This window comes from Domibacillus sp. 8LH (genome assembly GCF_038806185.1).
Taxonomy (GTDB): domain Bacteria; phylum Bacillota; class Bacilli; order Bacillales; family Domibacillaceae; genus Domibacillus; species Domibacillus indicus_A.
The window spans coordinates 1-230,686 of record NZ_JAVJNG010000001.1 but is presented as its reverse complement, the minus strand read 5'-3'; the positions used below and the strand labels follow the sequence as shown (position 1 = coordinate 230,686).

Here is a 230,686-nt window from a genome sequence, read left to right as displayed (position 1 = left end):
ATATTATTGTTACAAACCATTCCTTTTTAATTGCCGATATGAAGGCGGCAAAGCCGATTTTGGTGCCGGGGAGCTTTATTTTAATCGATGAAGCACATCGGTTCGAACGAGCGGCAAGAGAACGGCTTGGCCGGGAGCTTTCAGTAGCAGACTTAAAGTTTTTTATGGGGAAAATCGGTACAACGGAGGAAAGGCGGCTTCTGTATCATTTAAATCGAATTGAATCAAAGCGTTTTACAGAGCGGCCGTCGGAAAAAATAATGACTGCTGTATCCGCCGTTTTAACGGAGGCAGAAGAATGGCTTGGCGTTGTTTCTGCTTTTTTCGAACGGCAGACATCCCGCATAAACCATGCGAAGCGCCAGCTCGCCATCACTGAGAAAAGCCGGAATATGGCCGGCTGGCAGCAAATCGAGTATGGCGCTGAACGTTTATACAATAAGGTGTCCCGTTTAGTGGAAGTGGTAGAAGAGAAAGTCCTTCCAATTGAAGATATTCGCAAGCAGCTTTCCGCCCGGGATGAACTATATGTGGATGATGCCCTTTTGTTTTTAGACCGGTGCCGAAACTGGAATCAACAGCTGTTTGAACTCGTGTTTCGTCCTGATGAAGAAGAAGTAGTGTGGATCGAGGGCGATGTACGCTCACTGTCCAATACGCTGACCATGCGGACACAGCCCGTTCAGCCGGGTGCTCTTATTCAGTCGTATTTATTGGAAAGGCATCACGTCCTTTTTACTTCCGCTACGCTGACAGTTGAGCAGTCTTTCCAATTCTTTGCACGGGAAATGGGTCTGGAAGCTTTTTCGTACCGGAAACACGTGATTCCTTCACCGTTTGATTATGCGAACCACTGCCGGATTGTCATTCCAAACGATGTGCCGGATGTGAAAGAAACCGACCAGGACACATACGCGCAGGCTGTGGCTGATTATATTATTGCGGCCGCAGAAACAGCAGGCGGACGCATGCTTGTTCTTTTTACTTCGTTTGATATTTTAAAGAAAACACACGATTTTATTCGGGAAACAGAGCTGCTGGCCGAATACGCGATTTTTGCACAGGGCATCACAGGCGGCAGTGTAACACGTCTGGCTAAAAATTTCCGCCAGTATGATAAATCAATTCTGCTTGGAACCGGCGCTCTGTGGGAAGGCATCGATATTCCGGGAGAGGATTTATCTGTTCTGTTTATCGTGCGTCTTCCATTTGCTCCGCCGGATGATCCTTTTGTTGAGGCGAAAAACGAGCAGCTGAAGCGGGAAGGAGAAAATGCATTTTCTGCCTACTCGCTTCCCCAGGCTGTCATCAGGTTCAGACAGGGATTTGGCAGGCTGATTCGCACGGAATCAGACCGGGGAGTAGCAGTCCTGTTTGATCGTCGTGTCCTATCAAGCCGCTATGGAAAAGCGTTTCTCCAATCGATTCCAGATGTTCCAGCGAAAGAGCTCGATATCGCCGGCACAATGGAATTGATCGAAAAGTGGCTTCCAGGAGAAAAATAATTGTATGAAGGCTTATTATTCCTGCTATAATTTGAGCCAGGAGGGATTTTAATGGAGTCAAAGATCGAAGTACTTTCCACGGTGAAAGTAGAGAATAACGGCGATTTGTATAAGCTTGTCGATACGTTGAACCGGACGCTGAAACGGGAGAACTTAATGTTCGGCCTTGCATTGGATGCGGAAGATCAAACAAAAGCTGTTTTTACAATTTACCGAACGTAATGAAGATGTGGTGAATATGCGAACAAATTTTAAAAAGTGGTTATTAATAATCGGAATTCCTTTGCTTCTAATTGCGATTATTGTCGCAATAATGTATAATAATGCACAAAAACCGTATGAAAAAGCCAGAGAGGCTGCTTTAGAACAGCTTCAGGAAAAAGCGTCTCTTTCGCAAATCGACGATGTGTACGTATATAATGGCACAAAAGCGTATTATACGGGTACAGGGAAGGATGAAAGCGGAAAAGATGTGGCGGTTTGGCTCCAGCAAAACGGCAAGTCCGATCCAATCGTCCAGCCGCTCAAAGGCAATGTAACGGAAAAGGAAGCACGCGCTCTCTTCAAGGAGGAAGCGGGCGATGCAGACATTTTATCGCTGACACTTGGCTTAGAAGGCAAAACCCCTGTCTGGCTGTTTACGTTTGAAAATAAAAACGGCCGCTTGAATTATTACTATTTGTCTTTTACAGATGGTACATGGTGGAAAAAGGTTGAAAACATTTAACAGAATGGAGAATGGATTCATGGATGTACAATTAGCAGAACGCGTAAAAGCATTAACCCCTTCAACAACCTTGGCGATTACAGCAAAAGCGAAGGAATTGAAAGCACAGGGTAAAGACGTGATTGGCCTTGGAGCTGGAGAGCCGGACTTTAATACACCGGATCATATTATTGAAGCAGCCTATGAATCGTTAAAAGACGGTCAGACGAAATACACACCGGCTGGCGGTTTAGTGGAATTAAAAAATGCGATTATTGAGAAATTCCAGCAGGATCAGGGCATTACATATAAAGCAAACGAAATTATTGTCACAACAGGCGCGAAGCACGCTCTTTACAATTTATTTCAGGTGATTTTAAACGAAGGCGATGAAGTGATCATCCCGACACCTTACTGGGTAAGTTATCCGGAGCAGGTAAAGCTTGCAGACGGTGTTCCGGTTTATATTGACGGAAAAGAATCCAATGATTTTAAAATTACACCGGATCAGCTTGAAGCTGCTATTACAGAAAAAACAAAAGCTGTGATTATCAACTCTCCATCTAACCCAACAGGCATGCTTTATTCTGCGGATGAGCTGAAAGCGTTAGGAGAAGTGGCCCTCCGCCATAATATTTGGATCGTATCTGATGAAATTTACGAGAAGCTTGTGTACGGCGACAACAAGCATGTATCGATCGCCCAATTGTCTCCTGAATTAAAAGAGCAGACGATTGTGATTAACGGAGTATCGAAATCTCACTCCATGACAGGCTGGCGCATCGGATATGCAGCCGGTAATGCGCAAGTGATCAAAGCGATGACAGACCTTGCGAGCCATTCAACATCTAATCCGACGTCAACAGCTCAATACGGTGCGATTGCAGCTTATAAAGGCACGCAGGAGCCTGTAGAAGTGATGAAAAAAGCGTTTGAAGAACGCTTAAATATTATTCATGCGAAATTAAATGAAGTTCCAGGGGTTACATGCTTAAAGCCGCAAGGTGCTTTTTATTTGTACCCGAATGTAACAGAAGCAGCGTCCCTGACTGGCCATGCGAATGTGGATGACTTTGTGACAGCGCTGCTTGAAGAAGCAAATGTAGCGGTAGTGCCAGGCAGCGGCTTTGGTACACCGGATAATATCCGTCTTTCCTATGCGACATCACTTGAATTGCTTGAAAAAGCAGTTGAGCGGATTGCGGATTATGTAAAATCAAACCAAAAAGGGTAATATCGATTAGAAAAGCGGTCCATTCGGGCGGCTTTTCTTTTTTTCCGTGTCCTAGTATAATATGAAGCATTGCAAAGGGTCGAGGTGGAATGAACATGAAAGAAAAAGAAATGATGATTCGCTGGATGGAACAGGGTGCAACAAGCATTCCGAACGTTCTGTTGGAAAACTACAAGCGGCTGTCCTTAAATGAACAGGAAATGATGGTGCTGCTGCATATTTACGCATATGCGCAAAAACGCATTACTTTCCCGAGCTTTGAAGAGCTGTCGAACCGTATGTCGATGTCGCCTTCTGACTGTGCAGGCTGCGTGAAAAAGCTGATTCAAAAGCAGGTCGTCGCGATCGAACAGGGCAGCCAGACCGGCTATGAGTTTTATTCGCTGGAACCTCTTTGGCACAAGCTGGCTTCCATTTTTGAATCAGATGCGAGAGGCCAGTCGGTGCAGCAGGCTATGGTTGAAGAAAAAGACTTGTACAGTTTATTTGAAGAAGAATTCGGCCGGCCGCTTTCCTCCATTGAATGTGAAACATTGGCGCTCTGGATTGACCAGGATGGCCATGAGCCGCCTCTGATCAAAGCAGCGCTCAGAGAAGCAGTTCTGTCTATGAAATTGAACTTCCGCTATATTGACCGCATTTTATTTGAATGGAAAAAGCAAGGGATTAAAACGGTGGAGCAGGCGCGAGAGCAGGGGAAAAAGTTTCGTAAACCAACTGGAACCGAACAAATTTCCCGTTCTGAGCATGCCGTCCCGTTTTACAACTGGCTGGAGCAGTAAGGAGAATAGATCAATATGCTGAACAAAATCCAAATTCGCCGCTGCCTGGATACATTTGCTGAAATGTTTCCGGACGCACACTGCGAATTAAATCACCAAAATCCGTTTGAGCTGGTCGTAGCAGTCGCACTGTCAGCGCAATGTACAGATGCGCTCGTCAACAAAGTAACCAAAGGGCTGTTTGAGAAATATAAAACGCCGGAAGATTATTTAGCGGTTCCGCTTGAAGAGCTGGAGCAGGATATCCGCTCCATTGGATTGTACCGAAACAAAGCGAAAAATATTCAAAAAATGTCGCGGATGCTGCTGGAGGATTTTGGCGGTATTGTCCCTGACACACAGGATCGGCTTGTTAAGCTGCCGGGTGTCGGCCGAAAAACCGCCAATGTCGTGGCTTCTGTTGCATTTGGTGTTCCCGCTATCGCGGTTGATACACATGTAGAGAGGGTGTCTAAGCGGCTCGGTTTCTGCCGCTGGAAGGACAATGTAACCGAAGTGGAAAACACGCTTATGCGCAAAATTCCAAAGGAAGAATGGTCGGATACACATCATCGAATGATTTTCTTCGGACGCTATCACTGTAAAGCGCAGGCACCTCGCTGTCCAGAATGTCCGCTGCTTGATATATGCCGGGAAGGAAAAAAACGTATGAAGCTTGGAGGCACGCGTGTATGACAGTAAGGATCCCTGAAGAGCTTCGGTATTTTTCAACTGAAAGGGAAGCAGAACTGCCCGAATCCGTTTGTGTATATCCATATTTTAAATATGAATTGGGCGGAGAAAAACCGTGGGAGAGTGAAAAAAGTGGTCTCCCGCTGCTTGAGTCTGCCTGGACAAAGACGGAACAGGCACTTGATGAAAAACAGCGTATACGCAGTAAAGATGTAAAAGAAGAAGTGGATGCGCTGTTGGCCATGTTTTTTATGGCGCTGTTTTGGGTAAACGGACAGCCGGCAGCCCCAGCGCTTTGGAAGGAAAAACAAGCGGATTTTGCGGTAAAGCCGATTAATTTTTTGGAGCGGTTCACTTATATTGATAACCGTCCTTACACATACATGGCTTATCGCCAGCTGATCGAGCTGATGACAGAACTGAAAAAAGCCGCCGCTGTTTACGCAATAAAAAATCCCCGATGAGATTAAACTCATCGGGGATTTTTTTATGGTGTTTCGGTTTGAACGTCAGGTGCTGGTTCAGCTGAACCATTGCCTTGCGTTGTGCCGGTTCCGCCGGTATTTCCACTTGTATTACCATTGCCGTTTCCATTTCCATTGTTACCTGTAGCAGGCGTACTTGGCTGTGGAGTAGAAGGCTCAGGATCTGCTGGAGCCGGATCTGCCGGAGCCGGATCTGCTGGAGCTGGATCTGCTGGAGCTGGATCTGCTGGAGCTGGATCTGCTGGAGCTGGATCTGCTGGAGCCGGATCTGCTGGAGCTGGATCTGCTGGCTCAGGATCCGCTGGCTCAGGATCTGTTGGTTCCGGATCTGTTGGTTCCGGTTCTGTTGGTTCCGGTTCTGTTGTTTCACCACCAGGAACGGTTACAGATGTAGAAGCCGAATCAACACTTTGGCCGTCCACGATGGCTGTGACCGTGATGGAATATGTTTGTCCCGGCTGTCCGCCGCCAAAGACGGTTGAGAAGCCGCCAATCGACTGTGTTTCCAATCCATTTGATACGCTGAAGGATGGACTGCCTTCACCGCTGTAGGACCATGAAACAGACATATTTCCACTCTCGTCTGCGGTCGCCGATAAGCCCGTTACCTCACCGCTGGATGGCTCTTCTTCAGTTTGTTCTTCCTCTTCTATCTGCTCATCTTCTTCCGGTTCTTCTTCCTTTTTCGGAGCAGAACGCTTCGGCTGTTCGCCGCGGACAAATAATTCATATGTTACATCGCTGTCTGAAGCGCCGCTTCCTGCCACAACTGCTGGATTCGATCCTTTGACAATTGGCAGTTCAATGACGCTGTCTGGTTTTTCAAAATCAGGTGTATCTACGTCCTCGGACACTTTCGTCATCAATTCTTTAAACAGCTGTTTTGCAATCTGCTGGCTGTCCTTGGACAAGTACTCATTGCGTTTTTCATAACCTGTCCAAACGGACGCTGTATATTTCGTTGTATAGCCGACAAACCATGAATCTGGAGAAGCGCTGGATGGAATATCGTATTTCTCGCGCTCATCCTGCGTGTAGTTCGTTGTTCCGGTTTTACCGGCCATATGAAGCGAAGGAATATTCGCTGCCGTTCCGGTTCCGTAGTCTACAACACTTTCTAACATATCCGTAACCATATAAGCCGTGTAATCGCTCATAGCTGGTTCGGATTTAATATCATTTTTGACGACTGTGCCGTCTGCGAGTGTAATTTGTTTAACCGTATGCGGTTTGTTGTAAATACCGCCGTTTCCAAATGCAGCATAAGCGCCGGCCATTTGCAGTGGTGAAATACCTTCGTCGCCATCCATTCCGCCAATCGCATAGGATTCAAATTCATTTTTCAAATTGATGCCGAGCTTGCCGGCAAATTCATAAGCGTCGTCAAAGCCGACTTCCTGGAACGTCCGGACGGCCGGTGTATTTTTCGAACGGGCGAGCGCATCGCGCATAGACATCATACCTGCGTAAGAGCCGCCGGCATTTCCAACGGAGCCGCCATTTGTATATTGAAGCGGGCTGTCTTCCACTTGTTCATACGTTGACCATTTTAAATATTCGATCGCTGGGCCATAATCCAAGATAGGCTTAATCGTTGAGCCTGGCTGTGTCCGGTTATCGGTCGCGTAGTTGAAGCCGCGCTCTACTTCCTGATTGCGGCCTCCGCCAATCGCCCGAATCTCGCCGGTTTCAGTATCTGTTAAAACGATACCGGCCTGGAACAGCTCACTCGGGTAGTCAATGTACTCATCGCTGTTTAACAGCTCATACATAAAGTCCTGCGCTTCTTTATCAAGCGTTGTTTCAATCGTCAATCCATCTGTGTAGGCGTTGTAACCCATGTCTTCTACTTCTTCAATCACCTGGTCAACAAAAGCGTCATATTCTTTGTCGACACCTGATTTGTTTACTGGTTTTTCAACAAGGAAATCAGTAATGTTTTCGGATTGTGCTTCATTCATTTCGGATTCAGTAATTTTGTCATGCTGGTTCATAAGAGAGAGAACGACGTCTTTCCGCTTTTCAGCGTTTTCCGGATGGTTAAAGGCATTGTAATTATTCGGGCTTTGCGGCATCCCCGCAAGATAAGCCGCTTCCGGCAGGGTCAGTTCATCTAAATCTTTACCGAAGTAGTAATCAGCCGCTGCTTTAACACCCATTACCGCAGGTGTACCCGACATATAAATTTTGTTAACATACATTTCAAAAATTTCTTCTTTGGAGTATTTTTGCTCCAGTTTAAAGGCAAGATAAGCTTCCTGAGCTTTCCGCTTCAAGGTTTTATCAGCTGTCAAGAAAGACATCTTAACAACCTGCTGGGTAATCGTACTGGCCCCTTGTGAGCCAAAGCCGTTTGTCACGTTTTTCACTGCTGCACCGGCAAGGCGCATCGGATCGATTCCATGATGGTCAAAGAAGCGGCTGTCTTCCGTTGCGATAAAGGCATCACGGACCAAAGCAGGAATATCGTCATATTTCACATATTCACGGCGTTCTGCACCAACATTGGTCAGCAGTTTGCCGTCATCCGTATTAATTTTTGATGAAATCGGATCTTTTAGAAGTGATTCATCAATTTCCGGTGTATCTTTTACGTAATAAGCAAACAGTCCTGCACCACCGATCAAAACGAGTAAAGCAACTAAAAGCAGGCCGAGAAAAACCCGTTTGAAAATCGAACGTTTTTTGTTCGAAGGTGATTTGGCTGGTTTTGCTTTTCGTTGTGCGCGGGCCGGCTTTTTCTTTTGCAGGTTCCGCTTTTCAGTTCTTGATTTGTATTCGCCAGACATGTGTCTCTTTTCCTCACTTTCAAAATTAAAAGTATACATCTTCCACGGCATCCAAAAATGGAATGCGCGGAGAAAAGCCCAGTTTCAGCTTCGTACTGCAGCTGGTGAGCTCTGCTTTTGTAATAGACTTGCGGCCGCCGTTATGCATACGTTCCCAGAAAGCATTCAATGCATGAAACGGCAGAAAAAAGAGCTCGTCCGTTCTAGAAAAACGGATAATTACAAAAGCGATACCGCCATGCTCGTCCACTTGTTTCATGTGGGCAATTTGGTGGGCGTGAAAGTTTTTGAGCGGAAACGACGTTTCACTGTTCGTTTCTTTCGCTTCAAAATCAATATACTTTCCTTTATAAACCCCATTGTAATCTGTTGTAGAAGCCTGCCTGAAATAAGCTTCCTTAATGACAGCCGCGCTTCTGGCTGGATAGTCGACCCGTACAATTTGAACGGGAACAGGTTTTTTGTGAATGACCGCCATATTTTGGCTCAAATAATACGCATTCGTTTCGTTAATATCGTCTTCAAGCGTCATGCCGCGGTTTGAAAAAACAGGATTCTTGTTCTGCTGCTTTGCCTGGGACGATTGAGCGGGCTGCGTATATTCTTTTCCATTCGGATAGCGGATCGCCATCTCATTCCCTCCTCTTGAATCCAATCAATATCATACCACATGAGCGAACAAATCGCCTGTTTGAAAAGACATATTCCTTTATGCCTTTTTCCGGGAGCAGAACATTGAAAAGCGACAGTCATTCGGCTAGTATATTAAGATAAATAGAATCATGATAAAAGCAGGAGATGTGCAATGAAAAAAGAAGCCGAAGAGATTGGAGCTCTTCAAGAAGAAATACGAGCTTTAAAAGAGGAGCTGGCCGAATACAAGCAGTTAGTGAAGGATGTGTCCGCTCCGATTATTCCGTCTATTATCCCAGAAACGATATTAGTACCGCTGACCGGGAAAATGTCGCAGGAACGATTTGAGCTTATTATTTCTGCACTGATGGATGCATGCTACGAAAACGAAATAGAAACCGTCATTATTGACTTTACAGCAATTACCAAAAAAGAAATTGAAGAAACCGAGCTGCTTGGGCAGTCCATCGATCAGCTCGTTGGTTCGTTAAACTTGATGGGTGCTGAAACATTTTTAGTCGGATTTACACCAGCGTTCACACAGGAGCTTATGCGAAGCGGCATGCGGATTCGTTCGGATTTGAACACGTTTTTAACGTTCCGTCACGCGCTTCAGTTTTTAATGAAGAAAAAGGGCATGACTTTTGCGTAAATTGTCGGATTGCCACTTTCTTTGCCGTGTGTTCACTAGTTTTGTCAAGCAGGAAGGAGATCTTCTTCCTGCGGCGAATTTTACTAGTCAACAAAGCAAAGGGGTGACGGGAATGACAAAGCAAGAGTGGATGGAAGAGCTGGCACAATTGGAAAAAGATACATTGGAGCTTGAGCAGCGATTGAAAATGAGGGTGGCAGACGAACGAAGCCGCAAAATTGCCGGCTTTCGCATCCACGCGGAGCGGATTCATAACCGTTTGCTTCTAGTGGAAGAAGGAGCACGCTTTTTGTGCGGGGATGTAGTAATGCCGCTGAAGCCAGCAGCTGGCTCAATATGAAATGAGGGTAGAACGTGTCTTTAGGCGATCAAACAGTGAAGTTACGGGAATTAATTGAACAAGCGAAAGCTATTTTTGAAGCAGGCCGCCAAACAAAGGAACCGGCTGATTTTTTCAAAACTGTAAAGCCGTTTGCAGACCAGGTAGATGCTGCAGCGGACGCTTGGGAACAAGCGGCGCTTTCGTATTTAAAAGAGCATCCGCAAAAATACGTGCATGCTGCCCAGATTATCCAGGCAGCTGATAACGCCCGGCGGGTTGGTGCTCATGCCCATTTTTTTGATACAGGAAGAGCAAAGTTTATTCAATCGGCAGATTCAGCCCTGTATGTGCTTGAATCGCTTTATCATAACTTAGAAGAATAAAGGGCGCATTCAAGCGTTCTTTTTTTTGCTTTTAAAAAGATCGTTTGTTCGATAAGATAGAAGGAAAGAAACCGATTTTTAGGATCGAAAGCAGCAGGAAAAGAGGTGCCAGCAGGGCAATGTGGAAAAAAACACTTGTAGAGATGATTGAAGAGCTGCGGCAGGATGAAAATGTCATCCACTGGCATGAATTGGAGCCAGTAGAAGCAAAAACACGTCCGATGCCAGCTTTTTTGGATGAGCGGCTGAAAAGGGCACTGGAAGCATGCCGAGTGCGCGAGTTATACACCCACCAATATTCAGCTTTAGAAGCTGTGCAAAAAGGAGAAAATATTGTAGCAGTGACCCCGACCGCTTCGGGCAAAACGCTTTGTTATAATCTGCCTGTCCTGCAAAAAATTGCGGAAGATTCAACAAGCAGGGCTCTTTATTTGTTTCCGACAAAAGCACTGGCACAGGATCAAAAAAGTGAATTAAACGAAATGATTGCCGAAATGGGTGCCGATATTAAAAGCTTTACTTATGATGGAGATACATCGCCGACGATCCGCCAAAAAGTCCGGCAGGCGGGGCATATTGTGATGACCAATCCTGATATGCTTCATTCGGCTATTTTGCCAAACCATACAAAATGGGTCAGTTTGTTTGAGAACTTAAAATATATCGTCATTGATGAACTGCATACGTACCGCGGTGTATTCGGCAGCCATGTTGCGAATGTGATTCGCCGCTTGCTGCGTATTTGTGCTTTTTACGGAAGCAGCCCGCAGTTTATTTGTACGTCTGCCACGATTGCCAATCCGAAAGAACTCGCTGAAGCGTTAACGAATCGGCCGATGCGGCTGATCGACAACAATGGAGCACCACGGGGGCGGAAGCACTTTGTTTTTTATAATCCGCCGGTTGTGAATGAACCACTGAATATTCGTCGTAGTGCAACTGTTGAAGTAAACCGCCTGGCGCAGGAATTTTTAAAAAATAACATTCAAACGATTGTGTTTGCGAGAAGCCGGGTTCGGGTTGAAGTGATTCTAAGTCATATTCAGGAACTGGTGAAGCGGGAGATCGGCCCGAAAACGATTCGCGGCTACCGGGGCGGCTACTTGCCGAAGGAGCGGCGTGCGATTGAGCAGGGGCTTCGAAGTGGAGAAATTTTAGGCGTGGTCAGCACGAACGCGCTGGAGCTTGGCGTTGATATTGGACAGCTGCAGGTCTGCGTGATGACCGGCTATCCGGGCAGTATCGCAAGCACTTGGCAGCAGGCCGGCCGTGCCGGGCGGCGTCATGGTGAAGCAGTCATCATTATGGTGGCAGGCTCGGCGCCGATTGACCAGTATGTCGTGCAAAATCCGGATTATTTCTTTGAGCGTAATCCTGAATCAGCCCGCATTAATGCCGAAAATTTAATTATTTTAGTCGATCATTTAAAGTGCGCAGCGTACGAGCTGCCGTTTCGAGAAGACGAACTGTTCGGCCCGATGGAGGTAGGCGAAATCCTGGAATATTTGCAGGAGGAGCGGGTTCTTCATTACAATGGAGGCAAATATCACTGGTCTCATGAATCATTTCCGGCGACCAATATTTCTCTTCGCTCGGCTGCACAGGAAAATGTCGTTATTGTTGATCAGACTGAAACAGCTAATGTAAAGATTATCGGCGAAATGGACCGGCTCAGCGCGATGACGCTTTTGCACGATGAAGCGATTTATTTGCACGAAGGAGTGCAGTTTCAAGTAGAAAAGCTGGATTGGGAGCACAAAAAAGCATACGTCCGCCAGGTGGATGTGGAATATTATACAGATGCTAATTTGGCGGTTCAGCTGAAAGTACTGGAAATAGACCGGACGCGGGAGCAATCGCTTTCCTCTGTTCATTACGGTGACGTCACGGTGAATATATTGCCGACCATCTTTAAAAAAATTAAATTGACGACTTTCGAAAACATTGGCTCCGGGCCGATTACACTGCCGGAAGAAGAAATTCATACGAGTGCAGTCTGGCTGGAGCTTAAAATCGATGAGCCTGAAAAATCACTGGAACATTTGCTCATGGGCATTGCGAACGTTCTGCATCATGTGGTTCCCATCCACACAATGTGCGACCGGAGTGATATTCACGTCGTTTCACAAATTAAAGCGGCCCATACAGGACTGCCGACTATTTTTTTATATGATCATTATCCGGGCGGCATCGGTCTTGCAGAAGATGTGTACAAGCGGTTCGATAGTGTCAAGGCGGCGGCCATTGATTTGATTCGCAGATGTCCGTGTGAAAACGGCTGTCCTTCCTGCGTTGGCATGGGGTTTGAAGGAATGAATGTGAAGCAAAAAAGCATTGAGCTGCTCAACCGGTTTTAAGGGGGCTAACAATGAGTTTAATGAAAAAGCTGCAGCGGCAGAAAAAGCATATTGTACGTGATGGGGAAAAACCGGCTGCTAAAAAAGTGGAAGCACCAAAAGAGATTCGGCATTGGGAGACGTGGAAGGCAGCGGGAGCCGAGCTGTTTGAATTTGAAGGGGAATATTGCATCACGCGTGAAACGCACCATCCGCTAGACACGCTCCACGGCTTGTATACATTTAGCGAGGCGCAAAAAACGATTGCACAGTGGTCATCTTTTAGTGGACATCATCCACTGTCGGCTAAAGGATTTCATCCATCTGATTTATACTTCTTTGACATTGAGACGACCGGGCTCAGCGGTTCAGGAAGTGTTATTTTTTTACTTGGAACAGCGCGCATTCATGACCATCAAGTGACGGTTAAGCAATTTTTTCTCCCTTCTCCAGGCAATGAAACGGCACTGTATGCGAAATTTCTACAGGAAACCGACTATACGACCTTGGTAACGTACAACGGAAAATCATTTGACTGGCCGCAGGTAAAGTCACGTCATACGTTTGTACGCGAGCGGGTGCCGGCACTGCCGGCTTTTGGGCATTTTGACCTTTATCATGCATCCCGCCGGCTTTTTAAGCATACAATGGATTCGGTTAAGCTTGTCAATGTAGAAAAAGAGCACCTCGGACTCGAACGGGTGAATGATGTTCCCGGCCATCTGGCACCGATTATTTATTTTGATTTTATCGATCGGGGAGATCCAGAGGGTGTCCTGCAGGTGATGAAGCACAACGAGCGCGACATTTTAAGCTTAATTACTTTATATACGCATATCAGCCGTCTCGTGCTTGATGAAGAAGGAGGAAGTGATGACCAAACGACTCTTGAGGTAGGGAAGTGGTTTGAAGCATCAGGAAACCGTGCGGCAGCAAAAGAATCCTTTCAAAACGCTGCGAAGAGCAGCCGGGACGACGTCGCTTTAGATGCGGCGTTCCGGCTTGCGATGCAGCTGAAAAAGGAACATTCTTTTGAAGCAGCGGTGCAGCTGTTTACCCGTGTCCGTCAGGCTGGGGCGGACCGCTCCATCGAAGCAGCCGTTGAGCTGGCCAAGCTGTATGAGCATAAATGGAAAGATGTTCCGATGGCGGTAAAGGAAACCAAATGGGCCCTGCAGCAAAAGCAGGAAAACCCGGCAGTCGAAGCCGCTCTGTTACACCGTTTGTGCCGGCTTGAAAAAAAGTTGTCGAAATAACGCGAAAATGACTGTCATATAGTTGTAACTTTTTTAAAAACACCGTAAAATGATAAATGGTTGTTTTTGAGATAAACTATAAATATGGGGTGAATGACAGGTTGTATCGTGCAATTCTATTTTTATTTTTCGTGTTTGTCGGCTTAACTGCATTCGTATTAACAAACTTAAAAGATAGTTTTTACGCATTGTTATAAGGAAAGAAAAAAACCTCTTGGCTGCCTGCTTTCCGATTGACAAACGACCCTGTTTTTGAAACAATTAATGAAAAATAGGCAGGATTCGATGAAGGTGGTGCAAGGCAATGTTGTCGGATAAACTTAAGTTAACGGGAAAAGATATCCTGGAAAAAGAATTTAAAACATCGATGCGGGGCTATAGCCCGGATGAAGTAGATCAATTTTTAGACCTTGTCATAAAAGACTATGAAGTATTTCAGCAGGCAATTGAAGAGCTGCAGCAGGAAAACTTGCGCTTGAAAAAAGAAAACAGCACGATTTCAGCACGGAAGCCGATTCCGGAAGCGCCAATTCGCCAGCAGCAGCCGGCTCCGGGATCAACCAATTTCGATATTTTAAAACGCTTATCGAATTTGGAACGCCACGTTTTTGGCGACCGTCTCCATAATGAATAAATTACCATTGCGAAATCTCGCGGTTTCTTTTATAATAAGGAACGAAATCGAATAACGTTTGGGTAATCGCTGTGAGTTTTGTGCTCGCAGAGGAAAGTCCATGCTCACACAGTGCTGTGATGCCTGTAGTGATCACGCCTGGCGAAACCATAAGCCAGGGCAGCAATTTATTTTGCTGACGGCAGGGAAAACACCTACGTCCTTCTTGGATATGGTGTGAATACCTTGAAAGTGCCACAGTGACGTAGCTTTGCTAGAAATGGCAAAGGTGGAACGAGGTAAACCCCGTGAGTGAGCAACCCAAATTTTGGTAGGGGCACTTTCCGGACGAAAACGAACGAATGGAAAGGTGAAACATATAGGTGTTTCGCAGATAGATGATTGCCACCGGAGTACGAGGCCATACCCTGGCCGTTTGTAGTACAATGGTACAAAACATGGCTTACAGAACGTTATTCAGGGTTTATGAAATCTAACTAACACAGCTCTCCTTTATAGGGGAGCTTTTGTTCTATTTGGCGGGGGAGCTGACTCCTTTTTATGAAGGATTATCCAAAACAAATTAATGAATTAATCGTTAACTACATCCGTGAAGGCGTGATGGTTACGGATAAAGCGGGTGTCATTTTATTTGTAAATCCAGCGTTTCAAGTAGTGACTGGCTACAAAGCAGAAGAAGTGATTGGAAAACAGCCGAGCTTTTTACAGTCAGGCCTGCACAATCGCCCATTTTATGAACAAATGTGGAAAACCATCACACATAAAGGACAATGGAGCGGTGAAATATGGAACCGGCGCCGCAACGGTGAGCTTTATCCAGAGTGGCTGACCATTTTGGCCGTGAATGATGACCAAGGAAAAGCGGAACACTATGTGGGTATTTTTACCGATATTTCCGATCAGCGCTCGGCAGAAGCAGAAGCAAAAAGACTGGCTCATCAAGATGCTTTAACGGGAGTGGCCAACCGTTATGCGTATTATACGCGAATGGCTTCTGTTATAGAAACTTCTCAAACATACAATCAAAAATTAGCTGTATTTTTACTTGATTTGGATCGTTTCAAACAAATTAACGATACGTTCGGTCAAAAAGCGGGAGACAAGCTGCTGGTGGATTTAACCAGCCGCCTGAAACGGCTGCTTGGCAATAAAGATATGATCGCCAGGCTTGGGGGAGATGAATTTTCTCTTACACTGACCCATATCCATCACGAACGCGAAGCTTTTCAGCTGGCGGAAGCGGTTATTTCCTCTTTTTCTACTCCTTTTCATATTGCAGGGCAGGATATTTATATCTCAACCAGCATGGGCATCAGTTTTTTTCCTGAAGATGGCCGTGACGTGGAAGCGTTAATTCGGCATGCAGACAAAGCGATGTACCATTCTAAACAAACAGGACGGAGCCGTTTTTCGGTTTACCGTGAAGAGATGAATGAGGAAATGAAAGAAGCCCTGACCATGGAAATGGAGCTGCGCCGTGCCATTGAGCGAAATGAATTGGTGCTTCATTATCAGCCGCAGGTTGATGCAGTTTCTAAAAAGGCAGCGGGTGCAGAAGCGCTGCTTCGATGGCATAATAAGCATTACGGCGATATACCGCCTGCTGTTTTTATTCCGCTGGCAGAAAAAACCGGCCTGATTATTCCGATTGGAAAATGGATTATAAGGCAGGTATGCCGTGATTTACATACATTCAGCCGACATGGGTTTACCGATTTACCGATTGCGGTAAATATATCGGCTTTGCAATTTTTACAGGATGGATTTGTGGAAACCGTCCAAGCTATTTTATATGAAGAAAATATTCTGCCGGAGCGCCTCGAACTGGAGTTAACAGAAAGTACCGTTATGCCAGATGCACCGTCTTCAATCCAAAAGCTGGACCAGTTAAAAAAGCTCGGCTTCCGGTTATCCATTGATGATTTTGGGACAGGATATTCGTCGCTCAGTTATTTGCGCCGATTTCCTATTGACCAGCTGAAAATCGACCGAAGCTTTATTCAGCTGATGGATGAAGACGAGGATGATGCTTCGATTGTGGAAGCCATTATTACGATGGCGCATCGCCTTCATTTGAAGGTTGTGGCCGAAGGTGTTGAAAACGAGCGTCAATTTCGGCTGCTGCAGGAAGAGTCATGTGATATCGTTCAAGGCTATTTTTATTCAAAACCGATTTCTTTATCCGAGCTGATCACTTTTTTACAAAATGATTGGCCGAAATGAATCGATACGAAAAGAGGATGTTATGTATACATTAATCGCAACTGCTGCGATGGGACTTGAAGCCATCGTAGCCAAAGAAGTAAAAGATCTTGGATACGAACCGAGAACAGAAAATGGAAAAGTGTATTTCGAAGGAGATGCCGCTGCGATTGCACGCTGCAACATGTGGCTGCGTACAGCTGACCGTGTAAAAGTGGTTGTGGCTGAATTTTACGCCAAAACATTTGATGAGCTTTTTGAAAAAACAAAAGCGCTTCGCTGGGAGGACTACCTGCCAAAAGACGCCTCGTTTCCTGTACAAGGGAAGTCCGTTAAATCTACCCTGTTTAGTGTTTCTGACTGCCAGGCGATTGTGAAAAAAGCCATTGTGGAGCGGTTAAAATCCGCTTATCACGTGGAAACGTGGCTGGCTGAAACAGGAGCGCGTTTTCCGCTTGAAGTGGCTCTTTTAAAAGATAAAGTAACCCTGACAATTGACGCAAGCGGTGCCGGCCTGCATAAGCGCGGCTACCGGACCGGGCAGGGGGAAGCGCCGCTGAAAGAAACGCTGGCCGCTGCCCTTGTCAAGCTGACAAATTGGTATCCTGACAAGCCGTTTGTAGACCCGTTCAGCGGCTCTGGTACTATCCCGATTGAAGCGGCACTGATCGGCCAGAATATCGCTCCAGGATTTAACCGCGAATTTATTTCCGAAGGATGGGACTGGATCGGCGGGAGTATTTGGGATGAAGTAAGAACGGAAGCAGAAGATAAAGCGAATTACGATCAGCCGCTTGATATCGAAGGGCTGGATGTAGATCCGAAAATGGCCCGGATTGCCGAAGCGAACGCGTTCGAAGCCGGTCTGGGCGATTTGATCCGGTTCCGTACAGAAGATGCAACGAAATTTCAAACCGACAAGGAATATGGTGTAATTGTTGGCAATCCGCCGTACGGAGAACGCCTCAGCGACCGTCCGGGCGTTGAAAAGCTGTATGCTGATTTAGGACGTGCTTTTAAGCCGCTCGATACGTGGTCCATTTATGTATTGACGTCTCATGAAGGATTTGAAGAAGTATATGGCCGTCCGGCTACGAAAAAACGCAAGCTGTTTAACGGATTTATCCGCTGTGATTACTATCAATACTGGGGCAAACGCCCGCCTCGCCACGAAAGTTAATCATCGAAAAAGCCTTTGACTATTTTGCGGTCAAAGGCTTTTTCTGCTCTATAAAATGCCTTGCGGTGAGAGTGTGTGAAAGGAAAACGAATAATCAGAAAACAAAAAAATAAAATGTTCGTGTTTTGTATTGATTTTCTCAAATGATATGCTATTATAATGATTATCAACTAAACATATTCACTCATATAATCGCAGGAATCGGCCTGCAAGTTTCTACCGGACACCGTAAATGTTCCGACTATGAGTGAACAAGAGAACGGACCCGTCTGTTCGCAGCCTGAAGGCATTGTTCACTCTTTTTTGAGGAATACGTTGCGCTTCAGGCTTTTTTATGCCTGAAGACGAATCAAAGGAGGAAATCTACACCATGAAGCGTCTTCATGAAAAAATGGAACAGGACGGACGCGTGCTTTCTGAGCACGTTTTAAAAGTAGATTCGTTTTTGAATCACCAGATTGATCCGCAGTTAATGAAAGAAATCGGAGAAGAATTTGCCCGGTTGTTCGAGGGAGCAGGAATCACAAAAATTCTCACATTGGAATCGAGCGGGATCGCTCCATCTGTGATGACCGGCCTTGTGTTAGGGGTGCCGGTTGTGTTTGCACGCAAGCGCCAGTCTTTAACGATGACGGATGATTTGCTGACGGCGGATGTATATTCTTTTACAAAAGAAACAACCAACCGGATTGCGGTTTCTCAATCTTTCGTGAGTGAAGACGATACAGTGCTTATTATTGACGACTTTTTGGCAAACGGCCAAGCAGCGCTCGGCTTAATGGATATTGTAAAGCAGGCAGGAAGCAAGATTGCCGGAATCGGCATCGTGATTGAAAAGTCGTTCCAGGACGGACGAGCTTTATTGGAAAAAGAAGGCGTACGGGTAGAGTCACTTGCCAGAATCGAATCTCTTCATGATGGAAAAATTCAATTTAAAGTGGAGGTACACCAATGAAACCGACACGTTTAAAAACCGCTTCGCTCGGTATTCAGCATGTGTTAGCGATGTATGCAGGAGCAGTGATTGTGCCGCTGATTGTAGGCGCAGCGGTCGGTATGACGCCGGCTCAGTTAACGTACCTTGTCTCAATTGATATTTTTATGTGCGGAATTGCGACGCTTCTTCAAGTATACCGCGGCAAATGGATCGGCATCGGCCTGCCAGTTGTACTCGGCTGTACCTTTACCGCTGTCAGCCCGATGATTGCCATCGGGACGGCAAATGGCGTTTCCGCTATTTACGGCGCGATTATCGCTTCTGGTATTTTCGTATTGGTCATTGCCCCATTTTTCAGCCGGCTTGTCCGCTTTTTCCCGCCGGTCGTAACGGGTTCCGTTGTAACGATTATCGGTGTTACCCTTATCCCAGTAGCGATGAACAATATGGGCGGCGGACAGGGAAGTCCTGATTTCGGCTCTGCCGAAAACCTTACGCTTGCGTTTGCGACGCTTGCTGTCATTATTGTGATGTATCGCTTTTTCAAAGGATTTGTCCGGTCGATCTCTGTTTTGCTTGGGCTGCTGTTTGGAACGCTCCTGGCATTCTTTATGGGAAAAGTCGATTTCTCAGCTGTCACGGATGCTTCGTGGTTCCATTTGATTCAGCCGTTTTATTTTGGAACACCGTCATTTGAATGGACAGGCATTTTAACGATGATTTTAGTGGCGATGGTCAGCCTCGTTGAATCAACAGGCGTGTACTTTGCTATTTCAGATATTTGTGATAAAAAAGTAGCAGAAAAAGATTTAGCCAAAGGATACCGTGCAGAAGGACTGGCGATTGTACTTGGCGGTATTTTTAACGCTTTTCCGTACACGGCTTTTTCACAAAACGTCGGGCTCATGCAGCTTTCAGGCGTAAAATCACGCAGCGTCATTTTCTATACAGCCGGCTTTTTAATCATCCTTGGACTTGTACCCAAAATCGGCGCTTTCACAACGATTATTCCATCTAGCGTATTAGGCGGCGCGATGGTCGCGATGTTCGGAATGGTTGTTGCGCAGGGCGTTAAAATGCTCGGCCGCGTTGATATGAATGCGCAGGAAAACTTACTTATTATTGCTTGTTCGGTCGGTCTGGGTCTTGGCGTAACAGTAGTGCCGGACTTGTTTAAAGGTCTGCCAGGCGGCCTTCAAATCCTGACAGGCAACGGCATTGTAGCCGGCAGTATGACAGCGATCATCCTTAATATCGTATTTAACGAATTAGGCCGTAAAAAAGCATCGGCTTCTGTAGTGGAAAACAAAGTTTCGTAATAAAAAACTCTCATGTTTTAAAGACGTCATCTTCATTTCTTTCGATTAAAAGAAATGAAGGTGGCGTTTTTTTGTATGCAAAAAAACGTTAAACGATGAAAGGAGTTTAACGTTTCGTTTCAGCCGGCTTTCGATTATTTTATCCCAGCAAAGAAATCCTAAGGATGAAGGCAGCCGACAATAAAAAGTCATCTTGCGCGTTCCAGCTTTTTATAAAATGGTTAAATGAAAATTGTTGCAAAACGCTTCACGAAAAGACATATATAAAGCGGCAGAAGCAGCGATGGAGCGCCCAGAAAAGCGATTGGGCTGAATGAAATACGTATTGAGCTGCGCTTATACCAGCGGCGGCCGGTGTTTTGATCGGCATGGATTTGTGCAAATTAAAACAGAAATCAACGGCTGTTTAAGCTCAAATGAAGCAAAAGCATCGGATAAAGCAGAATAGTGACTGAATCAATTAGGTACATATACTTGCAGGGTATTGGCAGAGGTTTCCACCTGCAAAAATGACAAAATAAAGGAGAAGTTTTAATATGGGGAAAAAATCATTGAACGCTTTAATCACGGAGCATCGGGCGAAACAGAAGGAACATCAGGATAAAGTAGTCGCTCCGCCGGAACTAAGAGCCAATGCAAAAGAAATCTTTGAACGGGCGAAAGCGGAAGCCGTTGCGGATTATGAGGAGAAGCTGCCGGCAGTTCTTGCGGAGATTGAAGCCACAAAAGCGCATTATCTTTATGCTATTGCGTCTTATTCAGCGCTGAAAAAAGGCGTTAATCAAAAGATTATCGAAGCCGGACGTGAAGTTGGACACGATTTTCAAGCGCTGGACCTGCCGAACCTGCGCGATATTGCATGGTTTTGCCGTGACCATGATCAAGCAGACGGTTCAAAGTATACCGTATTTCAAGACGAAATCAGAAAAGCAATCCAGTGATAATTCGGTACGGTTGAACCGTAGCATTAAGGTGCAATTGATTGAAGATATCAAGGAAAATAATGCTTTCATTTGGACATTGAAGCCGCCGTTGTTCACAGCTAGACTGTTGTAATAAAGAATCAATATATCTTCACGATAAAACAAAAATCAAAATGTGCAAAATTCAAATTTTAGAAGAATTGGACTGTATTTAACTGATATGTTTATATGACAGAAGTAGGCAGTCTTTCTGCCAGCTGGAAATGTAAAGGTTATGCCATTCATACCCACGGTATTGTTTATTATACTTCATGCAGCGCAGGACTCTTTTCGGCTCATTTTACGGCAGAAGATCTACGCTTATATAAAGCATAAAAGAAAGATAACAGCTTAATGACAAAATATTGCTTCTTTACATAAACATTAAAAAATATTAACTCCATGTTTATTTTTTCTATAGAGGGTATTAACTGAGCATTGAAGAAAAAGGAGGAAATGTTTTTGGATCACGTTAAAGCGATTGTGATTAAATTTGTGATGATTGCGATTACTTTAGGGATCGTACTTACTGGATTTTATCAGGGAGAGCTCAGTGATACCCTCCTCATTAGTGCCGTTCTTTCAGTTGTCGCGTATATCATCGGTGATTTGCTTATATTCCACAAAGAAGGCGATGATTATGAGCGTAAGGAAGATCACGTTCAAAGAAACGTCCTTGCTTCTGTGTCAGATACGATACTAGCTTTTTTTGTTGTGTCGCTTATGGGCAGATCACTTTTAATTAACGGCGGGGATGTTTTAACAGCTGCATTTATTTCAGCAATTCTTGTTGCAGCGGGTGAATGGTTCTTCCATAAGTACTTAGACAATCATGTATTTGACGACGAACACGCTCACAATCATATAAGATAATGACCAAGTCGAAAATAGGCGCATTTTGAATAAGACGATATGGCTAATTAACAAAAAACTAAATAACAGATTTCTTTGAGCGGCCCCATGCGGGCGGCTCATTTTTGCTTTCAAAACAAACAAAAACAGAAGGTGACAGCGAGGAGAATATGTAGAATGAAATGAGCCGCTTGTGAAACAATAACAGCATCAGGTGTTAAGTGCTGGAAAGAGCAGTACGGCAGAAGATATTGTGTGATATACCCGAATTAAACAAACAGTTTTACGGCGTTTCATGTTTCGCCGGCTTTTTGAAATTTAAAAAAGGGGGAGAGATAAATGGAAATTTTGTATACGGGTGAAGAAATGGTCATTAAAGGTGACGAAACTTTACTGGCGAAAATTAAAGGAAAGAGTCTGGATGGTATCGATGTAAGCGGCATTCGTGTAAATGCTGACGAGCTTGCTAAGTTGTTTGACGCAGCCCGCGCCGAAGGGTCTGTAGAAAGCATAGGCCGTTACGCCCTGCTGAAAGAAAAATATCTGGCAGCCTACAACGCATAAAGAGCGGTCCCCGAGCGGATGGCTCTTTTTTTATATGGAACAGTAAGAGAAGCCGCTTTTTGTTTAAACAAAACGTTAAAAAGGAAAGTCTAAAGAAAACAACAGCGTTTATTTAAGATGAAAAAAGTAAGGAGGGAAGGCAGAGAAAATGGAAATGGCCAATGTCTTTTCTTCTCATTTAAAACGAGTCGGATATAATCCTTTTCATCAAATTCTTCGAATCGAGTTTCAGGACCAAAGTATTTATGACTATGAAGGGGTGCCTGAACATATTTACAGAAGTTTAATGAGAGCAGATTCACACGGCAAATATCATGCCGCGTTTATTAAAGACCGCTATAAGTACAGAAGAGTTTGGTGACGGGGAGAAATATTTTGTGTTTTTAAGCTGATGAACCGGGTAAAGATACCATGATACAAATACCGTCTCAAAAGGAGGATTCCTTATGGCTGAGAACCATGGGCGCAATGAATATTTTGAAGAGCGGGCTGGTACAGACGAGGCGAGATTTCATGTTGTTCCTCACGGTGATGGTGAATGGGCTGTAAAAACAGAAGGGAAAGACGAACCCAATAACACGTTCGGTTCAAAATCCAAAGCAGTAGACGAAGCGAAAAAAATGGCAGAAGAAGCAGGAACAATGGCTATTATTCATGACGAAGATGGACAAATTGAAAAACAGCATAACTACCAAAGCTGACAGCAGTCAGCAAAAAGGATGCCTCCATCAGGAAGGCATCCTTTTTATCATTTTAATATTATTGGGATCGTCCGGCTGCCAATCAAATTGCCGTCTTTATCAAAGGCAAGAAAAGTACCTTCGTCTTCTAATGCTAACGGATCAATTTCGGACCTGTCTTTTTTCAAAGCGAAATACCGCTGCCCTCTGTAGATCAAGTCATAATCGACGTCCCCGTCCGCAGCGTGGAAGCGGACGATAACACGCTCGACCTCACTGCAGCCTTCGTCAATAAACGTATCCATATAAAATGTATCCTCGGTCAGGCGAAGTGACGGTGAAGAAAAAACCGTGCCGGACGGCGAACAGCCAAGATAAAGCTCGCCGCAGGACAATTCACTTAAAATCGTCTGGTAAGCGGTACTGATCTCGCTGCTTTTTTCTACATGAAAATAGCGGCCGCCGGTTTCCTGTGCGACTTGCTGCAACAATGTTTCATTGAGCTGCTCTTTTGAACCGAGCCCAACAGTATAAACTGTGATACCTTGTCTTTTGGCTTCAGCTATTTGGTTAAGAACCTGCTGTTTATTTGATTTTCCATCTGTAACGAGAATGGCTACTTTTCTTGTGCCGGCTGTAAATCGGCTGAAGGCTTCATCCATCCCATCTGCGATATTGGTGCCGCCTGATTGAAACACATATTCTAAGTAAGGACTTACTATTGTTGAACTATCAGGCCCGCTTAAATATCTGCCCTTATGGTTAAAATCTACAGCGGTATTATTCAGTGCATTTAAAGTTTGCATTAATTCGCGTGACTTAGACACACGCAGCCGTTCGGGATCGCTTCGTTTCATACTGCCCGACGAATCAATAATGAAGGCCACTTCCAAGTCTTCTCTTGCACATCCTTCAACGGTTGAAAGGCCTGGGTCATATAAAATCGATGTGCTGTGTTTTGCTGACTTAATTTCGCTGTTTACTGCTTGATATCTCGAATCCATTTGAACCAATTCTGCATAAATGGTGTCTTCAACTGGTGAAGAAGAAGACAGTGAAGTCACCCATGCGGACGCGGTTCCGTTTGAGAATGAAACATTGCTCGCTGATAAAAGAGCGCCTTTTGCTGAATAAAAGCGGACCTGTCCACTGTAATCGGAGATCATCTGTCCGCCCGGCTTTACGATTTTCGCTGTTACGTATGCCGTTGAATTGCCGTTTGCTGCAATCTTAGACTGGCTTGAAGATACTTGCAGCTCGGCTTTTGGCACATATGACAAATCAACTGTAACCGGTGTCCTGTAGCACGCCATTCTTTCATTTACCGAGGTTCCTTCAGTAGCTTGTAATGAAATGGTGTCGTTTTTTCCTGTTGTTAAAGCAGGTGCTGTCACTTTTACCGTTACGTCCGGACCGTCAGTCTGTACGTAAGCGGATGAAGAACCGGCCGAGTAGTATGGTTTTTCAGGCCAATATTCGTGCTCGTAATAGTCTTCATTAGAAATCATGCCGCCTGATTTTGACGAAGCTTGAAACGAAAGAGACTCATCATAAGAAATGGGATTGCCATAACAGTCTTTGAGCGACAAGGTAATGAACATTGAATCAATGCCATTGGCAATAAGTGTTCTTTTTTCGATGTCTGCTGCCTGGAGACGCGAGTCGCCAGCAGGAGATCCGCCTGATGGCGGCGTTTCACCTTCAGGATTTGGAAACGTGACCGTTCCTTCCGGGAGAAAATCGGCAGGCAGCGGATATTTACTGTTGTCTTTACCTGAAGGGCTGGCATTCATGCCCTTCATTTCACATTTGCCCTGCTTAGCAAGGCGATGCAGAAAAACAGCTGCTTCGGCGCGGTTTAGTGACTCGTCCGCTCCATAATCTGTAAAGTTTTTAATGCCTGTTTTTCCGCTTGAAAGCTGATTTATATACATATATTGAACAGCATGATACTCGTTTAAGTCGAAACCATGGAAAGCCGCCACGATTCGGGCAACCTGCCCGCGGGTAACAGGTTTATCCCGAAGTGTTGAATCGTTGTAGCCTTTAAGCGGAAGATGCTTGCTTTTGGCATACGCATATTGCGCAGCGGCCCAGTGACGGTCGCCGGTCTGGCTTTTCGGCCATGTATCATCCGAGCAGTCATACCGGGTCAGCATGACGAGAAACTCCGCTTCCATCAAAGTCCGTTTTGGTCCAAATGTTCCGTTTGAGTATCCTGATATAATCTTATTTGTATAAGCCCAGTTAATAGATGTATAGGCCCAATGATTGGAGCTGATATCAAAAAAAGGGACGGCTGCTTGTCCGGATCCCGATGAAACAAGGCCGATCATGAAAAAAGCTAACAAGAAAACGAATCGTTTTGTTTGAGTGAATACCTTCATAAAAGCCACCTTTTTGCTTATTGGAAAAATAACATATCATCCCGGTAATTCTGCTTTAAATCTTTTTCAAGAAAATGAAGAAATCGAATGGTCAGAGCAGATGCTTCTGCTCTTGTCATCGGCTTGGTCGGGTTAAAACGGTTGTTTAAATCACCATACACAAGACCGATTTCCGTAGCTACGTATGCACTGTCCTTAGCCCATTTTGGAATAGAGGAATCATCCACGTAACCAGTATGGTAACCCGGATCCGGCGCACGGTGCTCAAGACCAAGGGCACGAATTAAAATGGCCACCGCTTCAGCCCGGGTAAGTGCGCTGTTTGGGCTGAACTTTGTTGCGCTGTATCCTTTAGAAATCCCTTTTGCTACGGCACTTTCGATGTATAAATAGTCTTTTTCCTGCGGGTCAAGATCAGTAAAAATCGCTTTTCTCGGTGTTTTTTGTTTTTTCGGCTGTTCCAGGACACGGATATCCGCCGCTTTCATGACCCCGACAATAAATGGATAACGGTTCATTTGTGTGCCTGGCGAGAAGAAGGAACTTGAATCATCAAATACACCGAGGGCATAAAGCTGTTCAATATTTTCCTTTGCCCAGTGTCCATTTAAGTCACGGAATTTGGGCACAATCAGCCGTTCAATTAACGGAACTCTTTCCTGGCCGACTTGAGCGGTTTTTTCAATACTGCTGCCGGGAAGGGTATAGGCGTATTCACCGATCATCGACTGCTCGCTAATACGAGCGTAGCCGCCGGTGAAACTTGATAGGTCCGGATCATGCGGTTCATATTGCAAAAATTTCGTTTTACTGTCGGATACTTTGCTCGTTACAAAAAAGGTACCTTCATTCGTTACAATCTCGGAATCGATAATTTGCGTTTCGGTTGCACCCCAGAAATTCTCATAACCGACATTTTTGCCGCTGAAATGAATGGTAACAAGCGCTCCATTGCTTTTTAGTTTATACGTTTTGCGCCCAGCCATATTTCCAGAATAGTAGTCTGAGGCAGGGCGGTTATCGATAACGGTCCCTTGTGAGAGCTGATAATCATCCAGTGTATATGTTTCACTGCCAATCGTGATTTTTTCAGAATAACTTTTAACAGATGTTTGAGAGGTTGTCTGGCCTTTTTCTGTTTTTACATTCATATTCGTCACGTAAGAAACACTACGGGTCAGCTTATCTTTATCTCCTGGACCTGTTAAGGTGTAACGGTACGTTTCAGTCCGCTGAGTGGCAGTTTCACGCTCAGAGATCGTTACTTTTCCGCTGAACTGAACAGGCTGGCCAGATACAAATATATATTCTTCATACGCATATTCATTGTACACACCGCCATTATAATCAAGCGGAGCGGCCGAAGCGGCTCCGGAAAAAAGAACAGGGGCAGCTAAAGAAAACAGAACTGCTGCGGTAAAAGCAAGTAGCTTATTCATCAGAACATCCTTTCATTGAAAAATCATTAATTAACAAGAATAATCCGTCCTTTTACAACAGACTCGTGAACGATATACAGTCGGTCATGGATGTTCAATTCATCTGCTGAAATCACGTGCCCATCACGAATAAAGGTCGTTTGCTGAATGTCCATGTTTTTGATCTGGCCTGCTTCATCCCAGACACCATTCACGACTCGGCTCACATTTCGGACATCTATTTTTATAGGTTCCATTTTTGGGGGGGCATCTTTTGAAGCTTCATAAGTGATTTTCTCCAGCCGGCCAACTGAAATGAGCGAAGCTGTGTCTTTATCTGTTAGATGCATACCGACAATGTGGCCGTCTACTACATAAAAGTATCCGTAAGAACCGAGATGCTCTCTTACTTCATCCTGCTGCGGCACAATTTTAAGAACGCCTTTTCCAAAATCTTCAACGCTTGCTGTGTCATTGCTGAATGCAAGAGAAGGGCTTGAAGCAGGTGTCCATCTATTTTTCGATAGTTTTTGCGCATTGGATAAAGTCAGTTGGTAACCGCTTGTCCAATGAATACGACCAAAATAAAGAGCATGATTGACAAGATTCGGACTTTCAAAGCCATCGTTCGTAATATGGATAACGTTCGCATATTCGCTTTTTTGCCGCCCGTCTGTTACGACAAAAGCAGCTCCCTTAAACGGCAGGCTATTGGTATCAACAATGCGTCCGTTTCGAATAAGAATTGTACCTGTGTGATACGAAACAGAACCTGATTTTTGAAGGGTCAGCTTTTTTTGAGCAAGAGTGACAGAAGAAAGAGGCTCATAAAAGGTCCGCTCATTGGTTTTCTTAATCACAATTCGTTCTACCACTTCCCTATTAAACTGCCGCACAGTAACAAAATACGCTTCATTGTTTTGATAATAACGGACTTTATCAATGGCAATCGGCTGATTGCCGATATAGATTGGCGTTTTCGTTGTGTATGTATAACTCGTCTGGCGTGGAAGTTTGTCATCCCATTTCCAGTCTTTAAATGTCGTTTCATTCTTAATCGTCAGTTTACGGCGAATCGGATCTATCGCTTGGATTGTTCCTTTTACTAAACGCTCGATTTTGATTCCTTGTGTATTGACATCAATGGACTGTATATAAGAAGTGTTATAAGAAGAAAAGGTTAATTTCACACGGTCACCTTCATATAAAACACTTAAGTCAACAAGAGTGGTTCCTTTGTAAACTTCTGTCTGGCTGTTAAGATAGTATGTTTTGGTTTGGCCGTTGTCGAAACGGATTGAAAGAAACCCTCCATTCGGGTCGATCCGGTTAATAGTGCCGGTGAATGCTCGATCGCGGGTGTCAATGGCTCCAGGAGCCTCATAAGACTTGCCGCTCATTGATTTAATCCGGCGAAGGTTCACTGTCGCTTCGATGGCCATCCCCGTTTTAAAAGCGTCAATGGTCACGCCGATTGAATTAACAGATAAGGCCGCTGTTGAATCAATTGCCCATGTGGCGGTTTTTCCCTGATCATTTTGTATAATTACCCCTGTGAGCCGTTTTTCACTTGTCCCATCGTCAATTTGCACATACTCATAGACTGCTTCCACAAAAGTGCCTTTTACAACCGAAGCCGCATTGACTGGATGTACAAAAAGCCCATTTGCAGCAAAGCAAATCAGGAGGCTGTAAAAAGCCAAAAAAAAGAAACGCATGCTAAATTCCTCCAAATTCTTAAGATATAATGACTAGATGAATAGTATATAAGTAGTGTATCGTCTATTTTTTCCAAAAGTTAAGATATTACATATTATTTTTGGAGAATGATCTAAACAAATAAACAAACAGACCGATAGTACTAATGACTTGGTGAAAAAGTGATGAAATATAGCTTTTCTTGTGACATAAAAAGAACACACGGGGGTGCTAAAGTGGTGCAGACACAACAAGATCAAAATACGATTATTAAAGAAGTGCTTAACTGTGCAGTAGAATCAATTAAAGGGATTGTTCCATTAGAGCTGACAGTAGGCCGGCCGGCGCTTTTAAACGGATCTTTTAACCACCATGCGATTGGTGTATTTATTGGCATTACCGGTGATCTGCCAGGCCGTATTATTTTAGACGGACCAGAAAACGCGTTTGCCTGCCTTGGTGAGAAAATGTTTGGTATGCCGATTGAAGGTGAAATGGTGGAGTCCTTTGCGGGCGAAGTCGTAAACATGATTGCTGGGAATATGGGTGTGGCGCTGGCTGCAAAAGGAATCAAGATCGATATTACACCGCCAACGATCATTGTAGGCGATTCGAAAATTTCAGGATTTAAACAGGCTATTGAACTGCCGCTTTCGTTTAAAGAAGCAGGCGATTACCGGCTTGTGCTCAATATTGAAAAAGGTGCTTAAAGAAGCATCTTTTTTTGTTGAGTTCTTTTTTAAAAGGTGATACCATATAAATGAGGATGAAAATTATTATCAATTAAGAAGGTGGGCGTTTGCATGATCTGGTTATTTGTTACCGCAACAGTCGTTACATATGGCGGTGTGATGAAATATGTGCTTGATCATACTGGAAAAGGAAGCAAAGCGCTTGTCTTAAAAAAATAAAGTGGCAGAGGGTACAGAAAACCGGCAGAAGCTGGGCGCTGTATCCTTTTTTATTGGGCCAAAATCGTATACAATAAAAAGAAAACGCTTTGCATCGAAAGGAATGTTCATATGGGAACGCAAACAGCTGAACGGACACTGGAAGGGATTCGCATTCGCACCGCCGGTTTGTATGAGCAGTTTTTACATAATGGGGACACGGAGCGTGCTGAAAAAGCCGCTTTGTTTTTGCGCAAGCTGCATGAAAAAGAATTGATTGTAGCGTTTTGCGGGCATTTTTCAGCTGGAAAATCAACGATGATTAATGAATTGACAGGAGAAGCTCTTCTGCCATCCAGCCCGATCCCGACAAGCGCCAATGTCGTAAAAATTAAGCCGTCTGAAGAAAATTTTGCGAAAATTCATTATCATCATGGGCGGCCGCTTCTATTCAAAGCGCCTTATGATATGAAGCATGTTAAAAAGTTCGCCAAAGATGGCGATGAAGTGGCTTCAATTGAAATCGGGCATGCCGGCTCCAGCCTGCCGCCGGATGTAACGGTAATGGATACGCCCGGAGTAGATTCTACTGACGACGCCCACCGTATTTCCACGGAATCTGCGCTTCACCTGGCTGATATGGTTTTTTATGTGATGGATTACAATCATGTTCAATCCGAGCTTAATTTTATTTATACGAAAGAACTTTTGTCCCATGGCGTAAAGCTGTTTTTAATTATTAACCAAATTGATAAGCACAAGGAAGAAGAATTGTCGTTTGATGCATTCCGCCAGTCAGTGAAAGACTCGTTTGCGACGTGGAATGTAGAACCGGAAGCGTTTTATTTTACGAGTCTGCGCAACCGTTCTCTTCCGTATAACGACTTTGAGAAAGTGCAGGCACTGATTCAGGACAGTATCCGAAATCGGGAGCAGCTGGCGGAGCAGTCAGCGGAAACGATGATGAACCGCCTGGTGCATGAGCATATGGAATGGCTGGCCGAGCAGCAAAAACAAACGGCTGAGCCGCTCGAAGCTGTTGTAGCCGAAGCAGGCTCCCAGTCGATTGAGGAAAGAGAAGCAGCCATCCGCTCAGAAATGGAAAAGCGGGACGCCTCTCTTTGGCTCAAGCAATATGAAGCCAACCGTGACGATGTATTAAAAAATGCGATTTTAATGCCGGCTGCCACACGTGAAAAGGCGCGCAGCTATCTTGAATCAACCCGTCCGGACTTTAAAGTCGGCTTGTTGTTTGCGAAAAAGAAAACGGAAGAAGAGCGGGAGCAGCGCCTTCGTTTATTTGTAGAAGATATCCAAAAACAAACGGAAGCGCAGCTTGAATGGGCCATCCGCCAGGTAAGCGCGGCCTGGGTGAAAGAAAGCCGTCTGGACGACCCTGCACTTGCCTTGAAAGCAGAAGAGCTTTCCGTACCGGTAGATGCCTCTTTGGCAGTGGATGCCGTAAAGCCGGGAGCCGGTGTAACGGGAGATGCCGTTTTGAATTATGCCGAGGATGTTGCGTCTCTTGTGAAAAAGCGTGCGCGCGCTGTGTCAGAGGCGTGGAAAGAGGAAGCAGCTCCTGTCCTTACAGAGCAGTTCAACAGTGAATATGGGCAATATGAAAAAGAGTATAAAGTGTGGGCAAAGCGGCTGCAGGCAAAGCAAACGCTTGAGGAGCTTGAAAAGCAGCGGGAAGAAAGAGAAGCACTGCTTCGCCGCATCGTATCCGAAGAAGATCCGATTCTGCCGCGTATTGTGCAGACGCTGCAGGAAAAGTGGCAGGCGGAAGATGCAGAAGCGGTTTTATATGATGGTGTGGAGCAGTGGCAGACAGAAGAACGAAGCAGTGCAGAGTTCATTGAGGCGTCTGAACAGCCCCAGCTCCAGGCAGCAGGCGACAAAGAAGCGGTTGTAAACAGACTGCGCCAAATGGCAAAGCGCCTTCATCATATACCGGGGTTTGCCCGTTTTGTAGATGGTGCGCTGCAAAAAGCAGCTCGTCTCGAAAACCAGACGTATACGATTGCCCTATTCGGCGCTTTTTCGGCCGGAAAATCATCGTTTGCGAACGCACTGCTCGGTGAAAAGGTACTGCCGGTATCACCAAACCCGACAACGGCTGCTGTAAACCGTATTCATCCGGTAGACAGTGAGCATCATCACCGGACAGCGGATGTGCACTTAAAGCCGGAAGAAATGATGCTTCAAGACGTGAATGCCTCTCTTGGCCTGTTTGGCCGGAGTGCTGCGTCTCTTGAAGAAGCGGTTCAAATGGTGCCGGATGTTCTCGCTGCGAATGAAGGAGAAGGAAAAGAAAAAATTCACTTGTCTTTCTTACGGGCTTTCTTAGCAGGCTTTGACGACTATAAAGGACAGCCGGATGGAACGCTGCGCGTTGATCTTGATTTGTTCCGCCAGTTCGTAGCCGAGGAGCAAAAAAGCTGTTTTGTAAATTCGATCGATTTATATTATGACTGTGATTTTACACGGCTTGGCATTACACTAGTAGACACGCCGGGAGCAGACTCGATCAATGCCCGTCATACGGGTGTGGCATTTGAATACATTAAAAATGCCGATGCGATTCTGTTTGTTACGTATTACAATCATGCTTTTTCAAAAGCAGACCGCGAGTTTTTAATTCAGCTTGGCCGTGTAAAAGATGCGTTCGAGCTTGATAAGATGTTTTTCGTGATTAACGCGATCGACCTGGCGGCGGACGAAGAAGAACTAAACGATGTAAAAGCGTATGTTCAGGATCAGCTGCTTCAGTATGGAATCCGGTTTCCAAGGCTGCATGGTGTCTCGAGCATGCTGGCGGTTGAAGAAGCCATGCGCGGCGAGTGGGATCATCCGCAATCCGGCATGAAGCCGTTTAAAGAATCATTCCGTGCCTTTTTAACGGGCGATCTTGCCCAGATGGCCATTCAATCCGCCGAAGCGGAAGCCGAGCGGGGTGTCAGCCAGCTTCAAAAGCTGATTGCCGCTGCCAAAGAAAGTGTCCATCAAGGAGAGCAGAAGCGGGAAGAACTAACAACGAAGCAGGCCCAAATGATCACAGCCATCGACGCTGAGACAACAGAGGTAGAGCAAAAACGGCTGGCGCAGGAGCTCGATGAACTGGTTCATTATGTGAAACAGCGTGTTTTTTACCGGTTCTCAGATTTCTTCAAGGAATCGTTTAATCCAGCCACGCTGAGCGGCCAGCACGAAACGAAAAAAGCGCTTCAGCGGGCCCTCGCAGAACTGCTTCAATCAGTCGGCTATGATCTTGCACAGGAAATGCGTGCTACATCCATCCGCGTAGAAAATCATGGCGCGAAATTGATGCAGGATAAGCAAGTACGGCTGACAAACAAAGCCAGCATGATTGAACCGGAACTGCTGCTCTCAAACGTTCAAACTGGAAAGCTTATCGTACCGGACTTTAAAACAGCTTTTGAGGATCAGCCGCTTGAGCCGTTTTCCGGTACGCTGTCCCTGTTTAAAAATGCAAAAGCCTTTTTTGAGAAAAATGAAAAGCAGACGATGATGCAAAAGCTGCAGGAGCAAATCGAGCAGCTGGCAGACGGCTACTTATCCGAACAAAAAAGCCGGCTGTTAATGAGTGCAAACCAGTTTATTGATCAGGAAACCGAGGAACTAAAACAAGCGATGCTCCTTGATGTAACGGAGCAGTTTGACGCGTGGCTTCTATTATTCGAACAAACCGGCAATATCGAAGAGTGGGAGCAGGTTCTTCGTGACATTTCTTAATTCACGGTTTCACGCCTGTGCCACGTGCCGGCATTTCGAAGCCTTACGAGAGCCAGGCGGAATGAAATATACATGCAGCCGGCTCGGGTTCGAGACGAAGCCGGATTACCGGTTTAACTGCTGGGACCCGAAGGAGCATGTAAAAAAGCTAATGAAAAAGGAGTGATTGGATGATCGTCACAACGGAGTGGCTGAGAGAGAAGCAGAATCAAAACGAGGATCAAGTCGTAGTGATTGACTGCCGGTTTGATTTAGCCGACCCGGCAAAAGGAGCTGCTTTATATGAAGAGAGCCATATTCCAGGCGCTTATTATGCGCATTTAGATCATCATCTATCCGGTGAAAAAGGGCAGGGAGGCGGACGCCATCCGCTGCCGGATATGACGGTTTTTGCAGCGTTTATGGAAAGCTGCGGTGTATCGGATGACACGTTTGTGGTCGCTTATGATGATGGCGTATCAATGTTTGCCGGCCGCCTCTGGTGGCTTCTGACTTATGCTGGCCACAAACATGCCTGCATTTTAGACGGCGGCTTTTCTGCTTGGACAAGCGAAGGACTGCCGGTAACAAAGAAGCAGCCGGCGCGCAAAACAGGTGAGCTCACCCTTCAGCTTCAGCCGGATATGGTCGCCTCTGCCGAAGAAGTCGCAGAAGGGGGAGCACTTTTAATTGACTCGAGGGCACCTGAACGCTATTTAGGAGAAACCGAGCCGCTTGACCGGGTGCCAGGCCATATTCCAGGTGCGATCAATCGGTTTTTCGCCGAAGCGATGGAAAACGGCAAGTGGAAGCCTGCTGAAGCGCAGCAGGTACGGTTTGCCGGGATAGAGCCGGATGAGCCGGTTATTGTGTATTGCGGTTCAGGCGTATCTGCAACACCAAATATTTTAGCCCTGCAGCAGGCGGGCTTCACCAATGTAAAGCTTTATCCGGGCAGCTACAGCGAATGGTCAAGTGACGAATCGCGCCCGATTGAAAAGGAAAGGCATGATCGATAAGATGACAACCAAGAAATTACTGCTTGTGGACGGAATGGCTCTTCTATTCCGTTCTTTTTTTCAAACGGCGCCGAGCGGCCGTTTTATGTTTAATGAAAAAGGAATACCAACGAACGCTGTGCAGGGGCTGATCCGTCATTTGTTTGCGGCGGCGGACCGCATTCGCCCGACGCACATTACAGTCTGTTGGGATATGGGAAAGGACACGTTTCGTACCGATATGTTCGACTCGTATAAAGCACATCGCCCGGCTCCGCCGGCAGAGCTTGCGCCGCAATTCGATTTAGCGCAGCAGGCAACGGCTGCGTTTTCTCTTCACAATGCCGGGGTAAGAAACTATGAAGCAGATGACTGCATTGGCACCATTTCCAAATGGACAAAAGGAGAGGAAACCTACATTTTAACCGGAGACCGGGACCTTTTGCAGCTGTTAAATGGCCACAATTACGTGTGGCTGCTGCAGACGGGCTATGGAAATTGGAAGGCATATGACGCCGAGCTGTTTCGTGAGGAATATGGGATTGATCCGGAGCAGTTTCATTATGTGAAAGCACTGATGGGAGATGCAGCCGATGGCTATCCCGGTGTAAAAGGAATTGGAGAAAAAACGGCACTGAAGCTCATTCGCGAGTATGGAACGACAGAAGGTGTATTAGCAGGACTTGACGGTATGACCCCTGCGCTTCAAAAAAAATTGCGTGAAGGGGAAGACATGCTGCGCATGTCGGAAAAACTGGCAGAAATCCATTGCGATGTCCCGCTTGAGTGGACGTGGGAGCAGGCCGCTTTTACAGGTACAACAGAAGAGGCCATCCGCTTTATTGAGGAAAATGGAATGAAGGGACTGTCCCGCCTCGCCCGCCATACAGGCTATATAGAAGTAGATCCGTTTGGCTTTGATTGAGGCAGGACGTGTACATAATCATTTCTTTTTTTGAAGAAACTGATCAGGAGAAGTCTTTAAAACACCGTTTAAGGGTTTGCCCGAATGGCGTTTTTGGCTTCCTGGTCTGCTTTATTTTGCTTCGATGGAATCCATTTAACAAAAAATAATGGGAATTCATCCGCCATCGTTAAAATGGTCTGCAATAGCGGTTTATAATCCGGCTTATGAATATATTCTTTTTCAATAGCCGCTACAACAGTTTGAGAATCGCTCCGGAGGGAGATGGTCTGGGCGCCCCGCTCCCTGCACAGCTCAAGTGCTTTAATGACAGCGGTAAACTCGGCTGCATGTGTATCCATTTCTCCAAGCGGAATGGAAAATCGTTCTGTTTTGCCCTCCCAGCGAATCACGACACCTGCGCCTGCCCGGCCGGGATCGCCGGTTGAGGCTCCATCTGTATATACTTCAAACATATTGATTCCCCCCGATCTTTTCTTTTTTATTTTAAAGAATGGAGGCAGCGAAATGCAAATGACAATCCGCTTTATGTATGATTTTAAAGGTGTGAAAGCGACGTTTACGTCTGAACCAATTGACCGGCATCTTGTGCAGAAAACCGCCGATGACCTGCTGAAAACCGGCCGTGTGAAAGAAGTAGAGATCATGGATGAGCTTGGCCAGGAATGGACATTGAAGGAATTTAAAAAGCTGAATGAAAAACTGGATGAAGAGCCGGAAAATATTACAGTACTGTTTGATGGCGGCTTTGACGTCGAATCGGCCAGTACAGGAGTGGGTACAGCGATTTACTACACAAAAGGCGGCCGCCGCTACCGACTGCGCGAAAACGCCCGGCTTGAAGGGCTTGATTCAAACAATGAAGCAGAATATGCGGCTCTTTACTTTGCGATGCAGAAGCTTGAGGAACTCGGGGTAAACAGCCAGCCGGTGACCATCACAGGTGACTCGCTCACCGTGTTGAACCAGCTTGGCGGGGACTGGCCGTGCTTTGAGGAAAGCCATGCCCGGTTTCTAGCGCGGATCGAAGAAAAAATTGCATCCATGCGACTCAAGCCGCTTTACAAACCAGTGGATAGAAGGCACAATAAAGAAGCTGACCAGCTTGCGAGGCAAGCACTCGAAGGCACACCCATCTCAAGTCATGCCGAGATCGGGAGTTAATGGGAAAGGCAGGTGCCACGTGTTGAACCGAACAGAACTTTTACTCGAAGTAGAAGAGTTGCTGAATACGTACTGCAAAGACTGCCTCGTAAAAAATACACTGCGTAAAGAAAGAGGCAAAACCGCTGCTCATAAATTTTGTATTACCCAATGCACAATCGGAGAAAAATTAAAACAGTACGGAGATAAGCTTTCTTAAGCCGGCCTATGCCCGGCTTTTTCCTTGTTTGAAAAGAATAGTTATAGTACACTTTTATTGATGACAATGTCAGGGGGAACGTCCTAATGCCGACACCGAGTATGGAGGATTACATAGAACAGATTTATTTGCTGATTGATACAAAAGGGTATGCACGTGTTTCGGACATCGCCGGTGCCCTGTCGGTTCATCCGTCCAGCGTAACGAAAATGGTGCAGAAGCTTGATAAAGATGAATACCTTGTGTACGAGCGGTACCGGGGCCTTATATTAACAGCAAAAGGGCAAAAAATCGGCCGGCGTTTAGTGGAACGGCACGATTTGCTTGAACGGTTTCTGTCGGTGATCGGGGTAGATGAAGCACATATTTACGAAGATGTGGAAGGTATTGAACACCACTTAAGTTCCGACTCCATCAACCGGATCGCGGACTTGATCGAATACTTTGAAGAAGACCCGGCGCGCATCGAAGCGCTGAAAAAAGTAAATGACCGAAACAAGGAATGAATCCGTCCCTCATTTAGGGCGGATTTTTTTCCAAACAAGGAGGAGGAGTCCAGCATGAAGATTTTAAAAATCGAGCCGACACCGAGCCCGAATACAATGAAAGTGATTTTGGACGAAGAGCTTGCGGCTGGTAAAAGTACGAATTACAAGCCGGAGACGGCAGATGGGGCGCCTGAAGTCATTCAAGCAATCTTGAAAATTGAGGGAGTCCGCGGTGTCTACCATGTGGCAGACTTTATCGCGCTTGAGCGAAACGGCCGTTACGACTGGCAGGATATTTTGCCGAACGTTCGCGCCGCCTTTGGCGAAAGCAGCACAGAAGAAAGAGAAACAAAACCGCTTGAACATTTTGGCGAAGTGGAAACCTTTATTCAAGTGTACAAAGGCATTCCCCTGCAGTTAAAGCTTGTATCAGCAGACGAAGAAAAACGGCTGGCGCTCCCGGACTACTGCCAGGACGCGTTCCGGCAGCTGACCGAAAGCGGCGGTGACAATTACATTTTAGAACGTAAGTGGCAGGAGTTCGGTATCCGTTACGGAGAGCTGGATGCGATTGCCCCTGAACTGCTGGAAGAAGTGATGGCCGCTTATCCGAAAGAGCGGGTGGAGCGCCTTGTGGAAGCAGCACAGGCAGGAGGCCCGCTTGTGCAGCATAAAGAGCACGGCGTAAAGCCGGATAAAGAAGCGTGGCTCGAGGAGGCGGACTGGCGCAAACGATACCAGCTGCTGGAGCAAATGCCAGATCCAGATCTTGCGGATATGCCGCTGTTGGAAGCAGCACTTCAGGATGAAAAAGCCGCCATCCGGCGTTTGGCCGTTGTGTATGCGGGAATGATTGAAGACAAGCGTATTTTGCCCGTACTGCGTAAAGCACTCGAAGATCCGGCCGTTACGGTGCGCCGTACAGCGGGTGACTGTATGAGTGACCTTGGTTTTCCGGAAGCAGCGGATGCAATGATCGGTGCGCTGAAGGATAAAAGTAAAATTGTCCGCTGGCGTGCCGCGATGTTTTTATATGAAGCAGGCGATGCATCGGCGCTTCCGGCCCTGCGCGAGGCAGCGGATGATCCGGAATTTGAAGTGAAAATGCAGGTTTTGATGGCCATTGAACGGATCGAAGGCGGAGAAGAAGCAAAAGGCTCAGTATGGAAGCAGATGACAGAAGCCCGGAACCAATAAGGAGGAATAAAGATGAATGCTTACGAAGAATACATGAAACAAATGGTGATCCCGATGCGTGCGGAACTAACAAATGCCGGGTTTACAGAACTGACAACAGAAGAAGAAGTAAACAGTTTTATGGAATCAGCGGAAGGTACAACACTTGTCGTAATTAACTCAGTGTGCGGCTGTGCGGCAGGCCTTGCCCGCCCGGCAGCGGTTCAAGCGTCTATGAATGAGCCTGCACCGGACCGTCTTGTGACGGTTTTTGCCGGACAAGACCGGGAAGCAACAGCTGCGATGCGCGCATGGATGCCGGAATTTGAACCATCTTCTCCATCGATGGCGCTTTTAAAAGGAAATAAAGTCGTACATTTTGTGCCGCGTGAGGAAATCGAAGGCCATGATCTCGGTGCGATTATCTCGAATTTAACAACAGCTTTTGATCAGCATTGCCAGTGATTGTCACCACATCTCAGCGGGCTGATGCCCGTGTAAGAGCGAGGGCGGCGGCGCTTGCTGAGCAGTTTGGAGTGCCCTTTATAGAACGGAAAAAGCAGCCGGTGAACAAGTTGGCTGCTTTTTATGAATGTCCGGTTCTTTTGGTATCAAAGGAGCGGCTTGAACTGCATGATGGCAGCGGGACGCCTTTCTTTTTCCATCCCGGGTCTGCGATGTTTCGTGTCAAGCGGCTGCTCGCGGGCGGAGAAGATGAACTGGTAAACGTGTGCGGTTTGAAGAGCGGCATGTCATTTTTAGACTGCACAATGGGACCGGCGGCCGACAGTATTACAGCTTCTACGGCTGTAGGGGAAGCGGGACGCGTGCAATCGATAGAAGCAAATCCGTTTATTGCCCATATTGTCGGGGAAGGGCTTGGGTCATGGACAGACGGGCCGGAGCCGCTGCTTGCGGCCATGAAAAGAATCGAGGTTCGGCCGGCCGATTATCATACGTATTTAAAAGAAGTGCCGGATGAATCATTTGATGTGGTTTATTTTGATCCGATGTTTGAAACCGCAGTTGATTCAAGCGGAATTGCTCCGCTTCGGTCATTTGCTGCTTATCATGATTTGACCATGGGGGCTGTCGAGGAAGCAAGGCGGGTTGCCAGGCATCGCGTGGTGCTGAAAGACCATTTCCGTTCTCAGCGTTTTGCAGCATTTGGTTTTACCCAGCATATCCGTAAAACATCAAAGTTTCATTTCGGCACGATTGAAAAATAAAATTCGCCGTACCATTTAAAAAATAAAATCAAGAAAAGATGCCTGAGGCCGGTAAATAAACTTTATCGGCCTCAGGCTGTAGACAAATGATATGGATGACTGTGCACATGAATGGGATGGATCGGCGGCATCCGGACAGCTCCGCTTTCCATGGGGCAGGCGCTGAGCCCGACTCCGCCTGGCGGCTCCACCGGTCTCAGCTGCCCGCTAGTCCCATAGGAGTCTGCGCTGCCCTCCCGCCGCCAAGTGGCTTGCGACAAGATTGTATAGGGCTAGTAAGGTCTTTTTGTTATAAAAGAGAAAATATCTACTCAGTCTTTGCTTACTGGTCTTCAACACCACTTGGTGAAGCCTGACGGACAAAGACTCCTGCGGGAAGTACAGTGAGTCGGGAGCCCCCGCAGGCGCAGCCGAGGGAGCTCCCACACTGCCTTAGGATGCGCGAAATCCGGCCGGCTTCACTGATCGGCTCTATTTTAAAAGCGAAAGACTTTGTCTACACACTGAGGCCGATAAGTGAACTTTATCGGCCTTTTTTTATTAAATATTGTTTTGAAACGAAAAAAACCATGCCTGGTATCGAGGCATGGTTTTTTTCTTTAATGAAGAAAAGGCTGCTGGATGTCCACCTTCAAAAGCCGTTCGCTGACCGTCCTGTGCAAGCAGATCACCCCACCGGCGGAGATAACTGCGCCGAGCCAATCTTCTCTTTGAGAAAAAAGAGCAAAGAACAGGATGGGAATAGGCATACTAAAAAAACGGGCTGTAGAAATTCAAGACAGCTTAAAGGTGTTTTTCTGAGAGTCATGATTTTGAACGAGAACAGGGAGGAGCAGTCTAAGATTGTTGACACCCTTAACTGAATTGTGTAATATTTAATTGTACACAATTTAATTTTAAAAAATACAATTTCGAACAATTTATATAGGTGAAGGAATGATGGAACTGTGAATGAGAACTTAAAGCTTGAGAATCAGCTTTGTTTTGCGATTTATGCTTGTTCCCGTGAAATCACCCGGTTATACCGTCCGGTCCTTGAGCAATTTAACATCACGTACCCCCAGTATTTAACGTTGCTTGTACTTTGGGAGCACAACAGGCTCACTGTAAAGGAAATTGGAGAATTGCTTCATCTTGACAGCGGTACATTAACTCCCATGCTAAAGCGAATGGAAGTGATGGACTTAGTCAAGCGTGTAAGGTCAATGGATGATGAACGGAAGGTATGGATTGAAGTAACAGAGAAAGCAAATGAAATGAGGAAAGAAGCGGGGTGTGTATCGCAAATGTGTTCCCCTCATTACGGTATTACACAAGAGCAGTATGTGGATTTACTAGCCCAAATGAAACAAATTTTAGAAAACTTACAAAAAGAAACAAGGAATATAAAATAAAAGCGGGATACACAACAAATACAGCAGAGACACGCTCCAATGAACGAGCAGCTTCTGCTGGCAGCATAGTAGACTTGGATTTAAAAATACTTATATACAAAATGTAATTCCGAAAACATAACGATTTAATAGAAGGAGTTTTACAGCTATGACTACACAAAAAACAAACGACTTTAACGAAATTGTAAAAGGACGCCGTTCCATTAAAAATTACGATCCAACGGTGAAAATTAGCAAGCAGGAAATGGAAGAAATTCTTACACTCGCAACTACCGCACCTTCTTCCGTTAATATGCAGCCATGGAGACTTCTTGTGATCGAGAGTCCCGAAGCAAAAGCAAAGCTTGCTCCCCTGGCACGCTTTAATCAAAACCAGGTGGAAACTTCTGCTGCGGTGATTGCAGTGTTCGGCGATATCAACAACTTTGAGAAGTTTGAAGAAATTTATGGAAAAGCAGTAGAAGAAGGGCATATGCCGCTTGAAGTGAAAGAAGGCATTCACAAGTCTTTTGCTGGCTACTTTGAAACCATTTCCCGTGCAGAGATGGAAGATGTCGTACTAGTGGACGGCGGCCTTGTCTCCATGCAGATCATGCTTGCTGCCCGCGCATATGGTTATGATACAAATCCGATTGGCGGTTATGAGAAAGACAAAATTGCCGAAGCATTTGGTTTAGACAAGGAACGTTACGTGCCAGTTATGCTGATCTCTATCGGGAAAGCTGCAGATACAGGACACAAATCTGTCCGCCTGCCAATCGACCGAGTGGCGCAATGGAAATAAATCGTTCGGAGCACTGAATGAAGAATCACTTCTGATGGTCATTCTTCATGGTTCCTTAGAAAAGAGGATTACACAGGTGAAGCCGGAATAATGGTTTTACCTCATGTTTTCATCTGCTTTAAATGTAACGAAAATCGTTACAGTTTGCCGCGATGAATGTAAAGCAATTATATTCAAGCTGAATGTAAACTCAAGATTGGAGGATCAGGAAAAATGGCAGCTTTAACATATGAAAACTGGGATGGCGTGCAGATCGATTTTCCAACAGACAATTCCTTAAAGGGCAGCCGCGATGTATTAAAGTGGGCTTTTGAAGAATATGGAGAAGATATTGTGTATGCGTGCAGCTTTGGAATAGAGGGCATCGTCTTAATCGACCTTATCTCAAAAGTAAATCCAAACGCGAAGATTGTGTTTCTTGATACAGACTTTCACTTTCAAGAAACATACGAACTAATTGAAAAAGTAAAGAAAAAGTATCCGACACTTCGTATTGAAATGCAAAAACCAGAATTAACGCCAGAAGAGCAAGCTGCACAGTACGGGGAAGAGCTCTGGAAAAGCCAGCCCGATCTTTGCTGCAGTATTCGCAAAGTGGAGCCTTTAAAGAAAGTATTGACGGGCCCAAAAGCTTGGATATCCGGCTTAAGAAGGGAACAATCTGAAACACGGCGCCATGTTGAATTTATCAACTTTGACAACAAATTTGAATCGATTAAAATTTGCCCGTTAATTCATTGGACAGAAGAAGATGTCTGGAACTATGTCAAGGCATTTCAACTTCCGTATAATACTCTTCACGACAAAGGCTACCCAAGTATTGGCTGCGAATATTGCACCATTGCGGTTGAGGCAGGGCAAAATTCACGTGCAGGTCGATGGGCTTCCCGTGAGAAAACAGAATGTGGTCTTCATAAGGTATAGTTCTCAAAAAGTGATTTGAAAGGGAAAATCCAATAGAGAAGATGAAAAACTGTACTGTCAGTAAAGTAAGGACGCGTCATTTTAACAGAATCAGTTAGAGTTTATTTGAAAGATGTTCACAAACGCATTTTTTTCTGCACACACAGCTGTTAAATATGAATGGACTGTTACGGACATATTTTATATAGGCATAGGCAAAAGAAAAAGCGATCCTCCATCACAGGGAAGGTCGCTTTTTGGCTTATTTGATTCCGATCACTGAGCTGTCACGTGTTGGCTATCTCTATTGTGATAGAGAGCAGATCGATTTCTAGAACGCGCTCGATCTGTGCAGGCAATCGTAAAGAAAGTGGATTACGGTATAAGGGCACAATTCTTTTTATGTTCCATCAAAAGGCCGGATCAGGGCTTGAATCAAAAAAGTTCTCTTGGTATGATGCGGAGGGTACAGAGAAATGAACGGTCCGCATGGATCAGTAGGAGGAAACAGGTGAGCAGCAGTGAACAACAATATCTTGACTTAAGCCGGGATATTTTAGCGAACGGTAACAGAAAAGAAGACCGGACCGGTACGGGAACCATTTCTGTATTTGGCCGGCAGATGCGGTTTAACTTAGCGGAAGGATTTCCTCTTTTAACGACAAAGCGGGTGTCTTTTAAACTGGTAGCCTCGGAAATGCTTTGGTTTTTAAAAGGAGACACTAATATCCGTTATCTGCTTCAGCACAACAATAATATTTGGAATGAATGGGCATTTAAACGCTGGGTGGAAAGCGCGGAATACGAAGGACCGGATATGACTGACTTCGGCCGGCGTGCTTTGGCTGATGAAGCATTTGCGGTGCAGTATGATGAGCAGATGGCGCTTTTTAAGCAGCGTGTGCTCGAAGACGCGGACTTTGCGGAAAAGTTTGGCGAACTCGGTGACGTATATGGACGCCAATGGCGCGCATGGAAAACCTCACAGGGCGAAACCATTGACCAAATCGGCGATGTGATCGAGATGATCAAAAAAACGCCGGATTCCAGACGCTTAATCGTATCTGCCTGGAATCCAGAAGATGTGCCGTCGATGGCGCTGCCTCCATGTCATACGATGTTTCAGTTTTACGTAGCAGATGGAAAACTTTCCTGCCAGCTTTACCAGCGTTAACTATTGGGCGCCTTTACAGAGAAATCTGTAATGAAAAACTCTGCTAAACAGGGAACCTCTTGAGAAAATCAAGACAATCCTGTGCTAAATTTTATTCCTTCCTTCTAAGGAAAAAATGTTTTTTGTAAGGGATAAATAAATGCCAAACGACTATCCCGCAGGGGAGTAGAATCCAAGCGATAGGGATTCGAAACGCAGAGGGTCTTAAATAGACCGTGATATAGTCTCATCTGCATAGTGATATGCAGCAGTTCTTCGGGGAGAACGGGTTAAGGGTAGCGACCTTAGCTGAAGATTTTGTCAGGAGATGTTTTTTTAGGAATTCCATTTAACATTGCCGGTTATTCGCTGCTGACGTATTTAATTGCGAACGAATGCGGCTTAGAGGCAGGCGAATTTGTCCATACAATTGGAGATGCGCACATTTACACAAATCATATCGAGCAGGTAGAGACGCAGCTCTCACGCGAGCCGAAAGCACTGCCGACACTCGAAGTAACAAAAGGAAAATCATTGTTTGATATTGAGCTTGATGACCTTAAGCTGACGGGCTATGATCCCCATCCAGCCATCAAAGCTCCTGTTGCAGTGTGAAAACCAGCCTTTGGCTGGTTTTTTTGTTTGTGCCCTTCTTTGTTTAAAGCGAATAGCGTCCGGGTAAGGAAAAGAAACCTGACCAAACTTTCCATAGGGAGGCATTTTCATGAACCAAAAACTGCAAATTTTAGGAGAAGGACGCAAAGTCCTAAAAAAAGAGGTAGACGAATTTGGAACAGACCGGACCGTTTCAACGATTGAATATGATGATGGAACAGTGGTGAAAATTACGGTTGCAAACGGTGATATAGATATTGAATGCAATAAAGGGCTGAACATGCAGCCGGACGGAAACACAGCAACCATTGTCGGATAATAAAAGGAAAAAAGCATCCGGGCGGATGCTTTTTTCATGTGATGGATGGAAATATGGTACGATGTGAACGAGGAACGAAAGAAAGGAAGAGAGCCATGATTTCATTTATTTGGGCAGAGGCGAAAGGCGGCGTGATTGGCCGTGATAACGACCTGCCGTGGCGCCTGCCGGAGGATTTGCGCTTTTTTAAAAGAACAACGCTTGGATACCCGATTGTTATGGGGAGAAAAACATTTGCGTCCTTTGGAAGCAAGCCGCTGCCAAAGCGGGAAAACATTATTTTAACGACAGACCGTGACTTTCATCAGGACGGTGTGACGGTTGTTCACTCAAAAGAAGAGGTGCTCCAAAGAGCGAAAAATGAGGATATTTTTGTGATTGGCGGTGCGAATGTTTTCAAGCAGTTTTTGCCGGAAGCAGACCGTCTATATGTCACGAAAATCGAGGCGGAATTTGAAGGAGATACGGTTATCGACTTTATTCCATGGGATGATTTTAAAGAAACCTCCTGTACAAAAGGAGAAAAAAATGAAGAAAATCCGTACGACTACTTTTTTTGTGTATACGATCGAACGACAAGGTAAGAAGCCTTGTCGTTTTTTCTGTTTATAGGTCATTTGTTGTACAGTATATTAAAAAAATTCTTGCTTTTCTGTTATTATTCGAAGATAATAAACATTAATTTACTACATAAAAGCGGTTACGCAAAAAAGAGGGGGCAGTTTAGGGATGAGTAAATGGAAATGGATGATGACAACAGGTGCGGCGGTCATGATGCTGGCAGCATGCAGCGGCGAGGAAGAAGCCAAAACCGAATCCGGCGGATCATCAGAAGGAGATACATATAAGATTGGTGTCACACAAATTGTGGAACACCCATCACTCGATAATGCATACAAAGGGTTTCAGGAAGGCTTGGAAGAAGAAGGTGTAAAAGCTGAGTTTGACGAACAAATCGCGCAAGGCGATCAAAACAACAACCAGACGATTGCGCAAAACTTTGTAGCGGATGGAGTCGACTTGATTTTCGCTAACTCAACGCCGAGCGCAACAGCGGCACTGAATGCAACAAAAGATATTCCGATCGTCTTTACATCAGTGACCGATCCAGTAGCAGCAGGTCTTGTTAAAGACGCGGAAGCACCAGGCGGCAATATCACAGGCACAGTTGACCTTCATCCAGATGCCATTTCTAATACGGTGAAATTTATGACCGAAGCGGTAGAAGGCAAAAATGTTGGTGTGATTTACAACGCGGGCGAGCAAAACTCTGTTGCGCAGGCAGAGCAGGTAGAATCCATTTTAAAAGAAAATGGCTTAAAGATGGTACCGGTAACGGTTTCGACTTCTTCTGAAGTAAAGCAGGCAGCAGAAAGCTTAGTCGGCAAAGTGGATATGTTTTATATCTTCACAGACAACACGGTTGTTTCTGCTCTTGAATCCGTTATTCAAGTAGCGAACGATAAAGATATTCCGCTGTTTGTCGGAGAAAAAGATTCGGTTGTACGGGGCGGCTTTGCAGCTTACGGGTTCGATTATGAAGAGATCGGAAAAGAAGCCGGCAAAATGGCTGCACAAATTTTAAAAGGTGAAGCGAAAGCAGGCGATCTTCCTGTTTTGCCGCCGCAGGATTTAAAACTTGTAATCAATGAAAAAGCAGCAGCAGAAATGAATATCGAGATTAAAGATGAGTGGAAACAAGATGCAGAGATTGTAAAATGAGTGGAAAAGGCGCGCCTTCACCGGGCGCTTTTTCTTGTATATGGGGGGATTTTTTATGATGACAGCCATGTTTGGCGCCGCGGAATCGGGCGTTATTTATGCAATTATGGCACTCGGTGTTTACCTGTCATTCCGGGTGCTTGATTTTCCAGACTTAACGGTAGACGGAAGCTTTGTAACAGGCGGAGCCGTTGCCTCGATTATGATTGTAAATGGAAGCGATCCATTTATAGCAACGATTGCCGCGCTGTTTGCCGGTTTTCTGGCTGGATGTGCAACCGGAATTTTGCACACAAAAGGCGGCATTAACCCGCTTTTATCCGGCATTTTGATGATGATTGCCTTGTACTCTATTAATCTGCGGATTATGGGCAAGCCGAATGTGCCACTGTTAGCGGAAGAAACGGTAATGACAAAAATAACTGCCTGGTTTGCCTCTGAGTGGAGCGTTCTTTTGTTTATGCTCCTGTTAACGTTGATCATTAAATTTGTCACAGATCTATTCTTGAAAACAGAAGTCGGATTGAGTCTGCGCGCTGTCGGAGACAACGAAGGAATGGTGCGAAGCTTTTCGGCCAACACAGGCTGGATGAAAGTGCTCGGTCTGGGTCTTTCCAACGCACTCGTGGCGTTCTCAGGTGCTCTCGTTGCCCAGTATAACGGATTTAACGACGTTGGCATGGGGATTGGGATGATTGTCATTGGCCTTGCTTCCGTCATTATCGGTGAAGCGGTTATCGGGCATTCTTCTATTGCCCGGGCGACTTTGGCTGTTGTGGTCGGGGCGATTTTATACCGGATGATTGTGACGCTTGCGCTCCGGATTGAATTTTTAGACACAGGTGATATGAAGCTGATTACGGCCGTTATTGTCATTATCGCGCTTGTTCTGCCAAAAATGCTCGACCGGCAAAAAGCGGCTGCACGAAAGAAAAAACGGCTTCAGCAGTTAGGAGGCAGCAGCCATGCTTGAAATGAACCAAATTTTTAAAGTGTTTTACGAAGGAACGCCCGATGAAAAAATTGCCTTGAACCGGGTAAACCTGTCGATGAAGCCGGGTGATTTTGTAACCGTGATCGGCTCAAATGGGGCGGGGAAATCGACGTTGATGAACGTGATTTCCGGCAAGCTTACTCCGGATATGGGAACGGTCACGATTGACGGGACAAACATGACGTCGCTTGCCGAGCACAAGCGGGCATCCAAAATTGGCCGCGTGTTCCAGGATCCAATGGCGGGTACAGCCCCGACCATGACAATCGAAGAAAACCTGGCTCTTGCCTACAACCGGACGAAAACACGGACGCTCGCATTCGGTGTAACGAAAAAACGGCGTGATTTTTACCGGGAAAAGCTTGAAATGCTGCATCTGGGCTTGGAAAACCGGCTGCAGGCAAAAGTCGGCCTTCTTTCAGGCGGAGAGCGGCAGGCGCTATCTCTTTTGATGGCGACATTCACTGATCCGAAAATTTTGCTTTTGGACGAGCATACGGCAGCCCTTGATCCGTCACGGGCGGAGCTGATTACGAATTTAACGAAAGAAATCGTAGACAAGCTCGGCCTGACTACACTAATGGTCACCCATAATATGCAGCAGGCACTGGATCTTGGCAACCGGCTGATCATGATGGACAAAGGGCAAATCATTTTTACGGCCAATGAAGCAGAAAAAAGAAGGCTGACCGTGGAAAAGCTGCTGGCAGAATTCCAAAAAATAAAAGGCGGCGGAGGCTTAAGCGACCGCTCGCTTCTGTCGTAAAATGGGAAGAAGACGATGCGTCTTCTTCTTTTTTTGTGAAAAGCGTTAAGAAGATGGGAAGAATGGATAAAGAGAAGTAAAATGAAGGTATCACCACGTTGAATGGCAGGAAAGAAGGGATATAAATTGGGCAGCATTAAAATTGTAACGGACTCGGCACTGGATATGACGAGCGATGAACTCCAAAAGCTCGGCATTACGATGGTGCCGCTGACCGTCCTGATTGACGGGAAAACGTATTTGGATACGGTTGATATTTCAGCGGAAGCGTTTTTGGATAAAATGGCCGCGGCCGGGGAACTTCCGAAAACGTCACAGCCGCCGGTCGGCCGGTTTTTGGATGTGTATAATGATCTCGGTGCAGACGGCAGCCAGATCATTTCCATTCATATGACCGGAGAGATGAGCGGAACGTATCAAGCGGCACGCCAGGCTGCTGAAATGTCTTCATCCGATGTAACCGTCGTCGATTCACGCTATATTTCAAAGGCGCTTTCTTATCAAGTGTTAGAAGCGGCTGAGATGGCGTCGTCCGGCCGCAGCGTTGAAGAAATTATCGAACGCCTTGATGAAATAAGGGCCGAAACGAAGCTGTACATTATGGTCGATACGCTTGAAAATTTGGTTAAAGGCGGCCGGATTGGCCGTGCAAAAGGCTTTATCGGCTCTCTTTTAAATATTAAGCCGATTGCAGACCTGGATATCGGGGCATTGTCTCCTGTTACGAAAGTAAGATCACATACAAAAGCACTGCGTTTTTTTGCAGAGCAGCTGGGTAAAGAACTGGAAGGGAAAAAACTTGTTCATTTTTCCATTATGCATGCCGGCCGGAACAGTGCCGCTTTTTCAGAAAAGCTGAAAGAAGAAGTGGAACGGATCACCGGTTTTCGGCATGTTGAGATTGGCATCACAGCGCCCATTATTTCTGCTCATGCCGGACCGGGCGCCGTCGGCATTATGTATCAGGCTAAAAAAGAAGGATAAAAAAACAGGAACGAGCTTATCATAAGCCGTTCCTGTTTTTTTTATATGCATCTATAGGCGGATGAAGCGGCAAAGGACGAAGTGTCACTTGAATAGCCCGCGGCATTTGGTGATTGGACTGGGCGTCCTTTAGGTAGCGGTACATGGCTTTTCCGCCTGTTGAATTGGCTGAATGAATGGTAATCCGCTCTGCGAACAGCTGGTGCTCGACCATAAGCTGAACGAGAACGAAGCCATTCCTGCTTTTACTGACTAAATCATGATCCAGCGACAAATGGCTGATGGCATGACTTTTTAATAAATCAAAACATTCGTCGATTGTTTCGACAAGTGTGTGGTCAGGAGGACAAATGCGGTAGTCATCAAGGAAAACATTGATACTCATAATTATCAGCCCTCACGTTTGACGTAACCAAATTATACCACGTTTTGGACGTTTAAACGAGAAAAAGAAAAACAGGCGCTTTATTTAAGCGCCTGGCAGCGGAGTAGGAGTTGGTTCTGCATAGCCTTCGCTGTACGTATGATCAATATAAGTACGGATTTCTTGCGGTGATTTGCTCTCTTCTGTCATGGCTGCAGCTGTGGCGGCAATGTCCAGGCAGACCCCGCAGCGAGTACCATGGTCATCCCAGGTGATTTCATTATTGTTTTGTTCTGCAATAAAACAATTCAAGCTGCTTTTATGGCCGGCAGACTCTCCGCACCCACAGTAGCAGGGTATTTGATCGAGCACAGCCGCATGTTTGGCAGCGGCTGCATAAACAGCCCGTACGTTTTCCTCTTTGTCATCTAAAAAAGCCGGCAGTGTATCTGCTGAAGCTGTCACTTCCTGCAGGTCGCCATTTGCGGCTGTATGTGTATGAGAGGTATGTGACTGGGCGGCGTCATCATGTCCACATGCGGCTGCAAAAGGAATAGACATCGTTAAAATGATGATTGATAATTTCTTTTTCAACGTATTTTGGGGCTCCTTTCAAATTAGAAGAATACCGGAAAAACTGATATAATCATACATTGAAACCCAATCACTTTCAACCGTGCTTGGAACATGATACGATTTTGAAAAGAAGAGGTGACGGCGTTGAAGTGGGGAGCAGCGGGCATCATATTAACAGTGCTGCTGGCCGGGTGTGGGGACAACGCACAGGAAACAGTAGAAACACGCGTCCCGCAAAATATAAAGATTGTGTCAATTGGGGATTCCCTGACAGAAGGAGTCGGAGATAGTACAAACTCCGGCGGCTATGTTCCATACCTGGAAGATCAGCTGGAATCGCTTGATGAAATAAATGACGCATCATTTGTAAATTACGGAAAGCGGGGCAACCGTACAGACCAGCTGATTAAGCGGCTGAAAACCAAAGAAATTGGGGCAGACATTCAACAGGCCGATATCGTTATGGTTACGATTGGCGGCAATGATGTCGTAAAGGTAGTAAAAGAAAACTGGTCGGATTTAACAATGGATACATTCGAAAAAGAAGAAGAAGGCTATGGAGAGCGCATCCGCACTGTACTGCAGGACATAAGAGCCATTAACGAGGAAGCAGGCATTGTGCTGATCGGCATTTATAATCCGTTTGGCCGTGTTTTTGTTGATACGGATGACGACGAAGCGATTGTCCAGGCATGGAACAAGCAGGCGGAGGAGGTGGCCGCATCATTTGATCGAACTGTATTTGTAAATGTCGAAACGGTTTTTGGCGAAGGCAGTGACGGGCTGTTTTTTGAAGATCAGTTTCATCCTAATGATATGGGGTATGAACGAATGGCAGGCCGCATTTTTGATACGATCAATGGAGATCCGCTTGAAGAACTGACCAGCCAAAAAATTGTTATGCCAAATGAGGGATCAAATTGACGAAATGGAAAGTGGCCTTTTTTATACTATTAGGCGGTATTATTGCCTTCATGGGAATGATTTTGATTTTTATTTTTCTTCCTTCTGGTGCAGAAAAACCAGCCATGCTGGAAGCAGAAGGGAAAACGGCTTTTCACGTAACCTCCACAAAAGCGGAGCTGAATCAGCTCGTAAACTATTATTTAGCACAGGAAGCCGGCGATGCGCCGATTGATTACGATGTGTATATTGGCAATGATGTAGAGCTGTATGGCTCTTTCCCGGTGCTTGGGACAGACATTGACTACTATATGACATTTGAGCCGGAAGCGATGGAAAACGGCAATATTGTTCTTCATCAAAAAGGATTGCGCGTCGGCCTGCTCGATATTCCGGCCTCATACGTACTGAAAACAGCTGACAGCGCCTATGCGTTTCCCGACTGGGTGCACGTTGTGCCTGATGAAGAGCGGATTTATGTATCACTTGCCGAAATGCGGCTTGATAACGGAATGCGGGTAAAAGCCGAATCATTTAATTTAGCGAAAGACGATATTCAATTTGCGGTGCTTCTGCCGGAAGGAGCCGCAGAATAGGAGGCAGCAGGATGGAAAAAGCAATTTTTGCAGGAGGATGTTTTTGGTGCATGGTAAAGCCGTTTCATGAACAGCCGGGCATTGAGTCGGTTGTAAGCGGCTATACAGGAGGACACACGGAAAATCCAACGTATGAAGAAGTATGCAGCGGAGCAAGCGGTCATATTGAAGCGGTTGAAATCACTTTTGATCCGGATGTTTTTTCATATGAAAAACTGCTCGATGTATTTTGGATGCAGATCGATCCGACCGATGCCGGCGGTCAATTTTATGACCGGGGACGCTCTTATATGCCGGCCATTTTTTACACGACTGAAGAGCAAAAACAGCTCGCGGAAGAATCGAAGCAGCGGCTTGATGCAAGCGGACGGTTCAAAAAGCCGATTGTGGTAGAAATCCTGCCGGCAGAGCCGTTTTACCCGGCCGAAGCGTACCACCAGGACTACTACAAGAAAAATCCCGCTCACTATAATGCGTACCAGACTGGTTCAGGCCGGGCTGCTTTTATTCAATCACATTGGAGGGACATGCAGTGAATAAAGAAAACTTAAAAGAACGATTAACACCGATGCAATATAACGTCACGCAGCAAAACGGAACGGAGCCGCCTTTTCATAATGAATACTGGAATGAAACGGCAGAAGGCATTTATGTAGACATCGTTTCAGGCAAGCCGCTGTTTTCTTCTAAAGATAAATATGATGCGGGCTGCGGCTGGCCAAGCTTTACGAAGCCGATCGAAGCGGTAGAGGTACTGGAAAAACGCGATTTGTCACACGGCATGATTCGAACAGAAGTGCGCAGTAAAACAGCTGATTCGCACCTTGGCCACGTATTTCCGGATGGCCCGATGGAAGCCGGCGGTCTGCGCTACTGCATTAACTCGGCTGCGCTCCGCTTTATCCGCAAAGAGGATTTAGAAGCAGAAGGATATGGAGAATACAAAGACCTTTTCTAAGGTCTTTTTTTTGGAGGAATTATGATGCACAAATCATTTTATCATTATTTAATGAGGTACCGGGAGGAGCCGCCGCGCGATAATCTGGCCTTGTTTGCGAATGAAGCATTTGCGGACCATTCTTTTCCGAAGATGGCGGATTCTTATGATGTATTGAGCCGTTATTTAGAAATGGATGTGGATTATTTGCCGACGATGAGCGTATTTGATGAAGCGTGGGAAAAATATGAGCAGGATGAATTAAACCGGTGAAACTTTTTAAATAATGGGTCGTAAATAAGACAACGACAAAGAAATGGAGTGAAGCTGGATGGCATTGTTTAACAAAGCATTGGCGAGTATTGGAATTGGAAACGCAAAGGTGGATACGAAGCTGGAAAAAGCCAAATACACAGCCGGTGATGTGATGCGCGGCATTGTAGAAGTAAAAGGCGGAAACGTAGCCCAGCAGGTGGATTCTATCTACGTCTCGGTCATGACGACGTATGTGCGGGAAACAGATGACCGCAAAGTGGTGGAGGAAGCAGCGGTAGTAAAGGAAAAATTGAATGAACCCTTTACCATTAATCCTGGTGAAGTACGGGAGTTTCCGCTTCAATTGGCACTTCCATATGAAACGCCGATTACACAGGGGAAAACGCGGGTTTGGGTCGCAACAGGCCTTGACATTAAGCAGGCAGTGGACCCGGCCGATAAAGATTATATTGATGTTCATCCTACTGTCATGGCAGAAGAAGTGCTCGATGGCGTCCGCGCGCTTGGCTTCCGTCTTCGCGAAGTGGAATGTGAGCACGCCCGCCTGACAAAATATCCATTTGTGCAGGAGTTTGAATTTGTGCCGGTAACAGGCGAGTATGCCGGCAAGCTTGACGAACTGGAGGTCTCATTCCTGCAGCAGTCGAAAGAGGAAGTGGAGGTGCTGCTGCAGGTGGATAGACGGGCACGCGGCCTGGGCGGCTTTTTGTCTGAAGCAATGGGCACCGATGAAACAAATATCCGCCTGCGCATTTCCCGCCAGCAGCTTTCAGGATTGCGGAAAATGCTTGATGAAACGATCCGCCGCTTTGCATAACAATGAACAAACTCACTTCGACCGCTGGCATGATGCATGCCGGCGGTTCTTTTATGGTGTCATTCTTGTACTGCCTGCAAAGGTGGGATAGAATGGGATAGAACCCGGACATTCGTCCGGGCAGATTCGTGCGTTTTAACATATGTACGATAGAAGAGCCAATGGGGAAAGTCTCGAGTTGATTGGCTTATTTTATTTGATGGAGGAATTATAAATGAGTGTACACATTGGTGCAAAACAGGGCGATATCGCCGAAACAGTCCTGCTTCCGGGCGACCCGCTGCGGGCAAAATATATTGCGGAGACGTTTTTGGAAAATCCGGTCTGCTATAACGAAGTTCGTGGCATGCTGGGCTTTACCGGTACATATAAAGGAAAGAAGGTATCTGTTCAAGGTACCGGCATGGGTGTGCCGTCGATTTCGATTTATGTGAATGAGCTCATTCAAAGCTATGACGTCAAGAACTTGATTCGGGTCGGTACTTGCGGAGCGATTCAGCAGGATGTAAAGGTACGTGATGTGATTTTAGCGATGACATCTTCAACAGATTCCAGCATGAACCGGGTGACGTTCCCGGGAATCGATTATGCGCCGGCAGCCGATTGGTCCCTGCTGAAAGCGGCTTTTGATGCCGGTACGGAAAAAGGGCTTCAGTTGAAAGTGGGCGGCGTGTTCACAGCGGATCAGTTTTACAACGACAACGCCGACCATAAAAAATGGGCTCAGTACGGCATTTTAGCCATTGAAATGGAAACAACCGCTCTTTATACGCTGGCAGCAAAATTCGGCCGCCGTGCCCTGTCAGTGCTGACGGTAAGCGATCATATTATTACAGGTGAAGAAACAACAGCCGAGGAACGTCAGACAACGTTCAATGAAATGATTGAAGTGGCGCTTGAAGCGGCGGTTCTATCCAAATGAAAAAAACAGCTTTAACCCTGGCAGCGGCTTTGATGCTGGGCGGATGTACATCAGCAAAAGAAGAACCTGTAAAAGAAAGTGAACAAACAGCACCTGCAAAAGAAGCCGTAAAGGAAGAAACGGGACCTGTCATTGACGCATCGTATTTCAATCAATTGAAAGAGGTGGACGGTGTGCAGGAAATTCAAAATCCGGAAAATGTGATGGTGCTTGTGAACAAAGAGTTTGCGCTGCCTTCTGATTACAGCCCGCCGGATTTGGTTCGCCCGAATGTGCAGTTTTCCTTCGGCAACCAGGACATTGAGAAAAGCTATATGAGAAAAGAAGCAGCCACAGCGCTTGAAACGATGTTTAAAGGAGCGGAAGAAGACAAGATTTACTTGTTTGCCGTGTCAGGCTATCGCTCCTACAGCCGCCAGGAAGAAATTTTAGCGGCCGGGGCGGCAGCAAGCAGCAAAGAGCAAGCCCTAAAATCGATCGCTCCGCCAGGCATGAGCGAGCATCAGTCAGGTCTTGCCATGGATATTTCCTCTGAAAGCAATCAATATGAGCTCAATGAAGAGTTTGAAGCGACTGAGGAAGGCCGCTGGCTCAAAGATCATGCCCATGAATACGGTTTTATTCTTCGTTACCCGAAAGGCAAGGAAGATATTACCCAGTATATATATGAACCGTGGCATTTTCGCTATGTCGGCAAGGAAGCAGCGGCTGTGATTCACAAAAATGGCTGGACACTCGAGGAGTATTTCGAGCAGATGAAACCAGCAGAGTAATCTGGTAATTTCTGAGTGTAGACAGTATTAGAAAGCAGGCTGACTGGAACCGGCAGAGTAATCTGCCGGCTTTTTAGCAGGTTTTTGTTTTCAAAAATAGACGAAAACTGCTAAAATGAGAAGATCAGTGTACATAGATGATGAAAGCGGGGAACAAAATGGAAGAAGAAAAGCCGGAACAGGGCCATTATGTCAAAATAAAACGATTTCCGTTTATTATAATGATTTTTGCGCTCGTGTTTATTACGGCGGCGGTAACAACACTTACGCTTGCTTTCGGTGACGAGAAAGCAGTTGAAGTTGGAGCGCCGGACCGTTCAGAGTTCAGCAAATTATATGAAGCATACGACAAAATTCAAAGCACGTACTATGAAGATGTGGATCAGGACAAGCTCGTCAACGGTGCGATCAACGGGATGATTGATTCACTTGAAGATCCATACTCAGATTATATGGATGAAAAAGAAGCTTCCCAGTTCCATGAAGAAGTATCCAGCTCGTTCCAGGGAATTGGAGCTGAAGTACAAGAGCAGGACGGTTACATTGTCGTCGTATCGCCAATTAAAGGATCTCCTGCCGAAAAAGCGGGCTTAAAGCCGAATGATATGATCCTTTCTGTAGATGGAAAAAGCATTCAAGGCATGAGCGCTTCCGAAGCCGTTCTTCTGATCCGCGGCAAAAAAGGAACGAAAGTGACATTAGAAGTGCGAAAAGCCGGAACGGAAAAAGCACAGAAAATGACGATCGTCCGCGACGATATTCCGATTGAAACGGTATATGCCGAAATGCAAAAAAACGGTGTCGCCCACATTCAAATCACAAGCTTTTCCGAGCATACAGCGGAGGAGCTTGAAACAGCCCTCGCTGATATGAAAAAAGAAGGCATGAAAGGCATTGTGCTGGATCTTCGTCAAAATCCGGGCGGCCTGCTTGATCAGGCCATCGAAATGTCCAGCCTTTTTGTACCGGAAGGCAAAAACATTTTACAAATCGAATCCGCCGGCAAAACCCAGGCGTATAAAGCTGAAGGCGGCGAGAAAATTGAGCTGCCGACCGCTGTGTTGATTGACAGCGGCAGTGCGAGTGCGGCAGAAATTATGGCGGCAGCTCTAAATGAATCGGCCGGCATTCCGCTTATTGGTGAAAAATCCTTCGGAAAAGGCACCGTTCAATCGGCTGAGGACTTCAGCGATAATTCTAATTTAAAGCTGACTACAGCAAAATGGCTGACGCCGAACGGAACATGGATTCACAAAAAAGGCATTAAGCCGGATGCCGTTGTAGCGCTTCCTGATTATGCAAACTTGACGTATATTAATCCGGAATCCAAGCTGCAGCTTGAATCGATGTCAGATGAAGTAAAAACAGCTGAAAAAATGCTGTCTGCCCTTGGTTACGATCCGGGCAAAGCGGACGGCTACTTCGATGAATCAACGGAAAGCGCCGTAAAAGAATTCCAAAAAGCGGCAAAGATTGAGGAAACGGGTATCCTAACCGGCGCCTCTACGACGAAACTGATGGAGAGCCTTCGCTTAAAGCTGGACCAAAACGATACACAGCTAAACCGGGCGATCGAGTCCGTCGAGGCGAAAATCAAATAAAAAAACCTCTCCCGGCGCGGAGAGGTTTTTTTATGAGCACATTTTATGGGAGAATAGACGTTTGTCCCTAGCCAAACCGGAAAAAGAAGCATAAAATAAAGTTCGGAAATAAAGGAGGGTTCTTTTTGGCAGACTGGCATGCATTGTATCAAGCACTGTGGAAAGGACGCACGTTTACCGATATAGAAGAAGCGATCCAAAACGAGCTTGAAGATAAATTGAATCATCCGCGCCTGCGCAAAAAGCCGGAACAAAAGCTGGTGGAAGCGGTACGCCGTGTTTGCGCGTCGTCCTTAACGGATACAGAAAAAGTAACATTAATTTCTGTTTATTTGGATCATTTTGAAAAAATCAAACAAAAGCATTGATTTTATACCCCTTCGCGTATAAAATAAAGCAGGAAACGGATGGAGGGAAGCAAAAATGACGGTGGTGATCATGGCCGCCGCAGTGCTGGTAATCGCAGCAGCGCTGCTCATTGGCTATAAACGTTATTGGCCGGTTAACGTAAAGCGCATATCTCTCGAAGAAGCGGCTGGGCATCCGGTAATTGATGTGCGTGACTGGCAGGAAGCAAATCGAATGCCGCTTGAAGGAGCAGAGCTTATTCCATGCGGTTACATTCCACGGAATGCGGGCAAATTTGGCGGGCAGGAAGTATATATCGCTGCTGCTTCAGCGGTTGAACGGAACTTTTCCGTCCGGCTGTTGAAAAAGTACAACATTCATGTAAAAGGGTTTATTTGCATGGATGGCTCTCTTTAAGCCGGTGCTTTTGCATCGGCTTTTTAAATTTGCCAGCCCCGTATCCAATCATTTAGGATGGAAGAAGAGGATGGGGGGGACGCTTCATGGCAAAACGCGCATTGATCACAGGCGGCTCAAAAGGAATAGGGCGGAAAACGGCGGAATACTTGGCAGCCGAAGGATGTTCGGTCGTCATTAACTACCGCTCAGATGCAGCAAGTGCAGAAGTGTTTGCAACAGAACTGTCAAACCGGTTTGGCGTACAGGCGTCAGCGGTACAAGGGGATGTGTCACGAAAAGAAGATTGTGAGAAAATTGCTTCCTTCTCTGGAGAGATTGATATTTTAATACACAACGCGGGACCCTACATACAAGAACGAAAACCAATGGCCGACTATTCCTGGGATGAGTGGCACGGGCTGATCAGCGGTAATTTAACCTCCGTGTTTTACTTGTCAAAGCTTTTCCTACCGGGAATGAAGGAGCGGGGCTTTGGCCGGCTGATTGCATTTGGCTTCGACCGTGTGGAAACGGCGCCGGCCTGGGTCGACCGTTCCGCTTTTGCAGCTGCCAAAACGGGGCTTGCCTCGCTGATCAAAACGATTGCCCTGGAAGAAGCATCATCCGGCATCACAGCGAATATGATTTGTCCGGGAGACGTCACAGGCAAGTGGAAAGAAGAAGATATAACCGCTGCTGAGGGAAAACCGGCTCCGCTTGTGCCGGTCGGCCGGCCGGGAACCGGCGGGGACATTGCCCGGGTAGCCGCATTTCTTGCTTCCGAGGCCTCCGCTTTTATTACCGGTGCCATTATTCCGGTAACAGGCGGCCAGGATGTGCTTTGCAAGCATTTTCGAAATGGAAATTGAAAAAAGTTTTCACATACTAGTCATATAAAGAAAAAACATCACGCCACCAGGCGTGATGTTGAGAGTGTAGACAAAGTAAAAAAAGCAGGCTGGTTGAAAACGTCTGTCTTTCCAGGAACGCCGCCGGCTGGGAAGCGGAGTGACCTTTATCAGGTCATGAGCATTCGCAGACGGCAAGTGACGCCGAAAGCGGGCGTTTGTCAACAGCCTGAACATCACGCTGCTAGGCGTGATGTTTTTTTGTGTTGTACCATACGCAGGCGTACGGACAGCGTGATGGCCCCGCATGTTAATCCGGTAATTAAGCCGATCCAGTAGCCGTACGGACCCCAGTCGGTCCAGCGGGCGAGCGCCCAGCCGAGCGGCAGCCCGATGACCCAATAGCTGATCATGGTCATCATAAACGTGACATTGACATCTTTGTATCCGCGGAGTGCGCCCTGCACCGGTGCTTGTACCGCATCCGAAAGCTGGAAAATCGCCGCGTAGATTAAAAACGAGGCAGTCAGCTGGAGAACTTCCGCATCCGTCGAATACAAATGAGCGATCGCATCACGGAACCCGAAAATCACAACCGTGCCGACTACCGCAATACCAACCGCCATCGCAATGCCGATTCGGCTGTACTGCCGGGCGTCTTGAAACCGTCCGGCTCCGGCTTCAAAACCAACCACAATGGTCAGCGCCATCGATACGCTGAGCGGGATCATATAGGTAAGTGAAGCGAAATTGATGGCAGCCTGATGGGCCGCAATGACGTTTGTGCTGTACTCACTCATCAAAAGCGTTACCGCGGAAAAAATACTTGTTTCAAAAAAGATCGACAGCCCAATCGGCAGGCCTAAGAGCAAAATCTCTTTCCATTTTGCAAAGGATGCACGCGGCAGGCGCCCAAACAGCCGGTAAGCCGAAAACGGCTCCTTCCGCCATACAATCCAGACAGCGAGCAGGAAAATAAGCCAGTAGCTGATCGCAGACGCATAACCGGAGCCGACACCGCCGAGTTCCGGAAAACCGAACTTCCCATAAATGAGCAGATAGTTAAAAGCGATATTGACGGGCAGCGTCATCACCATAATGACCATCGACGTGCGGGTCATGCCGAGCGCATCGATAAACCCGCGGACAACAGCCGTTAAAAAAAGCGGCAAAATGCCGAATGACAGTCCGATCACGTACTCATAGGCGATGCGGCGCACGTTATCTGTTAAATTCATGATGCCGAGCACAGGCTCAAGCAGGACCCACCCAAGCAGATAGGTAATGGCGGAAATCACAAGCGCCACATAAATCGCCTGCATCACAGAAAAAGACACCTCACCGCGGCGTCCGCTTCCCGTTAAATGGCCGACAATCGGCGTAATCGACAATAAAATACCGCTGAGCCCTGTGTAAACGGGCATCCAAAGAGAAGAGCCGACCGCTACACCGGCTAAATCATCGGCACTGTAATGCCCGGACATAATCGTATCGAAAAATGTCATCGCAAACATGGCAATCTGCGTCACAAGAATCGGGATTAAAATAAATAAAAATTGGCGTACTTTTGCACGCATTGTGGCTGTTTCAATCAAGCCGTTCAACTCCTTTACCGAACCATAGTATAGCACAAAGACCCATTTTCGTTTTACCAGTTTTTTTAAAATTGTTCTGTTCATTTGTTAGGAAGGAAAGTATTGAGCCCAAGTGGACGGAAAAAGTCTTGAATTCGGTTAAGAGAGCTTCTTTGCTTACTGTGGCAGAGGCCAAAACATTCAAACTACTACCGGAAGGGAAGAAAAATAAATGTTTCCATACATTATCCTTCTATGGAAAAACGAGCTGCATAGCAGAAAGACTACGTGCGGCCTTTTTTATAATTTGTGATTAATGTTGCCAGACTTTCAAGTTTACTAAAGCTGGATTTGGGTTATGGTGTATAGACCATTTTTATCCATAATGCTTATCTTTATTGTACCCAAGCCTTGCTGGTAATTAAGTACTAGATTCAGTTTAAGGAAAAAATTCCTACTCACCCATTGCATTATGAGATTGTTTTAGTTAAGAAACAACAAATTTTCATAAACGTTTGGTAAAATAGTATGATGAATACCAATGATTATGGATATTAATGTTAAAATAAAGTAATTTATTTAGACGATTTGTAAAAATTATGCTTAAAAGCAATTATATTTATGAGGAAGTGAGAAATATTATGAAAAATCAAGTCAATCCATTTGTGAATTTTATGCAACAATACGATTTAACAACAGCAGATTATTCTAAAATTTTTGATGAGCATACAACCACTATCCAATACAATATCGATACAAATATTAACAAACAAATTATTAATATTTTAAAAGAAAGTCCACGTTCAATTATTATTACAGGGAATGCTGGTGACGGAAAAACAAGAATTTGTAGAAATGTGTATGATGCCTTATCTTCCAATCCTTTTCAAGGATGGCCGCAAACAGGGATTGAAGAATTTAATTTTCAAAATTATAAAATCCGTATCATAAAAGACCTGTCAGAGTTAAAAGACGATGTTATTTTAAGGGAGCTGTCCAATTTATACAAATCGTTACGTGATGAAACAAATACGTATTATTTAATCGCAGCAAATGAAGGAAAACTAACTTATTTTTTAACTAAGCACGAAGAGCTTTACGGTTTAAAAGATATTATTGTTCCTCAATTCTCGCCAATTCATAAAGAAAAGAATAATAAACTAGAAGTATTTAATTTACTGCATGCGTCTTCATCTATTTATGCTAAAAAAATTGTAGAAGAATGGAATAAAGAAGAGCATTGGGAAATTTGTTCAAGTTGTGCAAAACAAAATCAATGCATTATAAATCATAATCATAGATCCTTATTAAATAATAAGACCACTAATCGTTTATTAGGTGTATACCGTTCATTGGATGGAAAACATGGACATATGACTATGAGAGAGCTGCTTATCCATCTCGCTTATACGCATACAGGTGGGCTTCATTGCAGAGATATTCATGCAGCTGATCCTGCGGAACTACAAAAACAGTCAAAAAAGGTTTATTATGAAAATCTTTTCGGCCACAATACTTCAAAAGAAATGTTCGAAGAGATTTCGGGAATCCAAGAAATAAGAGCTTTTGATCCTGGTTATTTATCCGATTCATTAATTGACGATTTCATTTTGAACGGGGATCTATCTAGGGAAGACCTAAAAGAAATGCACCAAGATTTGTTTGGGTCTAGTGTTGACACGGAATACGGATATTTTTATGAAGAATTGAAACGGTATCGTTTAAACTTTCGATCAGATGAAGATGAAGGAAAAAAGCTTTCAGAAAAATGGCTTCCTCGATTACGTAGAAAATACTTCTTTGAATCCAAAAATAGTAAATCTATCGAAAAACTTATTCCATACCGTTACCGTAAAACGTTTTTAGATATATTAAGAAAGCCTGGCAATCTTTCATTAGATATAAAAAGAGATTTAATTGCTGGATTAAATACTTATTTTTCTAAAAAGCTAGTGTATTCTTCGGCCAATGCATTGTATGTAACATCTGAAAACTTATTTGTGCATAGTGAAATCAATTTTTCAGATATACATTTTGATGTTCAAGAAACTCTAGATGAATATGATAGACGTCCAAGCCACTTCACCATGCGTGTAAAAGATGTTCATTTAAATATAAACCTCCTAACTTTCGAATACTTACTTCGTTTGGCGAATGGTGGAATGTTTAACGTTTTAAGAGAAGATATCGAGATTTTATTAAATAACTTTAGAAATAAGTTAATTTCTATTGAGCAAGAAGATAAATCTATTCTTAAAATTTTAAAATTTGATTCTGCACATGGAGCATTCGTGTTAAGGCAAATTGAGATCAAACCAGCTAGTGATCCTGAAGATGAAGACGAAGATGAAGACGATGAGGAATATTAAATTAGAGGTGAAAAACATGGACACAGAAAAGGACACTGTACAATTTTCCAGCCAGATTTCAGAAAAAATATGGGGTCATCGTTTTAGAGCCGGACAGAGAGGTCCCGAATATACGCTTGAATTTTTAAATATTATGGCAGGTACAAAATATCAATTTGGCCAATCTTATTATGAAAGAAAAAGAATGGAAGAATTCAGAAAATTTGTATTCGAGGGAGCAAAAGAAGGCGCACCAAAGAAGGATGGTACAATCAGCCATGTTACATTTGAAGATGAGTATAAAAAGGAGATACAAAATCATCTTGGTATTGACCACTCTCAATTAGACGATTTACAGATGTTTTTTAAAAATTTAGCTATTCAAATGACAACTCCAACAGGTAAAATGCTTGACCGCTCATGGTATGCAACTATGCTATTCCCGCTCCATGAATCACTTTTGTTTTTTGAATTACGCCAGGATAAGACGAAAGACAAAGCTTCTTTTGAACGGAACTTTTTTGCTCGTGGTGGCGAATTATATTATTTAATGATCACGTTTGGAACACAAGAAGATCTAGAGCTAAGAAGATCTATTGAGCAAAGACTTAGGGAAATTATGCAGCAAAATGAAAGTATTACCGGTGTAGTAGATAAAATTCGTGAGAAGATTGATGAGGAATACGGCGCTAATATTGAAAATAAAAAACCGAGAAATCCGGCGGTTTTGATAAAAGACCCATCGTTATCAGATATATTTAATAATTATGAGAAAAGAGAGTATCCGTATTTGCCTGATCATCATTTAAAACTTTATAGTGATTTTGCAAAAGAATTGGATTCATTATTAAAATTAAAAATTGATTTATATGAACTATTCGGCCTTCTTACTTCTTTGATCTGTTTTCAGTTACATCGCTATATGATTTATCAAGCAGAAAAAACGAATTCACAAAAAAATTATTATTTTATTGATTGTTTAGACGGGCATGATCCACATATTAAGCGTCTTGCACAAGATGCATTTAGCAGGCATGAAACATCAATTCAAAAGAGGTTTGATTCTTTTACAGATCTAGATATAGAACAGTTACTTCCAGAAGATAAAGCAATTGAAATGCTTAAGAGATGGAAAGAGGATGCAAGAAACAGTACAGCTGATAAAGACGAAAAAAGGTATGAGAAGTTTTTTGAGGATATTAAATATACCTCTGTACGTGATGTAAAGAAAAAGGCTCTGATTAAAGTCATCGAAACCCCAGATGAACAACAGGCAATCAAAATGTTGAAATTGAAAATTAAAGAGTTTTCACGTGACGAACTGAAGACAAAGCAATTGCCTATTACAAGAACGCTAGCACGTGATGGTGGATTTATTGCATTAGGTGTCGGTGTTCGAGGACGGTATGTATTATCAGATAATTTCTTGTGCAGCTTAGTGTATGCTACGTTAGGTGACCGTAAACAGATGGATTTTCATGAGTTTATGCAGGAATTATTTGATCATTCTAATATTGTCATAGGAACAGAAGAAGCCAAGTCTTCAGGGATTTACGAACGTGAAGGTGTTAATTTACGTTATTTTCAGCATAATGAAAACAAATTGCGTCAAAAATTAAAGCAAAATGGCCTGCTTCAAGAATATTCAGATGCTACCGCATTAATTACTAACCCGTACAAAGTAGGAGGAGATTATTAAATGTCATCAACTCAAACCATTACAAAACAGCTCCTTCTGGGCTATTGGCTAACACAATATATAAAAGAATATTTAGAAATGAATAAGGAAAAATATGCAGAAAGAGTTTTGTTGAAAATAGATAATATTAGTTATGAATACAGTCCGGCTATATTAACAGTATTAAATGAGAAGAAGGATGAATTGGCACAAATTTACGAGCCCGTAGTAAAAACTGTTTCGCTAATTGAAGGTTTTGAGAAGTTTGCATGTGAAAGTCATGAAACAAGTGTATGGCTGCGCAACTTTACAAAGCCAAGCCAAGCGCTCATCTTATTAATGAACAAAAAGACACCAGAAGCACAAAGCTTGAAAGACATTTTATCAATAGATGAAATTCAGCTATTGTCCGATTCGGGTTTTAAAGCCTTATCGAATATGTTAATCCGTGAAAAATTTCTTTCAGTTCCGGAGGTTAATGAACTTTATGCTTTTTTAACTTCCTATCAAAAAATTACCGATTCGCAATTGTCACTCATTCTTAATTTCTTAGTTGCAGTTATAGAAAAAGAAAATGATTTACTGTTTTCTCAAAAAATTGGCCTTTCATTAGATAAATTGCAATTATTTAAGGATGAAATGATTCAAATTGATAACAAGGAGTCTTTGAAAAAAAGTCTTCAAAAGAACTATTTGCTTAGTCATTTAAGGAAAAGCAATGTTCAATACCTTGATCCTGAAAAAATGCTAGCGAGTGTAGATCTTTTTATTCAGAATGAAGTACAAAATAATTATTCCAGCGATGTTTGGGAAATATACACAGGCAGAGAATCAGAACTTTTAGAGAAAGCATCGGAATTTGTTTACCGTGAAAACAAAGATTTTCTGATAGTTCCATTCTCGATAGCCGAGAAAGTTTTTCACTTTAAAGCACCAAGTACTCTTAAGGAAAAGCTTTTAAATGTTAGAGATAACGTACTTAGCAGCTATGCTGAGAAAATAGACAAAGCAGAATCTCAAGATCAAGCAGAGCGCCTTCAAACAGAAATGCGTCAGAAAGAGCTTGAGTTTGATATGGGGATGGAAGCGATTCAAGGAAAAAAAGACCTTGAAACTATTCGGTCATTTAGAGACGAATTTTCTGATTTTATCGATTCAAGAAATCTTATAAGAACTATCATGAATATTGAAAATAAATTAGAAAATCCATCAGAGTATAATTCTATTATCGAAGGTCTACTTTCAGAAGTGATTGTTATGATAGAGGATATTGAAGATGATGAATTTTATGGAAATATTTCCTTGATAATTTCCAAAACAAGTAAAGAGATAATTCCAGCGAATTACCTAGATTTTATAAATTATCATTTACAATCTCTTTCACTGCTGTCAAAAAACATTATTATTGAAAAGATTGATGAAAATGAAGCGGACTCAGGGAATAACACCTTGCCGGAATTTATTTCCTTTAAAATTACATTGCAAAGAAATGAAGAAACACTTGATTCTACTGATTTCAAAGTGGATACTTCATCGATAAAAATTGAAAATAATAGTTTTTTTGATTTTTACGATGAATTATACCTTAATAAAAAGCTTGGATACGTAACAGCAGAAGGTAATAAAAAAGAAACAACCTTTTTTGAAAATGAAATTGAGTCGATAAGAGCGGCTACTGAACTAGGGGATCGTAAACTGTTATCAGATATTGAATCTTTTACAAATTTTCGGGAGCAATACGTCGGTCTGTTAAGGCAATCAATTGAGTCTGGCTGGACAATTGATTTATTAAAAACTACAACATCACTTGTAGAAGGCTATTTGAAAAATACGTATAAAGATGTGCAGGCAGTTAGAAAGATTCATGGGTTTATTAACAAGATTGGAGTTATTGATTTTGTTGAAAGCAACACATTAGCGTCAGCAAAGAACGTGACGAAACAAGTGATGTCAATTTTCAACCCAATGCGATTTATTGCATATGGATATCAGCTTGTTCAATTTGGCAAGCTAATTGAAAAGCTTACAGATACGTCTTCATCGATCAATTTTGTTAGAACGATTGAAGATATTCAAAATTATAAAGCGTTTGAACTGATGAAATTAAGTCATTTAGCGCCTGCTTATATTTCTACAGGAGAACAAAATATTTTTTTCTTCGAGCAAGAAGAATCATTTGGACAGGGGATTTATGTAACTGAGGAAAATAAACAAAGCGACTCAAGTCAAGCTAGTGCTTTCGCGAATGAAATGACTAAGATTGCATCGGATTATGTAAAGATTTATCCTTATGCTGCAGATAGCTTGGATATCTTGTTTCTATATGTAACTAATTTGGATTATGTCAAAAAAGCAATTGAGTCATTGTTGAGAAAGAATGATATTCATAAACTGAATGTAACGATTCATAGTCCAAGGCAGGCTGCTGTTTTGTATGATGAATTGAATAAATGGCTTGAAGCAAGAGAAGAATTTACAACACCTTTACCGTTACTTGGAGGATTGCCGAAATTAGAAATAAATGTACTGCCGCATCATTCTGAGGAAAATTTAGAAAGCAAATTGGGAAAATCAATGATCGACTTTGATATGGCGGTTTTTGTAGATTATTTCGGTCAGAAGCACCACTTAAATGTTCCAAAAACATTTCATCCAAAAAAATTGAAGGAATGTTCAATGGAAGACAGTGCTTGGAAAACCGTGCATGAAACAGGTTATCGATCTGAAAATGAAGGAACACGTCTTATCAATTATATTTCTAATACCCAGCCAGTTTTATTCCAACGTTTTTATGATTTGCAATATGTACTTCAAAGCGGTATATCCTTAGAAGAGAGTAACACCACTCAAGTACTAAGAGGACATATTCAAATTACACATACTGAAAAAAATGCTTTGTACAACTTAGTACATGAAAAGTTTAATTGGGTTGTCACGTACGATAAATATATGGACCCAATGCTAGTAAGCCAGGTAACGAATAAAGCGAACATTATACGGTATCATGTAGATAGAAAAGGTAAAGATGAAGTAAAGGTTCTTGTTTCTTCATCAGAGTCTGTTAAACGATTCTTAGATAAAACAGAAAATTATTATTATCAAGACCGGCTGTCAAACCGTTTAAAAGATTTATTATCAACGAGGTCACTTGATGAAAATGTAACAAGAGATATTATTCATCAAGTAAAGCAACTTTCAGGCGGATCAGTTTTACGGTCTTTAGGACCAGGAAAGTTCATCCATGAACTACTTTCTATTTATTTAACAGTCACGGCGGAAGAGGCTGAACGCAATGAAAGTAGTGTTGTTCTCTGGAGCATGTGTGATGAGCTTGAATGGTTTAGAAAAAATCAAAAACGTCCAGATCTACTGAAGTTGACTATTGAATATGACAATGAGCATAAGGAATTTAATATTCATATGAAACTAGTTGAATTAAAATTAATTCACTATAATTCTTATGAATCAGAAGTACAAGATGCACATAAGCAATTGATGAGCGGTGAAAAAGTATTACGTTCATATTTTGACTTTGATGAAAATGCTTTAGACAAAGAAGTTCGTTTACAATCTCTAGTTAAATTTTTAATTGAAGCTAGAGCTTTTAATGTAAAAGAATTATCTATTCTTGAAAACCTTCAAGCTAATGAAGAAACATCAATCAAATTTTATTTTGAAAAAGAAATAAATGCTTATATTCATTCACAAGATGTACACTTTGAAGGGAAAAAGCAGATTGGTCCAGGTCAATTTCTAGATGCGTCAGAGATTGAAGATGTTACTGTGAAAACATTTACTCGTTCCTTTATTCTTTCTTCCTTGCAGACAGAAGAAGAGCAAGATGAAAAGATAGTAGAAGACTATACAGAGGAAGGAACATCCTTTAATGAATTTATCAAGCAAAATACTAGCTTGGACCTAGAGGGTGAGGAGGATTTATCATCACCTGAAAGTGATTCGGTGGATGTAGAACAGTCGGAGCCGGAAGAAAGTGAACAAAATGATCTTGAAGAGCAGGAAGAATCAGATAGTGAGTCAGCGGAGGGCACTCATGAAGATGAAGATGAGCAATCACAAATTGAATTCCCTGAAGTGAGAGCTCTGCAAAATGTCAGAGCGGCGCAGAACGATGAAAGTAAATTAGAGAAAGATAAAGAGTTAGGTCGGCAATACGGACAAATTTTACGAACAAAATTTAATTTAAACAATATTAATTTCACAGTTGAAAGAACGCTTGTGGGTGCCAATGTTATTCGAGTCGTAGGGAACATTCCATCTAATCAAAGTTTTTCGTCTGTTGAGAAAAAAGCAAAGGACATGCCACTTTGGTTAAAAGTAGATTCACCTCCAACTATTTTTAGTAACAAGAACGGTATTAATATTGATATCAATCGTCCTGATCCAGAGGTTATTTATTTCGATTATTTTATGACACTTGTAAGAAATCAAATTAGTGAAGAGAAATTAAATGAAGGGTTCATTGTTCCAATTGGGCTTGACCCACTTAATAATGTAATGACAGTTGATTTTAATGGAACTGAGCCCCACATGCTTGTAGCGGGTTCAACCGGAAGCGGTAAAAGTGTCAGTTTAAATTCAATTGTTCTTTCCTTAATGTGTCTATACAGTCCTGGAGAATTGCGATTTGTTTTCATTGATCCGAAACAGGTTGAATTTATGCCATTTAAGGATAATGTATATACGAATGAAGTCAGTACTAATATTGAAGAAGCTGCAGACTATCTTGACACTATTGTGGAAGAGATGGAGCAACGTTATACATTATTTAGTCAGAAATATATTCGCAATCTAAAAGAATTTAATGATAATGTAAATGAAGCAGATGAAAAGTTACCAAGGTTGGTTATTGTCTTTGATGAGTTTGCTGATTTTATGCTTCAAGACAAGGAACTCGCTAAGAGAATCGAAAATACAATTGCGAGAATTGGGCAAAAAGGGAGAGCTGCTGGAATCCATATGATTGTATGCACGCAGTCTCCGAAAGCTGAAGTGATTAATACGACAATCAAAAACAACCTATTAGCTAGATTAGCTTTAAAAGTAACAGATAGCGTAGCTTCGAATGTTGTACTTGATACAAGTGGTGCTGAAAATTTAGCTGGAAAAGGTGACTATTTGTTAAAAACAAGTGCTGAGCCGGTACGAGGCAAAAGCCCATTTCTCCAGCATGAAGCATTTGTAGCATTGCTAAATTATTTTAAAAAATAATGGTTAAACAGACGAATTAGCCGTTTAGGCTAATTCGTTTTATCATGAGTTAGGTGGTCAACAAATGGGATTTGCACAACATCAAAGTTTTTATTTACGTCCGCAATGGCTGAATAAAGGAATGGATGAAATTCAAAAGGATTCTCGCTTTTTTTATCAAGAGGATCACTTTGAGCGACTCGGTATCGGTAAAAATATGGCCAAGTCTGTCCGTTACTGGATGAATGCCACAAAAGTAATGAAAGATGTAAAGTCAACAACTACAGAACAACATTTAACTCATTTTGGCTCATTGGTTCATACCTATGATCCCTATTTGCAAAAAACATTTACTGTAGGATTGCTTCATTACTTCTTAACAACGGACGAATCTATTGCAACGACTTGGTATTGGTTTTTTAATGTGTTCAAGGAAGATGTCTTTGATCGACAGACGGTCATGCTGGCGTTAGAAAAATGGGTAGGTGAAACACAGGAAAAAGCTGTTTCAACCAATTCTTTAAAAAGAGATATTGATTGTTTATTTTTAACATATCTAAATAAAAATTTTGAAAATGCTACTCCTGAGGATGTGATAAGGAGTCCTTTTGAAGAATTAGGACTGCTCATGCAGACAATTCGAACTAGTTACACAAAAATGCCGCTGGTTGACGCCACGCATTATGATCTTTTATATGTAGCACTCTTAATTTACGCACAAAAGCATCATACGAACGAGTTGAGCATTAGTGATTTAGTAAATGAGCCTGAGCTGTGGGGGAAAATTTTTAATTTAAACCGTAGTACAATTGTTGAAGCCATTGAAGAAATGCAAAAGAGCTATCCGATTGTCTTTACTAGAACAAACCGACTCGATATTGTTCGATTGAAAGATGTTATAGATCCTTTTGATTTTATTGAGCAGTATTATAAAAAGGAGGCGGTGAAATGAAGAAATTTCAGCCAAGTATTAACATCGTTTACGATATAGGCCGCCCAGAACTTTTTGATCAGTTTGTGCCGAACATGAATCAAATCGATATATTAACAGAGATTCTACAAGGAATCATTGAACAAAAACAACAAGCTCATTTAATGATTGGACCGTATGGAGCTGGAAAGTCAATGGTAGGTGCTCTTGCAGCTTCTTTAGTCTCTGCACGGAAAAATAGCAAGGACGTTAAAAATTTTCTACAAAACGTAAAAACGGTTAATCCTGAGTCTTTTGAGTTGATTGATGCTGCATTGGTGCAAAAGGAAGTTAAATGGGTACCAGTTGCGATTACAGGTAAATATGGTGACTTTGATCAAATACTTTTAGACTCCATTGTCAATGAATTGAGGAAGCAGGATATTTTTGTGTCCTTAAAGGGAGACAGTGAACAGATTTTAAAAACGGTGGCTTTATGGAAACGTGAATACCCAAACACATATAAAAAACTTGAAGATTATGCTCGAAGAATTCATACAGAGCTTCCCGAAATGCTTTCTTATATTGAATCAGGTGACGAAGAACACATTCTTGAATTTAAAAAAATGTATCCTCATTTAACATCTGGTGCTGTTTTCTCGAGTGCTTCAACCATTTCTTTTACAGAACAAATGAATCATATTCTTGAGCAGCTTAAAGGCAAAAAAATTGGTTTGTTCATTGTATACGATGAATTTGGGCGCTTTTTGCAGACAGTTCATCAGTCGGCTATTTATCAAACGATGCAAAGCTTGCAGGACCTGGCAGAAATGAGCAACCGGTCGTCAAATCTAGGTCTTTTATTTATTACACATACGGGCCTTCGGCAATACGCTGCTTCTAATAATAATCTTTCTAGATCTGAACTAGAACGGGTTGAAAAACGCTTTGCGGACCATCGTCTAGAAAGTGATCCTTCTCTGTTTTACCGTTCTGCTTTTAAAGTGCTAGAGGCAACACGTGAAGGAGAAGGCGGGAGTCTCTTTCTATTAAAAGATATCGATTATTTACGGAATGAAATTATTAAATTTAACTTGTTCCCTGATATGAAGCCATCTGAAATTGATGGTGCTATTTTAGAAGGTTGCCAGCCAATTCATCCGTTAACAATACGAATGCTGCCGGTTCTATCAAATATTCTTGGTCAAAATGATCGCACGCTCTACACTTTTTTAGCAGAAGCAGAGCAAAAATCAGAAGTTGCATCTTGGTATTATGCAGATCGTTTATTTGATTATTTTTATCCAGATGAATCGACGTTTTATTTAATTGAAGACCTCAAGTTTTATCGCTTAGCCATGAGCTACCGACTAATAGAGGAGTCTAAACGGATCGTTAAAATGATTACTTTAATGAATATTGCAAATCGCCCTTTCTCTATAACAAAACCATTTTTGCAATTTGCGCTTGGGATGTCAGCAGAAAAAGTAGATTATGCGATTAATGAACTTACGAATGCCAGATTGATTCGTTTTAATCGATTTGCAGATTCTTATGAATTGTACAGCGGCTCGATTGTAGAGTTTGAAGAATTGTATCAAGAGTTCAGCCAGTCTGTTATTTTAAATGACGAAAAACGAATCATGGCAATTGATCAACTGTTCTTAAACAAGTACTATTTGCCGCATGCCTATAACAGTAAAAAAAGCATGACTCGCTTTATTGAAGCGAAGTTTAGTTGGCATGATCAAGTATCAAGCATTCAGTCAACTGGTGATGGACTAATTGTTTACATCCTTTATCGTAATAGTGAAGAGTATCAAGATTTAATTAAGTTAGTAAAGGAAGATAAAAAAGAAAACATTCTTTTTTGTATCCCGTCCCTAAATGTCGAACTACTTCAAGAGAAAATAGATCAATATCTTTTATTAAATATGATTTTATCTGATCGTGAAAAATTAAAAGAAGATGAAAATTTAAAATCAGAAATCGAGATTCGAATTGAAAATGTAAAATACGATATTGAACAAATTTTAAAACCAATTCAACAGTTTGATCCAGATACGTTGAGATGGATTTTCCAAGGCGAAGAACGAATGCCGTTTGCATCAAAAGAAGAGTTAGAAGCTTTTTTAAGTGATTGGATGAATCAACGTTTTGAACATACATTAGAAGTGAGAAACGAGGGATTCAATAAGCGAACTATAACAACTATGCAGAAAAAGGCCGCAATAAGTATATTAAGTATGCTGTTAAAGCCGGATTTTAACGGTGAAATGAATATTTCAGGGTACGGACCTGATTATTTGATTTATGCAACACTCTTAAAAAATCAAAGATACGATATAAATAACCTAGACGAATTGGAAAATCCTGAACTGAAAAGAATGAGGGAGGATTTAATAAAGCATGTCCAGTCTCATTCACGAGGAAGAATAACAGACTTATATCAAATTCTTCTAGACGTCCCGTATGGTATGAGAGAGCCCTTAGTTCCGATTTTAACTGTTGCACTGTTAAAAGATATGTGGGATCAGATGGCCTTCTATGCAAATGATTTTTACGTAAGTGAAATGAATGCAGAGTTGCTTTATGAAATCTTAGAGCAACAAGTTGATTTCTATGAGTACGAAATGTACAAACTGTCCGAAAGTACGACAAATGCTTTGAAAATTATAAATGATGTATTTTTTGATCTGCAACAGGCGGTTCAGCCAGTCATTATATTTGGGGCTTTAACGGAATGGCTCAGAAAGCTGCCTCGCTATACGCAAATTACTGAAGATCAAAGTCAAGATGTTCTTCTTTTTAAAGCGGCTATTCGCCATAGTGAAACTGACCCTCTTGAAGCTGCTTACCGAATTGAGAAGTTGCTTGTCGGTAAAAATGCAAAAGCATGGCTTCTTCAGTTGAAAAGTGAACTCGAGCAACATTTAGTGCAACAGAGAAAAAATCTTGAAAATGATGTTAGTAATATATTAGGTGTCATAAGCTGGTCAGACTGGATCAATGAAAACCAACGGCTTATTCAACAGCAACCTGTTCTTTCAAATATAACTAAAAAAATTAAGAATGAGGAAGATTGGCTTTCTTACTTAATTGAAAAAACAGTAGGCGCTCATTTAAAAGATTGGTCAGATATTACGTATGATTCTTTTCTATCATCTGTTAAACAGTTAGCGGCTTCGCAAGAAGGTTCAGATGTTATTAAGATTATGACGAATGATCAAACAGTAATGAAATTGCAAGAAGTAGAGCTTTCAGTTAAAGGGAAAACGGTTTACAGCAACGTGAGCCGAATTGTACAAGCGGGCGGACGTACGATGTCGAATGAAGAAGTGAAATATATTATGTATAAGATATTGACTGAACTTGATCAATAAAAAAACGCTCATCCGGCAATTGGATGAGCGTTTCTTTTAGGAATAAGAGCAAACACATGGAATTGTGTCGTCTCTTTCACTTAAATATTTTTCAATACCATCGCGATCCATCAATTCACGATATTCTTTTAACGTAAAAGATTGGCTGTTACGTTTTAAGATAGACACGTTTTTATCAAACTTTTCTCGGAATCGTTCTTCCATAGCTTCTTGTTCAGCATATTGTTCCGGCCATACTTTATATAACAAGGCGTAATGACCAAGACCGCCTCGAACACAGCGACCCGCGCAGTTTGCATGTGAAAAACCAAGGCCGTACATACGTGGCAAATCGATTTTCCATTCATCACGAATAATTTCTTTTGTATCGAGATCCCCTTTAAACGTCTCAATCATTGGAAAACGTGTTTCAATCGGCTCGATTGGATTATGCTCATAAAAGTTTTGTAGATTGATAGCACGGTGCTGCTCATGAGGACCAATACCAAAGTAAAGAATGGGTTCTAAGTTATGTTCATCCCGCAATTCCTCGAGATAAATAAGTGTTTGACGTACTTTTAATTCTTCAGAGCATTTTGCCATACGAGAATTTCCTAAAAAGCGTACATCATGAAACACTTCCTCTGGCGTGCGTCCATCAATACGAGTTGTAATTTCCATCCCAATATATTCAGCAACTTCTTCCATAAAACGATAATTATCGACGTCTTCCCAAAGTGTGTCTGTAAAAAACAGAACACAATTTTCTTTTCCATATTTTTGTACGATATGATAAGCTACATACGCAGAAGAAGCGCCTCCGCTAAACATAGCTACGTGAATAGGTTTACGGTCTGTAATTACAGGTCCAGTCCCTGCTTTTAACACGCCTAAAGCAGAACGATCAGATGTTTTTTGCGTTTTAACATTATTCATATTCAAAATCTTGACACCTCTTTTAAAAATGCTGAACTTATTTACAGTATAGTTAAGTATAGCATCTTTAGATAGGTAATAAAGAAAATTGCTTGATTTTGTCATTATTAATATAGAAAGTAGGAGCTTATGTGAACGAAACAACTAGTTTAGTCGCTGAAATCATAGGATCCTTAAAAGAACTTGGTGGAACAGGCACACTTGATGAGATTTACCGCAAAGTAGAGCAGCGAAATCGAGTAGATTTGACGATTTATGTGGATTGGCGATCAAGAGTACGGACTACTATTTATGACCATTCCTCGGATACAGATCGTTTCAATGGACAGAAACAAAATTTGTTTCAATTAGTAGACCGTAAAGGAAAAGGGATTTGGCAGCTAAATCGTAAAAATAACCACGAATGAAATCAGAGCCGGCTTCGAGCTGGCTCTTTTTGTTGGAGAATTGTGCAAGGGCACGATACGGCTAAATTAGTTTAAAGATGGTTTATAAAATGGGAAAATAAGGTTTTTAATTTACAAAAATGGAATATTATATCCAGAAAGTAAATCAGTTCTTTTGACCCCTGCAAAAAATAATATTCACTTTACAGTTCTTTTACAAAACAGGGGATTTAATGGATAAAATGAGAGAAACCCCATCTTTTTCCTTTCGTCAGCGAGGAGTATAACAAAGGGTGTCAGAACGAGCAAATTTAAGCTGAAATTTGTCGTTTTTGTCTTTACAATTGGCCCTTTTTGTAGGTATTTACACTCATTCTTCCACACGCTACGATAGTCGTGCCCTTAAGGAGTACCCAGGGCTGGCGCTAGCTTGGATTGGATGTTTCCATGTTATTTGAACAACTCGCGCAGCAATACAACCCGATGATTCACCGCATCATGAACAAGCTGCATATTTACAAAAACAAAGAGGATTTTCATCAGGTGGGGCTGATTGCCCTGTGGGAAGCACATACACGATTCGATGCGTCAAAAGGCGATTTTGCGCCGTATGCGTATTCGTACATTCAGGGACGCCTGAAAAATGCTTTACCAAAAGATGCCACATTCAGTGACGAAACGGTCTTGACCGGCCAATCGGAATTGTTTGAAGGCGTGGATCCTGAGCCAACACCGGAGTCCGCGGCGCTTGTTCAGTTATGTAGGGAAGGGCTCGATGGCCGGGCAGGGGAATGGTTTCGCCTGTCTGTGATCAAAGGCTTATCTAATCCGGACATCGCCAGAAAATGCGGTGTGACGCCGGCCGCTGTCCGGAAATGGCAGCAGGCCGCAATCAAGCAATTGCAGGAGGAGTTCAGGGGCAGTGAGTAAACAGATCCGTTGATGCAGCGGGGCTGCCCAGAACGATAGGTGAAAGGCGGGACAGATTTTACACATTTCTTTTTTACAGATTCGAGTCTTGAATCCTGTATGACCGGAATATACTTCATACGGTGGCCTTTTAACCGTTTGTCAGAAGTAAGGTCGAAAAATGGCAGAATACAAGGAGGAATCCATATAAAAGCGATTGTCTGTTCCAAATACGGGACGCCGGATGTTCTGCAATTCACCGAGGTGGAGAAGCCTGTTCCGAAGGACAATGAAGTGCTCGTAAACATTCGTGCTGCATCGGTCAATTATGGAAATCTTGTTTTGTTGAAAGGAGAACCATTCCTCGCCCGCTTTGCGTTTGGCCTTTTGAAGCCGAAGCACCCGATACCTGGAGGAGATATTGCAGGCCGGGTAGAGGCAGTGGGCAGGGAGGTGAAGCAGTTTGGGCCAGGCGATGAGGTGTTTGGCGACTTATCCGGCTGCGGCTGGGGCGGTTTTGCTGAACGGGATAGAAAGTGTTGATTCACGGAGCCTCCAGCGGGGTGGGCACGTTCGCTGTACAGATTGCCAAAGCGTTCGGGGCGGAGGTAACGGGTATATGCAGCAAAAAAAAGGAATGTCGACATTTTACGATCGCTTGGAGCCGACTATATCATGGATTACAAGAAGGAGGACCTTTCCCAAAAGAAGCAGGAATATGACCTCATTTTAGGTGTAAACGGATATCAGCCCATGTCCGTTTACAAGCATGCTCTTCGTCCGAAAGGAACCGTTGGGGCTCCAATGCGCAATTAATACAGGCGATGCTGTTGGGACCCTGGATTTCAATAACTGGGAAAAAGAAAATGGGCAGCATGCTGTAGCGGGCAAGCCAAAAAGATTTAGTGTACAGTCTAATAAAAAAAGACCTGCAGCTTACGCAGCAATCAGATGACTTCGGTATTGCGCCGGAGTCATCTTTTTTAAATTCGACTGCTTTCGTGTGGAGTTGTAGTGGAACATATACTCATCAATCAAGGTTTTTAGATCCGTCAGATTCTCAGCTTTCCGATAATCGATTTCATCTTTGAAATACCCGAAGAAGGATTCCACGCGCGCGTTGTCCAAGCAGTTTTCTACGGCGGGACATTGATTGCGTACGGCCAGTGGATTTGATTCGTTTTTAATACTCTGGATGGGTGTAATGAAAGCCTTGGTCGGAGTGAATCATCTCGCTTCCGGATGAGCATTCCCATCCAAGATTCCCACTAATTTCTCTACCGTACGGCAGACGATGTTCATATTCAAGCTTGTTGATACTTCTGGATGAGTTCGTTGATGACTGCGTATTTTTCATTCGGGCTTAACGCCGTTTCTTCGCCTGCCTTTTCAGTTCCTCCAGCTTTTTTAGAAGTTCTAATTCCACTTCTATGTACTTGATGCGGGCCTCTGTTTTCTCCAAATTTTCTCTGAAGATATTTCATTGTTGGATGGACGTCCCGTGCTGTCTTTCCCGCGTTGTTCCACCAGGAACCCTTTTTCTCCGCACAGCTTAAGGGTGTTTTTCCACTGGTTTAGTGAAGTAGTAGCTTTTTGACTGCCGATAAGGGAAGGAAAGATCAAACCTATTCTCTGCAAAGATTTGTGCCGGCCCTTTTCTAGCCAGATTCTCCTTCACTGCAAGAATTTTAAATTCCGCCGTGTATTGAATAACTCGATCTGAAACTGATGCCGAATTTGGAGTGGATACGGGTACCTATCTTTGAGACTCATTGAAAATAATTCTGTTGGTTTACGTATCTCCCGGCCGACTAGTTATCATTCAGTATACCGAGGGCCGGAAACTGAAAAAAACCTGAATGGGGTCAGTCCCGTTAACGTATTTGGTAAAAAGGCTTTTACCTTTCTTATTATTTAATACTGGCTTGAGGAATAGAAACTGTGATTCAACCACAAACAATAAAGCAACAACATATTTCCCTATACAGATACCCTCATGCATAGCTGTTAATCCCAAAAGCTAATTTGTCCCAATGGAAAGTTGCTTCATTACTGCTTAACCACCGATGAGGATATAGACAGTACACCTTTAATCTAAAATACTTTTAAAACTATACTGTTATCGATATCTTATGCAATTTTTTGTATATAGTAGTATTTTCATAGGTATATTGGTAATATATTAAAAAACCTGTAACTATTTGTGGAGGAAACAGACGTTTTATACCTTTCGTTAAAATGGGGGATTAACTTGAAGATTGAAAAATATGAAATAAAAAAGTTGATATTGCAAACATCGGGACTTGCTGTATATAAAGCAAAAAAATTTGATGGGGTGTCATGTATGATCCGGCTCTCCGGTCAAATGAGCCAGATCGAGCGGGATAGATGGTATGAAGCATATGAACAATATCAATTGAAAGTGATAAACTTTAAGCATTTGCCCAAAATTTACACGACAGCTATGCTAGACGACTCACGTGTGTATTCTGTTGTTGAGTATGAAGAAGGAGCAGCATTAACAAAACAAATGAAATTGACGAACAGTCAAGTTGAGCAATTACTTTTAGCTGTTCGTCATTTACATACTAAAAAAATCGCTCATGGCAATATTAAAGCTCAAAATATATGGATTGCAAATACGGGGAGAATCATTTTATATGGAGCCGGTGAAACGTCAGTGAATGGAATGGCTGCTGTTCAGAATGATATTCAGCAGATTTTAGCGGTTTTAAAACAACATAGTTCATTAGGCCGGCAATTGATCAAAACGGAAATCCCAAAAACAATTGATGACATATATAAACTTATTCATCGTGGAGAACAGCAAAAACCTGGATTAATAGAAAAGGAAGAAAGGGAGGTAATTCCTGCGCCTGTTTACTTGAAAAAGAAAACAAACTCTAAAAAAACAGAACCAGCAAAGCCGGAAGAAGAACCGCGGCAAGAAAGAAGCCACCCATCACGTCAAAAAAGAAAAAAAGCGATACAGAAGAAAGGGACTGTGATTCTATTAGCCACAGGATTATTGCTCGGCACAGGCGGCGCAGTGACATATTTTTTAAAAGAAGATGCATCTGCTGTCAGCGAAGAAATACAAAACCAATGGGATCTGACAGAGGGTGAGAAAGAACGGGTAATTGAATTTATTACTTCTTATAAAGAGGAGTATCTTCTTAGTTTAAATAGTGGTCAGTTTAACTATATTGAGGCCTACTTAAAACAAGATGAACCTATATATGAAGAATTATCTTCCTATATTTCATCGCTTGCAGGTAAATCGGTTTTATTTGAAGGTGGGCAGCTCATTATAATGAATGTCGAGAAAATAAACGAGAAACAGTATGCGGTTTATACCGACGAAACGGTTGTATTTACTGATTCATATGGTGAACAGACAGCATATAAAAAAGAAAAAATTTACATGTTAAAAAATAATGACCAAGATATGCTTGAAATTATATCAATCGAAGCGTTAGAGAGCCAAGAAGAGCAGATAAATGAATAATTTACGATGGAATAATCATTAAAAATTACCAAAAATAATCTAGTTATCTTTCAATCTTTATAGTATAATTTTCATGCAAATAGTAGCCAATATAGGAAAAAATTCGTGGTTGTGCATAACTTTTGAAAAAAAGAATGGGATCAAGAGGTGATATAGATTGGGACTAGCAATTGGCATTGATTTAGGAACAAGTAACTCGGCAGCAGCCGTCTATCGAAAAGGAAAAATCGAAAGTATTCCAGTAGATGGGAAGAAGATATTGCCGTCTGTTATTTCTTATAAAGACAATCAGAACGTTCTTGTCGGAAATTCGGCAAAATCACGTCTTTATATTGACCCTTTAAACAGCATTGCATCATCTAAACGTTATATGGGTGACCAAGGAAAGATCTATTCGGTTTATGGTAAAACCATAACACCTGTAGATGCAGCAAGAGAAATTTTATCAAAAATAAAAATAGAAGCTGGAAGATATCTTGGTGAAGAGATAACTGATGCGGTTATTACCATTCCAGCATACTTTACAAGCGAGCAGCGGGAAGCAACAAGAAAAGCAGGAGAGCTGGCTGGCTTAAATGTGCTACGTCTTCTTCCAGAACCGACAGCAGCGGCAATTGCTTACGGTTTGGACAAAGAACGAAACCAAACCATTATGGTTTACGATTTGGGCGGTGGTACGTTTGACGTATCCATCTTAAAAGTAGAGAGCAACTCGTTTAAAGTCATTGCTGTTGATGGTGATTCATTGCTTGGCGGCGATGATTTTGATGACAAAATTGTGCAGTATTTATTAAATAAAATCAATGCTGTATCCGGCATGCGAAATGGCCAGGAAGGATCCATTTCCTTGCAAAGACTGAAAGAAGCAGCGGAAGAAGCGAAGAAAGAATTATCGGAAAGCGACATAACCGATATTTCGATTCCTGATATTTTTAATACACATCTTGATGAAGAGTTGTCAATTGACACGTTCAACAAAATGATTGAACCACTTTTGAATCGGACGATCGAAAAAATTCAAGATGTCCTGCGCTCAGCTGATTTGACGAAGCGCGATATTAGCCGAGTCATATTGGTCGGAGGTTCATCGCGTATGAAAGCGGTACAGGAAATTGTGACAAATGAAATTAAGAAACCGTTTATTGCCGACAACGTCGACGAAATTGTCGCACATGGCGCTGCCATTATGGCGGCCAATTTATCAGCTCCGGATATTGATTCGGCTCCAATTCCAATCGAAGTGGAAGATGTTACAGCACATTCATTTGGTGTTCAAATGCTTTCAAATGGCACTAAGTACATAGAACATTTGATTCGTAAAAATACGAAACTTCCGGCAATGGGCTCAACGATTGGCTTTACGATCCAACCGTATCAAAAAGCTGTTAATCTGCAAGTGTTTCGAACAGAATCAATGGTGCCGGATCAGCGAGATAAGCTTGGACAGATGGTGCTCCCCGTTCGCCCTCAAGAAACTCCAGTAGCGCTTGCAGCTATTTTTGAGCTTGATGAAGACGGCATTCTTGTTCTTTCCAGCAGTGAACTGCCAGAAAATGCTCCTATTATCAATGAATACTTTGAAACAGAACTAGTTAATTTACCTATGCTTCGAAACATGATTGATAGCAGACAAATACAAATACAATCCGTTGAGATTGATACAAATAAATAAGGCGGGGAGACTCATACATGGCCATCATTGAAAAAAACAGTCCATATATTCTAGGAATTGATCTTGGAACATCGAATTCTGCCGTTTCGATTTATCGAAAAGGACAACCATCGATGATTAAACTCGGTAAAGAAGAAACCATTCCATCCGTTGTCAGCTTCCGCACAGAAGAAGATATTCAGGTGGGAGAAGTGGCAAAACGGCGCATTTTGATTGATCCAGAAAACACTGTTTCTTTTATTAAAAGGGAGATGGGAACGGAGTGGAAAAAAGAATTTTACGGAAATGTTTATACACCTGAAGACATTTCAGGCGAAATCTTATCGAAAATAAAAGAGTACGTCATGAATCAAGAAGAAATTGATTTGAAAGGTACGCCGGCTTATGCTGTTATTTGCGTACCAGCCAATTTCGATGACAATAAAAAAAGAGCAACGAAAGCAGCTGCGGAACTAGCTGGTTTGACCGTTACATACTTATTAGAAGAGCCTGTAGCCGCTGCAATTGCCTATGGAATGGAAGCAGGACGCAGCCAAACGATTATGGTTTATGATCTTGGCGGCGGCACATTTGATGTTTCGATCTTAAAAGTAGACAGCACATCTGAAGAAGAACCAGCAACATTTTCCATTTTGGCAAAAGAAGGAGATCCAGAACTGGGTGGTTACGATATCGACCAGGTCATCATGAAGATGGTCGCTGATGATTTCAAAGAAAAAAGCAAAATGGATTTACTTGATTTAGAAGCAGACCAAGGTGTGTCAGTCACTGAACTTCTTGAGGCACAGCAAAAATTGCAGGAAGCATGTGAGCAGGCGAAAAAAGAATTGTCCGAGATGGAATTTGCGGCTATTGAAATCCCTAACTTGATTAAAGATGAATTTGGCACGATCCACAATGTGGATTTTGAACTGACACGTGATGAATTTGAACAAGCGATTGAGCCGATTATCGAACAAACAATCAGCACAATGAAAAAAGCATTGGTAAACGCAGAACTTGATGCACGCGATATTTCCCGCATTATTTTAGTAGGTGGTTCATCCAGGATCCCGCTTGTCAGCAAAAAAATTAAAGGGCTTTTAAATAAGGAGCCTTATTCTAATATGAACCCTGATACGATTGTTGCACAGGGTGCGGCTATTTTTGGCGCAAGTATCGGCGTACCAACAGAGAAGCTTCATGAGACAAATGAAACCGACGAAGAAGATAAGCCAGATAGCGAAATTAAGATGAATAATATTGTTACACATTACCTCGGTATTGAAATCAGAGGAGGACGCTTTAATACAATTATTGAAAAAGGCTTGGAACTCACAGATGAACAGCCGATTGTCTCAAGCGAAAATGTCTATAGTACACCGGAAGACAATATGACGGAAATGCGTATTACCGTTTTTCAAACACTAGAAAAAGTCTCTTACGTTGGCGATGAACAATGTGTTTGTATCGGCGAATTTTTCTTAACAGGCATTCCACCAGCTCCAAAAGGAAAGCACCGTATTGCCGTCAACTTTGATGTCAACCAGCAAAACGAGGTCATTGTAACTGCTGTGTTAAAAGGAGAAGAAGCGGTATCAAGTCAACTAACAATTCAAAGAGACTAGGAGCAGGAAGCATGACAAAAGAGCAATTGCTGAAAACATTTAATCATGATCAATCGCTTTATCATCAAAAAAGAACCAAACTTAATAGATGGAAATATGAGTTTCAACAGCTTGAGAAAGACATCCAACTCATCATGGCGTTCTTTGAGAAAAGATATGAAGAATTAACAATTCCAGATGAACTGGAAGCGGATGTAATTGAAAAGCTGGAAAATAGAAAAGAAGGCATTCGATTATCAGTGAAAAGTGCAAGCCGGCTGTTGAAAAAATGGAATCCTGACAAAGAAGTGCAGGACACAGCGCTTTCTTTCACGACAAGTGAAGCACTGGCAGATCAGATTCTGCAAAATCGTAAGCAGGAGAGGCTGTCTGTTGAAGAAGGTGTTTCTTTTAATGAAGCAACGGAAGAAGAAAAGCAGGTCAATGAAAACGTCCAGATAGCACTTGAAGAAGAGGTCTTAATTAATGAAGTGACAGATCATGAGGCACAAAAAGAGATAAGAGAAGTAAAAGAGGCAGAGAAAGAAACAGAAAGTAAGGAACAAAATGATGTCAAAATCATTGAAAATGCCATTCACTCAAATCAGGAGGTGCTGACTGAACTGAATGAGTGCATTGAACAGGCGGAAAAGCGCTTTTTATCGTTTTTTGAGAAGGCGGCAGCACCAGTGATGGATGGCTTATACAGCGGAAAAAAATTCGCTGCTGATTGGAGCAAACAACTTGAAGAATCAAATCACGAACAGTATACGGACATTTTCCGCTGGCTCACTGTTTATGATGATCTGATGGGTGAATTCAAAGGTTTTTTCACTGAGTATGCAATTGAATTGTACATCCCGAAAATCGCTTCTGCCTTTAATGAAGAAAAACAGGAACCGATTGGTGTAATAGAAGATGCAGAATTAAAAGATGAACAAATTAAGGAAGTTGTTCGCTTCGGCCTTGTCTACGGACAAGAGATTTACCAGCAGGAATCCTTTCTTATCCGCCCGGCACAAGTTATCGTTGTGAAAAATCCGCAGCAATATGCACCACAATCTGGAGAGGACCAAGAGCAATGAGAATTGATAACGAAAAAAAACCGGTGCTCGGTATCGATTTAGGTACAACATACTCCGCTATTTCACGGTGGACTGAGAAAGGACCAAAGGTATATCAAAATCCACGCCGTGAATATACATGGGCCTCTGTTGTTTATTACGACGAACGTCAGGAAAAACCACTTGTCGGTAATTTAGCTTTAAAAAGGGCTTTGATTGATCCAGAAAATGCCGTGATAGGCGTAAAGCGTATGATGGATGATGCCAATCAAAAAATTAAACTGGGCAATAAAGAATTTACTCCTGTCGAAATTTCATCTATGATTTTGCGGGACGTGTATGAGTATGCAGAAAAATCAACACCTGGCTTTGACCCGGCGGGTGTTGTGGTTACCGTGCCATATTACTTTACAGCGCTGCAAAATACGAATACATCCGAAGCCGCAACAGCTGCCGGACTTAACGTTCTTGGAATCATTCAGGAACCTGTCGCTGCTGCCCTTGCATACGGAGTTCATGAAGAAGAAACATTAAATGACGAAATAATCATGGTGTTTGATCTTGGAGGCGGAACGTTCGATCTAACCATTTTTCGCTTTACAAATAGTGAAGAAAAACTAACATTCGAAGTATTGGCAACAGGCGGTGACGATCGTCTCGGAGGACTGGATTTTGATCAAGTATTATCCGAGTATATCGAAAAAAAAGCAGGTCTGAACCTTCAAAATGAGTCTGCAGAAAATGTGCTCAAAGCAAAAACGGCTCTTCTCGAAGCGGCAAAAGAAGCAAAAGAAATTTTATCTTTTGAGGAGACAACCGATATTATCAAGCCCAATATTTTGCCAGGGCAACATATTGAGATTGAAATTGAACGAGAAGAATTTGAACAGTGTATGGTAAGATATTTCAACAAAATGGATGCGATTATCGATACAGTGATCGATAAAGCATCTTTATCGAAAAGTGATATTGACCGAGTTATTAAGGTAGGCGGCTCAAGCCGAATTCCAAAAATCGAAGAGATATTAACACAGAAACTCGGTTCAAATAAAACATTCGGCAATATTGATCCAGACCTTTGCGTTGCAGAAGGCGCAAGCATTTACGCTGCCTTTTTAGATGAGCGGGTTGAGTGGTCAAAAGAAATTGAAATTAAAACAGCAACTGCTCATGCGCTTGGTATTGGACTTGGCGATGGGCGATTCAGCATGCTTATTCCGGGAAACCGCCGGACGCCCTGTGAAGCGACACGGATCTTTACGACAAATACTGATAATTGTGAAGAACTGGATATCGATTTGTATCAAGGATCTTCAAAATTTATTAAAAACAATAAAAAGATTGGAACCATCCACGTTTCAGGTTTAACTAAACGGCCGGCTGGAGAGCTGGATATTGAAATCACGTTCCGTATTAACCAGCAGCAGACGGTCTCAGTCACAATCGTGCAAAAAGAAAGTAACATTCGTAAAATTGAAAATGTGAAATTAGCTTGAATGAAGGGAGGAAAAGAATATGATTTTGTTAGATGGTTATACGATAATTCGCGAATGGACAGCTGATGACGGCGCTGTTCATATCTACGAGGCAAAAAATGCAAATAAGCAAACCGTTCAAATCAGGATGCCCCGGCATCCTGACAAATCCATTACTGATCGCTGGTTTGAGTTTTATGATCAATATCAGCTCACTGTGACGAACTTTAAATATTTGCCGCGTGTTATTACAACATCTATATTAAATCAGATGCCGTATACGATTCTTGAAAGTCGAGAAGGAACATCGCTTCACCAAGTCGAACTCCTGTCAGTACAGCACATTTCACAGGTGATGGATGCGCTTCGTCATCTTCACAAAAAAAAGATGATTCATGGTGCGATTACAGCAGAGAACATCTGGCTGACTAATGATGGACAGGCCATATTGTATGGTTCAGGAGAATCAGCGGTTTTGCATTCTTCCGTACATGAGACTGAGGAATCAGATGTAATGCAACTGCTGTCGGTTATTCAGTCCTACTCGCTGCTGGATCAGTCTTTTTTTAAACGGATCGCTGCTCAAAAACCATTAACATTATCAGCATTGGAAGAAGCAATGGTGGATGCCGAACAGCATGAGAAAAAACAGTCTAAGAAAGCAGCAGGGCTTATTGAAAAAGAGGAAAAAAAACCTGTGTCTGCTCCGGATGAAGCACATAAAGAATCTAAAAAAACTAAGAAAGAACCTGAAGAAAAATCTAAACCGGAACAGCCAACTCCGCCTTTTCAGCAGCCTAAGAAGAAATCAAAACCAATTATCGCTGCTATACTAAGCTTTTTTTGGTCTGGTGTCGGTCAAATTTATAACGGTCAGATTAGAAAAGGGCTTATTTTGATTGCTGGACAAATGATTAATGCAGCTTTAATGTTTGTACTAATCGGTTTTATTACATATCCGCTTGTTTGGATTTGGGGTATTTACGATGCATATAAAACGGCTGACCGTTTCAATAACAATCCCGATTATGAACCCAAACCGAAGGAAAAGAAATCGCTTATTCGAACAATTGTAAACGGTGTGGTTCTCCTATTCGCTTTGCTTTTCATCGTAGGGTTGTTTTCTGACGATGAAAAAAACGTGGAGACTGTGCAACAGCCTGAAGCAACAGAATCTGCAGCGTCCGAAATCGATAGCACAGTAACAGAAACACCGGTACAGGAACCAGCTTCTGAAATAACACCTGTGGAAGAAAGAGAAGAAGAACCCACAATAGAAGAACCTGCAATGGAAGAAACCAAAACGGCTGTCTCTTATTCAAATGAGGAAATTGGTGAATTTATGAGTAATTATATAAAGACATCAGTGTCCGCCATCAATGAAGTAGATTTTTCGTTGGTAAGCCACATGCTTGACCCGAACGGTGAAGCATACCAGGAACAAAAAGAGTACATTCGTTATCTCGATCAGAAAGGTATTACAGAAGAAAATGTGTGGATTGAAGCTACTGATGTGAGTCAAATAAATGATGAAATGTACCAAGTAACCACTAATGAGGATTATAACATCTGGTATGGAGATGGCTCTCAGAAATTTAAAACGTTTAAAAATACGTACAATTTAAAAGTGTCGCAGAACGGAGCTTTAAGAGTGCATCAGTTATTGTCTACAGAGGAAATTTCTTCGGAGGACGTTGAAGTGAATGCAGCGGACAGTGAAACAACTGTATACGCTACAGATGATCAGGTTAGGACATTTATGGAAGAGTATTTATATGCGAGTGTAGATGCTATGAACAATAATGACTTTTCTCTCGTTTCTTTATTGATGGATCCTGCAGGTGAAGCATATAATGAATCCAGAGATTATATTCAATACGTAACGGAAAAAGGAATTACAGAAGAATTGCTGCATGTAAGTGTAGAGGATATCACCTCTTCCACTTCATCGAGTTTTGTTGTTTCCACGTATGAAGAGTACAATATTTATTATGGAGACGGCTCAAACCAATATAAAACGTTTAACAGTGAGTATTTAGTTATTATTAAAGATGGTCAGCTTTTACTTAATAAGCTGATCAAAGTTCAAGAATTGTAATTTGTTAAGGGGCTCTTTTTACAAGAGTATATCTTTCTTTATCATTTATTTATGAAATTTACAAGAAGCTTAATACATGGCAACTTTGCCAACTCTTTTTTGCAGAAAACGTAAACGTCGGATATTTCAGCAGTATGGGCGTGATGAATTCGATGGTGTATTGGAATGAAGCTTTTTGCCGGCAATTAGCGCACACCGGTCGGTTTGTGAGTTGGTAGGACAACCGCAGTGTCAGCTGTTCGGTCACATACGATCAGGAGCCATCCAAATATACAGTCACAGACAGGGCAGATGATGTGGCAGGCGTCTTATAGTTGTACGGTATTGATCCTGGCATACATCGACCGCATGTCGATAGGCGGTATAGATGAATTGAAACTGCTCACCGGTTCCGCGCATGTATTTAACGAAAAACGAGTGTACGAGCTTGTAAGAACCAAAATGAACCGGGTGAACACTGAACCATCTGCTCAGAATGTCTAACCATACGCAGTTAAAAGGATACCATTTCTTCGGAGACAAAATAAAAGACATTCATGTTCCAATATTAATTACCCCTAGTACGGAAGATATAATTTTGCGGCTTGAGCACGAACTTGCCCTGGTTGATGAAATTCCGAACGCTAAGCTCATTATCTCAAAGGGACGGGCCACAAAAATTCATTCCGAGGACTAAGAAACTATGATTCAGGAAATTTTAGTACACACCTCATAAAAAAGAAAGAAAGGGTTGCACAGCCGGATGATCCGCTGGCAGCCCTTTTTAGTGATTATAATTTTTTCTTTGCATCTCGCCGGGCAATCTCCTCTGTGAGGATAAAAGTTATAGTGTTATTTATTACCAAACAGGGATAGAGCGCTGAGTAACGTTTCATCTCTTACCTCTCCTGCTTCTTCATTCGGCACCGTCAAAGCCAGTACGTCCTTCAACGCCTGATTCTCTGCCTGGCCCGGATAAGCTTTGAAATACATGGCTTCCAGGGTCCAAGTTATGATTGATGCGTTACTGTGCAAATACCAGAATCACCATATTTTCTTCCTTCTAACAGCTCTGCACAATAAATTCTTCCATTTTCCTCGACATTCGATTACTCTTCGCACTTAAGCATTTACCCCGGAGGCGGAAAAAGTATTTATTATATTGAACTTTTTGTAATAAAGCTTCTTTTATTCTAAGAAATTAGGGAGAGAAGGGTTCTTTTTATGAAAAGAGTAACCGTACGCTACATGGTTTTTCCAGATATTGAAGGCGGAGTGTCAGGATTTTATGAATATGACGATGACTCTCGTTGTGTAGAAGCCAGCATTTTTTACAAAAGTGGACGTTGTCATACGGTAGGAGATGGTCTCGATGAGTTGGCATTGAAAGTAGGATTTCGGACACGGAAAGTTTTTGCGGAAGAGCTGGGTAAGAAAAGTTGGGAAAATGAGTACGGGAAAGCTTTGTCGTTAGCTGTTGGAAGAAAACTAGAGCGTGATGGCATTTTAATGGTGATCGATGGAGATGAAGTGCTATTTCAATGTCTGGAAGGTGAGTTTGTTTCCTGGCCTCGGCAGAAAGAGCGGTAATTTTGCTTCTTTGCTTGTTTCCGTTTTCTGTTTTTTTCATAAATCTCGTTTTATTCGAATATCTCTAATGTGGAGGCCTTTATTTATTAAAGGATCATTATTCGAGATAAGTAAGTAAAATATCAATATTCGACGGAAACAAGGGAGGGAGCTTTATAAAAGCGATCGTGTATACAGCATATGGTCCGCCGGATGTTCTCCAAGTAAAAGAGGTGGAAAAGCCTGTTCCCCGTGACAATGAAGTGCTGGTCAAAGTGCGGGCTGCTTCTCTTAATTATGGCAACCTTGTTTTGTTGAAGGGAGAGCCGCTCCCAGCCCGGCTGGCTTTCGGTCTATTCAAACCGAAATATACGATACCCGGAGGCGATATCGCAGGGAAGATAGAAGCGACCGGAAAAGAAGTGCAACAATTTCAGCCGGGGGAAGAAGTGTTTGCGGACCTGTCCGGCAGCGGCTGGGGCGGTTTTGCTGAATATGTATGTGTACCTGAAACAGCATTGGTTCACAAGCCGGCCAACCTGTCGTTTGAGGAAGCGGCGGCTGTTCCGATGGCGGCGGTTACGGCCTTGCAGGGCCTGCGGAACAAAGGCGGCATTCAGCCGGGGCAGAAAGTGTTGATTCACGGGGCCTCCGGCGGGGTGGGCACGTTCGCTGTACAGATTGCCAAAGCATTCGGGGCAGAAGTAACCGGTGTGTGCAGCACGAGGAATGTCGACATTTTGCGATCGCTCGGAGCCGACCATGTAATAGACTACACGAAAGAGAACCTTTTCCACAAGAAGCAGGAATATGACCTCATTTTAGGTGTAAATGGATACCAGCCGATGTCTGTATATAAGCGTGCCCTTCGTCCGAAAGGGACCTTTGTCCACGTTGGAGGCTCCAGTGTACAATTAACCCAGGCTATGTTATTAGGGCCCTGGATCTCCGTAACGGCAAAAAAGAAAATGGGCAGCATGTTGCAGCGGGCAAATCAAAAAGATTTAATTTATATAAAAGAATTGGCAGAAGCCGACAAAGTAAAGCCGGTTATTGACAGACGCTATACGTTAAGTGAAGTGGCTGAAGCATTTCGGTATTTTGGGGAGGGACATGCGCAGGGAAAAGTTGTCCTTACCGTGTGACAATCGTTTTTCAATAAGGGATGAAGATTTTGGGAAGGCAGCGAACAGCAGCCTTCTTTTTTTTGCTTTCGGGTATCGATTTTTTTCTTCGTCCTGTACATGAAAAATGAAAGGAGAGAAAAAAAGGTGAAAACAAGGATGACGATCAAGGAAGCGGCTTTGTTTTTAGGTGTATACCCGGGGACGCTGTACCGGTATGTGCAGGACGGGTCGGTACCTCATTACCGGGTAGGGCGGCGGATTTTTTTCTCGCAGGAAACGCTGTCTGAGTGGATCGAGCGTCAGGAGGGCGAATAAATGGCCAAGTACCGGTTTGTGTATGCGAATTTCTGGAGTGATGATAAGGTGATGGACATGTCAGCGGCGGAGAAGCTTTGTTTTTTATATATGCTCACGAACAGCCAGACGACGCAGATTGGCATTTATCCGATTAATATACGCAAAGCGGCGTTTGAAATGGGAATGGCGGCGCCTAAGGTAGAGGAATGTTTTCGGGTGCTTCAGGAGGAAGGAATCATCCGCTTGAGTGAACAAACAGGCGAAATGGCGATCCGGCACTGGGGCCGCTTCAATTTCACGCGGGGCGGCAAGCCGGTCGAGGATTGTGTAGAAAAAGAGCTGTCTTTAGTTAAAGATGTGTCACTCGTGTCGTTTGTGGCGGCACATATTCCGCATGGCCGCATTCGGTCCTTGTACGATACGTGCACGTTACGTGACCAAAAAGAAAAAGAAAACGGAAAGAAAACGGAACTGAACCGAACGGAAAGCTGCCCGGCGGTCGTGCAGTTTTGGGAAAAGTTATTTGGCCCGGCCTCTCAAGCAGTCGAGCAGGGTCTCTTAGATTGGTGCTCCGCACTCAGTGAAGAACTGGTCATTGAAGCGTTGAAGCGGTCACATGAGGCGGATAAGCCGTATGCGTATGTGCAAAAGGTGCTGAGCAGCTGGCAGGCAGAAGGACGGACATCGCTCGGAGATGTGCAAAACAAAACGGAAAGAGCCGGAGCCGCTCCGTTGTATGAGCCGCTTGTGCTCGATATCGAGGCCGGGGAGGGAATCGGGTGAGGGCGGAAATGGCGGTTTTAGGCACCTGCCTGCACGACAGCCGGGTGGCGCTCGATACGCAGATTGTGCCGGCGTATTTTGAATCGGCGCTGCACCGGGAGCTGTTTTCCTTGATTCAAATAGAGGCGCAGGCCGGACGAATCGTTGATGTCGTGACCCTGTCGGTCGGCGGGCTCATTGAGTCGTTTGGCGGAGCACCGTATATCAATGACCTGGTCGCGCATGCGAATGTGGAGAGGTTTTCGCATTATGAAGTGCTCGTCATTGAAGAGTGGCAGAAGCGGGCAATCCGTTCGATGTGCATTCGGGCATCGGCAGAAGAATGGCCGGCGGACCGGATCATGGAAGAAGCAGCCCGTATTGGGAGCGTCCGCATTCAAAGAGCACAGTCGACATCAGAGCTGGTGGAGCCGCTCCGCGAAGCGCCGTTTGTGAAAGAAGAGCAGGTGCAGCGCGCGATGACGGGCATCAAAGGGCTCGATGAAACGCTCGGCGGCTTTCAGGAAGGCGAGCTGACGGTCATTGGCGCCCGCCCATCGATGGGCAAAACCGACGTGATGCTGCATCTGGCAAGAATGGCCGCACAGGGAGGATATATGCCGATTGTGTTTTCGATTGAAATGCCGGCCGCCGCGCTCATCAAGCGGATTTTAGCGATGGAGGGGCGGTTTAACCGAACGAAAATGCGTAATCCGTATGAGCTGTTCACTGCAGCACAAAAGGAAAAGTGGCCGGAGATGGTTCAAAAAGTAGCCGGGCTCGGCATGTATGTCGTCGATCAGCCTGTCGTTACGGTGTCTGATATGCGCTCGTCCATCAGGCGGCTGCTTATTGACGATCCGAAAGCCCGCCCGGTTGTGTTTATCGACTATTTAGGGCTGATTACGCCGCCGCATTTTTTTGACGGGAACGTGACCGCACAAATAGCGGCGGTTTCAAAAGGTTTAAAAGCGATGGCAAAAGATTTTGACTGCCCGGTGATTTGTCTGGCGCAGCTTTCACGGGCCGTGGAAGCACGTGCGGACAAGCGGCCGATGCTTTCAGATGTGCGGGACTCCGGGTCGGTGGAGCAGGATGCGGATGTGGTGCTGTTTTTATACAGGGACGCTTATTATTCCAAACAAGCAGGTGATAAACGGATGGAGATCATTGTGGCGAAAAACCGAAACGGCCAGACGGGGTTTGTGACCGTCACCTACATAAAAGAAACGGGCATTCTGGTTGACCGTGACGATCCGGTCTCTGTTTAAGGAAGCGTTTAAACGGCAGGAAGATACGCTTGTTTATGGGCTGCTCGATTTATTGCGCCGCAGGGTGGTCCATGCGGAAATGGGCGAAAACAACATTCCGTTTGAAGCGATGGATAACGAAGCGATTCGGGAGATGAAAAAACAAAATGAGCTCGGCTTTATCCCGGTTCGCGTGTATGCCACAACCTCCAATCGAACGCTGTGGCTGCTTATAGCGGCGGAGTCCAGAGAAAGGGCCTTACAAAAAGCGTGCGATCTTGGCGAGCCTTTCTAGCGCCGTCGCATGCTGCAGCTCCGGCTATATGGTCGAGCGAAACGGGCGGGCGGTGACGATGGGAGACATGATTGCCGAATGTAAGTCGTTTCCTGCGCTTGTCGGTGTAGTAGATGTGAACAAGCAGCAATCGTCCACATTCCCTAAACTAAACTGTAAGAAATAAAATTTGTCAAACAGCCTGTACAAAGTGTACAGGCTGTTTTCGTTACCAACAGGCAAAAGAGAAGAACGGTTCCGCTTCTTAAAACTATGGAAAAAAGATCCAAAAACGAATATTTTCTACTTTTCTTACGAGAAAACGACAAATTTAACGTGTAATTGCTAGTTTCTTCTGCTATGATCAATTTATAGGTCTAAGGAATTATAAAACGCATATTTCGACAATAAAGGGGAAGAAAGTATGAAATACATCGGTAGGATAGGCACGCCGTTGTTTGCCGATTTTGCTTATTTCTTTTGGACAATGAAGCTTGATTTTGCACAGCTTTACAATGGATACCATCTTTTATCGCTGTTCTTTTTTTCTATCATTGCCTGGTGGATGGGCAGGCACTATGATTATAACCGCAATTTAAACGAAAAATTAAAGGAAAAAAAGAATGAGCTGCAAAGCCTGTTAGATAACGTGGATGCGGCCATTTGGTCTATCGATCATAGAACGAACCGTATGTCACTGTCGAAAGGATTTGAAAAAATTCTTGATGTTTCGCTTCAAGATGCTTACACAGAGAGCACACTCTGGCGAAAATATCTTTATCATGAGGATTACCATAAGGCGTTACATTTTCTTCGATCTTATAAAAACGACAAAGAAGGGGCCGTTCAAACGGCTGAATTCCGGATCGTGAGTAATGGGCACATCAAGTGGGTGGAAGTAAAATTATCCCCGATTTGGAATGAAAAAGGCGAGCTTGTGAAAACAAACGGTGTTGTCCTGGACATAACGGAAAGAAAAAAATCAGAAGAACGGATTACACACCTGGCATATATCGATTCACTTACGGGGCTGCCAAATCGAACGTCTTTATTTATTGATTTAAATAAACGGCTGCAGGAAGGAAAAGAAACAGCGCTGTTTATCATTGATCTTGACCGTTTTAAAACAGTAAATGATTCTTTTGGACACCTGGCGGGCGATACACTGCTTAAAGAAGCAGCCGGCCGGTTTAAAAGTGCTTTAATGAAAGAAAGCGGTACCATTTATCGGTTTGGCGGCGATGAATTCTGGTTTGTCTGCCATGAGACGAACAAAGTGCAGCTCACCCTTTTAGCAGAAAAGCTGCTGCAAACCTTAACCACACCCTTTATGATAAAGGATCACAAAATTTTAATTACCCCGTCCATTGGAATCAGCACATCGCCCACTGATGCGGACAGCATGGATACATTGCTTGTGTACGCGGATTCCGCTATGCATATAGCCAAGGAAAAAGGGCGAAACAATTATCAGTTTTTTCATTCGAGTTTATACAACAAGCTGCAGCGCAAAGCGGCGCTTGAAAAAGAGCTGAGACGGGCCATTTGGAAAGGGGAACTTTTTTTGCACTATCAGCCTCAGTTCGATCTGGCCACAAGCCAAATTACAGGGTTTGAAGCACTCATTAGATGGAAAAATGAAAGATTCGGCTCTGTGTCTCCGTCCGAATTTATACCGATCGCCGAAGAATCCGGCTTGATCACCTCGATTGGCGAGTGGGTGCTGAAAGAAGCATGCCTGCAAAGCAAGCGGTGGGAGCAGCAGGGATATGGGCGGTTTAGCATGAGTGTCAATATTTCCGTTCAGCAGTTTCAAAACCGCCATTTCGTCGATACCTTTAAAGCGTTGATACGGGAAACCGATATGGAGCCAAGCTTGCTGCAAATTGAAATTACCGAAAGCATCATGCAGAATACGCAGGAAACAAAGCATATTTTAGACCAATTAAAAGAAATCGGGGTGAAAGTCTCGATTGATGATTTCGGTACCGGCTATTCCTCCCTCAGCGTGTTAAAGGAACTGCCGCTCGACTGCTTGAAAATTGACCAGTCTTTTATAAGGGATGTGACGACATCCAAAAAAGAAGCAGCGATTGTCAAAAATATTATCGACCTGGCACACAATCTTGAGTTGAACGTGGTGGCAGAAGGTGTTGAAACAGCCGGTCAGCTGTGCATGCTAAAGCAGCTGGGCTGCCAGACCGGTCAGGGCTATTTGTTCAGTAAGCCGCTTCTTCATCAAGAAGCAGAAGATCTGCTTGTGCGGGAGCAGCAAAAAATTAAAATTGACGCGTAAGACTGTTTTTATGACGTGTGGGCTTCATACTGAAGTAAAGCAGGCGTAAGCAGCCATTTTAAAATTGGCCATGCGGCTGTTTGCCCAAAAGAAGCCCTGAGCGGCTCCATAAATCAAAAAAACCTGCCGGAATCCGGCGGGTTTTTTTTACCCTTTTAAGAATGCGATCATCATAAAAATGAACCAGGTGAAAAACGGAACCACCATCGCCAGAAGCACATGTTTATAGGAATACCGGTCGCGCCATTTTTTTAACATTCGGTCGATCACAAAGAAAAACAGCGCAGCGGCCACTGTATACCAAAATAAAATAAGACCGAAGATCAAATGAAAAATCAGGGAAAACAACCATTCATTGTGGCCGTTTTTCCGGCGGGTCAAATAACGTGCCGCTCTGTCACTGATCAATGATGTCAGCACAAAATAAATAATCGCAGCCGGTGTAATGTACATCATATAAACCGGAATCGCATTTGCGAATCGTTGAAGGGAATTGGACCAGCTGGATGCCGGTGAATCAATCGGCAGCGGCTGAATAAAGACTAGCAGCAGGAAAAATAGTGTACCGGCCAGGGCACCAGCAATGAGTTTACGTTCATAATACCCTGGGCTTTTTCTAACAGGCATAAAAAGTCTCCTTTCGACTCGTTCCATTGCATACATCGGGCGTCTGCCGTTTTGTGCAGGAACGTGTATGTAAATTAATGAACTTATCTACATCTTTAACCTTTCTTGACAGTAGTTTAAACATTTGCGCCCGATAAAATGTGCCGCTGGCTGCTAACCAGCAGAAAAAGCCGTTTTTTTTAAAAAAAAGCTTTTATGAAAGAGAAGAGACCAAACTGCAGCCGGCTTTGAATGCCGGCTGCTGTTCGGTTAAGCAAAAAATTCGTCTGGCGGCGCCGGCCGTCCGAGCAGGTAGCCCTGAGCGGCGTCGCATTGATATTCTTTTAAAATGGAAAGCTGTTCTTCCGTTTCGACTCCTTCGGCCACAACGTGAAGACCGAGATGATGGGCCATTAAAATAATGGTTGTCGCGATTTTTTCGGCGCTTTCGTTGACGGCAATATCACGGACAAAAGACTGATCGATTTTTAACGTGTCCAGCGGCAGCTTCTGCAAATAACTGAGCGAGCTGTAGCCTGTCCCAAAATCATCAATGGAAATAAAAACACCGATACGTTGCAGCTTCTGCAAAACAGCTGCTGCGGTATCTGTGTCCATCGTCATGCTTTCGGTAATTTCACACGTTAAATGGGACGGCTGAATGCCGGTTTCTTTGATGATCGCCTGGATCGTTTCCGCCAGATTGGACTGGTAAAACTGTGAAATAGACAAATTGACAGACATACAGGTAAGAGAACGGCCTTCTTCCTGCCACGCCTTCAGCTGACGGCAGGCGGTGCGGATGACCCACTCGCCGATGGGAATAATCAAGCCCGTTTCTTCTGCAATCGGAATAAACTCGCCAGGTGAAACTAGGCCGAAATGCCGGCTGTCCCAGCGAATCAGGGCTTCTGCTCCATAAATGTCACCGGTGCACAAGTTCTGAATCGGCTGATAAACAAGGCTTAGTTCTTCCCGTTTAAGCGCTGAGCGAAGCTCGCTTTCCATCTTTAATTTTTTGAGGGACTGCCGGTCCAGCATACTGGTATAAAACTGAAAGGAATTTCGGTTTTTCTTTTTGGCTTCATACATCGCCATGTCGGCTTTTCGGAACAGGTCCTGTTCCTGCAGACCGTCGTGCGGATACAAGCTGATACCAATGCTTGCTGTCATAAACAGCTCATTTCCTTCGAGGGAAAAAGGCTCGCGAAACGTTTCCAGCATCGCTGCCGCCATATCAGCCGCAGCCTCGCCGCTTGTCCGCTCAATCCAGACGGTAAATTCATCGCCGCCTTCACGGGAAAAAAGAAGGGAATGACCGAGACGCGTTTGAATACGGTCAACAACCATCTTAAGCAAATCATCACCGGTTTTATGGCCGAACGAATCATTAATAAATTTAAAACGATCCAAATCCAGGAAAAAAAGTGCGTGTGTTTCACGCGGATAACGGGCAATCGTATTCTCGAGCGCCTGCCGGAACTGCCGGCGGTTCGGCAGGCCGGTCAAGTGGTCGTGATAAGCTAACTGCTGAATTTGTTCTTTCGCCCGGTAATGCTGAATGGCCAGGCTCGTTAACCGGGTCGCTTCACGGATGAGCCGTTTATCCGCTTCGGTCGGTACAGACGGCTGGCGGGCATACATCGCAAACGTAGCAATGATCTGCTGATCATCATCAAAAACAGGGGTGGACCAGCAGGCATTTAACTGGTGCTTAAGTGCGATATCCCGATATCCAGACCAGCGGCGGTCTTTTGCGACGTCCGCTGCAATAACAGGGGCCCCTAAAAAAGCAGCCGTGCCGCACGATCCCTGGTTTTCAGCGACGGGGACCCCATCAATATATTCAATGTATTCATCAGGCAGCCCAGGCGCTGCAGCGTGAAAAAGAGCCCTCTTTTCTTGGTCAAGCAGCATAATGGCACACAGATGGCCCGGCGAAATGCGCTCTGCCATGGCTGCAATCTGGTGAAGAACTTCATCAAAGGGAGCGCCTTTGGCAATCATTTGCAAAATACGGTTTTGTCCGTTTAAAAGCTCGCTTGTGTATTGTTCATTCGTCCGCACGCGGCCGATGCCAAAAGCGCCTTGAACAGCACCGTTCTCGTAAATGGGAACGGCATTTACAGATAAGTGAACGATATATCCGTCTTTATGCTGAAACATCATACGAAAAGATGCTTTATTTCCTTGAAGAACATGAGAAAAATGAGCCTCTACCTCTGCCACATGTTCTGTTGGGATTACCTTTTTATAATCGATCCGGTTAAATTCAGCTGACGTATAACCGAGTATCCGGACCGCCTCTTCATTCATCAGCTGAATATTACCTTTTGTATCCATCGCAAACGGAATTTCGTCCTCTTGTTCAAATAAAGATTGGTACACATCGAGCAGTGATGAAGACCAAAACAAATTTTCCATGACATCTGCTCCTTTTTCCACAAGCATTTTTTTTAATCTTACAAGAAATTTGTCGAATGAGCTAAGTAAAAACGGGGGAAAACGGTATTTCAAAAAGAAAATGGAAGCTAGATCTTTTTCTCTTTACCCTGTTTTTTGCTTAAAGAGCAGGCAAACTATAGTATTCACCGAGGAAAAAATTGTTTATACTGTAAATTATGAATAGTTAAATAGCAAAGGAGCCGATGTCATGGCGTTTCAAGATCAAATGCGGACGTTTTTAGACGCTCGTTATAAAGATGAATTATTTTTAGCAGACTTGTTTCTCGATTTATATGGAAAATTAGAAGCCTTTGACGATTCTTTGGAAAAATATGCAGCGGTCGGCTTGGACGCAGCATTTGAAGCAGCAGAAAACGCGGCAGCGCTCCGGATTGAAGACCGTTTTCTCCGCTTTGACGTCGTATTTGATGAAACAGAGCCGTTTATTCAAGTAAGCGCGGGTAAAACAACGGAAGAAGAGCCGGATATTCTCGACAATATTTATGCGGACCAGGCAGCATATGCGGACAGCTTATACTGGCAGCAGGGCGAAGAAAAAGCGTTTGATTCCTATTTGAAATCAGCGTTTGCCCGGCTCTTGTAAGAGCTTATATTGGACTGAATAGATCATACAAGGGCGGCCTGTCGATTGGGACAGGCCGCTTTTGTCTGTAAAAAAGCTAAAACGACACAACTTTTCCTTTATCCGGTCTTTTTATATTGCGAAATGTGCAAAATTCAAAATAAAAAAGTGTTTTTAAATAGACAAGCAAGGGAACGGTAAAAGGAATAGAAAAAGAAGGGGGACTGCACATGTGGCAGGCATTAATGTGGGGCGGTGTATCCGGCTCAGCCGTATTGCTTGGTGCGTTAGCTGCTTTGTTTGTGCCTATTCAAAAGCGGCTGATCGGTTACATAATGGCTTTTGGAACAGGAGTGCTGATCGGAGCAGCCACTTATGAGCTGCTTGGTGAATCCGTTGAAGAAGGCGGATTTCTAGCGACCGGAGCCGGCTTTATGGCTGGAGCGCTAGTTTTTACGCTCTTAGACATTTACATTTCAAGAAAAGGGGCCGCTAAACGGAAACGATCACACGAGCAGGACTCGGGCGGCGGATCGGGGCTTGCGATTTTCATTGGAACGGTTATGGACGCCATACCGGAATCCATTATGATCGGTGCGAGCCTTTTAGCGGGGAAAGGGGTCAGCTTTTTACTTGTCATTGCTATTTTTATCAGTAACGTGCCGGAAGGACTTTCAAGTACAACGGGTCTTTTAAAAGGCGGCTATTCAAAGAAAAAAATATTCCTTTTATGGCTGACCGTTTTGATTATTTCTGCTCTTTGCGCATGGGGCGGCTATTTTTTCCTGGAAGATGCAAGCCCGGCAGTGATGGCGGCCATCGCGGCTTTTGCAGGCGGCGGGATTATTGCGATGGTCGGGTCGACCATGATGCCGGAAGCATTCGAAGAGGGCGGCCCAGTCGTCGGCTTTATGGCAGCACTTGGGCTGTTTGTATCCCTGCTGCTAAATGAGCTGTAAAGAGGGGCCTCCCTCTTTTTTTCTTGTCTTCAATTTATGGAAAACTGCTACACTGTTAATAAGAGGTGGACGCTTTATGATAGAGGCAGAACAGTGGATCGAAAACACGATCGAGCAGGCGGGATGGCTTGGACCGATTTTATTTGTTTTTTTACATCTTATCCGCCCATTTTTGTTTCTGCCGGTTGTGATTGTCTGTATGGCAGGAGGATATGCATTCGGGTTTGTCTGGGGATCTTTATATTCCATTATTGGCCTGTCACTGATGAGTGCCGTTTTTTATAAACTGATTGACCACTTTCCGCGTGTGCGCGAACGAATGTTAAAAGTAAAACGGAAAGTAGCCGGGGAGCGGAAAATGACGATCGGGCAGGTCATGTTGCTGCGGGTGATGCCGTTTGTTCATTTTCACCTGCTGTCCGTTTATTTAATGGATATGACCAAATCGTACCGCGAATACATGCAATATTCTGTACTTGGCGTGATTACACCAGCTCTTTTATATACCGCTTTTGGTGATGTGATTGAAAAAATGCCTTGGTATGAATCGCTTACATTTTTAATGGTGCTGCTTTTGCTTTATGCGCTGCTTGAAAAAAGGAAAAAGCGCAGGTAGGATCGGGATAAGATGTCCTAACACGCTTGATTGATTTCTGAATTCATTATGTGCAAAATTCAACAAAATGATAAAACAAACAGTATCCAGGCAATGTTTATTCTTTGTGAGCGGGGGAATACTTTTTCTGTAAAATAAAACGGATGGAGTGGATACCATGACGCAAGATAAATTTGAGAAAATGGATGAACAAACACCTCCGCAAACACAAAGTGAGCAGCCGGGTATTGAATCAGAAATGACGCCTGAGCCGCTGTATGATGACCCGAATTATAAAGGATCTGGAAAGCTCGCCGGAAAAGTCGCTTTGATCACAGGCGGTGACTCAGGAATCGGCCGTGCCGTAGCAGTTGCTTTTGCAAAAGAAGGAGCCAATGTCGCGATTGCCTACTTAAATGAAGAAAGTGATGCGAAAAAAACAGTCGATATCGTTGAATCGTATGGCGTAAAAGCGATGCATAAAGCAACTGACGTCAGCAAGGTGGAAAACTGCAGACAGCTTGTGGAAGATGTTGTGGCAGAGTTTGGCGGCTTAAACATTCTCGTAAACAACGCAGCGAAGCAATTTCCGACAAAGAACTTTTTAGAGATTTCACCAGAGCAGCTGCAGGAAACGTTCCAGACGAACATTTTCTCGATGTTTTACATGTCACAGGCGGCCCTTCCGCATTTAACTGAAGGAGATGCCATCATTAATACATCGTCTGTAACGGCATACCGAGGCTCACCAGAGCTGATCGACTATTCGTCAACTAAGGGAGCGATTACGACATTTACCCGGTCGCTGTCAGCGAATTTAGTGGAAAAAGGAATTCGTGTAAACTCCGTTGCGCCTGGTCCGATCTGGACGCCGTTGATCCCGGCTACATTTGATGCAAAGAAAGTAGGAAAGCATGGAGACAGCACGCCGATGAAGCGTATGGGACAGCCGTCTGAGAATGCACCGGCTTATGTATACCTCGCTTCAAATGATTCCTCATATGTGACAGGACAAACGATCCACGTCAATGGTGGCGACTTTATTACTTCTTAATGAGAAAGCCCCTGCTTTTAGCAGGGGCTTTTGTGTGAGGAAAGTTCACATTTCTATTGTGATTTTGGGTGAAAGCCTTTATTCTAAAAAAGTAATCTATTTTAAACATAGAAATGGAGAGATGATATTTGGAAGCATTCGTGACCTCGTTAAATGGCATTTTGTGGAGCAATCCGGTGATCTACGGACTTCTAGCTGTCGGTTTAATTTTTTCAATTTTAACAAGATTCTTGCAAGTTCGTCATTTCAAGGAAATGATTACTTTAATGTTTAGCGGAAAAAGCTCTGATGCGGGGGTTTCGTCTTTTCAAGCCATGTCTATCGCGCTGAGCGGTCGTGTCGGAACGGGAAACATTGCCGGAGTGGCATCCGCGATTTTCTACGGCGGTCCGGGTGCTGTCTTTTGGATGTGGGCTATTGCCTTTATCGGTGCGGCAAGCGCATTCGTAGAATCTACGCTGGCTCAAATTTACAAAACAAAACAAGATGGGCAGTATCGTGGGGGGCCTGCTTATTACATCGAAAAAGGCATGGGTGTAAAATGGTTCGCTGTGTTATTTGCCATTGCGGCCTTGATCGCCATGGCGATTTTAATGCCGGGTGTTCAATCCAACGCGATTGCTGGCGGTATGACAAATGCTTTTAATATGAGTCCAACGGTTACAGGTCTTATTATTGTTCTTCTTCTTGCTTTTATTATTTTCGGCGGTGTGAAGCGTATTGCGAACGCTGCGCAAATCATCGTGCCGTTTATGGCTCTTGGCTATATTTTATTAGCCTTTATTATTGTGGCTATGAATATTACAGAGCTGCCGGCGGTTCTTTCCCTTATTTTCCGGAGTGCATTTGGCATGGATCAAGTATTTGGCGGATTGCTCGGAATGGCAATTTCATGGGGAGTAAAACGCGGCGTTTATTCAAATGAAGCAGGGCAGGGTACCGGGGCTCATCCGGCAGCAGCAGCAGAAGTATCTCATCCAGCCAAACAGGGGCTTGTGCAGGCATTTTCTGTTTATGTTGATACGCTTTTAGTTTGTTCTGCAACAGCGTTTATGATTCTCATGACAGGCATGTATAACACGCAGGCAGAAGATGGTTCGTTTTTAGCTCAAAACCTGCCGGCCCAGGAAATCGGACCTGGATTTACACAGGCAGCCATTGACACCGTGTTTCCTGGATTCGGATCTGGATTTGTAGCAGTGGCTCTATTCTTTTTCGCTTTTACGACGATTATGGCGTATTATTACATTGCCGAAACCAATATTTTTTACTTGATGCGCGGCCGGACAAGCATGACGGCGATCAACATTTTACGTATCGTTTTACTTCTTACAACGTTCTACGGCGCCACAAATGAATCAACGCTTGCCTGGGCATTTGGCGATGCGGGACTTGGTATCATGGTTTGGCTGAATGTGATCGCCATCGTAATCCTGGCTAAACCGGCGCTTCTTGCATTAAAAGATTACGAAGCCCAGAAAAAGCAGGGCAAAGACCCGGTATTTGATCCGAGACCACTTGGGATTAAAAACGCAGACTTCTGGGAAAATGAATATAACCAGAATGACGGAGACTTGAATACACCACCTGTTCAAAAAACAAGCGGCCCCTAAAAGGGCTGCTTTTTTGTGTATAGAGGGAAGAAATGATGCACGTGGAAGCGATGCAATAAAAGTTTGATTCCTTTTGTTTAAATGTATTTCCGTTTGAGGAACAATTTGCTAAAATGAGCAAGGATGAACAAAAGGAGGGTTTTTACATGACTGGTGATCAGAGGAAAAAGTTAGTCATTTTGATGATTAATATGTTTATCGCCATTGGCAGCTTCGGTATCATTATTCCTATTTTGCCTGCGTATTTGGATTCCATTAACGAAGGAGGAATGGCTGCCGGGCTGATGATTGCCATTTTTGCAGGTGCGCAGCTTGTTTTTTCACCAATTGCCGGTAAATGGGCGGATGATTACGGCCGACGGAAAATGATTATATATGGTTTGTTCGGACTTGCGCTTTCCATGTTTGTGTTTTATTTCTTTGATTCAATTTGGATGCTGTACGCCTCGCGTGTGATTGGCGGAATTGGAGCAGCCCTATTGGTGCCGGCTATCTTCGCATATGTGGCGGATATTACGTCGTTTGACCAGCGGGCGAAAGGCAACAGCTTGATTTCAGCCGCCATGTCATTCGGGATCGTAGTCGGCCCTGGTATCGGCGGCTTTCTTGCGGATTTCGGCTTAAAAGCCCCGTTTTTGATTTCTGCGGTTGTCGCTTTGTTCGCGGTTTTGTTCTCTATTGCGCTCTTAAAAGAACCGGAGCGGCCGGAACAGCCAGCCGCAGCAGACCATCCGGCTGAGGAGCCGATGATGAAAAAGCTGGCCCGCTCGGTGACCATGCCATATTTTGTTCCGCTTGTGATTACACTTGTGATGAGCTTTGGCTTAATGGCGTATGAGTCGGTGCTTGGCTTGTTTGTCGACGATGAATTTGGCGCTACACCGCAGGATATTGCCCTCATGGTGACGTCTACCGGCATTGTCAGCGTACTTGTCCAGCTGTTTGTGGTCGACCGTATTGTAACCAAGTATGGAGAAGGTAAAGTGTTGAATCTGTTTTTGGCCGTTGCCGCTCTTGGCTTCTTCATTTCCTTGTTTGCGGGAAATTACTGGCTGTTTTTCGGCATTTCGCTTCTTATATTTTGTGCCACATCGATTTTGCGTCCGGTGCTCAATACGCTTATTTCCAAAATGGCGGGCTCGGAGCAGGGGTTTGCGATGGGGATGAATAACATGTATATGTCGATTGGAAATGTGCTCGGCCCAACCTGCGCTGGACTTTTATATGATGTGAATATCTTCTTCCCGTTTATGCTCGGTTTGGTGCTGCTTGGACTGACGCTCATCATTACAATCATCTGGCAAAAGCGGTCTGTGAAACAAAATGTGCTGTCTTCTTAATGAGAAGGCAGCTTTTTTTGTCGAAAAAAGGCGATGAAACATGGATTGACAATCCATCATAGTTGTTGTAAAATTCCTTCCATTGACTTTTGGAACTGTAACAAATAAAATTACAGTATGTTTTCAGAAAGGGGAACGCACGGTTGAATAGTAATTTCACCATCGCGGTTCACAGTCTCGTGTACCTGGCTTATTTGCCGGGGCATATGGCTTCAAGCGAGGCAATCGCTCTTAACGTAGCGACCAATCCTGTGCGCATCCGTAAAGTGATGAGTGCGCTGCGCTATGAAGGGCTCGTGAAAACAAAAGAAGGTGTCCGGGGAGGATACATGCTCGGAGAAGATCCAGGGAAGATTACATTGGGGCACGTTTATGAGGCGATCTCGCGCGGCGCTCTGCAGCCAGACCGGCAAACAGGCGATCCAAAGTGCGAATGTCCGGTTTCCTCTAATACGCAAAGTGTAATGGACCTTATTTTCAAAGAAGCGGAAGATTCATACGCATCCTTTCTGCACCAATTTACGGTTGCGTCTGTTTTGCTTCAAATCAAAGCAGATTAATGACCGACCGAAACAGGGAAGTGGAAAAATGGGGAACAAAGTACAATTTCATGTCGGTGACTGGGTACAAGGCGAAACGTGGGACAAACAGAGAATCTACGGATATGTCATAAAGATAGAAAACCCGGAAGACATTACAAAAGTGTATATTGTGGAATCCGTTAACAAAGAATTAGAAGGACGAATGATTCGTGTTCTGTCCAAGTCTCTTCAACTCGTGCCAGAGCAGGAACCGGCGGAAGCAGCACTTGAACAGCTGATTGATATAGCACTTTTAACAAAAGATGAAGAATGGTTTGGGCAGCTGCTGAAACAGCTGAAGGAACTGCGAACGCAATATTCATAACAGAATCAGCTCTCTGCTTCAGCAGAGAGCTAATTTTATCAAAGGAGCTTTTAAAATGAAATCAAAATATGCATCTTTATTTGAAACAGTCACATTGCGCAGCGGTCTCCAATTAAAAAATAAAATTGTGATGGCTCCAATGACGAACTTCTCGTCGAACGAAGACGGCACTGTTACGGATGCAGAAATTGCTTATTACGCGCGCCGCTCAAAAGGAGTGTCAGCGGTTATTACAGCTTGTACATATGTAACACTAAATGGAAAAGGATTCGAGGGAGAGTTTGCTGCTGACCGGGATGAAATGATTCCAAGTCTTGCGCGTCTTGCCTCTGCGATCAAAGCCGAAGGCGCTAAAGCCATTTTACAAATTTTCCATGGAGGCCGCCAGGTGCCCCCACATTTAGTGGATGGGGACGTAGTCAGCGCCAGCAGCGTACCGGCTGAAGCGGAAGGAAGTCCTGTGCCGCGCGAATTATCTGCTACGGAAGTAGAAGAAATCGTTGCTGCTTTCGGGGAAACAACCCGCCGGGCAGTGGAAGCTGGCTTTGACGGCGTAGAAATTCACGGCGCGAACGGCTACTTGATTCAGCAGTTTTTCTCTCCTCATTCAAACCGCCGGGAAGACCGGTGGGGACAACGCCTAGCGTTTCCGCTTGCCGTTGTAGATGCGGTGAAACAAGCCGCTGCAAAAGCAGATCGCCCGTTTGCGGTCGGTTATCGCTTTTCACCGGAAGAGCCGGAAACACCGGGGATTACAATGGCAGACACGCTTGAGCTGATCGATGCTTTAAAAGAAAAAGAACTCGATTATCTGCACGTATCTTTAATGGAATTTTGGTCCGAGCCGAGACGGGGCGTCGATGATACGCGCACGCGTCTTGAAATCATTAAGGAGCGTGCGGGGGATGCCGTGCCGGTTATCGGTGTCGGTTCGATTTACACAGCAGATGATGCAGTGAAAGCACTCGGGACGGGTGTGGATTTAATTGCGATCGGCCGCGGGCTTATTATTGAGCCGGACTGGGTACAAAAAGTAGAGAGCGGACAGGAAGAATCCATTGCCGTGAAGCTCGATAAAGAAGCGCAGGAACAGCTTGTGGTGCCAGATCCGCTCTGGAAGGCGATTATTCATACACCAGGCTGGTTCCCGGGCGTTTAAAAGAAAGGGTGCCCTTTACATGCCGTTTATCACAGTAAAAGTGTTAGAAGGAAAAACGCCTGAACAAAAACGTGATCTTGTCCAGCGGATGACGGCAGCTGTCAAAGAATCATTCGATGTAGACGCGGATAAAGTATTCATTTTTTTTGAAGACTTAAAGCCGGAGGATTACGGCAAGCAAGGCGAATTGCAATCGTTTAAAGAGGAAAAATAATCGGGCAGCCCGGAGTGATCCGGGCTGTTTTTCTGTATAATAAGCAGAATACCAAACAAAAAAAAAGGAGTCCTTATGACCGAAACATTTCAATCATTTTCATTAAACCAAGATATTATGCGGGCACTTGATACACTTGGCTATCACGATCCAACCCCGGTTCAGGCCGCTGTAATCCCCGAAGCTCTTAAAGGAGCGGACTTGATTGTCAAGTCACAGACCGGAAGCGGAAAAACGGCTTCTTTTGCGATTCCGCTCGTTCAGCTGACCGAATGGAAGGAAAACAAGCCGCAGGCACTTGTTTTAACACCGACACGGGAGCTGGCTGTTCAGGTGAAAGAAGACATTACCAACATCGGCCGGTTTAAACGGACAAAAGCAGCTGCGGTGTACGGGAAATCTCCATTTGCCCGTCAGAAGCTGGAGCTCAAGCAGAAAACGCATATTGTGGTTGGGACACCGGGCCGTGTGCTCGACCATATGGAAAAAGGGACGCTCGATACCGGCAGCATACGTTTTCTCGTCATTGATGAAGCAGATGAAATGCTCAATATGGGCTTTATCGAGCAAGTTTCATCGATTATTGAACGCCTTCCGGCGGAGCGCGTCACGATGTTGTTTTCCGCTACATTTCCGGAAGACATTGTCCGCCTGGCAGACACCTATATGAAAGCGCCCAAGCGGATTGAAATGGCGCAGGAAATTGCTGCCCCGTCGATTACTCATGAGCTTATTCAGGTGGCGGAAGAAGAAAAAACGCGCGTGCTGCAAAACGTGCTGACTGTGGAAAATCCGGACAGCGCCATTCTGTTTTGCCGGACACAGGAGCGGGTGGAAGCGCTGTTTGACGCGCTTGATGCCGCGGGAATATCATCAGGCATGCTGCACGGAGGGATGGCGCAGGAAGACCGTTTTATCGTGATGAATAAATTTAAACGGGCGGATTTCCGCTACTTGTGTGCGACAGATGTTGCCGCCAGGGGCATTGATGTAGAACATATTCCGCTTGTGATCCATTTTGACGTGCCGATGGAGAAGGAAGCGTATGTGCACCGTACCGGCCGTACCGGCCGTGCCGGTCATTCGGGAAAAGCGATTGCACTTATGGCTCCATTTGAAGAAAAATTCATTGAACCCATTGAAGAATTAATTGGCTTTCCATTGAAGCGAGTGGAGCAGCCGTCCCAAGAAGCAGTAAAGGCAGCGAAGCCTTCCTTCACAGCCAAGATGGCCCAGCGTCCTGAACGGAAAAGGGATAAGGGAGAGCGTTTAAACAAAGACATTATGAAGCTGTACTTTAACGGCGGCAAAAAGAAAAAGCTGCGTGCGGTTGACTTTGTCGGCACCATTTCAAATCTCCCGGGTATCGAAGCGGCTGATATCGGCATTATTACCATTCAGGACAACGTTACGTATGTAGAGATTTTAAATGGAAAAGGGCCGGATGTGCTGCGGGCGATGAAAACAACGACCATTAAAGGAAAGCAGCTGAAAGTGCAAAAAGCAAGAAACTGACCTTGGGCCGATCATAACTGAAAGTCTCTGCTGTTTATTCATGGCTATTAGATCAGGATGACGGCGTAAAATCCAAAAGCACGCCCGGCAATAAGCCGGGCGTGCTTTTTTTAAATCACCACAAAAACATTTTCTTCGTTTACAAGCACTTCAAATGTTTTCACCTGGCCGGTATCAGGTGCTTCCACTGAACCGGTATCAAGGTTGATTTTTTCATCATGAAGCGGGCAGAACAAATGATGGCCGCTAACCATACCGGCTGAAAGGGGCCCCTGCTTGGCTGGACACGAATTGGCGACCGCCCGGAATGTACCATCACTCAGTTTAAACACGGCAAGCATGTGGCCTTGGGCTTCGACTTTTTTGCCGAGCTGCAGCGGAAAATCATTCACCTGGCCAATACAAACAGATTCATTCATATTAATGGGCTCCTTCTGATTCAAATAATTGTTTTTTCATTTGTTCATTTTCCACAATGGCTTTCCACGGTTCTGTAAAAGTGGAAAGTGCCGTTTCAAGCCGCCCGGCAAGCTCACGCTGCTGTGTAAACACGCGTTCCTTTACCCACTCCAAGCCGACCCGCTCGATCCAGGCCGATGTGCGTTCTAAGTAGCGGGCATTTTCGCGGTACAGCTGCAAGAAAGCCAAAATCAGCTCTTCTGCTTCGTCATCGCTTGAAACCCGTCCGAGCAGTTCACCCTGGCGAAGATCCACACCGCCGTTGCCGCCGACAAAAATGTCCCAGCCGCCTTCAAGCCCGACAAGCCCGACGTCTTTAATCAGTGATTCAGCACAATTGCGCGGGCAGGCAGAAAGCCCGAGCTTTACTTTGTGAGGAGCGGTCATGCCCTCAAGCTTTTTCTCGAGCCGGACGCCAAAACCGACGGAATCCTGTGTGCCAAACCGGCAGAATCGTTCTCCGACACACGTTTTCACAGTGCGTAATGTTTTTCCGTATGCATAGCCGGATGGCATATCGAGCTCCTGCCATACGCTCGGCAAGTCTTCCTGGCGGACACCAAACAAGTCGATCCGCTGGCCGCCGGTTACCTTCAGGAGCGGCACGTTGTATTTTTCGGCTACATCGGCAATTTTTCGAAGCTGCTCAACCGTTGTGACACCGCCGTACATACGCGGAACCACTGAAAATGTGCCGTTTTTATTGATGTTTGCATGAAGCCGTTCATTCACAAACCGTGAAGCCGGCTCGTCTTCGTGGTCAAGCGGATGAATCATGCCCAGGTAATAGCTCAGGGCCGGACGGCATTTGGAGCAGCCTTCTTCATTTTTCCAGCCGAGCACATTCATTACTTCTTTTGTGGTCTGCAGGCCTTTTTCCCGGATTTCTGCCGATACCTGCTCATGGGATAAATCAGTGCAGCCGCAAAGGTTGTCCGCTGTGTTCGCTTGGAAGCCGTCACCGAGTGTATGTGCCAGAAGCGCTTCAATCATCGGTTTACAGCCGCCGCATGACCGGCAGGCATTCGTCGTTTGCTTTACACCATCGAGTGTATCGGCACCTTCCTCGGCAATCGCCCGCACGATCCGGCCTTTTGTCACACCGTTGCATCCGCAGACCACTTCATCAGCGGCCATGGATACGACCGGATGCTCTCCCGGTGTACTGTTTTCTGCCGGCAGAATTTCTACTTTGCTCATTGCCGAAATGTCGGTTCCTTTGCGCATTAAATCCAACAGGCGCGGCGCATCGGATGTATCGCCAAACAGGACAGCCCCGCGCACCTGGTTTCCTTCGATAACCACTTTTTTATAAACGCGGTCAAACTCATCATGCACACGAATCGATTTTGTGTCGTCTGTTTCATGGAAATCACCGGCTGAAAAAACATCCACACCTGATACCTTGAGCTGTGTAAAAACAACAGAACCTGTATACGGCGTTACGCCGTCCCGGCTGCCGGTTACAAGACGTGCCGCCAGTGTTTTTCCTTGTTCGTAAAGAGGGGCGACAAGACCGTACGCTGTGCCCCGGTGTTCCGCACATTCCCCGACGGCATAAATATCGGGAAGGCTCGTTTCCATGAAATCATTAACGACGATGGCCCGGTTTGTCTGCAGGCCGATTTTGGCAGCCAGGTCGATGTTCGGGCGAATACCAACTGCCATCACTACAAGGTCGGCAGCAAGCTCTGAGCCGTCTTTGAAAGTGAGTCCGCTCACATGCCCATCACCGTTCAGCCGGACAGTCTGCTTGTTCATTAAAAATGTCATGCCCTGCTGTTCAAGTTCTTCTTTCAGCATCCTGGATGCCTGTGCATCGAGCTGAGCTTCCATTAACGAATCAAGCACATGTACCACATATACTTCCATTTTTAAATTAAGCAGCCCGCGGGCAGCTTCCAGCCCCAGCAAGCCGCCTCCAATGACGACCGCACGTTTTTTGCGGTTTGCATAATCGATCATCGTTTCACAGTCTTCCATGTTTCGAAAGCCGATTACGCCGTTTTGATCAGCGCCGGGAAGAGGGAGGATAAATGGGTTTGAGCCGGTCGCCAGGATCAGATGATCATAGGAAATGAATTTTCCAGACGCGCTCGTGACCGTTTTTTCGGCTGGGTCTACCTGTACAACCGCATCCCCTGTATGAAGGTGGATACGGTTTTTGGCATACCAGTCAAAATCATTTAACACAATTTCCTCCATTTTTGTATTGCCCTGCAGCACTTTTGACAGCATAATCCGGTTGTAATTCGGATGCGGTTCATCTCCAAAGACGGTAATATCGAAACGCTCTGGATCATGCGCGATGATCTCTTCTAAACAGCGAATCCCTGCCATGCCATTACCAACTAACACCACTTTTTCTTTCATGGATACCTCTCCTTTTATTCCTGTTGTTTATAAGGATAAAGGAGAAAGCGGAATATAAATGTGAAAAATATCACAATAAAAGCGGAAAACTGTGGCAGCTTTGTGGACAGTGAAAAAGAAAAAAACCGGCAGGCATGACCGGTTTTAGGAATCAATTCTTTTGGAGCCCTGGATCAGCAGCCATTGAAGAAGAAGGCGGGCCCACAGCATCCATGCGGGAAGCTTTTTCCCGCCGAGCGGAATGTTTTTCATTGCCATATACACATTAGCTGGAAAAACAGCAGCTAAAAAAGCCGGCATCGTTTTTGTGACAAAAGACGTTCCGCGATTCAACAGCAGGGCGGCTCCGTATATCATTTCAATGACGCCAGAAACAGCGACAATTGCTTGTTTAAAGGGAAGAAAAGCCGGCACATCGCTTTAAAGCCGTTGGGCCGTTTGAAATGCGCGATGCCTGCGGCTAAAAAAACAGCTCCGTAAAATAAGCGAATCAACGTTTTCATCCTGACACACTCCTTTTTTCTACCGTACGAAAGGAAGGAGGGCCTGTCAAATAAAAAAGCACCGCCGAGGGGGCGGTGCTTAGCATCTATTAAACCGTAAATTTACGGACAACCTGCTGCAGTTCTTCAGCCATGGCAGACAGGGATTTCGCCGCAATATTCACTTCTTCTAAAGAAGCAAGCTGCTCTTGCGTCGCTGCTGCCACTTGTTCAGCACTCGAGGCATTGTTTTGCGCCACATTCGAAACAGAATGAATGGAGGATGTCAGCTGGTTCACAATGGCGGCTACCTGTGCAGCGATTGATGTTACATCCTGCACGTGCGGAGTAATCCGCTCCATGCCGTTTAAAATGCCGGTAAACTTTTCGGAGGTATCATCCGACAGGGAAATGCCGGTTTTGACACTTTGGGACGCCTGGCTCATCAGCTCAACCGAACGCTGTGTATCTTTTTGAATCACATCAATTAATCCAGCGATTTGTCCGGCAGAAGCCTGTGACTGCTCAGCCAGTTTTCTTACTTCACCGGCTACAACAGAAAAGCCTTTGCCGTGCTCACCGGCGCGGGCTGCTTCAATCGCCGCATTAAGAGCAAGCAGGTTCGTTTGATCGGCAATTGAAGAAATCACATCAATGATGGTATTGATTTCGGCTGACCGCCCGCTTAACGATTTAATCATTTCATCAGACGCCTGCACATGCTCTTGAATTTCGTTCATTTGCGCCACTGTGCGGCGGACGGATTCTTCTCCTTCAGCGGCATGGGACATCGTATCAGCTGCAGATGCAGCCATGATGCCGGCACTGTCGACAATTTTTCCGGCACCCACACGCAATTCTTCCATATCATTTACAATGGTTGTGATCGCGCTTGTCTGCTGATCGGCTCCGGCAGCTACTTTTTGAATAGAATCAGCCACATGGCCGGTTGCAGCCGTTGTTTCATCTGCAGAAGCGGTTAACTCTTCAGAAGCCGCTGCCACCTGCTCTGTATTACGGTCTACCTGGCCAATGAGCTCGCGCAAATTCTGTGCCATCAAACCGAAGGAACGTGATAAATCACCAATCTCATCCCTGCGGCGTCCTGCTTCAATCGTTTGGGTCAGATCGCCCTGGCTCAATGTATCAGCGCTTTGTTTTAATGAGTGAAGCGGTCGCGTAATAGACCGGATAATGGCCCAAACAAGCGCAGCACCCGCAAGCAGGGATAGAAGAATGGTAGCAGCCGTTTTCCATAAAATCGGCTTGGTCGCTTCTGTTATTTCACTTGAATACATGGTACCGCCGATTTTCCAGCCAGTCGCTTCATTTGTCAGGAAGGTCATAAACTTGCTGTCATTGTTGAAGATATAATCAAACGAGCCTGATTGGGCATCGTACAGCCGACCGTAAAGGGTGTCTGTTGCTTCTGCTCCAAATTCTTCGGTTGGATGAACGATAAAGTGGCGTTCACCGTCAAGCAGGATGGCATAGCCTTCCTTGCCAACTTTGATCGGATCTGTCATGGCTGTAATAGAGTCCAGTGTTAAATTGATCCCGATTACCCCGCTTTTGTCGGCCGTCTGGCGGGCAACCGTCACGACGTTTGAGCCGGAGGAAGAAACATAAGGAGGCGTGATGACCGTTTCACCGTTTGCCTCAACCGCCTGCTTGTACCAAGGACGGTCTCTCGGATCATAATCGGCTGCCAGTTCCTGGCGCGGCTCTTGTATCATGATGCCGTTTGCTGTGCCGACATAAATGCTGACTGCCTCCGGATGAAGCTTCGCGTATTGATCAAGGCGGAGACGAAGAGCCGGACTTTCTTCTCCTTGGATCGATTTAGCAGTTACGAGATTGCTGTAAATTTCTGCGTCATGTGTTTTCTTTCCGATTTGGTCGGTAATGAGCCGGTCAAGCGAGGAGATATTTTCATTGGCAGAGGCCATCATCTGCTGCTTGATTTCATTTTTCGCGCTGTTGTATGCGGAAAAGCCGATCAAAAGGGAAGGAATCAGCAGGACGGCTAAAAATGAAAGAATAAGTTTTTTGCGAATAGTCCACTTCATGGTGTTGCTCCTTTTTAGATGATGCTATTATTTTAGCGTTTAAATACAGGGAATCAATCCTTTTTTTGTGAAAAAAATAAGTCTTTTTTGACAAAATAAAAAAACGGACCTGTGTCTTAGGTCCGTTTTTTTTATTTTGTTATTTTTTCGAAAAAAGAGTTGTCGTAGACATTCAAATGAACATCGGCTTCAATATCTTCGTTTTGAAAAGCGGCTGTTTTCATGCCGGCTTCACGCGCAGGAATCAAGTCGAGTGAACGATCGCCGATCGCCCAGTCGAGCCCGTATTTTTCATGCAGATACTTATAAGCGGCGGCATCCGGCTTGCGCGGGAATCCGTCTTCCTCCGGGCTGATAATTTCAGTGAAGTACTTGAGCAGGCCAAACTTTGTTAACAGGTTTTTGGTAGATGCCTTCGTCCGGTGGGTTACAATGACGTTTATTTCCGCCCGGGCAAGTACATCCTCAATACCTTGAAAAGGCAGGCAGGCTGATTCTGACTGCTGATGATCCAGCTCTGCAAACATTGCACGAAAATCCTCTGAAATGCCATAGTGCGCAAAAGCCAGCTTTGAATTTTTTTTCAGCCAGCGAAGCGCCTCATCCCGGTCAACAGGTGTGCCGTGTGCCGCTTCGTGAACCGCTGCGAAGCTGGCCAAAATAGCCGGGTATGTATCAAAAATCGTTCCATCTAAATCCCAAAGTAGTCTCATGTTGTCATTCTCCTTTTTTCTTTCGTATAAAACGGGTAAGCACCCTTGCCGTTTTGCTTTACCGCTTACATGGCCGGGTCTGCTTTTTGAATCAGCTGCTCCAGTTTTTCGCCCGTTTGTCGTTTTCAAACGAAAAAAGCCATACATAATAAATGGCTGTGATAAACAAAATAAAAACAAGGTATCGCTTAATCAACTAGCTGTCCCCCATTTCAAGCAGTGTATTTCATATTTTATCACAAAAAAGAACCGCTCTGATGGGCGGTTCTATAAAATTTAAAATGATTCCGTGACACTGTTTAAAGTGACAGCCGAGCCTGCTACTTGCTTGGAGGCCCGCTCGATTTCCTGAATCACGTCGAAAAACTGCTGCATTTTGCGATCGATGTCTACATTTTGTTCTTTCGTATCGCTGATGAGGGAAAGAAGAGTGGAAAAATCCTCATCCGTTTTGGCCATGCTGGAAATGCCTTCTTTTACAACCTGGTTGACGGCGCCGACGGATTCGCTCATCTGCCGGATTAAATCATGTGTTTTCGTAATATGAGCAGAGACATTTACCGTTGACTCTTTTGTTTTGTCAGACAGCTTGCGGATTTCTTCGGCGACCACCGCAAATCCTTTTCCATGTTCACCAGCACGGGCTGCTTCAATTTTGATTTCACCGGATGTATGCATAAAAAGCGCATCAGGTTCCTTTTTAGAAGAGCGAGAAATTCCAATCAAAAGCACTGCTCCTTTTTCAGTGTTTATTTGATGGGAGTAGTGTATATGCGTTTTATTGGGAAAACCATATTTTTAAAAATAATTTGGCGTATTTTTACACGAAGTACAAAAAAATAAACAGGAAAAAGCGGATTCGAAACACGAAGCAGATTTTTCAGAAAATACTTATTTTTGGATGTAAACGGTTTATTAAGGAAGAGTACTTGCTATTTTGTTCGGAACGCGTTATCTCTATATAGAGAGATAAATTGTTCGACACCTAGGAGGATATAATGTCTAAAGTAATTGCGATTAACGCAGGAAGTTCATCATTAAAATTTCAGCTTTTTGAAATGCCGCATGAAACGGTACTGACAAAAGGCCTTGTGGAGAGAATTGGTTTACAGGATTCTGTTTTCTCTATTACAAAGCCAGACGGCACAACAGACACAGAAGTAACGGATATTCCGGATCATTCTGTTGCCGTACAAATGCTTTTGTCAAAACTTGTATCACACGGCATCGTGTCGTCACTTGACGAAATCGACGGTATCGGCCATCGTGTCGTACACGGCGGCGAAAAATTCAGCGACTCTGCTTTGATCGATGACGCAACTTTAGCGCAAATCGAAGAATTGTCTGAACTTGCACCGCTTCATAACCCGGCGAACATAACAGGTATTCGTGCGTTCCAATCGGTATTGCCAAACGTGCCAGCTGTAGCGGTATTTGATACAGCGTTCCACCAAACAATGCCAGAGAAATCATTCCTATACAGCCTGCCGTACGAATATTACAAAGAATACGGCATCCGGAAATACGGCTTCCACGGTACCTCTCACAAATACGTATCTGAGCGTGCTGCAGCTCTGCTTGGCCGTCCAATCGACCAGCTTCGCTTAATTTCCTGCCACCTTGGAAATGGCGCCAGCATCGCTGCCATTGAAGGCGGAAAATCTATTGACACATCTATGGGCTTCACGCCGCTTGCCGGTGTAGCAATGGGAACACGCTCCGGAAACATCGACCCGGCCTTGATTCCATTTATCATGGAGAAAACAGGCCAGACAGCGGACGAAGTACTGGATATCTTAAACAAAAAAAGCGGTATGCTTGGCGTTTCTGGTGTATCAAGCGACCTTCGTGACTTGTCTACAGCGGCAGAAGAAGGCAATGAGCGTGCGATCACAGCACTTGAAGTATTTGCAAGCCGTATTCACAAATACATCGGTTCATATGCAGCTCGTATGTCTGGTGTAGATGCGATTATTTTCACTGCTGGTATTGGTGAAAACGATATTGCTTCTCGTGCCCGTATTTTGAACGGCCTTGAATTTATGGGCGTTTACTGGGATCCAGCACTGAACAATACACGCGGTAAAGAGCAGTTTATCAGCTACCCGCACTCACCAGTTAAAGTCATCGTCATTCCGACAAACGAAGAAGTCATGATTGCCCGTGACGTTTCTCGTTTGGCTGGTGTGTAAGGCGCTACAGCAGCGTTTTTGGCTGGTTGATGGTGAGCGAATTATCCATTTAAATAAAACGTTTTGGGTCATCAGCAATCATAACTGATTTTGACCCTTTACCCTCTTAGATGTGTGAATTTTAACACGGAAAAGAGGGTTTTTTTATGGCCAGAAGAAAAACAAAAATTCAAAGTGGATTGTCTGTTGAGAAAGCACGGGAAATTGTGATAAGAGTAAAGAAAATAGAGGGACTATCAAAACATACAATTGAGAATTATAACAAGTTATTCAATGACTTGGAGCGGTGTTTTGCTAAAAATAAATATATGGAGAATTTCTCAATCAGCGATGCAAGAAGGTTTTTGGAATGGCAGCTAACTGAAAAACAGCAATTTCAAGGAGTAAGATGGGGAAGAGAGAAAAAGATAGGTGTTTCCGTCAGTTCTGCAAATTCATACTTGCGACTGGCGAAAGGGCATTTTCAACACTCATTAATGAAGGACACCTTGAAGAAAATCCTTTTATGGAAATTAAAAATATTAAATTTCAGAAAAAGCAGGTTGAAACTTTGACTGAGGAAGAAATACAGAAAATATTGAAATCACTTGACCATTCTTGGTTCGCTGATTTTAGATCAGCAGTTTTAATTCATGTGCTGCTCGATTCGTTTGGAAGAATAGGAGAAGTTTTAGCATTAAAAAAGCAAGATATTGACTTTCAAAACGGCTCAATAACCTTTAATGAAACAAAAAATAGCTTGTTTAGAATTGTGCCAGTAACAAAAAAGACATTGAACCTTTTAGAAAAGTTAATTGAAGAATGTGATGACTGGGAAAATGAATACATTTTTCTGACACATGCAGGCAATAAACTAGGTACAGATGCAGCAAGAAAGCATATTCATGAAATTGCAAGGCGGGCAGGAATTAACAGGAGAATACATCCACACATTTTCCGGCATACAAGCAGTATGATGTTTCTCAAAAACGGCGGTTCTATTCGAATTTTACAGAAAATCCTCGGACATGCTGATATAAAAACAACTCTGATTTATTCACATGTACTTGACGACACAATTAAGGAACAACATGAAAAATTCAGTCCTATAAGACATTTAAACGATGGAAGAAAGCAAAAAACACGAACTTCACAAACCGAATTCAAGAGGAGAACGTAAAGGCTTCACATTCTGTGTGAATTCTCCCTGTAATAAGTTTTAGAGTCGTAGTCGCTACCTTTTGCTTATTATATGGCAGCAGGAGAACTAAATGATTATACAGGGCGGGTTGTATCTGTTTACGAAGATATAGAGGAGTTAAAACAAACAGCGAAAAAAGCCGGGTATCCTGACTTTCATAAACTCCGCCTTCAAAAGCAAGCCGGTTATTTCCCCACAAATCGTTTGCTGGATGATATACTAGATGAATGGTTTTAGAAAGGGGTTCACCGGCTTATGAAATATTTAAAACCACAGATGAAACAGCTTGTTAAAGAAAATGAAGAATTACAGCTGCGTTTAAAAGAACTGATGAAGGAACACAACCTTGAAAAAAACTTTGCTCTTAAAGCACTGTACCATGCAGAAGTAGCGGACGGCGGAAAGTTTCAGTTTGCTTACCAAGCCCTTGACTTACCAAAAAGGTAAGTCATTTTTTCATTCAAGGGGCTTGGCTTATCAGCAGTGCTGGTCATAAGGCAGACTGAATCAGTTCAGTTGAGCCAAAAAGGTATGTACTTGATTAAATCATGGTACAATAGCTGTTGAAGCAAGGTTGTTTGTTTTTATCTTGACTAAAAAGATGTTTAATCAAAAGGAGATCGGATCGTTTGAATCATAAAGAAGTAAAAAGTGAGCTGCCCCCAAATTTTAAGGAATTAAAAAAGTCGGCCGACCGGACGTCTAACTGGAGAGAACGTTTAGATGCGGTGGAAGAGCTGGGCCAGTGGAAAAACGACCAAACCATTAAGCTGTTAAAGCGGATTATGGCCGCCGATACAGTATATAAAGTACAAGAAGCGGCGTTCCGACAGCTGAAAAAGCTAGGGGAAGACGTTCAAATGCCACCGCAGAAAAAAAGCGGTGCGATAAAAGATGTAAATAAGATTTTGCTGCGCATTAAGAAAAGTTTGCCGGAAGGCCACACATTTAAAGAATTTGAAGAAAAATTGAAAAAGATGCGGCTTGATGTATACGATACGTATGAAGGCGAAAAAGGAGCAGACTTTGACAAGTGGCTTCAAGAAACATGGGTATCGCTGCCGGCTAGGTAAGCTCCATTGAATAAGAGCTGAATAAAACAAAAACATGAGTTTTTTAATTTAGCTAAAGACCATAGAGAATTGAGCTATGGTCTTTTTCCTGATTATCCGGGTATTGTTCCCACTCCTGCAAAACCGGGCTGTCTTTTCCCGTTTGCCGGTTTCATCCCTCTTTTTGCACCAGTAGGAATCATAAGGTGTTAAAACCTAGCGTAACCCTTATAGGAGAAGGGTTTCCGGGAAAGAAGATCATCTCTTTGGAGGTGGTCTTTTTTTGTGTTTTAAAAGAATTGGTCACGAGCCTGTGACCAATTCAATAATATTGATTAAAAAGTTGTGCATTAACCTCCAAAGATTCCTTAGCTCAGCTGGGAGAGCGCTACCTTGACAGGGTAGCGCTCAATGAGGAAACTTATTTAAGTGACTAAGATGAAAATGAAACTCAAAATAGCATGAAACAATAACTGATTTATGCTATTATCAAGATAAACACATATCTAAAGGGCTTTGGATGTGATAATTAGCGAATCGTTATTCCGACAAACGAAGAAGTCATGATTGCCCGTGACGTTTCTCGTTTGGCTGGCGTGTAAGGCGCTGCAGCGGCGTTTTGCGTGAATGCCTGGTGATGGTTACAGGTCAGGAAATGAGCTTTTAAATAGAACATTTGGTGAAATAAAACCATGACCGGTTGATAACCGGTAAGAGGTGCAGGTATGAGCGTGGTTACACAAAATTGGCTGAAATGTGACCACGTATTATACGTAAAAAAAGAGATGTCTCCATTTGGAGATGTCTTTTTTTATAAACAAATATTTTTGTGAACAAGCTTTTACTAAGATACAGGGTAGTTTATACGGTTTCGGTTTTCGAAAAATCTTATATTTTAGAAATTGATAAAATGGCACCACAGACTCGTGCCTTCCGTTGTGATTTAATTTAGCGTTTATTGTTTTAAACCAATAAATATAAAAATAATATAATAAGAATAAACAAAAATGCTTTTGGAGAGAGATGAAAAGGGTGTCGGAATGGTGCCAATATCGAATTTATCCAAACAAAGCACAAGTGAAATCCATGTAGTCATTTTACGGAGATGAAAATGAACAAAACAAGATTTGTTTATGTTTAATATTTTTTCACTCAAAGGGCTTATTTTTCTTCTTTTAAAGTACAGAAAAACTTGGAAGCGAGTGAGTGGATTTTATGAAAAATTTATTCAATAAAGATGTGCAGTCACTCGGAATTTCTGGGATCATAAAAATGTCTGAAATAATTAAAACATACGATGGTGTCGTGGCATTAACAATAGGCGAACCTGATTTTCAAACGCCCTTTTTAATAAAAGAAGCAGGGAAGGCTGCCATAGACAACAATCGCACGTTTTATGCACCAACGGCGGGGGAACCCGCACTGCGAAAAGCAGTGTCATCATTTATGGAACGGAGATACCATTTATCGTATAGCCCCGACACTGAAATTATTGTCACGAATGGGACAACGGAAGCCGTGTTTCTTACGTTGAAGACCCTTTTGTCACCAGGTGATGAAGTTATCCTTGCAACACCCGCTTATCCAGGGTATGAGCCCGTTATAAAGTTGTGCGGCGGTGTGCTCGTGCCTATTGATGTTAGCGGTACTCGTTTTAAGTTAACAAAAGAACAACTGGAGCAAGCCATTACACCTAAAACAAAAGCAATCATTCTAACGTTCCCCTCTAATCCAACAGGCGCCATCCTAACAAAAGATGAGTTAATGGATTTGGCGAAAGTCATCGAAAAACATAATGTTTTCGTCATTTCAGATGAATTGTACAGTGAATTGGTTTTTGATCAGCCTCATCAATCCATCGCTTCATTTCCTTCTATAAGAGAAAAAGTGATTGTTATTAATGGCGTGTCCAAGTCTCATGCGATGACGGGATGGAGAATCGGATGTACGCTTGCGCCTTCCTATATCACCAATGAACTGTTTAAAGTTCATGAATACCTCAATACAAGTATCTCTTCTATCTCACAAGAAGCCGCTGCCTATGCCCTCAATCACGGAGAAAAAGAAGTGGAACAAATGAAACTTGAATATCAAAAACGGAGAGATTACTTGTGTAAACGATTAAATGCCCTGGGATTCGATACAATTGTGCCTGATGGAACGTTTTATGCGTTTCCAAGTATAACAAGATTTCATCATGATTCGTATGCATTCAGCATGGAACTGTTGCAGCAAGCGAAAGTAGGTCTTCTGCCCAGTACCGTTTTTACAAAAGGAGGATCGGATCGATTGCGTATCTCCTTTGCTTATTCGATGGAAAAATTGAATGAAGCGATGAATAGAATCGAGCAATATTTAAAAACAAATAAAAAAGGCATTTAACAGGATCCATTCACCCGTACACGAACTACGGGAAGCCTGGCACGAAATACGAAAAAATGGCTGAGTACCGCATGATGAACCATGACCTGTATCCAGAAACGGTGGATAACCGGTAAGGATAAAGAGGAGAGTGGGGTCGCGCGAAAATTGGATGAAATGTGACCAACTGTGTGACCAAGAAAAAAATATTGCAGGATGTGACCACGGTAATTTGCGTGAAAGAGGTGTCTTAACAAGGCGTCTCTTTTTGTTTTTATCAATTGCAAGGTCGCGCTATCCAGTTTTTCGAGAGGTTTTCTTGAAAAGTGGACAATCGACAAGGGGCGGGGAAAGAGCATGGTCGTGTGGAAGTTGAAGGAGAGAATCACATCCATAAGGATTTTTCATGTTTCCGCGCCCTTGGCAAACACACACGCTGCTACGAGACCAGATATCAGATGCTTCATTTTGTTCACTCATTTTTCTCTGTTTCTTTTCTCAAATGGCTGTATAATGAGAAATAGACAATGAGAGAGGCAGGATACTGTGAATTACATCGTACTTGATATTGAATGGAATGCGTCAAAATGGAATCCACACCACCTGGAAGAAATTATCGAAATCTCGGCTCTGAAAGTGTCGCCCGCTACCTTGGACGTGGTCGATGTCTTTTCATCCCTGGTGAAGCCGGCAGAACGGTTAACATCGTTTACGAAAAAACTAACAGGCATCACGGAGCGGGATGTGTCTTCCGCCCCGTCTTTTCCACATGTATTAAAGAAGTTTAAGGCGTTTCTTGGCACGGAGGAATCCTGTTTTGTGACATGGGGGAAAGAAGATTTTCGTTTCCTAGAAAAGGAATGCAAACGTTACCGGCTTCCTTCCCTGAACCTGTCCACCTATATTGACATATTGCCGATTCTTCAGTTTGGCCTGTATGATACCTTTAACGGCAACACCCCCAGCCTGACTAAAACCATGGAGGTGTTCCAAATCGAAGCAGACGGGCAGGCACACAACAGCTTCGATGATTCGATGAATACCTTAAAAGTGTTTCGCTATCTTCACGGAAAACTGGATGTTCATGCGACGTACAAATCAAATAAAACACCTGAAGAACGGTATCTACACGAGGATACACTGAAATCCAGCGGAAAAAAGCAATTAATGAAATGCATCTTTGCGTATATGAAGAAGCATGACGTAGAGGATGTGGCATTCGATGCCTTCTTTGCCAGCCCCATCTGGCTGGATCGGGCCGCTGTACTTGATCTAAATGAACACGTAACGGCTGTTTTTAAAACCGAATTTGACGCGCAAAAACAAAAGGCATCCGAGAAATATGTATCCCAGAAAGCATTGCTGCTTGCCAAAAGATGAAATGTCAACACGATAGTCTGCTTAAGAAGAGGTGCCCTAACAAGGCATCTCTTTTTGCTGATCACGCTTTTGCGCCTTACAGCCGACTTTTTGGAATTTACTTGTGAAAGCCAGCTCCCCTATTTCATGAAATGAATGAATGCTCTAAAGAAGAAGTTTTATTTAATAACTTTCCAGCCTCTAAACTTTTAACTAATACATGACTCGATTACACGAAAAGGGGCTGTACAAGCCGGTTAACGTTCATAGACCGCAGAGTATATCTAAATAAAGCCAATCGAAGAAAGTAGCCAAAATGGAGTAGCATAGTGTTACATAACGTAATGTTTCGTTGTGATTGGTTGTGGTAATATCCTTAAAAAAGGAGGGACAAAAATGCCCAATTACAAAGTTCAATACTATGAAAAAATACCATTAGATTTAAAAACTATTGAAGTCGCAGAAGAAACCGCAGCTAAAGCCAAAGAGGCAGCAATGGACAGGCTTGATAACCAGCTCGATGTAGGGCACTATACAATCCATAAAGTTGTTGAAATAAAGAGCTGACTCTTTTGAGGAGTTAGTTCTTTTTATATAAAGGCTCTGTTAAGCGATAGTAAGGCCCCTGTTTAGTTAAGTATATTTCTTCACAATCATTAAGAAAGCCCCAACAACCTCACACATAAAACATCTTCACTCTATCTTATTACTTAAATATTCTTCGAATGTAATTTTCCCTGCTTTTTGAATAGTATTGGTATTTTTTCCATCGAGGAAAGATCTATATAGTTTTCCTGGTAAGGAAATGCTTAAAATTTTATTTGTTTCATTATTTACTTTGATTTTGAGTTCAGCCATTTCTCTTAATGTCATTATATCTGGGCCGCCAAAATCATTCGCTCTTCCTTGTGGACCTTTATCCACTAAACCTATTAAATGATTGGCAAATTCACTTACATCGACACTTTGACATTTAATATTTCCAGGGACAATATATCTTTTAAAGAAAGGTTTTGATAAAAATAAATTGTCAACGAAGTTATGGAACTGAGTCGCACGTACAATTGTATAAGGGATAGAACTATTCTTTAATAAACCTTCTGCTTCATATTTTAGCTTATAATAATTGAATGGTATTTCATCTATGCCCACAATTGATGGGTAAATAAAATGTTTTATGTGTTGAATCTTTCTTAAAAATTCCTCAAAACCTGAAACCTCAACGTTTTTTGAATTTTTAATCGGGCTTGTTGCTGCGTGAATAATTACATCTACTTCATTTACTGCTTCTTCTATACCTTCAAAAGATAATAAATCGCTATAAACCCACTCGAAATGTCCTGTTTCTTCAGGTTTTCTTCTCGAAGTTATTTTAACTTTATAATCAGAACCTTTAAGTTGATTTAGCAAAGCTGTACCCAGTTGTCCTGTTGCACCTGTAACTAATATCCTCAATTGCAACACCCCCATTTTCTGGATTATCTTTATATTGTAATATTCAGATGTCGGGAGCTTTATTCAGTTAATCTGCCCCGTTTGTTCAACAAGAAAATCAGCCGCAACATGTAACAGAGCCTATATAAAAAATTATCGTATGGTCGTGTAAATTACCGGCAGCAAAGCAGAAATGGATACACTCCTAAAACATTTTGCCAGAGACTAGACAACCTTCCATGAGTTTTAACTAACAAGTGAATCGATTCTACGAAAAAGAACTATACGATCCAGTTGACGTTTACAGGCTAAAATGTTTATGTGGTAAACCCGGCGGAAAGGGGCCCGGAGTATACGTATTCACTGTGTCGTCCATTTTACTGCAAATTTAAAGAGCCGATTTCATCAACAATCGGAGATAACCAGGTGCTTTTCAGCCGATGATATGGTACGTACAAGACACATTCTACGCTGCTGGCTAAGTACGGAGCATTCGAACAGACAGACGTTGAACCTGCCGGATATGAAGCGTTATGGGCAGCTGTAATGACGACTAAGATAAAGCAGATTCGGAATTTAGCTGGATATTATAACCGTATATTCGATCAAATGCTGGACCATTTTATGTATGAAGATAGTCAGCGTATGCTTGCGGAAGCAGCGTCGTTAATCGCACAAAAAAAGCCGCGGAGATGAATCCGCAGCGGAAAGAAATAGGGGGTAATTAGTTAATGCAAAAACTATGTTTATCGCTACCCGTTTCGGCAATAAAATAAACCAACCACATACAAAAAAAAGGCTGCGGACGCGACTCCGCAGCAAAAGACAGATGAGTGATGAAGGTAGTTGGTATGAACCTTGCTTATTGTTACCCGCTCTACAGAACGATAAACAGCAAGTATGAAATTTGCGAAATAAAGCTACAACGGGTGATATACATAAAAAAAGGCTGCGGAAAATCCGCAGCAAATAGTGACACGTATGTAGAGAAATTAGGAGGTGGTAGGGTTACCACGGTTAATCCTTTACCCGCTGCGGCGAGAATTTAAACCAAATACATAAAAAAAGCTGCAGAAACTCCGTAGCAAAATACAGCTGGATATGGTGCAACGATTAATGAGGTATTCAATACGTTAGCATATCATTGGTCAAAAACATCACTTTCTCCGATTTGTATACGTCTGTGATGACGACAAAAAAAGAAGCGCATTCGCAAGCTGCCAGGCTTCCTCAGCGGCTTGCTGAATAAGATGATGGGCCGTTATGTACGTCGCGAACAGAATCGTATGTTTGCGGAGGATGAAGACACACCGGCTAACCCCAAAGTGAAAGCTCGGATAAATGTGAAGAAGCCGGAAAATATTAACCCGACCTCAACTTGCTAAATTAAGAATTAAGCGGTGTTATAAAGATGAATGCACTAATTTCACACAACGAAATATAAATGAATGTAGGAGTAGGTTCATCTATATCTTTCAGTACAAGGATATGGGCATCCACTCTTATTAATCTGCCGGTAAATTCAATATCACTTTTAGTGATGACCGAAATAACTTGGCTTTCTAATTTTCTTAATTCACTCTCGAGTCCGGGAATACAGCAACAGTCACACCGTTTCTCTTGTTGCTCAATATTTTGATCTTCTTGTGAAGAGGAAGACATTCTTTAAACACTCCTTTCTTTAATAACTTATGAAGAAGTGTTTAAGTTTGTAACGATAATTACCTAGATTTAGATTGTTTTTTGAAGATATAGATGTATCCGCAGGCATTATTTGATGTGCCTTGGATGAATTACAATATTTGAAGGATAACTATAGCCATAAAAAAGGCGAGGCTTTAATAAAAGAAACCGTAAATTACTAAAGTAATATTTCCTGGAGAGTGCTATTGTTTCATGGATTGGCGGGGACGAGTTCGCTGTCATTTTAGTAAATACGGATCAAGCACAAGTTGAATCCTTTGTAAAAAGCTTCCTGAAGAAATGAAAGAATATAATATAAATAAAAAAGACGTAAAAATCAACATGTCGATTGAGTATGCAGTTAGTGACCATTCTATAGGGAAAATGGAAATTTTATTTGCTGAAGCTGATAAAAATATGTATGAAGATAAGGAAGCGAAAAAGGAACAACATCGAATTAAATTGGGTCGGTGATGATTGAGACTACATAAATATTATAGGGATAATTTGATCGAAATTATGCACCATAAAGCCAAGAAGCCAAAGGGAAATCAAAAGGTAAAATCATTTTAAAAAAGCTATTCTGATTAACGCGAAGGTCGCGGCCACTCGCGGCGTGCTTCAGTTAGCTGGTATCTCGTTCACCTTTACGAACATATTCATTCAACCCCTTTTATTTGTAAAGCAAATCGCCACACAAAAGGAAGGGGCTTTTTGCGGCGCCAGCATTTTCCGCGTATACATTCGTCCGGCTCATTCAAAATATAAAGAGCGGACTGTAAAGCGAAAGGAGCTGGGCAAGATGAAGAAATATGCACTTCTTAGGATGACGTTATTATCGGTTGTGGTAATACTGGCTGCCGGCTGTGCCAATCAAAATGAAGAGGCTCATCAACTCGACTATGAAGAAACGAAAAAAATGGTTGTGGATATATTAAAAACCGACGAAGGAAAAAAAGCACTGCAGGAAGCGATAAAAGACAAAGAAGTCCGGCAGGAAGTGATCATGGATGAAAAAGTGATCAAAGAAACGGTTCAAACGACATTAACATCTGATAAAGGCAAGGAGTTCTGGCAAAAAGCCTTTGAAGATCCTAAATTTGCCGAAACGTTTGCCAAAAGCATGAAAAAGGAACATGAAGCACTCCTCAAAGAGCTCATGAAGGACCCGGATTATCAAAAAATGCTGATCGACGTTATGAAAGACCCTGAAATGCAGAAAACGATGCAGACAGCGATGAAAAGCCAGGAATTCAGAAAATATCTCCAAGGGGTCGTAGAGGAGACGCTGGCCAGTCCTTTGTATAAAGCAAAAATGGAAGAAGCAATTAAGAAAGCGGCGGAAGAAGCGCAGAAAAAAGAGCAGGGCGGGAGCTAAGAAGTTTTAGCTTCCTGTTTTTTTGCTGTAAAGTCCCTTTTTAAAGGGGCTTTTTTCTTATTTATAAATGTAAGCGATTTAATCTCTTCTTTTTCATTTTTGGCATGTTTATACAAGTAAAAAGAGAGGTAGATGTAGTTTTACCTCCTGCACTTCTTTGCACCTAGGTACATATAAACAATAACGATCATGAAAGGGAGAAGGGATAAAATGAAGACAACGAAAGAAAATAGTACGAGAAGGCTTGTATCTGCGGATGGCGCTTCTGTCGAAACGGAAGTGCCGCAGAAACAACAGTCATTATCTCAAAAAGCGTACTTAAAGCTCATTACGCTCATTTCAACATTCGGTGGTCTTCTGTACGGATACGATACAGGCGTGGTGAATGGAGCACTTCCTTTTATGTCCAGGGAAGACCAGTTGAATTTAACGCCGTTTACACAAGGACTTGTGACCAGCTCACTGCTTCTTGGAGCCGCGTTTGGAGCCATATTTGGCGGAAGGATGTCTGATAAAAAAGGAAGACGGAAAACCATTTTAAGTGTTGCATTTGTTTTTTTACTTGCTACAATCGGATGCGCTGTTGCACCAAACGTGGAAATAATGGTTTTTTGCCGGATTGTATTAGGTCTCGCTGTTGGAGCCACTTCGGTTACCGTTCCGGCTTTTTTAGCGGAAATGGCACCTGCTGAACGCAGGGGGAGAGTGGTCACCCAAAACGAGTTGATGATTGTCACAGGCCAATTGCTTGCATACATATTTAATGCCGTTTTAGCCAATTCTTTCGGTGAACTTGCTCATGTTTGGAGATATATGCTTGTCATTGCGACCTTACCGGCGGTGGCTCTATGGATCGGGATGCTGATGGTTCCGGAAAGCCCGCGCTGGCTCGCTTCAAAAGGAAGATCAGTCGAGGCATTGAATGTACTGAAAAAAATTCGAGAAGCGCAGCGGGCGAAAACGGAATTTAATGAAATTGAACATACGATTCAGGAAGAGGGCAAAATCAAAAAAGCGACTTTTAAAGATTTGAAGCTGCCTCACGTCCGCAGACTCGTTTTGATTGGAATCGGTATTGCGATGATTCAGCAGTTAACGGGCGTCAATTCGATTATGTATTACGGAACCGAAATTTTAAAAGACGCAGGATTTTCAACAGAAGCGGCTCTGGTCGGCAATATCGCCAACGGTGTGATTTCTGTATTAGCGACCTTTGTGGGTATTGCGCTGCTTGATAAAGTAGGAAGACGCCCGATGCTGTTTACCGGCATGGCGGGAACTAGTACGTCTCTGCTGTTAATTGGAATCTTGTCCATTGTGCTGAAAGACAGCAGCATGCTGCCGTACATCATTCTTGGACTCACCGTTGTTTTCCTTGCTTTTCAACAGGCTGCGGTTTCTCCGGTTACCTGGCTGATGCAGTCGGAAATCTTCCCGCTTCATTTAAGAGGGCTGGCAATGGGGATTACTGTTTTTTGTCTTTTCATGATGAATTTCCTTGTGGGATTGCTGTTTCCGGTTTTGTTTGACGCATTTGGATTATCTAATACGTTCTTCGTTTTTGTTGGACTCGGTATTTTATCTCTTTTGTTTATTAAGCGGTTTGTACCGGAAACAAAAGGGCGTACACTTGAGGAAATCGAGCATTCCTTCCAAGTATCGGAAGAACGTTATCTGGCTAAGGAAAAAAGAAAATAAACGCACCGTTTTCCCCTTAATGCCTTTTCAAAAGGTATGAGGGGTTTTTTCATTTCTCTCTACTTGTAGTCGTGTACATATGTAGATGGGGGCAATAAAGCAGAATGGTATACAAGCAGGCGCTTTGTGTTATTTCGAGCAAAAAGAAATGGATTCATATGATTGTCGTTATTTGACGACCGAAAAAGATTGATTATGTAAACGCTTTCTTTTATAGTAGAACTTGGGTTGGATGGCACGCGTGGCCATCACGGTATTTGGCGTAGGCGGGGCCGATACTAGAGGTAGCAATATGTGCAAGATATATCAGGGATCGTTTTTAAAAGTAAAACTTATGGAAAGGTGGATGAAAAAGAAAGAGAGACTTTTAAAATATTTTAAACAAAACAGCTGCAGGCCGAAGCAAAAGAGATAAAGAAACACATGCTTTATTGAGAGAGTAGATGGTGCTACCTTTAAGCGCTTTTTATCCGAAATATGAATGGGAATGGCCGCAGACTAACATAATGTGTTGATGAAAAGGTTTTATAAACACAAAGATTGCTGTGAAAGAAAATGTCTATTAGCAGCTTCCTGCTTTTTATCCTGCTGCATAAAACATCCTCGTTTTCTTCAAAGAATCATTATCAAGGGATGAAGATTCTTTCGTTTGCTTTTTAACCAGCTCATCGTTAGATCCTCTTGAACAAAACTCTATCGGAAGGCCGTTGGTGTTTATGCACCGGCGGCCTTTTTGCATTTTTGTCTGCTTTTTGTTTTGATTACCTGATTGATTCCTATATGTTTTTTCAGCGGGACATTTTCTTTTTATGTTTACATGCTGAAAGTTGAATAGAGAATAAAATGAAACAGCTATTGAAAAGCCATTCATATAGTCAGAAAATAAATAAATATACCTATTTAATGGGAGCTTTTCTAAAAAATATGATATAATGATCACGATACAATTGTATCATGCATGTGCGGTTTGCTGTAAATGACCAATAGAATAGAAATCTCCGATAAAGGCAAACTTTCCGAAAGGCAAGGACGCAAAGCCAAGGGTCTAACGTTTTAAACTATGACAGCCGGTTACCGAAAAGGATTGGATTATTGAAGTCAACAGGGTATCATATCATGCTTATAGCAGATAAAACTCTTTATTTATTGACGCTTCCTAATCTTTTTAGGAAGCTTTTTTTGCATTCTGACTTTTATGGACCTTTACAGGGCCGGCTTCGTTTAAATTCATAGCAGCAAGGAGTAGAGAATCGTTGAAAATTGGGACGAAACTATGGACAGGGTTCAGTATAGGACTTGTTTTTGTCAGTATCATTGTTTTATTAGGCTTTGGGCAGTTTTTTCAGTTTAAGGATACACTGCACGATTTAACCGGCAGCCAATATAAGAAACTCGATTTAACGACCACGATTCGAAGTGAAGGAAACGCCATTGCAAAATCTATGCGTGATCTGCTTCTCGTTGATTCTTCTGCCACGAAAGAGCAGCTCATAAATGAAATCGAGGACACGCAAAGAAAAATGGATACAAACCTATCCGAATTAGCGTCTATTACGACAAAGAATGATACAAAAGCTGCCGCTGAAAACCTTGAAAAGAACTATGTATCTTTTATTGGCCTGAGCGACCAAATCATATTGGATGTTGAAGCTGGTAGAATGGCGGAAGCTTCGAGTTATTTAGCAGGAACAGGAGCGCAGATCGAAAAAAGCTTTTTTGAAAATATTAACGAGTTGAATGATTTATATGAAACAGGAATGGAAGAAAAATTGAATGCGTCTTTAAATGAATACAACAAGGCTTTACGTTATATGGGCTATCTTAGCCTGTCCGCTTTAATCGTCGTGCTTGGATTTCTGATCTGGATGCAGCGCACGCTTACAGGCGGTTTACAACATGTCTCAAATGTAATGTTGAGCTTTGCGGATGGAAAAGCCGGTCTCTCAACGAGAATTCACCTTAAACGCAAAGATGAAATTGGCGATGCAGCCAAAGCGTTTAATACAATGGCTCAATCACTGGAGGAACATGTACAAGAAATTGAAAAGCAAGGATGGTTAAAAGCCAACCTGGCTGAAATCGCGACGAAACTGCAAGGGATGGAGTCTGTTTTTAGTGTAGCCAATACCTATATCCAAACCATTACACCGCTTGTTGGGGGAGTTCAAGGAGTATTTTATTTAAAAGAGGAGGAGCAGGAGGATCTGCAGCTGGCCGGCTCTTATGCTTTTAAAGAAAGAAAGCATATGGAGAATCGGTTTTCGGTTGGCGAAGGCATTATCGGTCAGTGCGCTCTTGAACAGCAGCCCATTCTGCTGAAAAAAGTACCATCTGACTATATCACAATCCGGTCAGGGCTCGGGGAGTCAGCTCCTCTTTCCATTATGGCTCTTCCTGTTGAGTTTGAAGGAAAACTGTGGGGGGTGGCAGAGATTGCCTCTTTCGAAGGTTTTACAGCCATTCAGCAATCATTGCTGACAGAAACCGCCCAGACGCTCGGAATCATTCTGGACAGCATCTACAGCAGAACGCAATTAGCCAAACTTCTTGAAGAATCCCAAGTAATGACAGAAGAGCTGCAGGTTCAAACAGAAGAGCTGCAAGTGCAGCAGGAAGAACTGCGGAAATTAAATGAAGAACTAGAAACGCAGACAATGGAATTAAAAGCGTCAGAAGAATCTCTTCAGCAGCAGCAGCAGGAACTCGAGTATATGAATGCAGACTTGGAAGAACAAAACAGCAAATATGAACAGAAAAACAGAGAAGTGGAAATGGCGAAGGCGGATTTGGAGCAAAAAGCAGAACAGCTTGCCCTAAGCTCAAAATACAAGTCAGAATTTTTAGCTAACATGTCTCATGAATTGCGGACGCCGTTAAACAGTCTGCTTATTTTATCCCAACTGCTGCTTGATAATCCACAGCGTAACCTGACAGAAAAGCAGCTGGAATTTGCCCGTACGATCCACTCTTCGGGAACGGATCTCCTGCATTTAATCAATGAAATCCTGGATTTAGCCAAGATCGAATCAGGGAAAATTGAAACAGATGCGAAACCAGTTACCCTCGTCCAAGTGGCTGAAACGCTTCATGCCAAGTTTTCTTTTATGGCTGAACAGAAAGAAATTGATTTTAAAGTAGTAGTAGAGGAAAACGTTCCTGCTCACGTATTCACAGATTCTATGCGCCTGCATCAGATATTAAACAATTTGATCAGCAACGCCTTGAAGTTTACCGAGGAGGGACATGTAATAGTAAACATAAAACGGGAGAATGACCATATCTCGTTTATCGTCAGTGATTCAGGAATCGGGATCCCTAAAGATAAGCTGTCGTTAATTTTCGAGGCTTTTCAGCAGGTAGACGGCACTACAAGCCGCAAATATGGAGGCACAGGACTTGGATTATCTATCAGTCTTGAGCTGGCCCGCCTGCTTTCTGGAGAAATTCATGTAGAAAGCGAAGAAGGAAAAGGAAGCACATTCCGTTTGTCTTTGCCGTATGAAGAAGCAAACCAGGTTCAAACCGTTCAAGTACCTGCATCATTGTTAATGGCAGAGGGACAGCTGGCATCCGCAGCTGAGGCGGCTGTGCCAGTAAGGGAAAAACCGGCTGGCACACTGGAAAAGGAACAGGACGACTCGATAAGAAAAAAGCTTCTCATTGTAGAGGATGAAGAGGAGCAGAGGATGAGCATAAAAGAGCTGATGAGCGTTTATCCAATTGATATCTATACAGCGGGAACTGGAGCGGACGCGATGCAGTCCTTAGCAGTCACTCGTTTTGACTGCATGATTTTAGATTTACAACTTGCGGATGTCTCAGGGCTTGACCTCCTTCGCCAACTAGAAAAACAGCCGGTCTTCAAACCTGCCCATATGATCATTTATACAGGCAAGGAGGTAACGATAAAAGAAGAAATACATTTAAACAAGTATACAAACACGATTATTATCAAAGACACGATGTCGCCTGAAAGACTTCTCCAAGAAACGGCAGCCATCTTTCAGCTGCCGGCGGGTTCCCTGCCGCAGAAAGTACAATCTGCCGCAGCTTCAATAACGGACAATGTGTTAAAGAAGAAAAAGGTTTTACTAGTAGACGATGACGTTCGCAATTTGTTTGCTGTATCGAGCATTTTAGAAGATCATGATATGAATGTGACTTTTGCAGAAAATGGGAAAGAAGCTCTCCGACTGCTGGAAGAAGGCATGTCATTTGACTTGATTTTAATAGATATTATGATGCCGGAAATGGACGGATATGAAACGATGCAGCATATCCGCCGGAAAATAAACTGGCGGTCACTGCCAATGATCGCTTTAACGGCTAAAGCGATGAAGGATGACCGGGAAAAATGCATAGAAGCTGGAGCATCGGATTATATAGCAAAGCCGATCAACCCGGAACAGCTCATTTCGCTGTTAAAAGTTTGGCTATACGGACAGGGTGAAAAGCAGCATGAGGCATGAGGAAATAGAAAAGCTGGAAATAGAACTCCTGTTAGAAGCGATTTTTCGAAGATACGGATATGATTTCCGGAATTATTCGTATCCATCGATCAAACGACGTACCTGGCATCGAATTGCCGCTGAAAAACTGACAGGTATCGCGGCGCTTCAAGAAAAAGTGATTTATGATCCGTCCTGTATGAACCGGCTGTTTTATGATTTTTCCATCAATGTGACAGAGATGTTCCGCGATCCATTATTTTTTCTTTCTATGCGTGAAAACGTGATGCCGCTGCTGAGGACCTATCCTTTTATCCGCATTTGGGTGGCGGGATGCTCGACCGGCGAGGAAGTTTATTCTCTGGCTATTTTGTTAGAGGAAGAAGGTTTGCTGGCGAAGTCTAGAATCTATGCCACAGATATGAATGCCCGCGTCTTAAAGCAAGCTGCAGAAGGGCTGTTTTCACTGAAAACAATGAAAGATAACACAGATAACTATATTAAAGCAGGCGGGAAACGGGCATTTTCTGAGTACTATACCGTGAGATCAAACGAAGCGGTGTTTCATTCACGGATTAGAGAATGCCTTGTGTTTGCCCAGCACAATTTAGTGACAGACAAGTCTTTTAATGAATTTCACCTTATTTTGTGCCGGAATGTTTTGATTTATTTTAACCGGACGCTCCAGGAGGAGGTTCATGATTTGTTTTACAACAGCTTAAGCCCTTTTGGATTTTTAGGCTTGGGAAACAAAGAAAGCATCCGCTTTACAAAACATGCAAAGCAGTATGAGGACGTAGATATTCAAGAAAAGATCTATCGAAAAATAAGGTAAATGCAGACAAGAAGGTGGGGAAATTAACGTGGATAAGAAAATTAAAATTTTATTAGTTGATGATCGTCCAGAAAATTTATTTGCCTTGGAATCTGTTTTAGAAAATGATTCTTATGAGCTTATGAGTGCGTATTCAGGAGAAGAAGCCTTAAAGCTGTTATTGAAGGAAGAATACGCCGCTATTTTGCTGGATGTGCAAATGCCTGGGATAAATGGCTTTGAAACAGCCAAGATTATTAAAATGCGGGAAAAAACGAAACATATTCCCATTATTTTTGTGACGGCTATTAATAAAGAGGTCGAACATGTTTATACGGGTTACTCTGTGGGTGCCATTGATTATATGTTTAAACCGTTTGAACCGGAAACACTCCGGGCTAAAGTCAGCCGCTTTGTGGATATTTATCAAAACCAGAAAGTGCTGAAAAAGAAAAATGAAGAATTGCAGCAAGCCCACATGGAGCTTTCGTCTCTGGCTAAAGAATTGGAAAAAACAAAATCCTTATATGAGGTAATCAGTGAAACCCATTTAGATGCCATTATTGTTTTTAATGAAAAAGGCAAAATTATCATGGCAAATCCTGCCGCCCACCAGATTTTTCAGTATGAAGAGATGAAACTGGCAGGTCAGCCGATTGAGATGCTCCTTCCGTTTTTTCAAGCAGAGGGGTATAGACAAACAGAAAAATTAGTTGAAAAAAAGGGAAAGAAACGCGATAGCAGTACTTTTTCAACTGAATTGCAAGTGGCACAGGCATATGTCGAGCAGGGAAAAGAGCGAATTTTCGTTTGTGCCATGCGTGATATCACGGAAAGAAAAGAGCAAGTGGCAAAATTAGAATACCAGGCTACACACGATTCTTTAACAAATTTGCCCAATCGGTATTTTTTATACAAATATTTAAAAGAAATGGTTGAGGGGCATTGTGCGGAAGAACCATCGTTTGCCCTTATCTTATTGGACTTGGACCAGTTTAAAACGATTAATGATACGCTTGGCCATCACATGGGAGACCAGCTTTTAAAAGAAGTAGGATATTGCCTCCGACATGTAAGCAGCAATGGAGACATTGTGGCCCGGCTTGGCGGTGATGAGTTTGCCCTGCTGGTGAAGGATGCGTCCAAGGAAAATATAATGGCAGTTATTCAGCGCATCCAGCGCGTTTTATCTCAGCCATTTATGATTGAAGAAAAACCTCTTACCGTTCATTACAGTGCAGGGATTGCCCTGTTTCCTGAACATGGGATTGATGAAGAAACGCTGCTCCGTAAAGCAGATATCGCTATGTATACAGCTAAAACAAACGGCAGCGGCTATTCTTTTTATACGGACGATCAACAGCAGCAATCGAATCTTAATCAAGTGATGCTGATGGGGGAATTGAGCTCTGCTATTCAAAATAAAGAGCTGCAGTTGTACTATCAAGCTAAAGTGGATATTAAATTGAATATGGTAGTAGGGGTGGAAGCGCTTGTTCGATGGAAGCATCCGAAATTAGGATTGATTTTTCCTGATGAATTTATTCCACTGGCAGAGCAAACAGGATTAATTCATTCGCTTACTCTTGATGTGTTTGACCAGGCTGCTTGCCAAATTCGACAATGGCTGGATAATGGATTAAATCTCACTATTTCCGTCAACCTCTCTGCCCGCAATCTGCAGGATGAGGGGCTTCCGGAAAAGCTCAAAGTGGTTTTAGATAAGTACCAAGTGCCTCCTCAATGTTTTACTCTTGAAATTACAGAAAGCATTATTATGACGAACCCTGAGAGAGCGATGCAGGTACTGACACAATTACATCATATGGGGGTAGTGCTGTCTATCGATGATTTTGGCACCGGCTACTCTTCTTTAGCTTACCTAAAGCATTTGCCTGTTAATGAGATTAAAGTCGATAAATCATTTGTAATGGATATGATGCATGATGGGAACGATATGATTATTGTTAAATCTATTATCCATCTAGCGCATAACCTATCGTTAAGGGTAACCGCAGAAGGAGTAGAAAACGAGGAAATACTAGAAAAGCTTCGAGAGTTTGAATGCGATACAGCCCAGGGGTATTTCATCACCAAGCCTTTGCCTGCCGATCAGATTTTTCAATCGCTGGAGAAATCCGCCTGGAAAGTGAGAAAAGTGAATTTAATATAATAGACACTGTATACAAACAGGGAGAAAAAGAAAGCCTGAATAGGCATTCTTTCAGACTGTAGATAAATGATATGGGTGACCGTGCACATGAATGGGATAGATCGGCGGCGTCTAGGCAGCTCCGCTTTCCATGGGGCAGGCGCTGAGCCCATAGGAGTCTGCGCTGCCCTCCCGCCGCCAAGTGGCTTGCGACAAGGTTGTATAGCGCTAATAAGGTCATATCTTTCTGTTTAAAAAAGAGAAGTTTCTATTCGGTCTTTGCTTATGGATCTTCCACACCATTTAGTGAAGCCTGCCGGACGAAGACTCCTGCGGGAAGTACAGTGAGTCGGGAGACCCCGCAGGCGCAGCCAAGGAGGCTTCCGCACTGCCCTAAGGGGTGCGAAGTCCGGCCGGCTTCACTTATTGGCTCTTTTTTAAAGCGAAAGACTTTTTCTACACACTGAGAACGCCTAAATAGGCGTTCTTTTTCTTTTAGTTATTGTTCGCTTTCATTTATTCATTATATTCTTATTTCACCATTCCATAGCCATTGCTCCATTGATTCAGCGCGTTTTTTGATTTGTGTTTTTTACATTTGTTTGTACTTCACTTTTGTATGGATCGTGTACTCTAAAAGCGCTTTTTAAAACGCTGGAATCGACCGAACGTGTATACAAAGCACAAATCCGGGGAAACTGTCGATGATTGCTGGCAAGGCGAAAGGAGAGAGAGACTATGAAGCGGAAAGCCACAAAAGACGCGGTGGAAAAGTATGCGAAAACACCAAAGAAAAACGTTGAAGAAACCGATTATTCCGTTGAATTTGCCCGCGGGGAGGACCCGATGAAAGGGGCAAACCGCAATTCAAAATTGGGACGAAAAGGCAGAAGTTAACCATAAGAAAAGAGGAGGAAAAGGGCATTGTCACAAAACAACCAATTTAAGCCGGGACAAAAAGCGCCGAATAATGGTGTTTACATTGAAATCGGTGAAACAGGTTCCTCGGTCACCAATCCTCAAAAAATCGAGCTGAAAGCAGGCGATGATTTTCCAGACACAACCAATAAAGACCGAATTTGGACAAGACATACAAAATCATAAAGCGAGCAGCCCCTCTTAGATCTCTTCTCTAAGAGGGCTTTTTGGCGCGCGAAAAAAGAAGCCTTTTTACTTTGTTTGCATATAAAAGGGACAAGCCGCATACATTTGATCATGAGAAGCAAATGTTTTTTTAAGAGGAGAGGGGACGGGAATGGAGATGAAAGAAGACATTGAATTTATAAGGGATATTATGGTAGATAAGATTGAGGAATTAAATGACGTGATTGAAATGGGCGGGACGCTCAGCCCTAAAGTGGAATTAACCTTTGCTATCGGCCTTCAAAGTCTGCTCAGCCAGTCGATTCAAAAAGGAGATAAAGCGGGCAGAAACAATCCGCCTCCTGCCAAGAAGTCAGAATATGAGACACTCTCTTCCATTGCGAACAAGTAGCGGATGGACAAGCAATTAAAAACGGATCCTTTATGGATCCGTTTTAGGCTGCCCGCAAACGCCCACTTTCGGCGTCACTTGCTGGCTGTGAATGCTCATGACCCCAAAAAGGTCACTCCGCTTCCCATCCAGCTGCGTTCCTGGAAGAGCAGGCGTTTTCAATCAGCCTGCTTTCTAACTTTCTCTACACTCTGAAACGGATCCTTTATGAGATCCGTTTTTGATTAAAGGAATGTTCGCTGTACTTTATGCCAGAATGAATTGTTTTTTAATTTAACCGTTTTAATAATGCTGCCGGTCATTTCTACTTCAATGTTTTGGATGTTTTGGATGCTGAGCGCTTCATTGTCCAGGCCGATAACCGGGTAGTTATTGCCGTCTTGTGCGATGCTCAGCGTCAGCTTGCGGTCGCTGTGTAAGATAAATGATGAACCGAGCGTACGGAATTGGTTATTGTTTAGAGATGCCATTTCATTCACCTGCATACATGGAATGCGAGGGTCTACAACAGCTCCGTTTAAGGACCGGTTGTAAGCTGTGCTTCCCGTTGGTGTAGAAACAACAATGCCGTCACCGCGGAACGTTTCAAAGTGAAGGTCATCAATATGTACGTCCATGACTAATGTTTTAATAATGGAAGAGCGAACGGACAGCTCGTTCAAGCATTTGAAATGGGATTCACCGTCGATATGCACATCTATAACTGGATAGCGGCGCACTTCCACTCCTGCCGTTTGAATCGCTTCGATCATTTTTTCCGTATCGTGAATGTGAAAATCACAATACAAGCTTGCTTCCACTTCGTCTGTTACACCGACGTATAAGCAGTCATCACGAAATCCGGATTTGCGGACCGCCTGCAAAAACGCTCCGTCGCCGCCAACCCCCACAATAATATTGGCTTCTTTGTAATCATCCACTACGACAAATCCCTGTTCTTCAGCAAGTGTAATCAGCTTTTGAATGTCAGGCAGTTTTTCAGGATCTTTTTTATACGAAAAAAACATGTTTCTTCTTGATTCCATTGGCTAAAACTCCTTTATCGTACAAGATACTTCCATTCTAATGTATAATGGCGGCAATAGTAAAGGAGGACGTCAGGTGAAAAAAGCAATTGTGATCGGTGCTGGAATCGGGGACCTGGCTGCCTCTGTTACATTACAGTCAAGAGGAATACATACAACGGTTTTTGACGAAAACCGCACGCAGGCGGCAAAATGATGAGTGTCGATGCAAAAGGCTTTCATTTACTATACCGGAGGCACGACCCATCCGGGCGGGGGAAGCCCGATGGTTACGTTAAGCGAGCTGACCGTGCCTTTTCATTAAATGTTCCAAAACCCATTACTGAGAATCGGAAAGATGGATCTGGAACACATAGGCATTCATATGTTAACGAAGAACGGGAGAGTCATCTCTCTTAAAAATGGTTTCACCCGTACCCGTAAAGGGACGGACAGTAAAATACACGCTCTGGTTTCAGCAGAAGACGTTTATCTTTATTAAAGCTTTTTAAGAAAAGGGAAGAATTGCTTTGCCTGCCGACTCTGTTATCCCGCCTGGTAATGCGCTGTACGTGCGTTTAGAAAAGAATGGAAAGGGAAGGTTTCTACTAAACAAGTAAGCGCAGGAGGGAAACAGCTTGGCAAACGAATGGTGGAAAACAGCAGTCATTTACCACATATATCCCCGCAGTTTTCAAGACAGTAACGGAGATGGGATTGGTGATTTACAGGGCATCATCTCGAGGCTGGATTATGTGAAAAAGCTGGGGGTGGATGCGATTTGGCTTTCACCGGTATACAAGTCGCCGAATGTCTACTATGGATATGATGTATCGGATCACCGTGCCATATCAGAAGATTATGGCACGATGACGGATATGAAGGAATTAATTTTTGAAGCAAATCAACGCGGGCTGAAAGTGATTTTAGACATTGTCTACAATCATACATCAGATCAGCATCGCTGGTTTTTAGAAGCGAAAAAGTCGAAAACGAGCCGGTTTCGGGATTTTTATCATTGGCGCCCCGGCACTCCCGATGGCCCGCCGTCCGACTGGATGTCTACCTATCATACAAGTGCATGGGAATTTGATGAAAAAACGGGTGAGTATTATCTGCATATGAACAGCCGGCGGCAGGTGGATTTAAACTGGGAAAACCCGAATGTCATCCATGAAGTAAAAGAAATGATGATTTTCTGGATCCGAAAAGGCGTTTCGGGATTTCGGATCGACCAGCTTGGACACATTAACAAAAAGAAATCACTGCCGTCATACGAACAATATGTAGACAAAGAAGCGGATCCCCATTTTGAAATCATTAAAGATGAAGGAGCCCATCCGTACGTCCATCATTTAAACGAAGCCGTTTTTTCAAAATACAGCATGATGACGGTTGGAGAAAGCGGCTCGGCTACACCGGAAGAAGCCCTTTTGTATACCGATCCGGATCGGCGCGAAGTGAATATGGTGTTTTCCTTTGACCACCTGCAGGTTGAAGAAGGGGACCCGGAATCCGATGTAAAAGTAAATGTGGTCCAATTAAAAAAAGTAATGGAAAAATGGCAGAAAACTTTGGAGGAAAAGGGCTGGAATACGCTGTTTTGGTGCAATCACGATGAGCCGCGCATTGTCACGCGTTTTGGAGACGAAGGCGAGCACCGTGCAGCATCTGCTAAAATAACACCGTATATTTACCAGGGAGAAGAAATCGGCATGATAAATGCAGATTTTGAAGGAATAGACGAGTTTCGGGACAGCAAGTCCATTACCGAATTTCACCAGCGCCATTATGAACAAAATGAGGACAAAGAAAGCGTGCTGGCCGACTTAAATAAAAGAAGCCGTGATCAGGCAAGAACGCCCATGCAGTGGGATGATGGGGAAAATGCTGGCTTTACGGAGGGAGAACCTTGGATTAAGGTCAATGATAACTATTTAAGTGTGAATGTACAGCAGAACCTGGATGACCCGGAATCGGTTTTCTGGTTTTACCATAAACTGATTCACATTCGGAAAACAGAACCGGTTGTTACCGAAGGAACCTTTGATTTAATGGCGCCGGATCATCCTTCGGTGTTTGCTTATACGAGGACAGGAGGGGGCGGAGTACTGCTTGTCATTAGTCATTTTGGCAAAAAGCCGGTTTCTTTTGCAGTAGACAGGGAGCAGATAAGCGGCCTGCCCGCTAACCTGCTTTTATCTAATTACAAAGTGGAGGACGACGCGTCAGCCCTGGAGAAGCCTTTTGAGCTGCGTCCGTATGAAACAAGGATTTATCTGTTTAAAGAAACAGAAAAAGAACGATAAAAAGCCGGCTGCATCAGCAGCCGGCTTTTTTTGGGATTTTAAATTGTCTCAGTTGAATGAGCGTCACGGTAAAAACTCAACGCTTTACTAGTGAAGGAGTATGTGGACGAGGATAATTGGAATTGTTTGTTACGCTTCCATTGCCTGTTCGTTTTCCTGATCGTTACGCATTAAATAAAGCGTGAAGAGGTCTTTCGGTACTTCATATAAATCGAATACAGCTTCGTTTTGATTTAATTTAGCATACACATCGGGCCGTGTTTCATTAGCCAAAACAACATAAGGCAGTTTTTCTGCTGCTTTGCGCGAGCGGATATTGACTTTGCGAATAGACATATAAACCGATTCAATGTCCATTTCATAAAACAGCTCTCTGAAAAACTCTTCTTTGGCTGGTGCATTGTAGCCTTTGCCGTGATAAGGCTTGCCGAGCCACGTGCCGAGAAAGCCGGCGCCATTTTCAATATCATACAAGTTGATTGTGCCGATTGGGCTGCCCCATTCGTCAAGAATCGTCCGCGAAATCAGTTCACCCCGTTCTTCCGCTTCAATCGTTTGCTTGGTGGCAAACACAAACTCCTCGTATGAGTGGACTTTTTGGCGCACAAAAGGGAACACATCCGGGTGCGTCATCAAATCAAATAAAACATGACTTTCATGAACATCGCGTTTCTTCAACATTTTCTTTCCCTCCTCTGTTTTACACAACGAGGGCATAGCGGTTCATACGTGTCCCGATCCACCCTCGAAATTTTTTAAAAAACAAACAAGACCGTCACAACTGCAGCCTGTCCATAAAAAAATTCCGGGATGGGAATCGAACCCATTAGAACCGATAGAAGAAACCGGTGGCGCACCATTTGCCTTCCCAATACAACTAGCATTAAAATGTCGTCGTTAATCACATCATATAAAATTTTTACCCATTTGAAAATAGATTTTAAACGCAAATTAAAAATTTTTTCGACACGATTTTAAATTTTAATTGAAAATGATTTTCATTACCTTATAATGATAGGAAAATCCAGTATGCACCGGCTCGTATGCACTAAGAATGTGCGGATCCGATTGCCGAAATGCTTGGCGATACAGATCCGAAAATTGATGAAAGTGAAGGTGATTTTCCCGAAACCGATAAAGGCTGCGCACAATACGCCCAGCAGCTGATTGATAACACGAAGCTGCTTCGTGCAAAAGTGGAAACGGTTAAAGTAACGCCGGATCTGTTCATTACAGGAGCCGTCGATTTATTGAATGAAGTGTCAACATCAAAAGTAACAGGTGAAAAAGACCGGTATTCACATACGGATTTGTATGATTTTGCAGCAAATGTAGAGGGAGCGGAAAAAATCTTTTCCCTGCTGCAGCCGGAACTGAAGAAAAAAGATGAAGCGCCGTCGACTGAAATCGAATCAAAATTCGATGACATATATACTCTGCCCAACAATCAGAAAAAAGCACAGGCACAGTGCCCTTTTACGGAACACACCAGGCGGGCATTACAACGCCTGCTCAAAACCTTAACCACAACAGAGCGGGCAGAAGTGATCGCTCTTTTAAAAGAATGGACAGCTGCCACTGCTCAAATGGACGCAGGGAAATCGATCGGCCGGCTGAAAATTCACCTATGCCGCCTGAAGATACAGGGGCAGCAGACGGCTGGATGGCTGTAGACACCTATATGGTTGTGCGCCGTGTACAGATGTTTATCGAAGTGTGGTTCGGACAACATTGAAAGAATAGGAAGCGACATTTGGGCGCCGCCGCTCAAGCGGTGCACCGCTGGGAGGGAAAGACGAATTTGGAAAAATTAATCTTTCTAAAAGAGACGAAACAGGCCAAAAGCAAATACCGCCGAATTCCCATACAGCGCTTGCGCATGGAGATGGAAGCATCAAAATTTTGTGCCAATCGTATTCATACGTGGATAGATTGGATCCAAAAACAGGCAGCTTTGACGCAGGGCTTTTGTTTATGAGTTTTCAGCGGAGCATTCGAAAGCAATTCATGCCATTGAAACACGCCTGGCAAATAGCGATAAGCTGAATGAATAGACGACGATCCACCGAGGGATTGCCATATTTGCCTGCCTGGTGTGAAAAAGGGAGGCTGGCTCGGTGAAACGTTTCTTTCTTAAAGTGGCTGCTGTTTTCGTTATTATATGCGGAATAGAGATACAAAGTGCATCGGCAGCAACCGATGCGGACGCTTTATTTGTGCCGGTTGGCGAGGCGATGATGAAAGGGCTGACAGGCATTGCCGCTGTTGTGATGATGATTGGGGTTGGCACCTGGGGCTGCATGGAAAGTCAAACATTGCAAAGTGGAACGCTTTTGTGAAGCAGTCGGTGGGAAAAGCCGCAGCGTCAGGAAGCATCCTGTCATTTGCTTTTATCAGCTTTTTATCGGTATTTAGAGAGGGTGCCGAAACGATTATTTTTTATTCCGGCATGGCGCCGGATATGAGTGCAGGGGCACTTGCCGCCGGTATGTCTTTTTTTCACAGGCGCAGCTCTGTTAATCTAAGTATTGGTCTTTAAAATTTTGGATAAAAGCATTCATTCTCTTCAGGCTGCAGGAGTCATTGATACTCATACAGCTCCAGCTGTGCCGTTTATTGATGTAATTGGCTTATACCCGACACTTGAAACGATGCTGCCGCAAGTTATTCTACTTATTATCATTGTCATTTTGGCGCTTTGGTTTAAAAAACAGGAATCAGCTGCTTGACAGTATATCGAAACAAAGTTCATAATGGTAACAACATTCGAATAAACCTTTCCGGGGCAGGGTGCAACTCCCGACCGGCGGTGTTGGGCATTGAGGCCCTCAGTCCGTGACCCGCATCACGTGCATGCGGTGGATCTGGTGTGATTCCGGAGCCGACAGTGAAAGTCTGGATGGGAGGAAAGGACAGTGTACGTTTTCTGAATTTTTGGAAGGAAAACGTTTATTTCTTGATGCTAAAAGCCCCGTATTGACTGTCAATGCGGGGCTTATTTTTGTGTACAGGCGGTATTTTGACTAAGGAGGATGGCTCTTCTCGTGAATAAAGAACAATATATGAATCTTGCTCTTTCGCTCGCCGAAAGCGCGGCTTACCAAACATCACCAAACCCTCCTGTGGGCGCAGTTGTCGTTAAAGACGGCCGAATTCTCGGAATGGGTGCTCATTTAAAAGCAGGAGAAGCTCATGCCGAAGTGAATGCGCTCATGCAGGCGGGTGATGCGGCACAGGGAGCAGATATTTATGTAACACTTGAGCCGTGTGCTCATTTTGGCAAAACACCGCCTTGTGCAGATCTTATTATTGAAAAAGGTTTGCGCCGTGTGTTTATTGCTGCGGTTGACCCCAATCCGCTTGTAGGCGGCAAGGGTATTCAAAAGCTTCAGGAAGCTGGTATTGAAGTTGAAACTGGAGTTTGTGAACAACGGGCACTTGAAGTATTAACACCATTTTTTCATTTTATCCAAACAAAACGGCCTTATGTGACGATTAAAACTGCTGTTACCGCCGACGGCAAAACGGCTGCCCATACCGGGCACAGCCGCTGGATCACAAGTGAAGCCGCCAGAGAAGACGTACACCTTCTCAGAAGCCGTCATGATGCCATCCTAACAGGTATCGGCACGGTCCTGCTTGACAACCCGCTCTTGACTTCCCGACTGCCCCAGGGAGGAAAAAACCCGATTCGAATTTTACTGGATACGCATTTGCGCGTTCCGCTTGATTTTCACATTGTTCAAAACAAAGAAGCAAAAACAATTATTTTCTGTGCGTCCGATGCCCAGACAAAAAAACAGCGTGCATTAGAAGATGAAGGGGTTACGGTGATCCGCCTGCCTCATATGTCGATTGATGCGGTGCTGGATGAGCTCGGCAAAATGAACATTATGACACTGTTTGTAGAAGCAGGTGCTGAAATGAACGCCTCCTTTTTAGACATCGGTGCGTTTAACCGGCTCATTATGTATATGGCGCCAAAACTGATCGGCGGCAAATCGGCTCCATCTTCGTTTGGAGGATTGGGCGGATCGTCGATGGATGAAGCACTCGACCTTGCTTTTGTTTCGATGGAGCAAATAGGGCCGGACTTGAAAATTGTCATGGAAAAAAGGTGATCCTATGTTTACAGGAATTATAGAAGAACTTGGCACTGTCGAACGAATTGTGCGCGGCGGCCGGTCGCTGCAGCTTACCATTGCCGCCAAAAAAGTGCTGGAGGATGTTCACCTTGGCGACAGTATTTCAGTCAGCGGTGTTTGTTTAACCGTTACGACTTTTACAAAAACTCACTTTACCGCTGATGTAATGCCTGAAACCTTTACATCTACCGCTCTTGCTGCTCTTACGCCGGGAGCGCGTGTGAATTTAGAGAGAGCGATGGCGGCCAATGGCCGGTTTGGCGGACATTTCGTCTCCGGACATGTGGATGGCGTCGGTCATATTGTCTCAAAAAAGCACGAAGAAAATGCTCTGTACGTGACAATCTCGTATCCAAAAGAGCTAAGCCGCTACTTTTTGTATAAAGGCTCCGTCGCTCTGGATGGTACTTCTTTAACACTTTTTGGGGTGACAGACGAAGGGATTACCGTATCTCTTATCCCGCACACACAGGACGAGACCATTCTAGCTTCTAAAACTGTCGGTGATCCGGTGAATATTGAGTGCGACATGCTCGCGAAATATGTCGGCAGTATGCTGGAGAAAAAAGAAGCGCCGAAACGCGGCGTTACGATGGATTTATTAAAAGAGAACGGTTATTTGTAAGGAGGAATATCCATGTTTTCAACAATTGAAGAAGCCATTGCAGATTTAAAAGAAGGTAAAGTTATCATCGTAGTGGACGATGAAGACCGTGAAAACGAGGGTGACCTTGTCGGCATCGCCGAACTTGTGGACGGTGCCATGATTAATTTTATGGCAAAAGAAGGCCGCGGCCTTATTTGCGTGCCGGTTGAAGAACAAATTGCGAACCGGCTTCATTTCCACTCTATGGTAGAACACAACACGGACAGCCATGGGACGGCGTTTACAGTCAGTGTTGACCATATCAATACGACAACCGGCATCAGTGCATTTGAACGGGCGGATACCGTAAAAGCGATGGTGGACGATGCGGCTGTGCCTGCTGACTTTAAACGGCCGGGACATATTTTCCCGCTGATTGCCAAGTCAGGCGGTGTGCTGCGCAGAACCGGCCATACCGAAGCTGCCGTAGACCTTGCCAAGCTTGCCGGACACAAGCCGGCTGGTGTGATATGCGAAGTTATGAATGATGATGGAACGATGGCCCGCCTGCCGGAGCTTGAAGTGATGGCGGAAAAATTCGGCCTGAAAATTATCACGATTGAGCAGCTTGTTGCTTATCGCCGCGGTCGTGAAACGCTTGTCCGCCGCGAAGCGGATATTCAGCTTCCGACGGATTTTGGGCAGTTCCGCGCGGTTGGCTATGAGGAAGATTTAACAGGCCAGGATCATGTAGCTCTTGTGAAAGGAGATATTTCCGGTGATGAGCCGGTGCTTGTCCGTGTTCATTCAGAATGCCTGACAGGCGATATCTTCGGCTCACACCGCTGCGACTGCGGACCGCAGCTTCATGCTGCCCTTGCACAGATCGAAGAAGAAGGCCGCGGCGTGCTGCTTTATATGCGTCAGGAAGGCCGGGGGATCGGGCTGATTAACAAGCTGAAAGCATACGAGCTTCAGGAGCAGGGCTATGACACGGTTGAAGCAAACGTAAAACTCGGATTTAAAGACGATCTGCGTGATTACGGCATTGGCGCCCAGATTTTGCGTGACCTTGGCATTTCCAAAATGCGGCTGTTAACAAACAACCCGCGCAAAGTTACCGGCTTAAACGGATACGGTCTTGATATTGTCGAGCGTGTGCCGATTGAAATGCCGGCCAATGATGATAACCGCAGTTATTTAAAAACGAAAATCTCAAAGCTTGGCCATTTATTACATGTAGAAGAGGGGAATAAATAATGGGAAAAACATTTGAAGGACATTTAATTGGAGCAGGATTGAAAGTAGGCATCGTTGCCGGCCGTTTTAATGAATTTATTACAAGCAAACTCATCGCAGGAGCAGAAGATGGATTTATCCGCCATGGTGTAGACGCAGACAACATTGACATCGCCTGGGTGCCGGGGGCATTTGAATTGCCGCTCGTTGCAAAAAAAATGGCGGAAAGCGGAAAATATGACGCTGTCATTACACTCGGTGCTGTTATTCGCGGAGCCACTGCTCACTTTGATTATGTCTGCAATGAAGCAGCAAAAGGAACTGCCCAGGCTGGCATGCAAACGGGAGTACCTGTAATTTTTGGTCTTTTAACAACAGATACGATTGAGCAGGCGATTGAACGCGCCGGTACAAAAGCGGGCAATAAAGGCTGGGACTCAGCGATGTCTGCTATTGAAATGGCGAACTTGCTCCGCTCATTTGAGGCGTGATATAATGGCCTTTGTGGCTGGCTGCCAGACATTCGTCTGACAGCACAGCGGGTAGGGAGAGGGCGCTTCACAGTAAGCAGGTTTTAACAATGAATGGAGGAATTTTTAAGCTTCGCGAGCACGGAACAACCTTCGCGAAGGAATGGTCTGCGGGTGTAACGGGTTTTTTAACCGTTATTTACATTATCGCAGTGAATGGGCTCATTTTATCTGAAGCAGGTATGCCATTTGAGGCTGCTGCCGCCGCAACAATCGTGTCAGCGGCTGTAGGGTGCTTGATTATGGCGCTCTGGGCAAATGCCCCGATTATTATCGTGCCGGGCATGGGGATTAATGCCATGTTCACGTATACGTTTGTTGAGGAGATGGGCATGACATGGCAGCAGGCACTTGGCGTTACTGTTGCATCGGGTCTTTTATTTGCCGTCGTGACATTCACGCCGCTTGCCGCCAAGTTAAACAGCGTGGTGCCGGCATCCTTAAAAGAAGCGATTACGATTGGCCTCGGTTTATTTCTGATTGTGATCGGCGTCGAGAAAGCCGGATTTTCCTGGGCGGCTCTGCTGACGCTGCTTTTAGCGGTAATTCTTTATTGGCGCAAGGTGCCGGGAACGTTCATCTTGGTGATTGCAGCCGGAACCGGCATTGCCTGGCTATTCGGCAGTCTCCCGGAGGCATCGGGCAATGTCGGAATCAAAAGCTATACGGAAGTATGGGGTGCCTGGACGATTCAAGGTCTGTCCCCGTTTGTTTTTATACCAGCGGTTTTTTCGTTGACGATGGTGCTGCTGTTTGAAAACATCGGGCTTGTGCACGGGCATTTGAATTTGGCCCAGCAGCCGGAAAAATTCAAGCGTGCCATCCAGGCAAATGCTGCTTCTGTTGTGGCAAGCGGGCTGGCCGGATCAAGCGCGAATGTATCAGCTGTGGAAAGCGCAGCGCCGATTGCATCCGGCGGGCGGACAGGTTTAGTGCCGCTGACGGCTGGACTGCTGTTTCCGCTCGCTTTTATCGCAGCGCCATACTTAAATATGGTACCGGGCTCTGCGGTTGCCCCGATTTTGATCATTATCGGTACACTGATGACGATGAACATCCGCCGCCTGTCCGTTTCAGACTGGACTGAATCGATTCCAGCCCTGGCGATTATCGCCATCATACCGCTTACCTCAAGTATTGCAGACGGTATTGCGGCTGGCTTCATTTTGTATCCTATTTTAAAAGTGACCCGCGGGCGATTCCGCGAAGTGCCTGTTTCGATGTATATTATCGCGGTGCTTTTCCTAATGAATACAATTGTTCACTAAAAAACCCGCCTCCTGCAGGCGGGTTTTTTCTTTTGTTAAAAATGACGCAAACCCTTTCGAAATGCAACACCAGTGGGTTCAAATCTGCTATACTAAACAACAAATCAGCTGTGAAAGAGGGAGTTATGTTGGAGATTTCGTATATTAAAGGCCATGGGTCGGGAAATGATTTTATTTTGATCGATGAGTGGACGAATGCCTATACATTTACAGAAGAGAACCGCCGCGATCTCGCTTTAGCGCTTTGCGATCGGGAAAAGGGCATTGGAGCTGACGGAATTGTATTTGTGATGGAAAGCGCGCATGCCGATGCGAAAATGCGTATTTTTAACAGTGACGGTTCGGAAGCGTCTATGTGCGGCAACGGGCTGCGTTTGCATGGACGGTACGTTCTGGATAAAATTGGTAAAAATGAGATTATCGTGGAGACAAACAAAGCCGATCTTTATGTGAAGCGGGACGGCGATATTTATGAAGGCGTGCCGGCATACCGTGTTCAAATTTCACCGGTTCTGTTTAATCTTGCGGATTTGCCAATGACGATCGGAAAAGAACATTTGTTTAATGAAGTGGTGCCTGAACTGTCTGATTCTATCCGGTTCTCTGCGCTCGCCGTACCGAACCCTCACTTAATTGTTGTGGCAGACCGGGAGCTCATTGCTTCAGATGAGCAAAAACGGATTTCAGAAATGCTGAACGGGAAAAACGACATTACGCCAGATGGTGTAAACGTCAGCTTTGTGTATCCAATCCAAAAAGGAACGCTGTATGTGCGGACGTTTGAGCGCGGCGTCGGCTTCACCAACGCATGCGGTACAGCGATGTCCGCTTCGACGCTGACCACATGCCAGCTCGGTTTAAATGAAATGGAAACGCCTATTGATGTATACAACAACGGGGGAAAAGTCCGCTGCGAAGTGCATGTGCATGAAGACGGACAATACTCTATTGATTTAATCGGAAACGGAACGTATATGTTCGGGGGTACAATCAGCATTGATCTTGATACGCCGGCTCATTTTACCGTTCATAACCAGGAGGCGTTTGCTGAACAAAACGCCTATGAGCAATTGCGCGAGGAAGTAGAAGCGTATCTGGCTTCAACCGTTTTTTAATCCAGGAAGGTTTCCTGGATTTTTTGAACGGGCAAGGCGTTAAAAACCTTTACAGCTAAGAAAGGAAGATTGCGATTGCAGCAAAAAAACCGGCGCGCCTACGCTTATTACGGCTCACTTGTGCTGTTTCTCGTCCTGTTTACGTGGGGATTTTTCGAAGTGGTCGAGGCTCTTCAAAGAAATGAAGTGGCGGCGTTTGACACGAAAATCATCAACGAGGTACAGTCATGGATCAACGAGGGCCGGACAGCGCGGATGATCTTTTTCACCAATCTTGGTTCCGTCATGTTTTTCAGTGTGGCAACCGGGGTTATTTCTCTTTTTCTCGTGATCCGCAGACGATATGGATGGGCGCTGTTTTTTGTACTGGTAAATGGCCTTGGCGGCGCGTTTAATCATTTTTTAAAAGAGCTGTTTCAGCGTCAGCGGCCGGATATTCTGCCGTTAATTGAACAGGGCGGCTACAGTTTTCCAAGCGGTCATTCTATGGGATCTTTTATTTTTTACGGGGCGCTTTCTTTTATGCTGTTCCGGCTTTTACGTGGAAAGTGGAAAAAAATTGTATCGGCGCTTGTGGCCGGCTCTATGATTTTTTTAGTCGGCTTATCGCGCATTTATCTCGGTGTTCATTATCCAAGTGACGTAGCAGGCGGCTTCTCCATAGGCGCTGCCTGGCTGTTTTTTTGGATTATGCTGTTTCATTTTACCGAATATCGACTGGCCCGCCGGCTTTCTCCTCGTTGAGAAAGCCGTTTTTTCGTTTGTAAGAGCCAATCTTTTGGCTGAATGGGCCGGAAAATCGGCTGATACCCAAACAACTCCCTTTTATGTCAGCGTTTTTATTGTTGGCACAGTGCTTGCAATAAAATAAACGAATGACCAATTAAAAGGAGGAATTAAAATGAAAATAACAGCCGTAAATGAACCGAACCAGCAGCCTGAAGCAACAACAAATATGAAAGCAGCCGTCGTAAATGAATTTAAGCAGCAGCTCGAAGTAAAAGACGTACCCAAGCCCTCGCCAAAACGCGGAGAGGTGCTGGTTAAAATTGAAGCATGCGGTGTATGTCATACCGACCTCCACGCAGCCCATGGTGACTGGCCGGTCAAGCCAAAGCTGCCGCTTATTCCAGGCCATGAAGGTGTAGGGATTATCGAAGAAATTGGTGAAGGGGTCACCTCTTTAAAAACAGGAGACCGGGTCGGTATCCCCTGGCTGTTTTCCGCATGCGGCGAATGTGAGTACTGCCTGCAGGGACAAGAAACGCTTTGCCCTCATCAGGAAAATGGCGGCTATTCAGTTGATGGCGGCTATGCTGAATATTGTGTCGCACCAGCTGATTATGTAGCAAAAATTCCAGATGGCCTCGATCCAGTCGAAGTAGCTCCTATCTTGTGTGCGGGCGTAACAACGTACAAAGCATTAAAAGTATCAGGAGCAAAGCCAGGCGACTGGGTTGCGATTTACGGAATTGGCGGCCTCGGCCATATTGCGCTTCAATATGCGAAAGCGATGGGCTTTAACGTCGTTGCCGTCGATATTGCAGATGAAAAGCTGGAGCTCGCCCAAAGTTTAGGAGCGGATGAGGTGGTAAACGGTATGAACGAAGATCCTGCCGATGCCATACAGGAGAAAGTGGGCGGTGTACAGGCGGCCATCAGTGTAGCGGTGACGAAAAAAGCATTTGAGCAGGCATACCGTTCTGTTAAACGCGGAGGCACACTTGTCGTCGTCGGCCTTCCAAATGATGAGCTGCCAATTCCTATTTTTAACACGGTTTTAAATGGTGTATCCGTAAAAGGCTCCATTGTCGGAACACGTCTCGATATGAAAGAAGCGCTTGAGTTTGCGTCACGCGGTAAAGTAAAAGCGCAGGTGGAAACGGCGCCGCTTGATGAGATTAACACCGTCTTCGATAAAATGACACAAGGAAAAATCAACGGCCGCATTGTGCTGACTTTGTAAGCGTCTTAGTTGACATTCAAGTTGGGAACCGTTATTTTGGAAATGTAAGCGTTTTATATAACGGTTTCCATCATTCAAAGGGGGAAGGGTATATGATTTACGCAAATCCAGGGCAGGAAGGATCAAAGGTTACATTCAAGAAAAGATACGAGAATTATATTAATGGAGAGTGGACAGCGCCGCTCGGCGGCCAGTACTTTGAAAATATCACGCCTGTTACAGGTGAAGTATTTTGTGAAGTCGCCCGCTCCCAGGCTGAGGATATTGAGCTGGCTTTGGATGCCGCCCATGCCGCAAAAGATGCGTGGGGGAAAACGTCGGTGGCCGAGCGCGCCAACATTTTAAATAAAATTGCCGATCGTCTTGAAGAAAACTTGGAAATGCTGGCGGTTGCGGAAACATGGGACAACGGAAAAGCGGTTCGTGAAACATTAAATGCTGATTTGCCGCTGGCCATTGACCACTTCCGTTACTTTGCTGGAGCAATCCGGGCTCAGGAAGGGTCCTTGTCACAAATCGACAACGATACCGTTGCGTATCATTTCCACGAGCCGCTTGGTGTAGTCGGACAGATTATTCCGTGGAATTTTCCGCTCCTCATGGGTGTGTGGAAGCTTGCACCAGCTCTAGCTGCTGGAAACTGTGTAGTCTTAAAGCCGGCTGAACAGACTCCAGCGTCTATTCTTGTATTTATGGAGCTGATTGAAGATCTGCTCCCGCCTGGAGTCGTAAACATTGTCAACGGCTTTGGACTTGAAGCCGGAAAACCGCTGGCCTCGAACAAACGAATTGCTAAAATTGCTTTTACCGGCGAGACCACAACCGGACGCTTGATTATGCAGTATGCATCGCAAAACTTGATTCCAGTTACGCTCGAACTCGGCGGGAAATCACCGAATATTTTCTTTGAAGACATTATGGAAAAAGATGATGCGTTTTTAAACAAAGCAGTTGAAGGGTTTGTTATGTTCGCGCTCAATCAGGGAGAAGTGTGTACATGCCCATCCCGTGCGCTCGTTCATGAAAGCATTTATGATCAGTTCATGGAGCGGGTCATCAAGCGGGTGAATGAAATTAAAACAGGCAACCCGCTTGATACGGATACGATGATGGGGGCACAGGCTTCAAACGAGCAGATGGAAAAAATCCTTTCTTACCTGGATATCGGCAAGCAGGAAGGTGCTGAGTGTCTGGCGGGCGGTGAGCGAAATAAGGTCGAGGGACTAGAAAACGGCTATTATATCAAACCGACTGTTTTTAAAGGCAATAATAAAATGCGCATATTCCAGGAAGAAATTTTTGGGCCTGTTGTATCGGTGACAACGTTTAAAGATGAAGCAGAGGCGCTTGAAATCGCCAATGACACGTTGTACGGACTGGGTGCCGGCGTTTGGTCCCGCCATCAAAACCGGGCATACCGGTTTGGCCGGAACATTCAAGCGGGCCGCGTTTGGACAAACTGTTACCACCAATACCCGGCACATGCGGCGTTCGGCGGATACAAGATGTCCGGTATTGGCCGTGAAAATCATTTGATGATGCTGAATCATTACCAGCAGACGAAAAACCTGCTTGTCAGCTACTCAGAAGATGCCCTTGGATTCTTTTAAATTAAAAAGGCGCTGCCGCTTTAGCGGCGGCGTTTCTTTCGTAGGAGGGGAACAGAATGGTTGACCGTGTTACCGCAACACCGGCTGCTCTGGCTTTAATAGATCAATTGAGGGCAAAACACGGACCGCTTATGTTTCATCAGTCTGGCGGGTGCTGCGACGGCAGCTCGCCGATGTGCTACCCGGACGGGGAGTTTATAACGGGTGATGCGGATAAAAAGCTTGGTGAAATTGGCGGTGCACCCTTTTATATTAGTGAAGCGCAGTATGAATACTGGAAGCATACCCAGCTTATTATCGATGTTGTAGACGGGCGGGGAGGCATGTTTTCTCTTGAAGGACCGGAAGGAAAAAGATTTCTGACAAGGTCACGCGTATTTACAGAAGAAGAGAGACGGGAACTGAATCAATAACCGAAAAAGCCTCTATCAAATAGAAGTTTCAAATTGTAAAAAGTAAAGTCTTTTGTCAAAGGAAATCTCTCTTTCTTTTCCATGCAAGAAGTGTAGGCGGTTGAGATAAGAGCCGATAAGGCGGCGGGCGTGCAGCTTCGCTTTCCATGGGGCAGGCGCTGAGTCCGTCTTTGCAGCACAGCTGCTCAGCAGGCCCGCTCGTCCCATAGGAGTCTTCGCCGCACACCCGCTGCCTGTGCGGTTGGACAAAACTGTACAGTCTGACAGATACAATCACCAAAGCGGCAAGAATAATATATGGAGATGCCCTCTTTGCTGCTCTTTTAAAACACCTGGGGAAGCCGGCCGGACGAAGACTCCTGCGGGATGCACAGTGAGTCGGGAGACCCCGCAGGCGCGTGCGCCGAGGAGGCTCCCGCACTGCCCGCGGAAAGCGAAGTCCGGCCGGCTTCCCTATCGGCTCTTTTTAAGAAGCGGTGTTTCCCGAAAAGTCTTCTGCCCGTTTTCGATAGTGAAGGCTTTCGTGATTTTGGCTGCTGAGCCATTGACAATGTTACGTTTCATTTAAATAATAGCGGATTTTCCGTTTGGAAATACCGAGCCGCTCAGCGGTCTGTGCCCGGCTTCCGGCCGTCTCCCGGAGCGTTTTTTGGATAAACGCTTCAGCCAATCTTTTTTCCATCCCTTTCATTTCCTGTATTAGTTCATCAAGCGAAATGGGCTCGTTTCCCGCATATAAATGGGCTATGTAATCAGAAAACCGGCGCCATTCCTGGTCGAATGACGGCGCGGGGACCGCAGCCAGTCTTTTCGAAGAAAGCGTTTTTGTCATTTTTTGAGGTAGCATCTCTGGCGTAACAAACGGCTCCTCTGGATAAAGCGCCGCCAAACGCTGCAGAAGATTCGCCAGCTCGCGCATATTGCCGGGCCAGTTATACCGCATGCATACCTCCATCGCTTCTGGTGAAAAAGAAAAAGGGAGGCGTTGTTTTTGTTTGTATGCTTCGATAAGAAGCGGAATATCTGACTGCCGTTTACGCAGCGGAGGGATCAGTAGTTTCACAACGTCGAGCCTGTACAGCAAATCTTCCCGGAAAGCGCCGTCTGCCACCGCTTGCTCTAAATTCGTGTGGCTCGCGGCAATGATGCGGGCATTTGTACGCTTTGGTGCCGGGTCGCCAATTTTAAAAAATTCGCCTGTTTCCAGTACGCGCAGCAGCTTTACTTGCGTCGCAAGGGAGGCTTCGGCAATTTCATCTAAAAACAGCGTTCCGCTTCCCGCCGTCTCCACGTATCCCGCCCGGTCGGAGGCGGCCCCGGTAAAAGCGCCTTTTGTATGGCCAAACAACTCACTTTCAAGCAGTGACTCGGAAATGGCCCCGCAGTTCACACCGATAAAAGGTGCCTCAGCCCGGCTGCCGGATTGATGCAGAAAGCGGGCCAGCACTTCTTTGCCGGTGCCGGTTTCTCCTTCAATTAAAATGGTAATCTGTTTGGCAGCGAGTTTAAAAGCGAGGCGGTACAAATCATGCATGTCAGGACTTGTTCCTAAAAAAGCACCGGCAGCCAGTGCAGCTTGTATGTAATCTTCTTCCTCTTTTTGTGCCGTTAACTTATCAAGCAGCTCCTCTAGGGCTTCAATATGTTCAAACGGTTTTTCCAAAAAATCTTCTGCACCAAGCTGGATGGCTTCTACTGCCATCCTGACAGTGCTGTAGCCCGTCATGATAACGGCTTTGCAGAGCGGAGCTCGCTTTTTCAGTTCTTTTAAAAGCTCAAGGCCATTCCGATCGGGCAGCCTCACATCTAAAAAAGCTACATCGAACTGGTCAAGGCGGGAAAGCTGGTCAAAAGCAGCACCGCTTCCTGCATACGTCACCTCCATGCCTTTCATTTGAAAAAGCCTCGTTAAAAAACGGCCGATTTCCTGCTCATCATCGACAATCAATATGTGAGCCATGCTGTTTATATCCCCTTTCTTCTTGGAATGGCCAGCGTAAATGTGCTGCCCTCATGCTGCCTGCTTGTCACTGTTAACGTTCCGCCGTGTGATTCGGCAATGCCAAGGCTCACGGATAACCCGAGCCCGGTTCCTTGATGGGCGGATTTAGTGGTGAAAAACGGATGGAAAATGTCATCCAGTTTTTGGGCCGGGATGCCACAGCCATTATCTGCCACCCGCATATAAACCGAGTGCTTATCGAACTCAGTCCAGACAGACACTTGTTTCGCCGTTTCTTTTTCTAAACAGGCGTCCTTCGCATTTAGGAGCAGATTAACAGCGATTTGACTGAGCTGCTGAATGCTTCCGTCAATAAGCGGCAGCTCTTCAGCCAGCTCAACCGTTAATTCGATCCGCTGTTTTTCCATTTGCCGGCCGGTCAGACGCAATGCTTCATACAAGGCATCATTTAAGGAGCAGGGAATAAAAGAAGCAGGTTCCTGGCGGGAAAAAGCAAGAAGGCTGCGGATAATCGCCCGGCACCGTTTGCCGCATTCTTCGATGTCTGTAAGAAGCGGCTTGGTTTCACTTGTGGAAAGCCGAAGTAAAAGCTGGGTATTGCCAATAATCGCGGTTAACGGATTGTTTAATTCATGGGCTACGCCCGCAGCCATTTCGCCGATTGCCGCCAGCTGGCCAGAATGAATAATTTGTGCCTGCATCAGCTGTTTTTCCGTAATATTTTTTAAATACACGATCACACCATCTATTTGTCCATCATCAAGCAGCGGATAAAGAGCACATTCAAACACCTGGCTTCCGATCGATACTTCCTCCATATGGGGTTTTACTTCCTGAACGGTTTGTTCAAAAAGCTCTGCTGCCAAAAAAGCGAAGACGCTTTTGGCCTGGGGCCAGTTCGCAGCGGCACTGTCATTTTTCGTTAAAATAGTTCCGTTCAAGTCGGTTATGACAATAGAGTCCGCTACCGCGCGAAAAGTCGATTCCCATCTGGACTTGCTGAGCAGCACCTCATGGTAAAGCCGGGCATTTTCAATACAAACGGCGATTTGTCCGGATAAATGACTGAAAAAAGCCCGGTCCTCCTGACAGAAAGCTGCCGGTTCACGTGAGGCAAGCCCGATGACGCCGGTTATCACGCCGCGGCTTCTGAGCGGGAACAGCCAGACAGAGCGAAGCGAGAGCACTTGAAACGCTTCACATTCAAAAAAGGAATCTGCATCACTTGGGACATAAAGAATATCCTGCCCGGTTAAAAACACTTCTGAATAAAGCGAGCCATCAGCCGGAAAAGCCGTTTCTCCCGGCAAAAAAGCGGCTTGTTCCGGGTATACATCGGCTATTCGAAGCGAGCCATCCTCCCAGACAGCCAGGCTGAGCCGGTCAATCCGATATACTTTCTCCAGCTTTTCCTGCGTATGCTTCAGCATTGTTTGAACGGACATATCAACATTAAAGCTGCGCATCATCTCATTGATGACTTCAAGCTGGCTGTTTTTCTTTTGCAGCTCGTCAACGGTCCGCTTTAACTCTGTGTAATAATTCCGTTTGGATGATTGGACGCCCGTCAGCAGCCGGATCATATCAGGCCGGTTCATGACAGGGCCCTTCTTAACAGAGCGGCGACTTCCTCCGCTGAAATATCGCGTGGATTGGTAATCATACAGGCGTCCGTCAGGGCAATTTCACTCATTTCCGCGATGGCTTTTTCTTCAAATCCCATCTCTGAAAGAGAAAGCGGAGCCCCAATATCAACGGCAAGCTTTCGAACGGACTGGATGGCCCTTTCGCCGGCGGCGATATCAGAAAGTCCGGTTACGTCTTCTCCCATTAAAACGGCCATCTCCCGAAACTTTTTCGGGCAGGCAATTAAATTAAATTCCATCACGTGCGGGAGCAGAACGGCGTTAATATCACCATGCAAAAACGGATAGCGGCCGCCGATCGTGTGGCTCATCGCATGGGCGGCGCCGAGGATGGCATTGGAAAAAGCAAGCCCTGCCTGGAGACTGGCCATCGCCATTTTTTCTTTTGCTTCTTTGCTGTATTTTGAAGCAACGGACGGGCGCAAGAACTGAGATGCAAGAAACAGAGCATTTTTCGCCTGCACATCTGTCATGGGAGTAGCCGCCATACTCACATAAGATTCAATCGCATGCGTAATCACATCAAGGCCCGTGGTTGCGGTCAGGCGCGCACTTTTGGTGGCCAGAACGTCCGGATCGATCAGGGCAATATCGGGAACGAGCGACTTCGAGACAATCGTCATTTTTTTCTGGCGTTCACTGTCTACAATGACGGAAAATTGAGAAACTTCTGATCCGGAACCCGCAGTTGTTGGTATCATCACAAGCGGGGGAAGAGGATGCAGGATGCGGTCCACTCCCTCATAATCTCGAATATGCCCTCCGTTTGTTACAAGAGCGGCTGCTGCTTTTCCCACATCAATCGGACTTCCGCCTCCTACGCACATAATGGCATCACACCCATGCTCTTTATAAATACGGGCACAGGCAGCCGCTTCGGCATCGGTTGGATTTACAGATACCTCATCAAATAAAACAGCTGCAAGTCCTGCGTTTTGACAGCTCGCTATTACAGGTTCTGCCCAGCCGGCGTCCACGACGCCGCGGTCTGTTACGACAAGAACATGACGGGCACCAAGCCGCTGGCAGCTTTCACCTGCCTGTGAAATGGATCCGCTTCCAAAAATCACTTCCGGCATCACAAATTTGTACATGCAGTTCACATCCGTTTCTTCCCTTGTTTGTTCTATTGTAACACTCCTGCGTATAATGAAGAAAAAGGAAATGAGGAAAGTGCATGTGTTTAATTGCCATTGCTCATCAGGTGAACAGGGATAAACCACTCATTGTAGCAGCAAACCGGGATGAGTTTTGGGAGCGTCCTGCCCTGCCTTCTCACTGGTGGGAAGATGCGCCTATACTAGCTGGCCGTGATGTAGAAAGGGGCGGGACCTGGATGGGGATTTCTAAAACCGGGCGCTTTTGCGCACTCACCAATTACCGCGACCCGGGGGAAGAGGGAGAAGAAAAGAAATCACGCGGCCATATTGTCCGATCGTTCTTAGAAAGCCATCTGGAAACAGAGTTGTTTTTGAAAGAACTTGACCGGGAAAGAAATCGTTATCCGGGTTTTAATGTGATTGCCGGTACGGCTGAAGCATTATGGGTGTACAGCAGCCGCTCCGGAAGCCATCCATTTCGGCTGCCGCCGGGGATTCATGCGATCAGCAATGCCTTTTTAAATACGCCGTGGCCGAAAACCGTGAGAATCAAGAAAAAAATGGCCCAATCAATGGACAGCAAAGAGAAGCTGTTTTCGATGCTGCAGGATGGAAGGGCAGCGGCGGACGAAGACCTTCCAAATACCGGTGTATCTCTCGAGTGGGAACGGCTGCTGTCTTCTATTTTTATTGAAAGTGCCAACTACGGCACACGCTGCTCCACGGTTCTTGAAGTAAACAGCCGTAAGAGGGCAGTTTGGACAGAACGGACTTTTAAACCAGGCCAGCCATTTGAAGAACAAACCTTTACATTTGATTTTTTCTAATAACAAAATGTGCAAAATTCAAATAGAAAGGATAAAAGAAATGTCTCTTAAAAGAAACCATGATCCGAGAAAAAATGCCCAGCTCATTGAATCCTATTTTAAAGGCAGTGTCCCGCTGTCAGAAGCCGTCCGGGAAACAGATGCACTTTTTTTCGCTTCAGCGGCAGAGTGGAAGCCGACAGAAGAAAGAAGATCGCTGTTCGATCGGCTTAAACGGTTATGGACCAGAGGTGAAGAGCCGCTGAAACTTCATCACACGCTTGTTGATGAGACAGGCGCCTATCCGGACTGGAAACCGGTATTAGACCGGGAATACGGAATACTTGAAGAACGGGCAGCCCATACCGTTTACGTAAAGCCGGGAGAAGATATTCAAGCAGCTCTGGCCGGAGGGGGCAAAACCGTTAAACTCTCAGAAGGCACGTACATTGTAGACGAACTGCATGTGCCGTCCAATACCATCGTCAAGGGGGCTGGAGCAGGCAAAACGATTTTAAAGCTGCGAGATACGGCGCCAAAAAGAAGCTTTGTGATCACAAATGAAAATCATGTCAAAGGCAACCATCACATATTAATAGAAGGCATGACGCTCGATTGGTCGCTTGAACGGCTGCATCCGGAGGAAAAGTCAGCAAGCGGCAATAACCGCTCAAGCTGTGTAACCTTTGCGAATGTAGCCTACGGCTGGATACGAAACTGTGATGCCGTCAATCCCGGCCTTCATTGCTATGATGTGTCTTCAACGTTATATGATTATTCAGGAGACGGACACCGTGCCCGGGGCGGAAGCCGTTTTGTCTGGATTGACGGATGTACGGGTTCTGGCTTTGGGGATGACGGGGTTACGACTCACCATAGTGACTATATTTTGATTTCTAATTGCTTTATGTGTGACCCGTCGGGACGAAGTCATAAAAAAGGCGTTTCCAATTCGAATGGCTTTGAAGTTGACGACGGCTCACGCACCGTCTGGCTCATTAATAATGTGTCGGCCCGCTGCTTCGGCGGCGTTGAAATTAAAGCCCATGCAACAAGTTCAGCAGCAGCGAATGTTCATATTATCGGCCACCTGTCTGAGAATGATAACCGGTCATTTAATTTCCGGCATATCGGCCATCATACAGCAGAAGACCCGGATTCTAAAACAGCCCGCTTTATTACTGCCACACGTATCGTTTCCATTCGGCCTGTTTACACAGAGCTGTATACTGTATCAAAGCCGCGTGTTTTGACTGTGTCCGCTTACCGGCATGTTGTCGTAAACGGACTGCGTGCAGTCGGTGATCCGGCTTATGATTATCAAAATCTGCCTGTCGCGGGGATTCAATATAAAGCAAAATATGTGTATATTCGGGACATAGAGATGCGTGACTTTGCGACGGCCGGGGCTGCGCTGAAAGTATTTGGCGGCGACAACAGAGCGGATTATGTAACGATAGAGAATGCCCGCTTTGCGAATTGCGGAGCATGCCCGCTCTCGATTGCAGTGGATATGAAAAGTGCTTCGCCGAAAAACACGACAACCGCTTGAAACAAGCGGTTGTTTTCTATAATATAAGAATAGTATGAAAATATTATTTTATTAAAAAAACAATTCCGTTTAATTTTCCAAAAGAGAGGGTTGTATTCCACTCGAAAGACCGATATAATGTCTACTATACAAAAACAAATGTACATCAGAAAAATACATAGTTGAGGTGACGTTTAGGATGAAGGAGAATGTAAAGGTAGGATTACTCGGTCTTGGGACAGTCGGCACAGGCGTTGTCAAGATGATTCAGGATCATCAGGAGCAGCTTGCTCACCGCGTTGGCTGCTCGGTTGAAGTAACAAAAGTATTGGTTAAAAACGTAGAGAAAAAACGTGAAGTAGAATTGCCAAAAGAGTCCCTCACACTTGATCCATATGAAGTGATTAACGATCCGAACGTAGATGTGATCGTGGAAGTAATGGGCGGCGTAGATGAAACGAGAAAATTGCTGCTTGATGCATTTCATCAGAAAAAACATGTGGTCACTGCCAACAAAGACCTTGTCGCGCTGTACGGATCAGAGCTGATGAAAGCAGCGGCTGAAAACGGCTGTGACTTTTACTACGAAGCAAGTGTAGCCGGCGGTATTCCAATTATCCGTGGTCTTGCAGACGGACTTGCTTCTGATAAAATTAGAACGATGATGGGAATCGTGAACGGTACAACGAACTTTATCCTGACGAAAATGAACAAAGAAGGCATGTCTTATGAAGCCGCACTTCAAGAAGCACAGGATCTTGGCTTTGCAGAAGCAGATCCGACTTCTGACGTAGAAGGGCTTGATGCCGCACGTAAAATGGCGATTCTAGCACGCCTTGCTTTCTCAATGGATATTGAACTTGAAGACGTAGGTGTGAGCGGCATCTCAAAAGTATCAGACAGCGATTTAAAGCACGGCCAGACACTAGGCTATACAATGAAACTAATTGGATATGCAGATCAGCAAAACGGCGGAGCTGAAGTGAGCGTGCAGCCAACGTTCCTATCAAACAATCACCCGCTCGCATCGGTAAATGATGAGTATAATGCCGTTTACGTATACGGAGATGCAGTCGGTGAAACAATGTTCTACGGACCAGGGGCCGGCGGACTTCCAACAGCAACCTCAATCGTAAGTGACCTGGTTGCCGTTATTACCAATATGAGACTTGGTGTTAACGGAAAAAGCATTACAGTACCGCAATTTGAAAAGCAGCTGAAATCATCAGAAGAAAAGTTTGCAAAATACTTTGTTCGTCTTCACGTACAGGATGAAGTAGGCGCGTTTTCTGAGCTTACAAAGCTGTTTTCAGCCAACGGCATCAGCTTCGAAAAAATTCTTCAGCTGCCGCTTGAAGAAGAAGGCGTAGCTGAAATTGTAATTGTGACACATAAAGCATCACATGAAAGCTACCAAAAAATGCAGGAACAAATTAAAGATTTGGCGGTTGTTCGTTCAATTGAAAGTTTCTACCGCGTTGAAGGAGAAGGAGCATAATCATGGCAAAATGGGAAGGTTTATTACATCAGTACAAAGAATTCTTACCGGTTACCGAAAATACACCGGCACTTTCATTAATGGAAGGAAACACACCGCTTATTCCACTTGTGAACATTTCTAAAAAATTAGGTGTGAACATTCATGTTAAAGTAGAAGGTGCCAACCCGACCGGCTCCTTTAAAGACCGCGGTATGGTTATGGCTGTAGCCAAAGCAAAAGAAGAAGGAAGCAACACTGTCATCTGCGCGTCAACAGGGAATACATCAGCGGCAGCAGCTGCTTATGCATCCCGCGCTGGAATGAAAACAATCGTGGTTATTCCGGATGGCAAAATTGCTCTTGGTAAATTAGCGCAGGCCATGATGTACGGAGCAGAAATTGTTGCGATTGAAGGAAACTTCGACGAAGCACTGGCGATGGTCCGCAGTATCAGTGAGAAATCACCGATTACTCTTGTAAACTCAGTAAACCCGTACCGGATCGAAGGGCAAAAAACAGCTGCGTTTGAAGTATGCGACCAGCTTGGACAAGCACCGGACGTTTTAGCGATTCCAGTTGGAAATGCCGGCAATATTACGGCATACTGGAAAGGCTTTAAAGAATACAATGAAAAATTCGGCACAGGCCTTCCACGCATGCACGGATTTGAAGCTGAAGGAGCGGCAGCGATCGTTCAGGGTGCACCAATTGCACAGCCGGAAACAGTCGCAACGGCAATCCGTATCGGTAACCCGGCCAGCTGGAAATTTGCAGAAGCAGCGCGTGATGAATCTGGCGGTAAAATCGATTTTGTAACAGATGCAGAAATTCTAGAAGCGTATGAAATGATGACGCGCGAAGAAGGAATTTTCGCTGAGCCTGCTTCAAATGCTTCTATCGCTGGTATCATCAAACACGTAAAATCAGGTGAAATCGAGCAGGGAGCAAACATTGTCGCTGTACTGACTGGAAACGGCTTGAAAGATCCGCAAACAGCGATTTCTCAAATCGAGAAAAAACCAACAGTTCTGCCAAACAATGAAGAAGCGGTGTTCAACTTTATCCGTGGAGTGGTCGAAGCATGATGTTTTCCGGCTCTTTGAAAGTGCCGGCATCAACGGCCAATTTAGGGCCTGGATTTGACTCGATCGGCCTGGCTTTTAACCTTTATTTAACGGTGGACGTCAAGCAGGCGGAGGAGTGGGCATTCTCCCACGAATCCGATCTGCTTGCCGGTCTTCCGGAAGATGGCCGCCATTTAATTGCGGTCGTAGCGAAGAAAACAGCCGCCCTGCGCGGCGTCGAGATGACACCGGTAGAAGCTGTGCTGAAAAGTGAAATTCCGCTTGCACGCGGGCTTGGAAGCAGTGCAGCAGCAATTGCGGCAGGTATTGAAATTGCAGACCGTTTTGCAAACCTGGGGTTATCAGATGAAGAAAAATTAAACATTGGCGATCAATTTGAAGGGCATCCTGATAATATTGGTGCGTCTTTGTTTGGCGGAATGGTATGCGGCGTGTCCCTTGGCGAGCATGCCGAACTATTAACACTTCCTGCACCAGACGTAGACCTGGTTGCACTTGTGCCGCCGTATGAGCTGAAAACCGAGGATGCTCGTAATGCGCTGCCGGATTCGTTCAGCCGGAAAGATGCGGTTTTAGCGAGTGCGGTTTCCAATATGCTTGTTGCGGCTTTTATGCAGCATGATTATGAAACAGCAGGACGTATGATGGAGCGGGATGTTTTTCATGAGCCGTACCGTGCCGAACTCATTAAAGAATTTCATCCGGCACGTACACTGGCGAAATCATTGGATGCGTACGCAACGGTGATCAGCGGTGCAGGTCCAACCGTGCTGACACTTGCCCCGCGCGGCAAAGGTGAAAGCATTGCGGCGGCATTCCGGGAGCAGTTTTCGGATTGTGATGTTTTACAGTTAAATGTAGAAGCAAATGGCCCAGTGTGGCAGTAAAAAACCGGCGGAGCGTTTCGCCGGTTTTTTTGCATGAAAAAGGGCAGACAAAGGAGTTGACATTTTCATAAAACACTTTATAATTGAAATTGAGATTCATTCTCATTAACCCCCTCTTATGAGTATGAATTGAACATCCGACTTGTGACGGCTTTCGAGCCGTCTTTTTTTCTTGCAAAAAACGCCCATTTCTACTACCGTAGAAAAAGACGAAAGGGGCGACGAGCATGAAAATGAGAGTATCAGCCGTGCAGTATCACCTGCACACTATTGATTCATTTGATGAATTTGCAAAACAATGCGAACACTACATAAAAACAGCGATGGAATTTGAAGCAGAATTTATCCTATTTCCGGAGTTTTTTACAACACAGCTTTTGTCCATTGGCGATGAGAAAACGGGTGAAGCGCTTAAGATTACCGATCTGCCGCTGTTTACAGAAAGGTATGAGCGGCTGTTTTCAGGTTTTGCCAAAGAATATGACGTCCATATTATCGGCGGCACGCACGTAACAGAATGGAAAGGCGGCATTCAAAATACGGCGTATTTGTTTTATCCGGACGGTTCGTATCAAATGCAGTCGAAATTGCATATTACACCGGCCGAAGTAGAAGGCTGGAATATGCAGCAGGGTGAAACGTTCCGCATTTTCGAAACGGAAAAAGGAACGATTGCCATCCTGACCTGCTATGATATTGAATTTCCTGAAGTAGTCCGCATGGCAAAAGCGAAGGGTGCAGATGTGATTTTTTGCCCGTCTTGTACAGATGACATGCACGGTTTTCACCGTGTCCGCTATACGAGCCACGCCCGGGCGGTTGAAAACCAAATTTATGTGGTCGGCGCCGGCACGGTCGGCTCACTGCCAACGGTTGACTTAATGCGGTCGAATGTCGGGCAGGCGGTCGTAATTTCACCGAACGACATTCCATTCCCGCCGGGCGGAATTGTCGCAGAAGGGATTATGAATGATGATATGATTATTACAGCTGATCTGGATTTAGCGCTTTTGTACGAAGTACGCAAAAGAGGGTCCGTTACTACATGGCGTGACCGGCGGACAGACTTATATCCAGATTGGTGGGATCAGGATTGACCTATTACCAGGAATATTTTGCGTTTCAGGATAAAAAGCCGATAAAAGCCATTCTTCGTAATTATACGAAGCAGGACTTTAACGGACTGCTTGATGTGCAAAAAGCGGCTTTTCCGCCGCCATTCCCGCCGGAGCTATGGTGGAATACCGAGCAATTGCAAAATCATGTTGACCTTTTTCCAGAAGGAGCACTTTGTGTCGAGATCGAAGGAGAGATAGCCGGTTCGATGACCGCATTGATCATTCAATACGAGCCCGGCGATACACATTCGTGGGAAAAGGTAACGGACAATGGATATATCCGTAATCATAATCCAGACGGCAATACGCTGTATGTTGTCGATATTTGCGTCAAGCCGGCCTTTCGAAAGCTGGGCCTCGCGAAAAAAATGGTCGAGGCCATGTACCAAACCGTTGTTCACTTAAATCTTGAACGGCTGCTTGGCGGCGGACGGATGCCCGGCTATCATCTTTATGCAGATACGCTCACTCCGGAGCAGTATCTACAAAAAGTCATCTCCGGAGAGATTTATGACACAGTCGTTACGTTTTTGATGCGTGCCGGCCGCGTGCCCGTCGGCGTTCTGCGCGATTACCTGGATGATGAGGAATCCAAAAACTGTGCAGCTCTCATGGAATGGAAAAATCCTTTCCGAAAGGGTTGATATTTTAAATTGATTGTATTATGATAATAATCAGTCAAATAACAAAGCGTTGAAGAAGAAGAGTAACACTGTGAAATGCTAAAGAGAGCCGGCGGTTGGTGCAAGCCGGTGCGGGAAACAGTGTGAATGGGCTTCTGAGCTCCGGACCGAACATGATGAGTAGGCTCCGGCGTCCGTCTTACGTTACAAGGAACAGGCAGAAATGAATTCTGCTGTTAAAGTGGGCTGCAGTTTGCGGCCAATAAAGGTGGTACCACGGCTCCCCGTCCTTTTAGTGATGAGGGGGCCTTTTTGTATATAAAAATACGTTGATCGGAAAAAGTAAAGCAGACAAGCGCGTTAAAGAGAGCCGGGATGGTGGAAACCGGTACGAAGCCTCTGCTTGAATGGGTCCGTGAGTGGCAGCTTGAACAAGAAAGTAGAGCGCCCGGCAGCCGGCCGTTAACCGGTTTTAAGGGGAAGCATTTGCTTCAACGAGAGGTGGCACCGCGGGAAACCGTCCTCCATAGATGATGATCATCTATGGAGTTTTTTTATGCCTTGAAAGGAGAATGGAAGATGAATTTACAAACAACGCTAGCCTACAAACTAAAAGAAATAGAAGGGGATATGATTACACCGATCTCTATTTATCGTTTGCTTTCCGGCTCTAAAAAAATGCTGTTTGAATCATCAGCTAAACATGAAGAAAGCGGGCGCTACTCTTTTATTGCAGTAGATCCAATCGCCGAGTTCAAAGCGGATGCAGCCGGATATGAATTGAGCAAAAAAGATGGAACAAAAGAAACCGGGTCGGGCAAATTTATGGACAAGCTTAAGTCTATTATGCCTGTTCAGGAAGAGCAGCCGTATCCGTTCCCATTTTTCGGAGGAGCAGCCGGCTACATTGGCTATGATACGGTTTTCTTTGAAGAAAAAATTGGCGAGCCGCTCGCAGATGAGCTCGGCATGCCGGATGTGCACATGATGTTTTACGACACATTCGTCGTCTACGATCACTTGATGCAGCGTGTAACGATTGCTGCAGTTGACTTGTTCGGCGGCCGGACAGAAGAAGAAATGGAAACGGCGATCGAGACGATCTACAACGATATTCATACCGGCCAAAAGCCGGATAGCGGGCAAGAAACACAGGCACTTGTGTTCAGCTCGAGCCTTGAGCGGAATACCTTCTGCCAAATGGTTGAGCGGGCGAAGGAACATATCATTCGCGGAGACATTTTTCAAGTGGTTCTTTCTCAGCGCTTATCTTCTCCGTTCGAAGGCGATCCGTTTACGCTTTACCGCCGTCTGCGGACATCTAACCCGTCGCCGTATATGTTTTATATTGATTTTGAAGGCTATACCGTTCTTGGGACGTCACCAGAAAGCCTTGTAAAGGTAAGCGGCCGGACGGTTACAACCAATCCAATTGCCGGCACACGCCCGCGCGGCAGTTCACCGGAAGAAGATGCGCGCCTCGCAGAAGAGCTGCTCGTAGATGAAAAAGAAATCGCCGAGCACCGTATGCTCGTGGACCTTGGCCGTAACGATGTAGGAAAAATTTCTGAAATTGGTTCTGTTACACTCGATAAATATATGAAGATTGAAAGATATAAGCACGTCATGCATATCGTGTCAGAAGTATCGGGCGAATTAAAAGAAGACTATCATCCGCTTGATGCTTTAACCGCCTGCCTGCCTGCAGGAACTGTAAGTGGTGCACCAAAAATCCGCGCGATGCAGATTATTAACGATTTGGAGCCGGTAAAACGAGGCGTTTACTCGGGTGCAGTCGGCTATTTATCCGCAACCGGCAGCATGGACTTTGCGCTGGCGATCCGTACGATGGTCATTAAAGACGGCAAAGCGCACGTACAGGCTGGCGCAGGAATTGTGTATGATTCAGTGCCGGAAACCGAATACGAAGAAACAATGCACAAAGCAAAAGCATTACTGGAGGTGCAAAAATGATTTTATTGATTGATAATTATGACTCTTTTACTTATAACCTATATCAGCAAATCAGCCGGATCGGCAAAAACGTCCGAGTTGTGCGAAACGATGAAATAACGATTGATGAGATTGAAGCTCTTGAGCCGGAAGCGATCGTCATTTCTCCTGGACCTGGCACACCGGAAGAAGCGGGCATCTCAATTGATGTGGTTCATGCTTTTTACCACCGCATTCCAATACTCGGCATCTGCCTTGGACACCAGGCTATTGCGGCGGCATTTGGAACGGATATTATTCAGGCAAAAACAATTAAACACGGCAAACTATCCATGGTCCGCCATAAAGGAAAAGGGTTGTTTGCGGCTGTACAGGGCCCGGTTCCGGTCATGCGCTACCATTCTTTAGTCGCGGACCGCAAAACGCTCAGCCCGAAACTTGAAGTGATCGCAGAATCAATTGATGACAACGAAATTATGGCGCTCCGCCACAAAGAATATCCGGTATTTGGCCTGCAGTTCCATCCAGAATCAATCGGCACGGAGGCCGGGGATGAGCTGATTGCTGAATTTTTCCGTTCTTACCGGAAAGAGAAAAATATGAAAAAGTATTTATTGAAGCTTGCGGAAGGCCAGTCTCTTTCATTTGATGAAATGACAGATGCGGTTGAAGAAATTTTACAGGAAGATATTTCTGACAGTGAAATCGCTGCATTTTTAATGGCGCTGAAATCAAAAGGCGAAACCGTCAATGAAATTGCTGCACTGGTGCACGTGCTTCGTCAAAATGCCGTATCCACTCGCACTGCCTGGAAAAATGTCATGGACAACTGTGGAACGGGGGGTGACGGCTCTCAAAGTTTTAATATTTCGACGACTTCTGCTTTTGTACTGGCTGGTGCGGGCGTCACAGTCGCGAAACACGGCAACCGGAGCGTATCGAGCAAAACTGGAAGTGCCGACGTGCTTGAGCACCTTGGCGTGTCACTGGACTTTGTAGCGGATGAAACTGATAAACTTTTAGATGAAAATGGGATTACTTTCTTGTTTGCCCCGCACGTTCATCCGAAAATGAAACGGATTATGAAAGTACGGCGCGATTTGAAAATTCCGACCATTTTCAACTTGATCGGACCGTTAACGAATCCGGTTCAGCTTGATACACAGCTGCTCGGTATCTACCGTCGTGATATGCTTGAGATGATGGCAGACGTATTGAATCGGCTTGGACGCAAGCGGGCCGTTGTGCTGAACGGTGCCGGCTACATGGACGAAGCGTCTTTAGCAGGTGAAAACCATCTGGTTGTGCTTGAAAACGGCGAGGTGAACAAAATGATTATTACACCGGAATCTGTCGGCCTGCCTGTTTATTCACTTGATGAAATCAAAGGCGGCGAAGCGGTTGAAAATGCACAAATTTTAAAGCGTATTTTAGAAGGGGAAGAACAGGGTGCCTGCCGGGATACGGTTCTCCTCAATGCCGGCATTGGATTGTTTGCCTGCGGAAAAGCGAAAACGGTGAAAGAAGGCGTAGATATGGCGAGAGAAAGCATTAACTCGGGTGCTGCACTCTCGAAGCTGAACTACCTTGTTAACTACTCAAAATCCAGACAGAAAGAAGCGGTATTCGGATGACAACCATTTTAGATAAAATTATTGATAAAAAAAGAGAAGAAGTTACCCTGCTGAAAACAGCTAGTCTGTCCTATGTGGCGGACCGAAAACCGGTTTCATTTTACGAACGAATTGCCGCTTCCAAAACAATGGCACTTATCGCGGAAGTAAAGAGAGCATCGCCTTCAAAAGGGGATATAAATATCGGTGTGGATCCTGTCCAACAAGCATCTATTTATGCCGAAAACGGTGCAGATGCTGTATCGGTTTTAACGGATACGCCCTTTTTCAAAGGAACGATGAACGATTTAGAAGCGGTAAAAGCAAGTATTGAGATTCCTGTGCTGAACAAAGACTTTATCATTGACCCTATCCAGATCGACCGTGCTTTTGCATCAGGTGGAGATATTATTCTATTAATTGCAGCGGCGCTTGAAGACGAAGATATGAAGCGTCTGTACACACACGCAAAGGAGAAATCGCTTGATGTGCTTGTAGAAGTACACGATGAAGCGGAAATGGAACGGGCGCTCCGCCTTGGCGCAAACTTGATTGGGATTAACAACCGGAATTTAAAAACATTCGATATTGATTTGGCCGTGACAGAGCGGCTGCTTCGTTCATATGGACGGGAAAACGCCTTTTTTGTTTCCGAAAGCGGTATTCAGACAACGGATGATGCCGTCCGTATGAAAGAAGCGGGGGCACGTGCCTTGCTTGTGGGAGAAACGTTAATGAGAGCGGGTAATGTTGGGGAAACGGTCCGCTCATTGAAAGTAGGGCTATAAATGAACGTAAAAATTTGCGGCATTCAATCATTTGAAGCAGCGAGCTGGGCCAGGGAAGCGGGAGCGGATATGATCGGCTTTGTTTTTGCGGAAAGCAGCCGGAAAATTCCTTCCGAATTCGCACGCCAGCTTGCAGAAGCAGTAGGCTCGGATGTAAAGAAAGTCGGCGTTTTTGTAAACGAATCTGAAGAAACGATTCGCTCGATTGTTAACGAAGTTGGACTTGATTATGTACAGCTGCATGGCGATGAGACAGCGGAATTTGCGCGCCGGATGCCGGTGCCCGTCATTAAAGCTTTTTCTGCCAAAGACGATCTTTCCTTTGAAGAGATGTTCGCCTTCCCGGCCGATTATATTTTAGTCGACAGCCCGCCCGCTGCGTTCCGGGGTGGAAGCGGCCGGACGTTTGACTGGTCCATTTTAGAAAATCCAGGTGTAGATAAATCCCGCTTGATTTTGGCAGGCGGTCTGCATCCTGATAATATTGAGGAAGCGGTCCAGTCGGTTGGTCCATTTGCTGTTGATATATCAAGCGGGGTCGAAACCGATGGACGAAAAGATGAAACAAAAATATTTCAATTTGTAGAGCGTGCGAAAGGAGCCCATCAATCATGAGTAAAGTATATAACCAGCCGGATGAAAAAGGGCATTTTGGAGAATATGGAGGCCGGTACGTACCGGAATCCCTCATGCGTGCCGTAAAAGAATTAGAGGAAGCTTATCAGTCAGCGATGAAAGACGAAACGTTTTTATCCGAGCTGAACCGCTATTTAACCGACTATGTCGGACGCGAAAATCCGCTTTATTTTGCCGAAAACCTAACGAAAGCAGCAGGCGGCGCGAAAATCTATTTGAAGCGGGAAGATTTAAATCATACAGGCGCCCACAAAATCAATAACACGATCGGACAAGCTTTGCTTGCTGTAAGAATGGGCAAGAAAAAAGTCGTAGCCGAAACCGGTGCCGGCCAGCACGGAGTCGCAACAGCAACTGTATGTGCGCTTTTAAACCTCGAGTGCGTCATTTTTATGGGTGAAGAAGACATTCGCCGCCAGGAGCTAAACGTTTTCCGAATGGAGCTTCTTGGTGCGCGCGTTGAAAGTGTTTCCCAGGGAAGCGGCACGCTGAAAGATGCTGTTAATGAAGCGCTTCGCTACTGGGTAACGAACGTTGAAGATACCCATTACATTATGGGGTCCGTGCTGGGTCCGCATCCATTCCCGCAGATTGTACGTGATTTCCAGGCGGTCATTGGGCAGGAAACAAAAAAACAGCTGCAGGAAAAAGAAGGGCGTCTTCCGGATGCTGTTGTAGCCTGCATTGGCGGCGGCAGCAACGCGATGGGTATGTTCTATCCATTTATTGAAGATAAAAGCGTGAAAATGTACGGGGTTGAAGCATCCGGCAGCGGAATCGATACGGACAAGCATGCCGCATCCATGACGATGGGCAGCGTCGGCGTCCTGCATGGCAGTAAAATGTATTTGCTGCAGGATGAAGCGGGCCAAATTCAAGAAGCTCATTCGATTTCAGCCGGTCTTGATTATCCGGGTGTTGGACCGGAACATAGCTTTTTAAAAGATTCCGGACGGGTCATCTATGAACATATTACCGATGAAGAAGCACTTGAAGGATTTAAAGCACTGACAAAAACAGAAGGCATTATCCCGGCACTTGAAAGCTCTCATGCGATTGCGTACGCCCTAAAGCTTGCACCGAAAATGAATCAAGACGAGATTATTGCCATTTGTTTATCCGGCCGCGGCGACAAAGACGTGGCGCAAATTAAAGAGCGGTTTGAAAGAGAGGGCAAGCAGGCATGACCAAGTTTAAAATGGCCGAAGCATTTCAAAAAGTAGAGCAAGAAGGGAAAAAAGCATTCACCGCTTACATTATGGCGGGTGATGGCGGGCTTCACACACTAAAAGATACCATTTTGCTTTTAGAGAAGTCCGGCGTAACTGTGATTGAGCTGGGTATACCGTTCTCCGATCCTGTCGCCGACGGCCCTGTTATTCAGGAAGCCGGCAAACGGGCGCTCAAAGAAAAAGTCACCCTTACTCAAATTTTGGGAGAGCTTGCTTCTTTTAAAGAAGAAATCAGCGTACCGATTGTGATTATGACCTATGCAAATCCAGTGTTTAAAGTAGGGGCAGAGCGTTTTGCCGAATTGTGTGAACAAGCAGGTGTATCAGGCGTGATTATTCCGGATGTGCCAATGGAGGAAGAAGCGGAGTTTCGGGAGCCGCTGGCGAAGCGGGACATCGCGATGATCCGCTTTGTGACACTAACCAGCTCAGACGAGCGCATCGCCCAAACGGTGAAAGATGCAGAAGGGTTTATTTACGCGGTCACCGTTAATGGTATTACCGGCGCACGTGCCGGCTTTGCAGACGATCTCAGTGTTCATCTGTCCCGTATTGCGGAGCAAAGCCCTGTCCCGGTTCTGGCCGGATTTGGTGTATCATCAAAAGAACAGGCAGAAACGCTGGGCGCAGCATGCGGCGGCGTCATCGTCGGCAGTAAAATTGTCCAGCTGCTTCATGAAGGAAAAGGCGAGGAAATCAAACAGCTTATCCCTTAAGTCCCTTTTTAGAAGCAGGACAGCAAACAATCAAAAACCACCCTTTTTCCTCCGAAAAAGGGTGGTTTTTTTAATTGGACAGCACTTTCAGCCAGCATCGCTCGTTCTGCCATTCAAGCTCAACCGGCAGGCCGAATGCCTCGGAAAGAATATGGCTGGTAAGCACACTTTTTTTCTCGCCTGCTGCGAGCATTCTTCCTTCTTTTAAAACAGCAACGTGTGTAATAGCCGGAAAAATTTCTTCAATATGATGCGTAACGTATAGAAGAGACGTATTATGCCATCCGGCCTGTTGTTCGAGCGCCGTGAGAAGCTCTTCTCGCGCTCTTACATCCAGGCCGGAGCATGGCTCATCTAAAATCATGGCATCAGGCTCAGCCATAAAAGCACGGGCAATAAGCACCCGCCGCTGTTCTCCCTGGGACATAAACCGGTACGGCTTGTCCGCTAAATAAGATAAACGAAGTGATGCCAGCAGTTCATCTGCTTTTTCCCAATCCGCGGCTTCTGTTTTTTCATAAAGACCAATAGAATTAAAACGGCCGCTCACGACAATCTCCCGGGCGCTCTCCGTATTCAGCGTTTCTAAAAAACGGTTTAATGTATTGCCGACGAAGCCGAGGCGCTTTTTCACATACTCCCAGTTATAACGCCCATATTCGTGACCAAAAACCCGGATTGTACCGCTTGTAGGGAATTCGTACCCGCCCATCATATTCAGCATCGTTGACTTGCCTGATCCATTTAACCCTAAAACAGCCCAATGCTCACCCTCTTTTACGGTCCAGTTTATATTGTTTAAAATGACTTTGTCCTGCCGGACGAAACGCACTTGCTCATATGAAATTAATTCTGTCATTATGTATCACTCCCGCTTTTATTGTAACAGAAAAAAATGGATGCTATAAACGGTAAAAGAAGAAAACCGTTCATCTCATATAGGAATTTTCAAGATACTTTGATATGCTGTTTCGGCATCGAATTAATGCCAAAAATGAAAGGATTTTAGTATAAGATTTCACTAATGAACAGAGGGTATTCTATAACACTTTTTTATCGGTTTGAGGTGAAAAAAACCGCATAACGGCGCCTATTGGAGCGTTTTCATAAAATATGAAAAATAATTAAGTAAATTTGCAAAAAAGCTTGGTTTTTTGAAAAAACAGTAGTAAGATTGTACTTGAAAAAGGCAGTCTCCAGTCAACTGGAACTTATCAACAGAATCAGCCTTTTTCGTTTAAATTGCATTCAGAGTGGTAAGGATGTTCTGAAAGCGTTTTTAGATTTTTTTGTACATATTTTGGTAAAATCGAACGTATACACGAAAATCAAATGGGCAACAAGTGGAGGTTTTTCAGTATGAACATGCAGATTAGCCAGGGAAACCCGTGGAAAAACTTTTCGGGTCCAAACCTTGGGTATGTAATGGAAGTGTACGAACAATACTTGGCCGATCCAGATGCAATCGACCAGGAGCTGCGCCAGTTATTTGATCAATGGGGTCCCCCGGAGTCGTTAACTGGAAATACAGCGCAGCATACCGCATCAGCGGGTGATCTTGATAAGCTGTTTCGTGCCGTGAAGCTTGCAGACAGCATTCGTATTTATGGTCATCTGGCAGCAGACATTAATCCGCTTGGTGACAGCAAAAAAGACACGCGTCGTATTGATCTTGAAACATATGAACTCACAGAAGCGGATCTTCGTCAAATACCGGTAGAGTATATTTGTCCAGGCGCCCCGGCACACGTTCAAAACGGATATGATGCCATTATGCACTTGAAAAAAGTGTACACGGATAAAGTGGCTTTTGAATTCGCGCAAGTACATGATCTGGAAGAGAAACAATGGCTTCGCCAGCAAATCGAATCGACAGATTACTATCCGACGTTTACAGACAGTGACAAGAAAAAGCTGTTAAAACGCCTTACACAGGTTGAAGGATTTGAGAAATTCATTCATAAAACATTTGTCGGCCAAAAGCGCTTTTCTATTGAAGGCTTAGATGCCATGGTGCCGCTTTTAGATGAGCTTGTTCACCATTCGGCCGTAAAAGGCGCACAAACGATTAATATTGGGATGGCTCACCGCGGCCGCTTGAACGTCCTTGCCCACATTCTCGGCAAACCGTACGAAATGATTTTTGCGGAATTTGCTCACGCACCAAGTAAAAAAATGCTGCCGCTTGGTTCTATGAAAATGAACTATTACGGCTGGACAGGTGACGTAAAGTATCACCTTGGTGCAGATCGCAGCTATAAAGAAGAAGATACACAAACAGCGCGTATTACCCTTGCGAACAATCCGAGCCACCTTGAGGTAGTTAGTCCAATTGTCGCCGGTTATACACGCGCCGCACAGGAAGACCGTACACAAAATGGAAAACCAGCGTTAGATGTTTCTAAAGCGATGTCTATTATCATCCACGGAGACGCAGCATTCCCTGGACAGGGAATTGTCGGTGAAACGTTCAATATGAGCCAGATTAATGGCTATAAAACGGGCGGATCGATTCATATTATTGCGAATAACATGATCGGCTTCACAACGGAAAGCTATGATTCACGTTCTACACGATATGCGTCCGATGTAGCCAAAGGCTTTGAAGTGCCAATCGTCCATGTAAACGCGGATGACCCGGAAGCATGTGTGGCTGCGGCATTTATGGCGGTCAACTACCGGTCACGCTTCGGTAAGGACTTTGTAATTGACTTGATTGGATACCGTCGTTTCGGCCATAACGAAATGGATGAGCCGATGACAACGAATCCAAACATGTACAATATTATTCATAAACATAAAACAGTTCGTGAACTGTATGCACAAAAACTCGCTGACCGCGGAGTTATTGAAAACGGGTATGCAGATGAAGTGTACCAAGAAAACGAGCAAAAGCTGAAAGACCTGTTTGAAACGGTTCCGAAAAAAGACGATAATCCGGATATTATTATGAATCCGCCGCAAGTCGTGGAGCAGGACCTGCCGTGCCATAAAACAGGTGTAAGTGAAGAAGACTTAAAAGTGATCAATCAAGAGCTTCTTCAATGGCCGGAAGGATTCCAGCCGTTTAAAAAGCTTGAACGGATTTTAAAACGCCGTGAGCAGCTGTTTGTGGAAGACGGCCAGGTTGATTGGGGTCATGCTGAAACACTGGCATTTGCTTCTATCCTAAAAGAAGGCACCCCGATCAGACTAACAGGTCAAGATTCACAGCGCGGAACATTTGCGCACCGTAATCTTGTTTTGCATGATGAAAACAATGGCAAAGAATACAATACGCTGCATGGTTTAAGCAACGTATCCGCTTCATTTGATGTCATTAACTCGCCTTTAACAGAAACAGCTGTGGTCGGATTTGAATATGGCTATAACGTATTTTCTCCGGAAACACTCGTTCTTTGGGAAGCGCAGTTTGGAGATTTTGCCAATATGGCCCAGGTAATGTTCGATCAGTTTGTTTCCTCAGGACGGGCGAAATGGGGGCAAAAATCAGGCTTGGTTATGCTTCTGCCGCATGGCTATGAAGGTCAGGGACCTGAGCATTCAAGCGGCCGCATCGAGCGCTTCCTGCAGTCTGCAGCTGAAAACAACTGGACGGTAGCGAATTTGTCATCAACGGCTCAATATTTCCACATTTTGCGCCGTCAGGCTTCCATCCTGCAAAAAGAAGAAGTTCGCCCGCTTGTCATTATGACACCGAAAAGCTTGCTTCGTCATCCGCTGGCTGCATCTAAAGCTTCCGAGTTTTCAAATGGAAACTTCAACATTATTGTGGAAGAGCCGAGAACAGGCAGCAAGCCGAAGAAAGTAGAGCGCATTGTGCTTTGCAGCGGGAAAGTGTCTATTGACCTTGCTGAGCAGATCGAGAAGTCAGAAGAAAATCTTGATTGGCTTCACGTATTGCGGGTAGAAGAGTTATATCCGTTCCCGAAAGAAGAAATTACGGCTATTCTAGAACGCTTCCCGAATGTAAAAGAAGTCATCTGGCTTCAGGAAGAACCGCAAAATATGGGTGCGTGGACATATATGGATCCAAGACTGCGTGATACAGTTCCAGAAGGCGCAACTGTCCGTTACGTAGGCCGCCGCCGCCGTTCTAGTCCATCAGAAGGCGATGCCATTGTTCACAAGAAAGAACAAGCTCGCATTCTGCGTACTGTATTAACGAAAGAACAGTAAAAATAACCGGCTCCATTCTGGAGCCGGAAATGTACATAAAACGACATGGAAATTACTGAGGAGGATTTTATCGTGGCTGAAATTAGAGTTCCTGAACTAGCAGAATCAATTACAGAAGGTACAATTGCACAATGGCTGAAACAACCAGGTGATTACGTTGAAAAAGGCGAATATATTGTTGAGCTTGAAACGGACAAAGTCAATGTAGAAGTTATTTCTGAAGAAGCAGGAACTATCAAAGAATTGCAAGCGGCAGAAGGCGACACGGTCGAAGTAGGCCAGGTAATTGCCATCGTAGAAGCAGGAGCGGGCAGTTCTGCAGGAACGTCTGCACCAGCTGAAACGGAAGCTGCGCCTGTTCAAACAGAGGCGAAAGCAAAAGAAGATATCGTAAAAGAAGAGCCTGCTCAAAAACAGGAAGAAGCAGCAAGCCGTACGGTTGCTTCACCAGCTGCTCGTAAGCTTGCCCGTGAAAAAGGCATCGATTTAAATGCTGTTAAAACGGTTGATCCACTTGGACGTGTACGCGTACAGGATGTAGAATCACATCAAAACACACCGGCTTCTGCACCAAAGCAGGCTGCTCCACAAAAACAAGCTGCTGCTGCACCGAAAGCACAGGACAACGGCAAACCGGTTGAGCGCGAGCGCATGAGCCGCCGCCGTCAGACGATTGCAAAACGCCTGGTGGAAGTACAGCAGACAGCAGCGATGCTGACAACGTTTAACGAAATCGATATGACGAATATTATGGACCTTCGTAAACGTAAAAAAGACAAGTTCTTTGATGATCATGATGTTCGCCTGGGCTTTATGTCGTTCTTTACAAAAGCAGTTGTAGCGGCGCTGAAAAAGTATCCATATGTAAATGCGGAAATTGACGGAGACGAAATTGTCTTGAAGAAGTTTTATGATATCGGCGTTGCCGTATCAACAGACGATGGCTTAGTTGTACCGGTCGTGCGTGACTGTGACCGCAAAAACTTTGCAGAAATCGAAGGCTCTATTATGGATATGGCCTTGAAAGCACGCGACAACAAGCTGGCGCTTGGTGACCTGCAGGGCGGTTCGTTTACGATCACGAACGGCGGTGTATTCGGTTCCCTTCTATCAACACCAATTTTAAACGGCTCGCAAGTGGGTATTCTTGGTATGCATACGATTCAAAGACGCCCGGTTGCGATTGGTGATGCGGTCGAAATTCGTCCGATGATGTATGTGGCTCTTTCATACGATCACCGCATTATTGATGGAAAAGAAGCGGTTGGATTCTTGAAAATGGTTAAAGAGTTAATTGAAAATCCAGAAGACCTTCTTCTTGAAGGATAAGAAAAAACCCGCAGCGCCTGCTGCGGGTTTTTCTTGTTTATGAGCTCTTTTCAAGTTTAGGAGAAAGACCTCGCTTATTCACTTCTGTTTTTAATGTTTCAATTTCAGATTTGTTTCGGTCTTGCTTCAATGCATCCCTGTAAGCAGCCACCAGCATCTCGTCACTCATAATTTTCATTTTATGACCTCCTTGGATATGGTGTTTAAATAAAGAGAAAAGAGTTTCTCTTTATTTTCTGATTATTATACTAGCAATAGAATAAAAGGCAAATGATAACAGTCAAAGGATAAAAAACGATATAATATTCCTAAATAATATACTAGTTTTTGAAAATTTTTAAGTAAAATCATGATAAAGGAGGTATTTTGTTGTATATTTATAAGAGTAGTGATATAAGCAAAACAGACCAGTTGGCTGATGAAAATGGTATGTCTTCTTTTACGTTAATGGAACTTGCCGGAGCTGGTTTATGGCAAAAAACAGCTTCTTCTTACAAAATAAGTGATCATTCATTTCTTATTTTAGCTGGGAAAGGAAACAACGGCGGTGATGGTATTGTGCTCGCACGTTACTTGAAACGGGCCGGGGCTGCCTGTCATCTTTTCTTTCCAGACGGACTGCCAAAAACAGGCGCGGCAAAGCAGCATTTAAGGTATTACGAAACATGCGGCTACTCCTATGAAACGGGTCTGCCGGATACCTCGGCCTCTATTGTCGTCGATGCGCTCTTAGGCGCTGGCACGCGGCTGCCGCTATCAAAAGCAATCCGGGATTGTGTGGATTGGATAAACGCGAAGAAGGCGCATGTTATCTCGATTGACCTGCCGACTGGTACAGCTTCTGATAATGGGGACTGTGATGAATCCGTTCTTCATGCACACAAAACGTACGTCCTTCATGGGTATAAGCCGTCCCGGTTTTTATACCCTGCGGCGGCTTGTTATGGAGAAACTGAAATTGTCGACATTGGACTCATACACACATCAAATTGGAAGGTGTACGAGCCGGCTCCTCGTTCCCATTCTTTTTATCATCTTGCGCATAATACCCATAAAGGCACATTTGGCCATGGCCTCCTGGCAGCCGGAACCGGTGAAATGCCTGGGAGTGCAGCGCTTGCTGCATTAGGAGCTGTGTCATGCGGAGCAGGTAAGCTGACCGTGCAAACGGATCAAGAAGCCGTCCCGGTCATTGCTTCTCATGTGCCAGAAGCAATGTATCATTTTAAAAAAGGAATAGACGACAATCATCCATACGAGGCGGTTGCTGCCGGCTGTGGCAGAGCAGCAGACGGAGAAATGGAAGAGATCGTTCAGCATTTATTGCAGCAGGAGAAGCCGGTCATTTTAGATGCAGGTGCACTAGGGCCGCGGAGTTACAAGGAAGCAAGGTGCCCGGTAGTAGTAACGCCGCATCCTGGTGAGTTTGCGCGGATGACCGGAAAACCGGTTGGCTTTATTCAAAAAAATCGGCTGCAGGAAGCCTCGGCATATGCAGTCGAACACGGCGTAACGGTTGTGTTAAAAGGGGAATATACCGTCATAGCATTCGCGGATGGAAGCGGCTTTGTTAATCAAACAGGAAATGAAGGGTTGTCTAAAGGCGGAAGTGGCGATACACTGACAGGTGTGATGCTGGCGCTTATCATGCGTAATCCTGATCTTAAGGCCGCTGTCGCGGATGCTGTTTATCTGCACGGAAAATGTGCGGATCATTGGAAACAGCTTTATCCGGCCCAAGCGATGCGCCCCCTTGGTATTCACGAGCTGATTCCGGATGCAATAAATGAAATAATAAAGGAGACCAACGAAACATGATTCATTTAAACTGGGACAAAACAAAAACGATTAAACAGGTAAAATGCGTTCATACAGACGCCAAAAAGTATGTTGTTGAAAATGCGCTGACAAAAGGAAACGTTTATGAGGTAAAAAACGAAACCGAGGAATTTTATTTTGTATTAGATAATAAGGGCCGTGTTTCCGGCTTTTACAAAGATTATTTTGAAGAAGTAACGGGATAAACGAATGTTAGCTGTAAGGGGGCAGAAAAATGTTTAACGAGCGCATGGCCTTAAAGATCAGGCTGGATCAATTAGCGGATGCGGAAGTTCGAGTAATGCAGGAATTTAAAAAAGAACGGGAAGCGATTTTTGCGCGGCTTCAGGAGCTGGATGAAACAGAAGAGAATCACACGCCTGACATAACAGCTGCTGCTGATATAACAGCTGTTACGACAGTTGGAGCACCGCCAAAAGTACGCAGAGGACGCCGGAGCGAAGGGTTAACAGAGCTTCGCGATACAACCATCCGCATTTTGAAAAAGCAGAATACGCCTATTCGCGGTATCGAGCTGCAGCGTTATGTAGAGGAGCAGTCCGGCAAGAAAATTGCAAACATGACCACTTTTATGAATAGTCTTGAGCGCGAAAATGCACATGTCCGCAAGCTTGGGCGGGGTCTTTACATTTATGAATATGATTTATAATGCAAAAAAAGCGGACGGACAGTCCGCTTTTTTGCGTTGTATGCCTTTTCAGGTGTATGATAAAGCGTGCACAGTTATGAGAAAGGAAGATTTATTTGAACACTACAACCTTGCCAGAATCGATTCAGTCGATCATTCATGAAAGAAAAAAACAGTTTGGACTCGAAGAAGATACACAGTCCACTTCTTATATAGCCCAAAGTGAAGAGATCGTATCAGATACGGTTATTTCTTTAGCGCTTGGCAAAAACATTTTGCTGAAAGGGCCAACAGGTTCCGGAAAAACAAAACTGTCAGAATCACTTGCTGCATTTTTTGGCCAGCCGGTTCACAGTATTAACTGTTCCATTGATCTGGACGCCGAGGCGATGCTTGGCTTTAAAACGATTGTCGAGGCAGAGGGCAAAACACAAATTGATTTTGTGGAAGGTCCTGTTATTCAAGCGATGAAAAAAGGACATCTTTTATATATTGATGAAATTAATATGGCAAAGCCGGAAACGCTGCCGATCTTAAACGGTGTATTGGACTATCGCCGTCAAATCACGAATCCGTTCACAGGAGAAGTCGTGACTGCAAAGCCGACATTCAGTGTTATTGCCGCTGTGAATGAAGGATATGCAGGTACAGCACCGATGAATGAAGCGCTGAAAAACCGTTTTATCGTATTTGAGATTCCGTACATTTCAGGAGATGTCCTGCTGCAGGTATTAAAGCAGCAGTCTGTTCTCCAGGATCAGGCGATGCTTGAGAAATTCGTTTCTCTGTCCGGTGACTTAACGACACTTGTCGAAAGCGGCCGTTTGCCGGAAGAAGCTTCTTCGATCCGCGCGCTGGTGGATGCATGCGACCTGGCTCTTTACATGCCGCCAATGCGGGCCGTGGAAAGCGCGATTGCCGGCAAGCTTGACGATGAACGCGAAAAAGCCGCAGTCCTAAACGCGGCGGAAACATGGTTCGCCTAACATGGAACGGTTCATACAGTTTAATGACGAAACAGTCAACTCCGCTTTTTGGATGGAACTGTCTGATCTTGCTGCGGCTCTGTCTCAAAATCCGGATTTAAAAGTGGAATTTGGCCCGCTTGCTTATTTGCAAAAAACGCCGGCCGTTCTGTTTGCCAGCCATTTCTGGCACCATCGTTCCAAAGAAGAAGAAACAGCGGGATTAAAAACGGACGTTTACCTGCGTGCACTTGGCACGATTCAGTGGACGGACGAAGCGGTCATCCGGTCATTCATGGCTCGGTTTAAAGGAGATTTCGCCCGGCAGCTGCTTGCAGCTGCCGAAGATATTCGCTTAGAGCCTATGTGTATGGGGGCGCGCCCTGGAACAAAAAGAGCTTTTCATATCCGCCGCCAGGTGCTGCGCCGTTACCATGAAGTACAGCTGTCGGTGAATCAATCCAAAGGCTTTTACATGGATGCCGTTTTTAATGCTCTGTTTGTTCTATGGCAGGCAGATGCACCTTTTGAATGGCCGGCTATTCATCCAGCTGTAGACCGTGCCGTGCCGTTTATCGATCGTACTGCCAGAGAGCTGTTTGATGCACGGTCGACAAAAGATGCAGCCAGAGTGGCCGGGGAGATCGCTGAGGTATTAGAAGAGCTCGAGCTGCGCAGCATGGTAAATAAGTACAGCCATCTTCCGGATTACCGGGAGCCGTTGGCGGATGAAGCCATGGTAGATCCAGGAAAGCGGCAGGATCCGCTTGTAAATGATGATGAGGCAGATGAAAAAGAAAACGAGCAGTTTGACGAACAGTTCTCTACCTGGCACCGCGAATCAGAGGAAACACGCGGTACCTTTATGCAGTTTGATCTTGACCAGGGAACGAAAACACCGATGATGGGAAACACAGCCCGTGAAGGAGACGAAGGGGATGCAGCCCTTGCTTCCGTGCAGGGACGCTCTAAGAAGTCTTCACGTGAGCAATATAACCGGCTGCTTGCCGAGCGGCGCGACGAAGAAAGCAAGGCAGATGAAGCGCATTACGGAAAAGAAAACATTGGCGCCAAAGCGATTTACGAAAAGCCGCGTACAGCAAGTGATATAGAACGGGAAGAGTACCGCCGGATGAGAGATGAAACGGCATCCGTTGTCCGGACGCTGAAACGGATGATTCAAAAATCGATTGAAAAGAAAAAAACAAGTCCGCGTACGGATTTGTTAACAGGACGCCTGGGACGTAAGCTGACGCGCTATTTTACCGATGAGAATCCACGGCTGTTTTACAAAAAGCAGGAGCCGTCCCGTGAAATTGATGCTGCTTTTTATTTATTGATTGATAGTTCTGCGTCTATGTACGATAAAATGGATGACGTGAAAAAAAGCGCCGTACTGTTTCATGAAACATTGTCCTCTCTTCGAGTGCCGCATGAAATTACCGGCTTTTGGGAGGATACGTCTCCTCTTTCAAAAGAAGTGAAGCCGAATTATTTCTTAACGGCTGTGCCTTTTCAAGCATCCCACCAAAAGGATGCGGGCTATGCCATTATGCAGCTTCGACCTGAAGAAGACAACCGGGATGGCTTTGCCCTCCGCCTGGCCATTGAAAAAATGGAACGCCGGAGTGAAGCGCGAAAATTCCTTATTGTTTTCTCAGACGGAGAGCCGTCCGCTGCTGATTACGATAAAAACGGTGTACTTGATACCCATGAAGCCGTAATGATGGCACGCAAAAAAGGGATGACCGTGTTTAATCTGTTCATTGGAGAAGAGGCGCTTGATGAAGCACGCCGCCAGACAATGAAGACCATTTACGGGCATGGCTCTATCATGGCTCCTGATGTATCAGAGCTTCCTCACGTGTTAACGCCTATTTTAAAAAAGCTGCTGTTTGAAAGTATTTAAGCCATCGTTTGATTAAATTCAAATACAAAAAGCTGCTCCACAGTGGAGCAGCTTTTTGTATTTGAATTTATTGTTTTAAACGCAGCAGCTGTTGTTTTAAATCGTCTTCCATCACAAGCAATTCGTCTTCCGCTGCTTTTCGTTTTGCACGCCCGTCCTGCTGGATGCGGATTGTTTCTTCAAGCGTTGTAATTAAGTTTTCCTGTGTTTTCTTTAATGTTTCAATATCAACAAGGCCGCGCTCATTTTCACGGGCAGTCTCGATCGAGTTGACTTTCAGCATTTCAGAGTTTTTCAGCAGCAGGTCATTTGTGGTTTTCGATACTTCTTTTTGTGCTTTTACGGCTTTTTGCTGGCGGACCAGCGTTAAAGCGATGGCGATTTGGTTTTTCCAGAGCGGCACAGCCGTTAAAATGGAAGACTGGATTTTTTCAGCCAGTGCCTGGTTTGTATTTTGAATCAAACGGATTTGCGGCGCACTTTGAATCGTAATCTGGCGGCTCAGCTTCAAGTCGTGCAGACGCTTTTCAAGACGGTCCGCAAAAGCAATCATATCATTGACTTCCTGGAAATCCATTTGGTCGCCCGTCTGCTCTGCTTTTTGGCGCAGCGCCGGGATCGTTTTTGTTTCGATTTCTTCGAGCTTTAATTCTCCAGCAGCAATGTAAATATTGAGCGCCTGAAAATATTCTTTGTTTTTTTCATAAAGCTGCTCAAGCATCCGGATATCTTCGATAAGTCCACGCTTGGAATGCTCAAGCTTGACCCCGATGCGGTCGATTTGAGCACCGACTTTTTGGTATCGCGTCATCACTTCCTGTACCGAATCCGATACTTTGCCAAACATACGGGAAAATACATTTCGCTTTTCCTCCCGCAGTTCATCTGGATTTACATTTTTTAAGTTTTTCATCAAATCATTTAAAATATCGCCAACCGGTCCGATATCCTTGCGCTGTACGTGATCAAGCATATGGTGTGAGAAATCAGACAGCTTTGTTTGGGCTGCAGTCCCGAAGGAAAAAACCGCCTGCTGGTTTCCAGCTTCAATTTGCGCGGCCAGCTGCTCTGCTTTCTGGCGGTGTTCAGCCGGAAGCAGATCGACAAGCCGTTTAGATTGTGGAGAAGGGACAGCTGCGCTTGGAGCAGAAGGCATGTCCCCAAATGGATCGGCAAGCAGGTCATTTAATAAATCATCGTTTTTTGCGCCCGTAACGGGTGCCTGTTGTGACTGTAGTTCGTTGTTCATCTTCGTTGTCTCCTTTCAAAGCAGGTTGTTCAGGTTCGATTAGTTTCTTCGTTTGAGTCGTGCGCTGCCGGGCAACATCAAGTTCGATTGTTAAATGCTCAATATCACGGGCGAGCACTTGACGAAGATCCGCTTCTAATGTTTGGGACAGATCACCAAGTGTTTCAGTCGTTTCAAGCAAGGATCGTTTCATGTCCGGGCCTTTTACTTTTTTGCTTGAGAGAAGCGCTGATTTTTCAGCCAGCTCCACCACTGAATCCAGATGAGAATAGAAAAAAGGCTCAATCTCGTAAAACCGCTTCGGTTCTTTTTTGACAACCGAATAAATACGCTTTACCAGACTGTTTAATTCAATCATTTGTTTAAGAGAACGAAGGCTCCGTACCTTTAAAAACAAATGCTGCAGCCGGGACAGCTTCGCTTTCGCTTCTTTTAGCTGATCAAGTATATAGTAATATTCTCTACGGCTTAATCCATATTTTTTTTGGATTCGTCTGTTGCCGAAATTGGTATACAGCATAAACATTCCTGCAAAACCGGCTGCGAATGCCGCCCATGCCAGCCATCCATCAAACGGCATTGTCAGCACGAGGGCTGCTGCGAGTGAAACGGCCAGGCGGCGGGACCAATAAAAAGAATATCGCATCGTTCATCCACTCCATTTTATCATTTTGCTCTTTTACATGAGCGTATTTTGTTTCTTTATACGGACAAGCCGCAGAAAAAGTTTCATCTATAGTCCATTGTTTACGTTTTTTTCTATGAAAAAACCCCTTTTTGAAAAAAGGGGCATTTCTTATTTTGCTGATTCTTCAGCCGGCGGGTGGTTCTGATAATATTTGCGCCCGATCCATGATTGGAAAATAAGAATCAGTCCACTGACGCTCCAGTAAATAGGAAGGGCAGCTGGTGCATTAAAAGAGAAAATTAAAATCATAATCGGCGACAGCAGGCCGATAAATTTCATTTGCTGCTGCTGTTCGGCCGGCATTGTCTGCATGGACAGACGGAATTGAACATAGTACATAATACCCGCAATAACGGCCATGGCAATGTCAGGCTGTCCGAGACGGAACCAAAGGAATTCATGCGTTTTTATATCTTCTGAGACGGTAATGGCGTAATAAAGGCCTGTCCAGACCGGCAGCTGTAAAAGCATCGGCAGGCAGCCCATGGCCATTGGATTGATGTCATTTTCTTTGTAAAGAGTCATCATTTCCATTTGAATCTTCCGCTGTTCTTCCTGTGTTTTAGCCGCTTTTGATCGTGCTTGAATATCAGTCATCTGCGGTTTTACTTTTTCCATCTTGTGGCGCATGGCGGCCTGCTTTTTCATCGAATTCAGCATAGACGGCATCAGAATCAATCGTACCGCAATAGTAATGACGATGATTGCCATTCCATAACTGCCAAACATTTCGCCGAGCCAGTGAATCAGTTCAACGAACGGATTCACGAGGTAATCATGGAAAAAATGGCCTTCTGTTTGTGCGCTTTGACAGCCGGACAACAAAACGGCCGATAAAGCAGTAAGCGCAATCGTTAATTGTTTTTTCAAATTCGTTCCTCCTGCGCCTGCTAGCAGGCTAGTTGCTTTAGACAAAAAAAGTATACTCCTTTTTTCCTGCAAAAACAATTAATCAATGATAAGGCGAAATGTAAACCTTTCGTTTTATTAGGTTGACAAAACAAAGGCCAATCCTTTAATCTGGAAAAAAAGGAGGGGTTACCATGTCAACATGGACTCAATTAGCTGTACAGATTTTAGAAGGTTACAAGCTTTCAGAAAGGGAAGCAGAGAATATTTTAACGTGTCCCGATGAAGAGGTTTTGCAGCTGCTCGAGGGCGCTTTTCATCTTCGCCGCCATTATTACGGAAAGAAAGTCAAACTGAATATGATCATCAATACAAAATCCGGCTTATGTCCGGAGGATTGCGGCTATTGTTCTCAATCGTCCCAGTCAACGGCTCCCATTCAAAAATACCGGATGATGAACCGTGAACAAATTGTGGACGGTGCCGAAAAAGCCCATTCCCTTGGCGCAAATACCTACTGCATCGTGGCGAGCGGAAGAGGACCGTCTAAAAAAGAACTCGACACTGTCACAGAGGCGGTAAAAGAGATAAAAAGCAAATATGGGATGCGCATTTGTGCATGCCTGGGACTCCTAAAACCGGAGCAGGCTGTACAGCTGAAAGAAGCAGGAGTGGACCGGTACAACCATAATATAAATACATCCAAAAACCACCACGAGTCGATTACGACTACTCATACATACAACGATCGTACAGAAACAGTCGGCCGCGTAAAAGAAAGCGGCATGTCCCCATGCTCCGGCGTCATTATCGGCATGGGTGAAACGAATGAAGATATTATCAATATGGCTTTTAGCCTGAGGGAGCTTGATGCCGACTCAATTCCGGTTAATTTCCTGCATGCCATACCGGGTACAAAGCTTGAGGACGCTAAGCCGCTGACGCCTCTTTTTTGCTTAAAAGTACTTGCGTTGTTCCGTTTTATCAATCCATCAAAAGAAATTCGGATTTCAGGCGGACGGGAAGTGAATTTGCGTTCCGTCCAGCCGCTTGGCTTGTACGCTGCCAATTCTATTTTTTTAGGAAGCTATTTGACGACTCCCGGCCAGGAAGTCACGGCAGATCATAAAATGATTGAGGATATGGGATTTGAAATAGAGCAGGCGCACGAGCAGGCTCCTGTTTAATAGATCAAAAAGGTCCATTTGTAGACAAATAAAATCTTTTACTCAAGTAACTCTTTGCTTCCTGTTGATGTAAGGAGTACGGGCGGTTGGGATAGGAGCCGATAGGGCGGCGGGCGCGCGGCTTCGCTTTCCATGGGGCAGGCGCTGAGCCCGTCTTTGCAGCACAACTGCCCAGCCGGTCTCAGCTGGCCCGCTCGTCCCATAGGAGTCTTCGCCGCACACCCGCCGCCTGTTGCGGTTGAACAAACATGCACAGCCTGACAGACACACTTTCCCCTATCGGCTCTATTTAAGAAGCACTATTTCTTGAAAAGATACCTGCCGCTTTCAGCAGTAAAAGCTTTCGTAAAAAAGACTGACGACTTTGTTGACAGCCTTAAAGATCCATGAATTCATGGACCTTTTTTACATACAGATATGGTAAAATCATTCAAAGAAAGGGTGAGAGCATGAAAGAAAAACAAGAGCTGTACCGGTATTCCTGCACGGTGGATGAGGAGAAAGTTTTTGCATTTAAACAAGCGGTTTCGGCTGCCGATACGGGGAGTGAGATACCGCCGACGTTTCTCACTGTACTTGATTTTCACGGCGGGTTGTCTTTTCAAAAATTAACGGAGCTTCTCCAGTTTGACCCCGCTTGTGTGCTGCACGGCAGCCAGTCTTATGAATACATAAAACCCATTTTTCCAGGCGACCACATTGAAGCCGTTGTGTATATTACAGGACGAACGGCCAAAAGAGGCATGACGTTCGCAAAGCTTGAAACGGTTTATTTAAAAGAAAACCATCCAGCCGTTATATCGCGTTCGACCTTGATTGAACAGAAAGGAGCAGCCCATGTTTAAACCCCTTTACTGGACGATTACCGCAGAAGAAATTCGTGAGTATGCAGCCGCTTCAGGTGATTTTAACCCGATTCATACAGACCCTGATTATGCACAAAAAGCCGGGCTGAAGGGCTGTATTGCACACGGGATGCTCGTAATGGCGCTTGGAAGCCGTGCGATCCGTGAATGGGAGGCAGGCGATTTAACGTCCTACGAGGTCCGTTTTCAGGCGATGACGTATCCCGACGAGCCGCTTGTGGTCAAAGGCAGCTGGACGGATGAGAAAGCAGGCAAAGGCAGTGTAACAGTTCAAAACGAGAAAGGCGAAATAAAAATGAAAGGCACCTTTACAGTGAAGTGAAGAAAGCGGCCGCTTTTCTTTTTCAGCTTGCGTTTCTGTCCGCTTTGTATTATGGATCTGAGTTTCTTGTTTCCTGGCTGCATATCCCGATTCCAGCCAGCGTTACCGGCATGGTGATCCTGCTTTTTCTTCTATCAAAAGGCTGGGTTCCTGTTCAAATGATTCAAAGTGGAGCTGCTTTTTTAAACAAGCATTTAGCTTTCTTTTTTATTCCTATTGCAGCCGGATTAATCACATACGGGGATCTGATCCAATCAGACGGTGCTGCCCTTATGGCAGTGATTGCCGGCAGTTCGGTTATGGGCCTTCTTATTACCTCTGGACTGTCTAGTGCATTGGCGAAGAGAAGCAGGGAAAAAGCATGACGATTATTTACATAATTGTAACCATTGCAATTTATCAACTGGCGCGATGGGCCGCTTTGCGGTTTCCATCCCCTTTCACAACGCCCGTTTTTACATCGACTGTGGTGATCATCAGCCTGCTGGCTGCCTCGGGCGTATCGTATAAAGAATATACACCGGCGAAAGAGATCATGACCTTTTTGCTCGGTCCGGCCACCGTAGCACTGGCTCTGCCGCTGTATTATAACCGGGCTGTACTGCGTGAGCGCTTTCTTCCAGCCGCCGCCAGCTTGATTGTCGGTACATTTGCAACAATTGTATCGGCTGTTTGGATGGCTTCTGCATTTGGCCTCTCCCGAACCATTCAAGCGACCGCCGCTGTAAAAGCCGTGACAACGCCCGTGGCGATGGAAGCCGCTGTGATTATTGGCGGCGATCCAGCCCTGGCCGCTGCTTTTGTTATCACAGCCGGTATTTTCGGAGCTGTATTTGGCCCGCCTTTATTAACGATGTTCAACATAAACGATCCTTTTTCAAGAGGCCTCGGTATCGGCACCATTTCTCACGGTATTGGAACAAGCCAGGCTGTACAGGAAGGACCTGTTCAAGGAACGGTGTCCAGCGCTGCAATGGGCGTCTCTGCCATTATTACCTCGCTTGTTCTGCCCTGGCTGTTCCCTTTTCTTTAATAAAATGACGAGCTACGCTCGTCATCTCAGGCTGCCCGCAAACGCCCGCTTTCGGTGTCACTTGCCGGCTGTAAATGCTCATGACCAAAAAAGGTCACTCCGCTTCCCAGCCGGCGGCGTTCCTTGAAAGACAGACGTTTTCAATCAGCCCGCTTTCTTATTTTGTCTACACTCTCAGATGACGAGCCCGGCTCGTCATCTTTTTTTGCGGAATAAATGTGAGAACGCTTTAAAAACAGACGAAAAGTTGTGACAACTTTTCTATAGACTTTCCATAAAGAGGGCGTATAATAAAAGTATAAATCAATTGTGAAATGTTTCACAAATTACCCCGAATGGTGAGTGAGAACAGTGAATAAAGAAGCGTATGAGGAAATAAATGCATGGGCGGTTAAAAAGTCAGCGATTTTGCGCCATAACCCTCTTCAATACATTGTAAAAGCGATGCTGGCAAGCTTTTTTATCGGCTTTGGCATTATGCTGTCCTTTAAACTGGCGGAACCCTTTTTTGATGCAGGATCACCAGCCACAGTCTTAATGCTCGGTGCGTTTTTCGGCATTGCCCTTGTGTTAATTCTTTACGGAGGAGCGGAACTGTTTACGGGCAATACGATGTATTTCACAATGAGTACAATGAGCGGCAAAACAAATTGGAAGGAAGCACTGGCCGTTCTTGGGGCGTGCTATACAGGAAACCTGCTCGGCGCTTTATGCTTCGCCCTATTTATCAGTGGATCAGGAATTTATCATGATACGGCGAATTCTCAATATTTAATGGATGTTGTTTCTCATAAAATGCATTACCCTGCATCTCAATTGTTTTTTAAAGCGATTTTGTGTAACTGGATCGTCTGTCTTGCTGTCTGGATTCCTATGCAGATGAAAGGGGACATGGCGAAAATCGTGACAATGCTGCTGTTCGTTATGACATTTGTTGTGGCCGGCTTTGAACACAGTGTGGCTAATATGGTTTTGTTCAGTCTGGCTCTGGCAGTGCCGCATCCTGAAGTGATTTCTGTAGTGAGCGCTGTTTATAATTTAATTCCTGTTACTTTAGGAAACATCATTGGCGGCAGCATGTTTGTCGGCATGGTATACATGTACCTGGCAAAACCAGTCCAAAAAAGCATACCGGGAGAAGCAAAGAAACGCATTACTGTTAAGCTTCTTGAAATGAATAAAAGCCGTCACTGAGCGACGGCTTTTTTTAACCAATTAAAATGCGTTCCTTCGGATAATGGTAAGAGTCTTTAATTTCTTTGCCGCGAATGAGGAAAAGGAGGGAAAACAGCCCTACCCGGCCAATAAACATAAGGACAATCAAAATCATTTTAGCCGGTGTGCCAATCACGCTTGTTACACCAAGGGTTGAACCCGTTGTACCAAATGCGGATGAAACCTCGTAAATAATAGGAAGCAGCGTGAGCTCCGGCTCTAAATAAGCGAGAGCAATAACGGAAACCGCCCAGATAAACGTTCCGGTCGCAAGGACGACAAACGACCGGTGCGCGTCAATGGGATGCACTTCCCGGTGAAACACTTTAATGGTGTTTTTTCCGCGCGCAAATGTAAATACACTGAGTGCCGCAATCGCGACGGTTGTGGTTCGCAAACCGCCGCCTACACTTGAAGGTGAGGCGCCGATAAACATGAGCACCGACAAAAGCAGCAGGGACGGCGATGAAAAGTCATTTAAATCCAATGTGGCCAAACCGCCGCTTCTCGATGCAACCGATTGAAAAAGAGCATAGAAAAACGATTCATGCCATACTTTATCCGCTAAGAAATGGTTTCGCTCAAACAAAAGCAGTCCCGCTGTGCCGATAACAGCCAGCAGCACGTACATGGTAACCGTTAATTTTGTAAACAAGCTGAACGCAAATTTACGTGATCCGCGGTAGGTTAAAAAATCTTTGATTTCAATCAATACGGGAAATCCGATCGCCCCAAGAATAATCAGCACCATATTCACAACTTGAACAAAATAGTCATTTGCGTACGGAATAAGGGAAGCGCCGGTAATATCAAAGCCGCCATTGGTTGTCGCACTGACCGAAGCGAACAGGCCGTGCAGGAATGCTTCGCTGATCGTCGGGTAGTACTGAATAAAATGAATGCCGAGTACGAGAGCTCCAACTGCTTCAATAGCAAGAATAAGGAGAAAAATTTCCCTCATTAATTTAACGAGGCCGCTTAAATCGGTCCGGTTCTGGTCCGCCATAATGAGCTGCCGCTCCCGCATGCCAATCCGTTTGCCAAAAAGGAGCCACACCATGGAACTAAACGTCATAATTCCGACGCCGCCTACCTGTAAGATAAGGAGGATAAAAAAGTACCCGGTCGTGCTGAAGGTGTCGACGGTGCTGACCGGGGTCAAGCCCGTTACACTGAGGGCACTGACAGCTACAAAAATTGCATCTATAAACGAAATATCTACGCCTGGCTTGTGAGCGGCCGGCAGCAGCAATAAAATACTGGCAAACACAGCACCGCTTAAATAAAGCAGGAAAATAACCTGAAAAGGAGAAAGCCGCAGCTGTTTTAACTTCATGCCCGGCACCATCCCCATTGTGTGTTTCTCTTCGTCATACAATCACCTTTTTAAGCCTCTCTGCTGCCTGTTTTAATAAGGGAACAGGCTGTACAAGGGCGATACGCACGTAGCCCGTGCCCGCTGTGCCAAATGCGCTTCCCGGCACCATTACAACGCCGGCTTTATCAATCGCTTCGAAAACAAAAGCGCGGTCATCGCTGCCGGACGGAATTTTCGTCCATAAAAACATGCCTCCTCCAGGCTGTTCAACCGACCATCCGATCTCTTGAAGCCCCAATGAGAGTGCTTCAGCCCGTGCCCGGAATTCCATCCGGAGCTTGTTTGTGATTTCCTCCGCATGATCAAGGGCAAAAATTGCTGCTTTCTGAACCGGAGCGAACACCCCATAATCCAAATTGGATTTGAGCTGCTTCAGCACACGAATCATGTCAGCATTTCCGGCAATATACGCAATGCGGGCCCCAGCCAGACTGAAGGTTTTAGAAAGAGAATTGATTTCCATCCCTACTTCCATTGCACCGGAAATGGAAAGAAAACTAAACGGTTCCCCGCCTTCAAAGTAAAACTCTGAATAAGCCGCGTCATGCAGTACAATGATATCGTGCTTTTTAGCAAAATCAATGACCTGCTCAAAAAATGCACGATTCGGCATCGCCGGTACAGGATTCCCAGGCAGATTGAGCAGCATCAGCTTTGCTTTTTGAGCTATATCTTCTGGAATAAGAGATAAATCCGGCAGAAATTGATTTTCAGGCAGAAGCGGCATAAAGTACGGCACCGCACCAGCAAGAGAAACGCCGGCTTCATACGCAACATAAGCAGGATTCGTCGTTAACACGATATCACCGGGATCACAAAATGCAAGAGGAAGATGCACAAGTCCTTCCTGAGATCCCATCGTTTGAACGATTTCTGTTTGCGGGTTTAAAAGGACGCGCGTGCGCCGCTTGTAATAATCGGCTACGGATTGATAAAACTGCGCGGTTCCGCCAAGTGTATAGCCGTAGGCATCCGCTTTCGCACTTTCATCGGCTAGAACGGCCCGAACGCGTTCATCCGGCGGTAAATCCGGGCTGCCAAGGCTTAGATCAATTAAAATGTCGCCTTGCTGCTTTTTTTGATCCGCATAGGCTTTTAAGTCACTAAAAATGGATGGACCAAAGGCCGCCATTCTTTTAGAAGGTTGAATCTTCAAGACAAGCACCTCGTTGCATGAAAATATGTATGTACGCGCCCTATTTTACCATATCAAATCAAAAAAGTATGCGGCTTGATTTGTTAACTATATAAAAAACAGGTTGACAATAGGAGGGAGCCCCTTTTACAATAAAAAAAACAATTCACTGGAGGGTTACATACATGAAAACAGTTCACTGGATGCAGGCGGCTATGTTTGCTGCTATTATGGCCGTGCTTGGATTCCTGCCGCCTATTCCGCTTTCTTTTACGCCTGTGCCGATTTCTTTTCAAACAATCGGTGTAATGATTGCAGGGGGCATACTCGGTGCCCGGCTGGGTGCACTCAGCCAGGTTATTTTTCTGCTGGCTGTCGCAGCAGGAGCTCCTATTCTTGCCGGAGGGCGGGGCGGTCTCGCTGTTTTTGCAGGACCAAGTGCCGGTTTTCTGATTTCCTGGATTGCGGGCGCATTTGTTGTCGGCTTCCTGGTTGAACGCGCCGCAAAATTATCAGCTAAGCGCACGTTTGCTGCTAACGTCATCGGAGGCGTTCTTGTTTTATATATCATTGGTATTCCCGTTCAGTCACTTGTGACAGGAGTCGGGCTGAAAGAAGTCGTGCTGGCAAGTGCCGCTTTTATTCCGGGTGACCTGCTAAAAGCAGCAGCGGCGGCACTTCTTGTTCCAAGACTGCGTACCGCCCTGCAGGCTGTACCGTCCTTTCGCCGCGCCGCATAAATTTTGCTATAGTACAGTGGGGGGATAAAAGATGAATTTAACGTCCACACAATCGCTCCGGGCACATTCGTGTCCGGAGCATATTTGTTTACAAACGCCGAATCGAACCTTTACATACCGGGAGTGGGAGGAGATGACGAAGCGCGCTGCCGCCTGGCTTTTATCATACGGGCAGCCAGGGGATACTGTCGCATTAACCGCTCGAAACAGATGGGAAACGCTCGCCTTATTTTGTGGTGCGGTGCGGGCCGGCTTTGTTTTTATGCCGCTTGATCCGCGGATGACAGAAGCAGAACAGGCCGAGCGGCTTCGGCTCGCAAAGCCGGTGCTGTTCATTCCGGCAGAGCAGCTTGAAAAAGCCGGTTCTTTGATCGAGCAGACCACTCCTTCTTCGTATTGCCATGAAGATGTTCATTGTATGTTTTACTCTGGGTTCACTTCTGGTTCAAGCGGCACGCCAAAGCAATTTATTCGAAGCCAGTGGTCCTGGCTGAAAAGTTTTGAAGCGGGGATGGCCGATTTTCCGCTAACCGGGCAGGAAACGGCCGTGATCGCCGGTCCTATTCACCATTCACTGTTTTTATATGGAGCCGCATTTGCTTTTTTTAGCGGACAGCCGATTCTTTTAATGGATAAGTTTGTGCCACAGCACACGGTTCAAGCATTAAACCGCCTGGATTCGTTTGTTTTCTACGCGGTACCGACGATGCTTGAAGCGCTGTACAATCGCTTTCACTTTGCTTCGAGAGGAATTGTTTTTTTATCCGGTGCAGGGTGGACAGCGGAGCGGAAGCAGCAATGGATCGATACATATCCAGCGGCACCGCTTTATGAGTTTTACGGTGCCTCCGAGCTCAGCTTTGTGTCTTATATGACACCAGAGGATTACAGAGTGAGGCCTGCTTCTTCCGGAAAACCGAGCACTGGTGTAACGGTCGATATCCGGTCAGGAGGTAAAAGTCTTTCTCCCGGACAGATCGGGACCATTTATGTGAAAAGCCCGATGCTGTTCAGCGGCTATGTGCACGAAGGCCGCTACAAGCTCGACATCGGTCAAGACGGCTTTTATACGGTCGGAGATGCGGGCTATGTAGATGAAGAAGGCTGTTTATATGTGGTGGGCAGAGAGCAGTTTATGATGATTACAGGCGGCGTGAATGTTTATCCGGAAGAAATAGAGCGGGTCGTTGTAAGATGTCCGGATGTACATGCAGCAGCGGTTACGTCTATTGAGGATGTGCATCTTGGCGACCGGATTGTCTGCTTTTATACAGGCGGGGCAGACAAGGGAGCCGTCCGCTTTTTTACAAAGCAGTTTCTATCTGTCCAAAAGCTGCCAAGACACTGGATTCAAACAAATAGTCTTCCACTCACAACGAATGGAAAAATCGACCGGAAAGCTCTTCGGGAAAAAGCAAAGGAGGTCCTGCAGTGACTGTTTACATTACGAATGCGAAAAGAACGCCGGTAGGAGTAAAAGATGGGATTTTTTCAACAATAGAAGCAGCCCATCTTGCAGTACCTGTTATCAAAACGCTGGCAGACTGCTCCACTGTTCCGCCCGACGAAGTGATTTTAGGCAATGTCACGGGGCCGGGCGGAAATATTGCGCGCTTGTCGGCTCTGCTGGCGGGACTTCCCCATTCGGTACCCGGCTTCACAGTGGACAGACAGTGCTCATCAGGGCTGGAAGCGATTCGGCTTGGTGCAGCATTGGTTGCTTCTGGCGAAGCACAGTACGTCATTGCCGGCGGCTGTGAAAGCTCCAGTACCTCATTGCGCCCGGAAAAAGCTGTGTTTTCTCCGCAATCGATTGGAGATCCGGAAATGGGTATAGCAGCAGAATGGCTGGCTGATCGAGAAGAAATTTCAAGAAAGGATCAGGATGATTACGCTGTATTAAGTTATCGGCGGTTTGCCGAATCGATCGCAACAGCGCGGTTCACTCATGAAATCGTCCCGGTCGGCGGATACTCAGTAGATGAGGCAGCTTTAAAAAAACGGCCGATTGAAAGGATGGCTCCACGGGCAAAAGCAGCTTTTCAGCCGGGAGGAACGGTGACCGCATTAAATGCATCTGCTTTTAATGATGCGGCTTGTGCAGTATTTATGACGTCTGTAGAAGTATCAGGCTTGAAAGTAATAGCCAGCGCTGCCTCCGGAGCCAATCCGAACTTTCCAGCCGCTTCGCCTGTGCCAGCGATTGAAAAGCTGCTGATGAAAACAGGACTCTCTGTATCAGATATTGACGTATGGGAAATAAACGAAGCATTCGCTGTGAAAATCATTTACGCAGCACGAAAGCTCGGTATTCCTTTTGAGAAAATAAATCCGGACGGGGGCGGATTGGCACTTGGCCATCCGTACGGGGCATCCGGCGCCATGCTTGTACTGCGGCTGTTTCACGGCATGCAGCGGCGGAATGAACAATTCGGCATTGCCGCAGTAGGAAGTGCAGGAGGCATTGGATTAGCCATGCTTTTTGAACGCGTTTAAAACCTCCAAATCGGTTTTTACCAGTACATGCACGGGTATAAAACGAGAAAGAAGAGAAGGAGGAAAGAAGAATGAAAAAAGAGCTGGATCGGAGAGGGAAATGGCGCTTGTTCGCCATTCTTTTTTTGTCTTTATATGTAGTGATCATGCTATTCAATGTGTACCGGCCGCTGCCGGAGCATATTTCATACGCAAGCAAAGAATGGGCCGTTCCGAGTGAAGATGTTGATTTTTTCTACAACCTGTCCGGTGAAAAAAACGGGGAAAAGTTTTATAAGGAAGAAATTTTCACAAGGACCCTCGACATTATAGACGAAGCAGAACAATTTATCATTTTAGACTTCTTTTTATTTAATTCCTATCATGAAAAAGAAAAAGAATACCCGGCTATCACAAAAAAGATAACAGATGCACTGCTGGCGAAAACAGCGGAAAATCCGCATATGCCGATTATTTTTATTACAGACGAAGTAAATTCATCTTATAGCTCTCATACCGTACCCGAATTTGAAGCGATGCAAAAAGCAGGGATTGAGGTCGTCGAAACAAACTTAGATGCGTTCCGGGACCCGAATCCCATTTACAGCGGCTTTTACCGCATGCTGTTTACGTGGTGGAGTGAGAGCAAAGAAGGATGGCTGCCGAATGGATTAACAGATATGGCGCCGGATATGACCGTACGTTCTTATTTAAAACTCATGAACGTAAAAGCGAATCACCGAAAAACCATTACAACCGAAAAAACGACCTTGATCAGTTCAGCGAATCCGCATGATGCTAGTTATTACTTCGCGAACGCAGCGTTTGAAGTAAAAGAAGCGCTCGTTGGAGATATGCTGAAAAGTGAAAAAGCCGTTGCCGATACAAGCCGGAACATCTCTTTTCCAAAATGGAAGAATGCGGCCGGAAAAGGTGGGGAAGTTCGTGTCCAGCTTTTAACAGAAGGCAAAATACAAGAAGCAATTGAACAAGAATTGGATCGTGCCCAAAAAGGAGACGAAATTTGGCTGGCTATGTTTTACTTAGCCGACCGGAATGTGATTGAAGGACTGACAGACGCGGCAGAGCGGGGGGCAGATATCCGCTTAATTTTAGATACAAATAAAAATTCGTTTGGACGCAAAAAAACAGGCCTGCCCAATATTCCAATGGCAGCTGAACTGCGTGAAGATACACATAACAGGGTAAAAGTGCGCTGGTTCGCCCAGTCGCCGGAACAATTTCATTCAAAAATGATGTACACAAGGCATGAAAATGAATCGGTTGTCATCAGCGGGTCCGCCAATCATACGTCCCGCAACTTAAACAACTACAATCCGGAAACAGACGTGAAAATAAGAGCTGCTCACAATCAACCTATTATAGAAGAAGTAGATGCGTATATGCATATGCTTTGGGAAAATAAAGGAGCTATTTACACAGATCCATATGAAAAGCATAACGAAAAAATATCTATTATGAAACGAACCATTTATTCATTTCAAAAACTGCTTCATTTTACAACCTTTTAAGAAGAAAATAAACTTTTTAACTGATTACATTATGTGCAAAATTCAAATTTGACATTTTTAAAAGAAAGAATTAAAATAAAAGAAAAAAGGTCGTGACAAAATGCCAAGAGGTGAAGGGAAGTTTTTAATCAAGCAGCGTGCATTTTTAAAACTGTATATGATTCGTTTTGTGGAAGAACATAAAATGTACGGTATGCAGGCAATGGATGAACTGAAAGCATCGTTTAAAGCATTTGGATACGAGCCAAACCATTCGGAAATTTACCGTTCTCTTCATGAACTGATTGATGATGGCATCTTAAAGCGCCAGAAAAAAGTGCAGGAAGGGGCAAAATACAAAGAAATCGTCATCTATCAATTTGCCGACTATGAAAAAGCAAAGTTATATAAGAAACAAGTGAAAACCGACCTCGACCGCAGCATGTCTTTGTTACGGAAAGCGCTGGAGGATGTTTATTAAGCTGAATAACTATCTGTTAAAAAAACCGCTTCTTTATTATAAGAGAAGCGGCTTTTTTGTATAAACAGAATCGTATTTTAGCAGTCAAAGTGATCAATTTTGGATTTTATGAACACAATTCACTTTAAAAATAAAATGTTTTTATTTTTCTTTTTATATACGTTTCTAGTTAAATTATTTAAATTATTCAATAATAAAGCGTTTTCAAAAAGCGAATGTAAAAAATGAAAGAAATGAGAAAAAGAAAAAAAGGAGTTGGTTTCCATGACAATGCTCGCCATTCTCGGATTTTCTATGGTAGCTGTTTTTATGTATCTGATAATGAGCGGAAGATTATCCGCGTTGATCGCACTGATGATTGTCCCGGCTGCATTTGCTCTTTTTGCCGGATTTGGATCTAAGATTGGAGAAATGGCTTTAACGGGTATTACTGATCTTGCACCAACCGGTGTTATGCTGATGTTTGCGATTCTTTACTTTGGAATTATGATCGATGCCGGCTTGTTTGATCCTGTAGTAGGAAAAATTTTAAAAGCGGTTAAAGGAGATCCAATGAAAATTGTGGTCGGTACCGCTGTACTTGCTATGATTGTTTCACTAGATGGAGACGGAACAACAACCTACATGATTACGATCTCAGCTATGCTTCCGCTTTACCAGCGTTTAAAAATGAATCCGCTTATTCTTCCGGCTGTGGCGCTTATGGCTGTTGGAGTAACCAACCTTACGCCTTGGGGCGGGCCGACTGCCCGTGCAGCAAGTGCCCTGAGCCTTGATATGCAGGAGCTGTTTAATCCTCTTATTCCAGTTATGGCTGCCGGTGCCCTTTGGGTGATTGCCGCTGCTTACTGGATGGGGAAAAAAGAACGGAACCGCCTTGGTGTCCTTTCATTGGAAGAACTCAATCAACCGGTTGAAGGAAAAAGCTATTTAACGTTTTTCGGAACAGCCGCTGTTTCAGAAGAAGATGCAAAATGGAAGCGTCCAAAGCTTCTTTGGTTTAACTTTGCGCTGACTATTGCACTTATGGTTATGCTCATTCTAGGCGTTATGCCGCTGCCAATCTTGTTTATGCTTGCTTTTGCTGTTGCCATTACGATCAACTACCCAAATGTAGCCAATCAAAAAGAACGTATTGCGGCACATGCAGGCAATGTGCTGGCTGTCGTATCACTCGTGTTTGCAGCCGGTATTTTCACAGGTATTTTATCTGGAACAGAAATGGTTGATGCGATGGCGAAAAGCTTGATTGCCATTATTCCAGATTCGATGGGGCCGCATCTTCCTGTTATCACAGCGCTTGCGAGCATGCCATTTACATTCTTCATGTCTAATGATGCTTTCTACTTCGGTGTTCTGCCTATTATCGCAGAGGCTGCTTCCAATTACGGTGTAAGTGCTGTTGAAATTGGACGTGCTTCACTTTTAGGCCAGCCGGTTCACTTGCTCAGCCCGCTTGTAGCTTCCACGTATCTGCTTGTCGGGATGGCAAAAGTAGACTTTGGCCAATACCAGCGCTTTACGATTCTATGGACAGTCGGAACAGCCGTTGTCATGACGGTAGCTGCCATTTTGCTTGGTGTTATTTCTCTATAAGAAAAAGTCCCGGATCAAACCGAATCCGGGATTTTTTCTTTTATTCTGACCTGTTTTTTCGTACAATTTGGTAAAAAGAAGATAGGAGTTCACATGAAAAGAAAAACCGTGCCGCTTCGAACGAAAATTTTTACACTCGTTTTTTGTCTGCTTTTTTTCATCGTAGCCGGCATGTCTGCGGTCTTTTACTGGATTCAGGCAAAAGAAACCGCCGATCAGGTACACCAGCTCTCTTTGCAGACTGCTCAAACGATTTCTTTTATGCCGGAAACGAGTGCTTTCTTAACCGACGAGCGCAAATCAGATACGCTGCTTCCCGTCTTAGAGCATATTCAGGAAAGAACCGCTGCGCAGTCCATATCGATTGCAGGCCGAAATGGAACCGCCTTATCTACGTTTCAAAAAGCACAGCCGCTTCATGAATCAGACAGCCGCTCTCTTATTTACGGAGGTTCTTACACAGTAGAGGAAAAGGGAACAGACGGCGAAGCAATTATCGGCAAAGCTCCGATTGTCCAAGCAGCAGACGGCCATTCAGAAGTGATTGGCACCGTCTCTGTTGAATTTTCCAAGAAATCGATTGCAGCCCAAATTGCTTCCCGGACGGGAAATATCCTGCTTGCCGCCGCGTTAGCGCTTTTAGTTGGGATTGCCGGCGGTTTATGGCTCACCAGAAGCATTTTATCTGATACACTTGGATTTGAGCCTGTAAAAATTGCATCCTTGTATAAAAAAACGATTGATGAAATACGGCTGTATTCCGATGAGCTCCGGGCTCAGACGCATGAATTTATGAACAAGCTGTATGTTTTATCCGGTCTTTTGCAGCTTGGCCGCCATGAAGCTGCCCTTGAGTTTATTCAAAGGGAAGCTGATAGCGTTTCCCTGCAGCAGCATATCGTTTTTAAACAAATTCAAGACGACTTGATTCAAGCTGTGCTGCTCGGAAAAACCGCTAAAGCATCAGAAAAAAAGATTTCCTTTACGATCGAACAGGAAAGCGTGCTGGCCGGTATTCCTTCCCATATGGACGGTCATGCGCTTTTAACCATTATCAGCAATTTAATTGATAATGCATTTGAAGCCGTCAGGCAAAAAGAAAGCCCCCGTGTTTCTTTTTTGATCACAGATGCGAGTCCAACTTTAATTATAGAAGTGACTGACAATGGGACTGGGATTGACGAACAAATGGTTTCTTCCTTGTTTGAGAAAGGAGTATCGACAAAAGGGGAAAACCGGGGTTTTGGCCTTTATAATGTAAAAGAAGCAGTTGATGCTTGTGGAGGCTTTATGGAGGTTCTGCCAAATGACCCTTCCGGCACTATTTTTACAATTTACATACCGAAGAACGCAGTTAAAGGAGATGGACATTTATGATACACGTTGCGATCGCGGAAGACGATTTTCGCATTGCCAGCATACAAGAAGAGTTTCTTAAACAATTAACCGGGTTTACGCTTGCAGGAAAGGCATTGAATGCAGAAGATACGCTTGCCCTGCTTGGAAAAAAGAGAGTGGATGTTTTGCTGCTTGATATTTATATGCCGGATATGCTTGGCACGGAGCTGCTGCCGATTATAAAGAACCGTTTCCCGAAAACCGACATTATTATGGTTACCGCAGCTTCCGAAAAAGAAATGCTTGAAGAAGCACTTCGTTACGGCGTTTTTCATTATTTAATCAAACCGGTTTCGCTTGAGAAGTTCACATCGGTGTTAAACGAATATAAAAAGAAAAAACAGCTGCTTCAGGACACAAGCCAGGTTACCCAGGATATAGTCGATGCTTATTTTGCCGGGAACGCCCAGGCATTGCCTCAAGCGGCCCAGCTGCCAACCGGTATCGACAGCGTGACGCTAAACCGTGTGTCGGAAGTATTAGAAAACCTGCGGGATGGCGTATCGATTGAAGAAATGGGCACCCAGATTGGCGCTTCCCGGACGACGGCACGCCGCTATCTTGAATACCTTGTTACAGTGGGGAAATGCCGGGTTGAACACGAATACGGCATCGTCGGGCGACCGGAACGCCGCTATTTCAAGGTGGGGTCATGAAGCAGCTTCTTTTGCTTGTCTTGATTTTTTTTACGGCCGGCTGTGAGGCGTCTTCTCCACCGCTTGAAGAAAAGGACCTGACCTTTATTGTCCCTGGCTCTCCAAACGGCGGCTGGGATGCACTCGCCAAATCGATTAAAACGGTTATTGAAAAAGAGCAGCTTATCAAAAAGCCCATACATATTGTGTACGAAGAAGGCGATGGCGGAAATGACGGCTGGGCCCGTTTAAACGAAGAAGACTCCAGTACAATCGCCATTAACTCAAGCCTGCTGCTCACAAATAAGCTGCTCGGGCACAGCAATCTTCAATACAAAGATTTTACGCCGCTTGCCACGATGGCCAGCGAGTGGCAGGCAGTGATTGTTTCTAACGATTCTTCTATCCAGTCGATTAATGACTTAATGGACAAGCTCAAAAGGGAGCCCGGCCGCTATCCCATCGGTATTGAGCCGCAATTTGGCAACGATGATCAAATTGCTTTCGCTCAGGCAGCACATACAAAAGGCATATCGTCGGCTTCCCTTCGTTTTTTTCGCTATCCTGATGGAAAAGCGCTCCTCGAAGCGCTTCAAAATGGAAAAATCGCTGCCGCTTCCCTGTCTTCCTCTCAGTCAGAAGATTTTGCGGCAAATGGAAACGTCCGCATTATCGCCATTTCCTCGCCGAAGCGACTTGGTCATCTCCCGGATGTGCCAACATGGAAGGAACAAGGCATTAATATCGTGTTTCCGCACTGGCGCGGCGTGATGGGGCCTGGCGATTTAACAGAAGCGGAGCAGAAATGGTGGAGCGAGCTTTTAAACGCGGTTCAATCTTCTCCTTATTGGAAAGAAGAGCTGAAGAAAAACCATTGGACTCATTTTTATCGGAACAGCGAGGATACGGAAGCGCTGCTCCGGTCTGATACAAAAAAATACCGCTATATGATGAACCAAAAATAAAAGCTGTCTCTAATGATTAGAGACAGCTTTTACGCTGTTTGCGGCAAAAGGCCAAGAACCGCGAAAAAGTGAAATATGGTGCCTGCCAGCACAAACAAGTGCCAGATCATGTGATGATACGGAAAACCGCGCCAGACATAAAAAACGGCGCCTGCTGTGTATAAAATCCCCCCGGTAACCAGAAAAGAAATCGTCATGGGTGACAGAGCGGCTGTAAGCGGCCCCCAGGCAAAAACGATCAGCCAGCCCATCATCACGTATAAAAGGGTAGACAGCCCGACAAACCTTTTTACAAAAAAGCATTTAAACACTGTACCTGCTATGGCCATTCCCCATATTAAACCAAACAGTGTCCAGCCGAGCGTTCCCTGGACGGCCACAAATAGAAATGGCGTATACGTACCTGCTATAAACAAATAAATAGACGCATGATCAAAAATTTCAAACAAGTCTTTTACTTTTCCTTGAGGAAAACTATGAACAAGCGTAGAAGACACATATAAAAGCAGCATCGTAATGCCAAAAACCATAAATCCTGCTAAATGCCAGCCGGTTCCGTAAATGGCCGAAAAAACAATCAATAAAACAAGAGCGGCTAAGCTGAGCAGGGCGCCAATTCCGTGGGTAATGGAGTTGGCAATTTCCTCACCCCTGGAAAATACATGTGTAGTCGAAGATTCTTTCATATGCGGCAGCTCCTCCCATTGGGTAAATGTCACAGTCGTATTGTAGCATATTCATTTCGAATTATTCTCGTTCCGCCTTTCAAAAAGGTTAGGATATACCGGAAAAACGGGTATACTGATAAAGACAATGGATGAAAGGGGTTTTTTTGAAATGGAACCAATTAAACATGAAAACGGCATTTTTTACATGGAGAAAGATGGCCAGCGTGTTGCGGAAATTACCTACGTCCCGGCTGGGGAAGGAAAAATTAATGCCAACCATACGTATGTCGCAAACGAGCTGCGCGGCGGCGGTATAGCCGAACAGCTGCTCGATACGCTTGCCGATTATGCAAGAGAAGAAAACCTGAAAATTATTCCTTCCTGCTCCTATGTCGTCGCAAAATTTGCAAGAGGTGGCAAATATGACGATGTGAATGCCCTGTCTACATGAAATATGTGGTGATTGGAGGAGACGCGGCCGGCATGAGTGCTGCCATGCAAATCGTGCGTAATGACAGCGAAGCAGAGATTACTGTGCTTGAAAAGGGAGCTATTTATTCCTATGGTCAGTGCGGGCTTCCTTATGTGGTCGGCGGTCTTATTCCCTCAACGGATAAAGTGATTGCCCGAAGCATTGAAACATTTCGCACGAAGTATGGGATCGATGCCCGCATTTTGCATGAAGCTACAGCGGTAGATCCGGTAAAACGGACTGTATCCGGCGTGAATCACGAAACAAAAGAAACGTTTACAGTTTCCTATGACCGGCTGTTAATTGCAACCGGAGCCAGCCCGGTTCTGCCGTCCTGGAAAGGAGCAGGTGTAGAAAGGGTACACGTCGTCAAAACCATTCCGGATACCGAGCGTTTAATGCGCCATCTCAGCTCAAAAGAGGTAAACGAAGTTGTCATTATCGGAGCAGGATATATCGGCCTTGAAATGGCTGAAAACATTCACCGGCTCAAAAAGCGGGTCCGGATTGTTCAAAGAAGCAGCCAAATTGCCGGCATGCTTGATTCGGATATGACCGAGGCGCTTCATCAGGAAGCCGAGCAGCACGGTGTGATTCTATCGTTGAATGAACACGTTGAGGCAATTGAAGCAGGACAGGTTGTAACGAGCAGCACTGCTTATCCGGCTGATCTCGTCATTGCTGCTGTCGGTATTCGTCCTAATACCGCTTTTTTAAAGAAAACAGGCATCCATATGTTTGAAAACGGAGCGCTTATCGTCAATGACCGAATGGAGACCTCGGTACCCGGTATATACGCAGCCGGTGACTGTGCCACACATTTTCATCTCGTAAAAGGAAAACCTGATTATATTCCGCTCGGCACAACTGCTAACAAGCAGGGAAGAGTTGCCGGACTGAACATGGCCGGCCGGACAAGATCCTTTAAAGGCGTTACCGGCACGTCCGTTTTTAAATTTTTTAACCTGGTAGCTGCATCAACCGGCTTAACGGAGAGGGAAGCGAAGCGGGAAGGGGTTTCCTACCAGGTCTCTGCGGTTGAAACAAAAAACAGAGCCGGCTATTACCCGGATGCTTCTCCTCTTCGTGTGAAAATTTTATATGATCCGGAGTCCAGGCTGCTGCTTGGCGGCCAGGCTGTGGGCGAGCGTGGGGCGGAGAAGCATATAGATGTGCTGTCGGCTGCCCTGTTTAACAACATGACTATCGAGGAACTGGAAGATTTGGATTTAAGCTATTCTCCGCCGGTTAACAGTGTATGGGACCCTATTCAGCAAGCGGCGCGCCGGGCCAGATAAAGCGGGAGGGAGCGCGTATGTATTCACATATTATTTTGGCAGCGGATGGTTCAGAGCATTCGTATCGTGCTGCCGAGCATGCTGCGGCGATAGCGGGTGCTTCTTCTTCATGTACGGTTACGATTGTGTTTGTTCCAAGGCCTGATAAATCAAAAGGAGCTTCTTTGCAGCAGGAACGCATGAATGCGGTTCAGTGGGAACGGCGGGACAAACTGGCTCGTCACGAAGCCCTTTTTACAGGAAAGGAAATTCCATATTCCGTCTTGGTACGGGAGGGAGATCCAGGTCCCGCTATTGTGAAGTACGCCAATGCCCAAAAGGCGGACCTGATTATTCTCGGCAGCAGGGGACTAAACCATCTTCAGCAGTTCGTTCTTGGCAGTGTAAGCCACAAAGTGATGAAACGGGTGAACTGTCCCGTGATGATCGTAAAATAAAAAATGGCACCTCCGCAGGGAGGTGCCATTTTTTATTTAGGAAGCATACATCTCTTTTACGCGTTTTTGAAGCTCTGTATCTTCTAAAAACTCGTCATACGTCATCATCTTATCGATGATTCCTTTCGGTGTAAGATCGATAATACGGTTCGCTGTTGACTGAACAAACTGATGGTCATGAGACGCGAAGATCATGGCGCCTTTAAACGCAATCAAGCCGTTGTTAAGAGCCGTAATAGATTCCAAGTCCAAGTGGTTGGTCGGTTCATCCAATAAAAGAACGTTTGAACCGGACAGCATCATCTTAGACAGCATGCAGCGGACTTTTTCGCCCCCGGACAGCACGCTTGCTTTTTTCAATGCTTCTTCACCAGAGAAAAGCATCCGGCCAAGGAATCCACGCAGGAAGCTTTCGCTTTCATCCGCCGGCGAAAATTGGCGCAGCCATTCTACAAGCGTCATTTCTGACCCCTCAAAGTATTCGGAGTTGTCTTTCGGGAAATAAGCCTTTGATGTCGTTACGCCCCATTTGAATGAGCCTTCGTCCGGCTCCATTTCGCCTGCTAAAATTTTAAACAGCGCCGTTTTGGCTGCTTCATTTGTGCCGACAAGCGCAATTTTATCTTCTCTGTTCATAATAAAGCTTACGTTATCAAGCACTTTCACGCCATCAATTGTTTTGGACAATCCATCTACACGCAGGACATCGTTCCCAATTTCACGCTCAGGCGTAAACTGTACATATGGGTAACGACGGGAAGAAGGCTTGATATCATCCAGCGTGATTTTATCCAAAGACTTTTTCCGTGAGGTCGCTTGTTTTGACTTTGAAGCATTGGCGCTGAAGCGAGCGATAAATGCTTGTAGTTCTTTGATTTTCTCTTCTTTTTTCTTGTTCGCATCTGACTGTAATTTTTGTGCAAGCTGGCTTGACTCATACCAGAAATCATAGTTACCGGCATAAATTTGAATTTTTCCAAAGTCAAGATCTGCCGTGTGCGTGCATACCTTGTTTAAGAAATGACGGTCATGGGATACGACAATAACAGTATTTTCAAAGTTAATTAGAAATTCTTCCAGCCAGCGGATCGCTTGAATGTCAAGGTGGTTGGTCGGCTCATCCAGCAAAAGAACGTCCGGCTTGCCGAATAAGGCCTGGGCAAGAAGCACTTTTACTTTGTCTGATCCATCAAGCTCTGACATTTTTTTGTCATGCAGTGCTTCTTGAATACCTAAACCTGAAAGGAGAATCGCGGCTTCGGATTCTGCTTCCCAGCCGTTCATTTCAGCAAACTCACCTTCGAGTTCCGCTGCGCGCATGCCGTCTTCATCCGTAAAATCAGCTTTCATGTAGATCGCATCTTTTTCTTTCATTACTTCATAAAGACGGGCATGGCCCATAATAACCGTTTCCATTACACTGAACTCTTCATATTCGAAGTGGTTCTGCTTTAATACGGCAAGACGCGCATCTTTTGGCATGGACACATGACCGGTCTGCGGCTCCAGGTCACCGGATAAAATTTTAACAAATGTAGACTTGCCGGCACCATTTGCGCCGATGAGTCCGTAGCAGTTTCCCGGTGTGAACTTTAAGTTAATATCTTCAAACAATTTTTTGTCGCCAAAGCGCAGGCTGACGTCTTGTACTGTAATCAAATGTTTTTTCCTCCCAATATGAATTCATCACCTCTGATTATATCATTCTTGGGAGAAAAAAAGAATAAACAGTAAATTGAAAAAGCGGGCAAATCTTTTTTAATTCCGAGTAAGCAAATAGGATTGACTTTGCATTATTTTCTGATAAACTAAACTCATTCGAAAAGAACAGATAATAAAGAGGGGGACATCAATGATTACCTTTGAATCGTGGAATGATATGCAGGATCAGATCCCTGACTTTCCGGCTGATTCAGAAACAAAAGGAGCACTTGAAGTGCTTCGGTGGGCATATGATACGTATGGCGACAAGCTTGTTTATGCCTGCAGCTTCGGAATTGAAGGCATTGTTTTAATTGACTTGATTGCTCAAGTGAAGCCGGATGCAGAAATCGTTTTTCTTGATACGCATTATCATTTTAAAGAAACATACGAGACCATCGATAAAGTAAAAGCTCGTTATCCTCAGCTGAATATTCGTATGCAGCAGCCAGAGATGACGATTGAAGAACAAGCGGCCAAGTTTGGACCAGACTTGTTTGCTACAAACCCAAATAAATGCTGCGAAATCCGGAAGATCATTCCGCTTCAAAAAGCATTGGCTCCGTCAACAGCTTGGATTTCCGGGCTGCGCCGTGAGCAATCGGAATCAAGAGCAAACACAAATTACTTAAATCTTGATAACCGATTCCAAAAAATTAAAGTGTGCCCGCTGATTCACTGGACGTGGAAAGAAGTGTGGCGTTATGTAACAAAGCATGAGCTTGACTATAATGTACTGCATGACCAGGGTTACCCAAGCATTGGCTGCGAACCATGCACAAAGCCTGCTTTTTCAATGGAGGACATTCGTTCCGGACGCTGGAGCGGATCCGGTAAAACAGAATGCGGTCTTCATACAACCAATCCGTAAGATCTTAAATTTTTTTAAAAATAATACCAAGTGTTTATCTATGAATTTTAACCTATTCGGAGGGACCTATACATGACGAACATTGCTGCCCATGGAGGCCAACTTATCAACCAATATCAACCGGATTTTGACCTATCCGGCATTTCAAAAGAAGTCGAACTTGATGCGACGGCTTTAAGTGATCTTGAATTAATCGCCACGGGCGCATTCAGCCCGCTTACTGGCTTCCTTACACAAAAAGATTATGACAGCGTCGTAAAAGATATGCGCCTCGCAGACGGCACAGTTTGGAGCATTCCGATTACGCTCCCTGTACAGGATGCATCTGGATATGAAAAAGGGGACACAGTCCTATTAAAACAAAACGGCACGGTATATGGCGTGCTGAACATTGAAGACATTTATGAGCCCGATCAAAAGCTTGAAGCACAAAATGTATATAAAACAACAGAAGAAGCACATCCAGGCGTAAAAAAAGTATACAGCCGCGGTCCGGTTTACCTAGGCGGCCCGATTACACTTGTGAAACGCATTGAGCGCGAGCAATTCGCAGAGTTCTACTTTGATCCAGTCGAAACACGCCGTATTTTCCGTGAAAATGGCTGGAACAAAATTGTCGGCTTCCAAACACGCAACCCGGTTCACCGTGCACATGAATACATTCAGAAATCAGCGCTCGAAATTGTAGACGCGCTTCTTTTAAATCCGCTTGTTGGCGAAACAAAATCCGATGATATTCCAGCTGATATCCGTATGGAAAGCTATCAGGTGCTTCTTCGCGATTACTACCCGGCAGACCGTGTGAAGCTTGCTGTATTCCCGGCAGCTATGCGCTATGCTGGACCGCGCGAAGCGATTTTTCATGCAATTGTCCGCAAAAATTATGGTTGCACACACTTTATCGTTGGCCGTGACCATGCAGGTGTTGGTGACTACTACGGTACGTATGAAGCACAAGAAATATTCTCAAACTTCACAGCAGAAGAAATCGGTATTACGCTTCTGTTCTTTGAACACAGCTTTTTCTGCAAAAAGTGCGGAAACATGGCTTCTTCCAAAACATGCCCGCATTCAAAAGAAGACCATGTGATTCTTTCTGGTACGAAAGTGCGTGAAATGCTTCGTGCAGGAGAAATTCCACCGGCAGAATTCAGCCGTAAAGAAGTGGTAGAAGTTCTAATCCGTGGAATGAAAGAAACATCAAACGCATAAGGGAGAGAAGAAACATGACGAACAACAATATCGTCTGGCATGAACAGTCACTAACAAAAGAAGAACGTCGCAAGAAAAACGGACACCACAGCGCGGTATTATGGTTTACCGGGCTGTCCGGTTCCGGCAAGTCAACGGTCGCAAATGCTGCGGCCCGCCGCTTGTTTGATCTTGGCGTAAGCACGTATGTATTAGACGGCGACAATGTGCGCCACGGCTTAAATAAAGATCTTGGTTTCTCAGATGAAGCACGTAAAGAAAATATCCGCCGTATTGGGGAAGTATCTAAACTGTTTGTAGATGGAGGCCAACTTGTATTCACAGCTTTTATTTCTCCATTCCGTGAAGATCGTGATACCGTTCGCGCACTTCTTGAAAACGACGAGTTTATTGAAGTATTCGTTGAGTGCCCGATTGAAAAATGTGAGCAGCGCGATCCAAAAGGCTTGTATAAAAAAGCAAGAGCAGGCGAGATTCCTGAGTTTACTGGTATTTCATCTCCGTATGAAGCACCGGAAAAACCGGAGCTTGTGTTAAATACGGATCAATATTCCGTTGAAGAGTGCGTGAACCAGCTTGTTGAGTACTTAAAGAAAAACAACTGGCTGTAAAAGAGCACCTTGCCTAAGCTTTTCATTCAGGCTATGATAAAAAGCATCAGATAGAGAGAAACGCATGATGAACGGGAGGTGGCACGATGGGCAAAATATGGCTTGTCGGTGCAGGTCCGGGGGATCCGGATTTAATTACGGTAAAAGGGTTACGGGCAATACAGAAGGCAGATGTGATTTTATATGACCGCTTAATCAGCATGGAGCTTCTTGACCATGCGAAAGAAGGAGCCGAGCTTCTTTTTTGCGGAAAGCTGCCAGACCGTCATTTTGTCCAGCAGGAAAACATTAACGAGCTTCTCGTTGAGCATGCCAAGCAGGGCAAGCAGGTCGTCCGGTTAAAAGGCGGCGATCCATACGTATTTGGCCGTGGCGGCGAGGAAGCGGCGTTTGCTGTACAAAACGGCGTTGAATTTGAAGTGATTCCAGGTATCACATCTGGTATCGCAGCGCCTGCGTATGCCGGTATTCCTGTAACTCACCGTGATTACGGCGCATCTTTTGCCATCGTAACCGGCCACCGTAAAGAAGGCGCAGACGAAGAAACAAAATGGGCGTCTCTTGCAAAAGGAATTGACACGATTGCCATTTACATGGGTGTCAAAAACCTTCCTTACATTCAGGAAAAATTAATTCGCTACGGAAAATCGCCCGAAACACCGGCGGCTCTGATTCATTGGGGAACAACGGAAAAGCAGCAGACGGTAACAGGCACACTCGAAAACATTTATGATGTTGCACAAGAAGAAGGGATTACCAATCCAAGCATGATCGTCATTGGTGAAGTGGTGAAAATGCGAGGAGAATTGCAATGGTTTAAAGAAAATGCGAAAAAGGTACAGGGGGGTGCAAAAGGATGAAAGCAGTTCTTTACATTTGCCATGGAACACGCATAAAAGAAGGCGCCAAGCAGGCGGCGGATTTTATCCGTGAAACCATGCCGCTTGTTGACATGCCCATCCAGGAGATTTGCTACCTTGAGCTTTCAGCCCCTTCTATTGAAGAAGGGCTTCGTACCTGTGTGGAAAGAGGAGCAACGGATATCACTGCGATTCCGTTTCTCCTCCTGACAGCAGGGCATGCAAAAGAAGATATTCCAGAGGAGCTTGCAAAAGCAGCCAAGCTTTTCCCTGATGTTGCGATTCGTTATGGACGCCCGCTGGGTGTACAGGAACAAATTATCGATGTGCTGATTGACCGGATGAAAGAAGCGGCGCCGATTTCAGCAAATGCGTCGGTTCTGCTTGTAGGACGGGGAAGCAGTGATCCGGCAACAAAGGAAGACTTCGGTCACATTCTCGATCTTTTTCAATCTAAAACCAAGTTAACTGATGTGACTATTGGTTATATGGCAGCTTGTGAACCTTCTTTTGAAGATGCTCTTCGCCAGGCGGTAGACAAGCAGCCTCATCAGCTGTTTATCGTGCCTTACCTGCTTTTTACCGGTATATTGACGAAAACGATGGAGCGAGCTGTGAAAAAGCTGAATTCAACCAGCGAGATTCATCTTTGTCGCCATCTCGGGTATGACCCGGTTATTGGCCGTATTTTAGCACAGCGTGTAGCAGAAGCTGCCCAATCGGAGCCTGTATGTTTCCCATCATGATTGACTTGAGCGGACAAAAGGTTGTCATTGCGGGCGGCGGTCCGATCGCTTTTCACAAAACCGAGAATTTACTTCGGTTCGGTATACATCCGCACATTGTCAGCCTCGATTTTCACCCGTCTATTGAACAATTGGCTATTGAAGGAAAAGTAGTGCTTCATCGTAAGAAAGTCGAGTGGACAGATCTTGAAGATGCGTTTTTAATTATGCTTGTCACAGACGACAAGCAGGCAAATGCCAAAATGGCTGAGCTTGCTGTCCGTCATGGAAAACTCGTTGTCCATGCAGAGCATAATGATCTTGGCAATGCACAGATTCCTGCTGTCATGATGCGCGGAAAGCTCATGATCAGTGTGTCTACAAGCGGTGCAAGCCCATCGCTCTCCACTCAAATCCGTAATCAGCTGGAAGAAGAATTTGACGAACGTTATGAAGCGTATGTAGATTTTTTGTATGAGGTCCGCCAGTATATTAAACGGCATATTCCTGAACGCCCTGAACGGCGAAAGTGGCTGAAAAGGGCAGCAGAGAACGATTATTTGGAATATCCAGAGAAAAGAAAACAGTACATGGCGGATCTTGAAATGCAGTATCCCGCCTTGTAGACAACAGGAGGAACGGTATGGAACGTTTTATCATTTTTGCACTCGTCGGGCTTGCTGCCCAGCTTGTGGACGGAGCCCTTGGGATGGGCTACGGCCTGACATCAACAACACTGCTTTTGTCTGCGGGAATTGCTCCGGCAGTTGCATCGGCTTCTGTTCACATGGCAGAGGTCGTGACAACGGCAGCATCGGGCATTAGTCACCGGAAATTTGGAAATGTCGATAAAGTCATGCTGAAAAAACTTATTATCCCTGGCTCTATTGGTGCGTTTGCCGGTGCAACTTTTCTAAGCAACTTGACGGGAGAATATGTACGTCTTTACGTTTCTACGTTCCTGCTTTGTCTCGGGCTATTTATATTAGGCCGTTTCCTTTTATTAAAGAATGCACAAAAGCAAGCGCCAAAAGCGCCAACGAATCGCTTTTTTATCCCTCTAGGCCTTATCGGCGGTTTTTTTGACGCCAGCGGAGGCGGAGGCTGGGGACCTATTGCAACACCAGCCCTGCTTTCACAAAAAGGCATGGAGCCCCGAATCGCTATTGGGACCGTAGCAGCCAGTGAATTTGCTGTTGCATTGTCCGCCACAATTGGATTCATGATTTCACTTGGCCCTGAGAAAATCAACTGGCTGTGGGCAGGAGCGATTATGCTTGGCGGTATTATCGCAGCGCCTATTGCTGCCTATATTGTGAAAAGCCTGCCAACACGTGTGTTAGCGGTTATTGTAAGCGGCATGCTGATTTTCACAAATTTAAATGCCATTTTCAAGTATACGGATATCCCTGGTGCAGCCCAATCGGCGGTATTTATTGCGCTCCTTATTATTTGGGTTCCACTAACGGTTTATATGGTTCGAAAAGAAAAGCAAATCGCCCGCAGTGAACAAAAAAGAGTATCTTAAAAACAAGACCTGTCATAGGTCTTGTTTTTTTATAACCAAATCAGAAAAATCGGGTATACGAAAAGTAAACAAAGGAGGGAGCTGCATGAAAATTCAGTTTGCTGCACTGGAGTCGTTTGTCAATGAAAAACGCCCTTCGGTGAACGCACAGCTGTATGCAGCTCCAAAAAGCGGTCCTTCCATTAAACGGTTCCGCATTCGTTCTAAAGGAGAATCGGAGGCGCTTATCGCTCTTGTTTTGGCCAAAAAACAACGGGCTGTGCAGGAGGGCACTTTTGTTAGTAAAGAAGCGGGGAAGATTTATTTTGATGTCTATTGATGCCTTACGTGCCCAATTAAAGACTTTAAAGCAGCTGCCGATCCGTGAGCGTATGTTTGAATTTGCGGGCCTTGTAACGGAATATATGAGTGCATTCGGCATTAAGCCTGTGGTCGTCGGCGGGCTGGCGGTGGAGCTATATACGCTAAGCCATTACACGACACACGATATGGATTTTATTTTCAGTGGTTGGACAGATGGTACAGGTTCTGTATGTACCTTTCCCTTTTCTTAAACTCAAATTGGAGAAAGAACCCAATTATACAATCCTGGGAAACGGCTGACACTTGAGAAGAAAGCCTGTTTTAACGAGTGTTTTTATGAAAAAACAGGAAAGAAATTTGGTACAAACAGTAAAAAAGGGATTGCGAGCATAAGGGCGTCCGTTATAAAATAAGTTAACAGTTTATTACCATACAAAAGGTGGTTCGAAAATGGATTACAAAAAAATGTGGGAAGAACTAAAGGACGCTGTAAATGACGAGGTCGCAATGTACGCTGCTTTTAGTACAAGCAGCAAGGAAGAACAGGCAAGAAAGCAGCAGGCAAGCTACATACAAAGTATGATGAACACGCTGGAAAAAGCAAATATCGTAAAATAAAAAGCCGGGTCTTCCCGGCTTTTTTTGTGTCCGCCTGGATCACGTCCAAAAGAAATGACCCGGCCGCTTTGCTTCCTTAAATGAGCAGTAAAAGCGCAGTATACGCTGCGATCCCCATGCTGAAAGCACCGAAGCTGCTTTCTCTTTCCTCCGGCAGCTCTTCTTTCATTACGTTTAAAATCACGCCTCCGGCAATAAAGGCAACAAGGAGCGAAATGATTAATTCATTCACCTCTGCTACGGCGCCGATGCACCATCCGATTAGGATAGCAGCTGTTAAAAGCAGCCTTCCATATCGATCATAGACAGCTTCATGGGCTTCACGAAGGCTGTGGTCATTAATAACGAAGTGAACACCCATGGCTAAAAAGAAAAAGAACATGCCCCACGTGCTCTTATACTCCTCACGAATTAAAAGATAGCCAATCACCATGTTATAAAGAAAAAATGAAGCCATATGAAGCCAAAATACACCGGCAGACGCTTTATTCGCTTCCCTGCCTGCTCCTTTCCGTTTGGACACTTTCACGAGGCGTTCCAATCCATAAAAAACGACAAGGCCCAGCAGGGAAACGAACAGAATATGGTTATCCATATAGCCGAGCACGCCCTGTTTCATCTCTTCTTCGATTTCATTTTGGTAGCGGTGTAATTCGGGAAGAAGATGAATAAATACATACGCGACGGCAATTCCACCAGCAATAGAAAGAAACCGGCTGCGCGGCTTCACTGACAGAAACGCCATGTTTTTCGAAAAAAAGTGAAGGAGAGCCAATCCAATGGCCAAAACGAAACTCCACCAAAAAAACATCCTATCCCTTCTTTCTTCTCAAAGCTCTTTATTTCTTACCCTATTACCTTAAAGAACTCCACTCAAACGCTGTCCTTTTTAAAAGAATGGAGGCTTGGTTCTTTCAGAATGGCCCTTCTTTTTCATCAAAAGCTCGTATACGGATGCTGACTCATGAGAATGGCGGGGGTATGAAATGAAAAAAGAATGCAGGGAAATTTGTTTTCGATTTTGCAACGGCGGTGGCCGGCTGTTATATGTCCGTAAAAATCATTTCTCTAAAGAAGAAAGGATGGAAGTGTGCTATTTATCTTTCAAGAGTAGGTATCCTTTTTATCGGGTATAGATATAGAAAAAAGGAGGCGGCTTATGGGAATTGGTTCTTTAATGCGAAAAGGAAACACGTCATCGGGTATTGCAGCACTGGGCAATACGGTGTTAGCGGTTTTAAAATTTATTGCCGCTGCTTTTAGCGGAAGCGGAACGATGTTTGCTTCTGCCATGCATTCACTGGCAGACGCCATTAATCAAGGATTTGTTTATTTCGGAAGCGCACTGGCTGAAATGCGGCCTTCAAAAAGATTTCCAACAGGATTTGGCCGGCTGGTAAATATCTTTTGTATGATTGCCGTGATTGTCGTTTCGATTATGGCGTATGAGACCATTTTAAAAGGCTGGAAGCTCCTTCAGCATCCTGAACAGGCAACGGACTTCTGGCTCAATGTGGTGGTTCTTTTAGCCGCTGTTATCATCGATGGCTTAATTTTGTTTAAAGCCATGAAGGAAATTTTAGAGGAAGCACGCGTAGAGAAAAAAGGAAATGTTTTCATACAGGCATTTAAAAACGTTGGTAAAGCGTCGCCGGCAACCCGGCTTGTTTTTTATGAAGATCTTGTAGCCACTTCCGGGGCGATTTTAGCGATTGTCGGCATTACGCTTGCTCAGTTTTTTGGCATTTTGGCCGCGGATGGCGTGATTACCATTTTGATCGGTTTGTTAATGATAGGTGTAGCGTTTCGTGTTGGATATGATAATATGATTGGCTTAATTGGCGTAGCCGCACCGGTTGAAATTGAACAAAAAACAGCTAATGCTATTTTACAGGATGAAGATACAGTCGATATCCACCACCTGCGTATTATACAGGAAGGCCGCTCTTATCATGTAGATGGGGTGATAGAGCTTCGAAAAGGCCTTTCCCTTGCTGAAGCCGATGACATTAAATTCCGTGTGAAAAATCGGCTTTTAGAGGAAAGCGAAATCAGTGATGTGACACTCGGCATTATCGAAGACGATAACCGGACAACCTGGCGCCCTGAGTCAGGGTTAACATAAGTAAGGACCGGATTGAGTAACTCAATCCGGTTTTTTCGTGCGTTTTCTCATTTCCTCGCTTACCACAAAAGCAAGGTCGTCGTTGCCATAAAGAGATAAGACATTCAGAAGGGTCTCATCAGAAATATGGCCGGCTTCTTCTTTCGGTACGGTTAATTCGATCGCCTGGTTTAACACATTGTTCTCCTTTTGGCCCGGATACGCACGCTTATATAAGTCGGCTGGATCAAGGTCATGGTTTACACACCACTGCGCAAACACAAGCACCATCATATGCTCATCCTGTTTGTATTGATTTATAATGTGTTCTTCAAGATCTTTTTTATTCATGAGACATACTCCTTTAGTTTGGATCTTTTATTTTAATATATACCATTTTTACACGTTCAGGTCGTAAGTGACAACATCAACCATGCTCATTTTTGAATAAATCGAGTTGGATGCCACACACTATTTGAGCATCACACTTTATTCAGGAGGCGATTTGGATGACTTCACCGCAATTTAACCATAGCGCACACGAGCTGCTTGATGTTCGCGAAGTACTCACTATGACAGTCAGCACATTAAACAAAATCACAATGCTGCGCCCAATGGTAAAGGATTCAGAACTGCTTGATATCCTAAACCGCCAGTACACATTTATCGAGCAGGAATACAATACGACACTTGATTGTTTCCGTTCCGGAAAAGATCCTGCTGTTCCAACAAAAAGCTATAAAATGAAACAGGACAATAACTTCCAATACGGTCTTCAATCAAAAGAGCCAATAGCTCCGATTGGGTCGGAAAATGAAATTAATGACCAAGTGATTTCAACCTTTCTACTCGGCGCTCATAAATCGGCAGCCTCATTTAAAACAGTGGCCGCGCTTGAATGTACAAACCCGGTTGTCCGCCGCGTTTTAGCGGATTCTCTTCCGAACTGCATTGAAATGGCATATGAAATTTCGATTTATCAAAATACAAACGGCTATTACCAAGTACCGCAGCTGGCTGAAGCGGACATGAAGATCATTCAGCAAACATACGCGCCAGCAATGCAGCCTGTAGGCGTCTAAAGAACAAAAAAACCGTCCTTGCGTTTTGGGACGGTTTTTTTGTACGATGGAAAAGAAAGGAGGGAAGAAAAGATGCTCCTGCGTGAAGCACTGCCAGAGGAACGGCAAAGATTTTATGAGCTTGGGCACCAGGAATGGCCCAAAGGACGGTCGCTTGCCGAGTACATAGAAGAAAACCAAAAAGAAGAGGCATACGGTACCCGTTATGTATTAGAAGGGGCGAATAGGGAGATTACGGCCTCATTAATGCTGCTTCGGCTGCGTCCTTACTTGTACGGCATTGGCTCTGTTGTCGTTGAACCTGGTTTCAGGAGACAGGGGCTTGGTACAGCTCTTCTTACACAATGCATGGACAAGCACTCAGCTGCTGCGTTTATGCTTTACAGCGAAATCGGTACAGCTTATTATGAAAAGCTTGGCTTTCAAGCGCTGCCTCCTGCTTATCAGCATCATGCCCATGGCTTATGTATGGTTCGGGCAGATCCGCTTTTATATGAGCGCATACTGCAGGAGCCGATTCCTGATTATTTTTAAGGAGGGATATACATGAAAGTTCTATCTGTTAATGTCGGCAAACCGGCGGATTTGCCGTATGGAAAAAAAGTTGTTCAATCCGGCATTCAAAAAGCACCTGTACACCAGGCCATTTTTTTATCGAAAACAGGATTTGAAGGAGACGGCCAGGCAGATCTTGTTCATCACGGCGGGGAAGACAAAGCAGTTTGTGTATACCCGTATGAGCACTATACATACTGGGCGGAAACATTAGGAAGACCAATGCCACAAGCTGCGTTTGGTGAAAATATTACAGCAGCCGGACTGCTTGAAACAAACGTCCATATCGGGGACATTTTTCAGCTTGATGAAGCGGTAGTGCAAATCAGCCAGCCGCGGCAGCCGTGTTTTAAACTGGCTGCACGCTATAATGAACCAACGCTTGTTTCCCTGGTGGATGAAACAGGCTATACAGGCTTTTACTTTCGCGTTTTAACAGAAGGAAAGGTAGGAGCAGAAAGCCGCCTGGAACGTAAACACATTCATCCAGCTGCTATAACCGTTGAAGAAGCCAACCAGATTATGAAGAAAAAAGAATCTTCACAAGAAGAAATCAAAAAGCTTGTTGATCTTGAAGAACTGGCCGAGAGCTGGAAAAAACCTTTGCTTAAAAGGCTTCACACATCATAACCCGGCGGGAAGATTTGCCTCTTCCTGTTTTTTTTGTGTTCAATTTTTGAAATAAATTTGAACATTTAACGAAAAATATTTGACAATTTTGTGAACCTGCGTAAAATAGATAGTAAGAAGGAGCTGATAAAAAATGACAGAAGAGCAAGTGAAAATACTTTCGTTTATCAAGTATTTCTCAGGAGCGGGCTGTGTTATTGGCGGATTAATCTTTCTTGTGAGTCTTTTTGCAAGCGGTTACAACGAAGGGTACATGATGTCCATTGTTGGTGCAACCATCCTTGTGAGTTCAATGTGGATCTTTGGCATATGGCTGGTATTCATTTTAATAGAGAAAGTAAGTTCAAGGTACGAGAAGATATAAAAAAACCGGAGCGATTTGCTCCGGTTTTTTCTTAATACATATAACCCCAGATCATGGTGAACAATGTTCCAAGGATCGTTACAACACCAACAAACAAAGCGTAAATGATGTTTGTGTAAAGTGTGTTTTTGTCTTCTGATTCCCCGATATGCATAAAGAGAAGAAGCTGAACCAAGGCTTGCGCAATAGCGGTAACAAGCAGGATTGCCATTCCCATCTTGTATGACATATCAAAAGCGAGAACCGCCAAGGCAACAATCGAGAGAACCATTGAAAATACAAAGCCCATCACGTGCTGCTTCGGGAACAATTGCTTCATCATCTTACATCATTCCTTTCAAATAAACGAAGCTGAAGATAAAGATCCAGACAACGTCTAGGAAGTGCCAGTAAAGCGAGAAGATAAACGATTTGTTCGCTGTTTCCGGTGTCAAGCCGCGTTTTGCTACTTGAATAAGAATTGCTACTCCCCAGAAAAAGCCGAACGTTACGTGCGCACCGTGAGTGCCAAGCAATGTCATCAAGCTTGATGTAAAGGCGCTTGTTTGAATCGTGGCACCTTCATGGATATATTCTACAAACTCATAAATCTCTGTACCAAGGAATCCAAGGCCGAGGACAAGGGTGATAACAAAGAAAGTCATCATCGCTTTTTTCAAGCCAAGACGCATCGCATGGATACCAAGACCAATCGTGAAACTACTTGTTAAAAGCAAAACCGTTTCGATCATAACCGGCGTAATTTTAAACAGTTCCTCTGCGCTCGGTCCATCGCCGTGGCCGTTATGAAGCGTAAAGTAAACCGCGAACAGCGTGGAGAAAAGGGCGATCTCGGCGCCAAGGAAAATCCAGAAGCCGAGAATCTTCAGCCGGTTTTCTTCTGTACTATATTCAAGCGGCAGCGATTCATCAATTTTCATTATTTTTCACCTCCAAGTTCCCGTTCTATCCGTTCAACTTCTTCGACAGAAACGTAGTAGCCGTGATCTTGTTCAAATGAACGAAGGGCCATAAAGACAAAGATCAAGATTGTGAAAATAATGGTCGGGATCCACCAGCTGAATACGAGGCAGAAGCCAGCACCGAAAAACGCACCACTCATAAGGAACGGCATGCCACTGTTGTTTGGCATGTGAATCTTTTCAATTGGGCCGCTCCAAAGCGGTTTGTTGTGTTTCTTCGCATACCAGAATGCATCAAGATCGTTCACTTGTGGAATGCGTGCAAAGTTGTAGAACGGTACAGGGCCGTGTGTTGCCCATTCAAGAGAGCGGGCATCCCATGGATCGCCTGTTTCATCGCGCGGGCTGTAACGGATACTCCAGTACAAGTTATACACGAGGATGATAAAGCCGATCCCCAAGCCAACCGCGCCAAGGAATGAAAGCATGTTAAGCGGGCCGTAGCCAGTGCTTTCAGAATATGTGTACATACGGCGAGTCATACCGTTTAGTCCAAGAATGAACAGCGGGAAGAACGCCACGTTAAAGCTGATTGTAATAAACCAGAAAGCAAGTTTTCCAAGCTTCTCATTTAAACGGAAACCGAAGACTTTCGGGAACCAGAAATGGAAGCCGGCAATAACGGCGAATACCGTACCTGGAATTAATACATAGTGGAAATGCGCCACTAGGAACATTGTGTTGTGGTACTGGTAATCGGCACTTGCCATCGCAAGCATAACCCCAGTAACACCACCGATTGTGAAAATCGGAATAAATGCAAGCGAGTAAAGCATTGGTGTCGTAAAACTAATTTTCCCTTTATGAAGGGTAAGCAGCCAGTTGAATATTTTTACACCGGTTGGAACGGCAATCAGCATCGTTGTGATGGAGAATACGCTGTTGACCATAACGCCGTGGCCCATTGTGTAAAAGTGGTGCGCCCAAACAACGAAAGAAAGAAGGGAAATCGCCACCATACTAATAACCATTGATTTGTAGCCATACAAGTTTTTACGTGCAAACGTTGAAATAATTTCACTGTAAATACCGAAAGCAGGAAGGATAACGATATATACTTCAGGATGTCCCCAAACCCAGAATAAGTTGGCCCAAAGCATGTCCATTCCGCCGTCCTGCATGGCGAAAAACTTCGTGCCAAACTGACGGTCCATTGTCATCAATGCAAGTGCCACTGTTAAAACAGGGAACGCGAATACGATGATAACGTTTGTGATCAAGATAGACCAAGTAAACATTGGCATTTTCATTAATGTCATGCCTGGTGCACGCATTTTCAAAATCGTTACAAGGAAGTTAATCCCCGTTGCCAATGTACCAAGACCTGCGATTTGCAGGGAAATTGCGTAATAGTTATTTCCGACTGTCGGGCTGAATTCCAAGCTCGCCAGCGGGAAGTAAGCAGACCAGCCGGCATCCGGTGATCCCCCGATGATAAATGAAATGTTAAACAAGCCTGTCCCAACCGCGAACAGCCAGAAGCTGACGGAGTTCAGGCGCGGGAATGCTACGTCACGCGCACCAATTTGAAGTGGTGTGACAACGTTCATTAATCCAATGATAAATGGCATCGCCATAAAGAGGATCATGATAACGCCGTGTGTTGTAAAGATTTCGTTGTAATGCTGCGCATCAAGCAGGCCGTTTTCCGGCATCGCTGTTTGTCCGCGCATGAGGAGGGCGTCAACGCCTCCACGGAATAGCATTACAAGGGCGACTAAGATGTACATAACGCCGATTTTTTTATGGTCAACCGTTGTGATCCATTCACGCCATAAGTAGCCCCACTTTTTAAAGTAGGTTATCCCAATAAAAAGGGATAGCGCACCGACCACAATACTGATCATCGCTCCGACGATCATGGGTTCGTTAAGAATGAGAAATTGTTGCTCATGCGACTCCATGTTAAGTGTCTCCTTTCATTGTTGTGTCCATCACTCAGTATGATTCGGATGGGTGTGTGGCTCTGAAGAAGGAGCTGTTTTGTCTCCATCTTCTTCTGTGTTAGGTGTTCCTTCATTAGGTGTTCCATGATGCTGTCCTTCTGGCGGCGGGTTAAACTCAAGGTGAGTAGATGAGTACGATTTGCGGCCTACGAAATCTGTTTCAAGCAGCTTATCGTAATCAGCGTCAGTCAGCTTTGGTGCTGTTGTTTTGACGTCATTTACCCATTCGTCATAATCCGCTTGTGTCATGGCCTGTGCTTCAAATTCCATTTGAGCATAACCTTGACCATTAAAGTTTGAGTTACGGCCCATGTATGATCCAGGCACATCTGCTGCCATATGAATCTTTGTAACGTGGGCGCTCATCGCGTACTTCTGACCAGCCAGCTGTGGAATCCAGAAGCTCGTGATTGGTCCGTATGAATACAAACGGAACTCTACTGGACGATCTACCGGAAGGTTTACATAGTTAACTGTTTCAATGCCTTCCTCTGGATAGCTGAAATGCCATTTCCAGTTAGACGATGCTGCATAGATAACAAGCGGCTCTTCATTTTCATAGCCAACCGGCTTGCTTTCTACTTTACTTGTTGATTGAACTGTAATAACGGACAAAAACACAACAATTATGATCGGAATAACCGTCCAAATAATTTCTAGTTTTGTGCTCCCATGTTCGTGAGGAGGCTCGTAATCCTCTCCCATTCTGGACGCCCGATACTTGATAAGCATGTACGCATACAACACGTAAACAACAAATAAAATACCGCACATCACAATGATTGACATAATAATGGTGTCAGATAGCGTTTTGGCATTCGGCCCTTTTGGATCAAGTACCATTAGCGGATTTTCGCATCCTGCAAGCACTGTAGCAATAGTGAAAATCGCTGGTAATAACAACCATTTCTTTTTCATGCTGTACCCCTTTCTTATGTAGTTCCGTAGTTCAAAGCGTAAAGAATGTTAACAACTTCACAATTGCTTGTTTTCAGTAGATAAACCTAGTTGTAACGATCTTTTCACCACTCTCTATGCTAATCCTATTAGCCGCAAAAAACAATATTTTCACGACAGTGTCACAAAAAATTCAACAGTTTTCGCCTTTGTTTGTACAAAATGAAAATTCTTAGTAGATTCTTTCGTGAAAATATGTCTATAAAACTGTTTTACAAAGAGCTGCATGTAAAGTATTGCCAAGTTGAAAAAGGGCTTATTACCGGTATTTTGTTTCGGATCTGCTATAATAAAGATCACTCAATTGAAAATGGAGGAATATAAATGGATTCATTCCGGATTGCTGAAGAACGGATCAAGAAAGCAATGGAGGAAGGCGCATTTGATCGCCTGCCAGGTGCTGGAAAACCGCTGCCGAAGGATGAATTTCAATCACTGCCGCCGGAAATGCGAATGGCTGCAAGAATGCTGGAAAATGCTGGTTTTACACAGGAAGACGCTCATTTGCGCCAGGATATCCGCGAGCTCGAACGATTAGTAAGCAATTGTGACGATCCAGACCAGGCACGGTCGTTAAACGAGCAGCTGAATGAAAAAAGACTTCGTTACAATCAGCTGCTGTCTAAAAGAAGAATTAAAACGAATTCCGCCATGTTTAAGCAATATGAGGATAAAATCGAACGAAAACTGTTTGATAAGTAAAAGCTGGATATGAAGTGAAAGGAAGGAAAAAAGGGGGAATATATAAAAGGCTTGCTTCGTTTTTTTTATTTTAAAGTTAACATAATATTTATTGAGGGTCTTACAGAATGGAGTTATGAGGTTGTTGACATAATTATAAGGTCGAACCCGCAACTTATTGCTCATGACCAGGGGGATTATGTTTATTTTTTTAATGAACATAAAATTTTAATTTCTTATTAAAACTATACCAAAAAGTACAATGTGGAATAACGTTAAAACAACTCCATGATTAACAATTCTTTGGTTTCTCTATGGTTTGTTCTTTTGAATAAGAAACAAATTGACTCATGATTTAGCTGTATTAAATAAACTGAAAATTTGGACTATATAAATTAATTTGAGATATAGTCAATAATAAGCTTAATTCATCATCCAATTCTACTTTGGAGTATTATATTGGCTACATAAAAATTAATTTAAAAAGATATTTCCTCCCAAAGATTATCAATCCTTGCCTCTTCTTTTCGTGTGCAGTATCGCTTCCATATTCATTTTTAGATTTAGACATTTTGCTTCCAAACATCCAGGTAATTCGGCTTTCAAAAGGGGAAAAACAAATATCTGAAGAGATTATTTTCTTTGATTAATGAAGAAGAACTACTGTAATTACAGCAACTCTGTTTTGAATCTTAAAAGGAAGCCAGCTACATACTTTCTTTTGTCACAATTAACTCTTGACCTGACAGATTACATATATCTAATGAAGACGTATCGTTGATGTTCAATAATCCATTACTATCGGAAATTGGGTCTGAAAAATATAATTTCCTAGCTCCTTTTAAGCAAAGAACTGTTAGTAAATTATTAAAAAAAGACCGACATGCTATCTTCAGGTGAATAATAAAGGTCTGATTTGAAATTGGAGTTTAATTTATTAGTTAAATCCTTTCTTTCATATTCTTTCCAGTAAGCGCCGATGGAAGTCAACAAAGCTAATGCTCATTCTTTGTAGGAATCCAAATCACTATTAGTCATCACCTCCTGCCAAGAAACGGATTTTCCGAGTGTAAGTATCTCTTCATCATCGGGGTATATATGCTCAAATGGATTTTTCCTCTTTGTCTTTTCCCACCCTGGCGGCATTTGAACAAAAGGATGGAGTAATGGTGCTGCGGATTTAAAACGTCTTGGTAGTTGATATAAAATGGGCGGCTTATCATCCAGCCAAATATAATCTAACAAAGGAGTGCCTCCTTTTAGAAGCTAAATAGTATATTCGGGATATGTCAATTTCCATTAGTATTCGCCATTTCAAATCATTAAGTAACCATGACAAACATGTCAGGGGATAGATACCCCTTTTAATTACGTCAATTCCCCTATAAACCAAATTTCTCCTGTATGATAGTATTCATCTTCATCGTCAATAACTTCTTCTTTAAAACCCTTTATTTTCATTCCGTTTGAAATAAATAATCCCCATTCGGTTTCAATATTTCTTTCCTTTGTCAGTGGAGTCCATCTTTGATAGTCCTCGTTTCGATTAAAGAAATTCTTAAAGTGACTATCGCTTTTAAAAACAACGATTTGTGAGTCCCATAAATGAGGAAAATCAATACATGCCATAACCCGAAGCTTTTCTTTGCTGTCGGGCTTTACTTCAATAAGATGTTTTGTCCTATCTATTAAAGTTTGAATGCATAGCTGCTTAACATTGTAGGGAGTCTTATCAGAATCTATAAAATCTTGAGCCACCGGCAAGTGCAAATGCCAGTATCCTTTATAAAATTCTGAAGGGAATTCCATTGTACTCTCTTCAATTCGTTTAATCATATTTTTCGTTTTTCGCTTAATGCCGCGAACTTTTTTTTCTCGCATGGCCTTTTCTCCTTATTAACTAATAATAAAATTATGTACTTTGAGCTTCTAAATAAACAAGCAGGTTCTTACTTAACAGTACGTCCATCTAGATAAGCAGGACTAATTCTAGCTTAAGCGGCAGTTGACCGATACTGTTGAGTACGAGGTCTTATAAAAGAAAGTCCACTAAAGTATTATGGTGAACTAATGGAGTAGCAACAAATATCTTTATTTTTACAGTTATTCCATTATTGGTTATAATGAATCTAATCTTTCAAGTGGGGTGAATGGAATGTTTTTCTACGCTGTTCGAAGTAATTAGTTTCCGGGCTGGAAAAAACGCGTACCAGCCATCAAGGGGAAAGTCTGCCCTTTATTCAAAAACTACAATTTGGACCAGTGTAGGAAATAATTCTCTTTTACATTTGAAAGGTGTGTCTCTTAAAATGAATGAATTAGACTTTTACGAAAAGATTGGAAAAATAAATGGGTGGGATTTTAGCAATTTACAAGTTACAACCGAAGGCGTTAAGTGGAATTTTTATGAAGAAGTAATGAAAAGATCCCAAAGGTCAGATATTCTTTTAGACGTTGGCACAGGCGGAGGAGAAAACATATTAAAAATCGCTACTTCGTTTCTTTTCTTGGTTGGAATTGATTTATCCAGCGGGATGATCGAGACAGCTCAATCAAACCTTAGAAAATTAAACGCGTTAAATGTTCGGTTTTCCCAAATGTCTGCTGAGGATTTGCAATTTCCTGCTGGTTTTTTTGATGTCATCTCAAGCTGCCACGCACCGTTTGTTTCAACTGAAATAGCCAGGGTGCTAAAAACTGGGGGGACTTTTTTGACACAGCAAGTCAGTGAAGCAGATAAGCTAAATTTAAAAACGGCTTTCGGCCGGGGTCAATCTCTTGGGAAATTGGATGGAACGTTAAAAGAAAAGTATATAAAGGAACTAAGAGAAGCGGGTTTTACTGACGTTCAATCTTTTGAATACGATGCAACGGATTATTATCAAAGACCCGAAGATCTGATTTTCTTACTTAAACATACACCGATCATTCCTGATTTTGGTCAAGGAGAGAAAGACATGGACATTCTGAGGAATTTTATTCAACGCAACAAAACCGAAAAAGGAATCCGTACAAATAGTAAAAGGTTACTGATAATAGCTACTAAGTAATTTATTTTGTTCAACTAACAGATGCTCCGATTGAATAAGGAATAAAGCAAGGGACGATTTTTTTGTCCCTTTTTTCTTTTCTATAAAATACCACCAACATCGTTTGGCAGGTCTTAAACATTAAAATATTCTAATCAACAGTACGACTATATAAATGAACAACACCATCTTCAAATTAAGCAGCAGTTGACCAATATTGTTGATTATCTTGGTAAATTATAAACAAGGTTAGTTGAAGAAGGAAGAAAACTTCATCATATAGAAACTGCTATAGAATTCTAGGGAAGATAATGGAGGAGAGAAATAAAATGAACTATAAAGTTATTATAAACATTCCAATATCTAATGATAAAGTACCTGAGTTACGGGAACTTGTTGGCTGGGGTAGGCCAGATAAAGATTACCCTATATTGTTTGAACGCTGCAATTCTTGGGCTGGGGTAAGAGATAATAAAAATAAACTGATTGCTTTTGGTTATGTTTGTGGAATGGGTTTAGAACATGGTTATATGGAAGATGTAATAGTTCACCCCAGATATCAAGGACAAGGAATCGGGGGTAAGTTGGTAAAGGAATTACTGCGAGAATCTGAACGTTTTGGATTAAGCATTATAACGGTATCATATGAGGAAAACAAAACTAACTTTTATAAAGCATGTGGTTTTACACCAGGTTCGGGAGGATTATGGCAATCATCTAATTTGAAATAGCTATTTGAAATAACAAGTAGTTCTTTTTGTATGTTGGAATTAGATTTTCATCTGTTAATGTAGCAAAAATCTTGGATATTTATTGGAGCTTAGATAAACGATCAAATTCTATTACGAATAAGTCTGCAAAGGCTGGAAAAGGTAATCTGAAGGCTTCTGATGGGTAGGAATAGCAAGGGTAATGCAACACACTCAGCTTGCGGTTTTAATTACAATGATTTATTTGAAGCAAATCTTAGCAGACCGAAGACTCTATTGTCATTACACCATCTTTAATACATTAACTCATACAGTTCGTGCTACATTACTTGTGGGTCAAGCCGGGTAAAGGAGGATAAAACAATGTCTACATTTGAAATTGAGCAGTTTGAAGTCATTCCCGCACTTACAAATTAGAAGTAGATTCAAAAGACAGAGCATTAAAAAGTTATTTTGCAGTGAAAACGAACAAAGCGGTCCGGCGAAGTATCACTCCATTAACCTTGAACTTGGAATGAGTAAAGAGGAATTAAGTGAGAAACTTTATTATGAATTGCCGGGAAAAATTTCTCACTTCTTTGCCTATGGTTAGATTGAGTTCATTAAATCGATTGAAGAAGTAAAGGAGGAAGTTGTTGCATGATTCGAGTTGCCTTTTTGCTGAATGTTATCCGGCCAGTGTATATCGCAGATTTTAAAGAAGATGGCACTTTGGTCCGAAATCTTGATGGAGAAATTTTAGATCCTCGGCTTTCAGAAGAAGAGCTGGAGGTAACGTTTGAAGATAAAACCGTCATTTTAGCCATTAAGTATTTTGAAAAGGAAAAAGAAGTGTGGGATGAAAGGGCTCGAATAGCAAAAGAGCACCGGGTTTATAAAAGCCGCATTCAACTTATTTTTCTTGATCCAAATAAAAAGCCTGTTTTACCGCCAGAAGAGGAAGTGGATCAAGAATAGTAACAAGCTGCCACAAACAGTTACCAAAAAGTTATGTGAATGAAGCCACATAGCTTTCGTTGAAGTTTTTTCACGTATTTAATAAAGAAACAGGAACGGATAATTATAGCGTTAAGATGTGAAAAATAAAGAGCTGACTTAGAGAAGTCAGCTCCAATTTTGATTGGGTGCTTGAAAATAATTACTTCGGTTTTGCTCGTATTTATACACTTCTTCAAGGATCCCCGCCGCAATATCGTGCATACTCTTGCCTTTCTGTTCTCCTTTGTTCCATACATAAGGGGTGATACCTGTGTTTCTTTAATTCCTTAATGTGTATTAAGGATAAGGAACGAAAAAATAGCCATTATAAAGATTGTACAACATAGTATAAGCTTGTGCTATATTCTTAAGTATACCGAAAATAGGTTTATGCTTCGGAAGATATGAAAAATGGAAAATGAATTAAAAATTCTTGGGAAAACAATATTAGAAGCAAAGTATGAAATCGCCAAAAAGGTTCATGAAAATAGATTATCTGAGTCTACCGAGTCACACAAACAACTCCTATCTCAGTTAGAAGAACAAGAAGCTATAAATATTAGAGCCAATCTTGTAGCTCTTTTTGGAGAAGCCCTTGTAAAAGATGCAGGTGGGGAAAAAGCATACGATTATTTAGAGAATTGGGGCAAAGAAACAGGGCAATTTGTGTATAGTTTAGGCATATCATTAGATGAAGCACTTAAAGGTACAACCTCTTATCGCACTTTTATAAGTGAAGCCATAGAAGAAGCAGTAATGAAACATAACATGTCTGTAAAAACCGTGTTTGCAGCTTCCAGGATTGTTGACCCTCTTCTTGACCATGCTGTTTATTACTTTAGTTTAACCTATATTCATTTCTACAAGGAAAGCCTTGAAAATGCCAAAAAGGCATTTTTAGAGTTATCGGTGCCAGTTGTTCCTCTTTCGAAGGGTATAGCTGTTTTGCCTTTGGTTGGTAACATAGATCCAGAAAGAGCTGTATTATTGATGGAGGAAACATTGAAAGAAGCTGGAAGGTTAAAGTTATCACACCTGATACTTGATTTATCTGGTGTAGTATTGGGCGATACAATGGCGGCAGACCAAATCTTTAAAGTAATGGATGGATTAGAGCTGCTTGGTGTGCAGACTATTATTACAGGAATCCGACCTGAAATTGCACAGACTGTAGTAAGTCTTGGCTTAAATTTCAATAAACAAGTAACTAGAGCAAATCTCGAACAAGCTTTAGCTAATGTTCATCTTTTGCATAATTAATTTGCGCGTTAGACAAAAATGTCAAAACCAACCTTTAGAAGTGAATAAAGGTTTGCAGCTAATCGGCCAAACTGCAAAGTCGACTTTTATCAACCCCTCTTTATCACTGGAAAACTCAAAAGCAGAATGTGTAATTGTTTAAAGATTCTAACAAAGGGTAACTATGCAATCAGGTCCTTCCCAAAGCGGAGCAGTTTGGTGACGGCTGTTCCGTTTTCTTTAGAAAAATAATGGTTTGCTCTCTCGTCTTTCGGGGTATTATCAATAAGTACCAAACTATTTTCTTCCATCCTATTGTTTCATATTTTTCCGAAGAACATTTGTTTCTTCGGCTTTTTTTGATTATTTTTCTGAAAATGTCGAATGAGCCTTTTTCGTTTCTAATTAATCAGGTAGTCATAACTTTAAAAGTTTCGGAATAGAATAGTTACCTCTCACAACTTGGTTTCGTCTCACAGACATAAGGGTATATGAATCACATTATGCTTCGGGGGAGCAATGGAAAATGACCACTATAAAACCAAGGAAGAGATATACTGTTAAAATCGAGCGAAATGGTGAAACAATACAAATTGTGATTATTGCTAAAAGTCTTGAGAGTATGTACAAAGAAGTTTACCGACTATACGCAGATTTTCTTATTGATGAAAAAGGAAATGATACAGGAACCATTTCGTTTGAGGAAATAGCTTTATTTTCTACTGTGAAACAAGAGTTATACATACAAGCAAGCAATAGATGTCAAGAATAGGACTGTCAATAGACGGTCTTTTTTTATCCCCTTGAGGTTCATAACTTAAAAGTTTTGAACAAAGTCTAATTTCGTGCATATTTATATAACCTTCTAGCTTTGCTACTCTTTATAACTTGTAGCAAAATCAAGGGTAAAGCGTGATTATAACTCGGAGTCAAAAGTGGGAACTATTAACAGCATCATAAGTTATTTCATATATATGCATTCGTCTTCTCTATATTGGTTTTTATTATTATGTGCTAAATTCAAACATATATTTTATCAAAAGATGTATAAACATAGTTTGCAATTAATGAGGATGCAGAGTATAAGCCTTTCTGTAGAAAATTTAGTTTAAATATAGAACGCTTAATAACTAAAAAGCTATGTGGCTTTGATCTGACCCAATAAAGTTAGACAAAAAAGTTTAGGCAGCTTCCAAGACCTGAGTCCGGTATTCTATTGGACTTAG

Annotated in this window: 226 protein-coding genes, 1 other RNA gene, 6 pseudogenes, 3 riboswitches and 2 other annotated features (1 of these 238 cut by a window edge); of the genes and pseudogenes, 187 read left to right on the top strand and 46 right to left on the bottom strand. The window is 44.3% G+C overall.

Annotated features, from left to right (window positions below; genetic code table 11):
* The 7 genes from dinG to RG959_RS01135 form a co-directional block, all read left to right on the top strand.
* A protein-coding gene (gene dinG, locus RG959_RS01165) for an ATP-dependent DNA helicase DinG (protein WP_342795641.1) crosses the window boundary here: on the top strand, positions 1 to 1,505 show its 3' portion. It extends 1,300 nt beyond the left edge of the window; only the last 1,505 of its 2,805 coding nucleotides appear in the window; the start codon falls outside the window, past its left edge; it ends in the stop codon at positions 1,503 to 1,505.
* Positions 1,506 to 1,556: 51 nt separating this feature from the next.
* Complete coding sequence (locus RG959_RS01160) at positions 1,557 to 1,727, top strand: YpmA family protein (protein WP_242233636.1); 171 nt, start codon at positions 1,557 to 1,559, stop codon at positions 1,725 to 1,727.
* A gap of 16 nt (positions 1,728 to 1,743) precedes the next feature.
* Positions 1,744 to 2,232: a cell wall elongation regulator TseB-like domain-containing protein gene (locus RG959_RS01155; protein ID WP_251270899.1), complete on the top strand. Its 489-nt coding sequence runs from the start codon at positions 1,744 to 1,746 to the stop codon at positions 2,230 to 2,232.
* 19 nt (positions 2,233 to 2,251) lie between these two features.
* On the top strand, positions 2,252 to 3,445 hold the full coding sequence (locus tag RG959_RS01150) for a pyridoxal phosphate-dependent aminotransferase (RefSeq protein WP_342795640.1): 1,194 nt from the start codon (positions 2,252 to 2,254) through the stop codon (positions 3,443 to 3,445).
* Between the two features lie 95 nt (positions 3,446 to 3,540).
* Positions 3,541 to 4,227 carry a DnaD domain-containing protein gene (locus RG959_RS01145; RefSeq protein ID WP_342795639.1) on the top strand — a complete coding sequence of 229 codons (687 nt, stop codon included), beginning with the start codon at positions 3,541 to 3,543 and terminating at the stop codon, positions 4,225 to 4,227.
* 15 nt (positions 4,228 to 4,242) lie between these two features.
* Positions 4,243 to 4,902 (top strand): endonuclease III, encoded by a 660-nt coding sequence (nth, locus tag RG959_RS01140; RefSeq protein WP_242233640.1) that lies wholly within the window; start codon positions 4,243 to 4,245, stop codon positions 4,900 to 4,902.
* Positions 4,899 to 5,363, top strand: coding sequence for a YpoC family protein (locus tag RG959_RS01135; protein WP_342795638.1), 465 nt, complete (start codon positions 4,899 to 4,901; stop codon positions 5,361 to 5,363). The genes nth and RG959_RS01135 overlap by 4 nt, the downstream gene beginning before the upstream one ends.
* A gap of 23 nt (positions 5,364 to 5,386) precedes the next feature.
* Here the strand turns inward: RG959_RS01135 and RG959_RS01130 are convergent, their stop codons facing one another.
* Together RG959_RS01130 and recU are read right to left on the bottom strand one after the other, a co-directional pair.
* Positions 5,387 to 8,173, bottom strand: a complete 2,787-nt coding sequence (locus RG959_RS01130) for a transglycosylase domain-containing protein (RefSeq protein ID WP_342795637.1) — start codon at positions 8,171 to 8,173, stop codon at positions 5,387 to 5,389.
* Between the two features lie 25 nt (positions 8,174 to 8,198).
* Positions 8,199 to 8,804, bottom strand: a complete 606-nt coding sequence (recU, locus tag RG959_RS01125; protein ID WP_342795636.1) for a Holliday junction resolvase RecU — start codon at positions 8,802 to 8,804, stop codon at positions 8,199 to 8,201.
* 174 nt (positions 8,805 to 8,978) lie between these two features.
* Here recU and RG959_RS01120 point away from each other — a divergent pair, with 174 nt between their 5' ends.
* The 16 genes from RG959_RS01120 (at position 8,979) to RG959_RS01045 (ending at position 23,106) form a co-directional block, all read left to right on the top strand.
* Positions 8,979 to 9,458 (top strand): STAS domain-containing protein, encoded by a 480-nt coding sequence (locus RG959_RS01120; RefSeq protein WP_342795635.1) that lies wholly within the window; start codon positions 8,979 to 8,981, stop codon positions 9,456 to 9,458.
* Positions 9,459 to 9,570: 112 nt separating this feature from the next.
* Complete coding sequence (locus RG959_RS01115) at positions 9,571 to 9,798, top strand: hypothetical protein (RefSeq protein ID WP_342795634.1); 228 nt, start codon at positions 9,571 to 9,573, stop codon at positions 9,796 to 9,798.
* A 35-nt stretch (positions 9,799 to 9,833) separates the two neighbouring features.
* Positions 9,834 to 10,163 carry a DUF1798 family protein gene (locus RG959_RS01110; protein ID WP_342795633.1) on the top strand — a complete coding sequence of 110 codons (330 nt, stop codon included), beginning with the start codon at positions 9,834 to 9,836 and terminating at the stop codon, positions 10,161 to 10,163.
* A gap of 119 nt (positions 10,164 to 10,282) precedes the next feature.
* On the top strand, positions 10,283 to 12,520 hold the full coding sequence (locus RG959_RS01105) for a DEAD/DEAH box helicase (protein WP_342795632.1): 2,238 nt from the start codon (positions 10,283 to 10,285) through the stop codon (positions 12,518 to 12,520).
* Positions 12,521 to 12,531: 11 nt separating this feature from the next.
* Positions 12,532 to 13,755 (top strand): ribonuclease H-like domain-containing protein, encoded by a 1,224-nt coding sequence (locus tag RG959_RS01100; protein WP_342795631.1) that lies wholly within the window; start codon positions 12,532 to 12,534, stop codon positions 13,753 to 13,755.
* A gap of 304 nt (positions 13,756 to 14,059) precedes the next feature.
* Complete coding sequence (gene gpsB, locus RG959_RS01095) at positions 14,060 to 14,389, top strand: cell division regulator GpsB (RefSeq protein ID WP_315695443.1); 330 nt, start codon at positions 14,060 to 14,062, stop codon at positions 14,387 to 14,389.
* 54 nt (positions 14,390 to 14,443) lie between these two features.
* An RNA gene (gene rnpB / locus RG959_RS01090) (RNase P RNA component class B) lies at positions 14,444 to 14,839 on the top strand.
* 90 nt (positions 14,840 to 14,929) lie between these two features.
* Entirely contained in the window at positions 14,930 to 16,612 is a 1,683-nt protein-coding gene (locus RG959_RS01085) for a putative bifunctional diguanylate cyclase/phosphodiesterase (protein ID WP_342795630.1), read from the top strand.
* 22 nt (positions 16,613 to 16,634) lie between these two features.
* Positions 16,635 to 17,771 carry a THUMP domain-containing class I SAM-dependent RNA methyltransferase gene (locus tag RG959_RS01080; RefSeq protein ID WP_342795629.1) on the top strand — a complete coding sequence of 379 codons (1,137 nt, stop codon included), beginning with the start codon at positions 16,635 to 16,637 and terminating at the stop codon, positions 17,769 to 17,771.
* 164 nt (positions 17,772 to 17,935) lie between these two features.
* Positions 17,936 to 18,035, top strand: a riboswitch (purine riboswitch).
* Between the two features lie 106 nt (positions 18,036 to 18,141).
* Positions 18,142 to 18,726: a xanthine phosphoribosyltransferase gene (locus RG959_RS01075; protein WP_342795628.1), complete on the top strand. Its 585-nt coding sequence runs from the start codon at positions 18,142 to 18,144 to the stop codon at positions 18,724 to 18,726.
* Positions 18,723 to 20,027: a nucleobase:cation symporter-2 family protein gene (locus RG959_RS01070; protein WP_342795627.1), complete on the top strand. Its 1,305-nt coding sequence runs from the start codon at positions 18,723 to 18,725 to the stop codon at positions 20,025 to 20,027. Before RG959_RS01075 ends, RG959_RS01070 begins: the two co-directional genes overlap by 4 nt.
* A 536-nt stretch (positions 20,028 to 20,563) precedes the next feature.
* Positions 20,564 to 20,968: a hypothetical protein gene (locus tag RG959_RS01065; protein WP_342795626.1), complete on the top strand. Its 405-nt coding sequence runs from the start codon at positions 20,564 to 20,566 to the stop codon at positions 20,966 to 20,968.
* A gap of 483 nt (positions 20,969 to 21,451) precedes the next feature.
* Positions 21,452 to 21,862: a DUF2512 family protein gene (locus RG959_RS01060; RefSeq protein WP_342795625.1), complete on the top strand. Its 411-nt coding sequence runs from the start codon at positions 21,452 to 21,454 to the stop codon at positions 21,860 to 21,862.
* Between the two features lie 318 nt (positions 21,863 to 22,180).
* Entirely contained in the window at positions 22,181 to 22,405 is a 225-nt protein-coding gene (locus tag RG959_RS01055; RefSeq protein ID WP_342795624.1) for a hypothetical protein, read from the top strand.
* Positions 22,406 to 22,553: 148 nt separating this feature from the next.
* Positions 22,554 to 22,766: a KTSC domain-containing protein gene (locus RG959_RS01050; RefSeq protein WP_315695465.1), complete on the top strand. Its 213-nt coding sequence runs from the start codon at positions 22,554 to 22,556 to the stop codon at positions 22,764 to 22,766.
* An 85-nt stretch (positions 22,767 to 22,851) separates the two neighbouring features.
* Positions 22,852 to 23,106, top strand: coding sequence for a DUF2188 domain-containing protein (locus tag RG959_RS01045; protein WP_342795623.1), 255 nt, complete (start codon positions 22,852 to 22,854; stop codon positions 23,104 to 23,106).
* Positions 23,107 to 23,153: 47 nt separating this feature from the next.
* Here the strand turns inward: RG959_RS01045 and RG959_RS01040 are convergent, their stop codons facing one another.
* Genes RG959_RS01040 through RG959_RS01030 form a run of 3 tightly spaced genes read right to left on the bottom strand, consistent with a single transcriptional unit; the run spans position 23,154 to position 28,608 of the window.
* Positions 23,154 to 25,472 (bottom strand): VWA domain-containing protein, encoded by a 2,319-nt coding sequence (locus RG959_RS01040; protein ID WP_342795622.1) that lies wholly within the window; start codon positions 25,470 to 25,472, stop codon positions 23,154 to 23,156.
* Between the two features lie 17 nt (positions 25,473 to 25,489).
* The gene (locus RG959_RS01035; RefSeq protein ID WP_342795621.1) at positions 25,490 to 26,911 is read right to left on the bottom strand and encodes an S-layer homology domain-containing protein; all 1,422 of its coding nucleotides are present in this window, start codon (positions 26,909 to 26,911) and stop codon (positions 25,490 to 25,492) included.
* A gap of 26 nt (positions 26,912 to 26,937) precedes the next feature.
* Positions 26,938 to 28,608 carry a hypothetical protein gene (locus tag RG959_RS01030; protein ID WP_342795620.1) on the bottom strand — a complete coding sequence of 557 codons (1,671 nt, stop codon included), beginning with the start codon at positions 28,606 to 28,608 and terminating at the stop codon, positions 26,938 to 26,940.
* Between the two features lie 219 nt (positions 28,609 to 28,827).
* On the opposite strand from RG959_RS01030, the gene RG959_RS01025 reads away from it, so the two are divergent.
* From RG959_RS01025 to RG959_RS01005, 5 genes are all read left to right on the top strand, one after another.
* A complete protein-coding gene (locus tag RG959_RS01025; RefSeq protein WP_342795619.1) occupies positions 28,828 to 29,298 on the top strand; it encodes a chemotaxis protein CheX in 471 nt (156 codons plus the stop codon).
* Positions 29,299 to 29,610: 312 nt separating this feature from the next.
* Complete coding sequence (locus RG959_RS01020; RefSeq protein ID WP_342795618.1) at positions 29,611 to 33,234, top strand: dynamin family protein; 3,624 nt, start codon at positions 29,611 to 29,613, stop codon at positions 33,232 to 33,234.
* On the top strand, positions 33,221 to 33,400 hold the full coding sequence (locus RG959_RS01015) for a hypothetical protein (RefSeq protein ID WP_342795617.1): 180 nt from the start codon (positions 33,221 to 33,223) through the stop codon (positions 33,398 to 33,400). Before RG959_RS01020 ends, RG959_RS01015 begins: the two co-directional genes overlap by 14 nt.
* Positions 33,401 to 33,404: 4 nt before the next feature.
* The gene (locus RG959_RS01010) at positions 33,405 to 34,232 is read left to right on the top strand and encodes a sulfurtransferase (RefSeq protein ID WP_342795616.1); all 828 of its coding nucleotides are present in this window, start codon (positions 33,405 to 33,407) and stop codon (positions 34,230 to 34,232) included.
* The gene (locus tag RG959_RS01005; protein ID WP_342795615.1) at positions 34,222 to 35,136 is read left to right on the top strand and encodes a 5'-3' exonuclease; all 915 of its coding nucleotides are present in this window, start codon (positions 34,222 to 34,224) and stop codon (positions 35,134 to 35,136) included. Before RG959_RS01010 ends, RG959_RS01005 begins: the two co-directional genes overlap by 11 nt.
* Before the next feature lie 68 nt (positions 35,137 to 35,204).
* On the opposite strand, the gene RG959_RS01000 is transcribed toward RG959_RS01005, so the two are convergent.
* Complete coding sequence (locus tag RG959_RS01000) at positions 35,205 to 35,591, bottom strand: ribonuclease HI family protein (RefSeq protein WP_342795614.1); 387 nt, start codon at positions 35,589 to 35,591, stop codon at positions 35,205 to 35,207.
* 52 nt (positions 35,592 to 35,643) lie between these two features.
* Between RG959_RS01000 and RG959_RS00995 the strand changes: the two genes are divergently transcribed.
* From RG959_RS00995 to RG959_RS00910, 18 genes and pseudogenes are all read left to right on the top strand, one after another.
* Positions 35,644 to 36,300, top strand: coding sequence for a reverse transcriptase-like protein (locus RG959_RS00995; protein WP_342795613.1), 657 nt, complete (start codon positions 35,644 to 35,646; stop codon positions 36,298 to 36,300).
* A 22-nt stretch (positions 36,301 to 36,322) separates the two neighbouring features.
* On the top strand, positions 36,323 to 36,499 hold the full coding sequence (locus tag RG959_RS00990) for a zinc-finger domain-containing protein (protein WP_242233667.1): 177 nt from the start codon (positions 36,323 to 36,325) through the stop codon (positions 36,497 to 36,499).
* Positions 36,500 to 36,585: 86 nt separating this feature from the next.
* Positions 36,586 to 37,005, top strand: a complete 420-nt coding sequence (gene mntR, locus RG959_RS00985; RefSeq protein WP_242233668.1) for a transcriptional regulator MntR — start codon at positions 36,586 to 36,588, stop codon at positions 37,003 to 37,005.
* Between the two features lie 54 nt (positions 37,006 to 37,059).
* The gene (locus RG959_RS00980; RefSeq protein WP_342795612.1) at positions 37,060 to 38,184 is read left to right on the top strand and encodes a conserved virulence factor C family protein; all 1,125 of its coding nucleotides are present in this window, start codon (positions 37,060 to 37,062) and stop codon (positions 38,182 to 38,184) included.
* Between the two features lie 12 nt (positions 38,185 to 38,196).
* Positions 38,197 to 38,628, top strand: a complete 432-nt coding sequence (locus tag RG959_RS00975) for a BrxA/BrxB family bacilliredoxin (protein WP_342795611.1) — start codon at positions 38,197 to 38,199, stop codon at positions 38,626 to 38,628.
* Positions 38,625 to 39,392 carry a class I SAM-dependent methyltransferase gene (locus tag RG959_RS00970; protein WP_342795610.1) on the top strand — a complete coding sequence of 256 codons (768 nt, stop codon included), beginning with the start codon at positions 38,625 to 38,627 and terminating at the stop codon, positions 39,390 to 39,392. Before RG959_RS00975 ends, RG959_RS00970 begins: the two co-directional genes overlap by 4 nt.
* A gap of 383 nt (positions 39,393 to 39,775) precedes the next feature.
* On the top strand, positions 39,776 to 40,255 hold the full coding sequence (locus RG959_RS00965) for a hypothetical protein (RefSeq protein ID WP_342795609.1): 480 nt from the start codon (positions 39,776 to 39,778) through the stop codon (positions 40,253 to 40,255).
* An 84-nt stretch (positions 40,256 to 40,339) separates the two neighbouring features.
* Positions 40,340 to 40,637, top strand: a pseudogene (locus tag RG959_RS00960) (MarR family winged helix-turn-helix transcriptional regulator); the annotation flags it as partial.
* 297 nt (positions 40,638 to 40,934) lie between these two features.
* Positions 40,935 to 41,570 carry a nitroreductase family protein gene (locus RG959_RS00955; protein WP_342795607.1) on the top strand — a complete coding sequence of 212 codons (636 nt, stop codon included), beginning with the start codon at positions 40,935 to 40,937 and terminating at the stop codon, positions 41,568 to 41,570.
* 213 nt (positions 41,571 to 41,783) lie between these two features.
* Entirely contained in the window at positions 41,784 to 42,494 is a 711-nt protein-coding gene (locus RG959_RS00950) for a phosphoadenylyl-sulfate reductase (protein ID WP_342795606.1), read from the top strand.
* Positions 42,495 to 42,984: 490 nt separating this feature from the next.
* Positions 42,985 to 43,644 (top strand): annotated as a pseudogene (locus tag RG959_RS00945) (thymidylate synthase); the annotation flags it as partial.
* A 303-nt stretch (positions 43,645 to 43,947) separates the two neighbouring features.
* Positions 43,948 to 44,241: pseudogene (gene thyA / locus RG959_RS00940) on the top strand (thymidylate synthase); the annotation flags it as partial.
* Positions 44,242 to 44,350: 109 nt separating this feature from the next.
* On the top strand, positions 44,351 to 44,560 hold the full coding sequence (locus RG959_RS00935; protein ID WP_251270863.1) for a hypothetical protein: 210 nt from the start codon (positions 44,351 to 44,353) through the stop codon (positions 44,558 to 44,560).
* A gap of 95 nt (positions 44,561 to 44,655) precedes the next feature.
* Complete coding sequence (locus RG959_RS00930) at positions 44,656 to 45,144, top strand: dihydrofolate reductase (protein ID WP_315695500.1); 489 nt, start codon at positions 44,656 to 44,658, stop codon at positions 45,142 to 45,144.
* A 145-nt stretch (positions 45,145 to 45,289) separates the two neighbouring features.
* The gene (locus RG959_RS00925) at positions 45,290 to 46,282 is read left to right on the top strand and encodes an ABC transporter substrate-binding protein (protein ID WP_483298837.1); all 993 of its coding nucleotides are present in this window, start codon (positions 45,290 to 45,292) and stop codon (positions 46,280 to 46,282) included.
* Positions 46,283 to 46,337: 55 nt separating this feature from the next.
* Positions 46,338 to 47,255 carry an ABC transporter permease gene (locus RG959_RS00920; protein ID WP_342795605.1) on the top strand — a complete coding sequence of 306 codons (918 nt, stop codon included), beginning with the start codon at positions 46,338 to 46,340 and terminating at the stop codon, positions 47,253 to 47,255.
* Positions 47,248 to 48,042, top strand: coding sequence for an ABC transporter ATP-binding protein (locus tag RG959_RS00915; RefSeq protein WP_251270859.1), 795 nt, complete (start codon positions 47,248 to 47,250; stop codon positions 48,040 to 48,042). The genes RG959_RS00920 and RG959_RS00915 overlap by 8 nt, the downstream gene beginning before the upstream one ends.
* Positions 48,043 to 48,168: 126 nt before the next feature.
* Positions 48,169 to 49,026 carry a DegV family protein gene (locus RG959_RS00910; protein ID WP_342795604.1) on the top strand — a complete coding sequence of 286 codons (858 nt, stop codon included), beginning with the start codon at positions 48,169 to 48,171 and terminating at the stop codon, positions 49,024 to 49,026.
* A 19-nt stretch (positions 49,027 to 49,045) separates the two neighbouring features.
* Here the strand turns inward: RG959_RS00910 and RG959_RS00905 are convergent, their stop codons facing one another.
* A complete protein-coding gene (locus RG959_RS00905) occupies positions 49,046 to 49,411 on the bottom strand; it encodes a cyclic-phosphate processing receiver domain-containing protein (RefSeq protein WP_342795603.1) in 366 nt (121 codons plus the stop codon).
* An 84-nt stretch (positions 49,412 to 49,495) separates the two neighbouring features.
* On the bottom strand, positions 49,496 to 49,984 hold the full coding sequence (locus RG959_RS00900) for a PCYCGC motif-containing (lipo)protein (protein WP_342795602.1): 489 nt from the start codon (positions 49,982 to 49,984) through the stop codon (positions 49,496 to 49,498).
* 126 nt (positions 49,985 to 50,110) lie between these two features.
* Between RG959_RS00900 and RG959_RS00895 the strand changes: the two genes are divergently transcribed.
* The 12 genes from RG959_RS00895 to RG959_RS00840 all read left to right on the top strand — a co-directional run bounded on the left by RG959_RS00895 (position 50,111) and on the right by RG959_RS00840 (position 58,407).
* Positions 50,111 to 50,890 (top strand): GDSL-type esterase/lipase family protein, encoded by a 780-nt coding sequence (locus RG959_RS00895; RefSeq protein ID WP_342795601.1) that lies wholly within the window; start codon positions 50,111 to 50,113, stop codon positions 50,888 to 50,890.
* Positions 50,887 to 51,465: a YpmS family protein gene (locus RG959_RS00890; RefSeq protein ID WP_242233686.1), complete on the top strand. Its 579-nt coding sequence runs from the start codon at positions 50,887 to 50,889 to the stop codon at positions 51,463 to 51,465. Before RG959_RS00895 ends, RG959_RS00890 begins: the two co-directional genes overlap by 4 nt.
* An 11-nt stretch (positions 51,466 to 51,476) precedes the next feature.
* On the top strand, positions 51,477 to 52,001 hold the full coding sequence (msrA, locus tag RG959_RS00885; protein ID WP_342795600.1) for a peptide-methionine (S)-S-oxide reductase MsrA: 525 nt from the start codon (positions 51,477 to 51,479) through the stop codon (positions 51,999 to 52,001).
* Complete coding sequence (msrB, locus tag RG959_RS00880) at positions 51,998 to 52,423, top strand: peptide-methionine (R)-S-oxide reductase MsrB (RefSeq protein ID WP_342795599.1); 426 nt, start codon at positions 51,998 to 52,000, stop codon at positions 52,421 to 52,423. Before msrA ends, msrB begins: the two co-directional genes overlap by 4 nt.
* 24 nt (positions 52,424 to 52,447) lie before the next feature.
* On the top strand, positions 52,448 to 52,675 hold the full coding sequence (locus tag RG959_RS00875; protein WP_251270851.1) for a YozE family protein: 228 nt from the start codon (positions 52,448 to 52,450) through the stop codon (positions 52,673 to 52,675).
* Between the two features lie 58 nt (positions 52,676 to 52,733).
* On the top strand, positions 52,734 to 53,495 hold the full coding sequence (locus tag RG959_RS00870; RefSeq protein ID WP_342795598.1) for a sporulation protein: 762 nt from the start codon (positions 52,734 to 52,736) through the stop codon (positions 53,493 to 53,495).
* A gap of 214 nt (positions 53,496 to 53,709) precedes the next feature.
* Complete coding sequence (gene deoD, locus RG959_RS00865; RefSeq protein WP_242233691.1) at positions 53,710 to 54,417, top strand: purine-nucleoside phosphorylase; 708 nt, start codon at positions 53,710 to 53,712, stop codon at positions 54,415 to 54,417.
* Positions 54,414 to 55,190 (top strand): M15 family metallopeptidase, encoded by a 777-nt coding sequence (locus tag RG959_RS00860; RefSeq protein ID WP_342795597.1) that lies wholly within the window; start codon positions 54,414 to 54,416, stop codon positions 55,188 to 55,190. The genes deoD and RG959_RS00860 overlap by 4 nt, the downstream gene beginning before the upstream one ends.
* Positions 55,191 to 55,348: 158 nt before the next feature.
* Positions 55,349 to 56,791 carry a lmo1851 family serine protease gene (locus tag RG959_RS00855; RefSeq protein ID WP_342795596.1) on the top strand — a complete coding sequence of 481 codons (1,443 nt, stop codon included), beginning with the start codon at positions 55,349 to 55,351 and terminating at the stop codon, positions 56,789 to 56,791.
* Between the two features lie 125 nt (positions 56,792 to 56,916).
* On the top strand, positions 56,917 to 57,159 hold the full coding sequence (locus RG959_RS00850; RefSeq protein WP_342795595.1) for a hypothetical protein: 243 nt from the start codon (positions 56,917 to 56,919) through the stop codon (positions 57,157 to 57,159).
* Positions 57,160 to 57,214: 55 nt separating this feature from the next.
* A complete protein-coding gene (locus RG959_RS00845; protein ID WP_342795594.1) occupies positions 57,215 to 57,556 on the top strand; it encodes a hypothetical protein in 342 nt (113 codons plus the stop codon).
* 86 nt (positions 57,557 to 57,642) lie between these two features.
* Positions 57,643 to 58,407 (top strand): SDR family oxidoreductase, encoded by a 765-nt coding sequence (locus tag RG959_RS00840; RefSeq protein ID WP_342795593.1) that lies wholly within the window; start codon positions 57,643 to 57,645, stop codon positions 58,405 to 58,407.
* Positions 58,408 to 58,622: 215 nt separating this feature from the next.
* On the opposite strand, the gene RG959_RS00835 is transcribed toward RG959_RS00840, so the two are convergent.
* Positions 58,623 to 59,981: an MATE family efflux transporter gene (locus RG959_RS00835; RefSeq protein WP_342795592.1), complete on the bottom strand. Its 1,359-nt coding sequence runs from the start codon at positions 59,979 to 59,981 to the stop codon at positions 58,623 to 58,625.
* 620 nt (positions 59,982 to 60,601) lie between these two features.
* Between RG959_RS00835 and RG959_RS00830 the strand changes: the two genes are divergently transcribed.
* The 5 genes from RG959_RS00830 (at position 60,602) to RG959_RS00810 (ending at position 73,487) form a co-directional block, all read left to right on the top strand.
* Positions 60,602 to 62,329 carry a hypothetical protein gene (locus tag RG959_RS00830; protein WP_342795591.1) on the top strand — a complete coding sequence of 576 codons (1,728 nt, stop codon included), beginning with the start codon at positions 60,602 to 60,604 and terminating at the stop codon, positions 62,327 to 62,329.
* A gap of 16 nt (positions 62,330 to 62,345) precedes the next feature.
* Positions 62,346 to 64,007, top strand: a complete 1,662-nt coding sequence (locus RG959_RS00825; RefSeq protein WP_342795590.1) for a hypothetical protein — start codon at positions 62,346 to 62,348, stop codon at positions 64,005 to 64,007.
* On the top strand, positions 64,008 to 69,215 hold the full coding sequence (locus RG959_RS00820; RefSeq protein WP_342795589.1) for an FtsK/SpoIIIE domain-containing protein: 5,208 nt from the start codon (positions 64,008 to 64,010) through the stop codon (positions 69,213 to 69,215).
* Between the two features lie 64 nt (positions 69,216 to 69,279).
* The gene (locus tag RG959_RS00815; protein ID WP_342795588.1) at positions 69,280 to 70,146 is read left to right on the top strand and encodes a DUF4007 family protein; all 867 of its coding nucleotides are present in this window, start codon (positions 69,280 to 69,282) and stop codon (positions 70,144 to 70,146) included.
* Entirely contained in the window at positions 70,143 to 73,487 is a 3,345-nt protein-coding gene (locus RG959_RS00810) for a hypothetical protein (RefSeq protein WP_342795587.1), read from the top strand. The genes RG959_RS00815 and RG959_RS00810 overlap by 4 nt, the downstream gene beginning before the upstream one ends.
* A gap of 36 nt (positions 73,488 to 73,523) precedes the next feature.
* On the opposite strand, the gene RG959_RS00805 is transcribed toward RG959_RS00810, so the two are convergent.
* Positions 73,524 to 74,402: a phosphoadenosine phosphosulfate reductase domain-containing protein gene (locus RG959_RS00805; protein WP_342795958.1), complete on the bottom strand. Its 879-nt coding sequence runs from the start codon at positions 74,400 to 74,402 to the stop codon at positions 73,524 to 73,526.
* 131 nt (positions 74,403 to 74,533) lie between these two features.
* Here RG959_RS00805 and RG959_RS00800 point away from each other — a divergent pair, with 131 nt between their 5' ends.
* The 4 genes from RG959_RS00800 to RG959_RS00785 all read left to right on the top strand — a co-directional run bounded on the left by RG959_RS00800 (position 74,534) and on the right by RG959_RS00785 (position 76,513).
* On the top strand, positions 74,534 to 74,809 hold the full coding sequence (locus RG959_RS00800; protein ID WP_342795586.1) for a hypothetical protein: 276 nt from the start codon (positions 74,534 to 74,536) through the stop codon (positions 74,807 to 74,809).
* A gap of 426 nt (positions 74,810 to 75,235) precedes the next feature.
* Positions 75,236 to 75,718, top strand: coding sequence for a sigma-70 family RNA polymerase sigma factor (locus RG959_RS00795; RefSeq protein WP_342795585.1), 483 nt, complete (start codon positions 75,236 to 75,238; stop codon positions 75,716 to 75,718).
* 138 nt (positions 75,719 to 75,856) lie between these two features.
* A complete protein-coding gene (locus tag RG959_RS00790) occupies positions 75,857 to 76,240 on the top strand; it encodes an alcohol dehydrogenase catalytic domain-containing protein (protein WP_342795584.1) in 384 nt (127 codons plus the stop codon).
* 132 nt (positions 76,241 to 76,372) lie between these two features.
* Positions 76,373 to 76,513: a hypothetical protein gene (locus tag RG959_RS00785; protein ID WP_342795583.1), complete on the top strand. Its 141-nt coding sequence runs from the start codon at positions 76,373 to 76,375 to the stop codon at positions 76,511 to 76,513.
* A 120-nt stretch (positions 76,514 to 76,633) separates the two neighbouring features.
* On the opposite strand, the pseudogene RG959_RS00780 reads toward RG959_RS00785, so the two are convergent.
* Positions 76,634 to 77,426, bottom strand: a pseudogene (locus tag RG959_RS00780) (transposase); the annotation flags it as partial.
* 522 nt (positions 77,427 to 77,948) lie between these two features.
* Between RG959_RS00780 and RG959_RS00775 the strand changes: the two are divergent.
* The 7 genes from RG959_RS00775 to RG959_RS00745 all read left to right on the top strand — a co-directional run bounded on the left by RG959_RS00775 (position 77,949) and on the right by RG959_RS00745 (position 87,583).
* Entirely contained in the window at positions 77,949 to 79,205 is a 1,257-nt protein-coding gene (locus tag RG959_RS00775; RefSeq protein ID WP_342795582.1) for a TcaA NTF2-like domain-containing protein, read from the top strand.
* 157 nt (positions 79,206 to 79,362) lie between these two features.
* Positions 79,363 to 80,877 carry an Hsp70 family protein gene (locus tag RG959_RS00770; RefSeq protein WP_342795581.1) on the top strand — a complete coding sequence of 505 codons (1,515 nt, stop codon included), beginning with the start codon at positions 79,363 to 79,365 and terminating at the stop codon, positions 80,875 to 80,877.
* A gap of 17 nt (positions 80,878 to 80,894) precedes the next feature.
* Positions 80,895 to 82,484 carry an Hsp70 family protein gene (locus RG959_RS00765; protein WP_342795580.1) on the top strand — a complete coding sequence of 530 codons (1,590 nt, stop codon included), beginning with the start codon at positions 80,895 to 80,897 and terminating at the stop codon, positions 82,482 to 82,484.
* Positions 82,485 to 82,495: 11 nt separating this feature from the next.
* Entirely contained in the window at positions 82,496 to 83,548 is a 1,053-nt protein-coding gene (locus tag RG959_RS00760; RefSeq protein WP_342795579.1) for a hypothetical protein, read from the top strand.
* The gene (locus RG959_RS00755; RefSeq protein WP_342795578.1) at positions 83,545 to 85,023 is read left to right on the top strand and encodes an Hsp70 family protein; all 1,479 of its coding nucleotides are present in this window, start codon (positions 83,545 to 83,547) and stop codon (positions 85,021 to 85,023) included. The genes RG959_RS00760 and RG959_RS00755 overlap by 4 nt, the downstream gene beginning before the upstream one ends.
* A 19-nt stretch (positions 85,024 to 85,042) precedes the next feature.
* Positions 85,043 to 87,100, top strand: coding sequence for a TcaA NTF2-like domain-containing protein (locus RG959_RS25565; protein ID WP_483298836.1), 2,058 nt, complete (start codon positions 85,043 to 85,045; stop codon positions 87,098 to 87,100).
* Positions 87,101 to 87,328: 228 nt separating this feature from the next.
* Entirely contained in the window at positions 87,329 to 87,583 is a 255-nt protein-coding gene (locus RG959_RS00745; protein WP_342795577.1) for a hypothetical protein, read from the top strand.
* A gap of 348 nt (positions 87,584 to 87,931) precedes the next feature.
* Here RG959_RS00745 and RG959_RS00740 read toward each other — a convergent pair whose 3' ends face one another.
* Positions 87,932 to 88,072 (bottom strand): hypothetical protein, encoded by a 141-nt coding sequence (locus tag RG959_RS00740; protein WP_342795576.1) that lies wholly within the window; start codon positions 88,070 to 88,072, stop codon positions 87,932 to 87,934.
* A 231-nt stretch (positions 88,073 to 88,303) separates the two neighbouring features.
* Here RG959_RS00740 and RG959_RS00735 point away from each other — a divergent pair, with 231 nt between their 5' ends.
* From RG959_RS00735 to RG959_RS00700, 8 genes are all read left to right on the top strand, one after another.
* The gene (locus RG959_RS00735) at positions 88,304 to 88,669 is read left to right on the top strand and encodes a hypothetical protein (RefSeq protein ID WP_342795575.1); all 366 of its coding nucleotides are present in this window, start codon (positions 88,304 to 88,306) and stop codon (positions 88,667 to 88,669) included.
* A 155-nt stretch (positions 88,670 to 88,824) separates the two neighbouring features.
* On the top strand, positions 88,825 to 89,793 hold the full coding sequence (locus tag RG959_RS00730) for an NAD(P)-dependent alcohol dehydrogenase (RefSeq protein WP_483298842.1): 969 nt from the start codon (positions 88,825 to 88,827) through the stop codon (positions 89,791 to 89,793).
* A gap of 126 nt (positions 89,794 to 89,919) precedes the next feature.
* Positions 89,920 to 90,090, top strand: a complete 171-nt coding sequence (locus tag RG959_RS00725) for a helix-turn-helix domain-containing protein (protein ID WP_342795573.1) — start codon at positions 89,920 to 89,922, stop codon at positions 90,088 to 90,090.
* Positions 90,091 to 90,855, top strand: a complete 765-nt coding sequence (locus tag RG959_RS00720; RefSeq protein ID WP_342795572.1) for a DnaD domain protein — start codon at positions 90,091 to 90,093, stop codon at positions 90,853 to 90,855. It begins immediately after the preceding gene.
* Entirely contained in the window at positions 90,852 to 92,105 is a 1,254-nt protein-coding gene (locus tag RG959_RS00715; protein WP_342795571.1) for a replicative DNA helicase, read from the top strand. The genes RG959_RS00720 and RG959_RS00715 overlap by 4 nt, the downstream gene beginning before the upstream one ends.
* Entirely contained in the window at positions 92,077 to 92,379 is a 303-nt protein-coding gene (locus tag RG959_RS00710; RefSeq protein WP_342795570.1) for a hypothetical protein, read from the top strand. Before RG959_RS00715 ends, RG959_RS00710 begins: the two co-directional genes overlap by 29 nt.
* A 28-nt stretch (positions 92,380 to 92,407) precedes the next feature.
* Positions 92,408 to 92,545 (top strand): hypothetical protein, encoded by a 138-nt coding sequence (locus tag RG959_RS00705; protein ID WP_342795569.1) that lies wholly within the window; start codon positions 92,408 to 92,410, stop codon positions 92,543 to 92,545.
* Positions 92,546 to 92,782: 237 nt separating this feature from the next.
* Complete coding sequence (locus RG959_RS00700) at positions 92,783 to 94,654, top strand: putative bifunctional diguanylate cyclase/phosphodiesterase (RefSeq protein WP_342795568.1); 1,872 nt, start codon at positions 92,783 to 92,785, stop codon at positions 94,652 to 94,654.
* Between the two features lie 147 nt (positions 94,655 to 94,801).
* Here RG959_RS00700 and RG959_RS00695 read toward each other — a convergent pair whose 3' ends face one another.
* Both RG959_RS00695 and RG959_RS00690 read right to left on the bottom strand, forming a co-directional pair.
* A complete protein-coding gene (locus tag RG959_RS00695; protein ID WP_342795567.1) occupies positions 94,802 to 95,281 on the bottom strand; it encodes a hypothetical protein in 480 nt (159 codons plus the stop codon).
* 249 nt (positions 95,282 to 95,530) lie between these two features.
* The gene (locus tag RG959_RS00690; protein WP_342795566.1) at positions 95,531 to 97,684 is read right to left on the bottom strand and encodes an EAL domain-containing protein; all 2,154 of its coding nucleotides are present in this window, start codon (positions 97,682 to 97,684) and stop codon (positions 95,531 to 95,533) included.
* A 229-nt stretch (positions 97,685 to 97,913) separates the two neighbouring features.
* Here RG959_RS00690 and RG959_RS00685 point away from each other — a divergent pair, with 229 nt between their 5' ends.
* The 11 genes from RG959_RS00685 to RG959_RS00635 all read left to right on the top strand — a co-directional run bounded on the left by RG959_RS00685 (position 97,914) and on the right by RG959_RS00635 (position 107,643).
* Positions 97,914 to 98,309, top strand: a complete 396-nt coding sequence (locus tag RG959_RS00685) for a hypothetical protein (RefSeq protein ID WP_242233722.1) — start codon at positions 97,914 to 97,916, stop codon at positions 98,307 to 98,309.
* A 209-nt stretch (positions 98,310 to 98,518) separates the two neighbouring features.
* A complete protein-coding gene (locus RG959_RS00680) occupies positions 98,519 to 99,247 on the top strand; it encodes a ZIP family metal transporter (protein WP_342795565.1) in 729 nt (242 codons plus the stop codon).
* Positions 99,248 to 99,323: 76 nt separating this feature from the next.
* Entirely contained in the window at positions 99,324 to 99,863 is a 540-nt protein-coding gene (locus tag RG959_RS00675; protein WP_342795564.1) for a TVP38/TMEM64 family protein, read from the top strand.
* A 157-nt stretch (positions 99,864 to 100,020) separates the two neighbouring features.
* Positions 100,021 to 100,896, top strand: a complete 876-nt coding sequence (locus tag RG959_RS00670) for an SDR family oxidoreductase (RefSeq protein WP_342795563.1) — start codon at positions 100,021 to 100,023, stop codon at positions 100,894 to 100,896.
* Between the two features lie 128 nt (positions 100,897 to 101,024).
* Positions 101,025 to 102,509 carry an alanine/glycine:cation symporter family protein gene (locus RG959_RS00665; RefSeq protein WP_342795562.1) on the top strand — a complete coding sequence of 495 codons (1,485 nt, stop codon included), beginning with the start codon at positions 101,025 to 101,027 and terminating at the stop codon, positions 102,507 to 102,509.
* A 146-nt stretch (positions 102,510 to 102,655) separates the two neighbouring features.
* Complete coding sequence (locus RG959_RS00660) at positions 102,656 to 103,849, top strand: MFS transporter (RefSeq protein ID WP_342795561.1); 1,194 nt, start codon at positions 102,656 to 102,658, stop codon at positions 103,847 to 103,849.
* A gap of 143 nt (positions 103,850 to 103,992) precedes the next feature.
* Positions 103,993 to 104,409: an Rrf2 family transcriptional regulator gene (locus RG959_RS00655; RefSeq protein WP_342795560.1), complete on the top strand. Its 417-nt coding sequence runs from the start codon at positions 103,993 to 103,995 to the stop codon at positions 104,407 to 104,409.
* 28 nt (positions 104,410 to 104,437) lie between these two features.
* Positions 104,438 to 104,755 carry a hypothetical protein gene (locus tag RG959_RS00650; RefSeq protein ID WP_251270814.1) on the top strand — a complete coding sequence of 106 codons (318 nt, stop codon included), beginning with the start codon at positions 104,438 to 104,440 and terminating at the stop codon, positions 104,753 to 104,755.
* A 55-nt stretch (positions 104,756 to 104,810) separates the two neighbouring features.
* Entirely contained in the window at positions 104,811 to 105,914 is a 1,104-nt protein-coding gene (locus tag RG959_RS00645) for an NADH-dependent flavin oxidoreductase (protein WP_342795559.1), read from the top strand.
* Positions 105,915 to 105,933: 19 nt separating this feature from the next.
* On the top strand, positions 105,934 to 106,128 hold the full coding sequence (locus tag RG959_RS00640) for a tautomerase family protein (RefSeq protein ID WP_242233731.1): 195 nt from the start codon (positions 105,934 to 105,936) through the stop codon (positions 106,126 to 106,128).
* 75 nt (positions 106,129 to 106,203) lie between these two features.
* The gene (locus RG959_RS00635; RefSeq protein WP_342795558.1) at positions 106,204 to 107,643 is read left to right on the top strand and encodes a DEAD/DEAH box helicase; all 1,440 of its coding nucleotides are present in this window, start codon (positions 106,204 to 106,206) and stop codon (positions 107,641 to 107,643) included.
* Positions 107,644 to 107,753: 110 nt separating this feature from the next.
* Here the strand turns inward: RG959_RS00635 and nirD are convergent, their stop codons facing one another.
* The 7 genes from nirD to RG959_RS00600 all read right to left on the bottom strand — a co-directional run bounded on the left by nirD (position 107,754) and on the right by RG959_RS00600 (position 114,465).
* Positions 107,754 to 108,062: a nitrite reductase small subunit NirD gene (gene nirD / locus RG959_RS00630; RefSeq protein WP_342795557.1), complete on the bottom strand. Its 309-nt coding sequence runs from the start codon at positions 108,060 to 108,062 to the stop codon at positions 107,754 to 107,756.
* 1 nt (position 108,063) lies between these two features.
* A complete protein-coding gene (gene nirB, locus RG959_RS00625) occupies positions 108,064 to 110,475 on the bottom strand; it encodes a nitrite reductase large subunit NirB (protein ID WP_342795556.1) in 2,412 nt (803 codons plus the stop codon).
* Positions 110,476 to 110,619: 144 nt separating this feature from the next.
* Positions 110,620 to 110,832 carry a DoxX family protein gene (locus RG959_RS00620; protein ID WP_342795555.1) on the bottom strand — a complete coding sequence of 71 codons (213 nt, stop codon included), beginning with the start codon at positions 110,830 to 110,832 and terminating at the stop codon, positions 110,620 to 110,622.
* The gene (locus RG959_RS00615) at positions 110,829 to 110,978 is read right to left on the bottom strand and encodes a DoxX family protein (RefSeq protein ID WP_342795554.1); all 150 of its coding nucleotides are present in this window, start codon (positions 110,976 to 110,978) and stop codon (positions 110,829 to 110,831) included. The genes RG959_RS00620 and RG959_RS00615 overlap by 4 nt, the downstream gene beginning before the upstream one ends.
* A gap of 89 nt (positions 110,979 to 111,067) precedes the next feature.
* The gene (locus RG959_RS00610; RefSeq protein WP_342795553.1) at positions 111,068 to 113,026 is read right to left on the bottom strand and encodes a methyl-accepting chemotaxis protein; all 1,959 of its coding nucleotides are present in this window, start codon (positions 113,024 to 113,026) and stop codon (positions 111,068 to 111,070) included.
* A 131-nt stretch (positions 113,027 to 113,157) separates the two neighbouring features.
* Complete coding sequence (locus RG959_RS00605; protein WP_342795552.1) at positions 113,158 to 113,739, bottom strand: HAD hydrolase-like protein; 582 nt, start codon at positions 113,737 to 113,739, stop codon at positions 113,158 to 113,160.
* A 276-nt stretch (positions 113,740 to 114,015) separates the two neighbouring features.
* Positions 114,016 to 114,465, bottom strand: a complete 450-nt coding sequence (locus tag RG959_RS00600; protein ID WP_342795551.1) for a methyl-accepting chemotaxis protein — start codon at positions 114,463 to 114,465, stop codon at positions 114,016 to 114,018.
* Between the two features lie 272 nt (positions 114,466 to 114,737).
* Here RG959_RS00600 and RG959_RS00595 point away from each other — a divergent pair, with 272 nt between their 5' ends.
* From RG959_RS00595 to RG959_RS00555, 9 genes and pseudogenes are all read left to right on the top strand, one after another.
* Positions 114,738 to 115,931: an acetate kinase gene (locus tag RG959_RS00595; RefSeq protein WP_342795550.1), complete on the top strand. Its 1,194-nt coding sequence runs from the start codon at positions 114,738 to 114,740 to the stop codon at positions 115,929 to 115,931.
* A gap of 146 nt (positions 115,932 to 116,077) precedes the next feature.
* Complete coding sequence (locus tag RG959_RS00590; protein WP_342795549.1) at positions 116,078 to 116,485, top strand: hypothetical protein; 408 nt, start codon at positions 116,078 to 116,080, stop codon at positions 116,483 to 116,485.
* A complete protein-coding gene (locus RG959_RS00585) occupies positions 116,482 to 117,090 on the top strand; it encodes a tyrosine-type recombinase/integrase (protein ID WP_342795548.1) in 609 nt (202 codons plus the stop codon). The genes RG959_RS00590 and RG959_RS00585 overlap by 4 nt, the downstream gene beginning before the upstream one ends.
* Positions 117,091 to 117,366: 276 nt before the next feature.
* Positions 117,367 to 117,558 carry a hypothetical protein gene (locus RG959_RS00580; protein WP_242233738.1) on the top strand — a complete coding sequence of 64 codons (192 nt, stop codon included), beginning with the start codon at positions 117,367 to 117,369 and terminating at the stop codon, positions 117,556 to 117,558.
* A gap of 182 nt (positions 117,559 to 117,740) precedes the next feature.
* Positions 117,741 to 118,184 carry a HEAT repeat domain-containing protein gene (locus tag RG959_RS00575; RefSeq protein WP_251270802.1) on the top strand — a complete coding sequence of 148 codons (444 nt, stop codon included), beginning with the start codon at positions 117,741 to 117,743 and terminating at the stop codon, positions 118,182 to 118,184.
* A gap of 1,194 nt (positions 118,185 to 119,378) precedes the next feature.
* Complete coding sequence (locus RG959_RS00570) at positions 119,379 to 120,545, top strand: aminotransferase class I/II-fold pyridoxal phosphate-dependent enzyme (protein WP_342795547.1); 1,167 nt, start codon at positions 119,379 to 119,381, stop codon at positions 120,543 to 120,545.
* Positions 120,546 to 120,550: 5 nt separating this feature from the next.
* A pseudogene (locus tag RG959_RS00565) lies at positions 120,551 to 120,661 on the top strand (preQ(1) synthase); the annotation flags it as partial.
* 409 nt (positions 120,662 to 121,070) lie between these two features.
* Positions 121,071 to 121,904, top strand: a complete 834-nt coding sequence (locus RG959_RS00560) for a 3'-5' exonuclease (RefSeq protein ID WP_342795546.1) — start codon at positions 121,071 to 121,073, stop codon at positions 121,902 to 121,904.
* A gap of 375 nt (positions 121,905 to 122,279) precedes the next feature.
* Positions 122,280 to 122,450, top strand: a complete 171-nt coding sequence (locus RG959_RS00555; RefSeq protein ID WP_342795545.1) for a hypothetical protein — start codon at positions 122,280 to 122,282, stop codon at positions 122,448 to 122,450.
* Between the two features lie 126 nt (positions 122,451 to 122,576).
* Here the strand turns inward: RG959_RS00555 and RG959_RS00550 are convergent, their stop codons facing one another.
* Positions 122,577 to 123,347 (bottom strand): SDR family oxidoreductase, encoded by a 771-nt coding sequence (locus RG959_RS00550; protein WP_342795957.1) that lies wholly within the window; start codon positions 123,345 to 123,347, stop codon positions 122,577 to 122,579.
* Positions 123,348 to 123,863: 516 nt separating this feature from the next.
* Between RG959_RS00550 and RG959_RS00545 the strand changes: the two genes are divergently transcribed.
* A complete protein-coding gene (locus tag RG959_RS00545; protein ID WP_342795544.1) occupies positions 123,864 to 124,013 on the top strand; it encodes a hypothetical protein in 150 nt (49 codons plus the stop codon).
* A gap of 690 nt (positions 124,014 to 124,703) precedes the next feature.
* On the opposite strand, the gene RG959_RS00540 is transcribed toward RG959_RS00545, so the two are convergent.
* Positions 124,704 to 124,979 carry an LSm family protein gene (locus RG959_RS00540; RefSeq protein WP_342795543.1) on the bottom strand — a complete coding sequence of 92 codons (276 nt, stop codon included), beginning with the start codon at positions 124,977 to 124,979 and terminating at the stop codon, positions 124,704 to 124,706.
* Positions 124,980 to 125,300: 321 nt separating this feature from the next.
* Here RG959_RS00540 and RG959_RS00535 point away from each other — a divergent pair, with 321 nt between their 5' ends.
* From RG959_RS00535 to RG959_RS00495, 9 genes are all read left to right on the top strand, one after another.
* On the top strand, positions 125,301 to 125,474 hold the full coding sequence (locus RG959_RS00535; protein WP_342795542.1) for a hypothetical protein: 174 nt from the start codon (positions 125,301 to 125,303) through the stop codon (positions 125,472 to 125,474).
* A 328-nt stretch (positions 125,475 to 125,802) separates the two neighbouring features.
* Complete coding sequence (gene gerD, locus RG959_RS00530; protein ID WP_309087945.1) at positions 125,803 to 126,378, top strand: spore germination lipoprotein GerD; 576 nt, start codon at positions 125,803 to 125,805, stop codon at positions 126,376 to 126,378.
* A 210-nt stretch (positions 126,379 to 126,588) separates the two neighbouring features.
* Positions 126,589 to 128,076, top strand: a complete 1,488-nt coding sequence (locus RG959_RS00525) for a sugar porter family MFS transporter (RefSeq protein ID WP_342795541.1) — start codon at positions 126,589 to 126,591, stop codon at positions 128,074 to 128,076.
* A 996-nt stretch (positions 128,077 to 129,072) separates the two neighbouring features.
* Positions 129,073 to 129,155, top strand: a riboswitch (cyclic di-GMP riboswitch).
* 174 nt (positions 129,156 to 129,329) lie between these two features.
* Positions 129,330 to 132,545 carry a response regulator gene (locus RG959_RS00520; RefSeq protein WP_342795540.1) on the top strand — a complete coding sequence of 1,072 codons (3,216 nt, stop codon included), beginning with the start codon at positions 129,330 to 129,332 and terminating at the stop codon, positions 132,543 to 132,545.
* Positions 132,535 to 133,359: a CheR family methyltransferase gene (locus RG959_RS00515; RefSeq protein WP_342795539.1), complete on the top strand. Its 825-nt coding sequence runs from the start codon at positions 132,535 to 132,537 to the stop codon at positions 133,357 to 133,359. Before RG959_RS00520 ends, RG959_RS00515 begins: the two co-directional genes overlap by 11 nt.
* A 28-nt stretch (positions 133,360 to 133,387) precedes the next feature.
* Positions 133,388 to 135,511 carry an EAL domain-containing protein gene (locus RG959_RS00510; protein WP_342795538.1) on the top strand — a complete coding sequence of 708 codons (2,124 nt, stop codon included), beginning with the start codon at positions 133,388 to 133,390 and terminating at the stop codon, positions 135,509 to 135,511.
* A 717-nt stretch (positions 135,512 to 136,228) separates the two neighbouring features.
* The gene (locus RG959_RS00505) at positions 136,229 to 136,387 is read left to right on the top strand and encodes a hypothetical protein (RefSeq protein ID WP_242233181.1); all 159 of its coding nucleotides are present in this window, start codon (positions 136,229 to 136,231) and stop codon (positions 136,385 to 136,387) included.
* Between the two features lie 27 nt (positions 136,388 to 136,414).
* Positions 136,415 to 136,594, top strand: coding sequence for a YjzC family protein (locus tag RG959_RS00500; protein ID WP_242232845.1), 180 nt, complete (start codon positions 136,415 to 136,417; stop codon positions 136,592 to 136,594).
* A 151-nt stretch (positions 136,595 to 136,745) separates the two neighbouring features.
* Positions 136,746 to 136,985, top strand: a complete 240-nt coding sequence (locus RG959_RS00495) for a hypothetical protein (protein ID WP_342795537.1) — start codon at positions 136,746 to 136,748, stop codon at positions 136,983 to 136,985.
* A gap of 30 nt (positions 136,986 to 137,015) precedes the next feature.
* Here RG959_RS00495 and RG959_RS00490 read toward each other — a convergent pair whose 3' ends face one another.
* Positions 137,016 to 137,147, bottom strand: a complete 132-nt coding sequence (locus RG959_RS00490) for a hypothetical protein (RefSeq protein WP_342795536.1) — start codon at positions 137,145 to 137,147, stop codon at positions 137,016 to 137,018.
* Positions 137,148 to 137,209: 62 nt separating this feature from the next.
* Positions 137,210 to 138,010 (bottom strand): NAD kinase, encoded by an 801-nt coding sequence (locus RG959_RS00485; protein ID WP_342795535.1) that lies wholly within the window; start codon positions 138,008 to 138,010, stop codon positions 137,210 to 137,212.
* A 617-nt stretch (positions 138,011 to 138,627) separates the two neighbouring features.
* Between RG959_RS00485 and RG959_RS00480 the strand changes: the two genes are divergently transcribed.
* On the top strand, positions 138,628 to 140,298 hold the full coding sequence (locus RG959_RS00480; protein ID WP_342795534.1) for a glycoside hydrolase family 13 protein: 1,671 nt from the start codon (positions 138,628 to 138,630) through the stop codon (positions 140,296 to 140,298).
* Positions 140,299 to 140,427: 129 nt separating this feature from the next.
* Here RG959_RS00480 and RG959_RS00475 read toward each other — a convergent pair whose 3' ends face one another.
* Positions 140,428 to 140,979: a GNAT family N-acetyltransferase gene (locus RG959_RS00475; RefSeq protein ID WP_309087964.1), complete on the bottom strand. Its 552-nt coding sequence runs from the start codon at positions 140,977 to 140,979 to the stop codon at positions 140,428 to 140,430.
* 395 nt (positions 140,980 to 141,374) lie between these two features.
* Between RG959_RS00475 and RG959_RS25560 the strand changes: the two genes are divergently transcribed.
* The 15 genes from RG959_RS25560 (at position 141,375) to RG959_RS00400 (ending at position 153,170) form a co-directional block, all read left to right on the top strand.
* Positions 141,375 to 141,971, top strand: coding sequence for an imelysin family protein (locus RG959_RS25560; protein WP_483298835.1), 597 nt, complete (start codon positions 141,375 to 141,377; stop codon positions 141,969 to 141,971).
* Between the two features lie 109 nt (positions 141,972 to 142,080).
* Positions 142,081 to 142,344, top strand: a complete 264-nt coding sequence (locus RG959_RS00465; RefSeq protein ID WP_342795956.1) for a hypothetical protein — start codon at positions 142,081 to 142,083, stop codon at positions 142,342 to 142,344.
* Positions 142,345 to 142,415: 71 nt separating this feature from the next.
* Complete coding sequence (locus tag RG959_RS00460) at positions 142,416 to 142,637, top strand: hypothetical protein (RefSeq protein ID WP_342795533.1); 222 nt, start codon at positions 142,416 to 142,418, stop codon at positions 142,635 to 142,637.
* The gene (locus tag RG959_RS00455) at positions 142,634 to 142,837 is read left to right on the top strand and encodes an FTR1 family protein (RefSeq protein WP_342795532.1); all 204 of its coding nucleotides are present in this window, start codon (positions 142,634 to 142,636) and stop codon (positions 142,835 to 142,837) included. The genes RG959_RS00460 and RG959_RS00455 overlap by 4 nt, the downstream gene beginning before the upstream one ends.
* 4 nt (positions 142,838 to 142,841) lie before the next feature.
* Positions 142,842 to 143,027 (top strand): hypothetical protein, encoded by a 186-nt coding sequence (locus RG959_RS00450; RefSeq protein ID WP_342795531.1) that lies wholly within the window; start codon positions 142,842 to 142,844, stop codon positions 143,025 to 143,027.
* 43 nt (positions 143,028 to 143,070) lie between these two features.
* A riboswitch (FMN riboswitch) is annotated at positions 143,071 to 143,213 on the top strand.
* A gap of 129 nt (positions 143,214 to 143,342) precedes the next feature.
* The gene (gene ribD / locus RG959_RS00445) at positions 143,343 to 144,419 is read left to right on the top strand and encodes a bifunctional diaminohydroxyphosphoribosylaminopyrimidine deaminase/5-amino-6-(5-phosphoribosylamino)uracil reductase RibD (RefSeq protein WP_342795530.1); all 1,077 of its coding nucleotides are present in this window, start codon (positions 143,343 to 143,345) and stop codon (positions 144,417 to 144,419) included.
* 4 nt (positions 144,420 to 144,423) lie between these two features.
* Complete coding sequence (gene ribE / locus RG959_RS00440; protein ID WP_342795529.1) at positions 144,424 to 145,068, top strand: riboflavin synthase; 645 nt, start codon at positions 144,424 to 144,426, stop codon at positions 145,066 to 145,068.
* Between the two features lie 12 nt (positions 145,069 to 145,080).
* Positions 145,081 to 146,289 carry a bifunctional 3,4-dihydroxy-2-butanone-4-phosphate synthase/GTP cyclohydrolase II gene (locus tag RG959_RS00435; RefSeq protein ID WP_342795528.1) on the top strand — a complete coding sequence of 403 codons (1,209 nt, stop codon included), beginning with the start codon at positions 145,081 to 145,083 and terminating at the stop codon, positions 146,287 to 146,289.
* Positions 146,289 to 146,759: a 6,7-dimethyl-8-ribityllumazine synthase gene (gene ribH / locus RG959_RS00430; protein ID WP_342795527.1), complete on the top strand. Its 471-nt coding sequence runs from the start codon at positions 146,289 to 146,291 to the stop codon at positions 146,757 to 146,759. The genes RG959_RS00435 and ribH overlap by 1 nt, the downstream gene beginning before the upstream one ends.
* An 89-nt stretch (positions 146,760 to 146,848) precedes the next feature.
* Positions 146,849 to 148,066, top strand: a complete 1,218-nt coding sequence (locus RG959_RS00425; RefSeq protein WP_342795526.1) for an NCS2 family permease — start codon at positions 146,849 to 146,851, stop codon at positions 148,064 to 148,066.
* Between the two features lie 128 nt (positions 148,067 to 148,194).
* On the top strand, positions 148,195 to 149,181 hold the full coding sequence (gene dapF, locus RG959_RS00420; protein WP_483298841.1) for a diaminopimelate epimerase: 987 nt from the start codon (positions 148,195 to 148,197) through the stop codon (positions 149,179 to 149,181).
* 75 nt (positions 149,182 to 149,256) lie between these two features.
* Positions 149,257 to 149,925 carry a phosphatase PAP2 family protein gene (locus RG959_RS00415; RefSeq protein ID WP_342795524.1) on the top strand — a complete coding sequence of 223 codons (669 nt, stop codon included), beginning with the start codon at positions 149,257 to 149,259 and terminating at the stop codon, positions 149,923 to 149,925.
* 211 nt (positions 149,926 to 150,136) lie between these two features.
* Positions 150,137 to 151,147 carry an alcohol dehydrogenase AdhP gene (gene adhP, locus RG959_RS00410; protein WP_342795955.1) on the top strand — a complete coding sequence of 337 codons (1,011 nt, stop codon included), beginning with the start codon at positions 150,137 to 150,139 and terminating at the stop codon, positions 151,145 to 151,147.
* Between the two features lie 92 nt (positions 151,148 to 151,239).
* Entirely contained in the window at positions 151,240 to 152,757 is a 1,518-nt protein-coding gene (gene adh / locus RG959_RS00405) for an aldehyde dehydrogenase (RefSeq protein WP_342795523.1), read from the top strand.
* 56 nt (positions 152,758 to 152,813) lie between these two features.
* Positions 152,814 to 153,170 (top strand): DUF779 domain-containing protein, encoded by a 357-nt coding sequence (locus RG959_RS00400; protein WP_342795522.1) that lies wholly within the window; start codon positions 152,814 to 152,816, stop codon positions 153,168 to 153,170.
* Positions 153,171 to 153,723: 553 nt separating this feature from the next.
* On the opposite strand, the gene RG959_RS00395 is transcribed toward RG959_RS00400, so the two are convergent.
* Genes RG959_RS00395 through RG959_RS00385 form a run of 3 tightly spaced genes read right to left on the bottom strand, consistent with a single transcriptional unit; the run spans position 153,724 to position 157,873 of the window.
* Entirely contained in the window at positions 153,724 to 155,130 is a 1,407-nt protein-coding gene (locus RG959_RS00395; protein ID WP_342795521.1) for a sigma-54-dependent transcriptional regulator, read from the bottom strand.
* 5 nt (positions 155,131 to 155,135) lie between these two features.
* The gene (locus RG959_RS00390) at positions 155,136 to 156,731 is read right to left on the bottom strand and encodes a GAF domain-containing sensor histidine kinase (RefSeq protein WP_342795520.1); all 1,596 of its coding nucleotides are present in this window, start codon (positions 156,729 to 156,731) and stop codon (positions 155,136 to 155,138) included.
* A complete protein-coding gene (locus tag RG959_RS00385) occupies positions 156,728 to 157,873 on the bottom strand; it encodes an iron-containing alcohol dehydrogenase (protein ID WP_483298834.1) in 1,146 nt (381 codons plus the stop codon). The genes RG959_RS00390 and RG959_RS00385 overlap by 4 nt, the downstream gene beginning before the upstream one ends.
* A gap of 83 nt (positions 157,874 to 157,956) precedes the next feature.
* Here RG959_RS00385 and RG959_RS00380 point away from each other — a divergent pair, with 83 nt between their 5' ends.
* The 13 genes from RG959_RS00380 (at position 157,957) to trpA (ending at position 172,347) form a co-directional block, all read left to right on the top strand.
* Positions 157,957 to 158,706 (top strand): NRDE family protein, encoded by a 750-nt coding sequence (locus RG959_RS00380; protein ID WP_342795518.1) that lies wholly within the window; start codon positions 157,957 to 157,959, stop codon positions 158,704 to 158,706.
* A gap of 40 nt (positions 158,707 to 158,746) precedes the next feature.
* Positions 158,747 to 160,237, top strand: coding sequence for a glycosyl hydrolase family 28-related protein (locus RG959_RS00375; RefSeq protein WP_342795517.1), 1,491 nt, complete (start codon positions 158,747 to 158,749; stop codon positions 160,235 to 160,237).
* A gap of 178 nt (positions 160,238 to 160,415) precedes the next feature.
* Positions 160,416 to 161,714: a homoserine dehydrogenase gene (locus RG959_RS00370; protein ID WP_342795516.1), complete on the top strand. Its 1,299-nt coding sequence runs from the start codon at positions 160,416 to 160,418 to the stop codon at positions 161,712 to 161,714.
* A 2-nt stretch (positions 161,715 to 161,716) separates the two neighbouring features.
* On the top strand, positions 161,717 to 162,781 hold the full coding sequence (gene thrC, locus RG959_RS00365) for a threonine synthase (RefSeq protein WP_251270766.1): 1,065 nt from the start codon (positions 161,717 to 161,719) through the stop codon (positions 162,779 to 162,781).
* The gene (gene thrB / locus RG959_RS00360; protein ID WP_342795515.1) at positions 162,778 to 163,668 is read left to right on the top strand and encodes a homoserine kinase; all 891 of its coding nucleotides are present in this window, start codon (positions 162,778 to 162,780) and stop codon (positions 163,666 to 163,668) included. The genes thrC and thrB overlap by 4 nt, the downstream gene beginning before the upstream one ends.
* A 227-nt stretch (positions 163,669 to 163,895) precedes the next feature.
* Positions 163,896 to 164,765, top strand: a complete 870-nt coding sequence (locus RG959_RS00355) for a carbon-nitrogen hydrolase family protein (RefSeq protein WP_342795514.1) — start codon at positions 163,896 to 163,898, stop codon at positions 164,763 to 164,765.
* Positions 164,762 to 165,430: a GNAT family N-acetyltransferase gene (locus RG959_RS00350; RefSeq protein ID WP_342795513.1), complete on the top strand. Its 669-nt coding sequence runs from the start codon at positions 164,762 to 164,764 to the stop codon at positions 165,428 to 165,430. Before RG959_RS00355 ends, RG959_RS00350 begins: the two co-directional genes overlap by 4 nt.
* Positions 165,431 to 165,470: 40 nt before the next feature.
* Positions 165,471 to 165,704: a binding site (T-box leader), on the top strand.
* A gap of 25 nt (positions 165,705 to 165,729) precedes the next feature.
* Positions 165,730 to 165,937, top strand: a binding site (T-box leader).
* Between the two features lie 51 nt (positions 165,938 to 165,988).
* Positions 165,989 to 167,383: an anthranilate synthase component I gene (gene trpE / locus RG959_RS00345; protein ID WP_342795512.1), complete on the top strand. Its 1,395-nt coding sequence runs from the start codon at positions 165,989 to 165,991 to the stop codon at positions 167,381 to 167,383.
* Entirely contained in the window at positions 167,380 to 168,996 is a 1,617-nt protein-coding gene (locus tag RG959_RS00340) for a bifunctional anthranilate synthase component II/anthranilate phosphoribosyltransferase (RefSeq protein ID WP_342795511.1), read from the top strand. Before trpE ends, RG959_RS00340 begins: the two co-directional genes overlap by 4 nt.
* On the top strand, positions 168,993 to 169,763 hold the full coding sequence (gene trpC, locus RG959_RS00335) for an indole-3-glycerol phosphate synthase TrpC (protein WP_342795510.1): 771 nt from the start codon (positions 168,993 to 168,995) through the stop codon (positions 169,761 to 169,763). Before RG959_RS00340 ends, trpC begins: the two co-directional genes overlap by 4 nt.
* Complete coding sequence (locus RG959_RS00330) at positions 169,764 to 170,378, top strand: phosphoribosylanthranilate isomerase (RefSeq protein ID WP_342795509.1); 615 nt, start codon at positions 169,764 to 169,766, stop codon at positions 170,376 to 170,378.
* Positions 170,375 to 171,586, top strand: a complete 1,212-nt coding sequence (gene trpB / locus RG959_RS00325) for a tryptophan synthase subunit beta (protein ID WP_315695825.1) — start codon at positions 170,375 to 170,377, stop codon at positions 171,584 to 171,586. Before RG959_RS00330 ends, trpB begins: the two co-directional genes overlap by 4 nt.
* Entirely contained in the window at positions 171,583 to 172,347 is a 765-nt protein-coding gene (trpA, locus tag RG959_RS00320) for a tryptophan synthase subunit alpha (RefSeq protein WP_242232874.1), read from the top strand. The genes trpB and trpA overlap by 4 nt, the downstream gene beginning before the upstream one ends.
* A gap of 70 nt (positions 172,348 to 172,417) precedes the next feature.
* Here trpA and RG959_RS00315 read toward each other — a convergent pair whose 3' ends face one another.
* Entirely contained in the window at positions 172,418 to 173,206 is a 789-nt protein-coding gene (locus tag RG959_RS00315) for an ABC transporter ATP-binding protein (RefSeq protein ID WP_342795508.1), read from the bottom strand.
* 500 nt (positions 173,207 to 173,706) lie between these two features.
* Here RG959_RS00315 and RG959_RS00310 point away from each other — a divergent pair, with 500 nt between their 5' ends.
* Positions 173,707 to 176,526: a 2-oxoglutarate dehydrogenase E1 component gene (locus RG959_RS00310; RefSeq protein ID WP_342795507.1), complete on the top strand. Its 2,820-nt coding sequence runs from the start codon at positions 173,707 to 173,709 to the stop codon at positions 176,524 to 176,526.
* 72 nt (positions 176,527 to 176,598) lie between these two features.
* Positions 176,599 to 177,855, top strand: coding sequence for a 2-oxoglutarate dehydrogenase complex dihydrolipoyllysine-residue succinyltransferase (gene odhB, locus RG959_RS00305; RefSeq protein ID WP_251270754.1), 1,257 nt, complete (start codon positions 176,599 to 176,601; stop codon positions 177,853 to 177,855).
* Positions 177,856 to 177,892: 37 nt separating this feature from the next.
* Here the strand turns inward: odhB and sda are convergent, their stop codons facing one another.
* The gene (gene sda, locus RG959_RS00300) at positions 177,893 to 178,033 is read right to left on the bottom strand and encodes a sporulation histidine kinase inhibitor Sda (protein WP_309088024.1); all 141 of its coding nucleotides are present in this window, start codon (positions 178,031 to 178,033) and stop codon (positions 177,893 to 177,895) included.
* A gap of 191 nt (positions 178,034 to 178,224) precedes the next feature.
* On the opposite strand from sda, the gene RG959_RS00295 reads away from it, so the two are divergent.
* The 5 genes from RG959_RS00295 (at position 178,225) to RG959_RS00275 (ending at position 183,196) form a co-directional block, all read left to right on the top strand.
* A complete protein-coding gene (locus tag RG959_RS00295; RefSeq protein ID WP_342795506.1) occupies positions 178,225 to 179,673 on the top strand; it encodes an NAD(P)H-hydrate dehydratase in 1,449 nt (482 codons plus the stop codon).
* The gene (locus tag RG959_RS00290) at positions 179,670 to 179,879 is read left to right on the top strand and encodes a DUF6501 family protein (RefSeq protein WP_242232880.1); all 210 of its coding nucleotides are present in this window, start codon (positions 179,670 to 179,672) and stop codon (positions 179,877 to 179,879) included. The genes RG959_RS00295 and RG959_RS00290 overlap by 4 nt, the downstream gene beginning before the upstream one ends.
* A gap of 29 nt (positions 179,880 to 179,908) precedes the next feature.
* On the top strand, positions 179,909 to 180,343 hold the full coding sequence (locus RG959_RS00285) for a Rok-like winged helix domain-containing protein (RefSeq protein WP_251270751.1): 435 nt from the start codon (positions 179,909 to 179,911) through the stop codon (positions 180,341 to 180,343).
* 89 nt (positions 180,344 to 180,432) lie between these two features.
* The gene (locus RG959_RS00280; protein ID WP_342795954.1) at positions 180,433 to 181,308 is read left to right on the top strand and encodes an ATP-binding protein; all 876 of its coding nucleotides are present in this window, start codon (positions 180,433 to 180,435) and stop codon (positions 181,306 to 181,308) included.
* 1 nt (position 181,309) lies between these two features.
* Positions 181,310 to 183,196, top strand: a complete 1,887-nt coding sequence (locus tag RG959_RS00275) for a vWA domain-containing protein (protein ID WP_342795505.1) — start codon at positions 181,310 to 181,312, stop codon at positions 183,194 to 183,196.
* A gap of 67 nt (positions 183,197 to 183,263) precedes the next feature.
* Here RG959_RS00275 and RG959_RS00270 read toward each other — a convergent pair whose 3' ends face one another.
* The 3 genes from RG959_RS00270 to yidC all read right to left on the bottom strand — a co-directional run bounded on the left by RG959_RS00270 (position 183,264) and on the right by yidC (position 186,003).
* Positions 183,264 to 184,445 carry a toxic anion resistance protein gene (locus RG959_RS00270; RefSeq protein ID WP_342795504.1) on the bottom strand — a complete coding sequence of 394 codons (1,182 nt, stop codon included), beginning with the start codon at positions 184,443 to 184,445 and terminating at the stop codon, positions 183,264 to 183,266.
* Positions 184,390 to 185,091, bottom strand: a complete 702-nt coding sequence (locus RG959_RS00265; RefSeq protein ID WP_342795503.1) for a 5-bromo-4-chloroindolyl phosphate hydrolysis family protein — start codon at positions 185,089 to 185,091, stop codon at positions 184,390 to 184,392. Before RG959_RS00265 ends, RG959_RS00270 begins: the two co-directional genes overlap by 56 nt.
* Before the next feature lie 150 nt (positions 185,092 to 185,241).
* On the bottom strand, positions 185,242 to 186,003 hold the full coding sequence (gene yidC / locus RG959_RS00260) for a membrane protein insertase YidC (RefSeq protein ID WP_342795502.1): 762 nt from the start codon (positions 186,001 to 186,003) through the stop codon (positions 185,242 to 185,244).
* 173 nt (positions 186,004 to 186,176) lie between these two features.
* Between yidC and bioB the strand changes: the two genes are divergently transcribed.
* From bioB to RG959_RS00230, 6 genes are all read left to right on the top strand, one after another.
* Entirely contained in the window at positions 186,177 to 187,169 is a 993-nt protein-coding gene (gene bioB, locus RG959_RS00255) for a biotin synthase BioB (RefSeq protein WP_342795501.1), read from the top strand.
* A 449-nt stretch (positions 187,170 to 187,618) separates the two neighbouring features.
* Positions 187,619 to 188,014, top strand: coding sequence for an FAS1-like dehydratase domain-containing protein (locus RG959_RS00250; protein WP_342795500.1), 396 nt, complete (start codon positions 187,619 to 187,621; stop codon positions 188,012 to 188,014).
* Positions 188,007 to 188,357, top strand: a complete 351-nt coding sequence (locus RG959_RS00245; RefSeq protein WP_342795499.1) for a MaoC family dehydratase — start codon at positions 188,007 to 188,009, stop codon at positions 188,355 to 188,357. The genes RG959_RS00250 and RG959_RS00245 overlap by 8 nt, the downstream gene beginning before the upstream one ends.
* A complete protein-coding gene (locus RG959_RS00240) occupies positions 188,354 to 188,722 on the top strand; it encodes a CidA/LrgA family protein (protein WP_342795498.1) in 369 nt (122 codons plus the stop codon). The genes RG959_RS00245 and RG959_RS00240 overlap by 4 nt, the downstream gene beginning before the upstream one ends.
* Complete coding sequence (locus tag RG959_RS00235) at positions 188,719 to 189,390, top strand: LrgB family protein (RefSeq protein ID WP_342795497.1); 672 nt, start codon at positions 188,719 to 188,721, stop codon at positions 189,388 to 189,390. Before RG959_RS00240 ends, RG959_RS00235 begins: the two co-directional genes overlap by 4 nt.
* Before the next feature lie 351 nt (positions 189,391 to 189,741).
* Positions 189,742 to 190,584 carry a formate/nitrite transporter family protein gene (locus tag RG959_RS00230; protein WP_342795496.1) on the top strand — a complete coding sequence of 281 codons (843 nt, stop codon included), beginning with the start codon at positions 189,742 to 189,744 and terminating at the stop codon, positions 190,582 to 190,584.
* A gap of 13 nt (positions 190,585 to 190,597) precedes the next feature.
* On the opposite strand, the gene RG959_RS00225 is transcribed toward RG959_RS00230, so the two are convergent.
* Both RG959_RS00225 and RG959_RS00220 read right to left on the bottom strand, forming a co-directional pair.
* On the bottom strand, positions 190,598 to 191,953 hold the full coding sequence (locus RG959_RS00225) for a TrkH family potassium uptake protein (RefSeq protein ID WP_342795953.1): 1,356 nt from the start codon (positions 191,951 to 191,953) through the stop codon (positions 190,598 to 190,600).
* A gap of 22 nt (positions 191,954 to 191,975) precedes the next feature.
* A complete protein-coding gene (locus tag RG959_RS00220; RefSeq protein ID WP_342795495.1) occupies positions 191,976 to 193,139 on the bottom strand; it encodes an aminotransferase class I/II-fold pyridoxal phosphate-dependent enzyme in 1,164 nt (387 codons plus the stop codon).
* Positions 193,140 to 193,303: 164 nt separating this feature from the next.
* Here RG959_RS00220 and RG959_RS00215 point away from each other — a divergent pair, with 164 nt between their 5' ends.
* From RG959_RS00215 to RG959_RS00175, 9 genes are all read left to right on the top strand, one after another.
* On the top strand, positions 193,304 to 193,858 hold the full coding sequence (locus RG959_RS00215; RefSeq protein WP_251270738.1) for a biotin transporter BioY: 555 nt from the start codon (positions 193,304 to 193,306) through the stop codon (positions 193,856 to 193,858).
* A gap of 31 nt (positions 193,859 to 193,889) precedes the next feature.
* Entirely contained in the window at positions 193,890 to 195,293 is a 1,404-nt protein-coding gene (locus RG959_RS00210; protein ID WP_342795494.1) for an AMP-binding protein, read from the top strand.
* Positions 195,290 to 196,354, top strand: coding sequence for an acetyl-CoA C-acyltransferase (locus RG959_RS00205; protein WP_342795493.1), 1,065 nt, complete (start codon positions 195,290 to 195,292; stop codon positions 196,352 to 196,354). Before RG959_RS00210 ends, RG959_RS00205 begins: the two co-directional genes overlap by 4 nt.
* Positions 196,355 to 196,425: 71 nt before the next feature.
* Entirely contained in the window at positions 196,426 to 197,865 is a 1,440-nt protein-coding gene (locus RG959_RS00200; protein ID WP_342795492.1) for a phospholipase D-like domain-containing protein, read from the top strand.
* Between the two features lie 100 nt (positions 197,866 to 197,965).
* Positions 197,966 to 198,325, top strand: coding sequence for a replication termination protein (locus RG959_RS00195; RefSeq protein ID WP_242232899.1), 360 nt, complete (start codon positions 197,966 to 197,968; stop codon positions 198,323 to 198,325).
* A 270-nt stretch (positions 198,326 to 198,595) separates the two neighbouring features.
* A complete protein-coding gene (locus tag RG959_RS00190; RefSeq protein ID WP_315696006.1) occupies positions 198,596 to 199,921 on the top strand; it encodes a CitMHS family transporter in 1,326 nt (441 codons plus the stop codon).
* Positions 199,922 to 200,014: 93 nt separating this feature from the next.
* Positions 200,015 to 201,298, top strand: a complete 1,284-nt coding sequence (locus tag RG959_RS00185; RefSeq protein ID WP_342795491.1) for an ATP-binding protein — start codon at positions 200,015 to 200,017, stop codon at positions 201,296 to 201,298.
* Positions 201,295 to 201,975 carry a response regulator gene (locus RG959_RS00180; protein WP_342795490.1) on the top strand — a complete coding sequence of 227 codons (681 nt, stop codon included), beginning with the start codon at positions 201,295 to 201,297 and terminating at the stop codon, positions 201,973 to 201,975. The genes RG959_RS00185 and RG959_RS00180 overlap by 4 nt, the downstream gene beginning before the upstream one ends.
* Positions 201,972 to 202,919, top strand: a complete 948-nt coding sequence (locus RG959_RS00175) for a tripartite tricarboxylate transporter substrate binding protein (RefSeq protein WP_342795489.1) — start codon at positions 201,972 to 201,974, stop codon at positions 202,917 to 202,919. The genes RG959_RS00180 and RG959_RS00175 overlap by 4 nt, the downstream gene beginning before the upstream one ends.
* A 29-nt stretch (positions 202,920 to 202,948) precedes the next feature.
* Here RG959_RS00175 and trhA read toward each other — a convergent pair whose 3' ends face one another.
* Entirely contained in the window at positions 202,949 to 203,605 is a 657-nt protein-coding gene (gene trhA / locus RG959_RS00170; protein ID WP_342795488.1) for a PAQR family membrane homeostasis protein TrhA, read from the bottom strand.
* A gap of 151 nt (positions 203,606 to 203,756) precedes the next feature.
* Between trhA and RG959_RS00165 the strand changes: the two genes are divergently transcribed.
* The 3 genes from RG959_RS00165 to RG959_RS00155 are packed head-to-tail and all read left to right on the top strand — an operon-like array spanning position 203,757 to position 205,794.
* Positions 203,757 to 204,038, top strand: coding sequence for a GNAT family N-acetyltransferase (locus RG959_RS00165; RefSeq protein WP_342795487.1), 282 nt, complete (start codon positions 203,757 to 203,759; stop codon positions 204,036 to 204,038).
* Positions 204,035 to 205,357, top strand: a complete 1,323-nt coding sequence (locus RG959_RS00160; RefSeq protein ID WP_342795486.1) for an FAD-dependent oxidoreductase — start codon at positions 204,035 to 204,037, stop codon at positions 205,355 to 205,357. Before RG959_RS00165 ends, RG959_RS00160 begins: the two co-directional genes overlap by 4 nt.
* Before the next feature lie 17 nt (positions 205,358 to 205,374).
* Positions 205,375 to 205,794, top strand: a complete 420-nt coding sequence (locus RG959_RS00155; RefSeq protein WP_251270728.1) for a universal stress protein — start codon at positions 205,375 to 205,377, stop codon at positions 205,792 to 205,794.
* Between the two features lie 36 nt (positions 205,795 to 205,830).
* Here the strand turns inward: RG959_RS00155 and RG959_RS00150 are convergent, their stop codons facing one another.
* Entirely contained in the window at positions 205,831 to 207,453 is a 1,623-nt protein-coding gene (locus RG959_RS00150) for an ABC-F family ATP-binding cassette domain-containing protein (RefSeq protein ID WP_342795485.1), read from the bottom strand.
* A gap of 193 nt (positions 207,454 to 207,646) precedes the next feature.
* On the opposite strand from RG959_RS00150, the gene RG959_RS00145 reads away from it, so the two are divergent.
* The 10 genes from RG959_RS00145 to RG959_RS00100 all read left to right on the top strand — a co-directional run bounded on the left by RG959_RS00145 (position 207,647) and on the right by RG959_RS00100 (position 214,223).
* Complete coding sequence (locus RG959_RS00145) at positions 207,647 to 208,366, top strand: phosphoadenylyl-sulfate reductase (RefSeq protein ID WP_251270726.1); 720 nt, start codon at positions 207,647 to 207,649, stop codon at positions 208,364 to 208,366.
* 72 nt (positions 208,367 to 208,438) lie between these two features.
* Entirely contained in the window at positions 208,439 to 209,578 is a 1,140-nt protein-coding gene (gene sat / locus RG959_RS00140; protein ID WP_342795484.1) for a sulfate adenylyltransferase, read from the top strand.
* 14 nt (positions 209,579 to 209,592) lie between these two features.
* A complete protein-coding gene (cysC, locus tag RG959_RS00135) occupies positions 209,593 to 210,189 on the top strand; it encodes an adenylyl-sulfate kinase (protein ID WP_342795483.1) in 597 nt (198 codons plus the stop codon).
* A gap of 86 nt (positions 210,190 to 210,275) precedes the next feature.
* Positions 210,276 to 211,049, top strand: coding sequence for a uroporphyrinogen-III C-methyltransferase (gene cobA, locus RG959_RS00130; protein ID WP_342795482.1), 774 nt, complete (start codon positions 210,276 to 210,278; stop codon positions 211,047 to 211,049).
* A complete protein-coding gene (locus RG959_RS00125; protein WP_251270722.1) occupies positions 211,046 to 211,795 on the top strand; it encodes a sirohydrochlorin chelatase in 750 nt (249 codons plus the stop codon). Before cobA ends, RG959_RS00125 begins: the two co-directional genes overlap by 4 nt.
* Positions 211,780 to 212,400 carry a precorrin-2 dehydrogenase/sirohydrochlorin ferrochelatase family protein gene (locus tag RG959_RS00120; RefSeq protein ID WP_342795481.1) on the top strand — a complete coding sequence of 207 codons (621 nt, stop codon included), beginning with the start codon at positions 211,780 to 211,782 and terminating at the stop codon, positions 212,398 to 212,400. Before RG959_RS00125 ends, RG959_RS00120 begins: the two co-directional genes overlap by 16 nt.
* Before the next feature lie 17 nt (positions 212,401 to 212,417).
* Positions 212,418 to 213,302 (top strand): sulfite exporter TauE/SafE family protein, encoded by an 885-nt coding sequence (locus RG959_RS00115; RefSeq protein WP_342795480.1) that lies wholly within the window; start codon positions 212,418 to 212,420, stop codon positions 213,300 to 213,302.
* Positions 213,303 to 213,387: 85 nt separating this feature from the next.
* Positions 213,388 to 213,621: a hypothetical protein gene (locus tag RG959_RS00110; protein WP_342795479.1), complete on the top strand. Its 234-nt coding sequence runs from the start codon at positions 213,388 to 213,390 to the stop codon at positions 213,619 to 213,621.
* Complete coding sequence (locus RG959_RS00105; RefSeq protein WP_342795478.1) at positions 213,611 to 213,856, top strand: hypothetical protein; 246 nt, start codon at positions 213,611 to 213,613, stop codon at positions 213,854 to 213,856. Before RG959_RS00110 ends, RG959_RS00105 begins: the two co-directional genes overlap by 11 nt.
* Before the next feature lie 199 nt (positions 213,857 to 214,055).
* The gene (locus RG959_RS00100; RefSeq protein ID WP_242232928.1) at positions 214,056 to 214,223 is read left to right on the top strand and encodes a hypothetical protein; all 168 of its coding nucleotides are present in this window, start codon (positions 214,056 to 214,058) and stop codon (positions 214,221 to 214,223) included.
* A 76-nt stretch (positions 214,224 to 214,299) separates the two neighbouring features.
* Here the strand turns inward: RG959_RS00100 and RG959_RS00095 are convergent, their stop codons facing one another.
* A complete protein-coding gene (locus RG959_RS00095) occupies positions 214,300 to 215,034 on the bottom strand; it encodes a hypothetical protein (protein WP_342795477.1) in 735 nt (244 codons plus the stop codon).
* A gap of 348 nt (positions 215,035 to 215,382) precedes the next feature.
* On the opposite strand from RG959_RS00095, the gene RG959_RS00090 reads away from it, so the two are divergent.
* Positions 215,383 to 216,348, top strand: a complete 966-nt coding sequence (locus RG959_RS00090) for a cation diffusion facilitator family transporter (RefSeq protein WP_342795476.1) — start codon at positions 215,383 to 215,385, stop codon at positions 216,346 to 216,348.
* A 21-nt stretch (positions 216,349 to 216,369) separates the two neighbouring features.
* Here RG959_RS00090 and RG959_RS00085 read toward each other — a convergent pair whose 3' ends face one another.
* Complete coding sequence (locus RG959_RS00085) at positions 216,370 to 216,678, bottom strand: hypothetical protein (RefSeq protein WP_342795475.1); 309 nt, start codon at positions 216,676 to 216,678, stop codon at positions 216,370 to 216,372.
* 158 nt (positions 216,679 to 216,836) lie between these two features.
* Here RG959_RS00085 and RG959_RS00080 point away from each other — a divergent pair, with 158 nt between their 5' ends.
* The 4 genes from RG959_RS00080 to RG959_RS00065 all read left to right on the top strand — a co-directional run bounded on the left by RG959_RS00080 (position 216,837) and on the right by RG959_RS00065 (position 218,958).
* Positions 216,837 to 217,409 (top strand): spore coat protein, encoded by a 573-nt coding sequence (locus RG959_RS00080; RefSeq protein WP_342795474.1) that lies wholly within the window; start codon positions 216,837 to 216,839, stop codon positions 217,407 to 217,409.
* Positions 217,410 to 217,481: 72 nt separating this feature from the next.
* The gene (locus RG959_RS00075; RefSeq protein WP_342795473.1) at positions 217,482 to 217,943 is read left to right on the top strand and encodes a GNAT family N-acetyltransferase; all 462 of its coding nucleotides are present in this window, start codon (positions 217,482 to 217,484) and stop codon (positions 217,941 to 217,943) included.
* 12 nt (positions 217,944 to 217,955) lie between these two features.
* Entirely contained in the window at positions 217,956 to 218,594 is a 639-nt protein-coding gene (locus RG959_RS00070) for an MOSC domain-containing protein (RefSeq protein ID WP_342795472.1), read from the top strand.
* A gap of 133 nt (positions 218,595 to 218,727) precedes the next feature.
* Complete coding sequence (locus RG959_RS00065; protein ID WP_251270712.1) at positions 218,728 to 218,958, top strand: hypothetical protein; 231 nt, start codon at positions 218,728 to 218,730, stop codon at positions 218,956 to 218,958.
* 31 nt (positions 218,959 to 218,989) lie between these two features.
* Here RG959_RS00065 and qoxD read toward each other — a convergent pair whose 3' ends face one another.
* The 4 genes from qoxD to qoxA are packed head-to-tail and all read right to left on the bottom strand — an operon-like array spanning position 218,990 to position 222,784.
* Entirely contained in the window at positions 218,990 to 219,277 is a 288-nt protein-coding gene (gene qoxD, locus RG959_RS00060; protein WP_242233171.1) for a cytochrome aa3 quinol oxidase subunit IV, read from the bottom strand.
* A gap of 4 nt (positions 219,278 to 219,281) precedes the next feature.
* On the bottom strand, positions 219,282 to 219,878 hold the full coding sequence (gene qoxC, locus RG959_RS00055) for a cytochrome aa3 quinol oxidase subunit III (RefSeq protein WP_242232920.1): 597 nt from the start codon (positions 219,876 to 219,878) through the stop codon (positions 219,282 to 219,284).
* Positions 219,878 to 221,824, bottom strand: a complete 1,947-nt coding sequence (gene qoxB, locus RG959_RS00050; RefSeq protein ID WP_242232919.1) for a cytochrome aa3 quinol oxidase subunit I — start codon at positions 221,822 to 221,824, stop codon at positions 219,878 to 219,880. The genes qoxC and qoxB overlap by 1 nt, the downstream gene beginning before the upstream one ends.
* A gap of 30 nt (positions 221,825 to 221,854) precedes the next feature.
* On the bottom strand, positions 221,855 to 222,784 hold the full coding sequence (gene qoxA / locus RG959_RS00045; protein ID WP_315692005.1) for a cytochrome aa3 quinol oxidase subunit II: 930 nt from the start codon (positions 222,782 to 222,784) through the stop codon (positions 221,855 to 221,857).
* Positions 222,785 to 223,147: 363 nt separating this feature from the next.
* On the opposite strand from qoxA, the gene RG959_RS00040 reads away from it, so the two are divergent.
* Positions 223,148 to 223,525, top strand: a complete 378-nt coding sequence (locus tag RG959_RS00040) for a DnaJ family domain-containing protein (RefSeq protein WP_342795471.1) — start codon at positions 223,148 to 223,150, stop codon at positions 223,523 to 223,525.
* A 695-nt stretch (positions 223,526 to 224,220) separates the two neighbouring features.
* Here RG959_RS00040 and RG959_RS00035 read toward each other — a convergent pair.
* Both RG959_RS00035 and RG959_RS00030 read right to left on the bottom strand, forming a co-directional pair.
* A pseudogene (locus tag RG959_RS00035) lies at positions 224,221 to 224,749 on the bottom strand (DUF2711 family protein); the annotation flags it as partial.
* A 123-nt stretch (positions 224,750 to 224,872) separates the two neighbouring features.
* Positions 224,873 to 225,385: a DUF3916 domain-containing protein gene (locus RG959_RS00030; RefSeq protein ID WP_342795470.1), complete on the bottom strand. Its 513-nt coding sequence runs from the start codon at positions 225,383 to 225,385 to the stop codon at positions 224,873 to 224,875.
* A 428-nt stretch (positions 225,386 to 225,813) separates the two neighbouring features.
* Here RG959_RS00030 and RG959_RS00025 point away from each other — a divergent pair, with 428 nt between their 5' ends.
* The 5 genes from RG959_RS00025 to RG959_RS00005 all read left to right on the top strand — a co-directional run bounded on the left by RG959_RS00025 (position 225,814) and on the right by RG959_RS00005 (position 230,232).
* Entirely contained in the window at positions 225,814 to 226,554 is a 741-nt protein-coding gene (locus RG959_RS00025; RefSeq protein ID WP_342795469.1) for a class I SAM-dependent methyltransferase, read from the top strand.
* Positions 226,555 to 226,862: 308 nt separating this feature from the next.
* On the top strand, positions 226,863 to 227,264 hold the full coding sequence (locus RG959_RS00020) for a GNAT family N-acetyltransferase (RefSeq protein WP_342795468.1): 402 nt from the start codon (positions 226,863 to 226,865) through the stop codon (positions 227,262 to 227,264).
* Between the two features lie 618 nt (positions 227,265 to 227,882).
* The gene (locus RG959_RS00015) at positions 227,883 to 228,200 is read left to right on the top strand and encodes a hypothetical protein (protein WP_342795467.1); all 318 of its coding nucleotides are present in this window, start codon (positions 227,883 to 227,885) and stop codon (positions 228,198 to 228,200) included.
* A gap of 432 nt (positions 228,201 to 228,632) precedes the next feature.
* Positions 228,633 to 229,481, top strand: a complete 849-nt coding sequence (locus tag RG959_RS00010) for an STAS domain-containing protein (RefSeq protein WP_342795466.1) — start codon at positions 228,633 to 228,635, stop codon at positions 229,479 to 229,481.
* A 505-nt stretch (positions 229,482 to 229,986) separates the two neighbouring features.
* Positions 229,987 to 230,232: a hypothetical protein gene (locus RG959_RS00005; protein ID WP_342795465.1), complete on the top strand. Its 246-nt coding sequence runs from the start codon at positions 229,987 to 229,989 to the stop codon at positions 230,230 to 230,232.
* The last annotated feature ends 454 nt before the right edge of the window (positions 230,233 to 230,686 follow it).

Excerpts from the sequence above, each read along its gene's own strand:
- trpC (WP_342795510.1), top strand. The coding sequence starts at position 168,993 with ATGACAACCATTTTAGATAAAATTATTGATAAAAAAAGAGAAGAAGTT.
- RG959_RS00740 (WP_342795576.1), bottom strand. The coding sequence starts at position 88,072 with ATGTATTTCAAAGCTTATCCGGGCCAGGCAGAGAATCAGGCGTTGAAG.
- RG959_RS00590 (WP_342795549.1), top strand. The coding sequence starts at position 116,078 with ATGGCCAGAAGAAAAACAAAAATTCAAAGTGGATTGTCTGTTGAGAAA.
- RG959_RS00040 (WP_342795471.1), top strand. The coding sequence starts at position 223,148 with ATGGATTCATTCCGGATTGCTGAAGAACGGATCAAGAAAGCAATGGAG.
- sda (WP_309088024.1), bottom strand. The coding sequence starts at position 178,033 with ATGAAAATTATGAGTGACGAGATGCTGGTGGCTGCTTACAGGGATGCA.
- RG959_RS00660 (WP_342795561.1), top strand. The coding sequence starts at position 102,656 with ATGACTGGTGATCAGAGGAAAAAGTTAGTCATTTTGATGATTAATATG.
- RG959_RS00080 (WP_342795474.1), top strand. The coding sequence starts at position 216,837 with ATGACTTCACCGCAATTTAACCATAGCGCACACGAGCTGCTTGATGTT.
- RG959_RS01150 (WP_342795640.1), top strand. The coding sequence starts at position 2,252 with ATGGATGTACAATTAGCAGAACGCGTAAAAGCATTAACCCCTTCAACA.
- RG959_RS00995 (WP_342795613.1), top strand. The coding sequence starts at position 35,644 with ATGCAAATGACAATCCGCTTTATGTATGATTTTAAAGGTGTGAAAGCG.
- nirB (WP_342795556.1), bottom strand. The coding sequence starts at position 110,475 with ATGAAAGAAAAAGTGGTGTTAGTTGGTAATGGCATGGCAGGGATTCGC.
- RG959_RS01070 (WP_342795627.1), top strand. The coding sequence starts at position 18,723 with ATGAAACCGACACGTTTAAAAACCGCTTCGCTCGGTATTCAGCATGTG.
- RG959_RS00015 (WP_342795467.1), top strand. The coding sequence starts at position 227,883 with ATGATTCGAGTTGCCTTTTTGCTGAATGTTATCCGGCCAGTGTATATC.
- RG959_RS00215 (WP_251270738.1), top strand. The coding sequence starts at position 193,304 with ATGAAAACAGTTCACTGGATGCAGGCGGCTATGTTTGCTGCTATTATG.
- RG959_RS00105 (WP_342795478.1), top strand. The coding sequence starts at position 213,611 with ATGTCTATTGATGCCTTACGTGCCCAATTAAAGACTTTAAAGCAGCTG.
- RG959_RS00165 (WP_342795487.1), top strand. The coding sequence starts at position 203,757 with ATGGAACCAATTAAACATGAAAACGGCATTTTTTACATGGAGAAAGAT.
- RG959_RS00125 (WP_251270722.1), top strand. The coding sequence starts at position 211,046 with ATGAAAGCAGTTCTTTACATTTGCCATGGAACACGCATAAAAGAAGGC.
- RG959_RS00385 (WP_483298834.1), bottom strand. The coding sequence starts at position 157,873 with ATGTACAAATTTGTGATGCCGGAAGTGATTTTTGGAAGCGGATCCATT.
- RG959_RS00380 (WP_342795518.1), top strand. The coding sequence starts at position 157,957 with ATGTGTTTAATTGCCATTGCTCATCAGGTGAACAGGGATAAACCACTC.
- RG959_RS00955 (WP_342795607.1), top strand. The coding sequence starts at position 40,935 with ATGACTACACAAAAAACAAACGACTTTAACGAAATTGTAAAAGGACGC.
- RG959_RS00190 (WP_315696006.1), top strand. The coding sequence starts at position 198,596 with ATGCTCGCCATTCTCGGATTTTCTATGGTAGCTGTTTTTATGTATCTG.
- RG959_RS00155 (WP_251270728.1), top strand. The coding sequence starts at position 205,375 with ATGTATTCACATATTATTTTGGCAGCGGATGGTTCAGAGCATTCGTAT.
- RG959_RS00175 (WP_342795489.1), top strand. The coding sequence starts at position 201,972 with ATGAAGCAGCTTCTTTTGCTTGTCTTGATTTTTTTTACGGCCGGCTGT.
- RG959_RS00025 (WP_342795469.1), top strand. The coding sequence starts at position 225,814 with ATGAATGAATTAGACTTTTACGAAAAGATTGGAAAAATAAATGGGTGG.
- RG959_RS00735 (WP_342795575.1), top strand. The coding sequence starts at position 88,304 with ATGAAAAGAGTAACCGTACGCTACATGGTTTTTCCAGATATTGAAGGC.
- cobA (WP_342795482.1), top strand. The coding sequence starts at position 210,276 with ATGGGCAAAATATGGCTTGTCGGTGCAGGTCCGGGGGATCCGGATTTA.
- RG959_RS00840 (WP_342795593.1), top strand. The coding sequence starts at position 57,643 with ATGGCAAAACGCGCATTGATCACAGGCGGCTCAAAAGGAATAGGGCGG.
- RG959_RS01030 (WP_342795620.1), bottom strand. The coding sequence starts at position 28,608 with ATGCGTTTCTTTTTTTTGGCTTTTTACAGCCTCCTGATTTGCTTTGCT.
- RG959_RS00180 (WP_342795490.1), top strand. The coding sequence starts at position 201,295 with ATGATACACGTTGCGATCGCGGAAGACGATTTTCGCATTGCCAGCATA.
- RG959_RS01130 (WP_342795637.1), bottom strand. The coding sequence starts at position 8,173 with ATGTCTGGCGAATACAAATCAAGAACTGAAAAGCGGAACCTGCAAAAG.
- RG959_RS00700 (WP_342795568.1), top strand. The coding sequence starts at position 92,783 with ATGAAATACATCGGTAGGATAGGCACGCCGTTGTTTGCCGATTTTGCT.
- trhA (WP_342795488.1), bottom strand. The coding sequence starts at position 203,605 with ATGAAAGAATCTTCGACTACACATGTATTTTCCAGGGGTGAGGAAATT.
- RG959_RS00650 (WP_251270814.1), top strand. The coding sequence starts at position 104,438 with ATGGGGAACAAAGTACAATTTCATGTCGGTGACTGGGTACAAGGCGAA.
- RG959_RS00275 (WP_342795505.1), top strand. The coding sequence starts at position 181,310 with ATGGAACGGTTCATACAGTTTAATGACGAAACAGTCAACTCCGCTTTT.
- RG959_RS00825 (WP_342795590.1), top strand. The coding sequence starts at position 62,346 with ATGGACACAGAAAAGGACACTGTACAATTTTCCAGCCAGATTTCAGAA.
- RG959_RS00100 (WP_242232928.1), top strand. The coding sequence starts at position 214,056 with ATGGATTACAAAAAAATGTGGGAAGAACTAAAGGACGCTGTAAATGAC.
- RG959_RS00755 (WP_342795578.1), top strand. The coding sequence starts at position 83,545 with ATGAGAATTGATAACGAAAAAAAACCGGTGCTCGGTATCGATTTAGGT.
- RG959_RS00555 (WP_342795545.1), top strand. The coding sequence starts at position 122,280 with ATGCCCAATTACAAAGTTCAATACTATGAAAAAATACCATTAGATTTA.
- RG959_RS01035 (WP_342795621.1), bottom strand. The coding sequence starts at position 26,911 with ATGAATAAGCTACTTGCTTTTACCGCAGCAGTTCTGTTTTCTTTAGCT.
- RG959_RS00615 (WP_342795554.1), bottom strand. The coding sequence starts at position 110,978 with ATGAAAACGTTGATTCGCTTATTTTACGGAGCTGTTTTTTTAGCCGCA.
- RG959_RS00855 (WP_342795596.1), top strand. The coding sequence starts at position 55,349 with ATGGAAGAAGAAAAGCCGGAACAGGGCCATTATGTCAAAATAAAACGA.
- RG959_RS00030 (WP_342795470.1), bottom strand. The coding sequence starts at position 225,385 with ATGCGAGAAAAAAAAGTTCGCGGCATTAAGCGAAAAACGAAAAATATG.
- RG959_RS00805 (WP_342795958.1), bottom strand. The coding sequence starts at position 74,402 with ATGAATAATGTTAAAACGCAAAAAACATCTGATCGTTCTGCTTTAGGC.
- RG959_RS00860 (WP_342795597.1), top strand. The coding sequence starts at position 54,414 with ATGAAAAAAACAGCTTTAACCCTGGCAGCGGCTTTGATGCTGGGCGGA.
- thrB (WP_342795515.1), top strand. The coding sequence starts at position 162,778 with ATGATGTTTTCCGGCTCTTTGAAAGTGCCGGCATCAACGGCCAATTTA.
- RG959_RS00915 (WP_251270859.1), top strand. The coding sequence starts at position 47,248 with ATGCTTGAAATGAACCAAATTTTTAAAGTGTTTTACGAAGGAACGCCC.
- RG959_RS00425 (WP_342795526.1), top strand. The coding sequence starts at position 146,849 with ATGAATGGAGGAATTTTTAAGCTTCGCGAGCACGGAACAACCTTCGCG.
- RG959_RS00110 (WP_342795479.1), top strand. The coding sequence starts at position 213,388 with ATGAAAATTCAGTTTGCTGCACTGGAGTCGTTTGTCAATGAAAAACGC.
- RG959_RS00545 (WP_342795544.1), top strand. The coding sequence starts at position 123,864 with ATGACGACTAAGATAAAGCAGATTCGGAATTTAGCTGGATATTATAAC.
- RG959_RS00760 (WP_342795579.1), top strand. The coding sequence starts at position 82,496 with ATGACAAAAGAGCAATTGCTGAAAACATTTAATCATGATCAATCGCTT.
- RG959_RS00475 (WP_309087964.1), bottom strand. The coding sequence starts at position 140,979 with ATGTTGAAGAAACGCGATGTTCATGAAAGTCATGTTTTATTTGATTTG.
- trpB (WP_315695825.1), top strand. The coding sequence starts at position 170,375 with ATGAGTAAAGTATATAACCAGCCGGATGAAAAAGGGCATTTTGGAGAA.
- qoxA (WP_315692005.1), bottom strand. The coding sequence starts at position 222,784 with ATGAAAAAGAAATGGTTGTTATTACCAGCGATTTTCACTATTGCTACA.
- RG959_RS00290 (WP_242232880.1), top strand. The coding sequence starts at position 179,670 with ATGATTCATTTAAACTGGGACAAAACAAAAACGATTAAACAGGTAAAA.
- ribH (WP_342795527.1), top strand. The coding sequence starts at position 146,289 with ATGGGAAAAACATTTGAAGGACATTTAATTGGAGCAGGATTGAAAGTA.
- RG959_RS01055 (WP_342795624.1), top strand. The coding sequence starts at position 22,181 with ATGGAAATTTTGTATACGGGTGAAGAAATGGTCATTAAAGGTGACGAA.
- RG959_RS01020 (WP_342795618.1), top strand. The coding sequence starts at position 29,611 with ATGGGAACGCAAACAGCTGAACGGACACTGGAAGGGATTCGCATTCGC.
- RG959_RS00785 (WP_342795583.1), top strand. The coding sequence starts at position 76,373 with ATGGATTACAAGAAGGAGGACCTTTCCCAAAAGAAGCAGGAATATGAC.
- RG959_RS00435 (WP_342795528.1), top strand. The coding sequence starts at position 145,081 with ATGTTTTCAACAATTGAAGAAGCCATTGCAGATTTAAAAGAAGGTAAA.
- RG959_RS01065 (WP_342795626.1), top strand. The coding sequence starts at position 20,564 with ATGGGGAAAAAATCATTGAACGCTTTAATCACGGAGCATCGGGCGAAA.
- RG959_RS00920 (WP_342795605.1), top strand. The coding sequence starts at position 46,338 with ATGATGACAGCCATGTTTGGCGCCGCGGAATCGGGCGTTATTTATGCA.
- RG959_RS00695 (WP_342795567.1), bottom strand. The coding sequence starts at position 95,281 with ATGCCTGTTAGAAAAAGCCCAGGGTATTATGAACGTAAACTCATTGCT.
- RG959_RS01145 (WP_342795639.1), top strand. The coding sequence starts at position 3,541 with ATGAAAGAAAAAGAAATGATGATTCGCTGGATGGAACAGGGTGCAACA.
- RG959_RS00375 (WP_342795517.1), top strand. The coding sequence starts at position 158,747 with ATGTCTCTTAAAAGAAACCATGATCCGAGAAAAAATGCCCAGCTCATT.
- RG959_RS00830 (WP_342795591.1), top strand. The coding sequence starts at position 60,602 with ATGAAAAATCAAGTCAATCCATTTGTGAATTTTATGCAACAATACGAT.
- RG959_RS00810 (WP_342795587.1), top strand. The coding sequence starts at position 70,143 with ATGAAGAAATTTCAGCCAAGTATTAACATCGTTTACGATATAGGCCGC.
- RG959_RS00065 (WP_251270712.1), top strand. The coding sequence starts at position 218,728 with ATGACAGAAGAGCAAGTGAAAATACTTTCGTTTATCAAGTATTTCTCA.
- RG959_RS00200 (WP_342795492.1), top strand. The coding sequence starts at position 196,426 with ATGAAAAAAGAGCTGGATCGGAGAGGGAAATGGCGCTTGTTCGCCATT.
- RG959_RS25565 (WP_483298836.1), top strand. The coding sequence starts at position 85,043 with ATGATTTTGTTAGATGGTTATACGATAATTCGCGAATGGACAGCTGAT.
- RG959_RS00075 (WP_342795473.1), top strand. The coding sequence starts at position 217,482 with ATGCTCCTGCGTGAAGCACTGCCAGAGGAACGGCAAAGATTTTATGAG.
- RG959_RS00980 (WP_342795612.1), top strand. The coding sequence starts at position 37,060 with ATGAAGATTTTAAAAATCGAGCCGACACCGAGCCCGAATACAATGAAA.
- RG959_RS01050 (WP_315695465.1), top strand. The coding sequence starts at position 22,554 with ATGGAAATGGCCAATGTCTTTTCTTCTCATTTAAAACGAGTCGGATAT.
- RG959_RS00570 (WP_342795547.1), top strand. The coding sequence starts at position 119,379 with ATGAAAAATTTATTCAATAAAGATGTGCAGTCACTCGGAATTTCTGGG.
- RG959_RS00310 (WP_342795507.1), top strand. The coding sequence starts at position 173,707 with ATGAACATGCAGATTAGCCAGGGAAACCCGTGGAAAAACTTTTCGGGT.
- gerD (WP_309087945.1), top strand. The coding sequence starts at position 125,803 with ATGAAGAAATATGCACTTCTTAGGATGACGTTATTATCGGTTGTGGTA.
- RG959_RS00370 (WP_342795516.1), top strand. The coding sequence starts at position 160,416 with ATGAAGGAGAATGTAAAGGTAGGATTACTCGGTCTTGGGACAGTCGGC.
- RG959_RS01000 (WP_342795614.1), bottom strand. The coding sequence starts at position 35,591 with ATGTTTGAAGTATATACAGATGGAGCCTCAACCGGCGATCCCGGCCGG.
- msrA (WP_342795600.1), top strand. The coding sequence starts at position 51,477 with ATGGAAAAAGCAATTTTTGCAGGAGGATGTTTTTGGTGCATGGTAAAG.
- RG959_RS00245 (WP_342795499.1), top strand. The coding sequence starts at position 188,007 with ATGTTTAAACCCCTTTACTGGACGATTACCGCAGAAGAAATTCGTGAG.
- RG959_RS00925 (WP_483298837.1), top strand. The coding sequence starts at position 45,290 with ATGAGTAAATGGAAATGGATGATGACAACAGGTGCGGCGGTCATGATG.
- gpsB (WP_315695443.1), top strand. The coding sequence starts at position 14,060 with ATGTTGTCGGATAAACTTAAGTTAACGGGAAAAGATATCCTGGAAAAA.
- RG959_RS00845 (WP_342795594.1), top strand. The coding sequence starts at position 57,215 with ATGACGGTGGTGATCATGGCCGCCGCAGTGCTGGTAATCGCAGCAGCG.
- RG959_RS01005 (WP_342795615.1), top strand. The coding sequence starts at position 34,222 with ATGATCGATAAGATGACAACCAAGAAATTACTGCTTGTGGACGGAATG.
- mntR (WP_242233668.1), top strand. The coding sequence starts at position 36,586 with ATGCCGACACCGAGTATGGAGGATTACATAGAACAGATTTATTTGCTG.
- RG959_RS00705 (WP_342795569.1), top strand. The coding sequence starts at position 92,408 with ATGGTCGAGCGAAACGGGCGGGCGGTGACGATGGGAGACATGATTGCC.
- RG959_RS00505 (WP_242233181.1), top strand. The coding sequence starts at position 136,229 with ATGAAGCGGAAAGCCACAAAAGACGCGGTGGAAAAGTATGCGAAAACA.
- RG959_RS00645 (WP_342795559.1), top strand. The coding sequence starts at position 104,811 with ATGAAATCAAAATATGCATCTTTATTTGAAACAGTCACATTGCGCAGC.
- RG959_RS00495 (WP_342795537.1), top strand. The coding sequence starts at position 136,746 with ATGGAGATGAAAGAAGACATTGAATTTATAAGGGATATTATGGTAGAT.
- RG959_RS01075 (WP_342795628.1), top strand. The coding sequence starts at position 18,142 with ATGAAGCGTCTTCATGAAAAAATGGAACAGGACGGACGCGTGCTTTCT.
- RG959_RS00795 (WP_342795585.1), top strand. The coding sequence starts at position 75,236 with ATGTTATTTGAACAACTCGCGCAGCAATACAACCCGATGATTCACCGC.
- RG959_RS00285 (WP_251270751.1), top strand. The coding sequence starts at position 179,909 with ATGTTTAACGAGCGCATGGCCTTAAAGATCAGGCTGGATCAATTAGCG.
- RG959_RS00685 (WP_242233722.1), top strand. The coding sequence starts at position 97,914 with ATGGCGTTTCAAGATCAAATGCGGACGTTTTTAGACGCTCGTTATAAA.
- RG959_RS00670 (WP_342795563.1), top strand. The coding sequence starts at position 100,021 with ATGACGCAAGATAAATTTGAGAAAATGGATGAACAAACACCTCCGCAA.
- RG959_RS00620 (WP_342795555.1), bottom strand. The coding sequence starts at position 110,832 with ATGATATACGGAGCCGCCCTGCTGTTGAATCGCGGAACGTCTTTTGTC.
- adhP (WP_342795955.1), top strand. The coding sequence starts at position 150,137 with ATGAAAGCAGCCGTCGTAAATGAATTTAAGCAGCAGCTCGAAGTAAAA.
- RG959_RS00395 (WP_342795521.1), bottom strand. The coding sequence starts at position 155,130 with ATGGCTCACATATTGATTGTCGATGATGAGCAGGAAATCGGCCGTTTT.
- RG959_RS00005 (WP_342795465.1), top strand. The coding sequence starts at position 229,987 with ATGACCACTATAAAACCAAGGAAGAGATATACTGTTAAAATCGAGCGA.
- RG959_RS00185 (WP_342795491.1), top strand. The coding sequence starts at position 200,015 with ATGAAAAGAAAAACCGTGCCGCTTCGAACGAAAATTTTTACACTCGTT.
- RG959_RS00820 (WP_342795589.1), top strand. The coding sequence starts at position 64,008 with ATGTCATCAACTCAAACCATTACAAAACAGCTCCTTCTGGGCTATTGG.
- RG959_RS00690 (WP_342795566.1), bottom strand. The coding sequence starts at position 97,684 with ATGGAAAATTTGTTTTGGTCTTCATCACTGCTCGATGTGTACCAATCT.
- RG959_RS00340 (WP_342795511.1), top strand. The coding sequence starts at position 167,380 with ATGATTTTATTGATTGATAATTATGACTCTTTTACTTATAACCTATAT.
- cysC (WP_342795483.1), top strand. The coding sequence starts at position 209,593 with ATGACGAACAACAATATCGTCTGGCATGAACAGTCACTAACAAAAGAA.
- RG959_RS01085 (WP_342795630.1), top strand. The coding sequence starts at position 14,930 with ATGAAGGATTATCCAAAACAAATTAATGAATTAATCGTTAACTACATC.
- recU (WP_342795636.1), bottom strand. The coding sequence starts at position 8,804 with ATGGCGATCCGCTATCCGAATGGAAAAGAATATACGCAGCCCGCTCAA.
- RG959_RS00905 (WP_342795603.1), bottom strand. The coding sequence starts at position 49,411 with ATGAGTATCAATGTTTTCCTTGATGACTACCGCATTTGTCCTCCTGAC.
- RG959_RS00095 (WP_342795477.1), bottom strand. The coding sequence starts at position 215,034 with ATGTTTTTTTGGTGGAGTTTCGTTTTGGCCATTGGATTGGCTCTCCTT.
- RG959_RS01040 (WP_342795622.1), bottom strand. The coding sequence starts at position 25,472 with ATGAAGGTATTCACTCAAACAAAACGATTCGTTTTCTTGTTAGCTTTT.
- RG959_RS00640 (WP_242233731.1), top strand. The coding sequence starts at position 105,934 with ATGCCGTTTATCACAGTAAAAGTGTTAGAAGGAAAAACGCCTGAACAA.
- RG959_RS01155 (WP_251270899.1), top strand. The coding sequence starts at position 1,744 with ATGCGAACAAATTTTAAAAAGTGGTTATTAATAATCGGAATTCCTTTG.
- RG959_RS00355 (WP_342795514.1), top strand. The coding sequence starts at position 163,896 with ATGAAAATGAGAGTATCAGCCGTGCAGTATCACCTGCACACTATTGAT.
- RG959_RS00975 (WP_342795611.1), top strand. The coding sequence starts at position 38,197 with ATGAATGCTTACGAAGAATACATGAAACAAATGGTGATCCCGATGCGT.
- RG959_RS01120 (WP_342795635.1), top strand. The coding sequence starts at position 8,979 with ATGAAAAAAGAAGCCGAAGAGATTGGAGCTCTTCAAGAAGAAATACGA.
- RG959_RS00265 (WP_342795503.1), bottom strand. The coding sequence starts at position 185,091 with ATGCGATATTCTTTTTATTGGTCCCGCCGCCTGGCCGTTTCACTCGCA.
- RG959_RS00950 (WP_342795606.1), top strand. The coding sequence starts at position 41,784 with ATGGCAGCTTTAACATATGAAAACTGGGATGGCGTGCAGATCGATTTT.
- trpE (WP_342795512.1), top strand. The coding sequence starts at position 165,989 with ATGAATTTACAAACAACGCTAGCCTACAAACTAAAAGAAATAGAAGGG.
- RG959_RS00610 (WP_342795553.1), bottom strand. The coding sequence starts at position 113,026 with ATGAAGTGGACTATTCGCAAAAAACTTATTCTTTCATTTTTAGCCGTC.
- RG959_RS00595 (WP_342795550.1), top strand. The coding sequence starts at position 114,738 with ATGTCTAAAGTAATTGCGATTAACGCAGGAAGTTCATCATTAAAATTT.
- RG959_RS00330 (WP_342795509.1), top strand. The coding sequence starts at position 169,764 with ATGAACGTAAAAATTTGCGGCATTCAATCATTTGAAGCAGCGAGCTGG.
- RG959_RS00680 (WP_342795565.1), top strand. The coding sequence starts at position 98,519 with ATGTGGCAGGCATTAATGTGGGGCGGTGTATCCGGCTCAGCCGTATTG.
- RG959_RS00235 (WP_342795497.1), top strand. The coding sequence starts at position 188,719 with ATGACGATTATTTACATAATTGTAACCATTGCAATTTATCAACTGGCG.
- RG959_RS00635 (WP_342795558.1), top strand. The coding sequence starts at position 106,204 with ATGACCGAAACATTTCAATCATTTTCATTAAACCAAGATATTATGCGG.
- ribE (WP_342795529.1), top strand. The coding sequence starts at position 144,424 with ATGTTTACAGGAATTATAGAAGAACTTGGCACTGTCGAACGAATTGTG.
- RG959_RS01105 (WP_342795632.1), top strand. The coding sequence starts at position 10,283 with ATGTGGAAAAAAACACTTGTAGAGATGATTGAAGAGCTGCGGCAGGAT.
- RG959_RS00090 (WP_342795476.1), top strand. The coding sequence starts at position 215,383 with ATGGGAATTGGTTCTTTAATGCGAAAAGGAAACACGTCATCGGGTATT.
- RG959_RS00930 (WP_315695500.1), top strand. The coding sequence starts at position 44,656 with ATGATTTCATTTATTTGGGCAGAGGCGAAAGGCGGCGTGATTGGCCGT.
- RG959_RS00935 (WP_251270863.1), top strand. The coding sequence starts at position 44,351 with ATGAACCAAAAACTGCAAATTTTAGGAGAAGGACGCAAAGTCCTAAAA.
- RG959_RS00390 (WP_342795520.1), bottom strand. The coding sequence starts at position 156,731 with ATGAACCGGCCTGATATGATCCGGCTGCTGACGGGCGTCCAATCATCC.
- qoxC (WP_242232920.1), bottom strand. The coding sequence starts at position 219,878 with ATGAAAATTGATGAATCGCTGCCGCTTGAATATAGTACAGAAGAAAAC.
- RG959_RS01045 (WP_342795623.1), top strand. The coding sequence starts at position 22,852 with ATGGCTGAGAACCATGGGCGCAATGAATATTTTGAAGAGCGGGCTGGT.
- RG959_RS00120 (WP_342795481.1), top strand. The coding sequence starts at position 211,780 with ATGTTTCCCATCATGATTGACTTGAGCGGACAAAAGGTTGTCATTGCG.
- RG959_RS01135 (WP_342795638.1), top strand. The coding sequence starts at position 4,899 with ATGACAGTAAGGATCCCTGAAGAGCTTCGGTATTTTTCAACTGAAAGG.
- RG959_RS01160 (WP_242233636.1), top strand. The coding sequence starts at position 1,557 with ATGGAGTCAAAGATCGAAGTACTTTCCACGGTGAAAGTAGAGAATAAC.
- qoxD (WP_242233171.1), bottom strand. The coding sequence starts at position 219,277 with ATGAAGCAATTGTTCCCGAAGCAGCACGTGATGGGCTTTGTATTTTCA.
- RG959_RS00400 (WP_342795522.1), top strand. The coding sequence starts at position 152,814 with ATGGTTGACCGTGTTACCGCAACACCGGCTGCTCTGGCTTTAATAGAT.
- RG959_RS00540 (WP_342795543.1), bottom strand. The coding sequence starts at position 124,979 with ATGTCTTCCTCTTCACAAGAAGATCAAAATATTGAGCAACAAGAGAAA.
- trpA (WP_242232874.1), top strand. The coding sequence starts at position 171,583 with ATGACCAAGTTTAAAATGGCCGAAGCATTTCAAAAAGTAGAGCAAGAA.
- RG959_RS00020 (WP_342795468.1), top strand. The coding sequence starts at position 226,863 with ATGAACTATAAAGTTATTATAAACATTCCAATATCTAATGATAAAGTA.
- RG959_RS00225 (WP_342795953.1), bottom strand. The coding sequence starts at position 191,953 with ATGGTGCCGGGCATGAAGTTAAAACAGCTGCGGCTTTCTCCTTTTCAG.
- RG959_RS00535 (WP_342795542.1), top strand. The coding sequence starts at position 125,301 with ATGAAAGAATATAATATAAATAAAAAAGACGTAAAAATCAACATGTCG.
- sat (WP_342795484.1), top strand. The coding sequence starts at position 208,439 with ATGACGAACATTGCTGCCCATGGAGGCCAACTTATCAACCAATATCAA.
- RG959_RS00115 (WP_342795480.1), top strand. The coding sequence starts at position 212,418 with ATGGAACGTTTTATCATTTTTGCACTCGTCGGGCTTGCTGCCCAGCTT.
- RG959_RS00270 (WP_342795504.1), bottom strand. The coding sequence starts at position 184,445 with ATGAACAACGAACTACAGTCACAACAGGCACCCGTTACGGGCGCAAAA.
- RG959_RS00250 (WP_342795500.1), top strand. The coding sequence starts at position 187,619 with ATGAAAGAAAAACAAGAGCTGTACCGGTATTCCTGCACGGTGGATGAG.
- RG959_RS00580 (WP_242233738.1), top strand. The coding sequence starts at position 117,367 with ATGAAATATTTAAAACCACAGATGAAACAGCTTGTTAAAGAAAATGAA.
- RG959_RS00515 (WP_342795539.1), top strand. The coding sequence starts at position 132,535 with ATGAGGCATGAGGAAATAGAAAAGCTGGAAATAGAACTCCTGTTAGAA.
- RG959_RS00010 (WP_342795466.1), top strand. The coding sequence starts at position 228,633 with ATGGAAAATGAATTAAAAATTCTTGGGAAAACAATATTAGAAGCAAAG.
- RG959_RS00315 (WP_342795508.1), bottom strand. The coding sequence starts at position 173,206 with ATGACAGAATTAATTTCATATGAGCAAGTGCGTTTCGTCCGGCAGGAC.
- RG959_RS01100 (WP_342795631.1), top strand. The coding sequence starts at position 12,532 with ATGAGTTTAATGAAAAAGCTGCAGCGGCAGAAAAAGCATATTGTACGT.
- RG959_RS00720 (WP_342795572.1), top strand. The coding sequence starts at position 90,091 with ATGGCCAAGTACCGGTTTGTGTATGCGAATTTCTGGAGTGATGATAAG.
- RG959_RS00605 (WP_342795552.1), bottom strand. The coding sequence starts at position 113,739 with ATGAGACTACTTTGGGATTTAGATGGAACGATTTTTGATACATACCCG.
- RG959_RS00195 (WP_242232899.1), top strand. The coding sequence starts at position 197,966 with ATGCCAAGAGGTGAAGGGAAGTTTTTAATCAAGCAGCGTGCATTTTTA.
- adh (WP_342795523.1), top strand. The coding sequence starts at position 151,240 with ATGATTTACGCAAATCCAGGGCAGGAAGGATCAAAGGTTACATTCAAG.
- RG959_RS00145 (WP_251270726.1), top strand. The coding sequence starts at position 207,647 with ATGATTACCTTTGAATCGTGGAATGATATGCAGGATCAGATCCCTGAC.
- thrC (WP_251270766.1), top strand. The coding sequence starts at position 161,717 with ATGGCAAAATGGGAAGGTTTATTACATCAGTACAAAGAATTCTTACCG.
- RG959_RS00525 (WP_342795541.1), top strand. The coding sequence starts at position 126,589 with ATGAAGACAACGAAAGAAAATAGTACGAGAAGGCTTGTATCTGCGGAT.
- qoxB (WP_242232919.1), bottom strand. The coding sequence starts at position 221,824 with ATGGAGTCGCATGAGCAACAATTTCTCATTCTTAACGAACCCATGATC.
- RG959_RS00210 (WP_342795494.1), top strand. The coding sequence starts at position 193,890 with ATGAATTTAACGTCCACACAATCGCTCCGGGCACATTCGTGTCCGGAG.
- RG959_RS00675 (WP_342795564.1), top strand. The coding sequence starts at position 99,324 with ATGATAGAGGCAGAACAGTGGATCGAAAACACGATCGAGCAGGCGGGA.
- RG959_RS00085 (WP_342795475.1), bottom strand. The coding sequence starts at position 216,678 with ATGAATAAAAAAGATCTTGAAGAACACATTATAAATCAATACAAACAG.
- RG959_RS01080 (WP_342795629.1), top strand. The coding sequence starts at position 16,635 with ATGTATACATTAATCGCAACTGCTGCGATGGGACTTGAAGCCATCGTA.
- RG959_RS01115 (WP_342795634.1), top strand. The coding sequence starts at position 9,571 with ATGACAAAGCAAGAGTGGATGGAAGAGCTGGCACAATTGGAAAAAGAT.
- RG959_RS00485 (WP_342795535.1), bottom strand. The coding sequence starts at position 138,010 with ATGGAATCAAGAAGAAACATGTTTTTTTCGTATAAAAAAGATCCTGAA.
- RG959_RS00875 (WP_251270851.1), top strand. The coding sequence starts at position 52,448 with ATGCACAAATCATTTTATCATTATTTAATGAGGTACCGGGAGGAGCCG.
- RG959_RS25560 (WP_483298835.1), top strand. The coding sequence starts at position 141,375 with ATGCTTGGCGATACAGATCCGAAAATTGATGAAAGTGAAGGTGATTTT.
- bioB (WP_342795501.1), top strand. The coding sequence starts at position 186,177 with ATGTCAACATGGACTCAATTAGCTGTACAGATTTTAGAAGGTTACAAG.
- deoD (WP_242233691.1), top strand. The coding sequence starts at position 53,710 with ATGAGTGTACACATTGGTGCAAAACAGGGCGATATCGCCGAAACAGTC.
- RG959_RS01010 (WP_342795616.1), top strand. The coding sequence starts at position 33,405 with ATGATCGTCACAACGGAGTGGCTGAGAGAGAAGCAGAATCAAAACGAG.
- RG959_RS00815 (WP_342795588.1), top strand. The coding sequence starts at position 69,280 with ATGGGATTTGCACAACATCAAAGTTTTTATTTACGTCCGCAATGGCTG.
- RG959_RS00765 (WP_342795580.1), top strand. The coding sequence starts at position 80,895 with ATGGCCATCATTGAAAAAAACAGTCCATATATTCTAGGAATTGATCTT.
- nth (WP_242233640.1), top strand. The coding sequence starts at position 4,243 with ATGCTGAACAAAATCCAAATTCGCCGCTGCCTGGATACATTTGCTGAA.
- RG959_RS00070 (WP_342795472.1), top strand. The coding sequence starts at position 217,956 with ATGAAAGTTCTATCTGTTAATGTCGGCAAACCGGCGGATTTGCCGTAT.
- RG959_RS00870 (WP_342795598.1), top strand. The coding sequence starts at position 52,734 with ATGGCATTGTTTAACAAAGCATTGGCGAGTATTGGAATTGGAAACGCA.
- RG959_RS00160 (WP_342795486.1), top strand. The coding sequence starts at position 204,035 with ATGAAATATGTGGTGATTGGAGGAGACGCGGCCGGCATGAGTGCTGCC.
- nirD (WP_342795557.1), bottom strand. The coding sequence starts at position 108,062 with ATGAATGAATCTGTTTGTATTGGCCAGGTGAATGATTTTCCGCTGCAG.